This is a genomic window from Nitrospira sp. Kam-Ns4a (assembly GCF_965152595.1).
In genome coordinates, this window is the sequence record NZ_OZ224218.1 from 2,865,650 (window position 1) to 3,093,155 (window position 227,506).

General features: G+C 67.3%; 207 protein-coding genes, 3 pseudogenes and 1 CRISPR repeat array (2 of these 211 cut by a window edge). Of the genes and pseudogenes, 81 read left to right on the top strand and 129 right to left on the bottom strand.

Annotation, left to right across the window (positions count from 1 at the left end; translation table 11 throughout):
- On the top strand, positions 1-1,925 hold the 3' portion of the coding sequence (gene ligA / locus ACWHYQ_RS14350) for an NAD-dependent DNA ligase LigA (RefSeq protein WP_447975571.1). It extends 88 nt beyond the left edge of the window; the window shows 1,925 of its 2,013 coding nt (coding positions 89-2,013); its start codon lies beyond the left edge, outside the window; it ends in the stop codon at positions 1,923-1,925.
- 48 nt (positions 1,926-1,973) lie between these two features.
- The gene (locus tag ACWHYQ_RS14355; RefSeq protein ID WP_447972800.1) at positions 1,974-3,362 is read left to right on the top strand and encodes a diguanylate cyclase; all 1,389 of its coding nucleotides are present in this window, start codon (positions 1,974-1,976) and stop codon (positions 3,360-3,362) included.
- Here the strand turns inward: ACWHYQ_RS14355 and ACWHYQ_RS14360 are convergent.
- The 3 genes from ACWHYQ_RS14360 to ACWHYQ_RS14370 all read right to left on the bottom strand — a co-directional run bounded on the left by ACWHYQ_RS14360 (position 3,336) and on the right by ACWHYQ_RS14370 (position 5,892).
- Entirely contained in the window at positions 3,336-4,601 is a 1,266-nt protein-coding gene (locus ACWHYQ_RS14360) for a hemolysin family protein (RefSeq protein ID WP_447972801.1), read from the bottom strand. The two genes, ACWHYQ_RS14355 and ACWHYQ_RS14360, sit on opposite strands and share 27 nt — an antisense overlap.
- Before the next feature lie 231 nt (positions 4,602-4,832).
- On the bottom strand, positions 4,833-5,492 hold the full coding sequence (locus ACWHYQ_RS14365; RefSeq protein WP_447972802.1) for a septal ring lytic transglycosylase RlpA family protein: 660 nt from the start codon (positions 5,490-5,492) through the stop codon (positions 4,833-4,835).
- Positions 5,482-5,892 carry a hypothetical protein gene (locus ACWHYQ_RS14370; protein ID WP_447972803.1) on the bottom strand — a complete coding sequence of 137 codons (411 nt, stop codon included), beginning with the start codon at positions 5,890-5,892 and terminating at the stop codon, positions 5,482-5,484. The genes ACWHYQ_RS14365 and ACWHYQ_RS14370 overlap by 11 nt, the downstream gene beginning before the upstream one ends.
- Before the next feature lie 287 nt (positions 5,893-6,179).
- Here ACWHYQ_RS14370 and ACWHYQ_RS14375 point away from each other — a divergent pair, with 287 nt between their 5' ends.
- The 7 genes from ACWHYQ_RS14375 to ACWHYQ_RS14405 all read left to right on the top strand — a co-directional run bounded on the left by ACWHYQ_RS14375 (position 6,180) and on the right by ACWHYQ_RS14405 (position 14,326).
- Positions 6,180-7,550: a sigma-54-dependent transcriptional regulator gene (locus ACWHYQ_RS14375; protein WP_447972804.1), complete on the top strand. Its 1,371-nt coding sequence runs from the start codon at positions 6,180-6,182 to the stop codon at positions 7,548-7,550.
- On the top strand, positions 7,534-9,336 hold the full coding sequence (locus ACWHYQ_RS14380; RefSeq protein WP_447972805.1) for a sensor histidine kinase: 1,803 nt from the start codon (positions 7,534-7,536) through the stop codon (positions 9,334-9,336). The genes ACWHYQ_RS14375 and ACWHYQ_RS14380 overlap by 17 nt, the downstream gene beginning before the upstream one ends.
- 28 nt (positions 9,337-9,364) lie before the next feature.
- Positions 9,365-9,811, top strand: coding sequence for a hypothetical protein (locus ACWHYQ_RS14385; RefSeq protein ID WP_447972806.1), 447 nt, complete (start codon positions 9,365-9,367; stop codon positions 9,809-9,811).
- Positions 9,812-9,981: 170 nt separating this feature from the next.
- A complete protein-coding gene (locus tag ACWHYQ_RS14390; protein ID WP_447972807.1) occupies positions 9,982-10,440 on the top strand; it encodes a response regulator in 459 nt (152 codons plus the stop codon).
- A gap of 287 nt (positions 10,441-10,727) precedes the next feature.
- Positions 10,728-11,249 (top strand): hypothetical protein, encoded by a 522-nt coding sequence (locus tag ACWHYQ_RS14395; RefSeq protein ID WP_447972808.1) that lies wholly within the window; start codon positions 10,728-10,730, stop codon positions 11,247-11,249.
- Between the two features lie 39 nt (positions 11,250-11,288).
- On the top strand, positions 11,289-11,903 hold the full coding sequence (locus ACWHYQ_RS14400; protein ID WP_447972809.1) for a DUF3332 family protein: 615 nt from the start codon (positions 11,289-11,291) through the stop codon (positions 11,901-11,903).
- 134 nt (positions 11,904-12,037) lie between these two features.
- Positions 12,038-14,326, top strand: coding sequence for a PBP1A family penicillin-binding protein (locus tag ACWHYQ_RS14405; protein ID WP_447972810.1), 2,289 nt, complete (start codon positions 12,038-12,040; stop codon positions 14,324-14,326).
- 29 nt (positions 14,327-14,355) lie between these two features.
- Here ACWHYQ_RS14405 and ACWHYQ_RS14410 read toward each other — a convergent pair whose 3' ends face one another.
- The 10 genes and pseudogenes from ACWHYQ_RS14410 to ACWHYQ_RS14455 all read right to left on the bottom strand — a co-directional run bounded on the left by ACWHYQ_RS14410 (position 14,356) and on the right by ACWHYQ_RS14455 (position 26,379).
- Positions 14,356-14,640: a cupin domain-containing protein gene (locus tag ACWHYQ_RS14410; RefSeq protein ID WP_447972811.1), complete on the bottom strand. Its 285-nt coding sequence runs from the start codon at positions 14,638-14,640 to the stop codon at positions 14,356-14,358.
- 23 nt (positions 14,641-14,663) lie between these two features.
- Positions 14,664-15,011, bottom strand: a complete 348-nt coding sequence (locus tag ACWHYQ_RS14415) for a hypothetical protein (RefSeq protein ID WP_447972812.1) — start codon at positions 15,009-15,011, stop codon at positions 14,664-14,666.
- Between the two features lie 55 nt (positions 15,012-15,066).
- Positions 15,067-15,489 carry a response regulator gene (locus ACWHYQ_RS14420; RefSeq protein ID WP_447972813.1) on the bottom strand — a complete coding sequence of 141 codons (423 nt, stop codon included), beginning with the start codon at positions 15,487-15,489 and terminating at the stop codon, positions 15,067-15,069.
- Positions 15,490-16,539: 1,050 nt separating this feature from the next.
- Positions 16,540-16,641 (bottom strand): annotated as a pseudogene (locus tag ACWHYQ_RS14425) (IS3 family transposase); the annotation flags it as partial.
- Positions 16,642-16,781: 140 nt separating this feature from the next.
- A complete protein-coding gene (locus ACWHYQ_RS14430; protein ID WP_447972814.1) occupies positions 16,782-17,072 on the bottom strand; it encodes a transposase in 291 nt (96 codons plus the stop codon).
- Between the two features lie 287 nt (positions 17,073-17,359).
- Entirely contained in the window at positions 17,360-18,310 is a 951-nt protein-coding gene (locus ACWHYQ_RS14435) for an HNH endonuclease (RefSeq protein ID WP_447972815.1), read from the bottom strand.
- On the bottom strand, positions 18,307-19,347 hold the full coding sequence (locus tag ACWHYQ_RS14440) for an IS630 family transposase (protein WP_447972380.1): 1,041 nt from the start codon (positions 19,345-19,347) through the stop codon (positions 18,307-18,309). The genes ACWHYQ_RS14435 and ACWHYQ_RS14440 overlap by 4 nt, the downstream gene beginning before the upstream one ends.
- Positions 19,348-19,506: 159 nt before the next feature.
- Positions 19,507-20,568 (bottom strand): DNA-methyltransferase, encoded by a 1,062-nt coding sequence (locus ACWHYQ_RS14445; protein ID WP_447972816.1) that lies wholly within the window; start codon positions 20,566-20,568, stop codon positions 19,507-19,509.
- A 484-nt stretch (positions 20,569-21,052) separates the two neighbouring features.
- Complete coding sequence (locus tag ACWHYQ_RS14450) at positions 21,053-25,681, bottom strand: LAGLIDADG family homing endonuclease (protein WP_447972817.1); 4,629 nt, start codon at positions 25,679-25,681, stop codon at positions 21,053-21,055.
- Positions 25,682-25,995: 314 nt separating this feature from the next.
- Complete coding sequence (locus tag ACWHYQ_RS14455) at positions 25,996-26,379, bottom strand: DUF4359 domain-containing protein (protein ID WP_447972818.1); 384 nt, start codon at positions 26,377-26,379, stop codon at positions 25,996-25,998.
- A gap of 157 nt (positions 26,380-26,536) precedes the next feature.
- Here ACWHYQ_RS14455 and ACWHYQ_RS14460 point away from each other — a divergent pair, with 157 nt between their 5' ends.
- Positions 26,537-26,827: a hypothetical protein gene (locus tag ACWHYQ_RS14460; RefSeq protein WP_447972819.1), complete on the top strand. Its 291-nt coding sequence runs from the start codon at positions 26,537-26,539 to the stop codon at positions 26,825-26,827.
- 114 nt (positions 26,828-26,941) lie between these two features.
- Here the strand turns inward: ACWHYQ_RS14460 and ACWHYQ_RS14465 are convergent, their stop codons facing one another.
- The 3 genes from ACWHYQ_RS14465 to ACWHYQ_RS14475 all read right to left on the bottom strand — a co-directional run bounded on the left by ACWHYQ_RS14465 (position 26,942) and on the right by ACWHYQ_RS14475 (position 30,137).
- Complete coding sequence (locus tag ACWHYQ_RS14465; RefSeq protein ID WP_447972820.1) at positions 26,942-28,339, bottom strand: TrkH family potassium uptake protein; 1,398 nt, start codon at positions 28,337-28,339, stop codon at positions 26,942-26,944.
- 31 nt (positions 28,340-28,370) lie between these two features.
- A complete protein-coding gene (locus ACWHYQ_RS14470; RefSeq protein ID WP_447972821.1) occupies positions 28,371-29,621 on the bottom strand; it encodes an AmpG family muropeptide MFS transporter in 1,251 nt (416 codons plus the stop codon).
- A gap of 111 nt (positions 29,622-29,732) precedes the next feature.
- The gene (locus ACWHYQ_RS14475) at positions 29,733-30,137 is read right to left on the bottom strand and encodes a hypothetical protein (RefSeq protein WP_447972822.1); all 405 of its coding nucleotides are present in this window, start codon (positions 30,135-30,137) and stop codon (positions 29,733-29,735) included.
- Positions 30,138-30,317: 180 nt separating this feature from the next.
- Here ACWHYQ_RS14475 and mtaB point away from each other — a divergent pair, with 180 nt between their 5' ends.
- Entirely contained in the window at positions 30,318-31,688 is a 1,371-nt protein-coding gene (gene mtaB, locus ACWHYQ_RS14480; RefSeq protein WP_447972823.1) for a tRNA (N(6)-L-threonylcarbamoyladenosine(37)-C(2))-methylthiotransferase MtaB, read from the top strand.
- Between the two features lie 16 nt (positions 31,689-31,704).
- Complete coding sequence (gene miaB, locus ACWHYQ_RS14485; RefSeq protein WP_447972824.1) at positions 31,705-33,060, top strand: tRNA (N6-isopentenyl adenosine(37)-C2)-methylthiotransferase MiaB; 1,356 nt, start codon at positions 31,705-31,707, stop codon at positions 33,058-33,060.
- 397 nt (positions 33,061-33,457) lie between these two features.
- Here the strand turns inward: miaB and ACWHYQ_RS14490 are convergent, their stop codons facing one another.
- From ACWHYQ_RS14490 to ACWHYQ_RS14505, 4 genes are all read right to left on the bottom strand, one after another.
- The gene (locus ACWHYQ_RS14490; RefSeq protein ID WP_447972825.1) at positions 33,458-34,462 is read right to left on the bottom strand and encodes an IS1380 family transposase; all 1,005 of its coding nucleotides are present in this window, start codon (positions 34,460-34,462) and stop codon (positions 33,458-33,460) included.
- A 1-nt stretch (position 34,463) separates the two neighbouring features.
- The gene (locus ACWHYQ_RS14495; RefSeq protein ID WP_447975572.1) at positions 34,464-34,625 is read right to left on the bottom strand and encodes an integrase core domain-containing protein; all 162 of its coding nucleotides are present in this window, start codon (positions 34,623-34,625) and stop codon (positions 34,464-34,466) included.
- Between the two features lie 195 nt (positions 34,626-34,820).
- The gene (locus ACWHYQ_RS14500; protein WP_447972826.1) at positions 34,821-35,219 is read right to left on the bottom strand and encodes a transposase; all 399 of its coding nucleotides are present in this window, start codon (positions 35,217-35,219) and stop codon (positions 34,821-34,823) included.
- Positions 35,220-35,263: 44 nt separating this feature from the next.
- Entirely contained in the window at positions 35,264-36,247 is a 984-nt protein-coding gene (locus ACWHYQ_RS14505) for a transposase (RefSeq protein WP_447972827.1), read from the bottom strand.
- 167 nt (positions 36,248-36,414) lie between these two features.
- Here ACWHYQ_RS14505 and ACWHYQ_RS14510 point away from each other — a divergent pair, with 167 nt between their 5' ends.
- Entirely contained in the window at positions 36,415-37,665 is a 1,251-nt protein-coding gene (locus ACWHYQ_RS14510; protein WP_447972828.1) for an IS256 family transposase, read from the top strand.
- Positions 37,666-37,737: 72 nt separating this feature from the next.
- Here ACWHYQ_RS14510 and ACWHYQ_RS14515 read toward each other — a convergent pair whose 3' ends face one another.
- The 7 genes from ACWHYQ_RS14515 to ACWHYQ_RS14545 form a co-directional block, all read right to left on the bottom strand.
- Entirely contained in the window at positions 37,738-38,976 is a 1,239-nt protein-coding gene (locus tag ACWHYQ_RS14515; protein ID WP_447972829.1) for a tetratricopeptide repeat protein, read from the bottom strand.
- Entirely contained in the window at positions 38,940-39,557 is a 618-nt protein-coding gene (locus ACWHYQ_RS14520) for an ATP-binding protein (RefSeq protein WP_447972830.1), read from the bottom strand. The genes ACWHYQ_RS14515 and ACWHYQ_RS14520 overlap by 37 nt, the downstream gene beginning before the upstream one ends.
- Positions 39,470-40,480: a serine/threonine protein kinase gene (locus tag ACWHYQ_RS14525; protein WP_447972831.1), complete on the bottom strand. Its 1,011-nt coding sequence runs from the start codon at positions 40,478-40,480 to the stop codon at positions 39,470-39,472. The genes ACWHYQ_RS14520 and ACWHYQ_RS14525 overlap by 88 nt, the downstream gene beginning before the upstream one ends.
- 242 nt (positions 40,481-40,722) lie before the next feature.
- Positions 40,723-44,199: a PilZ domain-containing protein gene (locus ACWHYQ_RS14530; protein WP_447972832.1), complete on the bottom strand. Its 3,477-nt coding sequence runs from the start codon at positions 44,197-44,199 to the stop codon at positions 40,723-40,725.
- 346 nt (positions 44,200-44,545) lie between these two features.
- Positions 44,546-45,544 carry a hypothetical protein gene (locus ACWHYQ_RS14535; RefSeq protein WP_447972833.1) on the bottom strand — a complete coding sequence of 333 codons (999 nt, stop codon included), beginning with the start codon at positions 45,542-45,544 and terminating at the stop codon, positions 44,546-44,548.
- 70 nt (positions 45,545-45,614) lie between these two features.
- Positions 45,615-46,529 carry a YybH family protein gene (locus tag ACWHYQ_RS14540; RefSeq protein WP_447972834.1) on the bottom strand — a complete coding sequence of 305 codons (915 nt, stop codon included), beginning with the start codon at positions 46,527-46,529 and terminating at the stop codon, positions 45,615-45,617.
- A gap of 121 nt (positions 46,530-46,650) precedes the next feature.
- Positions 46,651-52,059, bottom strand: coding sequence for a protein kinase domain-containing protein (locus ACWHYQ_RS14545; protein ID WP_447972835.1), 5,409 nt, complete (start codon positions 52,057-52,059; stop codon positions 46,651-46,653).
- A 309-nt stretch (positions 52,060-52,368) separates the two neighbouring features.
- Between ACWHYQ_RS14545 and ACWHYQ_RS14550 the strand changes: the two genes are divergently transcribed.
- The 9 genes and pseudogenes from ACWHYQ_RS14550 (at position 52,369) to ACWHYQ_RS14590 (ending at position 63,767) form a co-directional block, all read left to right on the top strand.
- Entirely contained in the window at positions 52,369-53,742 is a 1,374-nt protein-coding gene (locus ACWHYQ_RS14550) for an IS1380 family transposase (protein WP_447972836.1), read from the top strand.
- 424 nt (positions 53,743-54,166) lie between these two features.
- Positions 54,167-54,847 (top strand): hypothetical protein, encoded by a 681-nt coding sequence (locus ACWHYQ_RS14555; RefSeq protein WP_447972837.1) that lies wholly within the window; start codon positions 54,167-54,169, stop codon positions 54,845-54,847.
- 354 nt (positions 54,848-55,201) lie between these two features.
- Positions 55,202-55,357, top strand: a pseudogene (locus tag ACWHYQ_RS14560) (PAS domain S-box protein); the annotation flags it as partial.
- Between the two features lie 17 nt (positions 55,358-55,374).
- Positions 55,375-56,100, top strand: coding sequence for a PAS domain-containing sensor histidine kinase (locus ACWHYQ_RS14565; RefSeq protein ID WP_447972838.1), 726 nt, complete (start codon positions 55,375-55,377; stop codon positions 56,098-56,100).
- A 979-nt stretch (positions 56,101-57,079) separates the two neighbouring features.
- Entirely contained in the window at positions 57,080-58,219 is a 1,140-nt protein-coding gene (locus ACWHYQ_RS14570; RefSeq protein ID WP_447972839.1) for a hypothetical protein, read from the top strand.
- Positions 58,212-61,184 carry an ATP-binding protein gene (locus tag ACWHYQ_RS14575; protein WP_447972840.1) on the top strand — a complete coding sequence of 991 codons (2,973 nt, stop codon included), beginning with the start codon at positions 58,212-58,214 and terminating at the stop codon, positions 61,182-61,184. The genes ACWHYQ_RS14570 and ACWHYQ_RS14575 overlap by 8 nt, the downstream gene beginning before the upstream one ends.
- On the top strand, positions 61,159-61,584 hold the full coding sequence (locus ACWHYQ_RS14580) for a response regulator (protein WP_447972841.1): 426 nt from the start codon (positions 61,159-61,161) through the stop codon (positions 61,582-61,584). Before ACWHYQ_RS14575 ends, ACWHYQ_RS14580 begins: the two co-directional genes overlap by 26 nt.
- A 17-nt stretch (positions 61,585-61,601) precedes the next feature.
- A complete protein-coding gene (locus tag ACWHYQ_RS14585; RefSeq protein WP_447972842.1) occupies positions 61,602-62,567 on the top strand; it encodes a sigma-54 interaction domain-containing protein in 966 nt (321 codons plus the stop codon).
- 87 nt (positions 62,568-62,654) lie between these two features.
- Positions 62,655-63,767, top strand: coding sequence for an HD domain-containing phosphohydrolase (locus ACWHYQ_RS14590; protein ID WP_447972843.1), 1,113 nt, complete (start codon positions 62,655-62,657; stop codon positions 63,765-63,767).
- A 26-nt stretch (positions 63,768-63,793) separates the two neighbouring features.
- On the opposite strand, the gene recN is transcribed toward ACWHYQ_RS14590, so the two are convergent.
- The 12 genes from recN to moaC all read right to left on the bottom strand — a co-directional run bounded on the left by recN (position 63,794) and on the right by moaC (position 75,667).
- Complete coding sequence (gene recN, locus ACWHYQ_RS14595) at positions 63,794-65,473, bottom strand: DNA repair protein RecN (RefSeq protein ID WP_447972844.1); 1,680 nt, start codon at positions 65,471-65,473, stop codon at positions 63,794-63,796.
- Between the two features lie 27 nt (positions 65,474-65,500).
- The gene (gene trxA, locus ACWHYQ_RS14600) at positions 65,501-65,848 is read right to left on the bottom strand and encodes a thioredoxin (protein WP_447972845.1); all 348 of its coding nucleotides are present in this window, start codon (positions 65,846-65,848) and stop codon (positions 65,501-65,503) included.
- Positions 65,849-65,964: 116 nt separating this feature from the next.
- On the bottom strand, positions 65,965-66,471 hold the full coding sequence (locus ACWHYQ_RS14605; protein ID WP_447972846.1) for a c-type cytochrome: 507 nt from the start codon (positions 66,469-66,471) through the stop codon (positions 65,965-65,967).
- Between the two features lie 27 nt (positions 66,472-66,498).
- The gene (locus tag ACWHYQ_RS14610) at positions 66,499-67,050 is read right to left on the bottom strand and encodes a hypothetical protein (protein ID WP_447972847.1); all 552 of its coding nucleotides are present in this window, start codon (positions 67,048-67,050) and stop codon (positions 66,499-66,501) included.
- Between the two features lie 102 nt (positions 67,051-67,152).
- Positions 67,153-69,498: an LPS-assembly protein LptD gene (locus ACWHYQ_RS14615; RefSeq protein WP_447972848.1), complete on the bottom strand. Its 2,346-nt coding sequence runs from the start codon at positions 69,496-69,498 to the stop codon at positions 67,153-67,155.
- Between the two features lies 1 nt (position 69,499).
- A complete protein-coding gene (locus tag ACWHYQ_RS14620) occupies positions 69,500-70,801 on the bottom strand; it encodes a bifunctional folylpolyglutamate synthase/dihydrofolate synthase (RefSeq protein ID WP_447972849.1) in 1,302 nt (433 codons plus the stop codon).
- Between the two features lie 27 nt (positions 70,802-70,828).
- Complete coding sequence (gene accD / locus ACWHYQ_RS14625; RefSeq protein WP_447972850.1) at positions 70,829-71,665, bottom strand: acetyl-CoA carboxylase, carboxyltransferase subunit beta; 837 nt, start codon at positions 71,663-71,665, stop codon at positions 70,829-70,831.
- A 10-nt stretch (positions 71,666-71,675) separates the two neighbouring features.
- Positions 71,676-72,464: an MBL fold metallo-hydrolase gene (locus tag ACWHYQ_RS14630; RefSeq protein WP_447972851.1), complete on the bottom strand. Its 789-nt coding sequence runs from the start codon at positions 72,462-72,464 to the stop codon at positions 71,676-71,678.
- Between the two features lie 85 nt (positions 72,465-72,549).
- Positions 72,550-73,236 (bottom strand): HoxN/HupN/NixA family nickel/cobalt transporter, encoded by a 687-nt coding sequence (locus ACWHYQ_RS14635; RefSeq protein ID WP_447972852.1) that lies wholly within the window; start codon positions 73,234-73,236, stop codon positions 72,550-72,552.
- A gap of 60 nt (positions 73,237-73,296) precedes the next feature.
- Positions 73,297-74,361 (bottom strand): GTP 3',8-cyclase MoaA, encoded by a 1,065-nt coding sequence (gene moaA / locus ACWHYQ_RS14640; protein WP_447972853.1) that lies wholly within the window; start codon positions 74,359-74,361, stop codon positions 73,297-73,299.
- On the bottom strand, positions 74,358-75,080 hold the full coding sequence (locus ACWHYQ_RS14645; protein WP_447972854.1) for a molybdenum cofactor biosynthesis protein: 723 nt from the start codon (positions 75,078-75,080) through the stop codon (positions 74,358-74,360). Before ACWHYQ_RS14645 ends, moaA begins: the two co-directional genes overlap by 4 nt.
- 74 nt (positions 75,081-75,154) lie before the next feature.
- Entirely contained in the window at positions 75,155-75,667 is a 513-nt protein-coding gene (moaC, locus tag ACWHYQ_RS14650; RefSeq protein WP_447972855.1) for a cyclic pyranopterin monophosphate synthase MoaC, read from the bottom strand.
- Positions 75,668-75,832: 165 nt separating this feature from the next.
- Here moaC and folB point away from each other — a divergent pair, with 165 nt between their 5' ends.
- Both folB and ACWHYQ_RS14660 read left to right on the top strand, forming a co-directional pair.
- Complete coding sequence (gene folB / locus ACWHYQ_RS14655; RefSeq protein ID WP_447972856.1) at positions 75,833-76,798, top strand: dihydroneopterin aldolase; 966 nt, start codon at positions 75,833-75,835, stop codon at positions 76,796-76,798.
- Between the two features lie 102 nt (positions 76,799-76,900).
- Positions 76,901-78,115 carry a PHP domain-containing protein gene (locus ACWHYQ_RS14660; protein WP_447972857.1) on the top strand — a complete coding sequence of 405 codons (1,215 nt, stop codon included), beginning with the start codon at positions 76,901-76,903 and terminating at the stop codon, positions 78,113-78,115.
- 13 nt (positions 78,116-78,128) lie between these two features.
- Here ACWHYQ_RS14660 and ACWHYQ_RS14665 read toward each other — a convergent pair whose 3' ends face one another.
- A complete protein-coding gene (locus ACWHYQ_RS14665; RefSeq protein WP_447972858.1) occupies positions 78,129-79,142 on the bottom strand; it encodes a hypothetical protein in 1,014 nt (337 codons plus the stop codon).
- 228 nt (positions 79,143-79,370) lie between these two features.
- On the opposite strand from ACWHYQ_RS14665, the gene ACWHYQ_RS14670 reads away from it, so the two are divergent.
- From ACWHYQ_RS14670 to ACWHYQ_RS14700, 7 genes are all read left to right on the top strand, one after another.
- Positions 79,371-81,119: an adenosylcobalamin-dependent ribonucleoside-diphosphate reductase gene (locus ACWHYQ_RS14670; RefSeq protein WP_447972859.1), complete on the top strand. Its 1,749-nt coding sequence runs from the start codon at positions 79,371-79,373 to the stop codon at positions 81,117-81,119.
- A gap of 97 nt (positions 81,120-81,216) precedes the next feature.
- Positions 81,217-82,032, top strand: a complete 816-nt coding sequence (gene amrB, locus ACWHYQ_RS14675; RefSeq protein WP_447972860.1) for an AmmeMemoRadiSam system protein B — start codon at positions 81,217-81,219, stop codon at positions 82,030-82,032.
- Between the two features lie 107 nt (positions 82,033-82,139).
- Complete coding sequence (locus ACWHYQ_RS14680; protein ID WP_447972861.1) at positions 82,140-82,826, top strand: hypothetical protein; 687 nt, start codon at positions 82,140-82,142, stop codon at positions 82,824-82,826.
- Positions 82,827-82,906: 80 nt separating this feature from the next.
- Positions 82,907-83,605, top strand: coding sequence for an HAD family hydrolase (locus tag ACWHYQ_RS14685; RefSeq protein ID WP_447972862.1), 699 nt, complete (start codon positions 82,907-82,909; stop codon positions 83,603-83,605).
- A gap of 85 nt (positions 83,606-83,690) precedes the next feature.
- Complete coding sequence (gene hpnD / locus ACWHYQ_RS14690; protein WP_447972863.1) at positions 83,691-84,566, top strand: presqualene diphosphate synthase HpnD; 876 nt, start codon at positions 83,691-83,693, stop codon at positions 84,564-84,566.
- A 4-nt stretch (positions 84,567-84,570) separates the two neighbouring features.
- Positions 84,571-85,872, top strand: a complete 1,302-nt coding sequence (locus tag ACWHYQ_RS14695) for a hydroxysqualene dehydroxylase (protein ID WP_447972864.1) — start codon at positions 84,571-84,573, stop codon at positions 85,870-85,872.
- 158 nt (positions 85,873-86,030) lie between these two features.
- Complete coding sequence (locus tag ACWHYQ_RS14700) at positions 86,031-86,657, top strand: uracil-DNA glycosylase (RefSeq protein ID WP_447972865.1); 627 nt, start codon at positions 86,031-86,033, stop codon at positions 86,655-86,657.
- Positions 86,658-86,816: 159 nt separating this feature from the next.
- Here ACWHYQ_RS14700 and ACWHYQ_RS14705 read toward each other — a convergent pair whose 3' ends face one another.
- The 5 genes from ACWHYQ_RS14705 to tldD form a co-directional block, all read right to left on the bottom strand.
- Positions 86,817-87,311 carry a hypothetical protein gene (locus tag ACWHYQ_RS14705; RefSeq protein ID WP_447972866.1) on the bottom strand — a complete coding sequence of 165 codons (495 nt, stop codon included), beginning with the start codon at positions 87,309-87,311 and terminating at the stop codon, positions 86,817-86,819.
- Complete coding sequence (locus tag ACWHYQ_RS14710) at positions 87,295-87,600, bottom strand: hypothetical protein (RefSeq protein WP_447972867.1); 306 nt, start codon at positions 87,598-87,600, stop codon at positions 87,295-87,297. Before ACWHYQ_RS14710 ends, ACWHYQ_RS14705 begins: the two co-directional genes overlap by 17 nt.
- Positions 87,601-87,611: 11 nt before the next feature.
- On the bottom strand, positions 87,612-88,319 hold the full coding sequence (locus ACWHYQ_RS14715; protein ID WP_447972868.1) for a dienelactone hydrolase family protein: 708 nt from the start codon (positions 88,317-88,319) through the stop codon (positions 87,612-87,614).
- A 15-nt stretch (positions 88,320-88,334) separates the two neighbouring features.
- Positions 88,335-89,690 carry a TldD/PmbA family protein gene (locus tag ACWHYQ_RS14720; protein ID WP_447972869.1) on the bottom strand — a complete coding sequence of 452 codons (1,356 nt, stop codon included), beginning with the start codon at positions 89,688-89,690 and terminating at the stop codon, positions 88,335-88,337.
- 103 nt (positions 89,691-89,793) lie between these two features.
- A complete protein-coding gene (gene tldD / locus ACWHYQ_RS14725; RefSeq protein ID WP_447972870.1) occupies positions 89,794-91,233 on the bottom strand; it encodes a metalloprotease TldD in 1,440 nt (479 codons plus the stop codon).
- A gap of 198 nt (positions 91,234-91,431) precedes the next feature.
- On the opposite strand from tldD, the gene ACWHYQ_RS14730 reads away from it, so the two are divergent.
- The 6 genes from ACWHYQ_RS14730 (at position 91,432) to ACWHYQ_RS14755 (ending at position 99,952) form a co-directional block, all read left to right on the top strand.
- Positions 91,432-92,229, top strand: coding sequence for an isoprenyl transferase (locus ACWHYQ_RS14730; protein WP_447972871.1), 798 nt, complete (start codon positions 91,432-91,434; stop codon positions 92,227-92,229).
- 16 nt (positions 92,230-92,245) lie between these two features.
- Complete coding sequence (locus tag ACWHYQ_RS14735; protein ID WP_447972872.1) at positions 92,246-93,109, top strand: phosphatidate cytidylyltransferase; 864 nt, start codon at positions 92,246-92,248, stop codon at positions 93,107-93,109.
- A 17-nt stretch (positions 93,110-93,126) separates the two neighbouring features.
- The gene (locus ACWHYQ_RS14740) at positions 93,127-94,287 is read left to right on the top strand and encodes a 1-deoxy-D-xylulose-5-phosphate reductoisomerase (RefSeq protein ID WP_447972873.1); all 1,161 of its coding nucleotides are present in this window, start codon (positions 93,127-93,129) and stop codon (positions 94,285-94,287) included.
- Between the two features lie 28 nt (positions 94,288-94,315).
- Entirely contained in the window at positions 94,316-95,707 is a 1,392-nt protein-coding gene (gene rseP, locus ACWHYQ_RS14745) for an RIP metalloprotease RseP (RefSeq protein ID WP_447972874.1), read from the top strand.
- A gap of 94 nt (positions 95,708-95,801) precedes the next feature.
- On the top strand, positions 95,802-97,511 hold the full coding sequence (locus tag ACWHYQ_RS14750) for a proline--tRNA ligase (RefSeq protein WP_447972875.1): 1,710 nt from the start codon (positions 95,802-95,804) through the stop codon (positions 97,509-97,511).
- Between the two features lie 128 nt (positions 97,512-97,639).
- Positions 97,640-99,952, top strand: a complete 2,313-nt coding sequence (locus tag ACWHYQ_RS14755) for a GspE/PulE family protein (RefSeq protein WP_447972876.1) — start codon at positions 97,640-97,642, stop codon at positions 99,950-99,952.
- Positions 99,953-99,972: 20 nt separating this feature from the next.
- On the opposite strand, the gene ACWHYQ_RS14760 is transcribed toward ACWHYQ_RS14755, so the two are convergent.
- Genes ACWHYQ_RS14760 through ACWHYQ_RS14780 form a run of 5 tightly spaced genes read right to left on the bottom strand, consistent with a single transcriptional unit; the run spans position 99,973 to position 105,735 of the window.
- Positions 99,973-100,860 (bottom strand): M48 family metalloprotease, encoded by an 888-nt coding sequence (locus ACWHYQ_RS14760; RefSeq protein WP_447972877.1) that lies wholly within the window; start codon positions 100,858-100,860, stop codon positions 99,973-99,975.
- Positions 100,841-101,353 carry an SH3 domain-containing protein gene (locus ACWHYQ_RS14765; RefSeq protein ID WP_447972878.1) on the bottom strand — a complete coding sequence of 171 codons (513 nt, stop codon included), beginning with the start codon at positions 101,351-101,353 and terminating at the stop codon, positions 100,841-100,843. Before ACWHYQ_RS14765 ends, ACWHYQ_RS14760 begins: the two co-directional genes overlap by 20 nt.
- A 20-nt stretch (positions 101,354-101,373) precedes the next feature.
- Positions 101,374-103,515: a CHASE2 domain-containing protein gene (locus ACWHYQ_RS14770; protein ID WP_447972879.1), complete on the bottom strand. Its 2,142-nt coding sequence runs from the start codon at positions 103,513-103,515 to the stop codon at positions 101,374-101,376.
- An 11-nt stretch (positions 103,516-103,526) separates the two neighbouring features.
- Positions 103,527-104,474 (bottom strand): CsgG/HfaB family protein, encoded by a 948-nt coding sequence (locus ACWHYQ_RS14775; RefSeq protein ID WP_447972880.1) that lies wholly within the window; start codon positions 104,472-104,474, stop codon positions 103,527-103,529.
- A gap of 25 nt (positions 104,475-104,499) precedes the next feature.
- Positions 104,500-105,735 (bottom strand): flagellar assembly protein T N-terminal domain-containing protein, encoded by a 1,236-nt coding sequence (locus ACWHYQ_RS14780; protein ID WP_447972881.1) that lies wholly within the window; start codon positions 105,733-105,735, stop codon positions 104,500-104,502.
- 64 nt (positions 105,736-105,799) lie between these two features.
- Here ACWHYQ_RS14780 and ACWHYQ_RS14785 point away from each other — a divergent pair, with 64 nt between their 5' ends.
- Positions 105,800-105,949, top strand: a complete 150-nt coding sequence (locus tag ACWHYQ_RS14785) for a hypothetical protein (RefSeq protein ID WP_447972882.1) — start codon at positions 105,800-105,802, stop codon at positions 105,947-105,949.
- A gap of 59 nt (positions 105,950-106,008) precedes the next feature.
- Positions 106,009-106,206 (top strand): hypothetical protein, encoded by a 198-nt coding sequence (locus ACWHYQ_RS14790; protein WP_447972883.1) that lies wholly within the window; start codon positions 106,009-106,011, stop codon positions 106,204-106,206.
- Positions 106,207-106,463: 257 nt separating this feature from the next.
- Here the strand turns inward: ACWHYQ_RS14790 and ACWHYQ_RS14795 are convergent, their stop codons facing one another.
- Complete coding sequence (locus ACWHYQ_RS14795) at positions 106,464-106,748, bottom strand: PDZ domain-containing protein (RefSeq protein WP_447972884.1); 285 nt, start codon at positions 106,746-106,748, stop codon at positions 106,464-106,466.
- 517 nt (positions 106,749-107,265) lie between these two features.
- On the opposite strand from ACWHYQ_RS14795, the gene ACWHYQ_RS14800 reads away from it, so the two are divergent.
- Genes ACWHYQ_RS14800 through ACWHYQ_RS14810 form a run of 3 tightly spaced genes read left to right on the top strand, consistent with a single transcriptional unit; the run spans position 107,266 to position 108,223 of the window.
- On the top strand, positions 107,266-107,556 hold the full coding sequence (locus ACWHYQ_RS14800; RefSeq protein WP_447972885.1) for a hypothetical protein: 291 nt from the start codon (positions 107,266-107,268) through the stop codon (positions 107,554-107,556).
- A 36-nt stretch (positions 107,557-107,592) separates the two neighbouring features.
- Complete coding sequence (locus tag ACWHYQ_RS14805; protein WP_447972886.1) at positions 107,593-107,910, top strand: hypothetical protein; 318 nt, start codon at positions 107,593-107,595, stop codon at positions 107,908-107,910.
- Positions 107,873-108,223, top strand: a complete 351-nt coding sequence (locus tag ACWHYQ_RS14810) for a hypothetical protein (protein ID WP_447972887.1) — start codon at positions 107,873-107,875, stop codon at positions 108,221-108,223. The genes ACWHYQ_RS14805 and ACWHYQ_RS14810 overlap by 38 nt, the downstream gene beginning before the upstream one ends.
- Here ACWHYQ_RS14810 and ACWHYQ_RS14815 read toward each other — a convergent pair.
- From ACWHYQ_RS14815 to ACWHYQ_RS14855, 9 genes are all read right to left on the bottom strand, one after another.
- The gene (locus tag ACWHYQ_RS14815; protein ID WP_447972888.1) at positions 108,165-108,581 is read right to left on the bottom strand and encodes a hypothetical protein; all 417 of its coding nucleotides are present in this window, start codon (positions 108,579-108,581) and stop codon (positions 108,165-108,167) included. The two genes, ACWHYQ_RS14810 and ACWHYQ_RS14815, sit on opposite strands and share 59 nt — an antisense overlap.
- Before the next feature lie 393 nt (positions 108,582-108,974).
- A complete protein-coding gene (locus ACWHYQ_RS14820; RefSeq protein ID WP_447972889.1) occupies positions 108,975-110,846 on the bottom strand; it encodes a CHASE2 domain-containing protein in 1,872 nt (623 codons plus the stop codon).
- Between the two features lie 3 nt (positions 110,847-110,849).
- Positions 110,850-111,893 carry an LPP20 family lipoprotein gene (locus tag ACWHYQ_RS14825; protein ID WP_447972890.1) on the bottom strand — a complete coding sequence of 348 codons (1,044 nt, stop codon included), beginning with the start codon at positions 111,891-111,893 and terminating at the stop codon, positions 110,850-110,852.
- A 22-nt stretch (positions 111,894-111,915) separates the two neighbouring features.
- The gene (locus ACWHYQ_RS14830) at positions 111,916-112,764 is read right to left on the bottom strand and encodes an LPP20 family lipoprotein (protein ID WP_447972891.1); all 849 of its coding nucleotides are present in this window, start codon (positions 112,762-112,764) and stop codon (positions 111,916-111,918) included.
- A gap of 42 nt (positions 112,765-112,806) precedes the next feature.
- Positions 112,807-114,000, bottom strand: a complete 1,194-nt coding sequence (locus ACWHYQ_RS14835; protein ID WP_447972892.1) for a murein transglycosylase domain-containing protein — start codon at positions 113,998-114,000, stop codon at positions 112,807-112,809.
- 236 nt (positions 114,001-114,236) lie between these two features.
- A complete protein-coding gene (locus ACWHYQ_RS14840; protein ID WP_447972893.1) occupies positions 114,237-115,187 on the bottom strand; it encodes a tetratricopeptide repeat protein in 951 nt (316 codons plus the stop codon).
- Positions 115,184-116,191 (bottom strand): MlaD family protein, encoded by a 1,008-nt coding sequence (locus ACWHYQ_RS14845; protein WP_447972894.1) that lies wholly within the window; start codon positions 116,189-116,191, stop codon positions 115,184-115,186. The genes ACWHYQ_RS14840 and ACWHYQ_RS14845 overlap by 4 nt, the downstream gene beginning before the upstream one ends.
- Positions 116,188-116,961, bottom strand: coding sequence for an ABC transporter ATP-binding protein (locus ACWHYQ_RS14850; protein WP_447972895.1), 774 nt, complete (start codon positions 116,959-116,961; stop codon positions 116,188-116,190). The genes ACWHYQ_RS14845 and ACWHYQ_RS14850 overlap by 4 nt, the downstream gene beginning before the upstream one ends.
- Positions 116,961-117,740 (bottom strand): ABC transporter permease, encoded by a 780-nt coding sequence (locus tag ACWHYQ_RS14855; protein WP_447972896.1) that lies wholly within the window; start codon positions 117,738-117,740, stop codon positions 116,961-116,963. Before ACWHYQ_RS14855 ends, ACWHYQ_RS14850 begins: the two co-directional genes overlap by 1 nt.
- A 187-nt stretch (positions 117,741-117,927) precedes the next feature.
- Between ACWHYQ_RS14855 and ACWHYQ_RS14860 the strand changes: the two genes are divergently transcribed.
- Positions 117,928-118,644, top strand: a complete 717-nt coding sequence (locus ACWHYQ_RS14860) for a tetratricopeptide repeat protein (protein WP_447972897.1) — start codon at positions 117,928-117,930, stop codon at positions 118,642-118,644.
- Positions 118,645-118,718: 74 nt separating this feature from the next.
- Here the strand turns inward: ACWHYQ_RS14860 and ACWHYQ_RS14865 are convergent, their stop codons facing one another.
- Together ACWHYQ_RS14865 and ACWHYQ_RS14870 are read right to left on the bottom strand one after the other, a co-directional pair.
- Positions 118,719-119,318 (bottom strand): hypothetical protein, encoded by a 600-nt coding sequence (locus ACWHYQ_RS14865; protein ID WP_447972898.1) that lies wholly within the window; start codon positions 119,316-119,318, stop codon positions 118,719-118,721.
- A gap of 828 nt (positions 119,319-120,146) precedes the next feature.
- Positions 120,147-120,356, bottom strand: a complete 210-nt coding sequence (locus ACWHYQ_RS14870) for a hypothetical protein (RefSeq protein WP_447972899.1) — start codon at positions 120,354-120,356, stop codon at positions 120,147-120,149.
- Between the two features lie 291 nt (positions 120,357-120,647).
- Here ACWHYQ_RS14870 and thiD point away from each other — a divergent pair, with 291 nt between their 5' ends.
- The 4 genes from thiD (at position 120,648) to ACWHYQ_RS14890 (ending at position 124,086) form a co-directional block, all read left to right on the top strand.
- Entirely contained in the window at positions 120,648-121,436 is a 789-nt protein-coding gene (gene thiD, locus ACWHYQ_RS14875; protein WP_447972900.1) for a bifunctional hydroxymethylpyrimidine kinase/phosphomethylpyrimidine kinase, read from the top strand.
- Positions 121,437-121,446: 10 nt separating this feature from the next.
- Positions 121,447-122,727 carry a hypothetical protein gene (locus ACWHYQ_RS14880; protein ID WP_447972901.1) on the top strand — a complete coding sequence of 427 codons (1,281 nt, stop codon included), beginning with the start codon at positions 121,447-121,449 and terminating at the stop codon, positions 122,725-122,727.
- Between the two features lie 75 nt (positions 122,728-122,802).
- Positions 122,803-123,591, top strand: coding sequence for an alpha/beta hydrolase family protein (locus ACWHYQ_RS14885; protein ID WP_447972902.1), 789 nt, complete (start codon positions 122,803-122,805; stop codon positions 123,589-123,591).
- A gap of 15 nt (positions 123,592-123,606) precedes the next feature.
- Positions 123,607-124,086, top strand: coding sequence for a hypothetical protein (locus tag ACWHYQ_RS14890; protein ID WP_447972903.1), 480 nt, complete (start codon positions 123,607-123,609; stop codon positions 124,084-124,086).
- A gap of 51 nt (positions 124,087-124,137) precedes the next feature.
- Here the strand turns inward: ACWHYQ_RS14890 and ACWHYQ_RS14895 are convergent, their stop codons facing one another.
- Genes ACWHYQ_RS14895 through ACWHYQ_RS14905 form a run of 3 tightly spaced genes read right to left on the bottom strand, consistent with a single transcriptional unit; the run spans position 124,138 to position 127,058 of the window.
- Positions 124,138-124,983, bottom strand: coding sequence for a formylglycine-generating enzyme family protein (locus ACWHYQ_RS14895; RefSeq protein WP_447972904.1), 846 nt, complete (start codon positions 124,981-124,983; stop codon positions 124,138-124,140).
- Between the two features lie 25 nt (positions 124,984-125,008).
- On the bottom strand, positions 125,009-125,668 hold the full coding sequence (locus ACWHYQ_RS14900) for a class I SAM-dependent methyltransferase (RefSeq protein WP_447972905.1): 660 nt from the start codon (positions 125,666-125,668) through the stop codon (positions 125,009-125,011).
- A 58-nt stretch (positions 125,669-125,726) separates the two neighbouring features.
- Positions 125,727-127,058, bottom strand: coding sequence for a 50S ribosomal protein L11 methyltransferase (locus tag ACWHYQ_RS14905; protein ID WP_447972906.1), 1,332 nt, complete (start codon positions 127,056-127,058; stop codon positions 125,727-125,729).
- Between the two features lie 136 nt (positions 127,059-127,194).
- Between ACWHYQ_RS14905 and ACWHYQ_RS14910 the strand changes: the two genes are divergently transcribed.
- Positions 127,195-127,653, top strand: coding sequence for a DUF3015 family protein (locus ACWHYQ_RS14910; RefSeq protein WP_447972907.1), 459 nt, complete (start codon positions 127,195-127,197; stop codon positions 127,651-127,653).
- Here ACWHYQ_RS14910 and ACWHYQ_RS14915 read toward each other — a convergent pair.
- The 3 genes from ACWHYQ_RS14915 to ACWHYQ_RS14925 all read right to left on the bottom strand — a co-directional run bounded on the left by ACWHYQ_RS14915 (position 127,577) and on the right by ACWHYQ_RS14925 (position 134,140).
- On the bottom strand, positions 127,577-132,067 hold the full coding sequence (locus tag ACWHYQ_RS14915; protein ID WP_447972908.1) for a DEAD/DEAH box helicase: 4,491 nt from the start codon (positions 132,065-132,067) through the stop codon (positions 127,577-127,579). The two genes, ACWHYQ_RS14910 and ACWHYQ_RS14915, sit on opposite strands and share 77 nt — an antisense overlap.
- Before the next feature lie 80 nt (positions 132,068-132,147).
- Positions 132,148-132,333, bottom strand: coding sequence for a hypothetical protein (locus ACWHYQ_RS14920; RefSeq protein ID WP_447972909.1), 186 nt, complete (start codon positions 132,331-132,333; stop codon positions 132,148-132,150).
- 337 nt (positions 132,334-132,670) lie between these two features.
- Positions 132,671-134,140, bottom strand: a complete 1,470-nt coding sequence (locus ACWHYQ_RS14925) for a CPBP family intramembrane glutamic endopeptidase (RefSeq protein ID WP_447972910.1) — start codon at positions 134,138-134,140, stop codon at positions 132,671-132,673.
- A gap of 196 nt (positions 134,141-134,336) precedes the next feature.
- On the opposite strand from ACWHYQ_RS14925, the gene ACWHYQ_RS14930 reads away from it, so the two are divergent.
- Complete coding sequence (locus ACWHYQ_RS14930; RefSeq protein WP_447972911.1) at positions 134,337-135,551, top strand: pyridoxal-phosphate-dependent aminotransferase family protein; 1,215 nt, start codon at positions 134,337-134,339, stop codon at positions 135,549-135,551.
- Entirely contained in the window at positions 135,548-136,153 is a 606-nt protein-coding gene (locus tag ACWHYQ_RS14935; protein ID WP_447972912.1) for a Tll0287-like domain-containing protein, read from the top strand. Before ACWHYQ_RS14930 ends, ACWHYQ_RS14935 begins: the two co-directional genes overlap by 4 nt.
- On the opposite strand, the gene ACWHYQ_RS14940 is transcribed toward ACWHYQ_RS14935, so the two are convergent.
- A complete protein-coding gene (locus ACWHYQ_RS14940) occupies positions 136,147-137,487 on the bottom strand; it encodes a sensor histidine kinase (protein ID WP_447972913.1) in 1,341 nt (446 codons plus the stop codon). The genes ACWHYQ_RS14935 and ACWHYQ_RS14940 overlap by 7 nt on opposite strands.
- Before the next feature lie 225 nt (positions 137,488-137,712).
- On the opposite strand from ACWHYQ_RS14940, the gene ACWHYQ_RS14945 reads away from it, so the two are divergent.
- Positions 137,713-138,924 carry an amidohydrolase family protein gene (locus ACWHYQ_RS14945; protein ID WP_447972914.1) on the top strand — a complete coding sequence of 404 codons (1,212 nt, stop codon included), beginning with the start codon at positions 137,713-137,715 and terminating at the stop codon, positions 138,922-138,924.
- A 474-nt stretch (positions 138,925-139,398) separates the two neighbouring features.
- On the opposite strand, the pseudogene ACWHYQ_RS14950 reads toward ACWHYQ_RS14945, so the two are convergent.
- A pseudogene (locus ACWHYQ_RS14950) lies at positions 139,399-139,638 on the bottom strand (DnaJ domain-containing protein); the annotation flags it as partial.
- Between the two features lie 161 nt (positions 139,639-139,799).
- Here ACWHYQ_RS14950 and ACWHYQ_RS14955 point away from each other — a divergent pair.
- Positions 139,800-141,086, top strand: a complete 1,287-nt coding sequence (locus ACWHYQ_RS14955) for an MFS transporter (RefSeq protein WP_447972915.1) — start codon at positions 139,800-139,802, stop codon at positions 141,084-141,086.
- Between the two features lie 154 nt (positions 141,087-141,240).
- On the opposite strand, the gene ACWHYQ_RS14960 is transcribed toward ACWHYQ_RS14955, so the two are convergent.
- Positions 141,241-141,372: a hypothetical protein gene (locus ACWHYQ_RS14960; protein ID WP_447972916.1), complete on the bottom strand. Its 132-nt coding sequence runs from the start codon at positions 141,370-141,372 to the stop codon at positions 141,241-141,243.
- 269 nt (positions 141,373-141,641) lie between these two features.
- Between ACWHYQ_RS14960 and ACWHYQ_RS14965 the strand changes: the two genes are divergently transcribed.
- From ACWHYQ_RS14965 to ACWHYQ_RS14975, 3 genes are all read left to right on the top strand, one after another.
- A complete protein-coding gene (locus tag ACWHYQ_RS14965; RefSeq protein ID WP_447972917.1) occupies positions 141,642-142,076 on the top strand; it encodes an Hsp20/alpha crystallin family protein in 435 nt (144 codons plus the stop codon).
- A gap of 75 nt (positions 142,077-142,151) precedes the next feature.
- On the top strand, positions 142,152-142,634 hold the full coding sequence (locus ACWHYQ_RS14970) for an Hsp20/alpha crystallin family protein (RefSeq protein WP_447972918.1): 483 nt from the start codon (positions 142,152-142,154) through the stop codon (positions 142,632-142,634).
- A 66-nt stretch (positions 142,635-142,700) separates the two neighbouring features.
- A complete protein-coding gene (locus tag ACWHYQ_RS14975) occupies positions 142,701-142,877 on the top strand; it encodes a hypothetical protein (RefSeq protein ID WP_447972919.1) in 177 nt (58 codons plus the stop codon).
- 27 nt (positions 142,878-142,904) lie between these two features.
- On the opposite strand, the gene ACWHYQ_RS14980 is transcribed toward ACWHYQ_RS14975, so the two are convergent.
- The 7 genes from ACWHYQ_RS14980 to ACWHYQ_RS15010 all read right to left on the bottom strand — a co-directional run bounded on the left by ACWHYQ_RS14980 (position 142,905) and on the right by ACWHYQ_RS15010 (position 150,696).
- A complete protein-coding gene (locus tag ACWHYQ_RS14980; RefSeq protein ID WP_447972920.1) occupies positions 142,905-145,586 on the bottom strand; it encodes a CBS domain-containing protein in 2,682 nt (893 codons plus the stop codon).
- Positions 145,587-145,646: 60 nt separating this feature from the next.
- Positions 145,647-145,955, bottom strand: coding sequence for a hypothetical protein (locus ACWHYQ_RS14985; protein WP_447972921.1), 309 nt, complete (start codon positions 145,953-145,955; stop codon positions 145,647-145,649).
- Positions 145,956-146,042: 87 nt separating this feature from the next.
- Positions 146,043-146,813 (bottom strand): DUF3047 domain-containing protein, encoded by a 771-nt coding sequence (locus tag ACWHYQ_RS14990; protein WP_447972922.1) that lies wholly within the window; start codon positions 146,811-146,813, stop codon positions 146,043-146,045.
- Complete coding sequence (locus ACWHYQ_RS14995) at positions 146,810-148,351, bottom strand: mercuric reductase (RefSeq protein WP_447972923.1); 1,542 nt, start codon at positions 148,349-148,351, stop codon at positions 146,810-146,812. Before ACWHYQ_RS14995 ends, ACWHYQ_RS14990 begins: the two co-directional genes overlap by 4 nt.
- Before the next feature lie 17 nt (positions 148,352-148,368).
- Positions 148,369-149,082: a TVP38/TMEM64 family protein gene (locus ACWHYQ_RS15000; RefSeq protein ID WP_447972924.1), complete on the bottom strand. Its 714-nt coding sequence runs from the start codon at positions 149,080-149,082 to the stop codon at positions 148,369-148,371.
- Positions 149,083-149,300: 218 nt separating this feature from the next.
- Entirely contained in the window at positions 149,301-149,486 is a 186-nt protein-coding gene (locus tag ACWHYQ_RS15005) for a hypothetical protein (RefSeq protein WP_447972925.1), read from the bottom strand.
- A gap of 151 nt (positions 149,487-149,637) precedes the next feature.
- On the bottom strand, positions 149,638-150,696 hold the full coding sequence (locus ACWHYQ_RS15010) for a right-handed parallel beta-helix repeat-containing protein (RefSeq protein ID WP_447972926.1): 1,059 nt from the start codon (positions 150,694-150,696) through the stop codon (positions 149,638-149,640).
- A 119-nt stretch (positions 150,697-150,815) separates the two neighbouring features.
- On the opposite strand from ACWHYQ_RS15010, the gene coaE reads away from it, so the two are divergent.
- From coaE to ACWHYQ_RS15025, 3 genes are all read left to right on the top strand, one after another.
- On the top strand, positions 150,816-151,418 hold the full coding sequence (gene coaE, locus ACWHYQ_RS15015) for a dephospho-CoA kinase (protein WP_447972927.1): 603 nt from the start codon (positions 150,816-150,818) through the stop codon (positions 151,416-151,418).
- Positions 151,419-151,583: 165 nt separating this feature from the next.
- On the top strand, positions 151,584-152,624 hold the full coding sequence (locus ACWHYQ_RS15020; protein WP_447972928.1) for an IS630 family transposase: 1,041 nt from the start codon (positions 151,584-151,586) through the stop codon (positions 152,622-152,624).
- A gap of 191 nt (positions 152,625-152,815) precedes the next feature.
- Complete coding sequence (locus tag ACWHYQ_RS15025) at positions 152,816-153,094, top strand: hypothetical protein (RefSeq protein ID WP_447972929.1); 279 nt, start codon at positions 152,816-152,818, stop codon at positions 153,092-153,094.
- Between the two features lie 160 nt (positions 153,095-153,254).
- Here the strand turns inward: ACWHYQ_RS15025 and ACWHYQ_RS15030 are convergent, their stop codons facing one another.
- Together ACWHYQ_RS15030 and ACWHYQ_RS15035 are read right to left on the bottom strand one after the other, a co-directional pair.
- Positions 153,255-153,596: a CsbD family protein gene (locus ACWHYQ_RS15030; protein ID WP_447972930.1), complete on the bottom strand. Its 342-nt coding sequence runs from the start codon at positions 153,594-153,596 to the stop codon at positions 153,255-153,257.
- Positions 153,593-153,808 carry a hypothetical protein gene (locus tag ACWHYQ_RS15035; protein WP_447972931.1) on the bottom strand — a complete coding sequence of 72 codons (216 nt, stop codon included), beginning with the start codon at positions 153,806-153,808 and terminating at the stop codon, positions 153,593-153,595. The genes ACWHYQ_RS15030 and ACWHYQ_RS15035 overlap by 4 nt, the downstream gene beginning before the upstream one ends.
- A gap of 616 nt (positions 153,809-154,424) precedes the next feature.
- On the opposite strand from ACWHYQ_RS15035, the gene ACWHYQ_RS15040 reads away from it, so the two are divergent.
- A complete protein-coding gene (locus tag ACWHYQ_RS15040) occupies positions 154,425-154,601 on the top strand; it encodes a YgaP family membrane protein (RefSeq protein WP_447972932.1) in 177 nt (58 codons plus the stop codon).
- Positions 154,602-155,271: 670 nt separating this feature from the next.
- Here ACWHYQ_RS15040 and ACWHYQ_RS15045 read toward each other — a convergent pair.
- The 8 genes from ACWHYQ_RS15045 to cas3g all read right to left on the bottom strand — a co-directional run bounded on the left by ACWHYQ_RS15045 (position 155,272) and on the right by cas3g (position 167,748).
- The gene (locus ACWHYQ_RS15045) at positions 155,272-155,634 is read right to left on the bottom strand and encodes a hypothetical protein (protein ID WP_447972933.1); all 363 of its coding nucleotides are present in this window, start codon (positions 155,632-155,634) and stop codon (positions 155,272-155,274) included.
- 58 nt (positions 155,635-155,692) lie between these two features.
- Positions 155,693-157,201: a CRISPR direct-repeat array (repeat unit 36 nt; unit sequence GCTTCAATGGGGCCACGGCGATGACGCCGTGGAATC).
- A gap of 207 nt (positions 157,202-157,408) precedes the next feature.
- Positions 157,409-157,699, bottom strand: coding sequence for a CRISPR-associated endonuclease Cas2 (cas2, locus tag ACWHYQ_RS15050; protein ID WP_447972934.1), 291 nt, complete (start codon positions 157,697-157,699; stop codon positions 157,409-157,411).
- A gap of 3 nt (positions 157,700-157,702) precedes the next feature.
- Positions 157,703-159,412: a CRISPR-associated endonuclease Cas4g/Cas1g gene (gene cas4g/cas1g / locus ACWHYQ_RS15055; RefSeq protein ID WP_447972935.1), complete on the bottom strand. Its 1,710-nt coding sequence runs from the start codon at positions 159,410-159,412 to the stop codon at positions 157,703-157,705.
- A 546-nt stretch (positions 159,413-159,958) separates the two neighbouring features.
- Positions 159,959-160,387 carry a hypothetical protein gene (locus ACWHYQ_RS15060; RefSeq protein ID WP_447972936.1) on the bottom strand — a complete coding sequence of 143 codons (429 nt, stop codon included), beginning with the start codon at positions 160,385-160,387 and terminating at the stop codon, positions 159,959-159,961.
- 94 nt (positions 160,388-160,481) lie between these two features.
- A complete protein-coding gene (gene csb2 / locus ACWHYQ_RS15065) occupies positions 160,482-162,755 on the bottom strand; it encodes a type I-G CRISPR-associated protein Csb2 (RefSeq protein ID WP_447972937.1) in 2,274 nt (757 codons plus the stop codon).
- A gap of 6 nt (positions 162,756-162,761) precedes the next feature.
- Positions 162,762-164,027 (bottom strand): type I-G CRISPR-associated RAMP protein Csb1/Cas7g, encoded by a 1,266-nt coding sequence (gene cas7g / locus ACWHYQ_RS15070; protein WP_447972938.1) that lies wholly within the window; start codon positions 164,025-164,027, stop codon positions 162,762-162,764.
- A 2-nt stretch (positions 164,028-164,029) separates the two neighbouring features.
- Complete coding sequence (gene cas8g2 / locus ACWHYQ_RS15075; protein ID WP_447972939.1) at positions 164,030-164,938, bottom strand: type I-G CRISPR-associated protein Cas8g2; 909 nt, start codon at positions 164,936-164,938, stop codon at positions 164,030-164,032.
- Positions 164,938-167,748, bottom strand: coding sequence for a type I-G CRISPR-associated helicase/endonuclease Cas3g (cas3g, locus tag ACWHYQ_RS15080; RefSeq protein ID WP_447972940.1), 2,811 nt, complete (start codon positions 167,746-167,748; stop codon positions 164,938-164,940). Before cas3g ends, cas8g2 begins: the two co-directional genes overlap by 1 nt.
- A 491-nt stretch (positions 167,749-168,239) precedes the next feature.
- Here cas3g and ACWHYQ_RS15085 point away from each other — a divergent pair, with 491 nt between their 5' ends.
- The 4 genes from ACWHYQ_RS15085 to ACWHYQ_RS15100 all read left to right on the top strand — a co-directional run bounded on the left by ACWHYQ_RS15085 (position 168,240) and on the right by ACWHYQ_RS15100 (position 171,319).
- On the top strand, positions 168,240-169,280 hold the full coding sequence (locus ACWHYQ_RS15085; RefSeq protein ID WP_447972941.1) for an IS630 family transposase: 1,041 nt from the start codon (positions 168,240-168,242) through the stop codon (positions 169,278-169,280).
- A 74-nt stretch (positions 169,281-169,354) separates the two neighbouring features.
- Entirely contained in the window at positions 169,355-169,621 is a 267-nt protein-coding gene (locus ACWHYQ_RS15090) for a hypothetical protein (RefSeq protein ID WP_447972942.1), read from the top strand.
- On the top strand, positions 169,621-170,037 hold the full coding sequence (locus tag ACWHYQ_RS15095) for a type II toxin-antitoxin system VapC family toxin (protein WP_447972943.1): 417 nt from the start codon (positions 169,621-169,623) through the stop codon (positions 170,035-170,037). Before ACWHYQ_RS15090 ends, ACWHYQ_RS15095 begins: the two co-directional genes overlap by 1 nt.
- Positions 170,038-170,740: 703 nt before the next feature.
- Positions 170,741-171,319, top strand: coding sequence for a hypothetical protein (locus ACWHYQ_RS15100; protein ID WP_447972944.1), 579 nt, complete (start codon positions 170,741-170,743; stop codon positions 171,317-171,319).
- Positions 171,320-171,393: 74 nt separating this feature from the next.
- On the opposite strand, the gene ACWHYQ_RS15105 is transcribed toward ACWHYQ_RS15100, so the two are convergent.
- Entirely contained in the window at positions 171,394-171,753 is a 360-nt protein-coding gene (locus ACWHYQ_RS15105) for a hypothetical protein (protein WP_447972945.1), read from the bottom strand.
- 452 nt (positions 171,754-172,205) lie between these two features.
- Here ACWHYQ_RS15105 and trxB point away from each other — a divergent pair, with 452 nt between their 5' ends.
- Positions 172,206-173,138, top strand: a complete 933-nt coding sequence (gene trxB / locus ACWHYQ_RS15110; RefSeq protein ID WP_447972946.1) for a thioredoxin-disulfide reductase — start codon at positions 172,206-172,208, stop codon at positions 173,136-173,138.
- Positions 173,139-173,222: 84 nt separating this feature from the next.
- Complete coding sequence (thiI, locus tag ACWHYQ_RS15115; RefSeq protein ID WP_447972947.1) at positions 173,223-174,401, top strand: tRNA uracil 4-sulfurtransferase ThiI; 1,179 nt, start codon at positions 173,223-173,225, stop codon at positions 174,399-174,401.
- A gap of 56 nt (positions 174,402-174,457) precedes the next feature.
- Here thiI and polX read toward each other — a convergent pair whose 3' ends face one another.
- Positions 174,458-176,161, bottom strand: coding sequence for a DNA polymerase/3'-5' exonuclease PolX (gene polX, locus ACWHYQ_RS15120; RefSeq protein ID WP_447972948.1), 1,704 nt, complete (start codon positions 176,159-176,161; stop codon positions 174,458-174,460).
- 205 nt (positions 176,162-176,366) lie between these two features.
- Between polX and ACWHYQ_RS15125 the strand changes: the two genes are divergently transcribed.
- Entirely contained in the window at positions 176,367-176,756 is a 390-nt protein-coding gene (locus ACWHYQ_RS15125; protein WP_447972949.1) for a hypothetical protein, read from the top strand.
- A 177-nt stretch (positions 176,757-176,933) separates the two neighbouring features.
- On the opposite strand, the gene ACWHYQ_RS15130 is transcribed toward ACWHYQ_RS15125, so the two are convergent.
- Positions 176,934-177,086 carry a hypothetical protein gene (locus tag ACWHYQ_RS15130; RefSeq protein WP_447972950.1) on the bottom strand — a complete coding sequence of 51 codons (153 nt, stop codon included), beginning with the start codon at positions 177,084-177,086 and terminating at the stop codon, positions 176,934-176,936.
- 130 nt (positions 177,087-177,216) lie between these two features.
- On the opposite strand from ACWHYQ_RS15130, the gene ACWHYQ_RS15135 reads away from it, so the two are divergent.
- The 6 genes from ACWHYQ_RS15135 (at position 177,217) to ACWHYQ_RS15160 (ending at position 185,324) form a co-directional block, all read left to right on the top strand.
- Positions 177,217-177,954, top strand: a complete 738-nt coding sequence (locus tag ACWHYQ_RS15135) for an FAD-binding oxidoreductase (RefSeq protein ID WP_447972951.1) — start codon at positions 177,217-177,219, stop codon at positions 177,952-177,954.
- Between the two features lie 14 nt (positions 177,955-177,968).
- A complete protein-coding gene (gene queG / locus ACWHYQ_RS15140) occupies positions 177,969-178,976 on the top strand; it encodes a tRNA epoxyqueuosine(34) reductase QueG (RefSeq protein ID WP_447972952.1) in 1,008 nt (335 codons plus the stop codon).
- A 114-nt stretch (positions 178,977-179,090) separates the two neighbouring features.
- Positions 179,091-180,464, top strand: a complete 1,374-nt coding sequence (locus ACWHYQ_RS15145; RefSeq protein WP_447972953.1) for a sigma-54-dependent transcriptional regulator — start codon at positions 179,091-179,093, stop codon at positions 180,462-180,464.
- A gap of 77 nt (positions 180,465-180,541) precedes the next feature.
- The gene (locus ACWHYQ_RS15150) at positions 180,542-182,635 is read left to right on the top strand and encodes an ATP-binding protein (RefSeq protein ID WP_447972954.1); all 2,094 of its coding nucleotides are present in this window, start codon (positions 180,542-180,544) and stop codon (positions 182,633-182,635) included.
- A gap of 55 nt (positions 182,636-182,690) precedes the next feature.
- Complete coding sequence (clpX, locus tag ACWHYQ_RS15155; protein WP_447972955.1) at positions 182,691-183,968, top strand: ATP-dependent Clp protease ATP-binding subunit ClpX; 1,278 nt, start codon at positions 182,691-182,693, stop codon at positions 183,966-183,968.
- Between the two features lie 24 nt (positions 183,969-183,992).
- Positions 183,993-185,324 (top strand): response regulator, encoded by a 1,332-nt coding sequence (locus ACWHYQ_RS15160; RefSeq protein ID WP_447972956.1) that lies wholly within the window; start codon positions 183,993-183,995, stop codon positions 185,322-185,324.
- A gap of 13 nt (positions 185,325-185,337) precedes the next feature.
- On the opposite strand, the gene ACWHYQ_RS15165 is transcribed toward ACWHYQ_RS15160, so the two are convergent.
- From ACWHYQ_RS15165 to ACWHYQ_RS15190, 6 genes are all read right to left on the bottom strand, one after another.
- Positions 185,338-186,930, bottom strand: a complete 1,593-nt coding sequence (locus tag ACWHYQ_RS15165) for an SUMF1/EgtB/PvdO family nonheme iron enzyme (RefSeq protein WP_447972957.1) — start codon at positions 186,928-186,930, stop codon at positions 185,338-185,340.
- A gap of 5 nt (positions 186,931-186,935) precedes the next feature.
- Positions 186,936-187,757, bottom strand: a complete 822-nt coding sequence (locus ACWHYQ_RS15170) for a Tll0287-like domain-containing protein (RefSeq protein ID WP_447972958.1) — start codon at positions 187,755-187,757, stop codon at positions 186,936-186,938.
- Between the two features lie 73 nt (positions 187,758-187,830).
- Entirely contained in the window at positions 187,831-188,343 is a 513-nt protein-coding gene (locus ACWHYQ_RS15175; protein ID WP_447972959.1) for a hypothetical protein, read from the bottom strand.
- A gap of 98 nt (positions 188,344-188,441) precedes the next feature.
- On the bottom strand, positions 188,442-188,819 hold the full coding sequence (locus ACWHYQ_RS15180; RefSeq protein ID WP_447972960.1) for a hypothetical protein: 378 nt from the start codon (positions 188,817-188,819) through the stop codon (positions 188,442-188,444).
- A gap of 58 nt (positions 188,820-188,877) precedes the next feature.
- Entirely contained in the window at positions 188,878-189,219 is a 342-nt protein-coding gene (locus tag ACWHYQ_RS15185) for a hypothetical protein (protein WP_447972961.1), read from the bottom strand.
- A 102-nt stretch (positions 189,220-189,321) separates the two neighbouring features.
- A complete protein-coding gene (locus tag ACWHYQ_RS15190) occupies positions 189,322-190,278 on the bottom strand; it encodes a hypothetical protein (protein WP_447972962.1) in 957 nt (318 codons plus the stop codon).
- A 372-nt stretch (positions 190,279-190,650) separates the two neighbouring features.
- Here ACWHYQ_RS15190 and ACWHYQ_RS15195 point away from each other — a divergent pair, with 372 nt between their 5' ends.
- Positions 190,651-191,325, top strand: a complete 675-nt coding sequence (locus ACWHYQ_RS15195; protein WP_447972963.1) for a S16 family serine protease — start codon at positions 190,651-190,653, stop codon at positions 191,323-191,325.
- Between the two features lie 12 nt (positions 191,326-191,337).
- On the opposite strand, the gene ACWHYQ_RS15200 is transcribed toward ACWHYQ_RS15195, so the two are convergent.
- From ACWHYQ_RS15200 to ACWHYQ_RS15210, 3 genes are all read right to left on the bottom strand, one after another.
- Positions 191,338-193,749 (bottom strand): endonuclease MutS2, encoded by a 2,412-nt coding sequence (locus tag ACWHYQ_RS15200; protein WP_447972964.1) that lies wholly within the window; start codon positions 193,747-193,749, stop codon positions 191,338-191,340.
- An 87-nt stretch (positions 193,750-193,836) separates the two neighbouring features.
- Positions 193,837-194,271: a hypothetical protein gene (locus ACWHYQ_RS15205; RefSeq protein WP_447972965.1), complete on the bottom strand. Its 435-nt coding sequence runs from the start codon at positions 194,269-194,271 to the stop codon at positions 193,837-193,839.
- 316 nt (positions 194,272-194,587) lie between these two features.
- A complete protein-coding gene (locus tag ACWHYQ_RS15210; RefSeq protein WP_447972966.1) occupies positions 194,588-194,818 on the bottom strand; it encodes a hypothetical protein in 231 nt (76 codons plus the stop codon).
- A gap of 316 nt (positions 194,819-195,134) precedes the next feature.
- Between ACWHYQ_RS15210 and ACWHYQ_RS15215 the strand changes: the two genes are divergently transcribed.
- The gene (locus tag ACWHYQ_RS15215; RefSeq protein ID WP_447972967.1) at positions 195,135-196,592 is read left to right on the top strand and encodes an Rqc2 family fibronectin-binding protein; all 1,458 of its coding nucleotides are present in this window, start codon (positions 195,135-195,137) and stop codon (positions 196,590-196,592) included.
- Complete coding sequence (ttcA, locus tag ACWHYQ_RS15220) at positions 196,589-197,467, top strand: tRNA 2-thiocytidine(32) synthetase TtcA (RefSeq protein WP_447972968.1); 879 nt, start codon at positions 196,589-196,591, stop codon at positions 197,465-197,467. The genes ACWHYQ_RS15215 and ttcA overlap by 4 nt, the downstream gene beginning before the upstream one ends.
- 172 nt (positions 197,468-197,639) lie before the next feature.
- Here the strand turns inward: ttcA and ACWHYQ_RS15225 are convergent, their stop codons facing one another.
- The 10 genes from ACWHYQ_RS15225 to ACWHYQ_RS15270 all read right to left on the bottom strand — a co-directional run bounded on the left by ACWHYQ_RS15225 (position 197,640) and on the right by ACWHYQ_RS15270 (position 206,801).
- Complete coding sequence (locus tag ACWHYQ_RS15225) at positions 197,640-198,431, bottom strand: ABC transporter permease (protein WP_447972969.1); 792 nt, start codon at positions 198,429-198,431, stop codon at positions 197,640-197,642.
- Positions 198,432-198,479: 48 nt separating this feature from the next.
- Entirely contained in the window at positions 198,480-199,211 is a 732-nt protein-coding gene (locus ACWHYQ_RS15230) for an ABC transporter ATP-binding protein (RefSeq protein WP_447972970.1), read from the bottom strand.
- Positions 199,212-199,231: 20 nt separating this feature from the next.
- Positions 199,232-199,930 (bottom strand): cytochrome c3 family protein, encoded by a 699-nt coding sequence (locus ACWHYQ_RS15235; RefSeq protein ID WP_447972971.1) that lies wholly within the window; start codon positions 199,928-199,930, stop codon positions 199,232-199,234.
- The gene (gene mobB / locus ACWHYQ_RS15240; protein ID WP_447972972.1) at positions 199,927-200,436 is read right to left on the bottom strand and encodes a molybdopterin-guanine dinucleotide biosynthesis protein B; all 510 of its coding nucleotides are present in this window, start codon (positions 200,434-200,436) and stop codon (positions 199,927-199,929) included. The genes ACWHYQ_RS15235 and mobB overlap by 4 nt, the downstream gene beginning before the upstream one ends.
- Positions 200,437-200,440: 4 nt before the next feature.
- On the bottom strand, positions 200,441-201,676 hold the full coding sequence (locus tag ACWHYQ_RS15245) for a molybdopterin molybdotransferase MoeA (RefSeq protein ID WP_447972973.1): 1,236 nt from the start codon (positions 201,674-201,676) through the stop codon (positions 200,441-200,443).
- A 19-nt stretch (positions 201,677-201,695) separates the two neighbouring features.
- Entirely contained in the window at positions 201,696-202,649 is a 954-nt protein-coding gene (locus tag ACWHYQ_RS15250; RefSeq protein ID WP_447972974.1) for an Mrp/NBP35 family ATP-binding protein, read from the bottom strand.
- Between the two features lie 90 nt (positions 202,650-202,739).
- Entirely contained in the window at positions 202,740-203,222 is a 483-nt protein-coding gene (locus ACWHYQ_RS15255) for a MogA/MoaB family molybdenum cofactor biosynthesis protein (protein WP_447972975.1), read from the bottom strand.
- A gap of 12 nt (positions 203,223-203,234) precedes the next feature.
- Positions 203,235-204,176 (bottom strand): twin-arginine translocase subunit TatC, encoded by a 942-nt coding sequence (gene tatC / locus ACWHYQ_RS15260; protein WP_447972976.1) that lies wholly within the window; start codon positions 204,174-204,176, stop codon positions 203,235-203,237.
- A gap of 52 nt (positions 204,177-204,228) precedes the next feature.
- Entirely contained in the window at positions 204,229-205,752 is a 1,524-nt protein-coding gene (locus tag ACWHYQ_RS15265) for a DegQ family serine endoprotease (RefSeq protein WP_447972977.1), read from the bottom strand.
- A gap of 275 nt (positions 205,753-206,027) precedes the next feature.
- Positions 206,028-206,801, bottom strand: a complete 774-nt coding sequence (locus ACWHYQ_RS15270) for a hypothetical protein (RefSeq protein WP_447972978.1) — start codon at positions 206,799-206,801, stop codon at positions 206,028-206,030.
- 195 nt (positions 206,802-206,996) lie between these two features.
- Between ACWHYQ_RS15270 and ACWHYQ_RS15275 the strand changes: the two genes are divergently transcribed.
- The 3 genes from ACWHYQ_RS15275 to ACWHYQ_RS15285 all read left to right on the top strand — a co-directional run bounded on the left by ACWHYQ_RS15275 (position 206,997) and on the right by ACWHYQ_RS15285 (position 209,307).
- Positions 206,997-207,800: a hypothetical protein gene (locus ACWHYQ_RS15275; RefSeq protein WP_447972979.1), complete on the top strand. Its 804-nt coding sequence runs from the start codon at positions 206,997-206,999 to the stop codon at positions 207,798-207,800.
- A 100-nt stretch (positions 207,801-207,900) separates the two neighbouring features.
- Positions 207,901-208,359, top strand: coding sequence for a putative molybdenum carrier protein (locus ACWHYQ_RS15280; RefSeq protein ID WP_447972980.1), 459 nt, complete (start codon positions 207,901-207,903; stop codon positions 208,357-208,359).
- 72 nt (positions 208,360-208,431) lie between these two features.
- Positions 208,432-209,307, top strand: coding sequence for an isocitrate lyase/PEP mutase family protein (locus ACWHYQ_RS15285; protein WP_447972981.1), 876 nt, complete (start codon positions 208,432-208,434; stop codon positions 209,305-209,307).
- A gap of 3 nt (positions 209,308-209,310) precedes the next feature.
- Here the strand turns inward: ACWHYQ_RS15285 and ACWHYQ_RS15290 are convergent, their stop codons facing one another.
- From ACWHYQ_RS15290 to ACWHYQ_RS15380, 19 genes are all read right to left on the bottom strand, one after another.
- Positions 209,311-209,739, bottom strand: a complete 429-nt coding sequence (locus ACWHYQ_RS15290; protein ID WP_447972982.1) for a thiol-disulfide oxidoreductase DCC family protein — start codon at positions 209,737-209,739, stop codon at positions 209,311-209,313.
- A 26-nt stretch (positions 209,740-209,765) separates the two neighbouring features.
- Positions 209,766-210,869, bottom strand: a complete 1,104-nt coding sequence (locus tag ACWHYQ_RS15295) for a methyltransferase (RefSeq protein WP_447972983.1) — start codon at positions 210,867-210,869, stop codon at positions 209,766-209,768.
- Positions 210,848-211,282, bottom strand: coding sequence for a hypothetical protein (locus tag ACWHYQ_RS15300; RefSeq protein WP_447972984.1), 435 nt, complete (start codon positions 211,280-211,282; stop codon positions 210,848-210,850). The genes ACWHYQ_RS15295 and ACWHYQ_RS15300 overlap by 22 nt, the downstream gene beginning before the upstream one ends.
- Positions 211,279-212,112 (bottom strand): tetratricopeptide repeat protein, encoded by an 834-nt coding sequence (locus ACWHYQ_RS15305; protein ID WP_447972985.1) that lies wholly within the window; start codon positions 212,110-212,112, stop codon positions 211,279-211,281. Before ACWHYQ_RS15305 ends, ACWHYQ_RS15300 begins: the two co-directional genes overlap by 4 nt.
- 9 nt (positions 212,113-212,121) lie before the next feature.
- Positions 212,122-212,718: a hypothetical protein gene (locus ACWHYQ_RS15310; protein ID WP_447972986.1), complete on the bottom strand. Its 597-nt coding sequence runs from the start codon at positions 212,716-212,718 to the stop codon at positions 212,122-212,124.
- 53 nt (positions 212,719-212,771) lie between these two features.
- Positions 212,772-213,011 (bottom strand): hypothetical protein, encoded by a 240-nt coding sequence (locus ACWHYQ_RS15315; RefSeq protein WP_447972987.1) that lies wholly within the window; start codon positions 213,009-213,011, stop codon positions 212,772-212,774.
- 22 nt (positions 213,012-213,033) lie between these two features.
- Positions 213,034-213,573, bottom strand: coding sequence for a peroxiredoxin family protein (locus tag ACWHYQ_RS15320; RefSeq protein ID WP_447972988.1), 540 nt, complete (start codon positions 213,571-213,573; stop codon positions 213,034-213,036).
- A 126-nt stretch (positions 213,574-213,699) separates the two neighbouring features.
- A complete protein-coding gene (gene purF / locus ACWHYQ_RS15325) occupies positions 213,700-215,106 on the bottom strand; it encodes an amidophosphoribosyltransferase (protein WP_447975573.1) in 1,407 nt (468 codons plus the stop codon).
- Positions 215,107-215,214: 108 nt separating this feature from the next.
- Positions 215,215-217,491, bottom strand: coding sequence for a phosphoribosylformylglycinamidine synthase subunit PurL (gene purL, locus ACWHYQ_RS15330; RefSeq protein ID WP_447972989.1), 2,277 nt, complete (start codon positions 217,489-217,491; stop codon positions 215,215-215,217).
- Positions 217,492-217,619: 128 nt separating this feature from the next.
- Positions 217,620-217,982, bottom strand: a complete 363-nt coding sequence (locus tag ACWHYQ_RS15335) for a hypothetical protein (RefSeq protein ID WP_447972990.1) — start codon at positions 217,980-217,982, stop codon at positions 217,620-217,622.
- Entirely contained in the window at positions 217,983-218,579 is a 597-nt protein-coding gene (locus ACWHYQ_RS15340; protein ID WP_447972991.1) for a M23 family metallopeptidase, read from the bottom strand.
- Positions 218,576-219,298: a phosphoribosylformylglycinamidine synthase subunit PurQ gene (gene purQ, locus ACWHYQ_RS15345; protein WP_447972992.1), complete on the bottom strand. Its 723-nt coding sequence runs from the start codon at positions 219,296-219,298 to the stop codon at positions 218,576-218,578. The genes ACWHYQ_RS15340 and purQ overlap by 4 nt, the downstream gene beginning before the upstream one ends.
- A gap of 31 nt (positions 219,299-219,329) precedes the next feature.
- A complete protein-coding gene (gene purS / locus ACWHYQ_RS15350) occupies positions 219,330-219,569 on the bottom strand; it encodes a phosphoribosylformylglycinamidine synthase subunit PurS (protein WP_447972993.1) in 240 nt (79 codons plus the stop codon).
- 209 nt (positions 219,570-219,778) lie between these two features.
- A complete protein-coding gene (gene purC / locus ACWHYQ_RS15355; RefSeq protein ID WP_447972994.1) occupies positions 219,779-220,483 on the bottom strand; it encodes a phosphoribosylaminoimidazolesuccinocarboxamide synthase in 705 nt (234 codons plus the stop codon).
- 22 nt (positions 220,484-220,505) lie between these two features.
- Positions 220,506-221,807, bottom strand: coding sequence for an adenylosuccinate lyase (purB, locus tag ACWHYQ_RS15360; RefSeq protein WP_447972995.1), 1,302 nt, complete (start codon positions 221,805-221,807; stop codon positions 220,506-220,508).
- 70 nt (positions 221,808-221,877) lie between these two features.
- Positions 221,878-222,345 (bottom strand): transcription antitermination factor NusB, encoded by a 468-nt coding sequence (nusB, locus tag ACWHYQ_RS15365; protein ID WP_447972996.1) that lies wholly within the window; start codon positions 222,343-222,345, stop codon positions 221,878-221,880.
- Between the two features lie 16 nt (positions 222,346-222,361).
- Complete coding sequence (gene ribH, locus ACWHYQ_RS15370) at positions 222,362-222,913, bottom strand: 6,7-dimethyl-8-ribityllumazine synthase (RefSeq protein WP_447972997.1); 552 nt, start codon at positions 222,911-222,913, stop codon at positions 222,362-222,364.
- Positions 222,914-223,125: 212 nt separating this feature from the next.
- Positions 223,126-224,331, bottom strand: coding sequence for a bifunctional 3,4-dihydroxy-2-butanone-4-phosphate synthase/GTP cyclohydrolase II (locus ACWHYQ_RS15375; RefSeq protein WP_447972998.1), 1,206 nt, complete (start codon positions 224,329-224,331; stop codon positions 223,126-223,128).
- A gap of 66 nt (positions 224,332-224,397) precedes the next feature.
- Positions 224,398-225,558 (bottom strand): MFS transporter, encoded by a 1,161-nt coding sequence (locus ACWHYQ_RS15380; protein WP_447972999.1) that lies wholly within the window; start codon positions 225,556-225,558, stop codon positions 224,398-224,400.
- 260 nt (positions 225,559-225,818) lie between these two features.
- Here ACWHYQ_RS15380 and ACWHYQ_RS15385 point away from each other — a divergent pair, with 260 nt between their 5' ends.
- The 3 genes from ACWHYQ_RS15385 to groL form a co-directional block, all read left to right on the top strand.
- Complete coding sequence (locus ACWHYQ_RS15385; protein WP_447973000.1) at positions 225,819-226,826, top strand: RNA polymerase factor sigma-32; 1,008 nt, start codon at positions 225,819-225,821, stop codon at positions 226,824-226,826.
- Between the two features lie 221 nt (positions 226,827-227,047).
- Positions 227,048-227,356, top strand: coding sequence for a co-chaperone GroES (locus ACWHYQ_RS15390; protein WP_447973001.1), 309 nt, complete (start codon positions 227,048-227,050; stop codon positions 227,354-227,356).
- A 58-nt stretch (positions 227,357-227,414) separates the two neighbouring features.
- Positions 227,415-227,506, top strand: partial view of a chaperonin GroEL gene (groL, locus tag ACWHYQ_RS15395; protein WP_447973002.1) — the start only. Its footprint extends 1,540 nt past the window's final position; only the first 92 of its 1,632 coding nucleotides appear in the window; it begins with the start codon at positions 227,415-227,417; its stop codon lies off the right edge, out of view.

Below are 227,506 nucleotides of genomic sequence, written 5' to 3' on the forward strand. Positions count from 1 at the left end.
CGGAGATCTCCGACTCCGAATACGATCGCCTCTTCCGCGAGCTCACCGAGCTCGAGGCCGCCCATCCCGACCTGATCACGCCGGACTCGCCGACCCAGCGGGTCGGCGCCCCGCCGCTTGACGAGCTGGCCAAGGTGCCGCACGAGCGGCCGATGCTGAGCCTTGACTCGGTCGCGGACCCGGAAGAGGTGCGCGCCTTCGACAAGCGGATGAAACGCGAGTTGGGCGTGGACACGGTCGCCTACACCGCCGAGCCCAAATACGACGGGCTCTCGGTCGAGCTGGTCTACGAGGGCGGCCGGTTCGTCCGCGGGGCCACCCGGGGCGACGGCGTCACCGGTGAGGACGTGACGGTCAACCTGCGCACGATCAAGCCCTTGCCCCTCCAGCTCCGGATGGACGCGCAGCCGCCCGGCCACCTCGTCGTGCGGGCCGAGGTGTACATGCGGCTGCAGGATTTCCAGGCGCTCAACAAGCGGATGACCGAGCGCGGAGAGGAGGCCTTCGCCAACCCGCGCAACGCCGCCTCCGGCTCGCTCCGCCAACTCGACTCGACGATCACCGCGGAACGCCCCCTGGTCCTCACCTGCTACGAGATCATGGCCCAGTCCGCTCCCCTGCCCGCGACGCACTGGGAGGAGCTGGAGGCGCTGGCGGCCTGGGGGCTCCCGGTGCCGATCCAGCGGGCCCGCTGCGAGACAATCGAGGAAGTCATCGCCTTCCACGCCGCGATGGCGCGCTCGCGCGACGACCTGCCCTTCGAGATCGATGGGGTCGTGGTCAAGGTGGACCGTCGGGACTGGCAGGAGGCGCTCGGGGTGCGCTCCCGCAGCCCCCGCTGGGCGATCGCCTTCAAGTTCACCCCCCGCAAGGAGATCACCCAGATCCAGGACATCGTCGTCTCGGTCGGGCGCACGGGAACCCTGACCCCCCTTGCCCTGCTCAAGCCCGTCGAGGTCAGCGGCGTCACGATCAGCCGGGCCACCCTCCACAACGCCGACGAGGTAGCCCGCAAGGATATCCGGGTCGGCGACACGGTGAAAGTCGAGCGGGCCGGCGATGTGATTCCGGCGATCGCGGAGCGCGTCCCGGTGCCGGGAGAACAGCGGGCGGAGCCCTTCCGGATGCCCGACCGGTGCCCAGTCTGCGGGTCGGCGGTCGCCCGCGAGGGGGCCTACTACTATTGCTCGGGCCAGACCGTCTGCCCAGCGCAGCTCAAGGGGGCGATCGAGCACTTCGCCTCGAAGCGCGCCCTGAACATCGAGGGGCTCGGCCGCAAGACGGTCGCCCAGCTCGTGGACCGGGGACTGGTCCGCGACCTCGCCGACCTCTACACCCTGACCAAGGACCAGCTCCTCACCCTGGACGGGTTCGCCGAGCGGTCGGCGACCCTCCTGCTGGAGGCGATCAGCAAGAGCAAGCGCGTCCCGCTCGAACGACTGCTGGTCGGGCTGGGGATCCGGCAGGTCGGCGAGCACATCGCCCGTGTGCTCGCGCGGCGCTTCGGCTCGCTGGAGGCGGTCATGGCGGCCGACCGGGAGACCCTCGAGTCCATCCATGAGATCGGCCCGGAGATCGCGCGCAGCCTCGAGTCCTTCTTCCACGAGGAGCGCAACCGCCGGGTCATCGCCCGGTTGTTGGAGCTGGGGTTGACGGTCGAAGGGCCGGACCGGGCCGGCGGGACGGAGGCGCGGCCACTCGACGGCAAGGTCTTCGTCTTCACCGGCACGCTGGCGCGCTATAGCCGCGACGAGGCGGCCCGCTTAGTGGAGGCGCGCGGCGGCCGGGTGGCGTCCAGCGTCAGCAAGCGGACCGATTACATCGTGGCCGGCGCGGACCCGGGCTCCAAGCTGGAGGCCGCCAGGCGCCTGGGCGTGCCGGTGCTCAGCGAAGCCCAATTCGCCGAGCTGGTGGGACAAGACTGATCCGCCCGCCAGCGAGCCGGCGCCCGCCCCGCGCCGGCGGAGGCTCACATGACGACACGCCGCCGCCCCGCCGCTGCCCTGTCCAGCCCGCAGGTGGCCCTGCAAGCGCTCCCGATTCCTGTGGGCCTCCTGGACTGGCAGGGCCGGCTGGTCTTCCGGAACCAGGCCTGGACCGAGCTCGCGCAGGAGACCGACCATCCTTTCCTGACCGCGACCCGTCCCGGCGGCCACTACCTCAAGGCCTGCCGGCGGGCGGCGAATCACGACGAGGAAAACCTTGAGCAGGCGCTGGCTGGCATCCAGGCCGTGCTGGACGGCGCCAAGGCATCGTTCTCCTGCGACTTCTCTCTGATCTCCTTCCGCCGCGAGGAGGAGCGGTGGTTCACGCTGATGGCGTCCCCGCTGCCCGGAAAGCGCCGCAGCGGCGTCCTGCTCTGGCACGTGGACATCACCGAGCGCAAGCGCGCCGAAGACGCGTTTCGCCGCGCGCGCGTGGAGACTGGGCGCGCCCGCGCGCGACTCCGGGACCTGTACCAGAGCCTACCGATCGGCTTGCTGATCCTGAACCGTGACCTGGTCGTCGAAGGCCTGACGCCGCCGTTCGCCGAGCTGACCGGGCGCCCGGTCGAGGCGCACCTCGGCCGGCGTCTGTCCGACCTCTTCCCGCCCGCGCGCTGGGCCAAACTCCGGCCGGTCTGCGAGCACGTGCTGGCCACCGGCGAACCCTCCCGCAGCCTGGAGGAAGAGGTGTCGGACGCGCGCGTCCCTGGCCGGACGCGGTTCCTCCGCTGGGAGTGCTTCCCCGACCGGCAATCGGATGGCTCTATCCGCGGGGTGCTGGCCGTGGTGCAGGACCAGACGGAGCACAAGCACACCCTCCTCGCGCAGGCGCAACAGCTCCGGGAGCTGGAGGCCCGGAACCGGGAGCTGGACCAGATGGCGATCCGGGATCCGCTCACCGGCCTGTACAACCGCCGGTTTTTCGACGAGGCGGTGAACCGGGAGTGGGGGCGCTTTCAGCGGAGCGGCGAGGGGTTCACGGTCATGATCATGGACATTGACGCGTTCAAGCTGATCAACGACCGCTACGGGCACGAGGCAGGCGACCTGGCGCTCCAGCAGGTGGGCGCGGTGCTGCGCTCGTCGCTGCGGGAGAGCGACCTGGTGGCGCGCGTGGGCGGGGACGAGTTTGCGGCACTGCTGCCGCGCACGGAAGGGGAGCGCAGTCGGCCGGTGGTGGAGAAGCTGGAGCGGGCACTCCGGCACGTGTCGGTCACCACCCCGGCGGGCACCATTCCGGTGCACCTGAGCCTGGGGGCCGCCACCGTCCCGGGGGCCCCGCCGATCCACTCGGCCGCGGAGCTCCTGCGGGTCGCCGATAAGCGCATGTACGAGGCCAAACGCCGGGGCTTAGCCGGAGAGCCCGACCTTCACTGAGTCGGCCGGCGCGCCGGCCTTCTCCTCTTTGACGATCTGGACGCTCTTGATGGACCGCGGGTCGGCCTCGTGGACGATCAGCCGGCAGGGGCCGATGCGGACCTCCTCGCCGACCGCCGGGATGCGCCCCAGCTCCTCCTGAATGAGCCCGCTGATCGTGTGCGCGTCCTCGCCGAGACTGACTTTCAGGAACTCGTTGATCCGCCGGACCTCGGTCCGGCCGTGGACGAGGATCTGGTTCTTCCCGATGCGCTTGATCAGCTCCTCAGTGATATCGGTCTCGTCCATGATCTCGCCGACCACCTCCTCCAGCAGGTCCTCGAGGGTTACGAGTCCCATGATGCCCCCGAACTCGTTCACCACGATCGCCATGTGCCGCTTCTCCTGCTGGAACTGCTTCATCAGGTCGTCGGCGGGCTTGCTGCGGGGCACGAAGAGCGGGGGAGTCGCAATGTCCTTCAGCCGCACGTCGCTCCGGCCCTGCGCCAGCTCCATGAGCGCCCTGGTCTTGTAGAGGATGCCCGTGATGTTGTCCAGAGTGCCCTCGTAGACCGGAATCCGGGAATACTTGGAGGTGAAGAGCTGATCCTGCACGTCCTGCAGGCGCAGGTTGCCGTCCAGGGCGAACATATAGATGCGCGGCGTCATCGCGTCTTCCGCAGTAATGTCGTTGAGCTGGAAGACGTTCTTGATCATCTTGACCTCTTCGGTCTCGATCACGCCGGCCTTGCCCCCGACGTCCAACATGATCTTCAACTCTTCCTCGGTTACGAAGGGCACGGTCAGGCCCTTGCCTCCCGTGATCTTGTCAATCATCGGCTCCAGGACGAGGAGCACCGGCTTGAGGAGAAACTCGATCCAATAGATTGGGTAAGCCATCGTGAGCACGACTGCCACCGCGTGCTTGGCCGCGAGCGTCTTCGGGACGATGTCGCTGAAGACCAGCATCATGAACGTCAGGACGCCGGTCGCGATCGCGACTGCCTCGGAGCCGAACAGGCGAATGGTCAGGATCGTCGCGAACGAGGCCGCGCCGATGTTGACCAGGTTGTCCGCGATCATGATCGTGGAGAGCAGCCGCTGGGGGTTGCTCCGCAGGTGGAGCGCCATCGAGGCCCGCCGGCTCCCGGTCTCCACGAGCGCCCGCAGCCGGGTCTCGTTGACCGAGAAGAACCCGATCTCGGCGGCCGAAATGACGGCTGAGAGAAAGATCAGGGTTGCGAGCACCAGGAGATCCATAGACGTCCGTCAGTTGCGGCTGGAATGCGACAGGGCTGGCCGGGACGGCACCGGTTGCGGTCGAGGCCCGGGCAGCAGAGGCCAAGGAAGGAGAAGCCAGGTCCGGGGGAGACTGGGTCCTATCGGGCCGCCGTCATCCATGCGGGAATACTTCTACCACAGCCGCGGCGTCTGGGCAACTCTTTATGGAACTTCTCCTGTGTAATCAAGGTGTTAAGGCGAAGAGCAGGGTCACGTATCGTCCCGCAAGACCAGCGGCTGGAGATCGAATTCGGATTCGATCCGGTCGGCCACGGCCTGGGCCTGCTCCTCCGACCAGAACTGACCGACGAGGACCCGGTACCGCCGTCCCTCAGGGAGCTCTACCGGCTGGATGCGCACCTCCGGGTAGCGACTCCGCAGGTAGCCGGCCAGCGTTTGGGCGTTGGCCAGCTCAGCGAACGAGCCTACCTGAATCCGCAGGGAGCCCAGGGCGCCGGGCCGCCCCTGGTAACCGATGACTCGCAACTCAACCTGATCGGTGCCTGCACCGACCAGGCCCAGGGTCCTCGCCGCGGCCAAGGACAGATCAAGCACCCGGCCCTTGGCGAAGGGGCCGCGATCGTTGATGCGCACGGTGACGGTCCGACCCGTGCTGAGGGAGCGGACGAGGACGAGGGAGCCGAGCGGCAGGGTGCGATGCGCGGCGGTGAGCTGGTGCATGTCGAACCGCTCGCCGTTCGCCGTCCGGTTGCCGTGGAACCCGGGACCGTACCAGGAAGCCACACCGCGCTCGATATACCCGATCGGATAGCTCCCCTGAGGCGGCGCGCTGGCGCACCCGGCCATCAGCCCCGCCACCACCCACTGGCAGAGGGCAGCCAGGCAGCGCAGCGCGGGCCTAGAACTCATCTAAGGACTTGCCCCTGAGCAGGTCCAGCGCCTTCCGGATGTTCGACACGGAGAGCACCACGATCGCCCGTCGCCCCTCGCGCGACGGGGTGCAGTAGCCGCAGCGGATATTGATTCGGGCCTGTCGCAGGTGGTCCACCACCTCGCTCAAGGCGCCCGGTTTATTCTCCAGGCTCAGGATCAACGCCTCTTCCTCCCGGAACCGAACCTTGGCTGCCTTCAGCACCGTCCGGGCCCGGTCGAGGTCGGCGACGACGAGCCGGAGGTTGCCGTGCCCCGCAACTTCCGGCGCACAAAAGGCCTTGATGTTGACTCCCGCCGAGGCCAGGATCCCGGCGACCTGCGCGAGCACACCCGGCTTGCTCTCTTCGCGAATCACCAGTTGTGTAGTCATGGGCATGGCCGCGCCCCCCTCCGCTGCAACCCGCTGCCGCCCGACAGGAGAGCACAGCCGTCCTGGCCCCGTCAAGACGTCCGGGCACGCCCTGGGCCGGAGTCCCACCTCTTAGGAGGCAGGCGGGCTTTGGCCGATTGCCTTTTCCCGTTCGGGAGGAGTAGGCTCCGGGCGAGCCAGAGCATCTCGGCCGGCCGGGCACGCTCGCGGGAACACCCGGCTGGGATTCAGCAGGCGAAGGAGCCGGTGCCGAGCCGGCCACGCCTCACGATCAGTCAGGAGTACCTATCACCATGCCCCATCGGATTTTGGTAGCCGAAGACCAAGCGGCGGCCCGCAAGGGATTGGCAGCACTGCTCACCGGCTGGGGCTATGAGGTCGAGGAGGCCTCTGACGGGGAAGAGGCCCTGGAGAAGGCCCTGGCCCTCCGGCCCTCCGTCGTCATCACCGACCTGGTGATGCCGAAGCTCGACGGCTTGGGGCTCCTCAAGGCGCTTCAGGAGGACCTCGCCTTCTCGAGCGTCATCATCCTCACCGGCCAAGGCACCATTGACACGGCCGTCTCGGCCATGAAGCAGGGCGCCTATGACTACCTGACCAAGCCCCTGGACACGGCCCGGTTGAAGGTGCTCATCGAGAAGGCGGTCGAGAAGGGCGAGGCGCTGCGCGAAGTCGCGCTCCTGCGGCGCCGGGTGAAGGAGCTGTGGGGACTCGGCCGGTTGGTCGGCACCAGCCCGCCCATGAAGGAGCTGTACCGGCTGATCGAGCTGGCCGCTCCGACCCCGGCACCCGTCCTGCTCCTCGGCGAGAGCGGGACGGGCAAGGAACTGGTGGCCCGCACGATCCACGAGCTGTCGCCCCGCCGGGACGGGCCCTTCGTCGCGATCAACTGCTCGGCGATTCCGGAGACGCTCCTGGAGAGCGAGATCTTCGGCCACGAGAAGGGGGCGTTCACCGGCGCCCTGGACCGGCGGGCCGGCTGCTTCGAGCTGGCCCACATGGGGACGATCTTCCTCGACGAGATCGCGGAGATGAGCCCCGCCATCCAAGCAAAGTTCCTCCGCATCATCCAGGACGGCACGGTCCGGCGCCTCGGGGGCAAGGCGGAGTTCAAGGTGGATGCGCGGGTCCTGGCCGCAACCAACAAGGACCCGCTGAAGGCCCTGCGGGAGGGCACCTTCCGGGAAGACCTCTACTACCGGCTCAACGTCTTCACAGTCACGCTCCCGCCCCTCCGCGAGCGGAAGGAGGACATCCCCGTGCTGGTGCAGGCCTTCCTGGAGGAATTTAACGTGAAGTACGAGAAGCGGATCGTCGCCGTGGACGAGGCAGCCCTCTCCCTGCTGATGGACCATCACTGGCCGGGCAATGTCCGGGAGCTGCGGAACGTGATCGAGCGGGCCGCCATCGCCTGCGAGGGCAGCCTGATCACGCCTCGGGTCCTCACCCTGCCGCAGACCAGGGATGCGCCCCGTCAGTCCGCCGACACCCTGACCCTGCCGGTGGGTACGACCGTCGAGGAGGCGGAGAAGCAGCTCATCCTCAAGACCCTGGACTCCGTGCGGTACAACAAGACCAGAGCCGCGGAGATCCTGGGGATCAGCTTGAAGACGCTGCACAACAAGCTCCATCGCTACGGCACCGGCGATGCGTCTCAGCCTTAGATCCAAAGAGACCCTGGCGATCACCCTCCTGACGGTGATCGTGGTGGTCACGACCTCGCTGCTGCACGTCTTCCACCTGACGCGGGTCGTCGTCCAGGACGCGCTGCACCAATCCGAGCTGATCGCCCGCCAGCTCTACGCGCAGACCGGTCATGCGCTCGCGCGCGCCGGGCCCACGGATCCCCGGCAGGCCCTCCGGCGGGACGCGGACCTGCGCAACCTCGTCGAGGCGAGCGTCGGGTATTCCCCCAACCTGCTCTATGTCCTGATCGCTGACCGTACGGGGACCGTCATCCTGCATAGCGAGCGGGACAAGGAGGGCTCCGTTGCGCCAGACCGCGCCAGGCTGGACGGGCTCCTGGATCTCAACCCTGCCCGGCGCGTCCAGGCCCTCTACGAGCCGGGCAAGATCTACGAGGCCGCGCTGCCACTGAGCCTGAACGGGGCGCCCTTCGGCACCATCCGGCTCGGCGTCGCCACTGGATTGCTGCGCCGCGAGCTGAACGCTTCGCTGACGCAGAGTCTGGCCATCGCCGGCCTCACCCTGCCGCTGGCTTGGCTCGTGGCCATGGGGCTGGCCAATCTCGCGCTCAAGCCGATTCGGCGGTTGGCGGAGGAGATGGGCCGGCTCCGCCAGGGCGAGTTCGTGTTCAGCAAGGAGCTGCTGGGCGCCGACGAAGTGGGCGAGCTGGCCGTGCAGCTCCAGCTTCTCGGCCAGGAGCTGCGTTCGGACCGGTTGAAGCTGATGGGCAGTCAGGCCCCCCTCCAGCAGGTTGTGGACCAGCTTGAAGACGGCCTCCTCCTCTGCAACCCGCAGCGGGTCGTCCTCTTCTACAACAAGGCCGCCGAGCCCATCATGGGCCGGCCGCTGGAACAGAGCCTCGGACAGTCCCTGGAGGCCATGCTGCCGGAGGCGCACCCGCTCCGGGCGATGCTGGACCGCGCCTTCGCGCTCCGCGCGAGCGTGCGCAACGCCACGCTCGCGCTCACCACCGACGCGGGCCCGAAAGAGTTCCTCGTCTCCGTGTTCTTCGTCGCGGACGCCCAACGCGGCATGGGCGCCATGGTCCTCTTCAAGGACCTGGACTCGATCAAGACCGTGCAGTCACTGATCAGCTATTCGGCCAAGCTGACGGCGCTGGGGCGCTTGACCTCCGGCGTCGCCCACGAGGTCAAGAACCCGCTGAACGCCATGATGATCCACCTCGAGCTGTTGCGCGAGCAGCTCGGGGCGGCGCCGGACCAGGTCCGGCAGAGCCTCGACGTGCTGGCGAGCGAGATCCGACGACTCGATCGGGTCGTCCAGGGGTTTCTCAAATTCATCCGCCCCCAGGAGCTCACGATCAAGCCACTGGCGATCGAGCCGCTGTTGCAGCATCTGGTGACCCTGCTGAAAGCCGAATGGGAGAAGGCGGGCATCACGTTCTCGTTCCGGACTGACCCCTCCCTGCCCGCGGTCCCAGGGGACGAGGCGCTGCTCCAGCAGGCGTTCCTGAACATCCTCCAGAACGCCTGTCAAGCCATGCCGGACGGGGGCGTCGTCACGCTCGCCGTCGAACGGGACCAGGCGGACTGGGTGAAGGTCAGCATCGCCGACACGGGGGTCGGCATCCCGGCGGAGGACCGCGACAAGATCTTCACCCTGTACTACTCGACCAAGCCCGACGGCAGCGGGATCGGCCTGTCGCTGGTCTATCGCATCGTCCAGCTCCATGATGGTAGCATTGAGGTCCAGTCCGAAGTCGGGCGCGGGACGACGATCATCGTGCGACTGCCCCTGCGGTAGTGGCGAGTCTGCCGGGACGGTGAGCCAGATGCGCCTCCTGTTCTGGACAATCCTGTTGGTGGGGGTCACCGCCGGCTGCGCGGCCGATAAGCCCGAGGCGGTGCCGCCACCTCGCCAGACTGCCCCGCCTCCCTCGTCGGTCCGGCCGACCCCGCCCGCAGCGATTCCCGCTCCGGGGCGGGACCAGCCGCTCAAGAAGCGGCTGCCGCCTCCAGTCCTCGCCCCCCAGGTGAGCCACGATCAGGAGCGGGAACTGACCCAGGAGGCGCGGGCCAGGATCGCGCGCGTCGAGGAGACAGTAGCCGGCTTAGACCCCGAGACACTGCCCGCTGAGGACCGAGAAACGCTCGGCACCATCCAGACCTTCCTGGCCAAGGCCAAGGCCGCCCTTGCGGAAAAGGACTTTCCACGAGCGATCAACCTCGCGGAGAAGGCCAAGGTGCTGGCGGACGACCTCTCCAACGGCCGGCGCTGACAGGTGCCCCTGACGGAACCTTGTAAGCTTGGTGCCGCGGCGCAGGAATGTCTTGTAGGAACCTCTCTGTAGGGCCCGGCACACGGACCTAAGTCCCAGACAATCAAGGACTTTCCAGGAGAACACCGCTGAACTGCCATGGCACAGACTCTGCTAAGGCTTAGGTCTTGATGAGACGGCCCTTGGAGAAGCTGGTCAAGTCGTTGCGCCGCACGGGGCTCTTGGTCCCTGTGAGGCCCCCTCTGTCCCGAGCGGGGGTGAAGCGCATCCTCGTAGTGGACGACGACCAGCATAGTCGGGAAGGACTCCGGACCTCCCTCCTGCGCACAGGTGCGGAGGTGGAGTCGGCCGCGGACGCCTGGGAGGCGCTCCGACTGATCAAGGTCGGCCAGTTCGACGTGGCGATCCTCGACCTGGACCTTCCCCCCGTGCATGGCGTCGAGATCAGCGGATGGGACCTCGTCCGCATTCTGCGGGCCTACAGCCCCTCGGCCGCGATCCTCCTCGTCAGCGCCGAGAGCGGCGAGGCCGCGCGCGCAGAGGCCCGGCAACTTGGTGTCGCCGAACTCCTGGAGAAACCGATCAACCTTGCCTACCTGAAAGCGGTCATCCAATCGTTGATCGCCTGACCGGGCTCCTTCCCAGGTCGCCGTCTCCTGGGCACACCCCTACGTCTTGGTGGTGTGCGGAGAATTCATGTCGGTGTAAATTTTACCGGCCGCCGCCCAGGGTCCAGGGAAACCCCGGATACGCCTCTTTCCATCGAAGTCACGTGCAACCTTGTGATCCACCAGTTCTATTTCCGAGTCTCGCCGGGCTGGTCTGCTCCTTGCTCCCGCTCTAAGCTAAGCGGTCCAGACAGCCGGGGACAGCCCTAACCGGTTCGAAAGTGAGCAGGGGTGACAGGAGGTGTCGCATGAGAAGGCTCATCGGGTTCGTGGCCCTCGTGTTGTTAGTGAGCATTGGGCCGGCCGGCGGGACAGTTGTCCGGGCCGCCGACCCGGCGGCCGGCACCTGGACCGCCGGCGGTGCCATTGGGTTTTTGGGCAACGCACCGGACAACACAGCCTTCGCGCTCAACCTGCACGTGGACCGGTTCTTGAACCAACACGTCTCCGTCGGGCCTCTGCTCCAGATGGCCTTCACCGGGGACATGACCCAGACCGGACTCTCTGGCCAGGGCAAGTACTGGCTGGACCTGCCGGGGACGTCGAACCGGCTGAAGCTGGTCATGCAGGCGGGCATCGGGTTCGTCCATTCGGACTTCCGCAACTCCGATACTTCCTGGCTCATCCCGCTCGGGGTGGGGCTCGACTACAAGGTGGACGAGACGGTCACGCTCACGTCCACGTTCCTGCTCAACTTCACCGACCTCGACACGGGTCGCGGGACTGGCTCGAGCGTGATGCCGGGGCTCACGTTCGGCGTCCGCTTTTAGGAAGGCACGCGCATCGAACCGACAACCAGGGAGCCCACGATGAGAATCAGCGCGAAGGGCCGGAGCGTCAGTCGAGCCGCCGTCGCCGCCGCGGCCGGGCTCGCGCTGCTCGCGAGCCCGGCCTGCTACGGCCCCTTCAATCTGACCCGCACCATCTACCGGTGGAACGGGCAGCTCGAAGGAACGAAGGACATTCCAGCTAAGTGGATGCGGGAGGGGGTTTTTGTGGCATTGGTCCTGATCCCCGTCTATCCCTTCTCGCTGGTCATTGACGCCCTGTTCTTCAATTCCGTGGAGTTCTGGACCGGCGAGAATCCGATCAAGGTCAGCCGCACGGGCGAAGGGGAGGGTCTCGTCATCACGATCGGCGAGACCGTGATCACCGCGTCCGCCGCCCGCGAGGGCGAGGCAGTTCCGGTCGCCTACAGCCGGAATGGACAGGTGTTTGCCCGAGGCACGATCCACGTCGAGGGAGACCGGTACTCCCTTCGGGACGAGCAGGGCCAGGTGCTGGTCTCGGCGGAGCTCGCGCCGACGGGTGCGGTGTTGCTCGTTGATCGGGACTGCCGGCTGCTGGGCGCCGTGTCGGCTGACCAGGTCGGCCGCGCCGTCGATAGGCTGGCTACACGCGAGGGCAGCGCACCCACGGGGTAACGCCTCTGGGGGAATCACGACCCGGCTGAAGAGGCAGGCGGGTGGAGCGGCTGCCGAGTCACGTGAATCGAGTGGCCCGGTTCAACAGCGACCAGACCATGGACCGCAGGCACTCGCCGTGACCGGGGGGCGTCATGAAGCCGCTGAGCAGCACAGGAGGCACGAGCCGCTGGCGGCTTGCGGTCGCCGGTGTCCTGGCCGCCGCCCTGCTCCTCTACAGCTTCTTCCTCTGGCTCACCGTCGAGCTGCCAACGGAGGACGCACGCCGACCGCTGCTCATGTACGCCGCCCCCACCTGGATCGGTCCAGGAACGGATCTGGCGTCCAGCCATCTGGCCACAAGGCTGGCGCGGCTCGGCTATCGCCGGGTCCCTCGGGACGTCCGCGCGCCCGGCGAGTACCGCCTCACGCCAGCCGTCTTGGACCTTTACCTGCGGACGGACCCCTCGCGCGCCGGGCCTGCGGAGCCGGTCCGCCTGTCGCTCGATGGGGAACGGGTCGCCCGGCTGTCCACGCTCCCGCTGGATGAAGAACTCCCGTCCATCTCGCTGGAACCGGAGCTGCTGAGCGGGCTCGAGGACGGCGCGCGCCAGGTCCGCCGCTGGAGGCCCCGGTCCGCCTTTCCAGAGCCGGTGGTCGCGGCGGTGCTCGCGGCTGAGGACCATCGGTTTTACGCGCATATCGGGGTGGACCCGCTCGCGATAGCCCGTGCCCTCCTCGCCAACCTGCGGCACGGGGCGGTGCGTCAGGGCGGGAGCACGATCACCCAGCAGCTTGCCAAGAACCTCTATTACGGTCGCCAGCGAACCCTGGCCCGCAAGGTCCAGGATTCGCTGGCCGCGCTCATCCTGGAGCGAAAATACGGCAAGGACCACATCCTGGAGGCCTATCTGAACGAGATCTACCTGGGCCAGATCGGGCCGGTCGCAATCTACGGAATGGCGGAAGCGGCCGAGCGCTACTTCGGGAAGCCAGTCGAGACCCTCACCCTGCCGGAAGCGGCACTCCTCGCGGGCATGATCAAGGCGCCGAACACCTATTCGCCACTGCGGGACAAGCGGCTCGCCGTCCAGCGGCGCAACCAGATTCTCCAGCGCCTCCGGGAACTGGGCTGGATCACCGAGCCGGCCTACCGAGCCGCGGTTACAACCCCGCTCCGCCTCGCCCCGAGGATCGAGGGCCTGGCTCACGGCTCCCACTTCCTCGACTATGTGCTCCACCTGGTGGAGGCGACCCAGCCCACCGCGCTCTCCGCCGGCGCCCGGATTGATACGACGCTGGACCCGGTGCTCCAGCAGCTCGCCGAGGAGGCCGTCGCCCAAGGGCTCGCGCGGCTGGAGGCCCGCTTTCCGGCGCTGAGACACCGGGCATGGCCACTCGAAGGCGCGCTCGTCGCCCTGGACCCGCGACGCGGCCACCTCCTCGCCATGGTGGGCGGGCGGGACTACGCCAAGAGCCAGTTCAACCGGGCCGTGCAGGCCCGGCGCCAGGCCGGCTCGCTGCTGAAGCCCTTCGTGTATCTAGCGGCGTTCGAGGCAGGCCTAGAGGCACCGGAAGGCGCCGTGACCCCCGCGACCCTGGTCAGCGATACGCCGATCTCCTTCGACGCGGGACCGGTCGTGTGGAGCCCGCAGAATTACGACCGGCAATTCCACGGGGAGGTCACGGTCCGGACAGCTTTGGAGCAGTCGCTGAACGTGCCGGCGGTCCGGGTGGCTCAGACCGTCGGGCTCAAGCGGCTCGTCGCCCTGCTCCGCGCGCTGGGCCTGACGGCTCCGCTGGAGGAGAACCTCGCGCTGGCCCTCGGCGCGGCGGAGGTCTCCCTGTTGGAGATCACCGCCGCCTACGGGGCGCTCGCGCAGGGGGGCCTCTACGTGGCGCCCACTGGCCTGCAGGCGATCCGCCTGCCGACCGGTGAGCCCCTGCTACCGGACGTCCAAGACCGCCGCCAGGCGGTCTCGCCCCAGGCCGCCTACCTGGTGACCGCGCTGCTCAAGGGCGTCGTGGACCGGGGAACGGCGGCCGGAGCGAGGACGCTGGGGCTTGCGAGCATCGTCGCGGGAAAGACGGGCACGACCGACGGCGAGCGGGACGCTTGGTTCGTCGGCTATACGCCGGCCCTGGTCATCGGGGTCTGGGTCGGCTTCGACGATGGCACGCCGCTGCACCTCACCGGGGCCCAGGCGGCGCTGCCGATCTGGGTCGCCTTCGCGCGGCGCGTGCTCCCGCCCGACTCAGCAGATTTTCCCGTGCCCGCAGGGATCGTCGCCCGCAACATTGATCCGGCCAGCGGTCAGTTAGCCACAGCGGGCTGTCCGGAGGCGATCGAGGAAGTCTTCATCGAGGGCACCGAGCCGAAGGACTATTGCCCCCTCCACGGCAGGAGCTTCTGGGATCGCCTGCGGCGGAGCCTGGGACTTTAGCCGCTAGCCTCGAGCCCCTCGCCCCGGGCCTACTGCCTGTATCCGTATAGCCAGCGGGCGGTCGTCCGCCCGACGTTCCGGACCGAGTGGCGAACGCGAGCCGGAATCAGGACCTCCTCGCCAGGCTTCGGGCGGATCGTTCGCCCGAGGAACTCCACCTCGAGCTCCCCCTCAAGCACCAGGAGCAGCTCGTCCGCCTCGTGGACATAGTCTTTCCAGACCTGGCCCGGCGGATCCACCCAGAGGCCGCAACTGAACCCGCGGGCGTTCCAGTCCCGCTGGATCTGCCAGCGATCCACTCTCGCGACCAGCATGGCCCCTCTCCGTCGCTCCGTTATCAGATCCGCAAGGCTTCGCCGGCGAGGACATACTGTACAGGCCGTTCGGCCTTCACGCCGGCCCCCAGGGCCAGGTGTTGGGCGGCGGTCCGACGCCCCTTCGGCACGAACAGATAGAACGGGACGCCCAGGGCAGCATGGTCCTGCCATCGGCGCCCTGTATCCGCAGCCGCCAGCGATGTCTCACTCTCCACCTCCCCGATCCATTCGATCACCCGCCGGCCGGAGTCCTCTCGCCAGACGACGATATCCGGCTCGCCGATCCGCGCCCCGGACGACCGGCTTCGTTCCCCATCCGTCGTGATCGCGACGTGCCGCGCCACCGCCCGTGCCCAGCGCTGGGCCACGAGGCTGACGACCTGATCATGCGCCGACTCGATGCCGACGTCGCGAACCAGACCGTCATGACAGCGCCCCGACGATCGCCGACGACCGGGCAGGCATGGGGGCCGCTGGCGCCTGCAGCAGCTCCCGCACCTTCTCCGCCAGCGTCTCGGGAAAGAACGGCTTTTGCAGAAACCCGGCGCCCTGCGCGGCTAGGCGGGATGGCAGATCTTCCCTGTCGCTGTACCCGGACATATAGAGCACCTTGATCCCCGGCCTGGCAGCGATGACCCGATCGACCAGCTCCGGCCCCGTCATGCCCGGCATCCGGACATCCGCCAGCAGCAGGTGGACCAGGCCTCCGTGCCGTTCCAGACAGCGCAGGGCCTCCTCGCCGCTCCCCGCCTCCAGGACCTCGTATCCCTCCAGCACGAGCACCTCGCGGACCAGCCACCGCACCAGCGGCTCATCGTCCACGAGGAGGATCGTCCTTGCGTCCATATGTGTCTCTTCGTCTCCTTACTCAGTCCTGCGGTTGGATGGGTCAGCCTGCTTCGCTCACGTGCGCCAGCTCGACTGCACTAAGCATCCCCGCTGCTCGCCTCCGCAACTCGCTGGCTTCCCGCTTCTCGAAGCCAGCTTCAAACAGTGCTCAGCGCGGCTGAGAAGCAGCCGCAGCGGCTCGCTAAGTCGCGGTAAGACCAAGCCACCTCACCGTCTCGGCGGCATGCGAAAACGTGACGCTCCTTATTCGTCGCGTCGCGCACCCTCCGCCTACGCGAGTCGCCACGCAGGCTGACCCATCCCATCCGGGCGACACCCATACAATTGCCGGAACAGCCAAAACCTGTGACGTGGCTTGACGAGACCTTGTAATGCTCCCCGTTTGTCAAGACACTTTTTCTGGTGCTGAGAGTGAGTCATCCTACGCAGCGGCTTGTGCCGTCTCCTGCTCGCCGAGCATCGCCTCGAACTCCCGCGGGCTCCGATAGCCCAGAGCCGAATGCACGTAGCGCTCGTGGTCCTCCACCGTGATCCAATGGCGGATCGCCGCCCGCGCGCCTGCTCCAGGCTCGTGAACTCCTGCAGCCAGAGCAGCTCTTCTTTGATCGTCCGCATCAGGCGTTCTGTCTCGGCATTGCCCTTGGGATTGTCGTAGCTGGTGAAGACCTGCTCGATCCCCAAGACGCTCATGGCGGCCATGAAGCCAGTCGCGGTGGGCTGGCTCCCGTTGTCGGAGACCAGCTTTAAGCCGGCTCCCCGGACCCCGTTCGGGCATGCGGCTTGGACCGCCTGGGCCAGCGCGGCCTCCCACTCCTGCCGGCGGCGGCGGAGAGCCAGGTCCCAGCCGACGATCTGCTTGGTGTCCCAGGCCAGGACCACGACTAGGGACGCCCAACCCAGGGTAGGGATCAGGCACGTCGTCCTGTCGAGGCCCCAATCCTGCCGGGGCCGAGTGGCCTGGGGCTTGGCCTTGGGCGTCCGCGTCGCCCTATGGCGCGCCCGCTTGACCGTCCAGCCCGCTTCCCGCCTCAGCCGATAGATCCGCTTCTTGTTGACCAGGAGGCCCTCCCGATCCCGGAGCCAGGCCCAGACCCGCCGATCGCCCCAGAAGGGATGGGCCTGGCTGATCGGCCGGATCCGCGCCAGCAGCGCCTCATCAGAGGGATTCGGCCCGGCCGCCGGGACCGGCCGCTCGTGCCGAGCCGCCTAGGAGCCACGGCGACTCACGCCCACCAGCCGGCAGGCACCCGCGACCGACCACCCCGCCTCGCGCCACGCGTCCACCAGGATCACCGCCTCCCGACCAACTCGTCCGGTTGTTTGACCAGCTCAATGGCCACGGCCTGCTTGCCGATGAGCCGCTGCAGCTGCTCGATCTCCCGCTTGAGCGCTTCCTCACCAGCGGGGAGCCCGTTGGTCAAAGCCCGCTGGCCCCCTTCCAGGAAGCGATCCCGCCACTGGTCGTACGGGGTCTGGGCAATCTGGTGCTCCCGACAGATCTCGGCCACCGGCTTGGTCCCTTTGATCCCTTCCAGCACGATGGCCCGTTGCTCTTCCGCGGTCCAGTGACGCCCCTTCATGTTGGACACCTCCTCGTTGAGTGATCCAATCCCTTCCCACTCACTCTCCAAAGTGTCCACTCCTTCAGGGGAGCAGTATAACCTGTTCATCATGGCCAGGCTCGTGCACCACGTCCAACCCGGACAGGGAAACCTCCTATGAGAGCACCAGCCATCCATCACAAGCATCTCTGGCGCGATGAGGGTGAGCTTGAGAAGTTTTCCTGTGACATGCGCTGCCTGATCATCGACACGAAGTTTCACATTGGTTAGTTGAACGCCATGTTGAACGAAGAGAGCGTCATGGTCTACGGAACCCAACGCCGAACTTCACGGCTTTTCTTCAGGTATGCGATACGAGGACGATCTCCCACTACGGGCGGTAGCAATATCAGCGGTCGCAATGCTGCAACAAAACTGTCCATTCCATCGTCGTGCCCTATGCTTACCAGACGTTCCCTTTCCCTTGCACTTACGATGACCTTGTAATCGTCGGAGACATCAACAATTGCTCGATCATATGCCTCGTGGTGCAGCACGCACAGAGCTAACCCATTACAGGTCTCGTCTGTACTTCCAGGAGCTCGTACGGGAACAATGTGTGCAGCCTCAACAAGATCCATTTGCAGCCCACACATCGCGCACCGATAGCTGTAGCTGTTAAGAACACGTTCCTTGAAAGAGGTGTCTCGCAGATTTCGTAATATCGAGGCGAATGCCTTCCTGCGGACCGTGGTGACATTCTGTAAATCCGATTCGTTCAAGGTCAGCGGATTCTCGGCGACCGCCTTAAGAACATCAAGATCGGTTTTCACCTTACCGGCATCGTGCAGGTTCTCCAGCGAACGCACATACTCGCAGAAGAAGCTTGGTTTGAAAGCAATAGCGACTTCTCGGTTGCCCTTGTCGCAGGGTGAAAAGCCCCTCTGGTAGGCATCTCGAAGAAATGCCTCTCTTATCTGGATGGAAGGCGATGCACCTAGCAGACCGGAATGTTTCCGATAATCGAAACCGGCAAATACCTCGGCTTCGTCCCACCATCCGAGAATAAGAGTCTTCCCACCTGGCTCAGGTTCAAACCTCGCAACACCCGTAATCTGAATCCTGTATTCATCGAGAGGGCGAGCAGCCCCTCCGCCATGGGTTAAGTTCCAAATGTAGACCCGAGAAGTATAGGCCTCACTGTCATTGTAAATTCGAATCCGAAACGGGTGGCTAGAGGTTATTACCGGGAGCGCAAAATACTTGACGCCTTTCACTCAGCCGCATAGCGGACCGCAGGGTGATGGAAGAAGGATTGCACCACGGCCGGCATGCGCTGGGTGCTGCGAAGATAGCGACGGACGTTGACCGCCAGCTCATCTGCGTCCTGGGGCGGCCGACGGCCCAGCGCGTTGGTCTTGACGTCTTGGTTCAGATATTCGTCGGGATTCAGTTCCGGGCTGTAGGGTGGCAGGAAGAACAGACGCAGCCGATCGCGGTGACGGTGGAGCCACCGCTGGGTGACAGCCGCGGTATGCACGGGATGCCCATCCACAATCAGAAAGACCGGATGCCTCACGTGCCGGAGCAAGCGGTGGCAGAATCGGAGGAAGACTCGTGCGGTGAAGCGATGCCGGAACACCATAAAGTACAACCGGCCGCGATTGGTGATGGCCGAGATCATGTTGCAGCGAAAGCGCCGACCGGGGCCACGGATCACCGGGGTCTGGCCGCGCTTGCCCCAACTGGTCCCCGCCTGATGATCCGAGCGCAGCCCCATCTCATCACCCCAGTAGATCTGGGCCCCCGCGCGCTTGGCCGCTGCCCGAATTCGGGGGTACTCGACCTCCAGCCAGCGTCGCACCGCCTTCGGGTCCCGCTCGTAGGCCCGTCGCAGCGGCTTCTGCGGGGTGAAGCCCCAGGCCCGCAGGTAGCGACCGACGGTCCAGACCGACAGCCGAAGCCCGTACCGGCGCGCGATCAGCTCGCCGACCGCTTCGCGGGTCCACAAGTAGAACGGCAAGTGCATCTGCTCCGGACAGCAGTGGGTCAAGGTGCGGACGACCTGGGCCGCTTGCCAGCCCTTGAGCTGGCCGCCGCGCGGTCGGCCCCGGGGTCGCGCTTTCAGCGGGTGCCGGCCCCCCCGCGCATGGCGCTTCAACCAGGTGTACAGGGCTTGCCGACTGATGCCCAAGAGCCGACAGACTTCGGCCTTGGAGCGCCCCTGCTGCTTGACAGCGGCCACGGCCTTCTCGCGCAAGACTTCTTGAGCTTCGGGCGACAGGTGCCGCGCATCCCGGGTTCGAGCACGCATGGCCACGTGATAACCATCGCCCGTCAAATGTCAAGTATTTCATGCTCCGATTAATAAGACGATGAATTGCCAACCACAAAGCTTTATTGCGGCAAGTATTTTTTCTAGAAGCTCAGACTTTTGAAGTCTGGGCATGGGACAGCAAGATTACGCAAGGCCTCAGGAGGACAACAACAATGGAAAAAGGCTGTTAGGTTCTTCGAAACGAAACCGACTTGCCAGGAGATAGTCCTCGCGGAGATCAAAGGCAATCCATTTTCGCCTTAACCTCTCCGCAACCCAACCTGTGGTATTAGACCCTGCAAACGGATCAAGAACGACATCGAAGGCATCAGTCGTGAACTTTATAAAGAACTCAGGAAACCCTGCGGGGAACCTAGCTGGGTGCGGTCTCAAACCATTCTCGCTGCACCGACGGAGGTAAGAACTGTTCGACTCGGTATTTGGAAGTTCAAGGAGGTTTGGAGGGATCGCTCCCTGGTTATCTTTCAGAAATTTCGTCGAAATATCGTGCCCGCTCGGTCGGAGCTTGGCTTTGTACCCTTTTCGCAAAAGGTGCTTCATGCTTTCACCATAAGGTCGCAAGACCTTTCGGTTGTCCGCCTTGGGATTTCTCCCCTTAGATAGCCACCAGACAACATTGACGCTGTCCTTCACTCGTATTCGCCGTACATTGACCCACTCTGCCGGTGCAGGAAGTCTGGCAGGGTTGTAGTGGAACAGTTCTTGAGCGAGGTAGAACCCCGTTTCCTTGCAAAGCCGAATCAATAACTCATACTGATAAATAGTACGCACAGGAAAACCGGGAAGATACGCCCCTCCGAGATCCAATACAAAGGAACCATCGTTTTTGAGCACCCGGTAAAAGTCTTTTGCAAACTGCATGAACCATTCTACGTATTCATCTGCGGAAAAGTTGCCATATTCCTTCTTTCGCGTTAACGCAAAAGGGGGCGAGGTTAGAATGAGGTTCACAGAGTTATCCGGAAGCTTGGACACGAGCTGCAATGCATCCCCTAGATATGCTGCTCCAAGCTCTGTTCGATAGTAGGGTACGGGCAGGTGACTGAATGGCGCAGAAGCGGTTAAGCTCACATCGCCGCTCAGAAACGGATTAAGCGATCTGCCATTCAGGTTGGCGTACTTTCTGGAGCTGCCTTTCTTTTTTCCGTTTCTTCTCATTGCATCCTGAGCCAAACCTGCGAAATTGCCTCTGCCCATAATCCCACTCCGAGTCACATGTCACATGGGGGTTCTGGACACTCAGTTCCCCCCTTTTTTTCGCATGTCTGCCTGGACTGCCAATTCCGCTAACGTCGTCTTCCGTGCTTCTTCCAGGTCTTTGGCTGAGAGCGCTTCCAGCAGCGGACTTCGCAGCCCTGCTAGCCATGGGATTCCTGAACACTCTCGCTGCCTTACTCGCGGCCGCAGGACTTGTGACCTTAAGGTGAGCCACGGCACATCACCCCTTTCCATCCTATCAACCCAAACTCAACGGGTTCCATTCGCCCAACGTCGAATATCTCTTGCAGTGCGGACACCAAATCAATCGGTTGCCGTTTTCGTTTCTGATGCCATCGCGTGGGTAGACCCTCGTGCAACTAGCAAGATCGAATTTGAGCAAAGGCCTTTTGCAATAGGCACAATTGAATATGCTATTTCGCGGTCCCATCAATGCGACTCCTAACAACGTCTCGAACCTGTTCTACGAGCACCCGCTCGTCGCGCCGCAGGTCTCGCACTTCAAGCAGGTGCCGTTCCGGACCATCGTGAACTGCTTGCATTCGGGGCAGGGATCGCCCTCGTAGCCCTTCCGCCTCGCCTCCTGGACCGCCGTGTAGGTCAGGGTCTCCCGCTCGCGCCGCAACTCGAGCCGGTGCGCGACGACCTCGTGGCCGTTCCCCGGCGCCCCGTTGCCGTTGTCCTTGCGGGCCGGGAGCCGCGGGCTCAGCTTGGCCGAGGTCAGCTTCTGCGAGTCGGCCGGCTCCTCCTCCGTGTAGTCGGGGTCCTGCTTTACCGTGTCCCCGCGCAGGTCGTCCGCAACCACCTGGGCGAGGTCCTGCCGATCCAGATAGGTGATCGCGAGCTCCCGGAAGATGTAGTCAATGATCGAGGTGGACATCTTGATGTGGTCGTTGAGTTTGACCGGCCCGTTCGGCTCGAAGCGCGTAAACACGAAGGCCTCGACGAACTCCTCGAGCGGCACGCCGTGCTGCAGGCCTAGCGAGATCGCGATCGCGAAGCAGTTCATGAGGCTCCGGAAGGCCGCCCCCTCCTTGTGCATGTCGAGGAAGATTTCCCCGAGCGTGCCGTCCTCGTACTCGCCAGTCCGCAGATACAGCTTGTGCCCGCCGACGATCGCCTTCTGCGTGTAGCCCTTGCGACGGGCCGGGAGCGGCCGGCGCTTGGCGAGGTACCGGACCATCACGCGCTCCGCCGCCTTCTCGGCCGCCGTGAGGACCGGCTCGCTCGCCGGCTCCGCCGCCACCCCCGCGTCGCTGGAGGCGTTCAGCGGCTGGCTGAGCTTGGAGCCGTCCCGGTACAGGGCCACGGCCTTCACCATGCTCCGCCAGGCGAGGAGGTAGGCCGCCTTCACGTCCTCGACCGTCGCGTCGGCCGGCATATTGATCGTCTTGGAGATGGCCCCCGAGATAAAGGGCTGGGCCGCGGCCATCATCCGGATGTGCGCGTCCACGGGGATGAACCGCTGCCCGGTCCGCCCGCACCGGTTTGCGCAGTCGAAGACCGGCAGGTGCTCGGGCTTGAGGTGCGGCGCGCCCTCGACCGTCATGGTCCCGCAGCAGTAGTCGTTCGCAGCGAGGATCTCCTCCTGGGTGAACCCCAGCGCCCGGAGCATGTTGAAGCCCGGGTCGTTGAGCTGCTGCTCGGTGAGCCCGAGCTGCTCCCGGCAGAACGCCTCGCCGAGCGTCCACTTGTTGAACGCAAACTGGATCTCGAAGGCCTGGCCGAGCGCCGCCTCCAGTCGCTCGAGCGCCGCCGCGTCGAAGCCTTTGGCTTGCAGGGTCTCGTGGTTGATCGCCGGCGCGCCCTTGAGCGTCCCGCGGCCCGTGCAGTAGGTGACGATGTCCTGGATCTGGGCGTCGGTGTAACCGAGCGTCTTGAGCGCGGGCGGGAGGCTCTGGTTGATGATCTTGAAGTACCCGCCACCGGCCAGCTTCTTGAACTTGACGAGCGCGAAGTCCGGCTCGATCCCGGTCGTGTCGCAGTCCATGACGAGCCCGATCGTCCCGGTCGGCGCGATGCAGGTCGCCTGGGCGTTCCGGAACCCGTACGCGGTGCCCAGCTCCAGCGCCCGGTCCCAGGCCCGCCGCGCTCCCAGCAGCAGGTCCGGCGGGCAGTGCTCCGGCTGGATGCCCTGCGGCGTGATCGTGAGGCCCTCGTACTCCTCCGGCGGCGCGTTGTAGGCGGCCCGCCGGTGGTTCCGGATGATCCGGAGCATCGCCTCGCGGTTTCGGGCGTAGCCCTCGAAGGGCCCCAGCTCGGCCGCCATCTCGGCCGAGGTGGCATAGGCCTCCCCGGTCAGGATCGCCGTCAATGCGCCGCAGATGGCCCGCGCTCTGGGCGAGTCGTAGGGGATGCCCAGCCGCATGAGCACCGTACCGAGATTGGCGTAGCCGAGCCCCAGCGTCCGGAACACGAAGCTCTTCTCCGCGATCGCCCGGCTGGGGAACGACGCCATAAGCACGCTGATCTCCAGCACGATCGTCCAGAGCCGCACGGCGTGGCGGAAGTCCTCCAGCAGAAACTGGCCGTCCGGCGTGTAGAACTGGCCGAGGTTGAGGGAGGCGAGGTTGCAGTTGTGCACGATGAGCCCCTCCACGATGAGCGAATGGGTCACCGGCTCGGACACATCGTAGACCTCTTCGATCCCCTCCTCGACGATGTCGATCACACAGGCACGTCGGCCCTCGTTCACGTTCCCCCGCCACGGTTGCTCCGCTACCGTCATGGCCTCCTTGGCCTTCCTGGGAGACAGCGGGAACCCGATCAGGTGACAGAACTTATACGCTTGGTAGCCATAGATCCTGAGTTGCCCTTGCGCGTTTTTCCGGCTCGCAGGGTGGTACCAGCCAATGTACGACCGGATTCCGAAGTCAGCGAGGAGAACCTGCACGTCGCGCAGCAGCTCGCGCGAGCTGGACGCGAGGTGGACGGAGAACAACGAGGCATCCGATGTTGCCGTGACGTCCACAGCGCCGTCGGCGCTGAAGAGAGCCCCGATGAAGGCGGCCTGCGCGGCCTTCGGCTCCGTGAAAATAGAATCTGGAACCCGCTTCCCCGTTGCCGTGGCTGGCTTCAAGCCCAACGATGTCAAATACTCGATGACCCCGGCCGCCGTCGTTCCGATCTGGCAGACGCCGTTCGCTTGCTCGTGCACGGAGATTCCTCGACTGGAGCCCCCGCATTCGCGGTGAACCTGTTGAAAGTAGGCAGCCAAGCGTTCCCTGGCATAGGTGTCCTCTGGGCCAAAGATCAAATGGGCCCCCGATTCCTCCGTGAAGACCCCGTCGCCCAGGAGCCACCCGAGGAACTGCGCGCGTTCGATGCGTGCGTGATCGCAGGCGCCAAAGTCCAAGGGAGCCGACTCCCGCTGCATTTCGATCGCGTCTTCGTTGACGATGAGCCGCCGGACCTCCTTCCACCCGTCCTCGGTCAGAACCTTATGATCCTCGGTCAAGCGCAATTCCTGGCCAGTCGAGAGTTTGATGCGATAGACGCGCTTCTGACCGGTCTTGACGACCACCGCAGGCCTGTAAGCCAATTGGCGATGGTCCGCCGCCTCCGAGGCCAGTTCAGTCTTGATGTACACGGCTTCCCCGTTCTGCTGGCGGCGATACAGCTCGGACACAGGCACCAGGCCTTCTCTGGTCGCGACGCGCATGTCTCCCGCCAAACACGCCGTGTCGTCGAGGAACATGTACTCCGAGCAGGGGTTCGACGCGTTGATCCGGCCGTCCGCCGGGCAGGTGTGCCACTCGTTGATCGTCGTGTCGTACTGCACGCCGGGGTCGGCGCACTGCCAAGCCGCTGCCGCGATCTGGTCCCAGAGGTCCCGGGCCTTCACGGTCTTGGCCACTTTCCCGTCGGTGCGGCGCGTGAGTGCCCAGTCCCCGTCCCGCTCCAGCACCTCGAAGAAGCGGTTGGGGATCCGGACGCTGTTGTTCGAGTTCTGCCCCGAGACGGTCTGGTAGGCCTTGCCCTCGAAGTCCGTGTCGTACTCGTGGAAGACGAACTGCGTGAACCCCTGGCGCGCGAAGGCGAACATGCGCTGGATATAGGCCTCGGGCACCGCGTCGCGACGCGCCTCGCGCACCGCTGTCCGCAGCTCGGGATTCTTTTCCAGGTCGGTCTCGACCTTCGTGCCGCCCTGGCCGTCCGGCACATGACAGGCCCGCAGGATGGCGTTCAGCCGCTTGGCACAGATCCGCGAGCCGGTGACCATCGCGGCCACCTTCTGCTCCTCGACGACCTTCCAGTTGATGAATTCCTCGACGTCCGGATGGTCCAGGTCCAGGCAGACCATCTTCGCCGCCCGCCTGGTGGTCCCGCCGGACTTGATCGCGCCGGCCGCGCGGTCGCCGATCTTGAGGAAGGACATGAGCCCGGAGGACCGTCCCCCGCCCGAGAGCCGCTCCCCGTCCGCCCGCAGCTTCGAGAAATTCGTCCCGGTGCCGCTCCCGTATTTAAAGAGCCGCGCCTCGCGCACCCAGAGGTCCATGATTCCGTTCTCGTTGACGAGATCGTCCTCGATGGACTGGATGAAGCACGCATGCACTTGCGGGCGCTCGAAGGCGTTCGTGGACTTCTTGAGCTCATGGGTGACCGGGTCCACGTAGTAGTGACCCTGAGCCGGACCGGAGAGCCCGTAGGCCCAATGGAGGCCTGTGTTGAACCACTGGGGGGAGTTGGGCGCGGCCATCTGGCGTGCGAGCATGGCGCAAAGCTCGTCGTAGAACGCCGCGGCGTCTTCGTCCGTGTTGAAATAGCCGTGGGTCTTGCCCCAGTGCGTCCAGCAGCCGGCCAGCCGGTGAAACACCTGCCGCGCGTCCCGCTCGCCGCCGAGGAGGGGGGCCCCGTCCGGCCCCGTGAGCGGCGCGCCATCTGGGCCGACCTGAGGGACACCCGCCTTGCGGAAGTACTTCTGCGCGAGGATGTCCACGGCGAGCTGCGACCAGGACTCCGGCACCTGGATGCCGTCCAGCTTGAAGACGGTCGAGCCGTCGGGGTTCCTGATCTCCGAGGAACGCGTCACGAATGTGATGCCCTGGTAGGGGCTCTCCCCCTTCTTCGTGAACCGGCGTTCGATTCTCACGTCACCCTCCCTCCTGAAAGGCAATTCCTACGCTCCGCACAGGCCCGGGTGCGCTGTGCGACGGAGGCCACATGTTTAGCCGAAGCGTGCAGGCGGTCTTGAACGAAGGCCATGAGCCCATAGCGCGACCCTGGGCAGTGGTGAGCAGGCAACAACCGCGCGCAATATAGGCCCATGTTTAGTATTTGTCAATACCAAACCTACAACATATGGTGGGATCGTCGAATCACCGGGGGCAACCTGTGGACGGGGACAGAGCGGGTCAGCAAGGAGGCTCCGCCAGGCCCCAGGTCCAGTTATCCACAGGCGGGGATTTAGCGGGACAGGGCCGGGGCCAGGCTACCGAGCGTCCGCGCCGCCTCCTCGACGCCCGCGAGCGGTAGGAACTGGTGCCCGATTCCGAGCACGAGGACCCGCTGGTCCAGGAGCCTGGTCTCAAACAGGCTGAAGAGCCCGTAGTTCCATTGCCGCGAGTTCGGCCGGATGAGCGAGTCCATAATCTGCCGGCTCTGGAAGGCGAACAGGTGCGCCACGAGCGCGCGCTCGCGCGGCTGGGCGCGCGAACCTGAGCGCGACAGGACCGCCTCAAGCTGGGCGAGGACGAACTGGTCGTACTCGTCCATGGTGGGATTGCTCGCGGCCAGGCCGACGCAGACCGCGAGCACGACGACGAGGCTAGCAAGGCCAGCGGTGCTCACCGGCCTGCTCCGGCCCCGCCGGCCCCCTGACGCGGAGCGGTTTGACATCCACCGCGCGCTCCCCTATCTTCCCGCTGCGGCGCCGTCCGGCCTCCCCTCCGCCGGCCGCTGCCGCCCGCTGAACGCCGGACTGCGAGCCGGAGAAAGGACCCGAGCCATGTACGTATGGAGCAAACGCCTCGTCGCCGGGTTGCTGACCATGTTCACGCTCTTCCTGGTGCTGTTCCTCGCCCTGGGCCTCGAGGTCACCGCGAGCAGCCTCAAGCCGCACACGACCTTCTGGATCTTGCTCAACTACGCCGGATTGGTGCTCTGGCTCTGCGTCTGGATGTTCGATCAGGCCCGCGTCCGGGGGAAGAACGTCTGGGTTTGGCTCCCCGCGTTTCTCCTGGCCCCGCTGCCCACGCTGATGGCGTTCATCCTGTTCCTCCAGCGGCGGCTCAAATGACCGTGAGCGGTGACGGGACCCGTGCCGTCCGGGTCTTTTCTCACCAGGCTGTCACGCGTCCCCGGGAACCCGTTGCATTCTTCAGAGCAACGGGTGCCCGCATCACGGTTGCCATTAGCCGATCACGACCTTCGAGACCGGATAGCGGTAGAGCATCTGGGACGGGGTCTTCACCGAGAACAGCCCCACCATCAGCGGGCCGAACCGCCCGATCAGCATCGTCAGGATGATCACGCTCTTCCCCGGATCGCTGAAGAGCGCGGAGAGGCTCCGCGCCCCCCCGTCCCCAGTCGAGAGCCCCACCGTCCCGATCGCCGAGGTGACTTCGAACATGAGTGCCAGGAACGAGCGCTGCTCCGTATAGGCCAAAAACAGCGTGAAAGCGGTCACGGTCGCCATGGCCAGCACCGCGAGACAGGTGGCGCGCAGCACGAGCTCGGGGGGGATGCGCCGGTGGAACACCTCGACGTCAGCCCGCTGCTTGAGGATGGACCAGATGGAGAGCCAGACGATCGCAAAGGCTGTCGTCTTGATGCCGCCCGCCGTGCTGCCGGGCGACCCGCCGACCGCCATCAGCAGGATGATGAAGTAGAGCGTCGCGTCCCGCATCAGGCTCAGGTCCACCGTGTTGAAGCCGGCAGTCCGTGAGGACACCGAATGGAAATAGGAGACCAGGAACTGGTCGCCCGCCGACAGGGGGACGAAGGTCCTGGGGTTGCTCCACTCCAGGACCCAGATCCCGAGCGTGCCGGCCGCGAGCAGGAGCAGCGACACCAGCACCGCGAGTTTCGTGTGGGTCTGGAAGCGGAAGCGGTGGCCGCGCGCGTTCTCGATCACGTCCTGGAAGACGAGGAAGCCGATCCCGCCCAGGATGATCTCGGTGGTGATTACCAGATTGACGGTGAGGTCGCTCCGGTAGCGGATCAGGCTGTCCGAGAACAGGGAGAACCCGGCGTTGTTGAAGGCCGAGACCGAATGGAACACCCCGACGTACAGGGCCCGGGCGAAGTCCATGTCCGCCCAGAACCGGAGCGTCAGGAGCAACGCACCGGCGCCCTCGATCACGACCGTCACCAGCACGATCGTCTTCACGAACCGGACGAGCCCGGCCATGTCCAGCGTGCTCAGGGCCTCCGCCATCATCATCCGCTCCTTGAGCCCGATCCGCTGCCCGAGCGCGAGCAGGAGCAGCGTCGCCATCGTCGAGTAGCCGAGGCCGCCGAGCTGGATCAGGAGCAGGACGATCCCCTGGCCGAACGGCGTGAAGTCGCGCGGGGTGTCCAGCACGATGAGACCGGTCACGCAGACCGCGGAGGTGGCCGTGAAGAGGGCGTCGAGGAACCGCAGCTCGACGCCCGGCGCGGTCGCCCACGGCAACATCAGAAGCCCGGCGCCCATGACAATCATGCCGATCCCGGCCAGTGCGACCACCTGGCCGGGCAGCAGGCGGACCGCCAGCAGCCGCTCGAACAGGGGCCGGTTCGGCATCCAGGTCATGCTCGAAGCTTTCATCGCTCGCTCCCCCTTCAATTCGCCCCGCCAGTCAGTGGCGGGGCGTTGCCCGCGACAGTCGGCCCAGGTCTTCGCGCAGCCACCAGAGCAGCGCCAGCCCCGGCAGCGCCGCGAGCGCCGTGAGCAGAAAGAACCAGCCCCAGCCCACCGCCTCGACGAGCACCCCGGACGGCGGCCCGACGAGCACGCGGCCGACGGCGCCGAGGGCCGACAGCAGGGCGAACTGGGTCGCCGAGTACCGCCGGTCGCAGAGGGCCATCAAGAATGCGACGAAGGCGGCCGTGCCCATGCCGCCGGCGAGGTTCTCGACGGCCACCGCCGAGACCAGCACCGGATAGCTCTTCCCGACCCAAGCCAGCGTCATGAAGGCCAGATTGGACAGGGCCTGGCCGAGCCCGAACCAGAGCAGCGCCGAGAAGAGTCCGATCCTCGTCATGAGCACGCCGCCGACCAGCGCCCCGAGGATCGTGGCCAGAAGCCCCATCCCCTTGTTCACAAGGCCGACGTCTGTTGGCGAGAAGCCCACCCCGCGAATGAGGAAGGCCGTGGTTAAGGCCCCGGCGAAAGCGTCCCCGAGCTTGTAGAGGACCACGAGGCCGAGCAGCGCCGGCACGGCAGGCCTCGAGCAGAGTTCCGTGAGCGGTCCGGTCACCGCCTCGGCGAGGGTCGGCGGGACCGACGACGGCACCGCAGGCTCCGGACTGGCAAGCGTCGCCGCCGCTCCTAATCCCATTCCCACAGCCATGAGGAGGTAAGTCTGGGACCAGCCGATCCGCTCGGAGAGCATCAGGGCCACCGCGCCGGAGCACAGCATCCCGATCCGGTAGCCGGTCACCGACAGGCCCGCGCCGAGGCCCCGCTCCGCCGGGAGCAGGACGTCCGTGCGATAGGCGTCGAAGACGATATCTTGCGAGGCCGAGAGGAAGGCGACCAGCAACGCCAGGCCGGCCAGGAGCCCCGGTGCGACGAGCGGCTCAGTGACGGCCATGGCCACGAGCCCGGCGGCGAGCCCGCCCTGCGTCAGGGCCATCCACCCGCGCCGCCGGCCGAGCCAGGGGAGTACAAAGCGATCCATCAGGGGCGCCCAGAGGAACTTGAGCGTGTAGGGTAGGCCGACCAGCGTCAGGAGCCCAATGGTCCGGAGGTCCACCCCCGCGACGGTCAGCCAGGCCTGGAGCGTCCCCGAGGTCAGCGCCAGTGGAAGTCCGGAGGCGATGCCGAGGGGCAGCATCACGGCGAGCCGCCTGCTCGTGACGATCTGGGCGACCGTGGGAGCGGTCACTGGGATTGCCTGGACCGACAGGGCAGCAAGGGGCAAGGGCACCGGCGTGCCTTCCGCGCCTGATTTGCCGTGGGACGGACCAGCGGGATGGGCTGGACCTCAGGCCACCGGTCAGCAGGGCTGCCCGTTGAAGACACAGGGCTTGTAGCGGGACTTGTCGAAATCGATGTTCTCTTGATAGACGCGTTCGTTACCGTTCACGCCGTCCCGCTCGGGATCGTTCCACAGGGTGTGATTCCACCAGTAGAACAGGGGGTATCGCTCCGTGTAGTACACCGGATTGCCGTAGTGGCTCCGGGCATGCTCTTCGACCATCCGGCCGGTGACGTAGTCCACCTCGCCGTTGCCCTTGAGCGAATAGAGGAACAGGAACATGCGGGCCTCGTGATCGTACAGCTCCTCGATCCGGGTGTCCTCATCCGGCTCCGGTGGCAGGGTGCCGTTCGCAGAGGCCAGGGAGGGCAGTAGCCCGAATCCTAGCCAGGCGATGAGAATCCCGACTCGCAGCCTGTTCATGAGCGTCCTCCCTCGGGTGAGCAGATGGCAAACCGTTCGATCGGCGCTCGTTTGTGACGGATGGAGCACAGGCCGCATTCTAGCATAGGCCAGACGAAGACTGTCAATCAGCGGGGCCGCCTGGCAGCGCCGGGCCGCCGCCCTTTACTCCCCGCGAACCGACCTCCTATAATGGCGGACATGTCCCAGTCGCAACCCCGTGCCTCCCTCTACACGATCGGCTGCCGGCTGAACCAGGCGGAAACGGCCCTGCTCGCTGACCGCCTGAAGCAGCGGGGCTACCGGCTCGTCGAGTTCGGCCAGACCACCGACCTGCTTGTGCTCAACACCTGCTCGGTCACGGACCAGGCCGAGGCGGACTGCCGCGCACTCATCCGGCGGACGCTGCGCCGCTCCCCGTGGGCATTCGTCGCGGTCACCGGCTGCTACGCGCAGACCGGCGCCGAGGCGCTCCGGCGGTTGCCGGGCGTGGACCTGATCGTCGGCACGCAGTACAAGATGAATCTCGCCGAGTACCTACCGCCGGCATCGGCGATCCGCAAGCGGCCCGTCCCCGAGCTGCTTCATACCCGGACCATCGAGCGCGAGGAGTTCGTGCTGCCCGGGGCCGGCGCCTACGATACCACCCGGGCGAACCTCAAGATCCAGGATGGCTGCAATTTCATGTGCTCGTTCTGCCTCATTCCCTATGCGCGGGGGCGCGAGCGGAGCCGACACCTGGACGACGTGCTGCGCGAGGCGGAGGCGCTGGCGGCGCGCGGCCATCGCGAGTTGGTCCTCACGGGCGTCAACATCGGCCGGTACGCCAGCGGAGGCCGGACGCTCCTCGACCTGATCCGATGTCTGGAGACGGTGCCCGGCGTGGAGCGCATCCGGATCTCCTCGATCGAGCCCACGACGGTTCCGGAGGAGCTGCTCGACCACATGGCGACCTCGCCGAAGCTCTGTCGTTACCTCCACGTTCCCCTGCAGAGCGGGGACGACACCATCCTGGAGGCCATGAACCGGCGGTACCGCGTTCGGGACTATGTGGCGCTGGTCGAGCAGGCCGTCAAGCGCGTCTCCGACCTGGGGCTCGGGACCGACCTTATGGTCGGCTTCCCCGGCGAGACCGAGCGCCAGTTCGCCAACACCAGGGCTGTCGCCGCGGACCTGCCCTTCGCCTACTTCCACGTATTCAGCTTCTCCGCGCGGCCGGGCACGGCGGCCGCGCGCTTGGAGGGTCGCCTGCCCGCCGCCACCGTCAAGACCCGGTGTCGGACCTTGGCCGCGCTCTCGCGCGCGAAGCGGCTCGCGTTCTCCCAGCGATACATCGGACGCCCGGTGGAGGTGCTCTTCGAGCACCAGGAGCCCGATGGCCGCTGGACCGGCCTGACCGGCAATTACCTGCGGGTCGGGGTGCGCTCCGCGACGCCGCTGGCCAACCAGCTCCGCACAGTCTTCGTGACCGGCGCCATGGACGGCCTGGCCCTCGGCCATCTCCAGACGGAACCAGCCGGGCACGAGCCCGAACCCCTGATTCCCGTGACCTCGCTCTCCGGCGCTGCCTAGTCCGAGGAGCCAACCCATGCCCAGCACGACGCCAGCCTACCGGGTCCACATCGAGACGTTCGGCTGTCAGATGAACGAATACGACACCGAGCTCGTGCGCTCGATCCTCAAGGCGCGTGGGTTCGAGCTGACCGAGGATCGTGAGCGGGCGGACGTGGTCCTCATGAACACCTGCGCGATCCGCGAAACCGCGCACAGCCGCGTCTACGGCCATCTGGCGGAGCTGAAAGCCATCAAGCGGGAGCGGAGCCTCGTCGTCGGCATCCTCGGCTGCATGGCGCAGAACCTCAAGAAGGAGTTGCTGGAGACCGAGTCGCTGGTAGATATCCTCGCCGGCCCGGACGCCTATCGCCGGCTTCCAGACCTCCTCACCAACGCGCTCGAGCGACAGGAGAAGGGCATCGCCGTCGAACTGTTGGAGTACGAGACCTACGACGACATCGTGCCCGAGCGGACCGAGGGCGTCAACGCCTGGATCGCGGTCATGCGCGGCTGCGACAACTTCTGCTCGTTTTGCGTCGTCCCTTACACGCGGGGCCGCGAGCGCTCCCGCGATCCGGAGAGCATCCTCCGGGAGGCACAGGCCCTGGCCACCCAGGGCTACAAGCAGGTGACCCTCCTGGGCCAGAATGTGAACTCCTACCGGTCCGGGGACTGGGACTTTGCCCGGCTGCTGACGGCGGTGGCCGAGGTCCCTGGAATCGAGCGGGTCCGGTTCACCTCGCCTCATCCCAAGGACTTCCCACCCGCGCTCCTGGACGCGGTCGCCAGCCATCCGAGGATCTGCAAGCACATTCACTTGCCGCTCCAGGCCGGGAACGACCGGATCCTCCACCTGATGAACCGGACCTACACCCGCCGGGACTATCTCCGGCTCGTCGAAGCCATCCGCCGGCGCAACCCCGAGATCGCGCTGACGACCGACCTCATCTGCGGGTTCTGCAGCGAGACCGATGCGGAGTTCGAGGACACGGTCCGCACGGTCCTGGAGGTCGAGTACCATGCGGCGTTCATCTTCAAGTATTCCGAGCGCAAGCACACGATCGCCGCACGCAAGTATCCGGACGACGTACCGGACGCGGTAAAGGCCGCCCGCGTCGCCCGCCTGGTCGATCTGCAGAAGGGAATCTCCCTCCGCAAAAACCTCGCAACGGTGGGGCGGATCCTCCCCGTCCTCGTCGAGGGCGATGCCAAGAAGTCGCCCCGCCAGTGGATGGGAAGAGCCGACAACAACGTGACAGTGGTTTGGGACAAAGACGGAAGCCGGGCCAGGCCCGGCGACTTCGTGTCCATCCGGATCACCCGGGCTTCGGCAACCACCCTGTTCGGTGACGAAGTCCCTCCCACCGAATCGCGGCCCCGTCCCGACTAAATCGGCACCCCGCACCGGCCCTTCGCCGCGAGGGGGGTAATCTGTGCTGGCGGGAAACAAACGGTGCACAGGGTTCCGACGGTCGTTCAGCGAAGACCGCCGTGCCTTCATCGAATCCCCTGGTAAGGGCGGGGCGAACCTCGTTGCTGTCGATGGGGCCTGAAGAGCTAGCCTGCTTTATTCGTGACTGATGGCCCAGGTCACCCGATCGCAGAGTTCTGCGGGCCATCGGCGCCGATTCCGAGTGCGTGGAGGTCTCTGGACGTGTAACGTGAGGGCTGCCCGGGGTCTCCGTCTGGTTGCAGCCCATCAGACCAGTCGTGTCAGGCCGGATCTGGAGACACCGCTCCTGCAAGAGCAGGTGGAGACCGTGTTCGACCCAGCCCCGGACCCTCGGTTACCCAGGCGAGGCGCCCACGGCCAGGGCCAGTTGGCGCCAGGTCAGGCGCCATGGCGCAGGACGAGGCAGGTGCAGGACGAGCCGACGGACCGATCCTTCCACCCAAACGGCCAGCTTGAGTAACCGGTCGCGGAGGGTGGACACCTGCGCCGTGGCGCAGACGGTCCCCTGGGCGCGCCGCCGCAATGCTTGGAGCAGCACGTACGCCGCGGCGGTGAGCAGCACCCGAAATTGGTTGGCCCAGAACCGCGAACAACTCGTGCGGTCCAACGCCAGCCCGTGATGCAGCTCCTTGAGCCGGTTCTCCATGTCGCCGCGCTGACAATAGCGCGCATAGACCGCCGCCGGGTCGTCGGGGAGCTTCGGGACCACAAACCGCGGGTTGCATGTCGGATCCCGTCCCGGCAGCCGCACGACCTCGGCCTTCATGATCACCCGCCAGGGATGGGACCACGACGCAGCGGCATACTGGGTCTCCCCATAGCGGTGTTCGGTCCGGCCGCTGGCCTTCGAGCCCGCCCAGGCTTCGGCCAACAGTTTGCCGGCCCGCCGGTCCAGCCGGGCATTGCCGGCGAGGCCCACCACGTATTCGACCCGCTCCGCCTCCAGGAAGGCCAGCCAGTCGTTCCCGGCGAAGCCGCCGTCCACGCGGACGCGCAGGGCCGCCGTCGGGAACGCGCGGCGCAGGCGGCGGAGCAGCCCGCGCACCAACCCGACCGCGCCCCGCTTCGCCGGGCTGTTCCCCGGGCGCAGCACGATGGCCACCAGATACTGCTCGGCTTCGTCATTGAAGGTCAGCGTGGCTACCAGCGGCAGATAGCACCAGGTGTCATAGTGGCCCTTGAAGAAGGTGAATTCCTGCTGACCGTGCGTCGGGTCGTCCGTGGGATCCAGATCGATCGTGATGCGCTGCGCGCGCCCCTTGAGCCGGCGGCGGTGCTGGGCGATCTGTAATGCTCCCCGTTTGTCAAGACACTGTTTATGGTGCTGAGAGTGAGTCATCCTACGCAGCCGCTTGTGCCGTCTCCTGCTCGCCGAGCATGGCTTCGAACTCCAGCGGGCTCTTGTAGCCGAGCGCCGAGTGAACGTAGCGCTCGTTGTACTCCACCGTGATCCAATGGCGGATCGCCGCCCGCGCGTCCTCCAGGCTCGTGAACTCCCGCAGTCAGAGCAACTCTTCTTTGATCGTCCGCATCAGGCGCTCCGTCTCGGCATTGCCCTTGGGGTTGTCGTAGCTGGTGAAGACCTGCTCGATCCCCAAGACGCTCATGGCGGCCATGAAGCCGGTCGCGGTGGGCTGGCTCCCGTTGTCGGAGACCAGCTTCAGCCCGGCTCCCCGGACCCCGTTCGGGAATTCGGCTTAGACCGCCTGGGCCAGCGCCGCCTCCCACTCCTGCCGACGGCTGCGGAGAGCCAGGTTCCAGCCGACGATCTTCTTCGTGTACCAATCCAGCACAAGGACCAGGTACGCCCAACCCAGCGCCGGGATCAGGCACGTCGTCATGTCGATCCCCCAGAACTGCCGAGGCCGGGTGGCCTGGGGTTTCGCCTTCGGGGTCCGCGTCGCCGCCTGGCGCGTCCGTTTCACGGTCAAGCCCGCTTCCCGCATCAGCCGAGAGCCCCGCTTCTTGTTGACCGGGAGGCCCTCCCGATACCGGAGCCAGGCCCAGACCCGCCGATAGCCCCAGAAGGGATGGGCCTGGCTGATCGGCCGGATCCGCGCCAGCAGCGCCTCATCAGAGGGATTCGGCCCTGCCACCGGGGCCGGGCGCTCCTGCCGCACCGCCTAGGAGCCACGGCGACTCACGCCCACCAGCCGGCAGGCACCCGCGACCGACCACTCACTCTCCAAAGTGTCCACTCCTTCAGGGGAGCAGTATAGATCACGGTGGCGGCCATGGTCCGTCCCATGCGCGCCAAGGCCCACGGGCCGACGGCATTCTCAAAGCGGGACAGGGTCGGCTGCGAGGCCAAGGCGGCCCCGGTGAGTGGGTCTCGGCCCACGGCCAGCTTGTGCAACGGATCGTTCGCTAGCCGCGCGGCATCGTTCCCATCCTCGTACCCACAGGCCAGGCCGAAGATCCGTTGTCGCAGCAGATCCCGCACCGTGTGCCGAATCTTGTCGGGATCCCGGCGGTCGACCAGACACCCGGCGAGCTGATCGGTCAACTGGAGCTGGTCATCCAGCGCCTTCAGCAACACCGCCCCGCCATCGGTGCTGGCCTGCGCCTGATCAAAGCGCGCCACCACCGGCTGCAGTTTGTCGTAGAATTCAAAGGTCACTTGCGGTATACAGTCTGTCGCCATCGAGTTCCCTCCCAACTGTCTGTAGAAGTGCCTGAGCACCGCTCCTATAGCACAGTTTCGAGCCTCGATGACTTTTTTATGGCGCCAGTCGTGAATTTTCCGGGCTAGTGTCTGCGCATCCTCTGAGTGACGTTGCAACTCGGTTTCCAGCAAGGCCCATGGGACATTTCCGGCAGAGACCTTCGACCAAATTTCCAAGCTCACAACTGCTGCCTGGGTGTCGCCAATCTCCTGGCCCATCTGATGCACACGTTGGCTCACAGCGAGCGCATCACGAAGTTCGCCCATTCGATAGAGGCAAAAGGCAATGTGGAACCCTGCATTGTTGGCCTCCCAGCGGTCGCCGGTGCGTTCCAGCAGCGTGACGGCCTCACGAGATTTCGTAACAGCCTCAGAAAACCTCGAGGCGGCGTAGAGCACGATCCCATAGAAATGCAGGGACTGGCCTTGCCCCCAGATGTCACCGAAGGCCTTCCGCATGGCCAACGACTTCTCGACATAGGCGACACCGCGACCAAAGTAAAGCAAGGGGTGATGCTCTATACTTCCTGTAAAAGTGAGTTGAGCAGAAACAAAAATGGCGTAAGATGCCTCCGGCGTTTACCAACCCGGGGCCGAGGCCCCAAGCTGAAAGGAGGACTTACGCCATGCGAAAGAGGGTACCACCGAGCGAGCACCTGAAGCAAGCACTCACGACCGTGTTGGAGCAAGGCAGCGAGAGCGCGGAGCATCCGTTGGATGAGCTCATCAAATTGGGCGCCCGGTACGTGTTGCAAGTGGCCTATGAACAAGAAGTGACCGAGTGGCTGGGCCGCGCCCATTATCAGCGGGGCGCCCGGCGGCGGCGCGGCTGGCGGAATGGCTACGAGCCCAAGGGGCTCAAGACCCCGCTGGGGCTGCTGCCGGTGGCGGTGCCGCAGGTGCGGGGGACCGACGAGCCGTTTCCGGCCCGGGTGGCGCAGGCGGTGGGCACACGCTCGAAGGCGTTGGAACGCTTGGCCACGCGGATGTGGGTGCGCGGGCTCTCGCAGGCCGATGTCGAAGCCCTGTTTCTGGAGACGGTGGGGGACCGGGTGATTTCCCGCACCGGCGTCAGCGAGGTCTGTCGCCAGCTGCAGGCGGACTTCGAGGCGTGGCAGCGCCGGGATCTCAGTGCCCTGAAGGTCGTCTATCTGTTCCTGGACGCGATCTATCTGGCCGTGCGGCAAGGGACGGACGAGCAGGAAGGGGTGCTCTGCGCCTACGGGATTCTGGAGTCGGGCCAGAAGGTCCTGCTGTCTCTGGCCCTGGGCAGCCGCGAGTCCTACGACGCCTGGTTGAGCTTCCTGCACGACCTGACCGCGCGCGGCCTGGAGGCGCCGTTGCTGGTGGTCTCGGATGGCCAGCCCGGCCTGCGCAAGGCGCTGCGGGAGGTGTTCCCCCGCGCCTTCCATCAGCGGTGTCAGGTGCATAAGATGCGGAACATCCTGGCCAAGTTGCCGCAGGCCGCGCGGGCGCTGCTCAAGCCGCTGATCCGCCAGGTCTTCTGTGCCGCCACCTATGAGCAGGGGCTGACGCGGGGCCGTGCGCTCATCGCCCGGTGGCGCGCCCGCTATCCGGCGGCGATGGCCTGTCTGGAACAGGATCTGGAGGCGTGCCTGGTCTATCTGAAGTTTCCCAAGGAGCATCACAAGAGTATTCGGACGACGAATCTCCTCGAACGGACGTTCGGGGAAGGGCGGCGCCGCACGAAGGTGATTCCGCGGTTCCCGACCGAGACCGCCTGTCTGACGCTGGTGTTCGCCACCTTGCTCACCGCCGCGCAACGCTGGCGTGGGTTGCGCATGACGCCGCGCATCCTGCGCGAGTTGGATGCCATCCGCCAGGAGCGGTATCCCGTGCAGAGTCAGGTGGCCTGAGGGAGACAGCCGGAGGGATCAGCGCCATGGCCACTTTTACAGGAAAAAAAGAGCTTGACCAAGCAAGGATCGTCATCGCGAGTGCATGTTCGGAGTAGGCTTGGCAAGCTCAGGGGTCGGCGGATATCGTTCAGCCAGGTTCATTTCGCGCAGGTGTGCCCAGAAACAGGGCACCGTGCCACGTTGAAACCAGTACACGTAGGCCAGCCGGCTGTACAGGCGGATGGCCAAGAACTCCTCTTCGGCCCCTTCCAAGGTTCGGCGCGATACAAAGATGCCGGGGAGCCACGTGTGAAGAGCTTGAACGAAAGCCTCCCAGCACAGCCAGCCGACATAGCCGGCTCGTCGCCGCGGCACGCGTTGCCCAAGCAGCCGCAGCGCGCGTTCAATGGCTTCGCTCGCGGCCTTGACGTCCCCGCGCTTGAAGGCCAACTCCCCCAGCTTGCCTTCGATCTGGGCCCGCGCTAGCGAGGTCTTCGCCAGGCTTCGCGCCCGCTCGAACTGCGCCTGGGCGTCGTCGTAGCGGCCGCGGAGCATGAGGACGTCGCCTAATCCTTCGGCGATCCGATAGCGCGTCGCCGCCTCGGCCCCCGCCGCCCCCCGGTCGGCGATCCGGTACTGCTGCTCGGCGCTCGCCAGGGCGAACTGGCGCCGCGCCTGCTCGGCCGCGGCCAGCGCGTAGGGCAGCGCCCGCTCCGGCTCGCCCGCCGCGTCGAAGTGGTAGGCCAGCTCGAAGCGCTGGTCCGGGCACTCGGCCTCCATGTGTAAGGCCGCCTGGCGGTGGAGTTCCCGGCGCTGGGTCTCTGACAACCGGAGGAGGACCGCGTCGCGAATCTTGTCGTGGACGAAGCTGCAGTGGCCCGTGCCGCCGTCCACCCACACGAGGTGCCGCCGTCGGGCCTCCTCCAGCCCAGCGATTACCTGGTCTGGGGGCAGGCCGGCCAGCAGTCGGGCCGCCTTCACCTCGAACTCCTTGCCCAAGACCGCACCGACCGAGAGCAGGTGCAGGGCTTCCGCCGACAGTCGCTCCAGTCGCCGCGTGAGAAAGACCGCGGCGCGGTAGGATGACTGCGCCTTCGCCAGGGCCGCCGGTTCAACCCGCCAGCCCGCTCCATCCGCTACCAGGGCGCCGATTTCCACCAAACCATGCAGTACCGCGGCCGCCATGAACGGACTCCCGGTGGCCAGCCGCGCGACTACCTCATGGACTTCCCTGGGCACGGGGCCGGCCATGGACTCCACCAGCTTGCCCACGTCGTCTTTGCCGAAGGGGTTCAGGCGAAGAGGGGCGCCGGCCGGCAGGCGGCGCACAAGATGATCGGCGGGCACCTCTTCGGAACGGAACGCCGCAACGACCAGCACGAACCGGTGTGGCGGGACTCTGCATCTTCTTGGCCTTGCCGCGTCACCCGGTGACTCAGCCAGTGGTGCAGGAGCTTGATCGTGAGGTCATCCGCCCACTGACAGTCATCGAGCAGCACGACAGCAGGCTTGGCTGGCGTGCCGAGCGCATCAAGCAGCGTGGCCAGGGCTCGCAGGCTGCGGACTTCGCCGAACACTTCCGGCCCCAGGGATGCTACGGCGTGCACCCCCAGCGGCGCTGCCAGCGGAGGCAGCGCCGCCGCCACCGCCTCGACCTGGTCGCCGAGTTGGTGGCGCAGCGTCTCGGCCCAGACCGGCTCCGCCCGCGCTCGCGTGGCCACCGCTCCCACCACGCCATCCAGCAGGTGAAACGGTCGCTGTACGGCCTGATCCCGGCCCTGGCCGCGCAGCACCCAACCGCCGTCGGACTCACACCGGCGTGCTAGCTCGTCGAGGAGCCAAGTCTTCCCGCCGCCCGACTCAGCTTCCGCAGGACCAATCTGCCCGTCCCGCGCCTGGCCTCCTGCCAACGGGTCTCTAGTTCCTCGGTCTCTTGGTTCCGGCCGATGAAGACGGGCTCCGCCAGCGTGCGCCGCCGATCCCGCGCCCCGATGACGACCACGGGCTCCGGCCTGCCACGGGCGAGCGCCTCCGTCAGCTCGCTCCAATCGGCGAGCACCCCCTCGGCGGATTGGTAGCGATCCTGCGGGTCCTTCTGCAGCAATCGCTGCAGAATGTCGTCCAGGGCCCGGGGCACGGCCAGACCCAGGCTGCGCAACCGGGGTGGCGGGGTGGACAGATGGTGCCGCAGCAGCTCGCCGAGCGCCTCCGCCTGAAACGGCGGGCGCCCCACCAAGCACTCAAAGAGCAGGATGCCTACCGAGTACAGGTCTGACCAGGGACCCAGGTCGGCCTTGATCAGCCCGGCCTGTTCCGGCGCGATGTACCGGGCCGTCCCGGCGGGCAGATCCCGGATCGAACCGTCTAGCCGGTCGCTGCGCGCCAGGCCAAAGTCAATGACGGTGGCCTGCACGACCGGCCCGTCGCCGTTGACGATGAGGTTGGCGGGCTTGATGTCCCGATGCCGCACCCCATGACGGTGGATGTCGCGGAGGGCCTCAAACAGGCAGCGTCCCAGGGTCAGGGTGTCCTGGAGGGACAGGGGGCTGGCAGCCAGCCGGGCCTGGAGCGTCACGCCGGGGACATAGGGCGTGACGAGGTAGAGCCGGTCACCCTCCTGCCCTAGGGAGAGCAGCGGGGCTAGCCAGGGGCTGGCGAGCCCGGCCAGCACCGTTGCTTCGTGGTCCAAGCGAAGTTTCGTCTCCCGCGGCAGGGCGGCGGCCGACGCTGTCTTGACCACCACAGGAGTGCCGCTGGCCAGGTCGGTGCCGAGCAGGGTCTCGATGCCATCCCCCTCTTTCAGGAGGCGCTCGGCGCGGAAGCGCCCGCCCACAATGCAGCCCTCCTTCGCTAGGCAGGGGATCATGGTTCGGCTACGTGGTGAGCAGGAGAGTGAGCGAAGGCTGAAGTGGGGAGAACCCCGGCGGCACTCGTCACGGTCGTCGCCCTCGCGATTGCAGGCTGGAGACAGATAGGGCTATAGCGGACAGGCTCCTCTACATAGGGAGGTTTTGCGCCAAAGATCAATCCATGTGATGGGGGGAGGCGGGTGAGGGGATGAGGACGAGGGGATCGTCAGCCGGGCTTCTCGGCCACCGCGACGTAGGCTTGATCGCCGAAGGTCGAGTACACCTGCGTCCGCTCCACCCCGCTGGCCGCCAACAGGGCGATCAGCTCGTCTCGATGAAACGAGCGGAAGAAGCCGTCGCTTCGGCCCTGCCGGAGCATACCCCATGCGGTCAGCAGGTGAACCCCTTCGTCTCGGTCGCTGGGCCGCTCCGTCAGGTGGATCATGGTGCGATAAAACGGCGACAGGTCGGCTGAAGGCTTCAAGAGGGTGACGATCAGCCGGCCGCTCGTGGCTAGAACCCGGACCAGCTCGCGTAGGGAAAACAGGGGATCGGGAAGGGCTGCCAGGACCAGGTTGCAAACGATGCGCTCGAAAGACCGGTCCCGGAAGGGCAGGCGCTCGCTGAGGTCGGTCAGGCAGAAGCTGGTCAACAGCGGATGGGGTTGCATTATCGGCCGTTGGGGCCACTGCCCGGACTGGGCCAGAAGGTTGGTGATCCGTTGCTTGGCTCGGGTCAAGGCCGCAGGCACGAGGTCCGCTCCCAGGTACAGGTACTGGGTGGCTGGCGCGGCGAGCGTGGCGGGAGCGGCAACGCCGGATGGCCGGTAGGCGTGATGGACCTGAAGGAAAAGGCCGAGGTGCCCGTTGCCGCAGCCGGCATCCAGGATGCGCGCGCCCTGCTCGATCGGCTCCATCAGGCGGACGAGGTGGTCCAGGAGTTGCCAGTATTCCGTGACGGTGACGGCGTTGCGTTCGTGCTCCAGATAGCCCCGCCACCACTCCGCCAGTTCCCGGGGCGCCATCCAGCGTTGCAACCGAGACCGCTCGGTCTCGAGCCGTTGCTGCCGGCCGATCTCGCGTTCGCAGGGCTCCTGCAGGTCTTCTGGTCGCACGAAGGGGTAGCACTGCTCCCAGCACATCTGAACGAGTTGTTGGCACACCGGTCGGGCCTGCTCGGGGTCGGCCTCCAGGCGAGGGAGTGGCCGAGGGATCCGGCAGGGCGCGGCCGTCGGAGCGGCGAGGGCGGCCCGCACTGCCGAGACCGCCTCCTCGGTGGTCCACGCCTCGTCCTCGGCTGTGACGAGCCGCACGGGGATCTGGAGTTTCGCTGCGTCGCGCACCGTGGTCTGAAGATTCGCGTACCCCTTCGCCACCGCGTCCTGCAGCCAGCGGTCGGCGTCCACGTTCAAGCCGAACAGGTTGAAGAGGCCGAGGGGAAGCTGCTCGAGGGAGGCGCCGATCAGGTCCTGGCCGTGGTGGGCCAGGAGCGCAGCCTGCACGTCGAGGACGCCCGCGAGCAGGACAAGCAGCTCGACTCGCTTGTGGTCGGCCACCGCCTTCACCGCGACCCGGCCGGCCAATCCGGTCGCGAGCACGACCAGCGGGCTCAGTGGCCAGGCCTGGGCGGCGTACTCGATGACGGCGGAGAGGTCTTCCTGCATACTCGAGAGCGTCGTCCCGCGGATGTCCCCGTCGCTTTCGCCCACGTGGTCGCTGTGGTCGTAACGGAGGGCTCGGAACCCGTTGCAGGCCAGGGTGTAAGCCAGCCGGATGTAGTCTCGTTTGGTCTCCCCGTAGCCGGGCGCGATGATGGCGACCGGGCAACCGGGTGGCAGAGCGCCGCGGCGGCAATCCAGGTACAAGACGAGGCGCTGCCCAACCCGGTTGCGACAGTCGGTCAGCTCGCTCACGATGCGGGACTGCTGGGCCCCTTCCACGCGGCAGGAGGGAGCGGCCAGGTATCGGCCGACCAGCCCGGCGAGCGGCTTCAGGGCCTGGCCTTGCGAGGCGGGAAACCGGAGGCCAAGGCGCATCATGGGCGTCGGTTCTCCACAAGCTCCCGATACGATCCAGGCCACTTTTCCCTCTACGGTGAGGGGCCGGGGGGGCGCCGCGGGCGCGCCTGCGGCGCTGGTCGGGGCTTCCGCCGGGAGGAACAGGTGGAGTCGCACCCGCTGGCCCGGTGCGTATCCGCCGCTGGTCACGCGGACCAGGGCGCCGCCGAAGCTCACGTTCTCGGTCGCCGCGCGGAAGCGTCCTCCGGACGACGAGGTGCTGTCCAATTCCAGGTCCGCGTCCAGCGCCAGGGCCAGACGAGGAGCGAGCCGGCGGTCGGCCATTCGCTCCTGCGGTGGAGCCCCCCGCGGCTCCGCCGCCGGGCGCGACAGACGGCCGTGCATCTGCGTTCCTGCCTCCAGCAGCAAGGCTGCCTGCTCAAGGTTGGGGTCGAGCGCGACGATCACGGTGAGAGCGCCCGTCTCGTTCCGGACTGCGTGAAGCAGGGAGGCGAGGACCCGGAGTTCGAGCGGCGGCACGGGATCAAACGCGATGGCAACGCCTTGCGCGGGGCCATCTGCGTGCTCCGCCGGGGCGCGGATGGCGCGCGGGGCCAGGGCGACGCCGCGCAGCTCCAGCAGACCCGCTTCGCTGAGGAAGCCGAGCCGAAGCGGCTGGTTCCTGCCGATCGGCGCTTCTCTGGCCGTGATGAGGAGCAGCCCGTGAAGGTTGCCGTCCCGCACCGTGCCCTTCCAGGTGCGGCCGCCCAGGCGGAGCTGGGCGTGCAAGCCGAGCGGACTCCGCGGGGAGCGTCGGCGCTCCGTCGCGGAGGGGCGGACGTCGCGATCGCTCGCGCTGTCTTCGGGGCGCGGCGCGGGCGCGGCCGGGGGGGGCCTCGAGTCGGCCGCCGACTCGCGCGCGCCGACGTCCTCGCTCACCGGTCGGAGCACGCCGACGGTGCCGATGAAAGTCCCGCGGCGGGTATAGACTCCGATGGCGTTCACGGCGACCAGCTTGACCACCTCTCGATCCCCCGGCTCCCCCTTGCCGAGCAGGCGGATACGGAGGTCTCGGGTCGCCCGCGCGCCTGTCCGCCGCTCGTTGAAGGGCCCCTCCGCGATCCTCCGGTCGTCGGTGTGGACCAGGTTCAGCCAACGCGTGCCGATCAGGTCCTGCGGCTGGTACCCCAGCAGCATCCGGACTCCTGGACCGATCGTCGTGAAACAGCCGGCCGCATCGAGCTCGTAGGGCACGTCGGGGATCGCCTCGAGCAGGCTTCGGTAACGGGCCTGAGCGGCATGTAGGCGCTGCTCGAGGTCCCGTCGGTGGAGGGCCGCGCTGACCGCGGCCAGCAGCTCCGCGAGGAAGGCGGGGGAGCTTCGGTAGAGAAAGGCGTCTGCCCCGGCCCGGATCGCCTGGGCGGCGTGCTCCTGCTCGCACCGATCTGAGTGGAGGATGATCGCGGCATCCGGGGCCCCCACCCTCAGCTCGGAGAGAAGCGCGGAAGCGGCCTCGCCCGAAAGCTGCGCGTCCACCACGATCATGTGCCACTCCTCGAGTGCGGCCCACTCGATCATCTCGCTCGCCGAATAGACGGCCTCCACCCGGCAGCCGGGAAAGGAGCGGCGCAGGGCCAGGGTGATCTGCTTGATGTCTTCGGCCAGCTCGCAGGCAAGCAAGGCGCGGAGGGCGGCCCCGGGGTTCATGCGTCGTTCCTCTGGGGAGCGCCGGAGTGCCAGCCCCTTGGTGTGATGGGACTCCACGTCTCGCGCCGTCGAGCCGCGTTCGGAGGCGCAGGGTGGTTCGGCCTCATACGGAATGACCACGGGCCGAGGATTTTCGCCAGTCGCAAGGGTCAGGAAGTTGCCGGGAAGTCGACGCGAGGAGGCTTATGCCACAACAATATATAGTAGTCAAGCCCTGTTCTTAAGTAGGAAGGCCGCAACATCTAGGGTTAACGCGTCGCCGGCCCACTGAGGGCTCCGGGCTGTGCAGTGTTAAGGTGCAGCGGGCCGGACCCGGGGGGGCACAAGGGAGGCGGTCAGAGACCAGTCAGCGCTGGGACAGGGCAGTTTCGTGGGGACAGGGGCCCGGGGTCATGTACAGCAGGTAGTTGCCCATCCCGTGCTGCACGTTGGGATCGTGCAGCGGGTGGTGGTAGACCATCACGATCTCATAGTTGTCCCGTTGATTCACGGAGAATCCCCGGCCGTCTCGATAGACCTGATGGGGCTGGAACTCGAGGAAGGTGCCGTCTTGGGCGACGGCGGGCACGGTCCGCAGCAGCGTCCGCATCCGGGTCTTGTCCTCGAGCGCAGTCAGAAGAAGCTGGTCGTGCCCATGCGGATAGGCGAACTTCACACAGCCGTCCACGCGGAACTTGAGCGGGGCGGACAGGACATGCACGCCCGGCTTGATCTCGATCCCCTCGTCGGTCTGGTCCGGGCCCCGCTGCCCGAACTTGCTGTAGCAGACGATGTTGACGCCCACCTGGTAGACTTCCAGCTCCTTGATCGGGACTCCCTCGGGGGCCATGTACATGGTGAACCGCGCCATCACGTCTTTCGTCGGTGGGGCCTTGTGGTAGAAGGCCACGACGGACATCAGGTTCTTGCCCTTCTCCAGCTTCACCCCGTAGCCCTCCGGAAAGCGCGCCTCGGCCATCTCGAGGCCGGCTCCCCCGAAGAAGAGCGGCTCGCCGGGACAGGAGAGGCTCTCCTTGTCGGTGTTGATCATCAGGATGTGATGCAGGTAGTTCTTCGGAAGCGGCCGTCCGTCCTTGGTGAAGACTTCGGACTTGAAGCCGATCAGATACATGTCCTTCGGAAGCTGGAACACGTGCTTGGGCATGCTCGCGGCGAGCTCGCCGTCGTGGGCCGAGGGCAGATCAATGGGGCCAAAGGTCAGGGTGACGATGTGGTCCTGGATGGACACGCTCGTCGTCGCCTGGCCGTTCAGCGTCGGGACGCTCTGGTGCGCATGGTCCTCCGCCGCGAAGGCTGATGCGGCGGAGGCGAGGACGGCGAGCACGGACACGATCCAGCGAGACATGGTTCCTCCCGTCGAGTCTAAGGGTTGCTTCTGAAGACGGAGCGGCTTCGTTCCGTCATGGGTTTTCCGATCACGGCTTCGCGGTGGGGGTGGGGGCCGGCTTCGTCCGCTTCCACACGTAGGTCCCGCCCCACTGGCGCGGGGGAATCTTATTCTTATCCCCGACGCGAGTGTACCACCACACCCCTCTGGCCTCGTTGCCGTCCGCTGAGAGCAGGACTTCGAACCCGCCTTCCCGGTCGTTGCCGGATTGGTGCCAGGTGCCCTGGATCTTGCCGTCCACGATCGCGGTGGTCCGGATTCGGCCGCCCTGCCAGGAGTAGGTGCCGTTGCCGTCTCGATCCAGGGTCGCCGTGTAGGATTTGTCCTCCTCCTGGATCTCCCATTCCCCGCTCAGATCCGGCTTCGTCAGCGCGGCGGGTGGAGGCCCGACGGCCGACGTGGCCGGATCCGGAGCCTTCTCGGCGACCGACAAGGCCCCGCCCCCCGTCCGGAACGATTCATGCCAGGTCACGACCATCCACGTTCCGTTGCGCCGCTCCAGCACGCCAGTCTCCCGCAAGGGGAGCAGGGTCCGCGTCTGCTGCGCGCCGGTCCCGACATAGCGGATATAGTCCAGCTCCATGGCGAACCAAGCAATGTCCCCTCGTTTCCAGACGTTCAGCATGACGATCGGGATCTCGAGTCGGTCCACCGATCGAAACTCCTCGTCCATCTGTGCTGCGAATTCCGTCCACCCGACGTATTTCCGGCCCGCAATCGAATAGCCGATGGCGTCGGGGTCCTGAGCCATGAACCGGGCCATGGCGGCGAGGTCCTTCGCGGCGTTGGCCCGGACCAGCGCGCGCAGCACCTCCTCGGGCCCCAGGGGCTCGGCGGCTGAGGCGTACACGTTCGTCCAGGGCCAAGCGGCCAGCAGGAGCGCCAGGACCCAGCGGGCGCAACCTGCGCCACGAACGGTGCGTTCGACGTGGAGTAGCGTCACGAAGACTCTCGTGGGGGACAAGCCCAATCGCAGGAAACTGATAATTGAGGGCGAGGCTACGCGGGCCTCGGGCGTTTGTCAAGGAGTTTCTCGTTTGCCGCCGGGCCCCGCCCTAAAGGTTCTACGCAGTGTCCTGCGGCGACAGGAGCGGCGTCGGGGATGCGGGGCCGTCTGACCCGCCTGGATGCCGCTCGCAGGGCAGCGTGACGTAGATCGTGGTACCGTGGCCGGGGGTGGATTCGATGGCCAGGGTACCGTGCAGGAGCGCGGCGCGCTCGCGCATGCTGGGCAGCCCGAAGCGCTGGGCGCGGCCCGCCTCCCGCAGCGTCGCCTCCACATCGAAGCCCCGCCCGTCATCCTCGATGATGGCCCGCACGGCCGAGGCCTGTCGCTCGAGCACCACGCTCACGAGCGTCGCGCCCGCGTGCTTGGCCACGTTGGTGAGCGCCTCCTGCAGGATCCGGTAGAGGGTCAGCTCGATCGCCGGAGGCAGCCGGCCGTCTAGCCCCCGGGCGTGCACGTCCACCGCGATGCCGTAGGCCTGGCGGTAGTCGGCCGCGTAGCGCTCCAAGGCGGCCACGAGGCCGAGGTCGTCGAGCACGTTGGGGCGCAGGCCGACGGCCAGCCGTCGTACGTCGTCGAGGGCCTGAGCGGCGATCCGCCGTACCTTCTCCGCGTGGGCCTGCGCCGCGGCCAGCGTGGGCGCGCGCGCGATGCCATGCAACTGGACCAGCAGCGCCATGAGGGCCTGGCCGGTCTCGTCGTGCAGCTCGCGGGCGAGCCGCGCGCGCTCCTCCTCCTGGGCGGAGATGACCCGCTCGAGCAGGCGGGTGCGCAGCTCGGCCGCCTGCACCCGGTCGGTGATATCGCGGATCAGGCTGCTGAAGAAGCGCCGGCCGTGCTGGGTGAACTCCCAGAAGGCCAGCTCCAGGGGGATCTCGCGACCGCTCTTATGCCGGCCGGGGAGCTGGACCCGTTCCCAGGTCAGGTGGCGCTCTCCCGAGGCGCGGTACCGGGCGAGGCTGATTTCATGCGCCCGGCGCAGCCGTTCGGGCATCAGCATGGTAAGCGGCTGGCCGAGCAACTCGGCCGCGGCATACCCGAAGATCTGTTCGGTGGCGCGGTTGACAAACACCATGGTCCCGGTCTCGTCTATCGTGATGATGCCCTCGGCGGCGGTTTCGGCGACGGCGCGATACCTGGCCTCGCTGTCGCGGAGGGCCTCCTCGACCCGGCGGCGCTCCTCGATCTCGCGCTGCAGGCGGGCGTTGGATTCGACCAGCTCGGCGGTCCGGGCGGCGACCCGTTGTTCGAGGTGCTCGTGGGCGGCGGTCAGCGCGGCGAAGCCCGCGGCGTTCTCCAGGGCGGCGCCGGCGAGCGCGGCGATGAACTCGGCCAGGCGCCGCTCCTCCTCGCCAAAGAGCCGGCCGACCTGGCGGTGGGCGACGTAGAGACAGGCGGCGGGACTGCCGCGCACGATGATCGGGGCACAGAGGGCGGAGCGGATGCCGGCGAGCACGACGCTGTCGGTGGGCGTCTCGGGGAGGCCCTCGACCGCTAGCACGGGCGCCCCGGCAGTGAGGGCCCGCTCGATGAGGGTGTGGCTGTAGGCGGCGTCGGGCGGCGCATCCGGCGTCCAGCCGGCGCCGGCGTGGGCCGGCCGGACCGGGATCACGAAGCTTTGCTCGCCGCGCAGGAGCGTGAGCGCCCCGTCGCGGACGGCGGCGAAGACATCCTCCGGGGTCAGGGCCCGGGCGATGGCGCGGCCGACTTCCAAGACCGTGGCAAAGCGGTCCGCCAGGGAGAGGGTGCCCGTCGTGGCCGCGGCGGAGCCGGCCTCCTCGTCGAGCCCCGCTCGCCGCTCGCGCAGGAGCTGGTCAGCCCGAGCCTCGTCGGCGGCCGCTCCCGGCCACCCAAGGGCGAGTCCGACTTGACCGCGCGCGTGCAGGGTCTGGGCGTATTCGTCCTGCGCGCCCTGGGCTTCGGCCACCGCCAGGCTCTCGGCGAAGGCCCGCCGGGCGCGGTGCGTGCGTCCGCGGGCGGCGGCCAGCAAGCCGCGCTCGCGCAGCACGTGCGGCAGATCCCCGGGAAACTTTCTCGCGAGCCGTAAGGCCTGGCGGATCGTCCGCTCCGCGCGCCGGAGCAGCGACCGGCGCTGCCGCCGGGCCCAGATCGGCGCCCGCGTCAGGACCTCGCGGAGGGCCGTGCCCAGCCAGACCAGGGCCGGCGCCACGTAGGCGTTCATCATGCCGGTCTGCTCGAGGATCCGGCACGCCTGCTCCAACACAGGCACGGCCTCGTCGGGCCGGCCTTCCTGCAGGAGGCGGATGCCCTCGGCCTGTAACAGGTTCGAGGTGCGCTGGACATCCTCCTTGAGGCGGCCCAGCTCGATCTGGATGGCCTCCGCCGGGACGCGACCACCTGAGGCCTTGGACCAGATCTCCAGGCTGATGCCCGGAGCCTGTGCGTCGCCGAGGTCGAGCCCAGCCTGGTACACGCGCCGCGCCTCGTGGACCGCCTCGCGCAGATGGCCCAGACGGTATAGGCTGAACGCGATGTGGTAGCGTGCCAGGTTGACTTCCCACTGGTCTCCTGTCCGCTCGAGGAGGCGGAGCGCCTCCCGGCACTTCTGCATCGCTTCCTCGTAGCGGGCGGCCGCGAACAGGATGACCCCGTAGAAATGGAGCGACTGCCCCTGCCCCCACAGGTCTCCCAGCGCCTGCCGGATGGCCAGCGACTTCTCGACGTAGGCGATGCCGCGCCGGAACAGCGGGATCAGGCTGAGCGCGGGTGCGTGCTCCGAATAGGCCTGGGCGAGCTCCAACGTCGGGGGATACCGCTCGGCCAGGTTCATCTCCCGGAGGTGGGCCCAAAGGCAGGGCACCGTGCCCTTCTGGAACCAATAGGCGTAGGCGAGCCGGCTATACAGCCGGATCACGAGCAGCTCCTGGTCTACCCCGTCGAGGGAGCGCCGGCCGACGAACAGGCGGGGCATCCAGGTGTGCAGGGTCTGGCTGGTGACCTCCCACAGCAGCCACCCCAGGTAGCCGGCCTTGCCACGCGGCACGCGTTGGTGCAGGAGCCGCAAGGCCCGTTCCAGGGCCTCGCTGGCGCTCTTGATATCCCCGCGCTTGAAGGACAGCTCCCCGAGCCGGCCCTCGACCTGGGCGCGGGCAAGATCGGTCCTCGCTAGCGTGCGGGCTTGCGTGAACCGCTCCTGCGCCTCGTCATACCGTCCCCGGAGCATGAGGACGTCCCCGAGTCCTTCCGCAATGCGGTACCGCACGGGGGGCTCGGCGGCCCGGGCGCCGCGCTCGGCAATCCGATATTGCTTCTCGGCGATCTCCAACGCGTGCTGGCCCCGGGCTTGCTCAGCGGCGGCCAGCGCATAGGGGAGGGCTCGCTCGGAATGCCCGGCCGCGTCGAAATGGTAGGCGAGGTCGTAGAACCGAGCCGGTTCAAGCGCCTCCAGGGACAGGGCGGCTTTGAGGTGGAGTGCCCTGCGGTCTCCGTCAGGCAGCTGGGCGAGGAGCGCTTCCCGGATCTTATCGTGGACGAACTTGCACTGACCGTTGCCGGGATCCCACCACACGAGCCGCCGCCGGCGGGCCTCCTCGATACCCGCGATTGCGCGGGCCTCGGGCAGCTTGGCCAGCCCTCGGGCGAACGCAAGATCGAACTCTCGCCCCAGGATCGCGCCAACGGACAGGATCTGCGTGGCCTCAGGAGGGATCTGCTCGAGCCGCTTGGCCAGGAACACGGCGGCCCGGTACGAAGAACGGGCCTCCGCGAGGGGGTCCGGTACGATCTTCCAGCCCGAGGTGGTCGGTAGCAGGGCGCCGGTCTCCACTAAGCCGCGCAAGACCGCTGCTGCCATGAAGGGGCTTCCCGCGGCCAGCTTGGCCACCACCTCGACGGCCTCCTGGGGGACAGGCCCCGCCATGGACTCCACGAGCTGCCGGATGTCCTGGGGGCCGAAGGGGGGCAGTGCCAGGTGCAACCGCGGCGTCAGGCTGCGAAGGAGGTGGTCGGCCGGGACCTCTTCGGATCGGAACGCCGCGACTACCGTGACGTAGCGGCCGCCGGTCTCATCCTGCTGGCGGCGGTGCCGGTGCCAATGGACGAGGAGCCGCAGGGTCAGCTCGTCGGCCCACTGGCAGTCATCGAGGAGCACGAGCGCTGGTTGCGCCGCGGACCCGAGGGTGTCGAGCAACAGGGTGAGGGCCTGGACCGTCCTCAGTTCCCCGAAGGCCTCCGGTCCGAGTGACAGGGCGGGATCGGGGTCCAGGATCTCTTGCAACTGCGGGAGCGCCGCGGCCGCCGCGCCGCGCAGCTCGCCGAGCCCGGTCTGGAAGGTGTCCGCCCACGCGGGCTGCGCCCGGGCGTGCGCCACCAGCTCGCCGACCACTCCGTCCAGCACCTGGAAGGGGCGCGGCGCGATCTGGTCCTGGCCCTGGCCGCGGAGGCTCCAGAATCCCAGTTCCCCGGCCTGCCGCATGAGCTCCTCCAAGAGCCGGGTCTTGCCGCCGCCGGATTCCGCCTCGATCAACAGGAGCCCGCCCTCCCCTTGCGCGGTGCCGCGGAGGTGGGTCTCCAGCCGGGCCAGCTCGTCGGCGCGGCCGATGAATGCCGGCTCGGCCAGGGTCTGGCGCCGGTCCCGGGTGCCGATGACGAGGCTGGGATTGGCGATGCCGCACGCGAGGGCCGTGCGCAACGTCTCCAGATCCGCCAGCACGGCCTCCGCGGCCTGGTACCGGTCGCGCGGGTCCTTGCGGAGGAGCCGCTGCAGGAGGTCGTTGAGTGCCCGCGGAGCAGGGACGCCGAGCTGCTGGAGGTCCGGGACCGCTACTGTCAGGTGCTGGCGCAAGATCTCGGCAACCGTCTCGCCGCGAAAGGGGAGTCGGCCGACGAGACATTCGAACAGGACCAGCCCGCCCGAATAGAGGTCCGAGTACTCACCGACCTCGTCCTTGATCAGCCCGGCCTGCTCGGGCGCCATGTACTGGATCGAGCCAGCCGGCTGGTCCCGGAGCGAGACATCCAACCGGCCGCTCCGAGCGAGGCCGAAGTCAATCAGGGTCGCCCCGGGCAGCGGGGCGCCCTCTCCCAGCATCAGGTTGGCCGGCTTGACATCCCGGTGGAGCACGCCGTGGGCGTGGGCGTCCCGTAGACCGGCGAAGAGGCAGACGCCGACGGTGAGTGCATCCTGCAGCGGTAGGGGCCCGGCAGCCAGTCGCGTCTGGAGCGTGACGCCGGGAACATAGGGCAGGACGAGAAACACCAGGTCGCGGTCGGAGCCCAGGTGCAGCAGGGGGACGAGCCAGGGACTCCGGATCTCCTGCAGGAGGCGGGCTTCATGCTCCAGGCGGAGCCGGGCCTGAAGCGACAGGCAGGTTGTGGCGGTCGTCTTGATGACGACCGGGCCGCCCCGATCAAGGTCGGTGCCGAGGAATGTGTCCACACCCAGACCGGTCTTGAGCAACCGGTCGGCGCGGAAGCGTCCGCTGAAGATGCGCGGCTGGTCGGTCACGGGGTTGCTCGCAGTCGTAGAAACCCCGGAGGCGCGCGGTTCCGGATGAGCCGGGTCCGGCCCGAGCCTGTTGCGCCGCAGTGTAAGCTTCTTGCGGAAAACTCGATACTATCTATAGTGATCACTATAAAGTGATTAGAGTCTTATACCTGGATTATGGCCTGGGTGGGAGCGGTCCGGCGTCGCAGAGGTCCATCGCTACTAGCCCGGAAAATTCACGACTGGCGCCATAAAAAAGTCATCGAGGCTCGAAACTGTGCTATAGGAGCGGTGCTCAGGCACTTCTACAGACAGTTGGGAGGGAACTCGATGGCGACAGACTGTATACCGCAAGTGACCTTTGAATTCTACGACAAACTGCAGCCGGTGGTGGCGCGCTTTGATCAGGCGCAGGCCAGCACCGATGGCGGGGCGGTGTTGCTGAAGGCGCTGGATGACCAGCTCCAGTTGACCGATCAGCTCGCCGGGTGTCTGGTCGACCGCCGGGATCCCGACAAGATTCGGCACACGGTGCGGGATCTGCTGCGACAACGGATCTTCGGCCTGGCCTGTGGGTACGAGGATGGGAACGATGCCGCGCGGCTAGCGAACGATCCGTTGCACAAGCTGGCCGTGGGCCGAGACCCACTCACCGGGGCCGCCTTGGCCTCGCAGCCGACCCTGTCCCGCTTTGAGAATGCCGTCGGCCCGTGGGCCTTGGCGCGCATGGGACGGACCATGGCCGCCACCGTGATCGCCCAGCACCGCCGCCGGCTCAAGGGGCGCGCGCAGCGCATCACGATCGATCTGGATCCCACGGACGACCCGACGCACGGTCAGCAGGAATTCACCTTCTTCAAGGGCCACTATGACACCTGGTGCTATCTGCCGCTGGTAGCCACGCTGACCTTCAATGACGAAGCCGAGCAGTATCTGGTGGCCATCGTGCTGCGCCCGGGGAACAGCCCGGCGAAGCGGGGCGCGGTCGGGTTGGTGCGCGGGCTGCTCCGCCGCCTGCGCCGCGCGTTCCCGACGGCGGCCCTGCGCGTCCGCGTGGACGGCGGCTTCGCCGGGAACGACTGGCTGGCCTTCCTGGAGGCGGAGCGGGTCGAATACGTGGTGGGCCTCGCCGGCAATGCCCGGCTGGACCGGCGGGCCGGCAAACTGTTGGCCGAAGCCTGGGCGGGCTCGAAGGCCAGCGGCCGGACCGAACACCGCTATGGGGAGACCCAGTATGCCGCTGCGTCGTGGTCCCATCCCTGGCGGGTGATCATGAAGGCCGAGGTCGTGCGGCTGCCGGGACGGGATCCGACATGCAACCCGCGGTTTGTGGTCCCGAAGCTCCCCGACGACCCGGCGGCGGTCTATGCGCGCTATTGTCAGCGCGGCGACATGGAGAACCGGCTCAAGGAGCTGCATCACGGGCTGGCGTTGGACCGCACGAGTTGTTCGCGGTTCTGGGCCAACCAATTTCGGGTGCTGCTCACCGCCGCGGCGTACGTGCTGCTCCAAGCATTGCGGCGGCGCGCCCAGGGGACCGTCTGCGCCACGGCGCAGGTGTCCACCCTCCGCGACCGGTTACTCAAGCTGGCCGTTTGGGTGGAAGGATCGGTCCGTCGGCTCGTCCTGCACCTGCCTCGTCCTGCGCCATGGCGCCTGACCTGGCGCCAACTGGCCCTGGCCGTGGGCGCCTCGCCTGGGTAACCGAGGGTCCGGGGCTGGGTCGAACACGGTCTCCACCTGCTCTTGCAGGAGCGGTGTCTCCAGATCCGGCCTGACACGACTGGTCTGATGGGCTGCAACCAGACGGAGACCCCGGGCAGCCCTCACGTTACACGTCCAGAGACCTCCACGCACTCGGAATCGGCGCCGATGGCCCGCAGAACTCTGCGATCGGGTGACCTGGGCCATCAGTCACGAATAAAGCAGGTTAGGGATTGGTGATCCAAGCGGAGCGGCTGCAGTGTTTCAAAAAGCGCAGCAGCTTGTAGAGCGCGTCGGCCTGAGGAACGAATATGTTGCCTCGATATTGCCCTGGCTCGCCACAGCTCTTCACCATGAGATAGAGAGGCTTTCAGTGTGGGAACCTCACCGCCGCCGAGCGCTGCTGGGTCACGCACACACCACCGTGCGGAGGGGATTGCGCCTGGCCCGCAGCTTCCAGAACAACCTCCCGCACGCCTTGCGTGAATGCGGGCTGCTCGCTGCCATACGCGGGCGCCCCCGCCGGGCGCTCAAGCACTTGAATGAAAGTCTCGCGGTGGCCGAGCGGCAGGGCGCCCGTTACGAGTATGCCCAGACGTTGCTCGCGCGCGGCCAGGTCGGCTGCACCCTCGGCTGGCCCGGGGCCAGCGACGATCTGGCCGCCGCCGAGCGGTTATTGCGTGAGCTCCGGGCGGGCCTCGATGACGAGGGTAGCCCCGCCGCTCGCTCGGCGCACACACTCTCCCTGGCCGACCGCTTCGCCACCATCCAGGAGGTCGGCTGCCGCATCGCCGCCGCGCTTTCCCCTGACGCAGTCTTCGCTGCCGTCAAGGAGGGTGCCCTGAAGTTGCTGCGGGGCCAGCGCTGCCTCGTGCTCACAATGGAGCGCACAGCCGATACCGACGAGGACCGCCTGGCCAGGACTGATGAGCCAGATGCGGCCTATAGCCAGACCCTCGTCCGTCGCGCTCTGGATCTCCGCCGCCCCGTCGTCGTGCCCGAAGGCCTGTCGCCGGACGCGACCGACAGTGTCGTGCTCGCCGGCGTGCGCTCGGTCCTCTACGCACCCATTCTCGTCCGTGGGCGGCCGACTGCCTGCTTCTAGGTGACCCAGCGCCACGTGGACGGGCTCTTCGGCGAGGACGAACGGTGCCTAGCCGAATTCATCGCCACGCTAGCCGGGGCGGCCCTGGAAAACGCCGAGGGGTTCGCCCAGATTGAAGCCCTCTCGAAGTTCTTGCACCAGCGCACGGAAGCGCTAGAAGACAGCGAGGCGGCCCTGCGTCGAGCCCAGGACGAGCTGGAACGCCGGGTCCTGGAGCGCACGGCCGCCCTCTCGGAAGCCAACGCCAGGCTGCTCCAGGAGATTCACGAGCGGCAGCGCGCGGAAACGGCGCTCCGGGAGAGCGAAGCGCGCTATCGGATGGTCGCCGAAACCGCCGCCGAAGCCATCATCACCATGGACGAGACCGGGGTGATCGTCTTCGCCAACCGAGCGACCGAACAGATCTTCGGATACACGGCCGCCGAGTTGGTGGGCCAGCCGCTCACGGTCTTGATGCCTGAACGGCTGCGCACCCGGCACGAGGTGAGCCTGGCCCGGTACCTGGCCACCGGGCAGCGCCACCTGACGTGGGAACGTATCCAGCTTCCCGGCTGGCCAAGAGCGGCCGAGAGATCCCGCTGGAGCTGGCCTTCTGGGAGTTCACGCAAGCTGGCAAGCGCTACTTCAGCAGCCTGGTGCGCGACATCACCGACCGCGTCCAAGCCGCCGAGCTGCGGACCCGCCTGCTCGATCAGGTCATGGCCGCCCAGGAGGACGAACGCCGCCAGCTCGCGCGGGAACTGCACGACGAAACCGGGCAATCGCTGATGTCCCTCCTGCTGGGGCTGCACACGATTGAGGCCGCCACGACCCTGGAGATGGCTCAAGCTCAGGCCCGTCAGTACCGACAGATCGCGGCCCGCACGCTGGACGAGATTCGCCGGCTGGCGATGGGCCTGCGGCCGAGCGTGCTGGACGATCTGGGGCTGGTCGCCGCCCTCGAGCGGCATGCAGCCGAATACACAAAGGCCCACGGGATCCTGGTGGACCTCCACGTCCATGGGCTGGAGTCGTGTCGGCTGCCCATGGCCATTGAAACGACGCTTTATCGCATCATTCAAGAAGCCCTGACGAACGTGGCCAAGCATGCCAAGGCGACCGTGGTGGGCATCGTGCTGGAACGCAAGCCTGGCTGGGTGCAGGCGATTGTGGAGGATAACGGCCGCGGATCGATGTCGAATCGACCCTCCGGAGCCCCGGGCCCGCGAACCACCTCGGCCTGCACAGCATGCGCGAGCGCGCCTCGCTGGTGAGTGGACGATCGAGATCGAATCCACGCCGGGAAACGGGACCACCCTCTACGTAAGAGCTCCCTATGGCGTCGGTCCGGACAGCAAGCAATAGGAGCAGGCCGCCTTTGCGGCGCTTTGCCCAAGGCCTTCACAAATCAACGATACCCATTGACATATGAGGATTTTTTCCCCATCATGGTCCTGGCACGAACCGGATAGAGTAACTCGTTTGTCCTAAGCAGAACCCTCTGGCTGGAGTGGTTCGGAACCATCTCTCTCGAATCAGGATGCAGGCTTGTCGCGCCCCCTACTGCGTGACTCCGATCGGGTCCTCTTGTGACCTTGAGATTCCGCACACGAGTGCAATGCAACCCAGGGAGAGCCGTCTTGAGGAGGGAACGTAATGCAAGGTGGTCTCAGTGCTGACGTCGGTTTGGGCGTCCCTGTAAGCCTTCCGTTGATCCTCGATCTTCAGGGTTCTCTTGACAGAGGAAGCACATCCCAGGTTGGTCCCAACGGGCTGTCATTCCTTACGAACCTGCCTGTCACCGATGGCGCATCGCTTTCCGTCCAGTTCTGCTTCGCGAAAGACTTTGCCTATATGAATCTAAACGGTTGCGTGGATTGGGTCAGGCCGTCTAACGGCGCCGCGACAGGTCCCCGCTGGGTTGGGCTCCGGTTCGTCGGGCTGACCGATTCCGAGCGAGCGATCATCGCGTCCTGCTTGCAGGAATTTCAGACGGACTCAGAGCGGCAAGCGAATCCGTTTGGCACTGAGCCGGAGTTGGGTCTACGGTCGAATCCCGGCGCGCTCATCTCGATGTTCATTACCGACAATCCCTATCTGCTGACGTACCGACGGCAGCCGCACAGGGAACCAGCCGCGACTCCGCAGCGGTCCATGATTCGTGAGGAGCCGCAGGACGACCGCCGCACGAGGTTGTCAAGCCGGCCCATCCCACCCCGTCCGTCCTGGCAGCTCCTGTGGCACGCATCCTGCTTGGGACTGCAGTTGATACGCGATCTGTTGATCCGGCTCCTGCCTCGTCCGGCGGGCCGGTTTCTTGCCCCCACCATTCAGTTCGCCTTCATTGCGCACCCGCGGGACCTGTCCGACATCCCGCGCAAGTTTCCTTTCGCGCACTTTCTGCCGCCTTGGCTGGTCGAACGGTGGTTCCGCTACCAGTGGCCATTTGTTGCTTCATACATCACCGGCCTTCGAACCCGTGACGGCCAGCCAGTCACCGGTGCGATGCTTATCTCGCCTCCGACGACCGAGCAGATGGTTCGGAATCCCCAACTGGCAAGGAAGCGGGTCTACCAGACGGTTCGGCTCGCGGAGCGGCTTGGCGCTCGCATTGCGGGGCTGGGGGCGTTCACCTCGATCGTGACCAGAGACGGCCGAGATCTCGAGGGCAAAGTTCGGGTCTGGCTCACGACCGGAAACGCACATTCCGCCGCTATTGCCGTCCAGAACGTGCTCATGGCGGCGGCGTTGACCAACTTGAGCGTTCCCCATGCAACCACCGCCGTGGTCGGAGGCGCCGGCTCCGTTGGGTCAGCCTGTGCCCGACTGCTCGCCCGCCTCGTGGCGAAACTCATCCTCGTGGACGTCAAGCGCGAGGAATTGAACAAGCTGGTTCATCAACTGGCGGGGGAAGGCGCGGAGGTGGTCGGAACCAACCGCATCGAGCGCACGAGGGAGGCCGATATCGTCATTGCCGCCACCAATAGCCCCCACACCGTGGTGACGGCGGAACATCTCAAGCCGGGAGCGATCGTCATTGACGCAGCACAGCCCAAGAACGTGTCCGAGACAATTCCTCTCCAGCGGGACGACGTGCTGGTGATCGAGTCGGCCATCGTAAAAACCCCGGGCGTAGACTGCCACTTTGACCTGGGGCTCGGCGCAGGCGAGGCGCTCGGCTGCCTCTCGGAGTCTATGATCCTCACCGCGATTGGCTGGCAGGGTCATTATTCCCTAGGGAAAGCCAATCCCCAGCAAGCCGCAGAATTGATCAAAATCGGACGAGAGCTGGGCTTCCGCCTGGCCTATTTCCGGAACTCCTTGGGCTACATCACCGAACGGGACCTTCAGCGCGTGGCCACGGTGCGACGGGCTGACAACGTCTGTGTTTAACCTCGATTATTATGTCTTCAACCCCCATGCGGTCCCGATTGTTGTCATCGGGATTCTCTCCCTCTGCCTGGGATTCCTCGCCTTTCATGCCAACAGGGCCGCCGCCGCGAACCGCCATTTTCTCCTTCTGTGCCTGAGTATTGCCGTTTGGCTGATCGCCACAGCCGCCGGCCTGTCATCGCACCATCCTGACCTGGCTTTCCAGTGGTTCAGGCTGGACAACGTCGGGGTCATGTATATCTCCGTCGCTTTCTACGCCTTCTCGGTGGAATTTCTTGAGCTGCGCCGGCCACGCTCAATCTGGCTCGGATACGTGTTGGCTTCTTTGCTGGCCGTGACCGTTCTGCTGAGCGATCGGTTTGTCACGGGCATCCATGAGTACTGGTGGGGCTACTACCCGGAGTGGGGGCTTTACACGATTCCTTTTTTCCTGGTCTTTTTCAGCTACATGGCGGCAGCCTTTAGTGTGTACTTCTCCTCCCTGCGGACAGTTCTGCCTCCAATCCGGCGAAACCAGATCAAGTTCGTCCTGGTCGCGTTTCTGATTGCCTACACGGGCTCGGTGGATTTCCTGCCCGTCTTCGGCTACGAAATCTATCCATTCGGCTACATCCCGATCTTCTTTTTGATATGTGTTATTACCTATGCCATTCTGCGCTACAGGCTGATGGACGTCTCCATAGTGATTAACAAGAGCTTGGCGTATGGCCTGCTGCTCGGCATCGTGCTCCTGCCCACTTATCTCGCAGTCCTGATCAGCCATCGCGCCACATTCTACTCAATTCCTGTTCTCCTAGCCGGAACGCTGGTTTTCGCCGGCGGGCTCTGGGTGGTCCTCAAAGCCCCCCGCTCGGTGGTCCACCGCACCTTCGGCCTCATCTGTGCAGCCGTGTGCTGCTGGCTGTTGGGCATGTTCATGCTCTATTCCTCTGAGCGCGAGGAAGCTGCCCTGCTCTGGGGTAAGGTCGTCTATGTTGGGGTCGTGTACGTTCCCGCGTTCTTCTATCATTTCACCCTGCGGTTCCTGCACCTGCACGACCAGTACCCGCGGGTGTGGCTCCCCTATTGCCTGAGCACCGTCTTCCTCCTGCTCCTGCCCTCGGCCTACCTCGTAGACGGTCAGTATCGCTACTTTTGGGGCTTTTATCCCAAGGTCGGCCCGCTCCACCCGCTGTTTTTGGTGTACTTCGCCGCGGTCAGCGGCCGGGCGCTCTGGTTCCTCTACGTTGCCGCTCGTCGAGCAAAGAGAGACTCTTCGGTCGAGGCGACCCACTTGCGGTACGTGTTCCTGGCCTTTGCGCTGGGCTACCTGGCTAGCGCCGACTTTATTCCGTCCTATGGCATCGAGCTGTACCCCACCGGCTACGTCTTCGCCTGCCTGTGGGTGGCCATCGTGAGCTACGCCGTCCTCAAGCATCAGCTCATGGACTTCGCCCCCTCAGACTCGGTAACCCGAGCCATCCCCTACCGCCAGCTCCTGACCCTCATCCCGGTATATCTCATCGTCCTGGCCCTGCTCTGGATCTTCACGGGAACTCCTTACTACACCTTGGCGGGGATCCTCGTCGCGACGTTTGCCGTCTTCGCCAACGTCCTGGCTAGTGTCCAGAGGCGGATGGAGCGGGCCGTGGAGAAGGCGCTGTTCACGAGGCGCTACGACGCGTACGAGACGCTCACCGAATTCAGCAAGGCTATGGTCACGATCCTGGATCTCAAGACTTTGAACGAGGAGATTCTTCAGACCCTGGCTAACGTCATGGGGATCCAGACGGCCTCCCTCTTTCTGCTCACGAAGGAAAAGGAATCCTACGAGCTGAAGGCCACCTGTGGATTCGACCAGGGCCGTCCCAGCCTGGTGAGCCTCAAGGCCGATCATCCCCTGCCCCGGCATCTGCAGCTCGCCCGGCAGCCGATCCTGCGAGAGGAGCTGACCCAGGGTTTTGCCGACCCCACGAGCAACCCCGTGGAACTCGCCCTGGTCACCGACTCGCTCGCGCAGCTCGACTCCGAGGTCTGCCTCCCGCTGCTGAACAAGGAGCGGCTGATCGGCTTCCTCAACCTCGGGCACAAGACCCGGTTCGAGATGTACTCGCAAGACGACCTGAACCTGCTCTCCACGCTGGCCTACAACGCGGCCATCGCCCTGGACAACGCCCTGCTCTACGAAGACCTTCGCCGGCAGAAGGCCATCATGCAGCGGACAGACCGGCTCCGGTCCCTGGAGACGATCGCAGGCGGGTTTGCCCACGAGATCCGCAATCCACTGACTTCCATCAAGACCTTCGTCCAATTGGCGCCGGATCGGCGGGACGACCCCGAGTTTATGGGACACTTCAGCGGCGTGGTCGCAGAAGACGTCGAACGCATCGAGCGCCTGATCCAGGAAATCCTCGACTACGCCCGCTACATGGAGCCTAAGTTCGCGGTGCAGGACCTCAACGAAATCGTCGCCTCCTGCCTGTACTTCATCGAGGTCAAGGCCGCCACCAAGGACATCCTCATCCAGCGGGACCTGGCGGGCGATCTCCCGCCGGTGCGGCTCGACCGGCAGCAGGTCAAGCAGGTGCTGCTCAACCTGTTCCTGAACGCGATGGACGCGATGTCGGAGCGGGGCGGGCGGCTCACGGTCCGGACCCACCGGCTGACGAAGGCCAATGGCGACGGGTGGGTCCAAATCGAAGTCGCCGATACCGGCTCCGGGATCACCCCGGAGAACCTGGAACATATCTTCGACCCGTTCTACACCACCAAGCACGCGAGCGGGGAGCGGGAAGGCACTGGGCTTGGACTCACGATCGTGCACCAGATCGTCCAGGAGCATCGTGGCTACATCGAAGTGGAGAGCGAGGTCGGCCGCGGCACGACGTTCTTCGTCAACCTGCCGGTGAATCCGCTGCAGACACCAGTGCACACCGGCCCGCCGGCGACACGGGAGGCGCATGAAAAAACGGGTTCTCGTGATTGACGACGAGCCGGGCGTGCGGACGTCCCTCAAGATGGCGCTGGAGCCCACCTACGAGGTGGTCTGTGCCGCGGACGCCAATGAGGGGATCGAGCTGTTCCGGCGGGAATCTCCCCACCTGGTCCTGCTGGACCTGGTCCTCCCCGACACGGACGGGCTGACGCTGCTGCCCACGCTGCACGCCGAGGATCGTTCAGTGCCCGTGATCATGCTGACCGCACTCAAGACCGTGAAGACGGCCGTGGACGCCATGAAGGCGGGCGCCGCGGACTACCTTACCAAACCCTTCGACGTGGAAGAGCTGCGGGTGCTCGTCGCCAAGACGCTGGCCGCCGGCGAGCTCGAGCGGGAGCTCACGCACCTGCGCGCCGAGGTCGCGCACGGTACGGCTTCCAGAACCTGATCGGGAAGAGCCCGGCCATGCAGGAGGTCTATGCGAAGATCGCGCAGATCGCGGACAGTCGTACGACCGTGCTGATCACGGGCGAGAGCGGGACCGGCAAGGAACTGGTCGCCCGGGCGCTCCATTACAACAGCGGGCGCCGGCACGGCCCGTTCGTCCCGCTCAACTGCGCCGCGCTCCCGGAGGCGCTCATCGAGAGCGAGCTGTTCGGGCACGAGAAGGGCGCATTCACCGACGCGGTCGCCCGCCGGATTGGGCAGTTCGAGGCGGCGCACGGCGGGACCCTGTTCCTCGACGAGATCGGCGACCTCAGCCCGGCCACACAGGCGAAGCTCCTCCGCGTTATTCAGGAGCGCGAGTTCACCCGCATCGGAGGCGTCCAGCCCGTACGGGTGGACGTCCGCATCGTCGCGGCCACCAACAAGCCGCTGGAAGACCTCGTGCGGCGCAAGGAGTTCCGGGAGGACCTCTATTACCGGATCAACGTCGTCTCGCTGCGGCTGCCGCCGCTGCGCGAGCGACGCGAGGACATTCCGTTGCTCGCCACGCACCTCCTGAGCCGGCGCTTGGAAGAGGAAGGCCGGCCGCCGCAGGCATTCTCCAAGGAGGCGCTGGAGCTCCTGACCGCCTACCCCTGGCCCGGCAACGTCCGGGAGCTGGAGAACGTGATCGAGCAGCTCCTCGTCTGGTCCCACGGCGGCACGATCACGCCCGAGCACCTGCCCGCTAAACTGCGGGGAGACCTTCGGGCCGGCTCGCTCCGCAACGAGGTCCTCGCAGGCCGGCTCTCGCTCGAGCAGGCCGTCCTCGAGTTCGAGAGTGCCATGATCCGGGACGCCCTGCAGCGGACCAACTACGTCCAGACGCGCGCCGCAACCCTGCTGGGCATCAGCCGGCGCATGCTGAAGTACCGCATGGACGCGCTGGGGCTCACCCGATCGGAGTCACCGATGGCGGACGGGGAGATCCCTCTTCAAGAGTGATCGCTTCGTGTGCAAGTCTATCCCGTCCGTGGCAGTAGCCGATCATTTGCTTGACAAATCCCGCTATTCAGGGTAGAGAGAACCCCTATGTCCACCCAGACTCTCGAGCGACCGACCATCTTGATTGTGGAGGATGAAGCCGGTCCCCGGGACGCCCTGAAAATCATCCTTCGCCCTTTCTACAACCTGTACACGGTCGAGACCGCCGCGGCCGCGGTGCGGACGATCCGGGAACAGCCCGTGGATCTCGTCACGCTCGACCTGAAGCTGCCGGACCGGCAGGGCACGGATCTTCTCCGACAGATCAAGCTCGAGCGGGACGACGTAGAGGTCATTATCATCACCGGCTACGGCAGCCTCCGGTCGGCCATGGAAGGGCTGCGCTACGGCGCGGCGGGGTATCTGCTCAAACCCTTCAACGTGACCGAGTTGATCCGGCTCATTGACGACACGATCGAGAAGAAGCGCCGGCTGGACCGGCTGCGGCATTTCCTCGGCACCTCCAGCGGACTCTGGGCCTCCGAGCAGGACCCGGGGAGCGTCTGGAGGCTGCTGCGCGAGCTACACGGGGCCCCCGGCCCCTCGGGGTCCCGTCCGGAGGGCGCCACCGGCGGCTCAGAGTGGGAACCGCTCTTGTCGGATTTGATCCTGGCCCGGAGCCGCGAGCTGTTCACCCACTGCAGCCGGGTCAGCGCCTACGCCGCCCTGCTCGGGGACGCGCTCCAGGTAGGGGCCGCCGAACGGAAGGTGCTGACCGTGGGCGCCTTCCTTCACGACATCGGCCTGCTCGGCGTGCCCGAGCCGCTCCTCGGTCCTACGCGCTTCCTGGAGGAGCCGTCGCGCGATGACATCAAACGGCATCCGGAGCTCGGAGCGCGCATGGTCCTGCCACTCGGCCTGCCGGCGGGCACCAATCAGATCATCGCGTATCACCACGAGCGGTACGATGGGACCGGATACCCCCACGGCCTGCAGGGCGAAGGCATCCCGCTGCCCGCCCGCATCGTCGGCCTGGTCGAGGAGTTCGATCACCTGACCGCGGGGCCGGCGGCGCAGCCCGTCGAGGAGGCCCTCAAGGAGGTGCGGCGCCGGGCTGGCACACACTTCGACCCGGCTCTCGCCGACCTCTTCGCCCGGGTCGGGGCGGAATCCAAAGCCCTGCTGCCCGCCATGGTCCCCCTCTCCGGCCCGGCCGCCTGACGGCCCCTCGTCGCCTCTGCCTCGCGTCACTGCTCGGCCTCGCCCAGCATCTCCGCCGCCGTCTCGCGCACGGCTCTGGTGATCGCCAGCCCGCCCAGCATCCGGGCAATCTCGTCCTGCCGTCCTGGCCGATCGAGCCGCCGGACCCGCGTGACCGCCCGTTTCTTGTGCACCGCCTTCTCCACGAGGAAATGCGTCTGGGCCTGCGAGGCGATCTGCGGCAGGTGGGTGATGCAGAAGACCTGGTGGTAGCGCCCCAAGGCTCGGAGGCGTCGCCCCATGACCGCGGCGACCGCCCCGCCGACGCCCGCGTCCACCTCGTCGAAGATCAGGACGGGCACACCGTCCGTCTCTGCCATGACCGTCTTCACGGCGAGCATCACCCGGGACAACTCCCCGCCCGAGGCGACCCGCGCGAGGGGCTGGAGCGGCTCCCCGAGGTTCGCCGAGAACAGGAACGCGACGCGGTCCCGCCCGCTCGGACCGAGCCCAGCGTCCTCCGGCTCCGAGGAGACCTCGATCTGAAACCGGATCTGCTCCATGCGGAGCGCCGCCAGCTCCTCCTGCACGCGCGCTTCCAAGCGGCCGGCGGCGCGGCGCCGCCCCTCGGATAGGTGCGCGGCGAGGGCGGCGACCTTATCCCGCGCATCCGCGACCTCCGCCCGCAGGCCGGCCACCAAGCTCTCGCGTCCTTCCAGCGCATCGAGCTCCCGCGCCAGCTCCTCCGCCTTCGCGAGCACCGCCTCGAGCGTCCCCCCGTACTTTTTCTTGAGCCGGTGCAACCGTTCCAGCCGCTCCTCGACCTGACCGAGCCGCTCCGGGTCCGGCTCCAGCTCCCGCTCGTACTCCCGAAGCCGCTGGGCGAGCTCCCGCACCTGCACCTCGGCAGCTTCGCACAGGGCAGCCAGATCCGCGGCCTGGGGGTCCAGCCGGCCCAGCTCGCGCAGATGGTCGGCCGCTGTGCCGAGGCGCGGCAGGGCGGCCTCCTCGTCGCTGTAGAGCAACTCATAGGCGAGCTGGCGCAGCTCCCCGAGCCGGCTCGCATGAGCCAGCCGGCTTCGCTCGGCCTGGAGCGCCTCCTCTTCGCCCGGACGGAGGCCGGCGTCCTTGAGCTCCTGGTATTGAAAGCGGAGCAGGTCCTCCCGCTGGGCCCGCTCGGCCGCTGTCCGGACTGCGTCGGCCAGCGCCCGCTCCCGCGCTCGCCACCGCTCGTACTGGGCTTGGTACGCACGCCGCAGATCGTTCAAGCGTCCGAACGCGTCGAGGGCGTCGAGCTGGGCCTGGGGAGCGAGGAGCGATTGCTGCTCGTGCTGCCCGTGGATGTCAACCACGGTTCCCGCGAGCGACTGGACGACGTGGAGCGGCGTGAGGGTGCTGTTGACGTAGATGCGGTTTCGGCCGGACCGGGAGAGGATGCGCCGGATGATGAGCTCGCGGTCCTGGGCGCCCAGGACGCCGTTGCCGCGGAGCTGGTCGAGCACGGGGCTGGCGGCCGGAAGCAAGAAGGCGGCCTCCAGCACCGCCTCCTCGGCGCCGGACCGGATCTGCTCGACGGAGGCCCGCTCCCCGAGCAGGAGCGCGATCGCGTCAACGATGATAGACTTGCCGGCGCCGGTCTCGCCGGTCAACACGTGGAAGCCATCCGAGAATTCCAGCTCCAGCCGTTCGATGACCGCGAAGTTCGAGATGCGCAGCTCGGTCAGCATGCGAGCCGGCTTTGCGGCGGGGACGGGTCACGCCGTGGCGGACTGTTGGGCCAGCAGGGACTCGATGACTTCCTTGAACTGCCGTTTCGGCCTCGCGCCGACCAGCTTCTCGACGGGCTGCCCGTTCTTGAAGAACAGAATCGTCGGGATGCTCATGACCTGGTAGCGGCCGGCGATCTCGGGGTTCTCGTCCGTGTTGAGCTTGAGGACGCGCAGCTTGCCGTCGTACTCGCTGGCTAGCTCCTCGATGATCGGGGCCACCATCTGACAGGGCCCGCACCACACGGCCCAGAAGTCCACCATGACCAACCCGGGGGCCTTGATCACCTCGGCGTCCCACGAGCCTGCATCCACCTTCAGTGCCTGTGCTCCCACTGGATCGCCTCCTTACTCATCTCCGCGGACGGCTCTCCGCGCCCGTTCGTCGTCACGCGATCCTATCCCACCCTTCGCGACCCTGTCAACCGACGAACAGAGCCCGCCGCCACGCCCTACAGGGTTCCGCTCCCTCCCAGCGGCGGCGCCGGGCGGACCGTCCCCAACGTCTTCAAGTACCCGATCAGATCCTCCAGGTCCTTGCCGGTCAATCCGGTCCACCGGGGCATCTCGGAATGCAGCCGGTTGCCGCCTGCATCAATGCCGGCCACGATCGCGGCCTTTAGGGTCTCGTCGTTGTAGGCGGGGCGCTTGCGCCCCGTCGCATGCTCGTAGCCGCGCGGGTCCGTGAGAAATGAATAGGTAATGTCGGGCACCGGAATGCCGTGCATCTCACCGCCGCGGCCGTCCGCGCCGTGGCACATCGCGCAGCCGACCCCTTCCATCCCATGGCTGTTCTCCACGATGCGGCCCTGGGCCGTCGTGCCGCTCATGAAGATCCGCTGCCCGTTCTCCAGATGCGAGACGACCCGCGGCGTCCCGGCCTGCGAGACGAGGGTCCCCGCCCAGCCGAGCGCCAACCCGACGGCGGCCCCCCCTGCGAGCAGCCTTCGCAATCTCATGGTACGCCCTCCTCTCCGTCAATAGGCCTACCACGCCCACTCGTCCGGCACGCCGGCCCACCAGCTCTCCGGCCGCGCCTGGCGGAACGCGGTCTGTTGTTTCCAGAGCCGCGCCACCGTCTGGTTGTCCAGCCGCGCCGCCATCGCCGCACTGATGTCCGATTGCTGCCGCACGCTGTCCTGGATCACTTCCTTCGCAATACGCGCCAGCACGTCCGGCGGATCCACCAGGTCCTCGCTCCCGCGAAAGGCCAGGTTCAGGTAGAGCTGGCCCACCTGCACCCACCGGTCGTTCTTGGCCAGATGGTCGAGATAGCCGTCGAGAGCGTGATAGACATAGGTCAGGTACACGTAGCTCTCCGCGGAAGGAAACTCGTCCACTTGCCGCTGGCAAGCTTCGACCGCGCGCCGGTAGTCACCCGCCGCGAGAAAGATCTTCGCCTTCTTCAGGTGGCCTGGCCCGTCGTCGGACCTGGCCTCCGAGGGGCCTGCTTGGGCCGGCGCGACGCACAGAAGCGACGCAAGGAGCATCCCCCCGAGCCATCGCACCCGGGGAGCTCGGGCAACGGAAGGGTTCATGGCTTGACCTCCACCGCTGGGCTGAGCTGTCCTGTCACGTCATTATCCCGCTCCAGCCGGAGTTCTGCCAGTCGGCAGGCGGGACCGCATCCCCCGTCGGGTTCATCGCGTGAGCAGCGGGTCCATCCCCGGCTGGACCGCCCGTCCCGACCAGGGCAAGCCCCGCTCGTTCCCGAGGAGCGGGGCCAGGATGCTCTTGACCACTTGCGTCCCGAAGCTTTCCGTCGCCCCGAGCCCGGTCAGGCTGATCATGAAATTGTACTGGATCCGGTCCGGGAACTGGATGTAGTAGAGCGCAATCGCCCAGCAGCGGCAGGGGTTCTGATACATCCCCACCACGTCGGTCTCCGGTCTCTGGCCGTTCTGCATATCGTAGTAGGTCCGCGCCCCTAGCGTCAGGCCCAGGGGCAGCCTGACGGCCGCCGCCCCGGTCAGGAAATTCAGCTCCGGCGTCGGGGCGTAGACCTCGGCGAAGGAGAGGGGATTCCAGATGTCGCCGCGCCGCACCCGGTTGCCTGCGCGCGTGTGCCGCTGGCCCACCTGCACATACCACTGATCCTCCTGCTGGTAGCGGACGTCCGTGTTCCACTGACTGAACGTCGCCTGGTACGGATCGAAGAAGGAATCAATCGTCATCGACACCGGGTTCGGTTTGGTCGGGGTCCAGGCCGTGTTGCCGAACACGGCCCGGGTCCAAATGTCGGAGAACTTCCGGCCCTGGATGCCGACCATCGTGGGCTGGAGCTGCTGCGCTTGCTGCAGGAACTGGGGAGTCCCTGGCAAGGGGAACAAGCGGGCCTGGGTCTGCGGCGCGCCGACGTGGTAGCTCTGGGCCACGGTCAGATCGAGCCAGTTGTACGTCCCCCCCTGGGTGAGCTGCTCGATCAGCCGGCTTTTCACCGCATAGGTGACCAGGTGCTTCTTGGGCAGGTCGTCCACCTGGTCCACCTGAATGATGTTCGACTGGTTCGTCGCCGGCACGAACTCATAAAACACGTTCGGCTCGATGGTGTGCAGGAGGCTCCCGCCCCCTTCCCGGCTGAACTGCCGGGATAGGCGCGTCGTCGCCTCCAGACCGGCCCAGAAGGTCTCGCGATGCACCGACTCGGCGGAGGTCACGCCGCGGGTGTAATAGATCTCCCGGAACTTGACCTGCGGCGTGAGCCCGATCACGTGTCCCAGCGGCAGCACGTCGGTGGACAGAGACGGCACGACATCCACCCGGTTGAGGCCGAACCCCTGCTCCCGGATGAAATTCACGAAGGTGGTCTCGCCCCCGACGAGGAGGGGGCCGCCGAAGGGTGAGAAGTTCGCCAGCGTGTACCCCACCTCGGGCAGGCGCTGGAACGTCCCCAGGCTGCCTGCCGAGAGGGGCTGCAGGTACTGGCCCAGCAGATACAGGCTGCTGGAGGAAAAGCGCTTTGTCACCAGGAGATTGGATTCGGTGCTCGGCAGGGCACGCTGAACGCCCGAGTTGCTCAGATTGTTGTAAATGGTCCGGTCGGACAGCAGGTTCGCGTCCGCCCAGACGGAGAGGGTCGGGCTGAAGTGTTGGACATGGGTGCCCCGGATCTGCGCCCGCCTCCGCTGCTCCACGTTGTCCTGGAACAGGTTCATCAGCCACTGCCCCTTCGATTGCTTATCGAGCGCGTAGCGATACACCAGGTCGCTCCCGTAGCCCCGCTTGCTATAGTAATCCGGCGTGATCGTGACGTCCTGACTCCGGGTCATGGCCCAGAAGAAGCTCTGTCGGTAATGGAGGCCGAACCGGTTGTCGTAGCCGTAGTTGGGCACGAGGAAGCCGGTCTTGCGCGAGGACTCGAGCGGAACGGACATCGTCGGCAGCGGGACGATCGGCTGGTCCAGGAGGCAGAACCAGACGCCGTGCCCGGAGACCTGCTCCCCGAGGTCCAGGTCCACGTCCTTGAACAGGAACCGCCAGGCCGGCACCTGTCCCTCCTTGGCGTCGCAGTTGGTGAAGGACCCGTCTTTGACCCGATAGTGGTCTTCGGAGAACCGCTGGAACAGCCGGCCGGTGACCAGGGTGTTGGAGTCCCTGACGAACAGCGTCCCGTTGGTCAGCACGCCTGCCTCGGTGTTGAGGTCCAGCTCTAGCCGCTCCGCCCGCAGCTCGCTCGTCGGGTCGGTCAGGTGCGCGCGCCCTTCCGCCACTAGGGAGCCGGACAACATGAAGATCGTCACCCGGTCGGCGGTGAGCCGGAGCGGCCCCTGCATGACGACCACCGAGCCGGCCGCCTCGTACACTTCGGTGTTCTGCAGGTATTCGATGTGATCCGCGGTGATCTCGATCGGGCCGGTCCCGATCTTGGCCACGGTGCCCGCACCCGCAGCAGCCTGAGCCGCCCGGGCCGGCTGGGGACCTGCGAGCGTGGACAGGAGGACGGTGAGCGCCGCCAGGAGGAGGGCCGACTGGACGCGAGGGGCCATGTCAGCCCCTGATGGGAGACAGTGCACACCCGCGCAGGAGGGCCTTCACGTCGCCCACCAGCATGAGGGATCCGGTGACGCAGATCAGATCGTCCGGCGAGGCCAGGCGGCCGGCGAGGGCGAGCGCGTCGGCGGGCAGCGGCGCCGCGTGGGAGGATCGGCCTAACTCGCGGAGCGTCTCGCCCAGCTCCGCGACAGTGGCCGCGCGAGCGAGCTGCGGCTGGGTCAGCACCACCTCGTCTGCCAGTGGGAGCACGACTCGCAGGAACCCCCGGCGGTCCTTGTCCCGCATCATGCCGAAGACCAGCACGACGCGGGACCCCGGATGCTCCAGCCGGTACCGAGTGAGGTAGGCAGCCACGACCTCGGCGGCCGCAGGATTGTGCGCACCATCCAGTAGCAGCAGCGGGCGCTCACCCGCCTGCTCCAAGCGCCCCTCCCAACGCGTCGCGCGCAGTCCCTGAACGACCGCCTCTGCAGGAACGCGAAGACCGCCACGCGACGCCGCTTCCAACATCGCCAGCGCGCAGCCGGCGTTCTCGAGCTGGTGGCGTCCAGCGAGCGGGCAGGTCAGGTCTCGGAACGTCCAGCCCCAGCCTTCGTAGCGGAACCCCCGTTCCGGATCCCCTTCGACGCGGAAGGCCTCATCGAGCTGCCGCCAGGGGGCGCCGCGCTCGGCGACGACGCGCCCGATCACTTCCGCCGCCTCTGCGCTCAGCCGTCCGGTCACGAGCGGGATCCCCGGCTTGATGATGCCCGCCTTCTCAAAGGCAATCGCACCGACCGTCGAGCCGAGGTGCTCCTGGTGATCCAGCGCCACGTTCGTGATGGCCGTCGCCAGCGGGCGGACGACATTCGTCGCATCGAGGCGTCCGCCCATCCCGACCTCGACGACCGCAACCTCGACCCCGGTTTGAGCGAAGGCCTCGAACGCGAGCGCGGTGGTGAATTCGAAGAACGTGGGCAGCGCCCCCGGGTCGCTGGCGCGCCGCAGGTGCTCGGTCAGCTCGGCCACCGCGGCTTCGGCAATCGGCTCGCCGTTGATGCGGATGCGCTCCCGGAAATCCACGAGGTGCGGCGAGGTGTAGAGCCCGACCCGGTACCCCGCCGCCGCGAGCACGGCGGCCGCCATCGCGGCGGTGGAGCCCTTGCCGTTGGTGCCCCCGATGTGGAGGCAGGCGTAGCGCTCGTGCGGATTGCCCAGCCGCGCGAGCAGAGTCCGGACGGCGTCGAGCCCGAGCTTGACGCCGTGCCGCTGCAGTCCGAACAGGAATGCGAGCGCCGAGGGGTACGCAGTCGCCATAGGGGGAGGAGGGGCGGTTGCGGGCCTCTACAAATGCGATAACAGCGCGCTCAGGGTCTCCTTCAGCCGCTTGCGCTCCACGATCATGTCAATCATGCCGTGCTCCAGGAGGAACTCGGCCCGCTGGAACTGGTTGGGCAACTGCTGCTTGATGGTCTGCTCGATCACGCGCGGTCCCGCGAACCCGATCAGGGCCTTGGGCTCCGCGATGATGACGTCTCCGAGCATGGCGATGCTCGCCGTCACGCCTCCGAAGGTCGGGTCGGTCAAGATGGAGACGAACGGCACCCCGGCCTGATGGAGCTTCCCCACCGCCGCCGCGGTCCTCGCCATCTGCATCAAGGAGAGGATGCCCTCTTGCATACGCGCGCCACCGGAAGAGGTCACCAGGACGAACGGCGCGCGGGCCTCCAACGACCGCTCCGCCGCTCGGCAGATCTTCTCGCCCACCACGGAGCCCATGCTGCCGCCCATGAAGCCGAAGTCGAAGACGCCCAGCACGATCGGGCGCCCGTTGAGCGTCGCCGCCCCGGTCACGAGGGCATCCCTCCGGCCGGTCTTCTCCTGCTGAGCCTTCAGCCGCTCGCGGTACGAGCGGGTATCCACGAACTCCAGCGGGTCCCGCGGCTCGAGGTCGGCGTCCCATTCGCGGAAGGAGCCCAGATCCACCAGCAAGGCGATGCGCTCCGGGACGGACACAGGAAAGTGATAGTCGCATTTCGGGCAGACCTTGTTGTTCCGGTCCACCTCCTTCCGGTACACGATCTCCCGGCAGTGGTTGCACTTCAACCACATGCCCTCGACGACCTTGGCCTTCTTGGGGCTCTCCGCCGCCGCGCCCTTGTGCTTCTTGAACCACGCCATGGCTTCCGGGCTAGATGATGATCTCCTGTCCTTCCTCCAAGACCGTCAGGTTCGCGATGCCGAGGCGGCTGAGCTCGCGTTGGATCTTGTCCTGGTGTCGGGGCTTGAGGTGATACACGTAGACCGGCAAGGTCGGCCGGCCGATCTTCCGAAACTCCCGCACGAAGAGGGAGGGGGTGAGGTGCTTGCTGGCCCGGGCCAGCTCGGCCATGTCGTCCGGAAACGACGTCTCGATGAAGGCGGCCTTGAGCGTGGGCTCGCGGGCCGCCACCTGCCAGATCTCCTCGGTCTCGTAGGTGTCCCCACTGTACAGCAGCGAGGAGCCGCCCTCGCGGATCAAGAAGCCGACCGCCGGAACCAGGTGATTCACGGGGATCGCGGTGACCACCAACCCGTCCACCACGTATTCCTTGCCCGCTTCCAGTTCCCGGGTGACGAAGACCGGCCGCTCAGCGCTCGGCAGGGCGAGGAAGTCCGGGTAGACATCCCCGTTGAACACATGGGCCCGCAGCCCGTCGAGCACCGCGGGAATGCTGCGGAGTGCCACGGGTTGCACCGCGTCGTCCACCAGGTTATCGGCGAACGTCGGCAGCCCCCTGATGTGGTCGAAGTGGAGGTGGGTGATCAGGATGTCCCGGATGCGCTTCTGCTCCTCGAGGCGAAGCGCAGACCCGATCGTCCCCGCATCCACCATGACCGTGCCGTTCACCAGGAATCCGCAGGTCTGGCACTGGTGCAGCCCCCCAGCTCCGTCCCGGAGCTGGTCCGACCCGTGGCACCCCAGCACGCGAATCTTCACAGGTTCGCTCTCATCCAGCGACTAGGGTTCGGACGTAGCGGGCAGGATACCACAAGAGGCGCAAAACAACCAAGAATTCACGGCGTCAGGCCAGCCCGACGCGGACCATCATGGCCAGGCCGAGCCCGATGCTGCCGAGGCTCGCGAGCCCCTGCGACGCCAAGAGGACGCGGGGACCGAGCGACGCGGAGACGACGAGGGGAAGACTGATCAGCGCGCCGACCAGCACCATGCCGAGGATGGAGCCGGCGCCGAAGACCAGGATGTACGCCAGCCCTTCCCACAGGCTGTGGACCGAAGACAGCACCATCAGCAGCAGCGCGGCCGACCCGGCGAGCCCGTGGACCATCCCGACCAGGAACGGCCGCACGGAAACCTTCAGCCAATGACCGTGCGCGTGATCGGCCTGCCAGCGATGGCTGTGGAGGTGCGTGTGGGTCCGCGCATCGTGCCGGTGGGCGTGCCAGTGCCACCGCTCCCGCAACAGGGTGATCGCCAGGGAGAGGCCCAAGGCCACCAGCATGAGGCCCACCGCGAATTCAAAGGCCCGGGCCACGCTGTCGGGGATGGTCACGCGCAGCAACCCGACGGCCAGCCCCGCAGCCAGGAGCGTCGTCGTGTGCCCGAAGCCCCAGGAGCAGCCGATGAGTCCGGACGTCCGGAAGTCAGGTCTGGCGGACAGGATGGTGGAGACGGCCGCGACATGATCGGCGTCCAGGGCGTGGCGCAGCCCGAGGAGGAAGCCGAGTCCCAGAACGGTGATGAGTTCCATGTCAGGCCTGGACGGCAGGAACCGCCGAGGGAGTGTCGGGGCAGGCGGCGGCGGACTGCGTCAGCCGCCCCGCGCATGCATCTCGAGGTGGGGATCCTCGCGGAGCCGCTCGATATCAATCAGCTTGCCCCGGGCCCCGAGCCGCTCCAGCTCCTTCCGCACCTCCGCCCCGCGGTCCGTCCGAGCCTCCCACCCGGCGCGGATGAGGGCCTTGACGGCCTCCGCGGACGCGCCGGCGCGAAGGGGCGCACGCAGGTCCAGCCCATCCTTGGCATAGAGGCACAGGAACCAGAGGCCGTCGGCGGTCAGGCGGCTGCGGTCGCACGTCGCGCAGAAGGGTACGGTGGTCGAGGCGATGATCCCGAAGGTGGCGCCGTCGGACAGGCGGAACCGCTGGGCCGGCGCCGAGCGCTCCTCGATGACCGGCTCGACGGGCCCGTAGTGCCGGGTGAGCCGATCGAGGATCGCGGCCCGGGAGAGAACCTGCTCCATCGTCCAGTCCGTCGCGCCGCCGACGTCCATGTATTCGATGAACCGGACCTCCGCCTCCACCCGTCGGCCATACTCGATCAAGTCCACCAGCTCGTCGTCGTTGTACCCTCGGATGGCCACGGTGTCGAGCTTCAGCCCCGTGAACCCGGCCCGGCGGACCGCCTCGATCCCCTCGAGCACCCGCTCGTGCCCGGCGCGCCGGGTGAGCGCCTTGAACCGCTCGGGGCGCAACGTGTCCAGGCTCACGGTCACCCGGTGCAGCCCAGCGTCGCGGAGGGCCTGGGCCTGCTCCGCGAGCAGGATCCCGTTGGTCGTCAACGCGAGGTCCTTGATAGCAGGATTCCGGCGCAGCAGGCGGATGAGCGTCGGCAGGTCGCGCCGCAGCAGCGGCTCTCCCCCGGTGAGACGCACCTTGTCCACGCCCAGTTCCGTGAACAGGCGGGTCAGCGTACAGATTTCTTCAAACGTGAGGAGGGTCTCGCGGGGCAGCCAGGTGTACTCCTCCTCCGGCATGCAGTACTTGCAGCGAAGATTGCACCGGTCCGTCACGGACAGGCGCAGGCTGCGCAGGGGGCGGCCGTATCGGTCGCTGACCAGAGGGGGCGCGTCGGACGCTGGCGGCCGGTCGCTCACGGATGCTCCTCGACCCACACTTCTCCTTCTGGAGTGTGCTCCAGCTTCCAGATAGGGGTGATCTGCTTCAGCTCGTCAATGCACCACTTGCAGGCCCGGAACGCGTCCGCCCGGTGCTCGGCCCCGACCACGATGAGGACGATGTTCTCGCCGATTCCGATGTCCCCGTACCGGTGCAGGATCAGGACCTCCAGCACCTCGAAGTCCTTCAGCGCCCGCTCCCGGATCTCGCGGAGCTTCTTCTGCGCCATCCCTTCGTAATACTCGAAGGTGATCGAGCTGACGTCGTGCCCTCGGGATCGGTCGCGGGCGGTGCCGAGGAAGACGGCGATCCCGCCGATGCGCGTCGAGCGGCGACGCACCCGGTCAATCTCCTCGTCAACGGAGAAGTTCTCGCGCTGGACCCGCACCAGCACCGCCTCATCGGACCCCGGGGCTTCCTGGCTGTCCTGCGGCTGGCCCAGCGCCGCGCCGCCGGCGAAGGGGGGCAGCAGGGCCACCTCGTCGCCGTCCTTGAGCTCCGTCTCCTCGTGCGCGATCTCCTGATTGACCGACACGAGGACCTTCTTCTTGTGGATCAGCTCCCCGATCTGGGGATACCTCGCATCCAACAAGCCGACCAGATCCTTGACCCGGCGGCCGCCGTTGAGCGGCAGGGTCAGCTCCGTCCGGTTCTCGGCGAGGCTCTTGAGCAGCCCAAACAGCTTAATCGTGATCATGCTTCACACCAGTGAACAGCGAATAGCCGACGGCGAATCGCTCGGTTTGTCAAGCCATGTGGCAGAGGCGCGGGCTAGTCGCTGTCGGCTAGGTGCTGCTCTCGATTGTAGATCCCCGACTTGCCACCGGATTTCGAAACCAGCCAAACATCGCTGAAGCTCATGCCCTTGTCCACCGCCTTGCACATGTCGTAGATCGTGAGCGCGGCGACGGACACCGCGGTCATGGCCTCCATCTCGACGCCGGTCTGGCCGGTGGTCTTGGCGGTCGCCGTGATCGTGATCGAGCAGCGCCCGGCTTGGTCCGGCTGGGAATCCTCCTTGAACGCGATGTCCACGCTGCTCAAGAGAACGGGATGACACATGGGGATGAGATCTGGGGTCCGCTTGGCCCCCATCACCCCAGCCACCTGGGCCACGGCCAACACATCACCCTTGGCGATCTTGCCGCGTTGGATCTTTTCGAGGGTTTCCGGGAGGAGAAGGACGCGAGCCTGCGCGGTCGCCACCCGCTCGGTCGCCGGCTTAGCCGACACGTCCACCATTCGCGCCCGCCCCGACTCGTTGAAATGTGTCAGCTCAGCCATTTTCGGTGTCAAATCGCCATGTTGTGCACGATAGGCTGGGCGAGCCTGGCTCAGAGTGAATGATTATAGGAGCCGCGCGAAAATGAAGTCAAGCACGATTCCGGCCAGCCGGTCGTGGGGCTGGGCGCCTTGACACCCGTCGCGGGATTCACAGAGAATGCCCGTATGATCAACCAGATCGTCATTGAACGGCTGGAATTTCAGGCCCAGTGCGGCACCACTGTGCACGAGCGGCAAGCTCCGCAGCCTGTGGCCGTGGACCTAGAGCTTGACTGCGACCGAGGGAGCTCGGCCCGCGCCGACGACCTGGCTGACACCGTGGACTATGAGCGGGTGGCCCAGCGCGTCGTCGAGGTAGGAACCGCCCGGGAGTTCCGCCTCCTGGAGACCCTCGCCGAAGAAGTCAGCCGCGCCCTGTTTGCCGAGTTTCCCGTGTTGCGGCTGCGGCTATGGGTGCGGAAAGTCGTGCCCCCCGTGCCCCAGGTACAGGGCTCCGTCGGAGTCCGCCTGGACCGGACCAGGCCCGCCCTGCCCGCTGAGCCTCAGCCGGCCCCGTTCCTGCTGGATCAGTGGCACCGGCTCCCGAAAGGCGAGGCCCTGGACGTCGCGTCGGGCGCCGGACGCCACACCCTGTACCTGGCGAGGCACGGCTACGCCGTCGACGCCGTGGACCGGGACGCGGAGGCCCTGGCGGCCCTAGCGGCCAGGGCCAGGGACCTGCACCTCACCAGCGTGACGGTCCGCCAGGTGGACCTTGAAGCCGATCCCGTGCACCCACCCGAGCTCGGCCGGGACCGGTACGATGTGATCCTGGTGTTTTTCTATCTGTACCGCCCGCTCATGCCCGCGCTGATGCAGGCGCTGCGGCCGGGCGGGGTGCTCCTCTACGAGACGTTCTTGCTCGAAAACCATCTCCGCTACCAGCACCCGCGCCGGCGCGAGTTCTGCCTCGCCCCCAACGAGTTGCTCGAGCTGACTCGCGGCCTCCGCGTCCTCCACTATGAGGAGGGTCCGCAGGAACAGGAAGCCGGGGCCAGGCCCGCGTTCACGGCCCGCCTCCTGGCGCAGCGCGAGGGGTCATGCGGGAACCTGTCGCATTTCCAGAGCCACGGGGCGCCGGTGCCGGGATGACCATGCGATCACGCCACGGCAGCTCAGGCGAGCCGCCTTCTAGCCGTGATCCCTTTCCGGTCCGGGCGCGCCGCGCGTCACGGACCACGCGTCACGCTTGTGATGGACCGGCTTGACCTCCATCTCCACACCACCTGCTCGGACGGCAGCCTGCCCCCGGCGGAGGTGGTTCGGCTAGCCCGGCAAGCCGGGGTGGTGGCGCTCGCCGTGACCGACCACGACATCGTGGCGGGCCTCCCCGAAGCCATTGAAGCGGGCGCCCAATGGGGCATCGAGATCGTCCCGGGCATCGAAATCAGCTCGCTGGCCGGCGAGACCGAGGTGCACATCCTCGGCTACTTCCTCGACTGGCAGGATCCGGTGCTGAACGAGCGCCTCGTGCGGCTCCGGGCCAGCCGCCATGAGCGGAACCCGCGCATCGTCGAGAAGCTCAACGCGCTCGGGCTGGCGGTGAGCTATGAGGAGGTCCAGGCCCTGGCCGACACCGACGCCGTCGGCCGGCCGCACATCGCACGGCTCTTGATGGAAAAGGGCTACGTGACGTCGGCCAAGGAGGCCTTCGACCGCTACCTCGGCGAAGGGGCGGCCGCCTATGTACCCCGAACGCTCCCGGAGCCCGCCGAGGCGGTCGCCTGGATCCGTGCGGCGCGCGGGCTCCCCGTCCTAGCCCATCCTACGTGGCTCAAGCAGACCGGGGACGGGCTCTTCAAGTTCTGCGCGGCGCTCAAGGAAGCGGGGCTCATGGGGATCGAGGCCCACTACAGCACCCACAAGCCCCAGCAGACCGCCGAATACCTGGATCTCGCTAAGCGGCTTGGCCTGCTCGTCACCGGCGGTAGCGACTTCCACGGCGTGACCAAGCCGGATATCGAGGTCGGCGTTGGCCGGGGCGGTCTTCAGGTCCCGACCACCCTGCTGGCGCCGCTCAAGAAGGCAGCCGCCGCTCTGCTCCTGATTGCGGGGGTGGTGGTCAGCACGGGATCGGGAGAGGCCGGCAGCACCACGATTGTCCTGGGCAGCGACGGCAGGACCGGCGTGATCCGGGATCTCGGAGGCGGGAGCGGTGCCTATGCGGACTCGCGGGGCAACGTGGGAGTGACCAGAAACCCGGGCGGCGAGGTCTCGCTCTACCAATCGGCCTCGCCCGACGAGGGCAGCCGGTCCGGCCTCGTGGTCACGCCCGGCACCCGGCACCGCGTCGGCTCAGGCGCGCCGCGCAGCGGGTCCCCGCCGCAACTCCTGGTGCCCCTGACCGAGCAGGGCCCTGAGTCTGACCCTCAGCGCGGCGCCAACCGCGAGCGAGTCGGGACCAGGTAGGGCTCCCTCCAAGTCAGTTTTCCGGGGTTTCGACGATGTGATTCTCGAAGCGGGTGCAGCCTTCCGCCAACAACCGGTTGGTGAGCATTTCGCCCGGCCACTCGATCGGCAGATCGGCCGTAAAGACCCAGACATCCGGAGAGGTCCAAACCGGCCCGTAGTCCTCGGGCAACTCGGGATCGAAGAGATCCGTCCAGACCGGCATGTAGACGCCGTTCCCGCACTGCGTGTGGAGATGCACGATCGTTCGGCTGCGGACCGAGGGTTCCAACTCGCGCCACACCGCGATGGTCTCGTCCGCCAGCCGGTGCAGGCGCACGGCGTTCTGGGCGTCAAACATGGCGTAGGCGGCGAACACCGGTGCCTCCAGCATCTGTGGCGCGGCGGCCAGCTCCGGGCATTGCGCCGAGAGCCCGTCGAGCAGCGCCTGCCGATCCTTCTCGTCCAGACCCTCCGGGAGTTCCGGCTCCGGCGATCCCAACACCTCGAAGATGAGGAACGCGGTGGCCTCGACGGGGCTGTGCAGGCGAGCCGCCATCGGCTGGCGGTGCTGGGAGTCGGCCAGCGCCGAGATCTGCTCATGGAGCGCATGGAGCGTCAGCCGTTCCAGCGTCGCATCGGTCAGCAAACGCGGCTCGACCATCACGACCGTGCCCACGGGCAGGTGAAGGTGCCGGTGCAGCAGGTCGGCGGTCGCCACGGGATCAATCTTCAGACGCAGGGGCTGCGGCAGGTTGGCCTGGAGCGGCAGCTCCAAGGCCCCCATGATGGCGTAGCTGGGCTTCTCGTCCGCTGCGTTGCCCATCACCACCGAGCAGGCGGCCTCCGCCAGGAGGTCGAAGAGCCACTCGGCCATCTCCTCGTCCAGCGCGGCTAGCACGGTGAGCAGATCTTGCTCCCGATCCTGCTCGAGGAAGGCCTGCAGCGTGTCCACCGCCGCGTCCGCGTCGCCGTGGTCGTGCCGGCGCGCATTGATCAGGTGAATGAGATCGCGGGTCAGGGGATCTGGCCGATACCAACTAGACATACGGGCCTCCACCGTGAGTGAGGGCGGGCGCTGTCATCCATGTTGCCAGAGTTCCAGGCCGCTAGCAAGCCCCCGCGCTCCTCGCGGGAGGACGTCATCGGCGACACGGCGACGGCCGGGCGCATTCTGCCCCAGAGGCGCACGAAGATGCAAGCGTGCGTGGCGGACGTACACGATCTGCCTTATAATAGAAGTTCTGATCGGCGACTCGTCCCACGGAACCAGCCCATGCGTCATCGGTCCCACAAAGCCGTGCGCCTTTCCGCCAATGCGCTTACCGTGTTGCGGAGGCGGTACCTGGCCAAGAACGAGGCCGGCCAGCCGGTCGAGTCGCCATCCCGGATGTTCCGGCGCGTCGCCGAGAACCTCGCCGAGGCCGAACGCCAGTACCCCGGCGGGGACCGGCGCGCCCCGCAGGTCGCGGCGGCTTTCTACCAGCTCATGAGCCGCCTGGACTTCCTCCCGAATTCCCCGACCCTCATGAACGCGGGGCGGGATCTCCAGCAGCTTGCCGCCTGCTTCGTGCTCCCGGTCGAGGACTCGCTCGAATCCATCTTCGACGCGGTCAAGCATCAGGCGCTGATCCACCAGTCCGGCGGTGGGACCGGCTTCTCCTTCAGCCACCTGCGCCCGAAGCACGACCGGGTCTCCTCGACCAGCGGGGTCGCGTCCGGCCCCGTGTCCTTCATGCGGGTCTTCAACATGGCGACCGAGGTCATCAAGCAGGGCGGCACCCGGCGCGGGGCGAACATGGGCATCCTCCGGATTGACCATCCGGACATCCTGGAGTTCATCGAGGTCAAGCGGGATCCCAAGGAGCTCACGAACTTCAACCTGTCGGTCGGCGTGACCGACGCTTTCATGCACGCGCTGGCGCGGGACCGGGAGTTCGCGCTCGTGAATCCGCGGACCGGCCGAAGCGTCGCCCGGCTCCGTGCCGCCGCGGTCTTCGACCGGCTGGTGGGCGCCGCCTGGGAGTCGGGCGAGCCAGGCGTGGTCTTCCTCGACACGATTAACGCCGCCAACCCGACGCCCCACATCGGCCGCATTGAGGCGACGAATCCCTGCGGGGAGCAGCCCTTGCTGCCCTATGAATCCTGCACGCTCGGCTCGATCAACCTGGCCCGGTTCGTTACCGGCTCCGTGGCGCGGCCGCGCATCGACTTCGAGCGCCTGGCCCAGGTGATCCCGACCGCGGTCCGGCTTTTGGACAACGTCATTGATATGAACCGCTACCCGCTGCCTGAGATCGAGGCGATGACCAAGGGCAACCGGAAAATCGGGCTCGGCGTGATGGGCTTCGCGGATCTGCTCATCGCACTCGGCATCCCCTACGACAGCGAGGAGGCGCTGGCGACCGGCGAGCGCGTGATGCGGTTCATCTGGGAGCGGGCACGGGCCGCCTCCGCCGCGCTAGCCGAGGCGCGCGGGGTGTTCCCGAACTTCAAGGGCAGCCGGCTGGAGTCCGAGGGGCTCCGGCTGCGCCACGCGACCGTCACGACGGTTGCGCCGACCGGGACGCTGAGCATTATCGCCGACTGCTCGCCGGGGATCGAGCCGCTCTACGGAGTGAGCTTCGTGCGGACCGTCATGGAGGACGTCCGGCTCACGTCCCTCCATCCTCTCTTCGTCCAGAAGGCGCGCGCCGCCGGCATCTACTCGCAACGGCTGATCCGCCGGGTGTCGGCCAACGAGTCCATCCAGCATCTCACGGACATCCCCTTGCGGCTTCGCCGGCTCTTCGTGACCGCCCACGACGTGTCGCCGGCTCATCACGTCCGGATGCAGGCGGCCTTCCAGCGGTACAGCGACAGCGGCGTCTCGAAGACGATCAACCTGCCGGCCAGCGCGACCAAGGAGGACGTCGCCCAGGCCCTGCTGCTGGCGTACCGGTCCGGCTGCAAGGGGCTGACCGTGTTCCGGAGCGGATGCCGGGACAAGCAGGTCCTGTCCTGCGCCAACCTGCAGTACTGCTGAAACACCCGTGACGGGTGACGCGTGACAGGTGACCAGCAGCCGGGATGGCCGGGACAGCCACGAGTCCGCGGGGCACCCGTCACGCATCACGGTACCTATGATTCGCGAACCCGCCGTCGCCGGCCAGTTCTACAGCGCGTCCCCCGACGCCCTCGAGCGCGACGTCGCCCGCTATCTGGCTCCTGCTGATCTTCCCCCGGCGCCACGGCCGGCGATCGCCGTCGTGAGCCCCCACGCGGGGCTGATGTACTCCGGGCACGTCGCCGGGGCGGTCCTGGCCCAGACCGCGGTGCCCCAGACAGTGATCCTGCTGGGGCCGAACCACACCGGATTGGGCCCCCCGATCTCGGTCTACGCCGAAGGAGCCTGGCGGATGCCCAGCGGCGATCTCCCGATAGACAGCGGGCTGGCCAGTGCAGTGCTCGCCCATTGTCCAGACGCCGTCGCCGACACGACCGCCCACCGCTACGAGCACTCGCTCGAAGTGCAGCTTCCGTTTCTCCGGCGCCGCCGGCCAGACGTCCGGATCGTGCCGATCGTTCTCGGCACCACCGATCCGGAGACCTGCCGCGACCTGGGACGCTGCCTGGCAGCCGTGGTCCGCGCAACGGGAGCGGAGCGGCCGCTCCTGCTCGCCAGCACCGATCTGAACCACTACGAGCCGGACGGAGTCACCAGGAAGAAGGATCGGTTGGCCATTGACGCCATCCTCGCCCTCGATCCGGACCGCCTCGTTTCCACGGTGCGAACCCACGGCATCACCATGTGCGGGGTGGGTCCCACCACGGCGGTCCTGCACGCGGCCCGTGTGCTGGGCGCCACCGACGCCACGCTGGTTCGCTACGCCACGTCCGCTGACGCCGGCGGTGACGACGCGCGCGTGGTGGGCTACGCCGGGCTGCTCCTCTCCTAATCGCTCCCACGCCAGCAAAGCGGAAGCGTTTGACAGGGCTCCCCGACAATGGTATGTACACAAGCCGTTCCCTGTCTTGTACGTACCCCACGAAGGAGGATTGCTCCATGCTCGGACCGTCCGGGTTTTCCAGCACGGCAGGCCCGCCCCTAGGTTGGAGCCTCATGTTCGCGCGTGAACCAGAGCCGGATCTCGACCTCGAGGACACAGCGGACGGGGAAGCGGGCTCGGGTCACGCTCCACAGAAACCACAGAAACCGTCCGGGCGGCGCCCGACCACCCTGCTCCTGTTGCTCGTGCTAGTCGCGGTGGGGGCCTATATCGCGATGGACCCCGGGATGCTGATGAGCCTGCTCGGCATGGACACGGAGCCTGTCTCAGAGGCGCCGCCCCCGCCGCGGCCACTGGCCAAGGCGCCGGGGGCTCCGCCTGCCGTACAGCCTGCCAAGTCGGCGGCGCCAGCCCCGGCCGCTCCAGCCGCTCCCGGGACGCCCGCGCCTGCGGCGCCGCCCAGCCCGCCACCCCAAACGACGACCCCGCCTTCATCCACGCCGACCCCGCTGTACCGCGAAGGCCAGCGCGTGACCATCCTGCCCGACCCGGCACAGCCGGGCGGGCCCATCTCGCTCCATGGGGACGCGGCGGGCACCCGACCGGGCCCGCTGGTGCAGCCCGGCGCCGCGCTCACGGTCATGGACGGCGAGTGGCGCGGGAATGCCTGGATCTATTCGGTCAGGACCCAGGACGGTGCCGTAGGGTGGATTCCTGAGGCCAAGCTGAAGGCGAAGTCCTGACCGCCGCCGCGATGGCCACAGGCCGCTCCGCAGGTTCGGGGCACGGAGCTGTGCTATAATGCGCCCTCCCGGAGGCCCGGATGTTGCGCGCGATCATCTTCGACTTCGACGGCGTCGTCGCGGACAGTGAACCGACGCACTTCGCCGTGTTCCAGCGGGTCCTCAAAGAGGAGGTCGGTCTCCGGCTCACCGAGGAAGACTACTACGCCCGCTACCTCGGCTTCGACGACAAGGGCTGCTTCGCCGCGGTCCTGGCCGACCAGGGCCATCCCGCTCCGCAAACGCTGGTTGACCACTTGGCTCGCTGCAAGGCGGCGGTCTTCCTCGACGAGCTCAAGCAGCGCCTGGTCATCTGTCCCGGCATCCGGGAGTTCGTGCGCGAGGCCGGGCGCCGCTGTCGGCTGGCCATTGCGTCGGGCGCGCTCCGACACGAGATCGAGTTCGTCCTAGAACAGGCGGGCATCCGGAAGGACTTCGAGCACATTACCAGCGCCGAGGACGTGCGGCGCGGGAAGCCGGATCCCGAGGGGTTCCTCCACGCCCTGGCCGCCTTGAACCGCCGAACGCCGCCGGGGGTTCCCCCACTCGCTCCGGGCGACTGTCTGGTCGTCGAGGATTCCCTCCCGGGTATTCGCGGGGCCCACGCGGCCGGCATGAAGGTGCTGGCCGTGGCGAACACACACACCCTGGCCGAGCTCGCCGAAGCGGATGTCGCTGTGCGGTCCCTCGAAGACGTCACCCTCTCCGGACTGGAAGCGCGCCTATGGGGCAGGCCGTGACGCTCACCGTGACCGTCGCGCAGCCGCCGCCGGCCCTGCAGAGCCGGTCGCGCCAACCCGGCGGTCCAGGCGCGCCGGTGCCGCCATGACCTTAACGGAAGCCCAGCAGTATTGCACCGCCCTCACCAAGCGGAGCGGCAGCAATTTCTACTACTCGTTTCTCTTCCTGCCACGTCGGCGCCGGGAGGCCATCTACACCGTCTACGCCTTCTGCCGCGAAGTGGACGGCGCCGTGGACGACCCGCCGCCTGGCAGCAACCCGCACGAGCAAATCCGGCGCTGGCGCGCCGAGCTGGAGGCCGCCTATCACGGCCAGCCGACCTCCCCCGTCACCATCAGCCTCGCCGCGCACGCCCACGCGCTGGGCCTCCCGCAGGAATACTTCGACGACCTGCTGCGGGGCGTGGAGATGGACCTCACGACTTCCCGCTACGCGACGTTCGAGGATCTTTCGCTGTACTGCTACCGGGTCGCCGCGGTCGTCGGGCTCATCTGTCTGAAGATCTTCGGCGTCGAGTCTCCGCTGGCGCGGGACTACGCCGTGAACCTGGGCATGGCGTTCCAGCTCACGAACATCCTGCGGGACCTGGGCTCGGATGCGGATCGCGGCCGGATTTACCTCCCCCAGGAGGACCTCGTTCGGTTCGGGTATCCGGAGGAGGAGCTGCTCAAGCGGACCTATTCGCCCCGCTTCGTCGAGCTGATGCAGTTCCAGTGTGCCCGGGCGCGCAGGTTCTACGCCCAGGCGCAGGCCATCGCGGCCCAGCTCCCGGTCGCGGACCGCCGAGCGCTGGTCACCGCCGAGATCATGCGCGGCGTCTATGCGCGCATCCTGCGCCGCATCGAGGAATCAGGCTACCGCGTGTTTGGGACGCGCATCGGCCTCGCCCCGTCCCGTCGCCTGGCCATCGCCGCCGGGATCTGGCTGCGCTCCCGCCTTCCTCTGACCCGCTCCGGCTAGACCCATGATGCGCCGGGTGCTCGTGATCGGAGGCGGCCCGGCCGGGCTGACCGCCGCCCTGCGGCTTTCGCGGCGGGGCTACGGCGTCACCCTGCTGGAACGCAGCAAGGACCTAGGCGGCCGGCTGGCCGCATCGCCGCCCCTGCTGTTCGGGTGCGATCGGGCTGCCCTCTCGTTGCTGGAGGAGCTCGGCACGCGCGGCCTGCTCACAGGCCCGGCCACCTACGCTGTGGAGCTGGTGACGGCGGACGGCCGCATGGCTCGGCTGCATCGGCTGCCTCTTCCGGCACCCCTGCACCTGCTCGCCGGTCTGGCGGCCTTTCGGGCCCTGTCTGCCGGCGACCGGTGGCAGCTGCTCAACGGGCTCGAGCGGGCCTGGGAAGGCACCTCCTCGTTCCGCGCCGGCCTCGCGGGCCGGACTGCAGACGAATGGCTGGCCACGTTGGGACAGTCCGACCAGGCCCGAGCCGAAGTCTGGACTCCCTTGGCCCGGTTCCTCGCCGGCGGAGACCTCCCGGCAGTCTCCGCGGTCAGCCTCGCGGAGTCGCTCGCCCGGTGGCTCCTGGCTGCGCGGCGCCACGCGCGGGTGCTGATCCCGACCTGCGAGGCGGCCGACCTGCTGGTCCGCCCCCTCCAGGAACGGATCCAGCACGGCGGCGCCGTGATTCGCCTGGAGTCCCCGGTCTCCCATATCCACTTCGATGGGCCCCGCGTGAGCGGCGTGCAGTTGGCCGATGGGGAACAGCTCGCGGCCGATTGGTACGTCGCCGCCGTGCCGCATCGAGACCTCACGCCGCTGCTACCCGAGCGGGCAGTGGCCCGTTTCTCCTACTTCCAGCAGCTCACCAAGCTCAGCGACGCACCCGCCCTGGTCGTCCAGCTCCGGCCGGACGATCCGCCTCCGGCACCGCGCCTGCTCCTGCTCGCCGGCCGGCCGTTCCATTGGCTCCTCGCCTCAGCGGAACATGTGACGCTGGTGGCGAGCGGCGAGCCCGAACTGCTGAAGCGACCGGATGCGGCGCTCCAGGAGCTGGCCCGCCGCGAGGCCGACCGCGCCTACCCGGCCGCTGGGGCCGGCCATGCCCGCGTCTGCCGGATCCTGCGGATCCCCCGCGCCAGGCTGCTCCTGGGACCGGGGACAGCAGCGGGCCGCCCCCTGTCGCAAAGCCCGTTTCCCAACCTGCTGCTCGCGGGAGACTGGACCGACACCGGACTGCCCCCGACGCTGGAGAGCGCGGTCCGCAGCGGCGAGGTGTGCGCACAGGCAATCCTCGATCAGGCGGGAGCCCTACCCCATGGAGTATGAATCCGTCAACCTTCACGCGCGGGTGGAGACGAGCCTTGCCTTGCCGCGGTGAGTGGCTGGTCAGGCACCCGACTTGCGCGGCATTTTCGCCAGTTGACATCCAGGCACCACCAGCCTAAGATGCGCGCCGACATCCGGCGGGCCTAGCCGAGGCACGTGTGACCCTCCAGGACCTGCGCGACTCCCTGCACGACTGCCAGCGCTGCAAGCTGTCCAGCTTGGGCCGCACCCAGGTGGTGTTCGGCACGGGCAATCCCCAAGCCTCGATCATGTTCGTCGGGGAGGCGCCCGGGTTCCACGAGGACCGCCAGGGCGAACCGTTCGTCGGCGCGGCAGGCAAGTTGTTGAACGAGCTGCTGCAGTCGGCTGGGCTCTCCCGCGGCCAGGTCTATATCGCCAACGTGATCAAGTGCCGTCCTCCGAACAACCGGGACCCCGAGCCGGACGAGGTCGAGACCTGCAGGCCGTTCCTGCTCCAGCAGATCGAGCTGATCAATCCCAAGGTCGTCTGCACTCTCGGCCGCTGGGCGACGGAGACGCTCCTCGGGCGGAAGGTCGGGATCACCAAGATCCGCGGCCGGGCCATCCGCGGCGACAAGTTCACTATCTTCCCCTTGCTGCATCCCGCCGCCGCGCTGCACCAGGGGAGCCTACTGGAGCCGCTGCGCGAAGACTTCCGGAAGCTCAAGGAGTACCTCGATCATCTCGACCGCGCACCCCTCTTGCCATCCAGCCCGCCCCAACCCGCGCCTCAACAGGTGCAGATGGATCTGTTCGGCTCCTGACAGGGGATTTGCCTGGGAGCGCGGGAGCTTGCACCCCAGGTGGCGGCGAGCCGGCCTGGCACAAGCTTCCGGTCAGGCCGACCGGAGCCTCCGGGGCGAACGCTCGGGAGGGGGCCTCAGCAGCAGATCGGCAACGACGAGATTGGGCAACAGATCGAGTCAGGTCGTGGTCTGGGCCGCTCGGGATTGTCCCGCTTCCTCCGAGCCGACCGGCCGGTTTTCGGCCTTTGCATCGGCCGTGTCGCCTGCTGGTTCCTTTTTTTCCTCTTCTGCTCCCTCCGGCTCCTCGAACCACTGGACGAGCATCTCCTCCCACCAAGCCTCGTCCACCTCGGAGCCGGGATCTACGGCGAGGTAGGCTACGTCGTCCTCGGTGATCGAGGGGCCGACTACGGACGGGTCGTGCTTGGCCCGCAGGATCACCTCCTGGGTCGCAAAGCCGCCTACGATCCAGGTGTCCGGGTCGGCGCGCCGGGACTTGTAGGCCTTGAGCCCGTGCTTGAGGTAGAGAAAGATCGCGCGCTGCGTCTCGTCCCCGACACCGGAGGGGGGCAGGCTCAAGGTCTTCTCGATCTTCTTCCGCCACTTCCGGTCGTCGTACCGTGAGGTGACGAGTTGCAGCATCCGCTTGCCAGTCTCAGCGTCCAGTGCCACGGTGTTCCTCCGCCTCCCCTAGTGCCAATGCGATCGTGTCCCTCAGCCCGCCGGCTTCCAACAGCCTCCGGCACCGCGCGTGCTCCGCGCGCGCGACGTAGAAGAACAGGCCGGCGTATTCGCCCCCCAACGGGGAGGTCGTCGTAAAGGTGTCCAGGCTGAACGTGTAGCCAATCCCTTGCGCGCAGAGCAGGCGCTCGGCCGTGGCGGCCTCCTCCACGGTGCCCGCGATGTAGACCAGGTACCGCTCGGGCCCCACCTGCTCCGGCTCATCGCGTCGAAGGCGCACGGCCACCCTGCTCACGGCCGCAGATATTGCTTAAAAAAAGCCTGCGTTCTGGCCCAAGCATCCTTGGCCTCGGCAGGCTTGTAGACGTCTTTCCGGGTGTCGTTGAAGAAGGCATGGGGCGCGCCGGGATAGGTCTTGATCTCGCCGGTTTTGTTGTACTTCTTGAGGGCCGCGGCCAGGCGCTGGACATCGGCCTTGGTGATCCACCCGTCCTCCTCCCCATAGATGTAGAGCACCGGGCAGGCCAGATCCTTGAGCGGCGTGTCCGGGTTCGGCACCTGGCCGTAGTAGGGCGCCGCGGCCTTGATGTCCCGGTTCACACAGGGGAGCATGAGCGCGTAGGAGCCGCCCATGCAGAAGCCCGTCACCCCGATGCGATTCGGGTCCACGCCCTCGACAGAGTTCAGATACCTGACCGTGGCGTTGAGGTCCTTGAGGCCGTCTTCCTGCCTGAGCTGGTTCATCAGCTTGCCGGCCTCGTTCGGATCGGCCGTGACCTTGTGGCCTAGGCGCGAGTACAGGTCGGGAGCGATAGCGACGTAGCCCTCCCGCGCGTACCGCCGCGCCACATCCTTGATGTGGTCGTTGAGCCCCCACCACTCCTGCACGACGATCATGGCCGGCCGCGTCGCCTTGCCCTGTGGGGCGACGAGGTAGGCCCGGACCGTTACGCCCTCGCTCGGATATGACACCATTTGTTCCTTCAACTCGTCAGCCATGGCTGTCCTCCTCCGTCACCTAGTTCCCGCCACCGTCATCTCGGCGATCTTGAGGGTCGGGCTCGCGATGCGTCCCCGGAAGGTGAGGTCGTTGCCGACCGCCTCGATGGAGGCAAACATGCGTTTCAGGTTCCCGGCGATCGTGATCTCCTCAACCGGATAGGCGAGCTGCCCGTTCTCGATCCAGAGACCGGCTGCGCCGCGGGAGTAGTCGCCCGTCACCAGGTTGACGCCGAACCCGATCAGTTCCGTGACATAGAGCCCGTCCCGCACCGAGCGAATGATCTCGCCGGGGTCCGCCGCACCGGGGACGAGGTAGAAATTGGTCGGCCCGACCGACGGCACGTCGCCAACCCCGCGCACGGCGTTCCCGGTCGAGGGCAGCCCCAACTTCCTGCCGGAATAAGTGTCCAGCAGGTAGCTGGTGAGCACGCCGCGGTCCACGACCGTGGTCTTCCTGGTCGGGAGCCCTTCGCCATCAAAGGGGCGCGAGCCCAGCCCGCCGGGCAACAACCCGTGGTCATAGACCGTGATGAACTCCGGCGCCAGGCGCTGGCCGAGGAGCCCGATCAGGAAGGAGGCCCCCTTGTAGAGAGCATATCCGGAGACGGCGCTGCAGAGGTTGCCCAGGAGGCTGCCGGCGGTCTCGGAGTCGAACACGACTGGCACGCGTTTCGTCGAAACCTTCCGGGCCCCCAGCCGACGGACCGCCCGGCGGGCCGCCTCCTGCCCAACGGCCTCCGGCGCGTCGAGCCGCGCGAACTTCCTTTGGACCGCGTACCAGGAATCCCGTTGCATCCCGCCCGCCTCCGGCGCGGCGGCGATCGGGGTCACCGACAGAGAGAAGATCGAGCTGCGGTATTCGCCGAGAAACCCGCGCGAGTTGGCGAGCAACACGCGTCCCGCCGAGGAGTCGAACTCCGCGCCTTCGGAATTGGTGATCCGCGGGTCCGCGGCCATGGCCGCCGCCTCGGCTCGCCGGGCCAGCTCGATCTGGGCTTCCGGGGACAGCTCGGTCGGATCGTAGAGGTCCAGCTCAGGAAGCTCCTTCGCGAAGAGGTCTCCGTCGGGAAGCCCAGAGAGGTCGTCCGCCGCCACGGCCGCCCCCAGCGCACAGGTGTCGTCCACCAGCCGGTCCAGCGACTCCTTGGTAAAATCGGAGGTCGAGGCACTGGCCGATCGCTTGCCGAAGAAGACGCGGAGGCCCAGCCGTTTCTCCCTGGCCCTCGTGAGGCGGTCCACCTCCGACAGCCGGACCTGGACCGAGAAGGTCGCGCCGTCGGCGATCATCACCTCGGCGTCGGTGGCGCCTCGCCGGCTGGCCTGCTCCAGTATCTCAGAGGCCAGCTCTCTTGGATCAATTTCCGCCATCGGAAAATCGGCAACGGCTCACAATGGTCGATGGTGAATGGCTGACGGTTGACGAAGAGAGGTGCCTCGTTGGCCATTGGCCATGAACCATGGGCCATGGCTTTTACGCGCGCGTGCCGCCGACCGTAATCTCGTCTATCCGGATGGTCGGCAGGCCGACCCCGACCGGGACGGATTGGCCTTCCTTGCCGCAGGTCCCGATGCCTTCGTCGAGCGCCAGGTCGTGGCCTACCATGGAGACGCGCGTTAGAATCTCCGGCCCGTTGCCGATCAGGGTGGCGCCCTTGACCGGCCGCGTGACCCGGCCATCCTCGATCAGATAGGCTTCGCTCGCCGAGAACACGAACTTCCCGTTTGTGATGTCCACCTGGCCGCCTCCGAACGACCTAGCGTACAGCCCGCGCGTGACCGATCGGATGATATCCTCGGGCTCGGCGTCGCCGGCCAGCATAAACGTGTTGGTCATCCGCGGCAGGGGAATGCACTGAAAGCTCTCGCGCCGGCCGTTGCCGGTCAGGGGCATGCCCATGAGCCGCGCGTTCAAGCGGTCGGTCAGATACCCGCGGAGAATCCCCCGCTCGATCAGGACCGTTCGGCTCGTCGGGGTCCCCTCATCGTCCATGTTGAGGGAGCCCCGCCGGAAGGGGATCGTCCCGTCGTCCACGATCGTGCAGAGCTCCGAGGCCACCCGCTGGCCGAGCAGGTTGGTGAACGCGGAGGTCTGGCGCCGGTTGAAATCCGCCTCGAGGCCGTGGCCGACGGCCTCGTGGAGCAGGATGCCGGGCCAGCCGCCTCCGAGCACCACCGTCATGACGCCGGCCGGCGCCTCGACCGCGTCCAGGTTGACGATCGCCTGTCTGGCCGCCTCGCGGGCGTAACGCAGCGCGCGGTCGCCCTCGAGGAAAAAGGCGAGCCCCACGCGCCCTCCGCCCCCGAAAGTGCCGGCCTGGCGATTGGTCCCTTCCTCAGCGATGCAGGTGACCTGCAGACGGAGCAACGGCTGCACGTCGCCCACCACCAGGCCCTCGGAGGTCGCCACCACGACCTGCTTGTGCTCCGTGTTGAACGACGCCATCACCTTTTTGATCCGCGGATCGTACCGGCGCGCTTCGGCGTCGATCGCATTGAGCAGCTCCACGCGCTCCCCGGTCGCGATCTCGGCGACGGAGTGCGCCAACGGGTACAAATCGCGCGCCGGCTTGACCCGGTGCGTCACGGGCACCGGGGCGTCCCCGTGGGGCGAATTGGCGATGTAGCGGGCGGCATCGGCCGCGATCTCCAGGTCGCGCCGGGTCAGCTCGTCCGAATAGGCAAAGCCCGTCTTCTCGCCCGCCGTGGCGCGGACGCCGACTCCCTGGGAGACGCTTTTGACCGCGCGCTTGACGATCCCCTCCTCCATCGAAATCGACTCTGAGACTCGGGCCTCGAAGTAGAGGTCGGCGTAGTCCACGCCGCGCACGCCCAGCCTCCCCAACGCCTGCTGCACCTCGCGGTCGCTGAGCCCGAACACTGTCAGATCCGCGGTTCCGCTCGCTGGGGTCACACCGCCACCTCAATAGTTTTCCATATCCTGCCGGGAGTATAGCCGATCGCTTCGCACCGGCGCAACGTGCCGCGGCCGGGCCGCTGGCACACCACATACCGTTTGACTTTTCGGGCTTCGCCGATTAGACTTACGCGACCCTTTCGGAAACTCGCAACCCCTCTGCCACTTCATGAGGCGGGACTGAGCCACGTCCGTATGACCAAAGGCACCGAGACGAGCGTCGAGCACCTGTCGGAAACGGAGCTCCAGGCGCTCCTGGATCCGGATCAGCTTCCCCGGCACGTCGCAATCATCATGGACGGCAACGGCCGCTGGGCCGAGCTACGGGGGCTGCCCCGCATCGCTGGCCACGCCGAGGGCATCAAGTCAGTTCGCGAGGTGATCACGGTGTGCCGCGACCTCGGCATTGGCGCGCTCACCATCTACGCCTTCTCCCAGGAGAACTGGAAGCGTCCCGCCAGCGAGATTAACGCGCTGATGGCGTTGCTAGAGCAGTACCTGCAGAGCGAGCTGGAGGCGCTGATCGAGAAGGGCGCGCGCTTCCGGGCGATCGGCCGCGTGGACTCGCTCCCCTCCTCGGCGCTCAACTGGGTCCGGAAGGTCGAGCGGGAGACCGCTCACCTGGACAAGCTGCTGCTCAACGTGGCGTTGAGCTACGGCGGCCGGTCGGAGATCGTGGACGCGGTCCAGCGGCTCGCGCGGGACTGCCAAGAGGGGCGCGTCCAGCCCGAGCAAATTGACGAAGCCCTGCTGGAGGGCTACCTCTCGACCCACGGCCTGCCCGACCCGGATCTCCTGATCCGGACCAGCGGGGAGGCGCGGATTAGTAACTTCCTCCTCTGGCAGCTCGCCTACACGGAAATGTACTTCACCCCCACGCTCTGGCCGGACTTTCGCCGCCGCGAGGCTTTGCTGGCCCTCCTGGAATACCAGAAGCGGGACCGACGGTTCGGACGCCTCTCGAGCACCGTCTTCCCCCCGCGCCGGCTGTAAGACGGGGTACCGTTGGGTGCACCAAGCAGAGGCGAAGACGGCGGCCGCGGTGCCGGCGCCCGTCCGACGGATGGACCCTCGGCGCGTGTACTCGGCCCTGGTCTTCATCCCGCTGTTCTACCTCCTGGTCCGCTACTTTCCGCCCTTGGCGTTGTTCCTCCTGGTGGTGGCGGCGGCGCTGCTGGCCCTGTCGGAGTTCTACCGGCTGCATTTCCGCGAGGCGCGCGCTACCCCCGCTCCGGCGCTGGGTCTGGGCGCCGCTGTGCTCCTGCTGACCAGCCTGCAGTGGCCCGGCCTGATCGCCGAACGAACCGTGCTCGTGCTGACCGTCGTCGCCGTGCTCGTCCACCGGCTCCGCTCGACCCAGGATCTCAGGCAGAGCCTGGCGGATTCGGCCGTGGTAGCGTTCGGCGTGCTGTACGTCGCGCTCACGCTCGGCCACGTGCTGCTCACACGCGCGCTCGCGGACGGTGAGTTTTTGGTGCTCTTCCTGGTCCTGGTGACGTGGGCAAGCGATACGGGCGCCTATTACGCGGGCCTGGGTTTCGGGCGGCATCGGCTGGCCCCGGTCCTCAGCCCCAACAAGACCGTGGAGGGCCTGGTCGGAGGGCTCGCCCTGGCTGTGGGGGCAGCCTTTCTTGCCCGGATCTGGTTTCTCCCGGGCTTGAGCGTCGCCGACTGTCTAGCGACCGGCCTGCTGCTGACGGTCGCGGGCGTCGCCGGCGACCTGGCCGAATCGGCCCTTAAGCGCGGGGCCGGCGTGAAGGACACGGGAACGGTGATCCCGGGACACGGCGGCATGCTGGATCGGCTGGACAGCCTGCTGTTTACGGCGCCGGCTTTCTACTATTACATGACGCTGGTGAAAGGAGCAGCGTAGCCATGCGAGGCCCCTCCATGAAACAGATCGTGGTCCTCGGATCCACGGGCTCGATCGGGACGAGCACGCTGGACATCGTCGCCAAGTTCCCCGACCGCTTCCGGGTCGTCGGGCTGACCGCCGGCAGCAAGGACACGGTGCTGGAGGAGCAGCTCCGCGCCTTCCGCCCGATCGCGGTCGCGCTCTCCGACGAGGATGCGGCGGCCCGGCTACGAGACCGGTGCCGGGACCTCCGGATCGAGATCCTCTCGGGCGAGGCCGGCATCGCGCAGGTCGCGGCGCTGCCCGAGGCGGACATGGTCATCTCGGCCATCGTCGGGGCGGCCGGGCTGGTCCCGACCCTGGCTGCGATCCGGGCCGGCAAGCCGGTGGCCCTAGCCAACAAGGAGCCGATGGTCATGGCTGGCCGGCTCATGCAGGACGAGGCGCACAAGCGCGGCGTGCGCATCTTTCCCGTAGACAGCGAGCACAGCGCCATCTTCCAGTGCATGGAAGGCCACCGCCGCGGGGACATCCGCCGGCTCATCCTGACCGCGTCGGGCGGCCCCCTGTGGGGGCTCTCCCGCGAGGAGATGCGTCATGTCACGCCGGCGCAGGCGCTCCAGCACCCCAACTGGAAGATGGGCGCCAAGATCACCATTGATTCGGCCACGTTGATGAACAAGGGCCTGGAAGTCGTCGAGGCGCGCTGGCTCTTCGATATCGCGGCGACCCAGATCGAGGTGTTGATTCACCGGGAAAGCATCGTGCATTCTCTGGTAGAATACCGGGACGGGTCCGTGATCGCCCAGCTCGGGCTCCCGGACATGCGCACGCCGATCTCCTACGCGATGGAGTATCCGGCACGCGTGCCCCTGGATCCGCCGCCCCTGGACCTGGCCGCGATCGGCAAGCTGACGTTTCACCGGCCCGATCACGACCGGTTTCCGTGCCTCCGGCTAGCGTACGACGCACTCGAGATCGGCGGCACCATGGCCGCCGCCTTGAACGCGGCCAACGAGACGGCGGTGGCCGCCTTCCTCCAGGAAGGCATCGGCTTCCTGGACATCGCGGAGGTCATCAGGCAGACCATGGATGCCCATCGGCCCCGCGAGGTGACCGCGATCGAGGACGCGCTGGAAGCCGACCGGTGGGCCCGCGAGAAGGCCAGCGCGCTGGTCCGCAAGCTGGCCCGATAATCACCGAGAGAGCCGAGGAGTTTTGCCCGTGCTAGCCGAATTCGTCGTCGCGCCGGACGCGCTGTGGCTGCTGATCAAGAAAGCCTGGTGGTTCCTGATCGTGCTCGGCGTCCTGATCTCCTTTCACGAGCTCGGTCACTTCCTGGCCGCGCGCTTGGTCGGCGTCAAGGTCCTCAAGTTCTCCCTCGGCTTCGGCCCCAAGCTCGTCGGGCGCCACATCGGCGAAACCGAATACCTCGTCTCCGCTGTGCCCCTGGGCGGCTACGTCAAGCTCTTCGGCGAGGAGGAGGCCGACGCCCAGACTCCCGAGGAGCGCCAGCGCTCCTTCGCCCACCAGGCCCTCCCCCGCAAGATGCTCATCGTCGCCGCGGGCCCCGGGTTCAACTTCCTGCTGGCCTTCCTGATCTTCTCCGGCTGGCTCGCGACCGGCGCGCCGCTGTTCGTGCCCACGTTCAAGGACCTGACCCCGGACGTGGAGGCCATCAAGCCTGGCTCGCCAGCGGAGCAGGCCGGCATCCTGGTCGGCGACCGGGTCCTCCGAGTGAACGACAAGGACATCTCGACCCGGACCGAGCTGCTCGAGGCCATTGCCAGGAGCGAAGGGAAGCCACTGACCCTCGACGTGCGGCGCAGCGGGCAGGTGAAAACGATCGTCGTGACCCCAACGGCCGCGCCCGCTCAGGAGCAGGGGAAGGAGGCAGGGACCTATCAGATCGGGATCGAGGAGACCGCGCCGGTCGTGACCGCGGTCATGAGCGGCTCCCCGGCGATGGTCGCCGGGTTCCGGGATGGCGACCGGGTCATCCGCATCGAGGATCAGGAGATCCGCACCTGGTCGCAGATGACCAGTTTGGTGCGGGACAACCCGAATCGGCCGCTCCGGTTCCAGATCAAGCGCGACGGCGCCCTGCTGACGCTGACGGTCACCCCGGTCCCGGAGAAGGCGGTCGTGGACGGGAAAACAGTCGAGGTCGGGAAGATCGGCATCTCGGGACCGGGCCGCTCGGTCGTCCGCGCGGCCAATCCGCTCGTGGCGGTCCTCCGCGGCGCGGAGGCAACCTGGGGCTGGACCGAGCTGACGGTCGTCGGGATCTACAAGATGCTGGCAGGCGAGATCTCGAGCAAGAACATTGGGGGGCCCTTGACCATCGCGAACATCTCGGGCGAGGCGGCGGCGCAAGGCACCTCCAGCGTCGTCTTCCTGATCGCCATCCTGAGCATCAACCTCGGCGTGCTGAACCTGCTGCCCATCCCGATCCTGGACGGCGGGCACCTGCTCTTCTTTGTCATCGAGGCCGTGCTGCGGCGGCCGCTGGGCGAACGCCAGCGGGAGATCGCACAACAGGTCGGCCTCCTGTTGCTGGTCGGCATCATGGTGTTCGCCTTCTGGAACGATATCGAACGCCTCATCTCGCATTAACGAGCGAGCAGCCGGTAGCACATAGCCGACAGCGAGCCGCGTCAGGATGTTCGCTACTCGCTGCCGGCGGTTCGCTCTTCGCTCAAGAGAACCCATGCGCGCCTCCGAGCTCCTGATCCCGACGCTCCGCCACGACCCGGGCGAAGCCGAGGTCGTCAGCCACCGGCTCATGTTGCGGGCCGGAATGATCCGGAAGGTCGCCGCCGGGATCTACACCTATCTGCCACTAGGTCTCCGTGTGATCCGGAAGATCGAAGCCATCGTCCGCGAGGAGATGAACCGGGCGGGCGCCCAGGAGGTCCTTCTGCCGATCGCCTCGCCGGCCGAGCTCTGGCAAGAGACCGGGCGCTGGGACTTTTACGGCAAGGAGCTGTTCCGATTCAAGGACCGCCACGAGCGGGACTTCTGCCTAGGCCCCACACACGAGGAGGTCATCACCGACCTCATCCGGCGGGAGGTCCGCTCCTACCGGCAGCTCCCGCTGAACTGCTACCAAATCCAGACCAAGTTCCGCGACGAGATCCGGCCGCGCTTCGGATTGATGCGGGGCCGCGAGTTCATCATGAAGGACGCCTACAGCTTCGATCGGGACGAGGAGGGCGCCAAGCTGAGCTACCAGAAGATGTACGACGCCTACCACCGGATCTTCACCCGCTGCGGGCTCACGTTCCGGGCCGTGGAAGCGGACACCGGGCTGATCGGCGGCACATCCTCCCATGAGTTCATGGTGCTGGCGGAGACCGGCGAAGAGACGATCGTCTACGACGAGGAGGGTGCCTACGCGGCCAACGTGGAGCGGGCGGAGGCGCTTCCGCCGACCGAGTCCTCGTCGGAGGAGCCCCGCCCGCTCCGGAAGATCCCCACACCGGGCGCCCGGACGGTCGAGGAGGTCACGGCGCTCCTGCGGACCACACCGGATCGCCTGGTGAAGACCCTGCTCTACAAGACGCCCCAGGAGACCGTGGCGGTCCTGGTCCGCGGCGACCATGAGGTCAACGAGGTCAAGCTCAAGAAGCTGCTGGGTGTCCAGGACGTCGAGCTGGCCGGACCAGAGGCCGTGACGGCCGCGACCGGGGCGCCGGTCGGCTTCGCCGGTCCAGTCGGCCTGCGCGGGATCCGCTTCCTGGCGGACCAGGCGGTGAAGGCCCTGCGGAACTTCGTGGTCGGCGCAAACGAGGCGGACGCGCATTACGTGGACTGCAATTGGGACCGGGACTTCACGGTGGACACGTTCGCCGACCTGCGGAACGCCCAAGCCGGCGACCCCTCGCCGCGCGGCGGCGGGCGGTTGAAGGTCGCCAAGGGGATCGAGGTCGGGCACGTCTTCATGCTTGGCACCAAATACAGCAAGGCCATGGGCGCCACGTTCCTCGATGCCAGGGGCCAGGAGCAGCTCGCGGTGATGGGCTGCTACGGCATCGGCATCGGGCGGACTGCCGCGGCGGCCATCGAGCAGAACCACGACGCGAAGGGGATCATCTGGCCGCTCCCGATCGCGCCGTTCCATGTCCACCTGTTGCCGCTGAGCCAGTCAGCCCCGGTCGTCGAGACCGCGCGATCGCTCTACGCGCAGCTTCTCCGGGCCGGGATCGAGGTCCTGTGGGACGACCGCGACGAACGGGCGGGGGTGAAGTTCAACGATGCGGATCTGATCGGGGCCCCGTATCAGCTTGTGATTGGGGACAAAGGCCTGGCCCAGAACCAGGTCGAGCTGAAGACGCGCCGAACTGGCGAGGTGGCGCGGCTAGTCCCCAACCAGGCGCTCGCCTGGATCCAGGATCGGTGCCGCGCCGCTGGCCTCTGACGATCGAACCCGCCCGCCCGCCTGCCAGCCGACAGTCCGTGCCAGCACCTTCTTCCCCCTTGCGTTCCGCCCGGTTTGCGCCTAGGCTATAGCAGTCCGGACGCTCGCCGGGACAGGAGGGTCGCCGTATGGAGAAGGTCCTGCCGGAGCACCTCCAAGAGCTGCAGCAGAAGGTCGCGTACGCCGAGCAGGTCAAACGCATCACCAACCTCATCCACGCGGCCAAGGATCTGGACCAGATTCTCCTCGACCTCCACAAAGAGATGCTCAGCGTGTTCGACGCGGAGAACCTCACCCTCTACGCCGTCGACACCGAGAAGAAGGAGGTCTTCTCCAAGGTGCCGCACATCGACGGCATTGAGAAGATCCGCGTCCCGATCAACGAACAGAGCCTCGTCGGGTTCACAGCCAAGTATCTCCGTCCCGTCAGCGTCGCGGACGCCTACGACAGGCAGGAACTGGCCAAGTTGAGCCCCTCCCTCTCGCACGACGCCTCCTGGGACAAAAAGACCGGCTTTAAGACCAAGCAGGTCCTCACCTACCCCATCGTCGCCGAGAACAAGTACCTGATGGGGGTGCTCCAGCTCCTGAACAAGAAGAGCGGCGGGCGCTTCACCAAAAAGGACGAAGAGTCCGTCGCCGAGATCGCCAAAGCGCTCGGCATTGCGTTCTACAACCTGCGCAAGCTGGCGAAGAAAACCCCGACGAAGTTCGATTACCTCGTCTCCAACAACCTCATCACGCAGAGCGAGCTGGACACGGCCATCGCCGAAGCTCGCCGGGGCGGCACCGACATCGAGACGCTGCTGACCGAGAAGTACAAGGTCTCCAAGGCAGACATCGGCAAATCCCTCAGCCAGTTCTACCGCTGTCCCTACGTGGAGTACAGCGACCGCCTCGCCATTGACGCGGAGCTGCTGAAGCCATTGAACGCCGACTACCTGCGGAAGAACTTCTGGACACCCATCCGCCGCGACAAGGGCGCCGTCGAGATCCTCATTGACGACCCCAACGACCTCGATAAGGTGCAGGACATCAAGCGGATCTTCCCCGGCCAGAGCCTCCGGTTCGCGGTGGGGCTCCGCCGGGACATCCTGCAGTTCCTCAACGCCGCCACGGGCGCCGCCGAGGCCGCTTCCCCCCAGGGCGCCCTCTCGGAGATCATCGAGCAACTCCAGACCGAGGCGTCGGAGATCCAACAGGAAGAGGTGGGCGTCAGCGTTGTCAGCGAGAACGACAACGCCATCGTCAAGCTGGCCAACCAGATCATCACCGACGCGTACCGGATGGGCAGCTCGGACATCCACATCGAGCCGTACGGCGAGAAGAAGGAGACGATCGTCCGCTTCCGGGTGGACGGGAGTTGCTTCGAGTACATGAAAATCCCGCCCAGCTACCGGCGCGCGATCGTGTCCCGCTTCAAGATCATGTCCAACCTGGACATCGCCGAGCGGCGCAAGCCTCAGGACGGCAAGATCAAGTTCCGGATGGCCGACAACAAGGAGATCGAGCTGCGCGTCGCCACCATCCCTACCGCCGGTCCCGGCAACGAGGACGTGGTCATGCGCATCCTCGCGGCCAGCGAGCCGTTGCCGCTGGAGAAGATGGGGTTCTCGGAGCGCAATCTACGGGAACTGAAGGCCATGGCGGAGAAGCCGTACGGCATCATCCTTTGCGTCGGACCGACCGGCTCCGGGAAGACGACCACCCTGCACTCGGTGCTCGGCTACATCAATACGCCGGACATGAAGATCTGGACGGCCGAGGATCCCGTCGAGATCACCCAGTACGGGCTCCGGCAGGTCCAGGTGCAACCCAAGATCGGATTCACGTTCGCCACGGCGATGCGCGCCTTCCTCCGGGCCGACCCCGACGTCATCATGGTCGGCGAGATGCGCGACAAGGAGACGGCCGACACCGGGATCGAGGCCTCGCTGACCGGGCACCTGGTCCTGAGCACCCTGCACACGAACAGCGCGGTCGAGACGGTGACCCGCCTGCTGGACATGGGGTGCGACCCCTTCAGTTTCGCGGATGCGATGCTCGGCGTGCTGGCCCAGCGGCTCACTCGCCGCATCTGCAAGGAGTGCAAGGAGGACTATCACCCTGCCCAGGAGGAGTACGAGGAACTGGTCCATGGGTACGGTCCTGACCTCTGGGCCAAGCAGATCGGCATCGGCTACGATCAGAACTTCAAGCTCTACCGTGGAAAAGGTTGCGAAGCCTGCAACAAATCAGGATTTAAGGGAAGGCTTGCTCTGCACGAGCTCCTGGTCGGGACCGACCGGATGAAGCGGCTGATTCAGGCGAAGGCCAAGACCGAGGACATGCTCCAGGTGGCGATCGAAGAAGGGATGACCACCCTCGTCCAGGACGGCATCCAGAAGGTGCTCCAGGGCCACACGACCTACAAGGAAGTCAAGGCGGTGGCGATCAAGTAGGGGCGGATCACCCGGGGCGTTTACCAGAGCTTGACCTGTTTCGCGAACCGGTCCGGCAGCAAGGCCCCGCCCGGGCGGATGCCCCGCTCCCCCAGTCCCTGCTCGACCGCGGCGATGCGGGCGCTGAAATTCGGATGGGTCTTGAAGAACGCCGGATCGTCCCCCTTCAGGTCCCGGAGCCGCTTGAGCAGCGAGACATAGGCCCCCGGGTCATAGCCCACGCGGGCCGCAAAGACCGCCCCCAGCACATCCGCCTCGACTTCCTTGTCCTGGTCGAGCCCCTCGTCGAGCAGCTTCTTGACCGCCACGTCAATGATCCCCTTGAAAGCCTCCGGATTCTGGTTCGCATACGCCAGGCCTGCCTGCGTGATCCCGCTGATTTGCTTGCTCCGCTGAATCACCGCCAGGATGTGCTTCTGGCTGACGTGTCCGATCTCGTGCCCCAGGACCGCGGCCAGCTCCGCCTCGTTCTTCACCTGCGCGAGCAGCCCGCGGGTCACGAAGATGTAGCCGGCCGGGGCGGCGAACGCGTTGATCGAGTCGTGGTCGAGCACCGCAAAGCGATAGGGGATCTCGGGGCGGTCGCTGGTCATCGCGACCGCCTGCCCGACCAGGTTGACGTAGCGGGTCAGCTCTGGCCTATCGTAGACCCCGTTGTAGCAGGCGACCACCTGCACCGCGATGGCCTGCCCGATGGACTGCTCCTCCTCGTAGCCGATCGGGAGGAGCCCGCTGATCAGCGTGCTGCCGCCCCTCACGACCCCCACGAGCCGCGGATCGCCGGACTGCTGGGCCACGCCCTCCGCCACCTGCTGGAGTTCCGCGCATCCTCCCAGGCTCAGGGTCACAAGGACGAGCGCCGCCGAGCCGAGACCACGGCGCGTCCGTTCAGTTGCCGTACTCGCCAAGCTTTCCCTCCTTGAGAAAGGCCTCGACTTCGGCGTCGGTGAGCTGATAGGTCGCCATGCGGTCCACTGCCGCGCGGTCCTGCGGCTTGATCCCCGACCGGATCGCATAGTCCTCCGAGACCTTGTCAAGCCCGCGCGCGCCGGCGGAGGCCGTGACGTCCGACGCCTCGCGCTGCCGGAAGCTCTTCCCGAGAGCGGCCAGGGTGGTGTCGTCACCCTTCGGCTTGGTCTCGCTCACTTTGTTGGCGAAGAGCCAGCCGGTCTGCCCGTCGGCCGTGCGCACCTGCAGCCACTGCCCCTCCCGCTTGAGCACCGTCAGCGCGTCGCCGAAGCGAAGGTCCGCCACCTCCTTATCCAGAGAAGTCTTCCCGGCCCGGAGCTTGGCCGTCTTGCTCTGCACGTACACCGTTTCGGCCCACACGCTCACCGGGGGCAGCGCCGACAGGGTCAGCACCCAGCAACTCAGGACCGCCAGACGCAACAAAGCACTCACGCCGGATCCGCCCTCCCTCATCATTTGCTCGTCAGCTCGTAGACCCCGTCCCAGCCCTCTGGAGGCGGGACCGCCAGGTAGCCCCTGGCGCGGTCCCGATACACTTGACACACTCCGTCCGCAGGATCAAGGGCCAAGGCCTCGGTGAAGCGCTCCAAGGCCGACCGGAAGTCCCGCCGCTTGTAGGCTGCCAGGCCTTCGAGGTACCGGTCCACCAGCCGGCGCTTCGTGTCGCTCAGCGACCCCTTGCGGCCCATCAGCTCATAGACGGCCACCGGCTGGTCTTTCCCCTTCACCCGCAGGAGGTCCACTTCCCTAGCCTCGATCTCGCCGCACGCCAATTCATAGGTCCGCGGCCCCAGCAAGATCAGCGTGTGGTAGAACTTGTTCGCCCCCTCCAGCCGCGAGGCCAGGTTCACGCTATCCCCCATCGCCGTATACTCCATCCGCACCTGCGAGCCCATGTTCCCCACGACGATGGGACCCGAGTTGATGCCGATCCGGGTCGTGAGGGGCTTGAACCCTTTCGCCACCAGGTCCCGGTTTAACGGTTCGTGCGCAGCCTGCACATCCAAGGCCGCGAAACAGGCCTGGACTGCATGGTCGGGGTCCCCCCGGGGCGCGCCGAAGATGGCCATGATGCCGTCCCCGAGGTACTTGTTCACGTTGCCGCGGTGCCGGAGGATGACGCCCGTCATGAGCGAGAGGTACTGGTTGATGACCTCCACCAGTACCTCCGGCGACAACTGCTCGGAGATGTTCGTAAAGCCGGCGACGTCGGAGAAGAACACGGTCAGCTCCTTCTTCTCTCCGCCCAGCTTGACCGACTCCGGGTGCCGCATGATCTCATCCACAACCTCCGGCGCCATGTACCGGTCGAAGGCGGAGCGGAGCAGGCGGCGCTGCCGGCCTTCGCGCAGGTATTCCGCCGTGGCGGACAGGGTATAGGTCAGCGCCAGGGCACCTTCGGGCACTACCAGGTCCAGCCAGAGCTGGTGCCGGATGAAGGCGTAACTGGCCACGCCGTAGTAGGCCAGGGCGGCGGCGAGCACGAGACCCACCTTGAGGGCCGTGCGCGACGTCACGGCGAAGCCGAAGGCGAGCCCGAGGCAGAGGACCAGGGACGTGACGGCCAGCACCCAGCACGGCGCGTGGCGGAGCGCATCGCTGGCCAGGAGGTTGTCGAGGGCCGTCATGTGGATCAGGACCCCTGGGGTGAAGGGCTCGAGGGGGATCGCCCGGAGGTCGTAGGTGCCCGCAGCCGTCGTCCCGATGAAGACGATCTTGTCCTTGAACAGGGCCGGGTCCAGGAACGGTTGCTCGCCGCGCTGCCGCTCCGCGTACGATCGGAGCACCGCCCCGGCGGAATAGGAGGGATAGGCCCGCTGGGCGAGCGTGCCGTGCCAGTTGAGCACCATGGCCTGCTCGCTGGTCAGAGGCACGCTCGCCCGCCCCAGCGTGAAGCGGTCCGCCTCCACCTGCGCCCGCTCAGCCCCGAGCAGGAACCGCGCGACGGCTGTCGCAAGCTGCATCGCATCGCCGCCCCGGGCCACCCGCACCGGTCTCACCCGGCGGGACACGCCGTCCGGATCGGGATCGAAATTGATGAACCCGAGACCACGGGCGGCCTCGGCCAGGGCAGGGATGGGCAGCTTGAACCCCGGCGGCCCCAAAGCGGTCGCCGACGCGGGCCGTTCCGGCCCATCGAGGGGGATGAGCGCCTTGCCCGGCTGGCCCAAGGGCAGGGAGGCCGCCGCCTCGTCCAGCAGAACGGGCAGGAACACGTTCCCGGCGGCGGCGACCGAGTCGGCGAACACCTGGTCGAACTCCTCCTCGCTCCGGTCCGGCTCCATGAACAGGATGTCGAAGACGATGGCCTTGGCGCCGGCCTCGTTCAGGTACTGGACGAGATAGCCGTGCCGGTCGCGGGGCCAGGGCCAGCGGCCGAACGTCTCCAGGCTGGCCTCGTCCACAGCGACGAGCACGAGGTCCTTGGACGCGGCAGCGGGATCGGCGTGGAGGCGGAAGCGATGGTCCAGGCTCTTTAGCTCGACGGTCTGGATCGGCCCCAGGAAGGAGAGCGGCGGCGCCAGCAGCCCGACGGCCAGGCCGATGGCGACGGCGGTCCGGTACCGGTGCTCCAGGAGCGTCGAAAGGGACATGACCTCCGCTGTTATCGCACAACCCGGACGAGATCGCCAGCCTGAAAGCCCGTGCCCGCGGTGATCCGGGCTTCGGAGACCCGCTCGTTCTGGTGGTTGGCGAGGACGAGTTCGCCGATCTGCTTCTCGCGTTTCCCGAGCGAGCGGCCTGTGTCGGGATCAATCAGGTCCTGCCCCAGCCGGAAAACGCCGAGCTTCGTTCCCGGCGCGAGCCGGGACTTCTCGCCGGCCCGGATGATGACCGTCTGCTCTTCCAGGGCGAGCACCCGGCCGGTGAACGGCTGGGCGTTCAGCCTGGCGATCATCTTCTCCATGGCCTTCGAAAGCGCGTCGCGGAGCGCCCCATCCCGCAGGCCCACGTCGGCCGTGGACCGGCCGCCCATGCCCAGGATCTGCGTCGTCCCCTTCCGGTACTCCCCCATCCCGGACTCGGCCAGCAGGCTCTTGCCGGAGGCGACATCCACGAGCGAGTAATCCACCTGCACGCGGGCGATCTGGGTCTTGCTGCCGGCCAGGGCGAGGTCCATCCCCTCCTCGACCTCGGAGTACGCCGTGATCGCCCCCTGGATCCGGTAGTCCACGGACTCGAACCCCTCGGCCGCGTCCTTCTTGCCGGCTTTGATCGCGCCGGTCTGCTGGAGCCGAATCAGCTCTTCTTGCTGCCGCATCGCGTCCTCGGTCACGTCAATCGGCTCGAGGCCCGCGCTCTTGACCAGTGTCCGCAGGATGTCGGTCGCCGCCCCCCCGAGGTTGAGCACCTTCGACGGCGTCTTGTTCGCGAACTTGATGATCGCCACGGTGTACTGGGGCCCGCTGTACTGGAGCCCCGCCGCTTCCACTCTCTGCGTCTGTCCGGTGACGCTCACATCCTCCTTGACCTGCCCGCTCATGGTGGGCGAGCACCCCGCGAGCGCCAGTAGACCGAGTGCCACGACGGCTCGAACCTTCTTCCTCACCATGGCACCGCCTCCTTTCTGTTGTCCGTCATTGCGGCCCCGGCGGGCCCTTGCGGGCCGCGACGACCTCCAGCGTGTTCGCCGTCGCCCCAATGACATCGAGGTCGAAACCCGGGAAGTCCTTCTTGGCCAGCTCGTCGCCGATCTGCTGCGCCGACGCCTGCGCGTCCACGTCCAGCACCGCCACCCCGCCCTCGAACCGGCGCTGGATGATCGTCCGCACCTCGCGGACCTGGGACTGGAGGAACTCCTTGATCTTGACCAGGTCTCTCATCCCGGCCAGCCCTCGGATGGTCACCTGGATGAGCTGGCCGCCGGACGTCTCCGCCGTCCACTTGCTGGCGATCTGCTCGATCAGCTTGCCTGCAGCGTCCCGCGCGGCCTTCTCGAGCGCGGCGTTTCCGCCGGTGTGCTGGGCCACGTGCCGCGCCACGCCCGAGCCGCGCGCGGAGGCCAGGACTTGGCCGTTGTCCACGCGAATCGCCGTCACCAGCACCTCCGCCAGGTAGGAGCCGACCGCGCTGCCCGGCAGCCGCGGCCCCTCCTTGGCCAGGGCCTTGCCCATCACCACCACCTCGGCGTTCAGCTTCTTTCCGAACATCCGCGCCCCGTCCGCGGTCAAGTCCGCGATCCGGTAGGCGTTCGCGATCTCGAACGTGCCGGTCGAGGCGGACAGGTCCACGACGTTGAAGCCCTTGCCGAGGAACTCCTCCTTCATGGCGGTCTCGGACACCGCCATCTCCACACTCTGACCGCGGAACTCCGTCCCACCCCGCCCCCACCAACTCCACCAGAAGATGGCGAGCTCCTGGCCGATGTTCTGCTCAGCGATCATGAAGAGCACCCGGGGCTTGCCGGCCCGTGCCTGGAGCAGCCCGAGGGCCGCGAGGTCGTTCTTCAGGTTGCCGACCGAGACGGTCGCCTCGATCGTGATCAAGTAGAGGTCCCGCTGCGCGCCCTCCTTGACGACCTTGTAGCTCTGCACGTAGCCCTGGCTCTTGGACAGGATGTGGTCCCGGACGGTGACGAAGTTCTCGACCAGCGTCTCGGAGGCGACCATCGTCCCGACCGCCTGTTCCACCGCCTTGCGCAGCGCGTCGCGCAGCGCGTTGTCCCGAGCAAGTCCCTGGTCCCCGCCCTGGATGCCCGCCACACCCTCGGTCGTCACGGTCTGGCTCTGCGCCAGGCCGACCGCCGGCCAGAGGAGGCCGAACAGGACCATGATCGCCAGCACCCCGCTTCCGTTCACACGTCTATCCCACATCCGCGCCTCCCTTGGTCTCCAGCCCGACGTCAGGCCAGGCCGGCCGTCTCGCCCGCACGAGAAATTGCCACGAGAGCAGCACTATCCCCATCTGACTCTCGCGGCGATTCATGACGCGCTCTCCTCCTACTACGATCACCGCGAAGTGATTGACCGCGAGATCGCCGAGCATGAGACGCTCAATCCCGGCCTTCACGCCAAATCGGCGCGGTGAGGCTGCACTTTGTCGTGCCTCTATGGCATGAGGCCCTCGAACCGTGCTACAGTAGCCTCGTGAGACATGAGGATCGGCGACGGGAGCTAGGCCGCACATTACTGGATGTAGCCAAGTATCTCGCCACGGTCGGACTGATCGGCGGATTCTTGACGAACACGCTGACCACACTGAGCGGGCTTCTGATCGCCGTCGTCTTTGTTGTGCTGGGAGTCGCCGCATTCTACGTCATTCCTCCCAAGAAGGAGGCACCATGATGGGCGTGTACTTCATCCTCGCCGGTCTGCTGATTCTTGCCGGATTCGGCGTCCTGGTCGCGTACAAAGAGGATCATCCCCACAAGCCGCTGTAGTTGCAGTACGCTGGAAAACTGAAAAGTAGCCTCTCCCTCTTTTCTCAAGTCACCGACCTCTCCAATCAAGTCCTGTGGCTGCCTCCGCCTTCTGAGACGGATGCAACCCCGTGACGAGACTCCTTGTCACCATCGCACTTTGGAAATCTTGGTCTCGCCGCCCTACCGTGGGTCCACCGCCACGAACAGGTTGTTGCCCTGGCGGCTCAGCAGCAGCACAACCATCTCTTCCTTCTTGATCTTGCTCGCCATCCGCTGGAAGTCCTCCAGGGACTTCACCACCTCGCGGTTGACCTCCTGGATCACGCCGCCGCGCTGCAGGCCTGCCGCTTCCGCCGGGCTGCCCGGCTCCACGTGGTTGATGACCACCCCGGTCGTCTTGCTCGGCAGGTTGAGCTGGCTCATCGTCGAGGGATCGAGCGGCTGGACCCCCAGCGCTGCGAGCACGTTTTTCTCAGAAGATGCCGCAACTTGAGGACCACTGGCTGTCTCACCGGGAGGCACAGGCCGAGCAGATTCTGGCGACTTGGCTGTCCCACCGGCAGGTCCAGCCTGCGCAAGGCTCTGCACGACGGCACGAATCTTGGCAACATACTTTCCGAACTCTCCTTCAGGAACTCTCGTGGGCGGCTGCAGGATCTCCCTGTGCCGGATTTGCACGTGAGCCTCCGGCCGAATCTCATCCTTCTCCAATTCGAACAGGCTCACCTCCGAGAGAGACAGCACAAGGCTCTTGCCGCCTTTCTCGACCACAGCCTGCTTGGCCCTGAGGAGAGCGGCCTCCTTGCAGGCCGCGGGGTGATGTTCTCGTGCATCATGCACTCGCCAATCCCCTCCACCACAACTGGCTTCCTCAGATGAGGTTCAGGATCTCGAGGTTCACCGCGTCCACTTCTCGGTCCGTGTTCTCCTTCTGAACCTTATGAACTCTGTAACCAGACCGCGCAAGCACACGACGAAGGTCTTGAAAGCCCTCCGGGGCCGGGATTGGCTGGCGGACCGGATGTCCCAGATCAGACAGCCGGGCAAAGCCGGCCTCGACAGATTGCTCGTGGAGCGGGGTCGCCTGCTGGCGGAGACGATTCTGGACCTGGACCGCGTGGAGCAGGCGGGCCCGGCCTATCGCCCCAAGGCGCCGGGGTGGCACAAGTGGGAGGCCCAACTGGGCTCGGTTTGTAGCGGCGATCAAAACGTGCCAGTGATGCGTCCACGCCTGCGCAGGCCGGTGGGGGAGATCTTGCGGGCCCTCTACTAGAAACTCCAAGACCGGGGGGCCTGCTCGGAAGTGTTGTTGGGCACGGGGCTCCGGGGCCTGGCAACCCGGCGGTCTCGCGAGACGGTGGTGGAAGCGGCTCAGGCCGTGGGGGGCTCGCCCCCGGCGGTCTCGGGGCACCTGAGCGAGGGGACAACCCAGCCCCTGAAGGACTTCAACGAGCGGGCGCTGGCCGCCTGCCAGCCGGCGGCCCTGTTCCGCGATCCCATGCATCGCGGGGGCGCGGCCTGTGTCATCGCGCTCGGGCTTGACCGGGAGGGGCACCAGCGCGTCTGGGGCTGCGGCGGCCAAGGTCCTGGTGCTGGAGGTGGAGCCGTGGCTGCGCCGGCTCAATGAATCCGCCGCTGCTTCGCGGCGCGAAGCGTTCGAGGACCTCCTCCCCCTGCACCGGCTGCGGGTGCTGGCCCGGTTGCGCAAGACGCTCCACTCGACCACTCCCCTCGAGAGGTTGTTCTCGACGGTCCGGGACGGTGAAGGGCATCTCAAGCGGTCTCGGGGGTGCGTCATGGCGCAGCGCTGGGTGGCGGCCGTGTGCCTCAATGCGGAACAAGGGTTCCGGCGCGTGAACGGGTGGCAAGACCTCGCGGCGGTCATCCAGACCATTGACGCAGAACAGGCCGCCACACAGCACGAGCAGGTGGCGGCCTGACAGGCACAACCAGGAGCCACGCAGTAATTTCAACTAAAGACTTGACAACCTCCAGGATCAGTTCTTCCTCCAGCTTGAGCAGTTGCCGGCGCTCGACGATTTCGAATTTTCCCGGCGCTAGCATGAACAATTGGGTCGTCAATGCCTCCGCCATGAACTGGCCGAGGGCGGTGACGCTCCCATTGAGATCAGAGAAATCAACAATGGCGATCTTGCGCGTGCCCTTTTCGATCATGCTCTTGGTGATCTTGCCCGCCAGGTCTTTGACCCCTTCTTCCAGATCAGCGGCCGTCCAAGACGACACGTTGCCGAGCATGAACAGCGCTATAAACATCGCTGTCACTCTCTTGCTGAACATGGCTCCCACTCCTACTTCACAACAGCCAGAGCGTTCGCCACCTCTACCCCACCTCGCCTCCCCTTACCCAGGGAAGGCACTTTCTGAGCAGGCCGCCATGAGCCCGCGCCCCATCCGCACAGAGATGAACATGAGCCAGGACTTGCTGGCAGGATGGCCCGGTCTGCATCGCGAATCGCGGAGGCGAGGGCACCGCGACTTAGCGAGCCGATGCGGTCCGCCACAGGCGGACGGCGAGGACTGTTCGAGCGCCGTCTCGGACAGCCTCTGACGGGGCGAGTTCCGCAGCCGAGCAGATGCGACGCTTGGTGCGGTCGAGCCGAAGCGCCTGAGCAGGGCGGGCCGGGCCAGCCTGCCAGACGCCCTATTTTCTGAGCGGGTCATGCCTTCACCTTACTGCCGCCCGAACACCCGGTAGATCGGGATCGGCTCGCTCTTGCCCTTCACCCGAATCGGCTCAAGGGGCACCACCTCCACCGCGCCCTTGACCTCGTCGTAAGTGGTCTGGGTGATGATGATCTCGCCAGCCTTCGCGTTCTGCTCGAGCCGGCAGGCCAGGTTCACCGTATCCCCGATGACCGTGTAATCGAGAAAGTCCTTGGAGCCCAGGTTGCCGACCGTGACCTCGCCCGTATTGATGCCCATCCCGACGCCGATGGTCCGGCGGCCTTCCGCCGCCCATTTCCGGTTCAGGGCCTCGATCGCCTCCTGCATCTCCAAGGCCATGAGCACGGCTCGCAGGGCATGGTCCGGCTGCGGCTCGGGGTTGCCGAAGAAGGCCATTACCGCGTCCCCCATGAATTTGTCCAGCGTGCCGCCGTGCGTGAACAGGATCCGCGTCATCTCGGTGAAGTACTCGCCCAGCAGCCGCTGGACCTCGAGCGGCTCCATCTGCTCGGACATGCTGGTGAAGCCGCGCACGTCCGAGAAGAACACCGTCAGCCGCTCCTTGCGGCCGCTCGGGTTGGCCAGCTCGGGATTCTTGACGAGCTGGGCCACGACCCGGGCGGACACGTAGCGCCCGAACATGGCCTGGATCTCCCGCCGCTTCTGCGCCTCGAGGAACCGTTGGTGGGAGACCGCCGCGGTGTACTGCAGAGCCGCGAGCGCATAGAGCGGGACGACGTCCAGCCAGTAGCGCCACCGCCAGAACAGCAGGTAAGCGGCGAGGCCCGGCCCTAGGAGCAGGCCGAACCGGGGCGCCGTCAGGAGCAGGGAGCGGCTCCGCGTCTGAAACAGCAGGAAGCTCACGAGGCCCACAGCGACCACGAGCGCCGGGACGAGGCCCAACCAGTCCGCGCTTCGCCGGACGTACCGGCCGGAGAGGATCGTCTGGATCGCATTCGCATGGATCTCGAACCCGTCCATGCGCACGCCGCGGATCTCCCCCGGGTCACCTGCGAGGACCTGGACGCGCCGCGCCGTGTAGGGCGTCTGGTAGTAGTCGTGCAGCGTGGGCGCGGAGGCCCCAATCAGCACGATCTTGCCCCGGACGTCTTCCGGCGCGAACTCGCCCAGCGCCGCCCGCCAGAAGGGCAGGCGGGGGAAGGTGCCGGGAAGGCCGTGGAACGCGATGCGCATCCGGCCGTCGCGCACTGGGACCCGCAGCGGGCCAATTCGCACCTCCGATGGATCGTCCAGGTCAAGCTCGTGGGCGCTGTCGGGATCCACGTAGAGCCGGGCGACCTCCAGCCCCATGGCCAGAAACGGCTCACCCGGGAGCCCTTCGGAGAGATCCAGGCTGATCAGGGGGACGTGGCGAAGGACCCCGTCGCGGTCCAGCTCGACGTTGATGCTGGCCTCGCCCAGCTCGGCTCGGCTGAACAGCGGCAGGGGGATGTTGTGGCTCCTCTCGCCGATGTAGCGCGCCAGGATCACGTTGCCGGCCTCCGCGATCGCTTCGGCGAGCGCAGCGTCCTCTTCAGGGTCGCGCTCTCCCGCGAAGACGATGTCGAAGGCGATCAGCGTGGCCCCGGCCTGCGCGAGGCGGCGCGTCGCCTCCGCATAGAAGGCACGGCTGATCCCCTTGGCCTGCACGCCCAGGCGCGCCTCCGATTCCTCGTCAATCCGGACCAGAAGGACGGGGGTCGCCAGCGGCTCCGCCGGGAGCCACGCGTATCGCAGATCGTAGGACCACAGCTCCAGCCACTCGAAGGTCCCCAGCAGGTAAAGGGCGAGCACCAGGGCCGTGACGCCGCCGCTCAAGAGCGCTCGCTGGACCGGCTCCCGCCCGAGCCACGTGCGGACGACGCTCCCGCCGTCCACGGATCACTCCGTCCGGGTCTGGCCCGGCACACGGCCTGGGGTCACGGAGGAAGCCCGGCCGAGACCGGCCAGGAGCGACTCGTCCGGCACTTGGCCTTTGATGCCGCCGATCAACGGGTCCGTGACGATCACCACGCGTGATTTCCGGAGCGCCGCGGCCAGCCGGGGATCCTCCCGGATCCTCTTTGCGTCCTCGCTGCTGATCATGACGTTGGCCGCGAGCGGGCCGGATTGGCCCGAGCCCTTGATCTTAAGCGGCCTCCGCCCCTCCCGCGGCGGCGCCGGCGCCCCCTGCACCGGCCGCACGACCAGGACCGCGTCCCCGAACAGCGAGGACAAGTTGGCCTCCGGAGGAGCCGTCCTGTACTGCGCCATTCCCTCCTTTTGCGCGAACCCGCGGTCCACATGTTGGGGTCCGTAGACGATGTTTCCCTCGGGATCGAGGATGGCGGGCAGGCAGGCCGGCTTGACGCCCAGCCCGCGCGCGTCAATGACCAGTCCGGTCGCCCCCTCCTCGCCCGGCGCGTTGGGGCCGACCTCCTGTGGACGGATTCCCTTCTCGTCGAGAAACGGCGTGATGAGCGAGTCCACTCCGTACAAGGGCACCTTGACAGTCACCTCCACGGCGCCGTCCGGCTGATAGTCGGTCTTCGCCACCTGCGCCCCGCGCACGAACCCGCTCACCTGCGTCCTGATCACGTCGCTCTTGACGATGAAATTCTCGACCAGGGACACGGAGTCCACCCGGACACCCTTGACGACCTCGAGCAGGTTCCGGAGCGCGACAGCCTGGGCGGCGCGCTCGGCCATGGCCTTGGCCTGGCCGGGGGTGGCGTTGGGCGGCGGCGCGCCCAGGCCCGTGGCCTTGACCCAGCCGGTGGACCAGTTGATGGTCCCGCTCCCGACAGGCTCGACCGCGTCGCTCAGGGCGACCGCCTGACCGTCGGCGGGCACACCGGAACTCACCAGGGAGGCCAGGCACAACGACGCCGCGAGCAGCGGCCCCGTCCATCCCGACCGGCTTCGTTCGGTTTGTCCTGGGTCCACGGCTCCTCCTTCGCGGCGCAGGCTAGTCCACCACCACCACGACACGGGCCTTCTCCAGGAACCCCAGGTGTTCCTTCGTCCCGTGCAGGATCTGCGCGTCGCTGTTTTTGATGACCAGATCCGTCCGATTCGGCCCATCGGCCTTGACAGCCTTGACCAGCAACGGCCGGTTCGTCACGCGCGGGTTCCCCTGCGCGGCCATCACGTCTTTGAGGTAGCCCACCATCCCCTGCTCGACCGCGTACTGCCGTCCGACGAACCCGGCCCCGTACACCTCCCGCCCGTCCTCGTTGCGGATTTTCGGCGCCATCGCGGGACGGACGCCGGTGCCCCGGGCATCCACGATCAGGCCCGTATAGACCGGACCGGAAGGAGCTTGGTCTGGGACCACGGGGAGCGGCGCCCCGCCGCCTGTCTCCCTGGGCAGCAGCGTGTTGGCGAGGTCGCCGTTCAGCCGGACTCCCACCAGCACCTCGACCGAGCCGTCGGGGTTGACCTGCTCGCGCAGGACCTGCGCGCCGCGCACAAACCCTTCGACGCGGGTCTTGATGACGTCGCTGGTCACGATAAAATTCTCGACCAAGGTCGCCGAGTCCACGCGCACGCCCTTGATCATCTCCAGCAAGTTCCGCGTGGCCACGATGTAGGCCGCGCGCTTCGCCATGGCCCGGGCCTGGGCGGGATTGACCGCGTTCGGCGGGGGCGCGCCCAGCCCGGTGGCCGTGATCACCCCCTGGGTCCAGTCCACGTTGACGTTCGTGCCCAGGGGCTCGATGACGTCGCCGACCCGCCCGGCGAGCTGCGCCGACGCGGCGCCGACGCACAGCACGATCCCCGCGAGCGCCCAGCCCGCGCCCCGCCCTCTCCGCATCCCGCTCATCGCCTGCCCCCCTTCTCCGTGCCCTCGGTGCCGTCAGCGCCGCACCAGGTCCTCGTAGAGCGCCCGCCGCTCCGTCACCCGCTTGAGATAGTTCCGCGTCTCCGCCGGCGTCCGCTCGCTCAGCAGCGCGAACACCTGCGGCTCGGAGAGATCCTGGATTCGGACTCGCTTGAGGATCTTGTCCCGGATGTTCCCCGGCCCCCAGTTGTAGGCGCACACGACCACGTATAGTTGCTTCTCCCCAGGCGGCAGGTCGGCGAACAGCTTCGTCATGAGCATCCACAGATAGGCGGCGCCCAGCTCGATGTTATGCGCCGGATCGGTGAGGTAGTCCGGATCGAGGACGCGGTCCTGGCCGTAGAGGATGTTGTAGGCGTCCCGGGCAGCGGCCCGGGGCACGAGCTGCATCAACCCGTAGGCCGGCGCCGGCGACTGGGCCTTGGGATTGAAGTAAGACTCCGTTTGGATGACCGCGAACACGAGCCGCGGGTCCAGCTTGTGGCGCCGGGCCTCCCGCAACACGAGATCGCCGTATTGGCGCGCCCGCTTCTGCAGGTGGTCGGGGACCAGCTTGACCCTGGCCGTCACCTTGGCCCGCTCCACACCGTCGGGCGAGTGCATCGGCTTTCGATCCACTTCGAGGGCGGGCAGGACCTCCCGCTGGACAAAGGCCTCCCGGTTCTGCTTTGTGACCGGCTGACCGGCCCCGTTGAGCACTTGCCCGTCCAGGACGGCCTTGCCCTGGACGCCGGGCTGGGCGAGCACCCGGTCGAGCTGCTCGGCCACGGCCCCCTGCGCCGCGAGCGGAATCTTCTGCTGCCCCAGCTCGGACAGCGGGACCAGCGTGGTGACCTCCAGGGTGCCCTCTTCAAAATTGACGATGCTCCGGGTCTCGTAGGACGGGGAGTAGTCCACCCACTCCTTCTTCGTGGACCGGACGGCCTCCCCCCAACGACGCTCGATCTCCTGCTTCTGGCGCTGCCACCGGGCCTCCACCTCGCGTTCCATCCGGGCCCACTCCGCCTCCATGGCCGCGCGGAGGTCCCGGAAGCGCGCGCCCATGCTGTCCAGGGCCGCGGCCCCCTCGCGTTGCCGCTGCTCGAACCGCTGCTGGATTTCCTCAAGAGGATCGCCGGCCAGGACCGCCGGCGCCCCCGGCCCGGCGACTGTCCCCGCGCAGACCGCCAGCCACACAACGAGGGGTGGAGCTCGCCGCTGAATCCCCATGCTCACCTCACCGGTGCGGGCCCCCGGTCGACACGCTCACGGTCGCCGCCGCCGACAGCACGCCGTCGCGAGAGTAGGAGGACGCCTCATGCTAGGCGAGTTTCGGAGAAAACACAACCCCTTTGGAGTACGCCGAACGGCGTACGTACATCCATCCAGTGAGGCCGCTGGGCCGGTCGTTCCGGGTCGAGCGGAGGGACGAGAGGAAGGAGCGCCGAGCGGCGCAGGGTCGGGCGTTACGGGCGCGGGGCGGCGGGGCTGGACTGCTGCAGGGCATCGAGATCCCCCTCGAGGACCTTCGCGTCGCCCTCCCGCCCTTGCGCGCGCGAGAGCGCCAGCGCGCGCTGGAGCTCGACGAGGGCCCGCCCCGTGTCCCCGATGGCTCGGTAGGTCCAGTAGGCACGCTGCGCGTACCCGAAGGCGGCCTCCTGGTCGTTCTGCTTCTCGGCGACGCGAGCCAGGTTAGCCAGATCGCCCGCGATCGCGGCCCGGTTCTCAACCGCCTTGTCGAGCGCCAGCGCCTCGTCGTAGCGGGCCCGCGCCTCGTCGAGGTGCCCCGCCTCCTCCGCCAGCAGCCCGAGGTTCGCCAGGTTGGCGGCTTGGCCCCGGCGGTTCTCGAGGACCTGGTTGAGGGCCAGCGCGGCCCGAAACGACGCCGCGGCCTCCTGCGTCCGGCCGGCTTCCTTCGCCAGCAACCCGACGTTGTTGAGCAGGGCCGCCTCGCTGTGCCGGTCCCGCTCCGCCTGCGCGAGCGCGAGGGCCTCCCGGTAGAGCGACGCCGCTTCGTCCCGATTCCCCGCGAGCTGCACCGCGGTGCCGAGATGGGCCAACGACTCCACGATCAGGTCCGACCGCCGGAGATCCCTAGCGAGCGCCAGCGCGCGACGGTGGAACGCGACCGCGGTGCCCACGGCACGCTCCTGCGCGGCGGCGCCGCCGAGATCGTTGAGGGCCTGCACGAGTCCCGGGAGATCGTCGAGGCTCTCCGCCAGCCGCCGGGCCTCCTCGAACGCCTCCTTGGCCCGGTCGCGCTCCCCACGCTCCAGGAGCCGTTGGCCCTGGAGGTGCAGCGCGCGCACCTTCGCGGCCAGGGGCGGCGCCTCCTCGCGCGGCCCGTTGGCGCACGCCAGCACCACGGCCAGCAGCGCGAGCGCGAGCCAGCCGGCTGTTCCCCGGACGGACCTCACCGCAACCCCGCCTCTCCCCTGAGGCTCAGCAGCCCGTTGGCGGGCCCCGCCTCGGCCGGCAGCTCTCCCTTCTTGACCATCGCGCTCACCGGAAACGTCTTCTTGGCTCCGCGCACGATCGCGCTCACGTCCTCCAGCGTGGTGTGCGCGGTCTGGACGATCCCCGGCATCTCCTTCGTCATGCCCTTGACGGCTTCGGTCGTAGCCCTGATGTTGTTCACGGCTTCCTGCGCCGAATCCGCGATGGCCGGGAGCTTGCTTGTCGTCTTCCGCACGTCACCTAGAGCCACGTCCACCACGGTCAGGGTCTTCTTCACATTCTGCGTGATCTCCGGCAGGCCGGCCGCCGTCTTCTCTATCATGACCGCAGTGCGCTGGGCGGACTCTACGAGCATGGGCAGCTCGCGGCTCGCCCGTTCCACAGTGGCGAGCATCCGGTGGCCGGTCTGCACCATGCCCTGCACGTCCTTCGTGATCTCCTCGACGCGCAGGACCGTCCGTTGGACCGACTCCAGCACCGGCTTCACCTCCCGGTCGTATTCGCCCTTGAGGTCCTGGAGCATCGCCAGGTAGTCCGTCGGTTCCTGGACCTTGATGAACGACCCGTCGGCCAGCGGCCGCTGGCCCTTGCCCATGGAGATCTCGACCTGGGTCGCCCCCGCCACCAGCATGCTCTTGGTCAGCGTCGCGACCGAGTCCTCCTTGACCATCCCGTGGTAGCGCGCGAGCAGCTCGACCGTCGCGTCCACCGTCCCCTCGGGGGTGAACTCCACGGTCAAGACCTTGCCGATCGGGATCCCCGACATCAGCACCGGGGCACCCGGCTCGAGGCCGTAGGAGTTCTTGAGGCTCGTATGGAGGACGAATTTCTCCTCGAACAGGTGCGCCGACTTGGCCATGAAGATTCCGACGATCGCCAGCCCGAGCAGCGGGACGAGCACGAAGGCCCCAACGATCTGCGCGATCCGGCCCGAGGATAACCGATGGGAGTAATGCATCTTCATCGCAACACCTCATCGCCTGGGTTGAGAGTCTTCGACGCGGACAGGACCGGCTCCAGGTACGGCCGCATCTCGGCGTCGGCGCCGGCCAGGAGGGCCGCATAGGCGCCCGCCCGGAGGACCCGGCCCGCGCGGACGAAGGCCACGCGATCGGCCTGCTCGAGCAAAGGGGAATACCCGTGCAGGGTCGCCAGGATCGTGACAGGCCGGGCCCGCCGCAGCTCTGCCAGCAGGCGGCCCAGCGTGGTCGCCATGGTGGCGTCCAACCCCTCCGTCGGCCCATCCAGGAGCAGCAGGTCCGGCTCCATGACGAGCGCCCGCGCGAGCGCCGCGCCGCGCACCTCGCCCTGGTTCAGCTCGGCGGGAAAGCGGTTCCGCACGGCCGCCAGCCCCAGCGGCTCCAGCCAGGCCATCACGAGGGGTTCCAGCGCCTCTTGCTCGAGGCCACGGTGATACCGAAGCGGCAGCGCCACGTTGTTGAACACGGTCAGGTTGCTCAGGAGCCCCGGCTGCTGGAGCACGACGCCCACGCGCAGCCGGAACTCGTCCCGCTCTTCCTCGGTCAGCTCGGCGAGATCCCGGTCCAGCACCCGCACCGTGCCCGCGTCCGGCTCGACGAGTCCGGCGCACAGCTTGAGGATCAGGCTCTTCCCCGAGCGGTTCGGCCCGACCAGGGCCACGAACTGCCCCGCTTCGGCCGACAGCGTGAAGTCGGCCCGGAGAGCCTCCTGCTCCATCACCACGGACACGCCGGACAGCTCGATCGCGGCCATCAAAAGTAGGCGGTGACCGTCACGAGAATGTCCAGGATCAGACAGATCGTGACAGAGTTGATCATGGCTTTCGTGGTCTGCTGCGGCACTTCCGTGTAGGACGCCCGGACCGAGAGGCCGTGATGACAGCAGATGGCCGCCACCGCCGTGCCGAAGAGCGCGCCCTTGGTCACGGTGACGGCCAGATCCGTGAGCGAGAGCGAGCGCGTGATCGCCTGCGCGAAGACCTCGAACGGAACCGTCAGCTTGGCCTTGGCCACCACGAAGCCACCGAGCACGGCGACGGCGTCGAAGTACAGGGTCAGGCAGATCATGGACAGGATCATGCCTACCAGGCGCGGCATGACGATGAAGCGCAGGACCCGGATCCCCATCAGCTCGAGCGCCGTGACCTCGTGGCCGACCCGCATGTACCCGAGCTCGGTCGTGATCGCCGTGCCCGAGCGCCCCACGACGATCACGGCGGTCACGAGCGGCCCCAACTCTCGGATGACGACGACCACGATGATCGTGCCGATGAGGCTCCCGGCGCCGACTTTCGGCAACTGCGTGCCGGCTTGGGTGATGATGATGAAGCCGAGCATCAGCGCGATCACGCTGACCACCGGGAGCGCATCCACGCCCGTGAAGAGGATCTGGCGGGTGATAACGCGGAAGGATTCCCCGCGCCCCTGCCGACCCGCGGAGAGCAGCTCGCGCAGCGAGCCGTAGACGAGGGTGGCCAGGTCGGCTAGGTAGCCGTACGCATCCAGGACCCTCTGGCCGACCGCCGTGAGCATCGCTGGGCCGCCTCGTCCGCGCGGCGACGCGCGCGACTCCTCGCCGAGCAGAGCAGGAAACTCGGACCGATTCTAGGGGAATCGGTCCGGCAAAGCAATGAAACCGCGGCGGGCGACGCCCGGTGCCGCTCGGTCTGGCCCTCGACTCCCTTGTCCGGTAGCCGGCCGGGGCGTACCATGGGGAGCCATGCCCTTTCCGCGTCACTGCCTCGCGCTCGTCCTCCTGCTGACCGCAGCGGGAGCCCCGCCCTTCGCGGGATCGCCCTCATTCGGCAGGGCGGCGGAGAGCGTGCCTCCCGACGCAGCCGTCACGGAGGAGGGCATGGAGGCGGAGTTCCGCAAGGCCCGTGAAGCCCTGCGCGCCTCCCCCGAGTTCAAGGGCGACGACGCCGAGACCCGCTTCCGGCTCGGCGCGGCGCTCCACCACCGAGGAGATCTGACCGGGGCGATCGAGGAGTTTCGCGCGGCCATCCGGCTGAAGCCGGAGTACGTGGAAGCCTACCGCGAGCTCGGCGTCGTCCTGATGGACCGGCACGACTGGGCGAGCGCGGTCGAAGCCCTGCGGGCCACGGTTCGGCTGCGGCCGAGCGACGCGGAGGCCTTCTACTGGCTGGGGCGCTCGCTGATGGCGCACGGGGACTGGGCCGACGCGGCCGCGGCGCTCCGCACAGCCACGCACTTGAAGCCGGACGATGCGGAAGCCTACGCCGACCTCGGGCTGGTCCGCATGGTGCAGGGCGACCCAGCCGGCGCGGCCGAGGCCCTCCGGCTCGCCGTGCAGCTCAAGCCGGACAACGCGGACGCCCACCACCTGCTGGAGACGGTCTTGGCATACCAGCAGGACCCCGACCGGGTCGCGCGCGCCGCCCGCCGGATCCTCGATTCCCTGTTCGCGCGGGAGTAGCGTCCAAGGCGGAGCTATCAATGGGCCCATGGTCAGTAGTAGGACGAGTGACGACTACCGAGTGACGGCCCCTTTCACGGCACCCAGTCCGGCGGAGTGTCGCTGGACGAGAGCATGACAGCCTGCACGTCCACGCGCTGGCCCTCGGGCTGCTGGTAGGTGCGAAAGAACAGCATCTGGTTGTCCCGCAGTTCGATCCAGTCAATGAAGGCCCAGCCAGGCGTCGCGGGCACCGGGCCGATCACGCAGGTCTTGGCGCAGAGATGGACCCGCTGACCTTCCGACTGCCCGGCGCCGTACACCCAGACCGCGTAGCGACCACCGGGGAGCCGCGCCTTCGCGGTGAGCGGTGCCATGCCCGGAACGGGCTGGCGGATGGACACGACGCGGTCGGCCTGGGCGCGCGGCACGCCGCACCGGGTCGCGGTGGCGTAGACCCAATAGGAGTATTCGCCCGAGGCGGCCGAGCACTCCCCGTCGGAGGACTCCATGCCGCCTTTCCAGTCCGAAGCCCGGAGGATCTGCCCGATGGGCGACTCCTGCGAGACGTGAGCCCGTTCCGGTTGCGGCGCGCCGGCGAGCATACCGAGCGCCAGCAGCGAGATGACGCAGGTCAAGAGAAGGACCCGGTCGGGCCCGCGACGGGGCGGCACGTTCAACGGAGCCAGTCTCACGAGCACCAACGAGAAGTGGGATTGGACCTTCCCTTTTTACCCACTGGTTCCGCTGACGGTCAACCCGCCCTGCCGTTCGCCTGGGTCGCAGCCTGTTTCGGTTCGGGCTCGACCCGCCGACCGGGTTTCTGCCGGTGTTGGGCGCCCCCCTGGCGCCCGCGTCGCCCGCCCGCACTGGCTGTGTCAGCTTCTGACTGCGGAAGCGGGAAGCCCCATTGCCTGTAGCCCTAGCGCGTATGATTTGGGAACTCTTTCCATAGGGCCCCCATGGCCTTGTTGGTGCAATGGGGCTGTGCTATGCCACGACACGGCACAGCGAAGGGAGCGTCAGCTCGCAGGATCGGAACCAGACGGGGCAAGCCCTTCGCTCTCATCGAGCAGTGCCTGCAACTCGGCGATGGCCTCCAAATTGCGCGGCAGGGCGCCCGCTTGACCGCGATGAGCCGTCTCAAGTCCAGGCACCGGCACGTCACGTCGAACAGCGTGAGCTCGACGGTATCGCGCCGGAGGTCCTCGTAGCTTCCGCCGCCAGGGATTTCGCCAAACAGATCAAGCGCGCCGAGATCCGTGGTCAAGGTGAAGTTGAGGCCGCGTCGAATCGTCTCGGCGTCGAGACGGAACGGCAGGCCGGGAGGGCACCGCGCAGGTAGGGATGAGAGGGGCCGAGGCAGGCAGCCAGACGCACGATATTGTCTGGAGTGCGCCGACAGACGATGTTCAGATCCTACGTCAGCCTGGCTGATCCGTGCGCCGTCGCCGCGGCCCCACCGATCAGGAGGAGCTCCACGTTGTGCTGGGCGAGGGGTCGGATCAGGGAGGCAAAATCGGTCATCGCCTGGCGTCTTGGCCAGCCTGGCGGAGCTCGGCGGCAAACCGCTGCAACTCCATGAGCTTCAGAAACCGCTCTTCGACCGTCAGTTTCAGATTTTCGCGGAGCAGCGTCCGGTCAATGTCGCGCTTGTAGGCTTCGATGACCGGATCGAGTGGCAGGCCGCCCGGCACCGGCTTCGTCTCCCGACAGCGATCCTTCCTCGGCATGGGCCCCTCGCCTGACGCGCCGAACGCTAGCACGCCCTCCGTGAAACATCAACGCTGGAGGAGGCCAGGGCTCCATCGTCCTTGCAGGTCCGCAGGCTCACTCTAGGCGGCGAACCGTGAGGAGCAGCCGGCGCAGGATCATGCGGGGGTCGGGCTCGCTCATATCCGCTGGATGGTCGTGCTTCACAGCGGATCGGGCAATCGCAGTCTCTCTTTACTCTCGTGGGACAATTCGTATACATAAGCAGCCGGGACGCAGACCTTCTGGACACCAGCCATCAGGGACGGCTCATGCAACAGGTCCTCACCATCGCGGGCTCCGACTCTGGCGGAGGCGCCGGCATCCAGGCGGACCTCAAGGCCATGGCCGCCAACGGCGTGTACGGGATGTCGGTGATCACCTCGATCACGGCCCAGAACACCAAGGGCGTGACGGCGGTCCATGACCTGCCCGTCTCCGTGATCGAGGCGCAGCTCGACGCGATCTTCGACGATTTCGACGTGGCGGCGGTCAAGACCGGCATGCTCTCCACGGCCGAGATCGTGGCGGCGGTCGCCCGGAAGCTGAAGCAGTACGGGGTCTCGACCCTGGTGGTGGATCCGGTGATGGTCGCGAAGAGCGGGCAGGCCCTGCTGCGGGACGACGCGATCGAGCGGGTCAAGGCCGACCTGATCCCGCTCGCATTGCTCGTGACGCCCAACGTCCACGAGGCCGAGCGGCTGGCCGGCAGCCCGATCGCCTCGCTCGCGGATGCCCGCCAGGCCGCCAAGGCCATCCACAAGCTGGGCTGTCGTCACGTCCTCATCAAGGGCGGGCACCTGCTCGCAGAGCACGGGACCGATCTGCTCTACGATGGGCGGTTCTTCACCCTGTACAAGGGCGAGTTTATCGACACCCCCCACACCCACGGCACGGGCTGCACCTACGCCTCGGCGATCGCGGCCCAGCTTGCCAAGGGCAAGCCCCTACCCGACGCCGTCCAGGCCGCCAAGCGCTACATCACCGAGGCGATCCGGCATCACCTCGCGATCGGCCACGGCCGGGGCCCCACCCACCACTTCTACTTTCTCATGGACTGAGGGGACGACGGTGCTCAAGGCCTGCCGCCCGCCGCTGTTCCTCATAACGGGATTCTTCTGGCTGGTGCTTGCCTCGCTGGCGGGGCTCGCGCTCTTCCTCGGGCCGGTCCTCGGGAAGCCCCTGCCCCCCTGGCTCCGGCTCCTGCACGCGCACGCCGCGTTGGTCGGCGGGGTCGCCCAGATGATCCTCGGCGCGCTGCTGGCCTTCATCCCGCCACTGCTGCTCACCGGCCGGGACCGGGTGCCCTCGCATCCGGTGCTCTACCTCGTCATCAACGCGGGCGCCGTCGGCCTCCTGGTCGGCTTCGCCCTCGGACAGAACACCGTGGTCGCCGCCGCGGGGGCCTTGGTCCCGCTCGCGTTCCTCTCGGTCGCCGGCGACGCGATGCGGCAGGCGCGGGCCAGCCTGAACTCGCCCCCGCTCAACCTGTGGTTCTACGGGGTCGCGCTCCTCCTGCTCTTCGGCGGGCTTGGCGCGGGCGAAGGCATGGCCGGGCGGCTCTTCCCGGCGGAGACGTACGGGCGGGCCCGCCTCGCCCACATTCACCTCAACCTCCTCGGCTTCGTGACGTTGACGATCATTGGCACGATGCACAACCTCTTTCCCACGGTGCTGCAGGCCCCACTCCACAGCCCGCGCCTGGCGCGCCTGACGTTCTTCATCCTACCAGCCGGCATCCTGGTCCTCGTCGGGGGGTTCCTGCTCGGCGACGTGGCCATCGAGATCGCGGGGGGCGCCGCCATCTTCGTCGGCGCACTGCTGTACACGTACAACATCCTCCGCACCTGGCTCGACGCCGGACGCCCCACAGGCGCGGCATCGGACCACCTCCTCATCGCGACCTTCTTCCTGGTTGTCGGGATCGGGACCGGCCTACTGGTCGGCGTGAACTACCTCTGGAACCCGCCAGCCGTGCCGTTCGGTGCCCTGCATCTTATGGCCTACACGCACCTCACCCTGGTGGGGTTCATCTTCCAGACCGTCGTCGGCGCGCTGACCCACCTCCTGCCAATCATGCTCGCGGTCGCCCGCGTCGCCAGCACCAAGAAGCGCGGCGCCTACCTGGCCGAGTTGACCGGGATCATGGAACAGTGGCGCCCGGTCCAGGTCTGGACGCTCAGCTTTGGCACACTGGGCCTCGCCGTCGTCGCGGCGCTGGTCTGGCACTTCCCTTTGCTGTCCACCGAGATCCTCGTCGCCAGCCTGGCGAGCGGTGGGCTGCTCCTGGCGGGAATCGGGCTGGCGACGGGCAAGGTCCTGCTGGCAATGCTGCACCGGCCTCCCGTCTGAACGACGCGCTCGGGCCAGGCCCTTCGCCCCGATCCGGCTCTCCCTCACAGCCCGCCGTTCTGTTAGAATGCCGCCATGGAGCGGGCCATGCACTTTACCGATCCTGATGGTCGCCGCGTCGCAGGCCTGATCGAGACGCCACCCGACGCCAGCGACCGGATCGCCGTCCTCTGTCACGGATTCCTCTCTAACAAGAACAGCATGACCAACCGCACCTTGACCGCGCTGCTGAGCGAACGCAGGATCGCCACCTTGCGCTTCGACTTCTTCGGGCAGGGTGAGAGCGAGGGGCCGTTCGAGGAGATCACGGTGGCGCGGGCGCTGGGCCAGACACTGGCCGCCCTGGACCTCGTCGCCGACAAGGGCTATCGCCGCATCGGGCTCGTCGGCTCCAGTTTCGGCGGACTCGTGGCGATCCTGGCGGCCGCCCGCTGGCCAGCGAACGGCCGCCGGCTCGCCTGTCTGGCGCTCAAGTGCCCGGTGCCCGACTTTCCCGAGATGCTCGAGCAGGAGTTCGCACAGCAGGGCCTGGCGGAGTGGAAGGCGACCGACACGATTCCCGACGTCACGGGGAAGCTGGGTCGGCTGCGGTTGCGGTACCGCTTTTACGAGGATTGTGTCCGTCACGTGGCCTACGAGCCGGCCAGGGCGATCACGGCGCCAACCTTGATTGTCCAGGGCGATCGGGACGAGTACGTGCCGCTCCACCAGAGCCGGCGGCTCCTCGAGGCGCTCCGGGCGGAGAAGCGCCTGGAGATCCTGCCGGGCGCGGACCACGGGTTTACGAAGCCGGAGGACTTCCGGACGATGACGACGCTGGTGACCGACTGGCTGACCGCGCACCTCGGCGGCGGAGCAGCCTAAACAGGGAGCGCCTTCATGCCCGAGACCAACGGCCTGAAAGAGGAAGAGAAGCTGCAGGTCCTGAAGATCCTCTATCCCTGGTACAAGGAGGAGGTCTTCCGCCGGCGGGAGCAGATGATGCGGCTCACGGCTTTCGCGAGCGCGTTCCTGGTCTTGCTGCTCGTGACCATGCTCGCGGTGCCGACCTCGCCCGCCCGGGTCAAGTCCGATCTCACGGTGGCGATCTTCGCGATCACCGGCGTGGCGCTCTTCTCCGCCGTCTTCGCCTACCTGATCCTCCAGCAGCGCGAGCGCCACCGGATGGCCAAGCAGGCGCTGATCGAGATCGAGCGGCTGTTGGGGCTTTACGACCCGGACCTCTACCTGCTGGGCAAGTCCTTGTACCCGGAGGAGTGGCAGACCGTATGGCGGACTGACCGAAGCGTCACGATCTATCTCACGATCCTCGCCGCCCTGACCGTCCTCGTGATCGCCGCCGTCCTCTTAAGACCGTGACACGGGACGGGGACGCGGGACAGAGCCTCAGCCGCCGTCCCGCGTCACGCGTCACCTGTCACCCGTCACCGTTTTTGCGCAGCGGAACCCCGTATAGCTGTTCCGCGTGTTCGGCGGGAGCTTGAAGCGGCCGTAGGTCAGCAGATACTTCGGCAGCTCGGACCAGGAACCGCCCCGCAGCACCTTCAATTGGCCCTGCTCAGGGCCAGGGGGGTTGCGCGCCGGGCTCCGTTCGTAATAGCCCGCGTCATACCAGTCCTGCACCCATTCCCAGACATTGCCGGCCATCTGGAAAAGGCCGTAGGGGCTCTGCCCCCGCTCGTAGTGGTGCACGGGCATGAGCACCTGGCTGTAGCTGAAGCGGGCGCCGAGCGCGAAATTCGCCAGCTCCGGCGTCGGCGGCTGGTTGCCCCAGGGGTAGTGGCGCTCGTCCGTACCCCGCGCCGCCTTCTCCCACTCGGCTTCCGTCGGCAACCGCTTGCCCGCCCAGCGGCAGTAGGCCTCCGCGTCCTCCCAGTCCACCCCGATCACCGGCCGGTCGCCGTGGATGGCCAGGTCCACCGCTTCCCACAGCCAGGGCGGCTGCCGCCCCGTCGCCGCGAGGAACCGCGCATAGCGCGCCGTCGTGACCTCGTAGCGGTCCAGGGCAAAGGTATCGAGCCAGACCCGGTGGCGGGGCCGCTCGTCCTCGAGCCCCAGTGGGCCATCCACCCCCATCCAGAACTCGCCCGCCGGCACGGTCGCCATCGGCGTCTCGTCGCCCGCCCCGGCTGGCGCCTCCTGCGCGTCCTTCTGGAGCTGGCGGAGCTTGCCGAGCTGGGCGTCGCCCTCCACACCCCAGCACGCCATAACCAGCACGACGAGACCCAGGAAGACAGCCGCTCGCCCCGCGTGCATCGCTCGGCGTTCCGCAGGCATCGTTTCAATAGATCCGTCCGCCGACGACCCAGTGGCGGTCGTCCGGGACGTCAATCAGGAGGCGGGTCAGGTGCATCTCCGCCAACTGGGCGGCCACCTCGTCCTCGGTGAAGGCGGCCAGGAGCGAGTTGTAGAAATCGCGGCGGAGGAGGGGGGATTCGCCGGCAGCGTACCGGTCCACGATCGCCTGGGCGGTTTCCGGCGACTCCGGCCGCAGCAGATCCATCACGAGCACGCAGCCGCCGGGCTTCACGAGCCTCCGGAGCACGTGCCAGAACTGATAGGGATTCGGCAGGTGATGGAGCAGGCTGTTCGAGATCGCCGCGTCGGCCGGTTCGGATGGGGCGAACTGCTGCACGCGCTCGCACCGAAGCGCGACGCGGTCGGTCAGGCCGGCGGCCCGCACCGCCTCCTCGGCGAGCCGGATCATGGCCGGCGAGGCATCCACGCCGGTGAGCGAGCAGCCGGCCCACTCGCGCGCGAACCGGATCGTAATGTCCGCTGGCCCGCAGCCGAGGTCCAGCACGTGGCCGCCGTCGAAATCGGGAAAGTACTCGTGGAAGCGCGCCACGAACCCCCGGTTCTCCTCCTCGAAATCGGCCCTCGCGTAGGCCAGCGCCTGCTCGGGATCGTCCATCAGCTCAGGCTCCAGCCTCCGTTCCATGCGCGCCCCTCGTCCCGCCTCAACCAGACTCTTCCCTTTACGGCGCACGCCTCATGTCTTACGCTTCTTCGATGATCACCGGATCGCCAGGCCGGACGGCCCCTTCAGCCAGGACCCGCGCATAGAGCCGGCTCCACCCCGGACGATGCTTCTGCGAGATGCGCTTGAAGTTCCCCTGTCGGAACCAGCGGGCATTGAGCGAACAGGGGGCCGTGTAGCTCGTGATCTCCAGCCGGACCGCCTCCCCGATCCGCAGCCGGCTACCCGGTTTGAGCCTCGCCCACTCTAGCCCGGCCAGGGTGAGGTTCTCGCCGGCTGAGCCGGGTCCGATCGGGTGACCTTCCCGCTGAAGGGCTTCGATCAGCTCCAGCGAATAGAGGCAGACAGCCCGGTCCGGCCCGCCGTGGACCGCGCGGCTGCGCTGGCGGTCGCCCTGGATTCCCTCCACCGTGACCTGTGCTTCGGGGACCGGCCGCTTCGGCACGCCGCCATCGGAGACATTGATCTGGTATAGACGCGGGCCGGTCCCGCGCGCCGGCCAGGTTGTCATCGTCAGCGCCAGCCACCCCTCCCGCTCATGCCGCTCCTGGACCATCATGCCTGCCTCGGCGAAGGCTGGGACGAGGTCCGCAGCATCTTCGTCCAGGATGCCGGACAGGAGCAGGATCCCGTTTGGGGTCAGGGCTTGCGCCAACAGGGCGGCCGACTCCAGCAAGGTCCGTCGGTCCAGGTTCGCCACGATCAGATCGGCCCGCACCCCCTGGCTCACCGCGTCCTTAAGAGTCTGGACTCGCAGCTCCAACGCCGGGCCGCATCCACTCAGCGCTGCGTTCTCGCGCGCGCAGGCGATCGCGACAGGATCGGAGTCGAGGCCCAGGACCGACGCCGCGCCCAGCCGGAGCGCGGCCATCGCCAGGACGCCGCTGCCGGTCCCGACGTCCAGCACCCGCTCCCCGCCGCGCACAAGCACCTCCAGCCGTTCGACGAGGAGCTGCGTCGTCGCATGGTGGCCGCTCCCGAAAGCCTGCTTGGGATCAATCACCAGCTCGATGTCGCCGGGCAGGAGCAGGGCCGCGTGCCAGGAGGGGCGGACCACGACGCGCCGGCCGATCCGAATGGGCGTGACCTGGCTGGCCCAGACGGTATTCCAATCCTGATCGGCCAGCGGCGTCGCCAGGACGGTCGCCTGCTCGGGCACCTGGCCGAGTCGCCTGAGCGCTGCCTGTACCGCGGACAGCAGCTCCGGCCGCCAGCGGTCGGCCGGCCAGTATAGCCGGATCACGCCGTGGTCCTGCCAGCCGCCAGCCGCGTCCGGGGCGTCCAGAAGCCCCAGCAGCTCGGCCGCGTCCACCGGCGCCTCGATCCGAACCTCGATCCAGCCCTCAGGCATCGTGCCCCGCCACACGGTAGCCCGGTATCATAGCAGGCTGGACGCCCGGCTGCACGGGCTCCGCGGCGGGCGTTCCTTGACTAACCGACGGGCCGGCTGGTAGCGTGCTAGCATCGCTGCAACAAGGAGGCTCCGTATGGCGTGGAGGGAATGCCGATCCGCTCGATGGCTGCCGCTGGTTGCGCTGTTCCTGCTCGGTCCAGCCTGTACGACCAAGGGGACGACCAAGGCCACGACGGACCCGACGACGGACATCCTGTCCAGCACGAGCGGGCGGACCTGGTTCAGTGAAGAGGGCTTGGTCCGGGAGGAGTACAAGGTCACAGCCTTCGCCACGATCAACTTCGACCATTTGCGGCAGGAGATGGCGCGGGGCGACGGCGAGTACCTGACCGCGCTGGGGACGTTGCTAGGCGTGCCGGCTGAGCGTCGGGGCGAGTTCTTCCTCCTGACCCGGGAGCGGTACGTCACGCTCTTCCGGACGGATCGGACGACACCCGAGGAGATGCTGGCGTCGCTCAGGCGGGAGCTGGCGCGGCATCCGGAGTTGACCCCGGAGCGGCCTCGACCGGGCCCCTCGACTCCGTCGTCGTAACGAGCCCAGGGGCTGTCGGCTCGCGGGCGAGTCCGGTGCGGACCGGCAGCCCGTCCCGGAACACAATGAAATAGGCCGGCGAGGCCGGCACGCGCGCCCCTGGCAGGATCACCCCAACCAGGTTCAGTGGATCGGCGCCGGAGAGCCTGATCTCCTGCATCGGGCCGCGCCCGCCGCGAGCCGCCGCTTTGCGGAGCGCCCGCAAGGATTCGACCGCCTCGGGCAGCGCAAATTGCTCGCCGGTGAACCCGCCGAGGAACCGCCCGCCCCGCACCTCGCCCCGCAGTTCCATCCGGCGATAGATGACGAGGAGGTCCCGCCAGGCCGGACAGAGTGACTCCCGCTTGAGCAGATCTCGAAAGACCACCCCATAGCGCCGCAGGAGCTGACGGGCCATCGGCTCCAAGGAGGTGGTGGGTGAGGAGTGCGGGGTGATGGGAAGACGCAGGAGCGCCCAGCGCCCCGTGCCGTGGCGGGGTCGTCGCGCCCGCTCCCGGCCCTGGGCGCGCCGGCGCCGCGGATCGAGCAGCGCCCGTAGATTGTCGAACCCGTCGGCCGTGACCAGCCCCGCCGCCACCAACTCCCACAACCCATCCTCCACCTCGGCCGGCAGGCGGCCCGTGCCCGCGGTCAAATCCGTAAAGAAACTCGCCCCGCGCGCCTCGAGCCAGCGAAGCAGATCCTGCGCCGTGCCGCTGAGCCCCGCGGGCGACCGGACGCCGGCCTCTCCGGATTCGGCCAGGCGCAACAGCCAGCCAGCGTCCTCGCGCGGGAAGAGGCTCAGGGGCGCCACGCTGGTCGGGATGATCCGTGGGGGCTTGCCAGCGCGCACGTTGTCCTGGATGGTGGCGGGCGCGCCGGTCCGTCCCAGCAATCCAGGATGCGGGGAGAGCCGGCCCCAGGCCACGGCCCCGCTCAAGCACAGGCGGTCCAGGACTGCGGGATCGTACTTGGCCATCCGGACCGGCAGGAGGAAGTGCTCCCAGGCGGAGGCGGCTGCCTCGAAGCCCGCAAGCTGCCGGATGACCTCCAGCAGCCCCTCCTCTCCGTGCAGCCGGGCGCCGGGCGCCACGTGCTGCCACTGGAAGAGAAACCGCATGAAGTCCGCCGTCGTCACCGGCTCGACCTCGCGCCGCAGCCGGCCGACGGTCAGGCGGTGGATCCGCGTGAGGAGCCGCCGATCGCACCACTCTTCGGAAGCGGGTGCTGGGTGGGGAAAGGGCCGAAAGTGACCGCGCAAGACCTGACCCTCGGCCTCCAGCCGGAGCAGGGCCGTCCGCACGAGGTCGCTCGGGAGGCAGAGCGTCCCCGCCAACTCCGCGGCCGTCGTTGGCCCCGTGCTCTCCATCCAGCCCCGAACGAGGGTCGCCACAGCCTCCCCGCGGTCCAGCGCAGGCACGGCCGGGCTCGGCACGGCGTCGGGGAAAATAGCCCGCACCACGGCCAGCCGCTCGGTGGCGACCCATCCGGTCACGGTCTCAGACGGGGCGACGGGGCAAGAGGGCGAAGCGGGAGGATCGGCTCCCGGCGTCCCCGCATCCCCGCGTCTCACCGCCATGATGACCGCGCGACCGGTCTCGAGCAAGACTGGGAGATGGGCCGCCCATTCGCCTGCCCGCGCGGCCGGCACCCAGATCAGCGATAGCAGCGCGTCATGCAGCTCATCGGGGTCCCGTACGACGGGCCAGGCCTCCTCCGCCACCTCGGCAATGGCGGCCGGATCCAGCGCCCCCAGGCCCGCCGCCAGGTCCGGCGGCAGGCTGCGCCGCATCTCCACCGCCCGCGCGCGGCGCTCCTCCAACGGCGCGTCATCCAGGTAGGCGTAGGGATTCGCGTTCAGGATCTCGTGGCTGAAGGGCGAGGGGGCCGGCGTGTCCACGGCCAGGCAGCGGATCTCGCCGTGCTCGATCTGCCGCAGGACAGCCACGAGCCCCTCGAAATCCATCGCCTCGGTCAGACAGTCGCGGATCGTCTCCGTGACCAGCGGATGGTCCGTGGGCGCCTGATAGACCGCATCGTCGCGGTGGTTGTCCTGGCAGGCCATCGCACCCGGGAAGATCGCCGCGAGGAGGTCCTCCGCCCGCATGCGCTGGATCTGAGGCGGGACGCGGCGCCCCTCCGCGAACCGGAGCAGGGCCAGGGCCCGCGTCGCGTTCCAGCGCCACCGTGTGGCGAACATGGGGGCGGCCAGCACGGCCGGGACGAGCGTCTCCCGCAGGGCGTCGGCCTGGAGAAACTCGAAGACCGCCGCCAGCGGAAAGCTGTGGTGCTCGCCGAGCGAGAGGACCAGCCCCTCGTCGGTCGCCGCTGCCTGCAGTTCGAAGTCGAACGTCGTGCAGAACCGCTTCCGGAGCGCGAGCCCCCAGGCCCGGTTGATCCGCCCACCGAAGGGCGCGTGCAGGACGAGCTGCATCCCGCCCGCCTCGTCGAAGAACCGCTCCGCGATCACGGTCCGCTGGGTCGGTACCGTCCCGAGCACGGCGCGGCCAGCCGCCACGTAGGCGGCGGCTTGCTCAGCGCCCCGGCGGTCCAGGCTGCAGGCGTCGGCGAGCCAGCGCACCGCCTCCGTCAGGTCGGGCTCGGCCGCGCCGACGGGGCCCGGCCGCAGCCGCGCTTCAATCTCCTCCCGCACCGCCGCCACGGCCGCGGACAGCTCACGCGTGCGCGCCGGCGCTTCACCGCGCCAGAAGGGAATCGTCGGTGGCGCCCCGTGGGCGTCTTCGACCCGGACCTTGCCCATCTCGACGCCGCGGATGCGCCAGGACGCGTTGCCGAGCAGGATGATGTCCCCAGCCAGGCTCTCGACCGCGAAGTCCTCGTCCACCGACCCCACCACGGTCCCCTCCGGCTCGGCCACGACGACATAGTTGGCCGTGTCCGGGATCGCACCGCCGGAGGTGATGGCTGCGAGCCGGGCGCCCCGGCGTGCGCGGAGCCGGCCGTTGATCCGGTCATGGTGGAGATAGGCCCGTCCTCGGCCGCGCCGGGTAGTCACGCCCTCTGCCAGCATCCGGACGACAGCGTCGAAGTCTTGCCGCGCGAGGTCCCGGTAGGGCCAGGCACGTCGGCAGAGGGCGAACAGCTCCTCCTCCCCCCACTCCTGCGCGGCGACTTCGGCCACGATCTGCTGGGCCAGGATATCCAGCGGCGCCGGCGGCACTGCGATCCGGTCCAGGGTCCCGCTCCGGATCGCCTGCACCAAGGCGGCGCACTCGACCAGCTCGTCGCGGGTCGTCGCGAAGAAGCGCCCCTTCGGCACCGCCCCGACCCAATGGCCGGCCCGGCCGACCCGCTGCAGCGCGGTGCTGATCGCCCGCGGGGAGCCGATCTGGCAGACCAGGTCCACGGTCCCGACGTCAATGCCCAGCTCGAGCGAGGCGGTCGCGACGACGACGCGGGTCTGCCCGCCCTTGAGGCGCTCCTCGGCCGACAGCCGGATCTGCCGGGACAGGCTGCCGTGATGCGCAGCCACGACCTCGGCACCCAGGCGCTCCCGCAGCCGCTCGTCGAGCGCATGCGCCACGCGCTCGGCGAGCCGGCGGGTGTTCACGAAGACGAGCGTCGAGCGGTGTTCGGCGACCAGCTCGGCCAGACGGTCGTAGATGTTGCTCCAGATCGCGTTCGTCGCCACCGCGCCCAGCTCGTCCTTCGGCACCTCGACCGCCAGATCCAGCTCTCGCTGGTGGCCGACGTCCACCACCAGGCACGAGGCACCCGACTCTTCACCGCTCGCCCCTTGCCCCGTGCCACGCGCCCCTCCCGCACCCACCAGGAAATGCGCGATCGTTTCGATCGGCCGCTGCGTGGCCGAGAGGCCGATGCGCCGGGGGCTGACAGGCGTGAGGCCCTCCAGCCGTTCCAAAGACAACGCCAGGTGCGCGCCGCGCTTGTTGGGCGCCACCGCGTGGATCTCGTCCACGATGACGGTGCGGACGTCGCGGAGCAACGCGCGGCTCTTCCGGGCGGTCAGGAGCAGGAAGAGGGATTCCGGTGTGGTGATCAGGATGTGCGGGGGCCGCCGCAACATGTGCTGGCGGTCTGAGGCCGGGGTGTCACCCGTGCGAACCGCGACGCGGATGGCCGGCAACAGCCATCCGGCCGCGAGCGCCGCCTCGGCGATCTCCGCCAGCGGCTGGCGGAGGTTCTTCTGCACGTCGTTGCTCAGCGCCTTGAGCGGCGAGACATAGAGGACCTGCGTCCGCTCCTCCAGCTCGCCGGCCAGCGCCTGGCGAAAGAGGGCGTCCAGGCAGGTCAGGAACGCGGCCAGGGTCTTCCCCGAGCCGGTCGGCGCGGCGATCAGGACGTGGCGGCCAGAGGCGATCGCGGGCCAGGCCTGCGCCTGCACCGCGGTGGGGGCGCCAAAGCGCCCGCGGAACCAGTCCGCGATGACCGGGTGAAAGCCAGACAGGACCATGCGGCCGCATCTTAAAGCGAATTTCCTGCTTGTCAACCGGCGGGCGCCGAGACCCGGGGGCGCCTGGCTTTTCCTCGCCCCTATCCCTGCACACAGGAGACGACTGGCCCAGGGTCGGGGCTCTGGCTCCGCCGGTTCGATGCGATCGCGCGATCCAGGAGATCGCCGCAGTTCATGCAGCGCCAGACGGTCAGCCACACCATCTCTTCGTTCATGCACACCAGTCCGTCCACCACCATCAGCCCTCGGCAGCGTCGGCATTCCATGACCGCTCCCTCCCTGCGAGCAATTCCACTGGATCCCGCGCGTCCGAGCCGCGACGCACCCCTTCCATGGAGATGCCAGGGTACCTACACTACCGCCAAACTCTAACCTGGTATGTAGGGTGGAGTCAGAAGACTGGCCGCCAAACCGCAGGTTCTCTTGACAGCGATGTCGGTGGTTCCCCTGACGCCTGTAACTTTGGCGGCAAAGCCTGACAAACTGCGGGGCGCCAGGGTGGTGAGTTGCGAGGAAGCCCGCCGCCGCTGGGGCGTCCCGGCGGGCTCTCGGCGACCAGTTCCGGCACCCGGACCTGTACGAGTCGCTCGCGGCGATCGAGGCCTAAAGCCGGAGCATCCCGATGACCGAGAGGCAGACGAGCAGGTTGTTGATCGCGTGAGCGGCCATGCCCGGCAGCAGGCTGCCGGTCTTCTCGTAGGCCAGCGCCCACACCACCCCGCTCCAGAGGACGCTGGCGAATCCCAACAGGCCATATCCATGGGCGAGCGCAAAGAGCCCCGCGCTCAACAGGGCGGAGGTGCCCACCCCGAAGCGGCGCCGGAGCGTGCCGAACAGGAGCCCGCGAAACACCAGCTCCTCGAACACCGGCGCAAAGACCACGTATTCCACCAGGGTCGTCGCCACCACAGGCAGCGGCTCCCAGACCAGGTCCGCGTCGAACCACTCGGTCCAGTGACTGGTCAGCGCCAGCCCGTCGGCCGCCAGACCGAGGACGGCTTCGCCGAGAAAATCGAGGGCGGCCACCGCCAGCGTGGCGAACCCGAGCCGGCCCAGGGCGCCAGGCATCGGCCGCAAGCCCAACCCTTCCCGGAAGCCCAAGCCGACCGGCCGAAGCAGGTGCCGGTCGGCCAGCACCAGCAGCGGCAGGCTGGCGGCGATCGTTCCGAGCAGCCGGAGCACCAAGTTGTCCCCGTCGGCGAACAGGAACAGGAGCGTGAGCGCTGCGCCAAGCGCCCCGCCCCGGATCAGCACGACGACGCCCTCCCGTCCCCGCCAGAGCGGCGGCACCGGTGCGGTGCCGATGGGCAAGAGCCGGCGCCCTCGATTGTCGAAGACGATCCTGAGGAGGACAAGTCCTCCGAGCACGGCCAGGAGCCCCTGGACCAAGGCCAGCAGGCGGAGCCGCCAGAGCAGCGGTGCCGTGCGGGCCGCCCAGGCCTCCTGCGTGGCCTGCTCCAGGAGTCGGTCGCCCGCACGTTGGGCGAGCCGGAGGGCGAGCTTGTCGTAGAACCAGTCGGAGGGCAGCAGTTCGGCCAACTCGGCCTGCAGCTCCTCCTCGACCGCAGACGGGAGAGGCGTCGGCAGGTAGGCGGCCCGAACCAATCGGGCGAGGGACGGCCAGGGCTCCACGCGGTGCGCCCAGTCCTCCGCCTTCCGGCGGACGGCCTCCGTCCGGCCGGCCTCCCCCTCCAGGATCGCCAGGCGCAGGTGCACCGAGAGATCATCCACGGCGCCGGCCAGTTCCTCATACCACCCGATGGCCGGCTCCAGGTCCCCCGTTCCTGCCCCGAGCAGCATCGTGTAGAAGACCCGTTCCAGGACGGGAGCGCGGGCGAGCGCCTCCTCGATGTCCAGGGCGCGGCCGACCGTGAGCGCAAGCGCCCGCTCGGGCGACGGGACGCGCGCGAGCGGCGGGACAGTGAGCTGGAGCCAGGCGAAGAGTGCGAGACAGGCGGCCAGGACCAGGGCGCTGGCGACGGTGAGCCCACGCGACCAGGTGGACCGGCTCGGCGGCGCCGCGCCCGTGCCCCCCTCAGTCCCACCCATGAGCGCCGTTCGTTCCTGAGTCACAGCCGCCCCTCCCTCCCGGAGCAGGGGGCGGGAGTATACCACAGCGGCTCGGGCGGGGCCGCCGACGGGGGCGCCGTCCCGCTCGCCCTTGGCGCAACTGAGCGCAGTTCGGTATACTGAACCGCCCGTTCGCGGCCAGTCGGCGCCGCGCGCCGCGCCGACTCGGCCGCCCGCACCCGTTCCGGAGTTCCGTCGCATGGCCGCGCCGATCGGCGAGCTTGCGCCTCCGCCCCGCCTCCTGCTCGGTCCCGGGCCGAGCCTGGTGCACCCGCGCGTTTTGCGTGCAATGGCCTCACCCCTGCTCGGGCACCTCGATCCGGCCTTCCTGCACCTCATGACCGAGATCCAGGACCTGCTGCGGCAGGTCTTCCGCACACGCAACGCCTTCACGATCGCGGTGTCGGGCACCGGCTCGGCAGGGATGGAGGCAGCGCTCGTGAACCTGATCGAGCCGGGCGACCTGGTACTCGTCGGCGTCAATGGCGTCTTCGGCGGCCGCATGGCGTCGGTGGTGGAGCGGTGCGGGGGCAAGCCGATCCGGATCGAGGCGCCGTGGGGGCGGGCGATCGAGCCCGAAGCCGTGGAACACGCGCTCGCCCGCTCCGGTCCGGTCAAGGCCGTCGCCCTGGTCCACGCCGAGACCTCCACGGGCGTCCACCAGCCGCTGGAGCGGATCGGCGAGCTGTGCCGGCAGCACGGCGCGTTCCTCGTGGTGGACGCGGTCACGTCCCTGGGCGGGCTCCCCGTCGAGGTGGATGCCTGGGGCATTGATGTCTGCTACAGCGGCACCCAAAAATGCCTGAGCTGCCCGCCCGGCCTCGCACCGCTCACCGTGAGCGACCGCGCGCTGGCAGCGGTGCGGGCGCGCAAGGCGCCTTGTCAGAGTTGGTACCTGGATTTTGCGCTGATCGCGGACTACTGGGCCGAGTCCAAACGGGCCTATCACCACACGGCGCCTATCTCAATGCTGTACGGGCTGCGCGAGGCCCTCCGCCTGGTGCTCGAGGAAGGGCTGGAAGCTCGGTTCGCCCGCCACCGGCTCCACAGCGCGGCCCTCCTGGCCGGGCTTGGCGTGCTGGGTCTGGCGCCGCTCGCCGAGGAGGGGCATCGGCTGCCGAGCCTCAACTGCGTCGTCGTCCCGCCGCCGATCACGGAGGGCGCCGTGCGCGCCGCGCTGCTGCAGGAGTTCGGGATCGAGATCGGCGGTGGGCTGGGCCCGCTGCAGGGCCGGGTCTGGCGCATCGGCCTGATGGGAGAATCCGCGACCCGGCCCAACGTGCTCGCGCTGCTGAGCGCACTGGAGGAGATCTTCATCCGCTGCGGCTGGCTCGGCCGAGCCGGCGCCGCGCTGGAGGCCGCCGCACGGATCTACGCCGAGCCGGCCCAGGGGCTCAAGAAAGGAGAGGCATGACCACCGTCAAGCAAGTCGCGTTGTGGGGCGTGGGTGCGGTGACGCTCGCGGCCGTGGCCGCCCTAACCTACTGGGGGGTCTCCTCCCTCAACAGCGAAGAGCAGGAGAACCTGTCGCTCCCTCCGGAGAAGGTCGCGGAGTATGTGCATGCCGTGATCGAGGCCAGCCGGACGGTCTACACGAAGAACGTCGTGGACAAGATGCAGGAAAAGGGGATCGTCGTCGCGGCCGAGCATTGGCGGCAGCAGAACGCCCTCCCGCTCCCCGCCCAGTTCCTGATGGACAGCGGGCGGCTCGTCGCGGAGAAGGGGAGCGGCATCAAGTTCCGCCTCGCCAGCCTCTGGCCCATCTACGTGTGGAACGCCCCCGCTACCGAGTTCGAGCGCCAAGGGCTCGAGGCCGTCGCGAAGAATCCCTCCCGGCCCTACAGCGGTTTCGTCCGCATCGGGCGGGACCGCTATTTCCAGGCCATCTACGCCGACCTGGCCATTAGCCATGCCTGCGTGGACTGCCACAACTCGCACATGAACAGTCCCCGGCGGGACTTCAAGCTCAACGACGTAATGGGCGGCATCGTCATCTCGATCCCGGTTGGTCAGTGACCGCCTGATCCTCGGCCAGCCGCAGCCTTTTGCGTAGCCTTCGCCGAGGCAGCGGGCATGGGCTCCGCCCCGGGCGGCCGCAGCGGGCAGCGAATTCGGAAGGTCGTGCCGACCCCTTCCTCGCTCTCAACGCTAATCTCGCCCCCGTGCGCGTCCACGACGTTCTTGACGATCCGGGTGCCCAGTCCGGTGCCGCCGACCTTGCGGCTGATGGCGCGGTCGGTGAACAGGCTGTCGCGCACCGCCGCCGGCATGCCCCGCCCCGTGTCCGCCACGGTGAACAGCACCGCGTCCCCCTCAGGCGCGAGGCGGCCGCTGACTGTGACGGAGCCGCCGGGTGGCACCTCGGGGATCGCGTTGTTGACCAGATTGTAGAAGGCGGTGTAGAGCTGCCGCTCGTCGGCCAGCAGCGTCGGCAGGGCATCGAGGCCCTCGGCGCGGAGCCCCACGCCCTTCTCCTCCGCCAACAGCCGAAGCGTCTCCAGGACGCTGGCCATGACTTTCCCCGCATCGCAGGGGGCAAACTCCGGCGGCGCGCTGAGCCGCTTGACGCAATCCGCCACCTGCTTGAGCCGGTCTTGAATGCGGCGCGCGGTGTCGCGCAACATCCGGATGACCTCGTCGCACAGCTCGCGCGTCGGCTGCGCCTCCGCCGCCCGCTCGCGAGGCAACCCCTCGAAAAACTGGTGCAGGCTCGACTGGAGCATCCCCACCCCGCAGATCACGGGGGTCATCAGGTTGCTGACGTCGTGCCCGATGTCGCCGACGAGGCGCCCCATCTCAGCCAGCTTGGCCTCTTCGTAGAGCCGCCCCTGCTCGATGCCCGCCGCGATGAGCGCGCCGATGATCATCAGCACGGTGAGGTCGTCCTCGCCGAGCCGGCCCTTCCGCTTGTTCAGGACTTGCAGGACCCCGATCGGCTTGCCCTGCCACCGCTTCAGGGGGACCGTGATCAGGTCGCGGGTGCGGTAGCCGGTCTTGGCGTCGATCTGGGCCAGGTGCCGCGCATCCCGCTTGACGTTGGCGGTCACGTGCGGCTCGCCGGACGTGAACACCGCCCCGGCGATGCCCTGGTCCCAGGGAATCTCGGTCCCGCGCAGGCGGTCCGCTTTCACGCCGATGACGTGCCGGAAGTTCAACTGCCTGGTCTGGGGATCGGCGAGCAAGACCGAGCCGGCCTCCGCCCCGACCACGTCGAGCGCGGTCCGCAGGGCGTGCTCGACGACGTCGTCCAGGTTGGTCTGTTGCGAGAGCGCCTGGCTGACGCGGAGAACGGCCTCGATCTCGCGCTGCAGACGCGCAATCCGCTGCTGGTGGCCGCGGCCGGCCGGCATAGCAAATCTCCCCGAGGTGTGCTATGGTAGCCAATCGGCGATTCCTGTCAAGGTCGGACCGCGAGCCCCCGCCTGTCCCCGGCCAACTTCCAGAGCGGCTCTCCGCCGCTCCCTTGCCCTGCGGACCAGTTCGGCGGCCCGATCGGATCCGTGGGAGGACGGACAGGCCCACGGGGCGACCGGGCCGCGGGCGGCCGATCAGACGACAGGGGGCAGGGAGACGAGATGAGCTGGGTCCTGCGCCACGCACGGGTGATTGACGGCCTCGGACGGGTCCGCGACCGGGCCACGGTCGTAATCCGCGGCGACCGCATCGCCGCCGTCGGCGAGGATCGCGGCGTGGCCCGGCCCAAAGGCGCGGTCGAGGTGGACGCGGCCGGCTGCACCGTGCTTCCCGGCCTCATGGATTGCCACGTCCATCTCGGCCTCGGCGCGGAAGCGGACGTCATCCGCACGATCCGAGAGGAGTCGCCCGGGCTCACCCTGCTCAAGGCCAGCCGGTTTGCCCGGCTCACGCTCGAGGCGGGCTTCACCACCGTCCGCGACCTGGGCTACCGCGACCATGCGATCTTCGCGCTCAAGGCGGTCATCGCGGCCGGGCTGCTGCCCGGGCCGCGCATCCTCGCGGCGGGGCTCGCGATCTGCATGACCGGCGGGCACGCCCGCTTTATCGGCCGGGAGGCGGACGGCCCGGCGGCGGTAGTCGCGGCCGTCCGGGAGCAGCTCGCGGCGGGCGCGGACGTCATCAAGTTCATCGCGTCCGGCGGCGTGCTCACGCCTGGCACCGCGCCGGACCGCCCGCAGATGACCTCCGAAGAGCTGGCTGCGGGCGTCGCCGAGGTGCGCCGGGCCGGGCGCCGCGCGGCCGCGCACGCCCACAGTGCCGAGGGGATGAAGAACGCAGTCCGGGCCGGCGTCCACTCGATCGAGCACGGTACCCTCATGGACGAGGAAGCTGCCTCGCTCATGCGGGAGCGCGGCGTCTTTCTGGTGCCGACACTCTCGGCCCTGGCCACGACCGCAGAGGCGGGGTCGTCCTGCGCGATCCCGGCCGAGGCGTTGGACAAGGCCCGGACGCTCCAGGCCCGGCACGAGGCCAGCTTCAAGCTGGCGCACCGCATGGGCATCCCGATCGCGCTCGGCACCGATGCGGGCACCCCCGCGAACCATCACGGCGAGAACGCCCAGGAACTGGAGCGGATGGTGGCGCTGGGCATGAGCCCGATGCAGGCGATCGTCGCCGCCACCGGGGCGGCCGCTCGGCTGCTCGGGATCGCAGACCAGGTAGGCGCGATCGAGGCGGGCAAGCTCGCCGATCTCTTGATCGTCAAGGGCAATCCCCTGAAGCGGATCGGCCTCCTCCGGGACCGGGAGCGGATCGTCGGCGTGATGCAGGGTGGCCGGTTCGTTGCGGGGGCCCTCGTGAAAACCCCGTGATGCGTGATCGGTGAGCAGCGATACACAAGCCCTTAGACTGACCCAGCACCCCTCACTCGTCGCGCATCACGATCTTCTCGCGTAGAACAGTTCGAGCGCGTCCCGGAATCCTTGCAGGCGGCCCCGCCGGTACGTTTCGCGGAGCCGAGCCTCCATCTCCTTGACCTGCCGGTCGTCGTCGCCCCTCACCACGTGCTGACTGACCAGAATCTTCAACGCCACGCCGACCAGCTTCTCCTGCTTCGCCTCTGCCTCCGCACCGAGCAACTCCGCCAGCGCCTCGGCCCCGCGTTCCAGCACCACCGTCTCCTGGAAGCTGTCGTAGCCCTGCCGCTCGACGGTCCGCTCGCGGATGAGGCCCAGCTCGGCCTTGATCCGCGCCACGTCCTTCATGAGCAGGGTAAAGACCTCCTTCCGGCCTTCGTCGCCGAGCCGCCGCTCCATCTCCGCAAGGACGACGGCGGGATCAGGGGGCTCCGGCCGGTATTCGTGATAGAGGCCGTAGTGGAGCCGCTCGTAGGAGCGGCGCGTCTCGGGGTCGCCGAGGACCTCGTAGGCGGCGTTGATCTCTCGGATCTTCGCCTCGGCCTCCTTGCTGCCGGGATTGCGGTCCGGGTGGTACTGGAAGACGAGCTTGCGGTAGGCCTTCTTGATGTCCTCGTCCGAGGCCTCCCGGGTGACGCCGAGCGTGGCGTAGAAGTCGAGCGTCGCCATCGCGCGAGACTATAGCACCGGGTCCACCGGTCCGCAACCGGGTGCCCTGGGCCCCGCACGCGCGGACGCCCGGCATTGACCTGGCGCGAGGATTCCTGTATGGGAGAACGGCCGAATCATCGGAGACAGGTGGGACAGTGGCGCGCACGACGGCTCCCTCGATGAGGCGATCCTGGTACGAAGGCGTGACGCCCTATCAATGGCTGGTGCTGTTCGTCGCCTGGCTGGGCTGGGTCTTCGACTCCATGGACGCGACGATCTATGCGATCGTCCTCCACCCGGCCCTCGAAGAGCTGCTGAGCGCCAAGGCCGGCGGCGGGCCGGTGCCTCCCGAGCTGATCGGCTGGTACGGCGGGATCATCCTCTCCATCTTCCTCGCCGGCTGGGCGGTGGGTGGGGTGTTCTTCGGGGTAGTGGCCGACTTCTTCGGCCGGACGAAGACGCTCATCGCGACAATCCTGATCTACGCGATCTTCACCGGCATGGCCGCGCTCGCCCAGGACTGGTGGCATCTCGCGCTCTACCGGTTCCTGACCGCGCTGGGGATCGGCGGCGAATGGGCCGCCGGCGCCGCGATTGTGGCGGAGGTCTGGCCCGAGGACAAACGGTCGAAGGCCGCCGGCATCCTGCAATCCGCCTGGGCCGCGGGCTTCTTCCTCGCCGCCGCCGTGAACCTGCTGCTCAAGGGGCACGGCTGGCGGGTGCTGTTCGTGGTCGGGATCTTGCCCGCGCTCGTGGCGTTGCTGGTCCGCCTGATGGTCAAGGAACCGGAGCGCTGGGTGCGGGCCCACGAGCGGGAACGCCAAGCCGGCACGAGCCGCCAGACCAAGCTGCCCGCCCTCTTCCAGGCGGAACTTCGCCGCTCGACGGTCGTGGGTTCCTCCCTCGCCTTCGTAGCGGTCTTCGGGCTCTGGGGCGCGACGAACTGGACGCCGACGCTGATCGGCGCGTTACCGGACCTCAAGGACGTCGGCAAGGCCGCCCTGGCGGAATACGTGAGTTACGCGATCATGGCATTGAACCTCGGCGCCGTCCTCGGATATCTCAGCTTCGGGCCGCTCGCTGATCGCTGGGGCCGCCGCGCCGTGTTCGCCGTCATGTGTGCGGGCAGCCTCGTGATGGTGCCCGTGACCTTCCTCACGCCCCATTCCTACTGGCACGTCCTGCTGCTGCTGCCGGTGCTCGGCTTCTTCAACAACGGCATCTTCAGCGGCTTCCCGATCTACCTACCCGAGCTGTACCCCACGCGGCTGCGCGCCACCGGCGCGGGCTTCTGCTTCAACGCCGGCCGGGTTCTCGCCTCCCTGGGGCCCTTTCTCACCGGCTTCCTCGTGACTGCGCTCGGGACCTTCGGCCAGGCCGCCAGCACGGTGGCGCTGATCTATCTGCTCGGCCTCGCCGTCCTCCCCTTTGCGCCCGAAACGCGCGGTCAGCCTCTGCCGGACTAAGGGGCCGACTACTCCAGTAGCCGCAAAAACCCCCAGATCACGAGGGCGACCGCGGCGATCAGCATGCTCATTACGGCGTAGGCGAGAAGCTCCGCCATCGCCCTTCACCTCCCGGTCTCACCGATGGGCGTTCCGGCGCTCGGCCCCAGGCGAGTCAGACGGCCTTCCGCAGCGTGGTGCGGCCGGCATCGCTCGCCTGCCCCTCCGGCTCATCCATGAAGGTCGCCCAGATAGCGGCGGCCCACGTCAGCAGCATGAGGCCCAGGAGCGTCATGACGGCATACATGGCTCTCACCTCCATCGCAATCGTAAAAGAGAAGAAATGGTTCGCAGCCCAGCGGGGTATCCTGAATGCTGTAGTAATCTATCGGGAGAAAAAGTCAACGTGCCCCGGCGAAGAACTTCCGGCCGCTCAGCGGGGGCTCTTGACCGGCCCGGGGCCGGTGTTTACTACAGTTGACGAGTTGGCGGGCTGTCCCGCGCGAGCCGGCCGAGGACCGATCGGCCCGCTGGCGCGTTCGAACGGCCGCCCTTCGACAGAAAGGAGGGATCGCGATGACGATCAATCGAGCTCTCCCCGCTCTCGTGCGGGAGCCCTTTGATCTCCAGATTGACCGGCTCTTCGACGAGGCCTTCAGGAGCCTCGCCTGGGAACCCGCCGTGTGGACGCCGAGCTACAACGCCTACGAGGACGACAACGGCTTCTGCGTCCAGTTTGCGGTGCCTGGCCTGGAGATCAAGGACATGGAGATTACCGTGGAGGATGGCGTGCTCACCGTCAAGGGCGAGCGCAAGGAGGATGCTTCGGACTCGCGCCGGACCTACCATGTCCGCGAGATGGCCTGGGGGGCTTTCTCCCGGTCGTTGACGCTCCCGTCCTCCGTGGACCACGACAAGGGCTCGGCCTCGCTGCACCAGGGAATCCTGTCCATCTATTTCCCGAAGCGCGAGGAGGCCAAGCCACGGCGTATCGCGATCGAGTGCAAGTGACGGATCCGCGGCGGGCGCCGCTGGCGCACAGCGTGGCGGTGCCCGCCTCACCTTCACCTTGAGGAGGAGTCCCCGATGGAACTGATGTCCAAGATCAAGGAGATGATCCCGTGGCGGCGACGACCGGTCGAGACCCACGAGGTGGTGTCGCTGCGGGACGATATCAACCGCTTGTTCGACCGCTTCCTCGCCTCGGCTTTCGACGGCGACTGGATGCCAGCCAGAGGTTGGTGGCCAGGCACCGAAGTGGAAGAAACCGAGGATGAGGTGATCGTCCGCGCGGAAGTACCCGGCCTTGATCCCAAGGACCTCGACGTCACGGTTCGCGACGGTATGCTCCAGATCCGGTACGAACGGCGCGAAGAGCGCCGCGAGCGCGCCGGCAACGGGGGATTCACCGAGTCCCGGTATGGAGCGATGGCTAGAACCGTGGCGTTGCCCGACGGGCTGGACACCGCCGCGGCGAAGGCGACCTGCAAGCACGGCCTCTTGACCGTGCGCATTCCGCGGACGCAGGAGGCAAGACAGCGCGTTCGTCGGATCCCCGTGCAAGGATGACAGGGACGCGAGGACCGGCCCGCCACGCGGAGCCGGCCTCCTTATGTTAGGAAGGAGGTGAACAGGATGATGGACCTGAGTTCGGTGGTTGATGCAACGCTTGTCTTGCTCGCAGTGGTGGCGACTTTCATGACCGGCATCTCGACCATCCACTCACCGTCCACCACCATGTCCGCCGCTTCCGACGTGGGAAGCCAGGCCGGTCTCCAGTTGTCGGACCATTCGCACCGCAAAGCCGCCTGATCATGACTGACCGGCAGGGGGGCTGCCTCACGCACGGCCCCCCGTTCCGTTTCCCCAGATTCGTCTGACGAGCGCGCGTTCCTCGTCCGGCGTCTGGACCTCCCCGTTGACGCGGGCCGCGGTCAGCGCATCCAAGATGCGCCGATAGAGCGGCCCCGGCTTCAGGCCCATGGCCTTCAGATCCTCCCCGGTGAGGGCCGGCTTGATGTTCCGATAGGTGCTCAGGAAGGCCGTGATCTGCCCCTTCACGGCCTCGGATCCGCTCTTGGCCATCAGGTATAGCAAGGCCTCCTCAGGCAGGTCCTTCAGCACTCGGACGATCTCGGCCGGCCTGGCCTTGGGCCGTCGGCTCAGCTCGCGGAGCAGGCGAGGCGCAGCGGCATGCCCGGCCCGGACCTTTGCAGCCTGGCGCTCGGGGAACGCGAGCCGATGGAGCGTGTCGCCGACCGCCGTGGGTGTGAGCTCGTCCAGCAGCGCGAGGAGATAGACGAGCCGGCTGTCCGCGCCCGCTTCCCGGCCGTCTCTCGGGTCGGAAGGCCAGGTCAGCTTGGCCAGCCGATACCAGGCCATCACGTCCTCGACGGCCTTCAGCAGGTTGCCTCGTCGCGCCGACCACGTGAGCGCCGGATGGATGAACCGCAACAGGCCCAGATCGCCCAGGCGAGCCAGCCCCTTCCGGGGCTCCTGCTCCTGGCACAGCAGGAGCAGCTCCTCCCGCAGCCGGTCCCCCGAGAGACGATGGAACAGGTCCATCGCGGCGGCGCCCTTGATCAGGGCGAGCGTCTCCTTGCTGAGCCGGAACCCGAGCCGCTGCTCGAAGCGGATGGCCCGGAACACCCGCGTGGGGTCCTCGACGAAGCTCAGGCTGTGCAGCACCCGGATCGTGCCCTCGTTGAGATCGCGCTGCCCTCCGTAGTAATCAATCAACTCGCCGAACTGCCGGCCGTCCAGCCGGATCGCCAGCGTGTTGATGGTAAAGTCGCGGCGGTAGAGGTCCTGTTTGATCGAGCTGCGCTCCACCGTCGGCAGCGCGGTCGGATACTCGTAGTATTCGGTCCGGGCGGTGGCCACATCCAGCTTGAATCCATCGGGGAAGAGTAGGACCGCCGTGCCGAACCGCTCGTGCGTCCGCACGCGGGCGCCGACCCGGCTCCCGAGGGCCCGCGCATAGGCGAGCCCGTCGCCCTCCACGACCAGGTCCACGTCCAGGTTCTCGATCCCGAGGAGGAGGTCCCGGACGAAGCCGCCGACGGCATAGACCGGCGTTCCGCTCTCGTCTCCCAGCCGCCCCGCCTCCTCCAGCAGCCGATACACGGACTCCGGCAGCCGCGCCCGCAAAGTGGCCCGCAAGTTCCGCCGCACGGACGAGGGTGGCGGTGCCTCGCCCTTGGCGCGGGCGCGGGCCGCGAGCACGATGTCCTCGTGCAGCGTGCGGAGCAGGTCCGTGCGGGTAATCACTCCGACGACCTTGCCCTCCGCCAGCACGGGCACGAAGCGCTGGTTCCGCTCGATCATCTGCGCCTGGATGTCGCGGAACGGGGTCTCCGGCGACGCCGTATAAACGTCCGTGCGGCCGATTTGCCGGACCGGGGCGGCTGCCAAACCATGGAAGAGCGCTTTCTGGACGCTCTCCCGGGTGATGAGCCCCCGAAAACGCTCCCGGCTGTCCAGGAGCGGCAGGACGTTGACGCCGTAGGTCGTCATCCGGCGCTCCGCCTCGGCGACCGTGACGGTCCAAGGAATCGCCTTCACCGGCTTGGTCATCACATCGCCAGCGAGGAGGATCGGCCAGCGGCGTTCGAGCAGCCAGCGCCGAAGCTGTTCCCGGACCTCGAGCACCGTCTGCCCCTTCACCGTGGCCGCCGCGGCGACCGCATGGCCCCCGCCCCCGAACGCCCGCGCCAGTTCCCCGACATCAATGGCGGGAACCCGGCTGCGGCCGATGATCTGGACCTTGTCCCCCATCGCGATCGCCGCGACGACCGCATCCAACCCTTCCAGCTCCGCCATCCGGTGCACGACCTCCGCCAAATCGCCTGTATAGCGGTCGTAGGTGCTCGACGCCAGCAGCACCTTGCAGCCCTCGAGGTACAGGGTCTCGCTCGATTGGAGCAGATCATTGAGCAGGGCTACCTGCTCGGGGTCCAGGTGCCGCTGCAGCACCGTGCCGACCGTGGTCAAGTCCGCGCCAGCCCGCAGCAGCCAGGCGGCCGCATCCAGGTCCCGCGGCGTCGTGGAGGCGTAGGCGAGCGAGCCGGTCTCCTCGTAGAGGCCCAGCGCCAGCACGGTCGCCTCGAAGGGGCTCGCGGTTAGGCCATGGGCCTGCAGCCGCTCGATCATCAAGGTCGTCGTCGCACCGACCGGTTCGGCCACGTACAGCTCGGCCCGTCGGGCCGTCTCCCTGGCGGCTGCGGCCGCCGGGTGATGGTCGAAGACATGCAGGGCCACGCCGGGCCGGTCGAGCAGGCGCTTGAACAGCCCGATCCGCTCAGGATCGTCCGTATCCACGAGCACGAGGCGGGTGATGCGGTCCAAGTCCAGCGCCTTGGCTTTGGTGAGCCCCAGGTCGTGCACCGCCAGAAACGCCCGGACGGCGTCCTGAGCGCCGCCGGGGAGCGCCAGCGCCGCGCCCGGATAGAGCTTCCGTGCGGCGACCATGGCGGCGAGGCCGTCGAAATCCGCGTGCAGGTGGGTGGTGATCAGATCCACGGGCGGGATTCTAGCAGGGCTACCCGACGTCGGGAAGCGGAGTTTGGGAGAACCGGCGGCTCAGCGGCGGGCGCGGGCCGCGACCGCGAAGGGGAGAAAATACCGGTCCAGGCTCTCCAGATCGCTCCCGTACTCCGTCCCGCCCAGCATAGCGTCACACAAGAGTTCCCGCACCCGCGTCAGCTCCTTCCGGCGACCCGCCCACCGCGGATCGCCGATCGTCAAGTCGAGCAGCTCCACCGCCCGCACGAAGGCCCGCTCGCAGAGTTGCGCATCCCTGCCCTGCCAACGGCGCATCCGGGCCACCTCGCTGCCGACGTTGGCGAGCTGCTCCACGAGCGACAGCGTCTGCCACCGGCCGGCGGCCAAGCCGGCATGCTGATACGCGATGGGGATCGGTCTTATGCGAGATGACGATCGCCAGCGCGCGGAGGCGGCGGCGCTGCCGGAGGGCGTTCAGCGCTGCCGTGCGAAGACGATATCGCCGTAGTAGGCGGTCGCCGTCTCTCCGGTATCGTCCGTGTCCGTCATGATTGCCACGCCGGAGACCGGCGGCGGCTCCTCGCCGAAAGCCCGCTGGTAGTCCTCGTAGAGGTTCCGCTCCTCGCTGACCCATTGGTTGAGCTGGGCGGTCCCGCTCTCGACCACGATCATCATGGCGCGGGCCGTATAGGCGTTCGCCACGAGCGTTCCTTTCGGCGCCCGGCCATCCCAAATGTAGTTGAGCGCCCCGAGCGGCGGATACTGGCCGTACAACAGCCGCACCGCCTCGTACTTCGCCTGCTCCAGGAGGCCCACCTTCTTCGGATCGTACTCGAACGTGATGTAAAGGCGGGCCGGGTAGTCGTCGCCCTCTTTGCGGGTGATGTCACCCTTCGCGAGCACGTTGGCGACCTTCCAGCGCCAGCGGATGATCGGATAGACCTTCGGATCGATCCTGACCTCTCGGATGAGCCCCGAGGCCGCCCCCTGGCTGGTCGCTTTCACGACGACCGTCCCGTCTTCAGCGACCAGCTCGTAGCGCGTCTGCCGCTCGACCTTTTTGAAGGTCAGCGGCTTCCAGCCCTCGGGCAGGGTCCCGCCCGCCTTGGCGGCGGAGAACGTGCCGACCTCCAGCACCGCCGGCTCCGCCGCCCGGAGCGCCGAAGGAGCGCAGACCAGCAGCAGGATCCACCACGCCAGGAGCCGGCCGATGCTCGAGCCGTGAGCGCCGGCGGCTGTCGTCATCGCATCCACGCGAATAGCCTGGTCAGCATACGCTTCTTCCCTTCCGTGAACCTGGCCTTCCGCCAGGCGTTCGCCACCTTCTTCACGACCTCGCCCTGAGTCGGGTACGGATAGATGGTGCCGCAGAGGGTGCGGAGCCCCAGGCCGGCCGTCATGAGGATCGAGAACTCGTTGATCAGGTCCCCCGCGTGGGCGGCCACAACCGTCGCCCCGAGAATTTTGTCGGTCCCCTGCTTCACGTGCACCCGCGCAAAGCCCTCCTCCGCCCCGTCCAGGATCGCCCGGTCCACCTCATCCAGCTTGTACGTGAAGGTCTCGATCGCGATCCCCTGGACCCTGGCCTCCGCCTCGTACAGCCCCACGTGTGCGACTTCCGGGTCCGTGAACGTGCACCAGGGCATGATCAGGGACTCCGCGCTGGCAGAGCCCAACCCGAAGGGGTGGGGAAACAGCGCGTTCTGGATCACGATCTGCGCCATCGCGTCGGCCGCGTGCGTGAACTTGTATTTCGAGCAGATGTCGCCGGCGGCGTAGATCCGCGGGTTTGTCGTCTGGAGCCGGGCGTTGACCTTCACGCCGGTCTGGTCGTAGGCGACCCCAACCCCTTCCAGGTTCAGCCCTTCCACGTTCGGCGCGCGGCCAACGCCGACGAGAATCTCATCTACGACCACGTCATAGCGCCGGCCGTGCGACTCCACGGTCAGCCGCTTCCCGCCGTCCGCTGTGCCGACGGCCAGGTCCTTGCCGCAGCAGAGCAGCGAGACTCCGTCGCGTTCCATGGACTTGAGCACGATCGCCGCCGCGTCGCGGTCCTCGTTCGGCAGAATGCCGTGGAGCGCTTCGACGAGATAGACCTGGCTGCCGAACCGCGCGAAGGCTTGCGCCAACTCGCACCCGAGCGGCCCGGCGCCGATCACGCCCAGCCGGCGCGGCAAGTCCGTCAGCGAGAACACCGTCTCGTTGGTCAGGTAGCCAGCCTCCTGCAACCCCGGGATCGCCGGGGCGGCAGCCCGCGCCCCCGTACAGATCGCCGCCTTGGCGAACGTCAGCGTGCGGTCCCCAGCCCGGCCCTCCACGGTCACGCGGTCCGGACCCACGAAGCGCGCATGCCCGAGATAGACGTCCACGCCGAGACTCCGGTACCGGTGGGCCGAATCCGTGTGGCTGATCCGTGCCCGCAGGCGACGCATCCGCACCATCGCTTCGGCGAAATCGTATTTGACGCCGGGCGGGACATGGACGCCGAAGCCCTCCGCGCGCTGCACTTCCGCCCAGACGCGCGACGCGCGAATCAACCCTTTGGACGGGACACAGCCGACGTTCAAGCAGTCGCCGCCCATCAGGTGCTTCTCAATCAGCGCGACCTTAGCGCCCAGCCCGGCGGCCACGACGGCGGTCACGAGCCCGGCAGGCCCTGCGCCGATCACCACGAGGTTGTACCGGCCGGCCGGTTGGGGGTTCACCCAGTCCGGCGGGTGGACGTTCCGGACCAGGACCCGATTGGGCTCGTCGTCCGGATGGACTGTCACCGTGTCCATGGCAAGGCTTCCAGCGATCAGCGAGGAGCCGTCAGTTTTCGGTACACGACCGGCGCGAGCGCCAGCAGCCCCAGCAGCGTGAAGGCCAGCAGGACGTTGGGCGAGGCGATCTCGTTCAAGGAATTGATCGTCCCCAGTTGGCGGCCCGCATAGGCGTAAACGAAGCTGCCGGGGATGATGCCCAGCGCGGTCGCCCCGACATAGGTGGCGAGGCGGATGCGGGTCAGCCCGGACATGGCGTTCACGATGAAGAACGGAAAGATCGGGATGAGCCGCAAGGTCATCAGGTAGCTGAACGCATTCTTCGCGAATCCCTCTTGCATGGGCGCCAGCCACCGGCCGAACTTCCGTTCCACCCAGTCCCGCAACAGGTAGCGGGAGGCGAGGAACGCGAGCGTGGCGCCGGTCGTCGCGCCCAGGTTAACGTAGAGGGTCCCGGCCAGGCTGCCGAACAGGAACCCCCCGGCCAGGGTCAGGATCACCGCCCCGGGGAGCGACGCCGCCGTCACCACGACATAGGTGAGGACGAAAAGCCCCACGGCCGCCCCGTAATGCTCGCCGGTGAATGCGAGCAGCCCGTCGCGGTTCGCCTTGAGAGCCTCCAGCGACAGGTACCGGCCGAGGTCGAAGTAGAAGAACGACGCGATCGCGCCGGCGAACAGCGCCAGCACGATCACTTTTCCACGGCTCGATGGGCGGGCCGCCGGCTCTGTCTCGACGGAGACCTGCATGGCCATCTCCCCCCGTATCATAACGACCTCTGCGATCCCTGTCAATTTCCAGGTCGCCCGTCCTTCCGGCCCCAGCAATCAGCGGGCAAGCCTTGTTCAGTCACCTGTCAGTTGGACAAAGGAGGGTCACGGTCGGGAGATTCGACGACCGGCCGAGTGTCCTCGCGGCTCGTGGGAGTTAGACGGGATGAAGCCGGACGGCCTGCGAGCAGACGCCCTCAGTTCCAGGTGACGTCGTCCTGATTCATCAGGAAGTCGATCAGCTCAATGCTGTCCCGCAACGCGAGCTGCGCCTCCTCGGACATGGACAGGATCGCGCCGACGGGCCGGCCCGCCTCCAGCTCTTCCAAAGGTGGAAGGCCCTGCGGCTCAGGTTGCTCGTGCTCGGACCGGAAGCTTGCCATAGTCGCTCCTGCAAACCCTGCGGCTGTCACTCCAACGCCCTTATCATAACACAGGTTGCCGCCGAACACCGGGGGGAGCCCAAAAGCGACGGGATTCCAGGGCGATCGGAGCCAGCCGGAGGGCAGCCTCCGGCTGGGGCGACGGCTCGGGTCAAGGAGCGCTATCCACCGGCGCCAAGGCGCCCAGGTAAACGAAACCGCCGACCTGCCGGAGGGGCGTGTCCGACCGGAGGCGGAAATCATCCGCGGCCGCATCCACGAACCGCGGGTCGGTCCGGACATCGGAGTCGGCCTTCAGCTCGGGGGCCGGCGCGCGCGGGGGACCGGCGGCGAGGTAGTCTCCGTCGCTGTTGTAGAGGGCGTTGTACGAGATCACCGGCCTGCTGCCCGTCGCCACCACAAAGCCCACCTTGTTCAACCCGATGATGTTCCCCGACGCCTCGCCGCGCGACGTGCCGAGAAAGGCGACACCGCCTCCGTTCTTGACGATCGTGTTGCTGACCAGCGCGGCCCGCGCGCCGTCGGTCACCACGACGCCCTCGAAGAGGTTCCGGGTGATCACGTTGCGCTCGAGCCGGACATCGGACTTGCCGGCGACGGTGACCCCGTGGTCGTTGTCGTGAACGACGTTCTCGATCAGGACCGCCTGCGCGTCCGCGAACTGGACGCCGGTCGTCTCGCTCCCGCCGATGACGCTGCGCTCGATCCGGACGTCCTGGACCTGCTGGGCGAAGACCATTCCCTTCACCCGCAGGTCTCGCAGGAGAATCCGGCGCCCGTTGAAGATCCCGAGCGCGTGCCCGCCATGCTCGTTGATCGTCAGCCCGCTGATCTCGATGTCCGTGGCCCCATACGGCCATTTGCCGATGTGAAAGACCCCCACCCGGTTGCGTCCCAGGATCGTGACCCGGTCCCGGCCCTCCCCGATCAGCTTCAGGCGCTCCTTGCTGTGGATCGTGACATCCTCCGCATAGGCGCCGGCCTTGATCCGGATGGTGTCGCCCTGGCCCGCCTGGTCAATCGCCTCCTGGATGGAGCGAAAGTCACCGGTGCCATCGGCCGCCACGACAAACGTGCGGGCCGCCGGTGCGGCCTCCTCTGCCTGGACCGGCGCGGCAGGCGGCTCGGCCTGGACGGCCGAGCCGCCCCAGGCCGCGACCGCGGCGAGCGCCAACGCAAGCAGGCTGGATGGGAGGACGCGCGGTTTCATCGCTAGCCTCATACAGGGCTGTGCAGCGGCAAGTCAAGCGACTGGCCAGGGCGCATGCCGATCGCCGGACGTCCCCCTCGTTCCTTGTGAGCCCCGCCAGCCGCATGCTATTCTCCGGCATGTTGCTCGTCGGACTCACGGGCGGGTTGGCGACCGGAAAGAGCACGGTCGCGCGGCTCTTCCAGGATTGCGGCGCCTACGTCATTGACGCGGATGAGCTGGCCCGCCAGGTCGTGGAGCCGGGCAAGCCGGCGTGGCGGGACATCGTGCGCACCTTCGGCTCCAAGGTGCTGCGTCCAGACCGCAGCCTGGACCGCGCGGCACTGGCCCGGCTCGTCTTCAGCCGCCCCACTGCCCTCCGCAAGCTCAACGCCATCGTCCACCCGCGGGTGGCCCGCGAGCAGGCCAAACTGACGCGCGAGATCGCCAGGAAGGATCCCCGAGCCGTGGTCATCTACGATGTCCCGCTCCTGTTCGAAGCCGGAGTGGACCAGCGCGTGGACACCACGCTCGTTGTGACGGCCGACCGCCGGACCCAGCTCGCCCGCCTCCAGGCCCGGAACGGCTTCTCCCGCACGGAGGCCCTCCGGCGCCTCCGCGCCCAGATGCCGCTGGCCCGCAAGGTCAAGCTGGCCGATTATGTGCTGGATGGAACCTTGCCCCTGTCCAAACTCCGCACCGCCGTCCGCACGCTCTTCCAGGCCCTGCAATCTCGTGCCTAACCTCCGCTCGCCCACACACGGACGCGCGGGCCGCGCTGGCGCAACATTGGTCCAGATCGGACAGATCCAGGCTTGCGCGACGAGAAGACGGCCCGTGCCCAGGGGCACTTATTAATCGGAGCATGAAATACTTGACATTTGACGGGCGATGGTTATCACGTGGCCATGCGTGCTCGAACCCGGGATGCGCGGCACCTGTCGCCCGAAGCTCAAGAAGTCTTGCGCGAGAAGGCCGTGGCCGCTGTCAAGCAGCAGGGGCGCTCCAAGGCCGAAGTCTGTCGGCTCTTCGGCATCAGTCGGCAAGCCCTGTACACCTGGTTGAAGCGCCAGGCGCGGGGGGGCCGGCACCCGCTGAAAGCGCGACCCCGGGGCCGACCGCGCGGCGGCCAGCTCAAGGGCTGGCAAGCGGCCCAGGTCGTCCGCACCTTGACCCACTGCTGTCCGGAGCAGATGCACTTGCCGTTCTACTTGTGGACCCGCGAAGCGGTCGGCGAGCTGATCGCGCGCCGGTACGGGCTTCGGCTGTCGGTCTGGACCGTCGGTCGCTACCTGCGGGCCTGGGGCTTCACCCCGCAGAAGCCGCTGCGACGGGCCTACGAGCGGGACCCGAAGGCGGTGCGACGCTGGCTGGAGGTCGAGTACCCCCGAATTCGGGCAGCGGCCAAGCGCGCGGGGGCCCAGATCTACTGGGGTGATGAGATGGGGCTGCGCTCGGATCATCAGGCGGGGACCAGTTGGGGCAAGCGCGGCCAGACCCCGGTGATCCGTGGCCCCGGTCGGCGCTTTCGCTGCAACATGATCTCGGCCATCACCAATCGCGGCCGGTTGTACTTTATGGTGTTCCGGCATCGCTTCACCGCACGAGTCTTCCTCCGATTCTGCCACCGCTTGCTCCGGCACGTGAGGCATCCGGTCTTTCTGATTGTGGATGGGCATCCCGTGCATACCGCGGCTGTCACCCAGCGGTGGCTCCACCGTCACCGCGATCGGCTGCGTCTGTTCTTCCTGCCACCCTACAGCCCGGAACTGAATCCCGACGAATATCTGAACCAAGACGTCAAGACCAACGCGCTGGGCCGTCGGCCGCCCCAGGACGCAGATGAGCTGGCGGTCAACGTCCGTCGCTATCTTCGCAGCACCCAGCGCATGCCGGCCGTGGTGCAATCCTTCTTCCATCACCCTGCGGTCCGCTATGCGGCTGAGTGAAAGGCGTCAAGTATTTTGCGCTCCCGGTAATACCACGGGAGCAAAATAGTTGACACCGGTGGTTGCCCTCCGTGAAGAGGGCTGGATCATTCAACGGAGGCAGTTCCGCGGCCCGAGGCTCCCTCGTCCCCGAGAGAAGATGGCCGAACCGGCGCCGCGCGCGACGCCGAGGCGACCGGCGACGCTGTTGTTTGCGAAAAATCGAGGACGGGGGGCGGCTCCTCTTACAGCATGCGCCGGCGGCCAAGGGCTACACGGTCCTGGCCGCACGGGACGGGTCGGAGGCCCTCCAGATCTGCCCAACCGATACGGGCCCGATCCGTCGCTGGCTCACCGACATCGCCATGCCGGGGCTGGGCAGCGGAGAGCTCGCGGACCGGGCCGTGCGCCTTCGTCCGGACATCAAGGTGCTCTTCATGTCGAGCCACGCCACGGCCCGTCTCCCACCGTCACGACTGACCCCAGGCTGAAGCGGCAGCCCCTGTGCCAATTCGCGGGCGCGCTTCGCAACAGCGCCTGTAGCCCTTCCCTGGCCGGTGAGCACGTCCCCTGACGTTTCCCGCGAAAACGACGGCAGCGCAAAAGGAGCGGCTCCATGCATCGGCCGACGCACACCGAGGAGCCAGTCGTCTATGCCCTTCGCCAGGCCGAAGCCGGCGCGCCGATCAGCAACCTCTTTGCGGGCGCCTCCACCGCCCGCGATTTACGGTGCCGGCGCTTGCCGAACCGTGGAGGGCACGGGTTGCTCCTCTTCGTATCCCACATACTGTCCGGTCCACCGGGCATACCAGCGATCCGCCATTTGCGGACTTCTTCCTTTTGCAGTTCGCCGTACCGCTTCTGGATGGCGCCGTTGAACTGGTCCAGATCGCCCTCGATCTGGCGGAGATCTTCATCCGTCATGTTCCCCCACCGCGTCTTCAGCGCTCCCTTCAGTTCGCCCCAACTCGCCTTGAATTGCTCCTGGGTCATCGTAGCCTCCGTTGTCGTGTGAGGTCTTCTGAGCCGGATCCCCGGTCACCACCCTCGGGCGGCCGCACCTCGGACGAGCGGCCCTGGAGACGCCGAAAGTCATTCAGGTACGTGTACAGCGTGATCGCGACCGCAGTCCCGCCAAAGAAGAGCGCGGCTGCCGCGAACGGATAGTGCGTGGCCCACTGAAAATAGGTCTGTAGGTTGCTCATGCTGGTCCTTTCCGTTGTCCTTCGACCGACGGATGGCAAGACATCCGGTTACGGGCGTGATCCACGTCACCTCTCGTCCAGTATGCCGGGAAGGAGGCTACCGCGCCTCGGGCTTTTCCTCACGAACGGAAGCCCATACCGCCGCCCCCCAGGTCAGCAACAGGATTCCCAACAGTGCTAGAATGGGATGCACCTCGTTCACCTCCTCCCGCGGGTCTGACCGTCGGAAATGCTCGTCCCTCGAACGTCGTTCATGGGATCCGCATCACACCCCGCCCTCCGTTGACGGTCGCGAAGGGCAAAGGGACGCTGGCGTAGGAAGCGGCGGAGACCTGGGAATCAGTCGCGCAGAGAAGAAGCCAGAAGCGCGAAGGATAGGAAAGTCAGCGTGGCTCAATACGTCATGGATTCACCTTACATGGAGCAAACCACGAAGTCAACGGCTACGGTCAGCGCAGGCGACGCAAGGCCGTGATTCCGCGCGGGTTTAATTTTCATCCCCGGCGGCCGCGCGATTCCCCTCGCCTCTTGGAACGAATCTCTTCCGCCGGAAGTGGCGCTGTAAGGATCAGCCACAACAAGTTGGAGGAAAGGACGGCTTATGTGGAAGGCAAACATGAGCAGAAGCGAGCAATCGGTTCGGTTTCTGTTGGCGTTCATCCTCATCGCATTCAGCTCGCAAGGGCAAACGTCGCTCCTTCAGGCCATGGCCGGGTACCTGGTGGCTGGTGTCCTTCTGGGCACCTCCTTGTCCGGGCGATGCGTCATCTATAAACTCTTGGGCTGGCGCTAACGCTCGATCCGAAAGGAATCGGGCTGCGGTGGGGCGGGTGTCCGGCCGAACAGCCGCGCCGTGCCGATACCGGCCGCCTTGTGTCGGGAGTCGGCTGTGGGACGCTCGCCCGCAAACGACCCATCGCCCCCGCAGGGGTGGGGCCACGGCGATGACGCCGTGGAATCGGGTTACCCCCCTCTTCAACTGACGGGTCCGCCAACTCCGCCGGATCAGCTCGTCGGCCACTCTCCAGTACCGGGATCCCTCCCCTTTCCATTGAGCGATGGGAAGAGTCCTGAGACCGCAGTGAGGACAGTCAGGGCATCCCTCAAGGTCATGCTCAAGAAATACGAGGTTCGCCAAACAGCGCGATACTCTCCCGCGTAAGGACTCCGGCCCAGCTCGAGAAACCGACACGGCATGGTCTGCCATCCTCCCCTTGCACTGGCTGACTGATGCCCACGCTTCAGCCACCAGACTTTAATGGCCCACATGAACGCAGCCCTCATCTCGTCGGCCACCCAGTTGCGCCCTTGTCCAGTGTCCAGATACCACCTGGCATCGGCCAGATTGGTTCCGGCAAATCGTCGCATCCGGTCGGCGTTCAGCGAAACGCGACCGGCTTCGGCTTTCTTTCCCCTTGCCAGCCTGGCCTTTTGCGCCGAGGATGCATCGCCCGCTCTACCACTCACTCCGAACGTTGACGCGCCGCCCGTTCCCGCTCCTGTTGCTCACGAAGCACCCGCGGGAGGTCAAACAGGAGAAACGACACGCCGCCGACCAGTTTGAAGAGACTGCCCAAGAGCCCGACCACGACCACGAACCCTACCAGTACAACAATCCCAGCGACCCAGCCCTCCGTTGCCGCGACATAGATGCCGCCGCCAAGCGCACCAAGCAGCACCACCAGCGCGAAGCACCCCGTCACGATCTCTCGGATGAGCTTGCCATACGGCTCCAACGCGAGAATCACCCAGACCACCACCGCCAATGCCGCGACCACGGCGACCAAGGCCAGCAAGAATTTGAGGACCTCAACAACAGCTTGCATGGCATTCCTCCATCATGTCAGGCAGACCATGGGTTGCCGTCCGTACCGGCTCAAAGCGGCTTCAATGGGGCCACGGCGATGACGCCGTGGAATCTCAGCCGCTCGCCGACGGTGTGTTAGAGGTCGAGGGCGCTTCAATGGGGCCACGGCGATGACGCCGTGGAATCCACGCCCGCGCCTATGAGGCTCCAGCGATCGCTGGCGCGCTTCAATGGGGCCACGGCGATGACGCCGTGGAATCATGCGCTTATCCTGGTGGGCCCCATCGAAGAATGCCCGGCTTCAATGGGGCCACGGCGATGACGCCGTGGAATCCACCAGCACGTCGTGCACCTCACCATAGGGAGGGCGGTCGCTTCAATGGGCCACGGCGATGACGCCGTGGAATCCTTACTGGTGGAGCAGACGTGGCCGCTGTATCAGATCGAGCTTCAATGGGGCCACGGCGATGACGCCGTGGAATCCTAACCATACCGTACCAAACCAACCTAACCAAGCCGCTTCAATGGGGCCACGGCGATGACGCCGTGGAATCAATGAGATGGCCCGCATGGTCCAGCCAATCATGAATCACGCTTCAATGGGGCCACGGCGATGACGCCGTGGAATCAGGAACACATGGCATTACCACCCCCTGGATATATGTCGCTTCAATGGGGCCACGGCGATGACGCCGTGGAATCTGGAGGACATCGCCCTGCGGTCCGGGTCCCTGTTTCCGCTTCAATGGGGCCACGGCGATGACGCCGTGGAATCTGGGCCTGCTGAATCAGGCTCATCTGGTGCCCTACTGGCTTCAATGGGGCCACGGCGATGACGCCGTGGAATCTTTGGGCGGGCCTGGTGGCGGCCGTGGCCCTGGCCCTGCTTCAATGGGGCCACGGCGATGACGCCGTGGAATCGCCGGTCGTGCAAGCGCCCGTGGCGGCCGTGAAGACCGCTTCAATGGGGCCACGGCGATGACGCCGTGGAATCCCGCGGGGATGTCCGTCGGGTCTTTCGCCACCCGCTGGGCCTGGCTTCAATGGGGCCACGGCGATGACGCCGTGGAATCTGGCTGATATTCATCTGTCGGCAACGTCGTCATACCCGCTTCAATGGGGCCACGGCGATGACGCCGTGGAATCAGCCTCGATGTCGACTCGATCGTCTCAGATCACGCCAGCTTCAATGGGGCCACGGCGATGACGCCGTGGAATCGGCCCGGACGACCGGGTGGTCGCGACACCTATTCCCAGCTTCAATGGGGCCACGGCGATGACGCCGTGGAATCGCCCCGCCCAGTGTCGCGACGGCGCGCAGGAGTGGAGGCTTCAATGGGGCCACGGCGATGACGCCGTGGAATCGGATTGCCCTTGCGCTCGGCGTGGCGGCGCTCCTGATCTGGCTTCAATGGGGCCACGGCGATGACGCCGTGGAATCCGGCGAAGCGTACGGCGCGCATTGGGAGACAGACTGGGCTTCAATGGGGCCACGGCGATGACGCCGTGGAATCCGATGCCCTCGTACAAGCCCGCCGGTTCGCTGGGGTGCTTCAATGGGGCCACGGCGATGACGCCGTGGAATCAGCCCGCTCGCAAGTCATCGCACCAAGCAGGCTGTCTTCGCACCGCGCGAGCACCTCGCATAAGATTCACTTGCTCGCGCCACCTGTGCACCTTCCCGCACCTCCTTTCCTCGCACATCCCAAGCTGATCCGCGCAGTTACACCCGCGCGAGCGCCTCCGGGACTTTGGCTGCCACTGGACCGCTCGCGCGCGACCCCGGCGGATCTTCAGACCACTTGGGCCTGGCGCTCGACCACCTTCATCCCCCGTCCCAGCGCTTCAATGCTCTTAATCGGCCGCCCCTCGGTCGGCCCCAGATCCACGATCAGCACCTGGTCCTCCGCATGGTTAATGATCTCGCTCAACGCCACCCGCATCTTCATCACATCGATCGGCGGCAAGTCGCACTGGAACACCGACAACTGCAAGTGAGCCCCGAACCCCTTCATGGTCTTGAAGACCTGGCGGAGCCGTTTGGGGTCGCAGATATCGTAGGTGACGATGTACAGCCGTCGCATGGCTCACCGGGTGACGAAGGCGGGATACTCCGGAATCTCGCCGAGCAGATACCGGCCCAGCAGCCGCGCCTGCACTTCTAACACCCGGCGGTAGCTGATCTGATAGCCGAACACCGGGTGGGTAATCTCTTGCCCCATGCGCCGTTCGTAGGTCTCGATGAACCGGCGCCGCCCCTCGGGAGTCAGGGCGACGGCGCCCAGACGGGCTATCCAGTCCGTGTCGCGAACCTCCCCGTTGTTGATGGCCGTCAGCACCACCGAGTCGGCGATCAGCGGCCGGAACTCCTCCATCAGGTCCAGCGCCAGCGCCGGGCGTCCATACCGGGGCTGATGATAAAACCCCAGGTAGGGATCGAGGCCGACGGCCTGGAGCGTCACGATCCATTCACGGGCCAGCATGGCATAGGCTAAGGAGAGCAGGGCGTTGACCGGGTCACGGGGAGGCCGCCGGTTGCGCCCCTCGAACTCGAACCGCCAGCCGCCCGGCCCGCCTTTCAGCATGCCCGCAAATTCAGCAAAATACCGCCGGGCCGCCGTCCCTTCGATCCCGAGCAACTCTTCCAACGACGCGGCGGCGCCTGCGCGTTGCATGTCGTGTTTCAGGTCCCGCAACACGGTCTCTGGCGCCGCCGCGTGATTGCGGCGCAGCACGGTCCGGCAATTCGCGATCTTGACCTGCACAAACCGTCGGGCCAGCACGAGACAGCGGCCCGGATCGGCGGCCGCGGCGTACTGCCGGCGGCGCAACTCGACGTTCTTGTGGGCGAGCCCCACCGTCATCCCGTAGAACCACCCGCCGGTGGAGAGGTACGAGATCGGAACACCGCGTCGGCACAACTCCTGGACCGCCTGCGTGCTCACCTGGACCGAGCCGAACAGCACCACTTGGGACACCTCGACCAGGCGGGCTTCGCCGAGACAGGTCTCATGGTCCATGATCTTGAGACACTCGCCGGACTTCGAGACCCAGGCCCCCGGTTGCTGCACGTAGAGCGGCAAGGCGTCGTCCCGTGCCGGCACCAGGCGCCGCGGCGGCGCGTCGCCGTCCCCGTGCGCCTGGCTGAGCCAGCCCACTTCGTCCGGCAGGCAAATCCCGACCAACGAGCAGCGGGGACACTTCGGGCTGTCCACCAACGGCGGCGGCATCCGGTTCTCCCGCGCCATCCGGCGCATCTCGGCGATAAGTGCCAGGGTCCGCTCGATCAGCGCAGGATCGAAGGCAATGGCCACCCGCTCGCGCGAGCCGACGAAGTACAGGAACCCGCCGTCGCACTCGAAGCCGTTGTCTCGCAGGATCAACCCCTGCGCGCAGAGCTGCACCCGCTCCGGCTCCCACGCCCCCTTATCCACATGCGGCCGCTTGCCGCGCTTGTAGTCCACGGGCGCGACGCTGGTCCCGACGCCCTCGACCAGATCGATCTTGGCCGTGATGCCGAGGCGGTCCGACGACAGCCAGACGGACCGCTGATGCACGGCCTCTTCCTCGCCGGCGACCTCCCCCTCGTCCTGAGCGCCCCTCCGCTGTGGACTCCGGTCCACCCGCCGGTGGTGGAACCGCCCCTCCACCGTGTCGGCACTGTCCGCGAATTCCCCCTGCACCCATTCCAGATAGGCCAGGCGCGGGCAATAGGCGAACTCGTTCAGCATCCGCACAGGCAGGAGCGGCTCCTCCGCCACCGAGGGCGCGGTCGCCTCGTTCGTCTCCTTGCTCATCACGTTGCCTCCTCTGGGCTATTCAGTTGTCAAAGAACAGGGCCGATCGCTTGTGATCTGCCGTGCGGTTTATTAGACTCGCAGCCAGCCGATGCGAGGCCGGCGATGTCCGCACCCGCCATCCAAACCAAACGATGGACCCGCCAGGAATACGACCGCATGGCCGAAGCGGGCATTGTCCGCCACGATCGGTCTCGCGCACACCGCGCTCCAACACGCATTCGGCCCCGACCATTGGATTCGGATCCAATGGCCGCTGATCATTGATCCCGACTCCGAGCCGGAGCCGGATCTCGCCGTCGTCCCTGGGAATCCGAGGGACTACGTCAAGGCGCACCCCCGCTCGGCTCTCCTTCCATTTACGTCCGCGCCGACATCCCGGAATACTGGATTGTCCACCTCACGGAACGCTGTGTTGAGGTGTACCGCGATCCCGTTGCGCCGCTCGCCGCCCCCTCGGCCTCGATCGCCGTCGCCGACTTGCTCCCGTAGCTTGGCCACCCGCTTCTTGTTTCGTGCACAGCCCTGACCTGATCGCCATACCTGTCATTCGCCGATGACGATCCACCCTGAGCCGAAGGGATTCGTCGGGCTATCGAATCGGAACGGACTCCCCGCGCCGAACGGATTGTTCACGCTGTCCGGCGAAAAGGGACTGCCATAGCGACCGAACGGGTTGCTGATGGAATCGGGATCGTATGGATTCGCGCTCAACCTCCCGCGATAGTTCCCCTCGTGGTCGTAGAGCCTCGGAGCCTGGGTCGCGAAGGGGTTCGTCGCCGACCGATTGCTGAACGGACTCCCATAGGGACCGAACTGATTGGTCGGGCTGCGGAGCGCAAACGGCGAACCGGCGCCAAACGGATTGGCCAGCGAATTCGGGTTGAAGGGATTCGCGCTCAGGTTGCCAAGATATTCCTCCGCTTGCGCGTAGCTCGGACCTGCAATAAGAAGCACCGCGACCATCCACCACATCGGGCACCTCCTTTCGCGGGACCATCGGCCGTTGGCCGATTCGAAGTCTCACGGATCGCATCTCGCACGTTGCGAGCGCCGCTCAATCGCCCGCTCACGGCACGAACTGCCCCAGGCCCGAAACAGTCAGGCGCACCGTACCAACGCACAACTCGCGAGGTCTGCCGGCAAACAAGCCACCGCCAAGATAGCGGTGTCTTCCCAAAATCAGAGGCCCCTGAACTGGTACGGGAAAAGTTAAGCGAGCGACACCAACCAAACCTGTTCCGGATATTCCGCGAAGCTCGCCCGGTGTGACCACTGGCTTGGGAAAACCACGACGGCTGCACTCTGCACAGAGGTCGGCGGATAGCGCCTCGGCCGCACTGCCCTGTTTTAAGTGGCGAGTCACCACATAAGGGGTCACACTTTCCCATACCCGCGAGACAGCAAAGAGCGGATCCGTGTCGGGGTCGATGGAGATGGCTCGTAGGCGTAAGCACCCCATCGCACCCGCTCGCAACTCACAAAATCCAAACAGTGCCTTGTCCAATATCTGCAAGTGTTGCTGTTCCGCCTCACTCAATGCTCGCCGTTCGACGAGATGCGGCGCAATGACCATCAGTCGCGATAAGCCAGGCACGAACAGAAAGAACAGATGAGGATTGTTCTCTGATCGAGCGGGGGCTCCATTGGACTCATGCCCCGTAAAGAATGCGGGCAAGGCCACCGTCTCTCCGAACACCGCCTGTACCCTGGCCATCACCGCTCGGCGCAAGGCACGCGCCAATGCGATCGGATCGGGCGTGTTCTCGAGTCCCGACTCGACCACGAATGTATAAATCCCTGCAACAGTCGGTAGCGGCGCCATGACCCCCAAGCCGAGGAAGCGGCCGTCGCCAATCACGAGCGGTCCGGTGACGGGCTCGGCGAAGTGGATCTCTACGTGCCACAGACGCTCCTTCGGGAAGCGAGTCCCGCGAGCGAACGGCTCGACGCGGGTCCCGTTCCCCTCGAACGGCTCACGCTGAACTCGAACCGCTTCCACGCCTGCTCGTACCCCGGCGTGGCGGAGCGCCTGACATCCCGCAAATGCCGCATGTGCTTCCTCCTTGGCACGCTCGCTTCCCGCCTTCCCCGCCGCGCGCTTCCGAGCTGGGCCGATGCGCCGGCGCCGGGCGCCTTCCGGCAGCGCCGCGGGCGTCACCGTTCGCCAGACGCGGTGACCTCTTTGAGCTGCTCCGGACATTGCGTCTGCCAGGCCGTAGTGACGCAGAAAGCCCTCGTCCTCGGTGCGGGTTAGCACTGCCTCTACTTCACCCGTCTCGACGTCAACCAGATCGAGGCCGGAGAACGCCCAGTGCACGTCCTTGGCGCGCAGCGGACAGCTTGGCGGCACTTCGACCAGCACGCGCCGGATCTCGCGATCGGCGTGGACGTGACCGATGGAAGGCAGGGGAATGATACGCACGCGATTCTCGGGCGGTCCGTCGTTTGTTCCATCGGGCTTGCGGCCCACGAGCACGCGATCGATCTCCGCCGAGCGCTGCGGCAGCGCGCGCTTGAGCCGATCGACCGCACTGTCGCGCAGACGGACGACAAGGGCCGAGGCACGCACCAGCGGCCACGGAGCGAAGGCGACATCGGCAGTGGGATCCCGAAGCTCGTAGAGCGCGCGGGACGGTGGGCTCTGGTATGCCGCCAGCCGGAACCGAGGCCTGGGAGGTTGGCGAAAGACCACCTTTACAGCCTTACCGTCCTTCACGTAACGGAATCGTTCGCCGTACGCGCGATAGCGGCGCTCGATGCTCTCAAGCGAGCCTGGACATGGCGAGGGGAGCGTGGTCGCGCTCTTGCCGGCCGAAGGGCGAAAGACGCGGCCGGGGTACGTGGCCAGAAACTCGTCGAGTCGATTATCGTCGAGGACCTCGCCCCAGCCCCAGGCCATGTCGACGCCCCGCCCGAGCTGATAGAGGCGCTCGGCCAGCGAGCAGATCACGCGCGCGAAGGCATCATCGCCCTGGGCCGCTGCGAGGGGCCACGCATAGACGAACGGGACCTCCGCGTCGAAAAAGTAAGGGCGGAAGACCTTCGTGGCCGTCCGGATCTTCGCCATCTTGAGCGGGTCGCCCTCGATCCGATCGCTGTCGTTGTTCGGCATGTAGAAGCGGACACCCCGGCTCGGCTGCCAGGCGCCTGGCGCCGCGATGATGGGAGCCGGTTGCTCCTCGAGCCACCTGAGTGCTTCTCTCTCATGACTTCCGAGCGGGCCGGCCAGGCCGGCCCCAGCGACCAGCGCCTGAAAAAGGCGCCCGGGCGAAGGCGGCCAGTCGCCCTCGCCGTGGTAGCGGCCGTCGTGCAGGCGAATGTGAAGGACCAGTGCGCTCATCGAGGGCTACTCCGGCTGCGCGGGCTCGTCCTCCGCGGTCTTCTTCGCGAGCCGCTTCTTGGCCTCTGAGAGGTCGAACTCGTGCTTGAGCTCGGCGTCCTTGGGCCACTTCGACCGGAAGTGCCCGGCCTGCGTCTCCGCGTAGGTCCTAATCGTGTCTGAGTTCAGGTTCACCTGCACCGGCTCGCCCCGGCGGGGTACCTGGTACCAGGTATCGCCGTTCTCGGCGTACCTCAGCAAGCAGCCTTCGCGGAGGAACAGCTCGATGTCCGCGGTCGCGGCCACGAGCGAGAGACCGAGCAGGTATTTGCGGATCGCAGCGGTCTTGTGGTCGTCTTCACCGCGCAGGCCACGGAGCGCGATGAGATTCACCGTCACCTCGCGCTCGATTTGGCCCTTGACGAGAACCCCGCCGAGGACCCGCGCCTCCGGGTTCGGCGACCCGTCGCGGGACTCGTGCATGTACTTTGCGGCACTCGTGCTCACCTTTCGGAACGTCGCAGGCGCGTCCTTCAACCCCGCACCTGACATTCTCTTCTCCCAGTCTTTGCCCTGCTTCTTGGCCGCATCGGTCAGTTCCTTTTGCTGCTCCTCATCGAGCAGCTTCCAGATCGAGTTGAATTGCGCCGCCGCGTGTAGCGGCTCGACGTCCCAGGCCCGGATGATCGAGCGCACGAGCCGCGGGCGCTTCTCGCCAGTGTCACCGCGCGAGTCCCAGACGCCGAACACGAGCGACGTGGGCGCGAGGGCGCAGAGCGGCCCCGCGTCTCCCCGCTGGAGCGCCTTGAAGGCGGGTTCCACGAGCTTCAGAAGGGACGGTGAGGACTGCACGACCGCGTCGGCGGCACGGTGCGCCAGGTCGAGCAGCGAGCGCGTCACCTCACGCGGCTGCTTGCAGGCCTCCTTCTTACCCTTCTTGCCCTCTCCGCTTTCCGCGTTCTTCTTGCAGGCTTCGCACTCCCCGCAGTCCTCCTTGCGGATCACGATCTCGATCTGCGGGACGAGCCAATCGTTCCGATCCTTTGAATCCGACTTGAAGATCGGCTCCAGCCGGTTCGCCTGCGAGCCGACGCTGTCGATCGTCGCCACGCGCGTGCCGTCCGAGAGCGTGTCGATGTTGTAGCCGATGTCGGCGTAGGTCGGGGGGAAGATGATCCCGCTCTCCTCGACGGGCAGAAGCTTCTGTTTCAGGCGCAGCGCCACCGGGCCATCGGATTTGCTGGCCCAGTCGTCGAGAAGTGCATCGGTCACCTGGACGGGGTCGGTGCTCATGGCTATGTCTCCTCTCGTGCGAAGGTGACGATCTTGTTCTTTCCGGCGAGATCGAGGGTGAAGCGGAAAGTGCGCATCGGAACACCAATCCGTACGCCCCCGAGCGCCGGGCGCGCGAGTGCCAACGGCAGGAGGCCTTTCCAAACCCCGTAGCGAACCTCGCGCGTCTCGAACTCATCCGGGCGAGCGTGTTCCAGCCCGCCCGCGGCCAGGAGCTCGACGACCGGGGAAGCCTCGACGGCGTTCTCCTGCTCGTCCGGCGAGTACCCCGCATCGATGGCCGTCCAGGCCTTGCGGGCGTCGAACTTGAAGCTGCTACCCCCGAGCGGCACAGTGACGCCGAACGGGTCTCGGACCAGATCGTCGCGGCGCCCGTTCCACAGCTCGCGGAGAGCGGCGAGCATCTGCCGTACAATCGCACTGCTTCGCTGCTGACCGGCGAAAAGCTTGAAGGAATTCCGCGAAGACCCGTCGCACCAGTGCGTGAGGTCGAGCTGGCGGTCATTTCGTAGAAGGCGGACAGGCAACGTGAGTCGGTCCGCGTCGCGCGCAGGGAAAGTGTCGAGCGGGCACAGGGGACCATCTGCTGTCCTCGTGTCGTTCGCCTCTTCGTCGGCATACGCATTGGCTTCGTTTGTCTTCTTCCCCTTCGCCCTTCTCTTGGGCGGCGGATCCGTATAGCCTGCCGGCACCAGGCGCTGGAGCTGCGCCTCCGCGAGGAACCCGAGCGTGAACCGCAACGGATTCTCCTCGCCATCCGCACAGAGGTCGAAGCGCGGCTCGGTTTCATGAGTCCAGTCGAAGCCCCCTTCGGCATGGCCCAACAGCACCCCCGCCGCTTCCAGAAAGCCGAGGCAGGCGAAAACCTGCCCGGGGTTGAAGAGATCGACGGGGATCGAGGCTTTTGCCATCACACACCTCCTCCACTGCCAGCGCCGGCGTCGTTGTCGCGCGACGCCTGCTGATCTGACGCGCGCAGAAGCGCCTCCCACCACGCGAGCCCCCACGGCCCCCAGCGGGCTTGCAGGCGGGCGAAGCGCAGGGCGACCTCGGCCGCCTTCTCCTCGAGGACGGAGGGCGGCTTATCCTCGCAGCCGCTCGTGCCGATCACCGGCCGCGCGAAGCCGTGATGCGCAGCGATCAGGTGCAGGACGAGGTCGCGGTCTTCGTCGGAAAGCTTCCGGATGCGTTCATCGTCCTCCACGCGCAGCAGCGAGCCGAGTTCGTGCCGGTAGCCGTCGAGCAGGCGATAGTTGATCGGGCCCTCGGTCTTGGCATACACGCCGTCCGTTGGCGCGTTGAACGCCATCTGCCAGCGCCTGGCCCGCTTGCCCTCGTCGTGCAGACGAGCCGCAAGTGCGAGAAGGTCTTGATACTGCTTACTGAAGCCGAGCGCTGTCGCGAGTGCCCGTGCGCGCCGTTCGGTCCAACACTGATGCTCGTCCAAAAGCTGCGGATTCGCCGCCGAGCGATCCTCCTCGGTTGCAGCATCGCTACGCCACTTCTCCACGATGAGCCAGCGGGTCGCCTCCCCGTCTTCAGTCATTTCGCAGGCAATCCGGAACCGTTCGCGCCAGTTCCGGTCGCTCTTGCTCGCAGAACCCGCTTCGACCCTCCGCACGCGGAAACCCACCGCGCCCTCTCCGAGCCAGGCTTGGCCGTCGTCCGCCGTCCGGGGCAGGCTCGATTCCTTGTCGTCCAGGAGCCCGTGCTCCAGTCCCGCGAGCCGCGCGTCGAGGATCAGGGTGGCTCCCGCGAGCAGCTCGTCGAGTTTTGTTTCGCCTTTCTCGTCGTCGGGCGCTTCGATCTCCCCGAAAGTCAAAGATTTCCGCAGACCGCCGTCGGGTTCGAGGACGAACGCCACGACCTCCTGCTCGCGAAGAGGGGACTCGCCCGTGTCCGTTTCCTGCTGCGTCTCCACCTGGTACGTGCGCACGCTCTCGGCACGAGCCGCAATCCACTTTACGACGCGGGACGTCTCGGTCTCGAGGATCTCGCTCGTGTGCGGCGGCGCGGCCTCGAAGAAAGCCTCGATCTCCTTCTTGCTCGGCCGCGCGCCGCCCGCTCGCACGGGGAGATGCGTCCGCCAGACAATCGCCGTCTGCGGCGGGTCGTTCTCGATCCAGCCCCGCAGCCAGGGCTGGATGGCCGGCCGCCCGGGGTGCTTCTCCAGCGAAGTCATGGCCCAGGCCTCGACCAGGGGACGCGTCAGCGCCGGCCGGAGCGGCTCGGGCGTGGTGGCATCATCGAGGATTCGGCGCAAGGCCTCATCGGTCGAAGCGCGCGTCTTGAGATCGAGCAACGCGCCCGTGCTCGCGTCGAGGCTCCCGTCGTCGTTCTTGCGAAGGAGCTCGATGGGCTTCTGCCGGTTCTCCCATTCACGAATCTTCTGCTCGTACCCCTCGACGCGCTTGCGCTCTTTCTCGTCGACCTCCTCGTCCCGCGCCAGCTTGTCGAGCGCTTCCTGTACCCTTTTGCTTGCCTTCGGCTTCGGCTCGACGAGCACGATGACTTTCGCCGCGCCCTCACCGCGCCGGTTTACGCGCCCGAGGCGCTGCACCATCCGCTCCCACGCAACGAGGTCGCAGACCATATCGTCCGCATCGAGGTCGACCCCGACCTCCCCCGCAGACGTCGCGAACAGGAAGGCGGGCCGGCTGCGCCCGCTCTTGGTCCCAGCGATGAAGCCCAGCGCCTTCAGCCGCTCCTTCGCTTCCTCGCGCTCGAACACTCTGCGGCCGCCGACGAAGAGCTCCGTGTCGATCTCCACGGCGAGATCGCCCGCCTTCCTGTCGCCCTTCGCGAGCTTCTCGACGGCTTCCTTGGTCTTCTGCGCGACCTCCCGGCTATCGGAGTAGACCAGGACGCGCGCCGGTTTCTTGCCTTTGTCGGTAAGCGTCCAAGCCTGCTGCGCCAGCGCATCCTCCAGCTTGCCCTCGCCGTCGAGGGCCTCGATTCGCAGTGCCTTCTTCGCGTTCAACCGCGTCTTGAGAATCTCGTGCTGGAGGTCGTTGGCCGTCAGGCCGACCACGTTGCCGCTTCGCGCGCGGCCGGTTGCCGAGAGCGCAAGCAACCGAAACGGCGGGACGAGAGCGTTGCACGGGCGCAATCCCCCATCGGTCGCCACGGAGCGCAGAAGGTGCTCGAACGGAGGCACCAGATGGGCCTCGTCGAGGACGACCAGGGCATCCGCACCGAGGAGCCCGGCATGGTACGACCTCATCTTCCGCGACACGCCGTAGCCCTCGAACAGTAGCCGCGAGCCAATCATGTCCACCGTGCCGACGATGATGGCAGGCGCCGCCGGATCTTCCAGCCACTCGCGGTTGTCGACGTACTGGCCGCGCAACGTGGAAATCGGTAGGGATTGGTCCTCGCGGAGACCGAGAGCCCTCTTGATATTTGGGTTGCCATTGACGAATGCTCGCAGGCCCAGCGCGACATCCGTCGCTTGGTCCACGACGGCGCGCCGATCGACCACGTACGCAAGCCGACGTGGCAGCTTAGCACCACGCGCACGGGCCACAAGCCAGATGGCCATAACGGCGGTTTTTCCGAGCCCAGTGGGGATGTCGACAACCTCCGGGATTTCGCCGTCGAGCATCCGGTAAAGCAGTTCTTCTTGCCAGGGGAAAGGTGATTCCCCGTTGGTTAGTCCCAGTGCGTGCGAAAGCCACTCCTTAGCCACATCCTGGGATGTTCGCTCTGCCACGTTCACCATTCACCCCATAGACCAATCGATCGGCATTGCCCTATCCCGCTCAAACCATAAACGCGAAAACTCCGTCGCCGCCACAGCCACCCCAGCACCACCATCGCGGTCTTTCCCAGGCCGGTGAGCACATCGACCACCAGCCCTGCACCGCTCACGCCCCCTCACCCTTACCCTCTCCCGCAGGGGGACGAGGGAATCGTTGTCCAACCCTCACCCTGCCCTCTCCCAGAAGAAGAGGATTGTTGGAACAAGATCGCGTCGCAGGCGAAGCGAACCAAAAACGGAGCGGGTGCGTGCCCCGTGGCCTATTGGAACCAGCGCGCGAACAGTCTTTTTGTGTCGCCGCTCATGACCTGCCGTTCCTTCACCTCGGAAACTCCGCTCGCTTCCGACGCCACCTTGTCCCACCGGCGCAGATGAAAGCACCCCACCAGTTTGATTTATTAATCGGAGCATGAAATACTTGACATTTGACGGGCGATGGTTATCACGTGGCCATGCGTGCTCGAACCCGGGATGCGCGGCACCTGTCGCCCGAAGCTCAAGAAGTCTTGCGCGAGAAGGCCGTGGCCGCTGTCAAGCAGCAGGGGCGCTCCAAGGCCGAAGTCTGTCGGCTCTTGGGCATCAGTCGGCAAGCCCTGTACACCTGGTTGAAGCGCCAGGCGCGGGGGGGCCGGCACCCGCTGAAAGCGCGACCCCGGGGCCGACCGCGCGGCGGCCAGCTCAAGGGCTGGCAAGCGGCCCAGGTCGTCCGCACCTTGACCCACTGCTGTCCGGAGCAGATGCACTTGCCGTTCTACTTGTGGACCCGCGAAGCGGTCGGCGAGCTGATCGCGCGCCGGTACGGGCTTCGGCTGTCGGTCTGGACCGTCGGTCGCTACCTGCGGGCCTGGGGCTTCACCCCGCAGAAGCCGCTGCGACGGGCCTACGAGCGGGACCCGAAGGCGGTGCGACGCTGGCTGGAGGTCGAGTACCCCCGAATTCGGGCAGCGGCCAAGCGCGCGGGGGCCCAGATCTACTGGGGTGATGAGATGGGGCTGCGCTCGGATCATCAGGCGGGGACCAGTTGGGGCAAGCGCGGCCAGACCCCGGTGATCCGTGGCCCCGGTCGGCGCTTTCGCTGCAACATGATCTCGGCCATCACCAATCGCGGCCGGTTGTACTTTATGGTGTTCCGGCATCGCTTCACCGCACGAGTCTTCCTCCGATTCTGCCACCGCTTGCTCCGGCACGTGAGGCATCCGGTCTTTCTGATTGTGGATGGGCATCCCGTGCATACCGCGGCTGTCACCCAGCGGTGGCTCCACCGTCACCGCGATCGGCTGCGTCTGTTCTTCCTGCCACCCTACAGCCCGGAACTGAATCCCGACGAATATCTGAACCAAGACGTCAAGACCAACGCGCTGGGCCGTCGGCCGCCCCAGGACGCAGATGAGCTGGCGGTCAACGTCCGTCGCTATCTTCGCAGCACCCAGCGCATGCCGGCCGTGGTGCAATCCTTCTTCCATCACCCTGCGGTCCGCTATGCGGCTGAGTGAAAGGCGTCAAGTATTTTGCGCTCCCGGTAATATTTTGTACAACGGTGTACGTTTCCAATTCACCGGAAGTCATCATGAAGCTCTCGATCAGCGAAGCGCGCAAGCGGCTGCCAGCGCTGGTTCGCCAGGTTCGGCGAAACGCCGGCACCTGCGTCCAGATTACCGTGCATGACGAGGTGGTCGCGGAGCTCCGTGCGGTCCAACCGGAACCGGAGCCTGGCGCCGCCGCCACGAAGCTTCTGCAGTTGATGGCGCGGTTGCCCAAACCCCATGGCCGCAAGACCAATGTGTCGTCGCGTGTCAAGCAGCACCTGTATGGAAGCAGACGGGTGACCCGCTGATGGCGCAGCCGTCGGCAGCGTTCTGCGACACGTCCTTTTTTTACGCCTGTCTCGATCCCAACGATGTAAATCATGCGCGCGCACGGGCGCTGGCCGTCAAAGCTGCCGCGTCCGGGATGGCGTTTTACTCCACCTGGGACATCGTGAGCGAAACCGTGACGTTGCTCCGCTACCGTCGCAGCTTTCGGGCTGCGCTGGCCTTCCTTGAAGAGGTCAAACCAGGGTTGCAGATCATTCGTTACGGCGATCGCGTCAGGATGGAAGCCGAGGACCTCTTCAGGCAATACGGGCGTGATCATCGGTTGTCCTTCTGTGATGCGATCTCGTTCGTCGTGGTCACCACGCTTCTGGAGAACATGTCCTGTCTGGCCTTCGACGAAGACTTTCGCAGACTCGGTCTGACGGTGCTGACCTAACCTGCCGCCGTAGCCATCACATTTCGACCATCGCGGTCTTTCCCAGGCCGGTGAGCACATCGACCACCAGCCCTGCACCGCTCACGCCCCCTCACCCTTACCCTCTCCCGCAGGGGGGAAAGGCGCTCGTGGAGTGCTTCGTCCCTGCCCCATCATCCGCCAGTGATGGGCTCGCCCAGAGCGTTGCATCGCAGGCGAACCTGACCTGAAATGGATAGGGCGCATGGCCCGTCGCTTGCTGGAACCAACGTGCAAATGCGTCTGTCTGGCTCATTCTGCCTTCCAATTTCTCCATCCCTTCCTATGCCCTCACTTTCATTTCATCGGCCGACCCGACCTACGTGGTGGGATCGAACGTCTTCACCGGTTCCAGCAGATTGTCGGGACCACACGCCCTCTGATCGACTTTGCCTTTCTATCCTCTTGCTGTACAATCGCTCCATGGCTCTCGATCCTGCAAATCCGCCCATCTGGCTGCGCAAGCTTCATCTGACCGCGGCGCAGATCGACCCGACCGACTATCCCGCCACGCCGGAGGAAGGCATCGTCCAATGCTGTCGCTTGTCCGATGCCGTGATGGCATGGTCGAGGGCTTGTGCGGACGCGTTAGGACTTATTCCGCTCCCCCCACCCCCTCCCTTCGACAACCCGTTCCTTCTGACACCCACGCGTGAACCATCCACGACCGGACATCCAAGGGACGATGCCACACGCTGACCATGATTCGTTTGCCGGCACCCTCCGGGACGTCATTGCGGCGCTGCCGCAGCCGACGCCGCCGTACTGCGTGGTTGGGGCGTTGGCGGTCAGTGCCTGGGGCCGCCTTCGTGCGACCAACGATATCGATCTGCTTGTCCTCTCCGATTTGTCCTCTCGTCCCGAACTGATCACTGCACTGTGTGCTCAGGGGTTTCAGATCGACGAGGTCTGGATGGAGCGGAATCCCCTGGCCAAGGACGTGGTCATGCGACTGACGCATCACGCTCACCCTGCCACTCCCCTGGATCTGGTCTTCGCGAACGATCCCCAGTCTCAATCGGCTCTCGCTCGAAGGCGTGCGCTTCAGCTCTTCGGTGTCCCGGTGTGGGTGTGCAGCCCTGAAGATTTGATTTTGCTCAAACTCAAAGCCAGCCGCCCGCACGATTTCGAGGACGCCCTCGGCATCGTCAAGAATCCGCACCTCCATCTCGATCTCGACTACCTCTGGAACTGGGCCGACCGGTTGGGCTTGCAAGGCGAACTGCACTACGTCCTCCGAGCGGCCGGGGCCGAGAAGAACTAGCCCGTCGGCGCCCGCCGTCGCGTCCCGCCGAGACCGTCCCGCGTTCACTGCCCCGCAAGCCGTTTTCCCATCCCTCATCGCGTGCTCGGCCGCCCGGCGCCTCCATCCAACGGCGAGAAGGGGACGGCCGGATTGAACTGATTGGCCGGGTTCAGCGGATTCTCCGGGTGAAAGCGATTCGCTGGATTGAAGGGGTTGCTCGGACTGTACCGGTTCATCGAGTTGGCGGGATTGCCGGGATCGAAGCGGTTCACCGGGTTGAAGGGATTGTCCGGCGCAAACACATTGGCGGGATTGAGCGGATTGTCCGGCGCATAGCGGTTCGCGGGGTTGAAGATGTTGTAGTCGCGCTGATACTTGGGGTCGAAGCCAGGCTCGGCCCAGGCCACTGCGCTCCACAATACCAGTGTCGCCACGACGCCGCTGGTCCACATCGCGACCTCCTTTTCGCTGACCGGCTCCTCTCCCCTCACCCTTTCCCTCTCCCGAAAGGAGAGGCATGACGGGCTAGGCCCCTTCCTACGCAGGGAGGAGGTAGCCGACTGGGTTTTTCATGTCCGATGTGCATCGTAGCAGCCGCTTGTGACATCGGAGGTCACATCCGCAACATTTTTTTGTGCGTCGAGATTTCCTCGGATGAACGAGCACTTCGGCGATTTCGCGCACCGCGAGGTCCCGGTGCAGCGCCCGGGGATGGCGGGGGTGAATCGAGCCAGTGCTGGATGAACCGGGCGTTGTGGGGCATCGGGTTCCCCTCAGATGGTTGGCCGGTGAGCGTAGCAAGTTTCATTTTGCGGGGCAAGCCGCCGGGCCGCCGTGGCTGCCCCCGCGAGGGACTTCCGCGGGTCATGGTGTCTCCCGCCGGCTTGTGGTAGAGTCCGGTCCCATGGGAACCACCCGCAACGTTGTCATCATCGGTTCGGGGCCGGCCGGGCTGACCGCCGCGATCTACACGGCCCGTGCGAACCTGGCGCCCCTGGTGATCGAGGGCGTGCAGGCCGGCGGCCAACTCACGACCACGACGGAGGTGGAGAACTACCCCGGCTTCCGCGAGGCCATCCTAGGGCCCAAGCTAATGCAGGAGATGCGCGCCCAGGCCGCGCGGTTCGGGACGGAGTTCCTGGCCGGGAATGTCACGGCCGCGGATTTGAAGCAACAGCCCTTCTCCGTGACGATCGAGGGGGAGGAGGCGGTCGCCGCGCGGGCGCTCATCATCGCGACCGGGGCCTCCGCGATCCCGCTGGGCGTCCCCGGCGAGGCCGAGCTGCTCGGCCACGGCGTCTCGACCTGCGCCACGTGCGACGGCTATTTCTTCCGCGGGAAGGAGCTGGTGGTCGTCGGGGGCGGGGATAGCGCCATGGAAGAGGCGACCTTCCTCACCAAGTTTGCGACAAAGGTGACGGTCGTGCACCGGCGGGACAAGCTTCGAGCGTCCAAGATCATGCAGGACCGGGCCTTCAAGAACGAGAAGATCGCCTTCCTCTGGAACTCGGTCGTGGAGGCGATCCTGGGCGGGCCGGTCGTGACCGGCGTGCGCCTGAAGAACCTGGCGACAGGCCAGCGCTCAGAGCTCCCCTGCGCCGGCGTCTTCGTCGCGATCGGCCACCGGCCCAACACGGATCTCTTCGCCGGGCAGCTCGACATGGACGCCAAGGGGTACATCCTGACCAGGAACGGCACCGCGACCAGCGTGCCCGGCGTCTTTGCCGCCGGCGACGTGCAGGACTCCCGCTATCGCCAGGCCGTCACGGCGGCCGGCTCCGGTTGCATGGCCGCCATGGACGCCGAACGATACCTGGAAAGCCAGGCTCACGCGTGACGGGTGATGCGTGCTGGGCTGAGATCAGGGCCCCGTACTTGCCTCGGCTGTCACGCATCACCCTTCACTCATGACCGTCTCACAATGCGCTGCGTCCTCCTCCACTACCACGAGCTGGCGCTCAAGGGGCGGAACCGGCCGTTCTTCGAGCAGCGGCTCGTCCGGAACGTCCGCGAAGCCCTGCGCGGGCTCTCCGTCCGGGCAGTCGAGGCGTTGCCTGGGCGGATCCGCGTGACGCTCGCCAACGAGACGCCTTGGACGGCGGTCCAGGAACGGGTGGCGCGCGTCTTCGGGGTCACGCACTTCCTGCTCGCGGAGTCCGTCCCCGTCGCCCCGGCCGGCAACCTGGACGCGCTCAAGGCGGCGGTCGGGGCGGCGGTGAAGGACCGCGCGTTCACCACGTTCCGCGTGACGACCAAGCGGGCGGACAAGCGCTTCCCGCTCACCTCCATGGACGTGGACCGCGAGGTGGGAGGCTACATCCGCGCCCTCACCGGCAAGCGGGTCAGCCTTGACGAGCCGGAGCTGAGCATCTACATCGAGATCCTGTCGAAGGAGGTCTATTGGTCCGTCGAGCGGAAGCCTGGCCCCGGCGGACTCCCGGTCGGCGTCAGCGGGAAGGTGGCCTGCCTCATTTCCGGCGGCATCGATTCGCCGGTCGCCGCTTACCGCATGATGAAGCGGGGATGCCGCGCGGTGTTCGTGCACTTCCACGGCCGGCCCTACGTGAGCCGGGCCTCGGAAGAGAAGGTGCGCGAGATCGTCGAGCACCTCACACCCTACCAGCAGTATTCGCGGCTCTACCTGGTCCCCTTCGGCGAGATCCAGCGGCAGATCGTCTTGGGCGCCCCGACGCCCTTGCGCGTCGTGCTCTACCGCCGGATGATGCTGCGGATCGCGGAGGCGCTCGCGCGGCGGGAGCGATGCTGGGCGCTGGTGACCGGGGACAGTCTCGGTCAGGTGGCTTCCCAGACGCCGGAGAACCTGGCCACGGTGGGCGCGGCGGCGGAGCTGCCGATCCTGCGCCCGCTCATCGGGATGGACAAGCTCGAGATCACGGAGCAGGCCCAGCGGATCGGCACGTTCGAGACCTCGATCGAGCCTGACCAGGATTGCTGCCGCCTGTTCGTGCCCCCGCACCCCAGCACAAAGGCGGACCTGGACCATGTCCGCAAGGTCGAGCAGGCCTTCGATCTGGACGGATTGGTCAAACTGGGGATCGAGCAAGCGGAACTCGCGGAGTTCAGCTTCCCCGCCGCCTAGCCCGCACGGCTACGGGGTTCCGCGCAGTCGCCACCCGGCGCGCAGCTCGCCGCGGCTCACTGGCGCCGCGAACGCCCACCGCCGAGCGCCGGAAGAATCTCCGCGGGCCCGAGCGTGTTGATCACATCCGAGGCGGCCAGCCCGCCCTTGCGGGCGACATGGACCCCGAAGGGCACGTCCCGGAGTCCCTCCGTCGCGTGCGCGTCTGGGTTGATGCTGACCTTGACCCCCTGCGTTTTGGCGTAGCGGCAGAGGCGCCAGTCCAGGTCCAGCCGGTGCGGGTTGGCGTTGATCTCGACCACCTTGCCGTGCGCCCGCGCCGCGTCCAGCACCCGGTGCATGTCAATCCGGTAGCCCTCCCGCGAGAGCAGGAGCCGTCCCGTCGGATGGCCCAGCATCGTCACCAAGGGATGTGCGAGCGCGCGCAGGACCCGCGCCGTCTGCTCCTCCTCCGACAGGTTGAACCGGCTGTGGACAGACCCGATGACGAAGTCAAAACGGGCCAACACCTCATCGGGATAGTCCATCGAGCCGTCCGGCAGGATATCCGCCTCGATGCCTTTCAAGATCACGATGTCGCGGACGCGCTGCCGGAGCGCCTCGATGGCGGCGTGCTGGGCGCGGATCCGATCTTCCTTGAGCCCATTGGCATAGAAGGCCGACTGGCTATGGTCCGAAATCCCGATGTACCGGTAGCCCAACGCCCGAGCCGCCTCGACCATCTCCGCCAAACTCGCCGAGCCGTCGCTGTCGGTCGTGTGCGTATGAAAGACGCCCTGGATCTGGCCCGGCTCGACCAGCGGCCCGAGCAGTCCGGCCCCCGCCGCCTCGATCTCGCCAAGCCCCTCCCGCAGCTCGGGGGGGATGAACGGCAACCCGAGCAGGGCGTAGAGGGCTTCCTCCGTCTCGACCGCCGGCAGCCTCGGGGGCTCCCACGGCACCCCGCGCCGGGCCGCCCGCTCCGCAAGCTGAGTCAGGTGTGCCTCGCTCCCGGTGGCCGCGAGGAGCGCCGTCCCGGTGAGGTCGGCGACCACCTCCACCTCGACCGGCAGCCCCAGGGCCGACTTCGCCACAATCCGGCTGCCCGTGACCGTGGGCTCCGCCAGCCCCTCTACCTGCCGGAGCCCGTCGCGCACGAGGTCCGGCCGGTCCGCCGCCGCCAGCAGGTCGATCGTGCGCACGACCTCCATGCGGCGGCGCAGCGCCCCGACTAGCTCGGCCCGGCGCACGCCCGGCGCAAGGCGGACCGCCTGGAGGATCGCCTCCGCCTCCTGCACGACGTTGGCATAGAGATGCCAGCCCCGGCGCCGCTGGAACTGGCTGAGCCCCTCCCGGATCTTCTCCTGGGTCTTCTGGCCGAAGCCCGGCAGCGAGACAAGCCGGTTCTCGTTGCAGGCATATTCCAGTTCACCCACCGTCGTGATGCCGAGCTGTTGCCAGATCGCCGCCACCTTCTTGGGCCCCAAGCCCGGGATGGCCGTCAGCTCGAGCAGGCCTGCAGGCACTCCTTCCTTCAGCTTCTCGTAATAGGTCAGCCGGCCGGTCCCGACCAGCTCCGCAAGCTTCTCCCCGATCGCCGGGCCGATGCCCTTCAGCTCGCGGACCCGGCCCGACGCGACGAGCTCAGCGAGGTCGTCGGACAGGGTCTCGATCGTACGCGCCGCGGTGTAATAGGCCCGGCTCTTGAACGGGCTTTCGCCCTTGATCTCGAGCAGCAGGCCGATTTCCTCGAAGATCCGCGCGATGTCGCGTTTGTCCATGGTTCAGCGGGGCTCGTGGCGAGAGGCGACCGGCGAGGGACGGCTTCGCCTCTCTCTCCACGAGTCTCTTGCCGCGCACCCTGGCCTGGCGCTGTGCGCTCGATTCTACGCCCCCGAGGGGTTGGCCGCAAGCTGGCCAGGTATGCTAGGATGGTGCGGAGATGCCTGCGCGAACGCGTGATCCGCAACCTATGGGAAAACCCTGATGAGCAGACGGGCAATCGGCTGGCTGTGCGGCCTGGGCATCCTGTGGGGCTTCGCCGCGGGCGGCCTTGCGGCTGGCCCCGGGGGGGCGACCGCAACCACCGAGACCAACTGCAACTTCGGCATGGCGAAGGGCGAGGCGCAGCAGAGCTGCCAGGTGCCGATCCCCTCGGGTTGCGCGGTCGCCCGCTTTCCGGGCACCACCACGCCGTGGACCAACATCTCCAAAGGCGGGAACTTCATCTGCCGATTCGACGAGAAGAAGACGGACTGGAAGACGACGATCACCGGCACCTGCAGCCGGTGCCGGTCCCCGCAGTGCTCCGCCCGCTTCAGCGTGATGTTCGACTGCTCGGCGACCGCGGCCCCTTATACGCCACAGACTCGGTAACCGCAGCAATGCCGGCTCGGCCTTGTGAACGGCGACTCCAGGGAGGACCCTGGAGCCTTCGCGGAGGGCACGGACGGGAACGAAAGGCTTCGGGGGCGGCCACCCCCGGTGGGCACGCCCCGAAGCGGAACCAGTACCCCAGGATCAGTGCAGCGAGGGCAAGCGGGGCTGGTGCGGCTAAGCCGCCTTTTGGGTCGGCTTGTCTATTTCAGACGAGGCGCCGGTCATCCGACGCCACAGCCCGACGATCGCAGCAAACACCGCCATCACGACGAAGATCCAGGTGAGCGACTCCATCCAGTTAATGTTGGCTGCCTCGGTCCACAACATCGGTGCTCTCACCCCCTTTCCGCGCCAAAGCCTGCGTGATTGTTAATCATTGCCCCACTCGTGTCAAGATGGCACAGACCCGTCTCGCGGCCGGGCGACGGCGGGGTGGCATCTATGGCAAAATCTCGTCATGGCCCTGCAGCTCTACACCGCTCAGGTCGTCCAGTACCGCGACCTGACGCACGACGTCCGGGAGATTGACCTCCGGCTGATCGAGCCCGCGACGATCACGTTTAAGGCCGGGCAGTTCATTTCGTTCGACGTGTGGCCGCCTGGCGCCTCGCGGCCGGTGACGCGGCCCTACTCCATCGCCTCCCCGCCGAGCCAGCGGCAGGCGGTCACCCTGGTCCTGAACCTCGTGCCCGGCGGACCGGGCTCCACCTACCTGTTCAGCCTGCGCCCCGGGGACGAAGTCCGGTTCAAGGGCGTGACCGGCGCCTTCTATCTGCGGGAGGATTTCTCGCGCGACCACCTGTTCGTCGCCACCGGCACTGGCATTGCGCCGATCCGCTCAATGCTCTCCGATCTCTTCGAGCGGGGATTCTCCCAGCGCGCAACCCTGTACTGGGGCCTACGCAGCGAGCGGGACCTCTACTACCAGGAGGAGCTGGAAAAGCTGGCTCGGGACCACCCGAACTTCCACTATGTCACTACGTTGTCCCGCCCTACCTCCGGCTGGACCGGGCCGACCGGACGCGTCACGCACTTGATCGAGTCGCGCGTTGCCTCAGTCGCGAACCTCGCCGTGTACCTGTGCGGCAACAGCGGGATGATCAAAGACGTGACCGCCCTGCTGAACCGGCGTGGGCTCTGCCCCATTTACCGGGAAAAGTACTATGATGACCCAAGTGGGGAGCCGCAGGACTGATGAGGGGACCTCTGATGGGTGAGGACTTGCGGGGCTTGTCCGACGCCATCAAGCGCGAGGCGCACGCCCTCGGGTTCGACGCGGTCGGAATCAGCCGGGTGGAGGCGACCGTCCCGCCAGCGGCCTCGGGCGGTCGCCCAGCGCCGCTCGTTCAGCTCCTTCACGGGCGCCTCCTCGACTGGCTGGCGCGCGGCTACCACGGCGCGATGGCTTGGCTGGCCCGCGATCCGCAGCGGCGCGCCGATCCGCGCCTAGTCCTGCCCGGCTGCCGGTCCGTGATCTCGGTCGGACTGAACTACTACACGGGCGACCGACCCGACGAGCGGCCCGGCCGCGGCCGCATCGCCCGCTACGCCTGGGGCGCGGACTATCACGCGGTGCTCGGCAAGCGGCTGGAGCGGCTGGAGGCGCGGATTCGGGCCCTCGCCCCCGGCGTCCGGACGCGCCGCTACGTGGACACCGGGCCGGTCATGGAGAAGGCCTGGGCCCAGCAGGCGGGCCTCGGGTGGATCGGGAAGCATTCGAACCTCGTCTCGGCGCGCTTCGGATCCTGGCTGCTGCTCGGCGAGATCCTAACCACGCTCGAGCTGGAGCCCGACGAGCCCGGCACCGATCTCTGCGGTTCCTGCACGCTCTGTCTCAAGGCCTGCCCCACGGGCGCCATCGTCGAGCCCTACGTGGTGGACGCCAGCCGGTGCATCTCGTACCTCACGATCGAGTTCCGCGGGCCGGCCGACCTGATCCCGGCTGACCTCGCCCGCGGGATCGGCAATCGGATCTTCGGCTGCGACGATTGCCTCGATGTCTGCCCCTACAACGTCAACGAGGTCCGGACCTCGGAGGCCACGTTCGCGCCCAAGCCGATGACGCAAGCCCCGGACCTCGCGGCCCTGGCCCGGATGTCGCCGGGCGAGTTCGCCGCCGCCTTCCGCCGGAGCCCGATCCGGCGGGCCAAGCATGCCGGGTTCTTGCGCAACGTCGGGCTCGCCATCGAGAACCTCGTCCGGCGCGCCGTTGGCTGACTCCGGCGCCCGCGGCCGGGCCGCACCCTTGCGCGGAACCCAGCCCTCCTCTATAGTGGGTGGCGAGCCCTGCGCGGGGCCCCCGCCAGCCGATCACTGTCGTGGGTGAGACCTATGGTCCCTGCCTCCCTGCTGGTCATCGAAGACGAAGAGCGGATGCGACGCCTCCTGGAGCTGGTGCTCCGGCCGGAAGGCTATGATCTCATCCTCGCCAAGTCCGGCGAGGACGCCCTCAAGCTGCTCCAGGACACGCCGGCCCTGGATCTGATCGTCACCGACCTGCAGCTCGGCGCGGTCTCGGGGCTCGACGTGCTCGAAGCGGCCAAGCGCACGCTGCCCGACGTGCCCGTCCTGATCATTACCGGCTACGGCACGGTGAAATCCGCGGTCGAGGCCATGCGCAAGGGCGCCTACGACTACATCTGCAAGCCGGTGGACAACGAGGAGATGAAGATCGTCATCGCCCGCGCGCTCCAGCACCGCCGGCTGGCGCAGGACAATCAGGCCCTGCGCGCCGGTCTGCACGAGCGCTTCGCCTTCGACCGGATCGTGAGCCGTTCGCCCCACATGCAGGAGGTGCTGCGGCTCGCGCAGGACATCGCCCGCACCGACGCGACCGTGCTGATCACGGGCGAGAGCGGCACCGGCAAGGAGCTGCTGGCCCGCGCCATCCACTTTGCGAGCGCACGAGCGCGGGGCCCGCTCGTGGCCGTGAACTGCGCCGGCATCCCGGAGCCGCTGCTTGAGTCCGAGCTGTTCGGCCACGAGGCCGGCGCGTTCACGGATGCGAAGCGAGCCAAGCAAGGTCGCTTCCAGCTCGCCGACCGGGGCACGCTGTTCCTCGACGAGATCGGCGAGATGAGCCCGGCCGCGCAGGCCAAGTTGCTGCGGGTTCTCGAGGACCACCGGATCGAGCCGCTGGGCAGCCTGCGGGCGACCACGGTGAATATCCGGGTCATCTGCGCGACGAACCAGGATCTCTCCGAGCTGATCCGGAAGGGGCGGTTCCGCGAGGACCTCTACTACCGACTGAACGTCTGCCCGCTGCACCTGCCGCCCCTCCGGGAGCGGCCCGAGGACATCCCGCCCCTGCTGGACGCGTTCCTCGAGACGGCCAGCCGCGAGCGCGGCACGCGCGTCCGCCGGGTGGCGCCCGAGGCCTTGGCGCTGCTCCAGCACCACCACTGGCCGGGCAACGTGCGGGAGTTGCACAACGTCGCAGAATGGCTCACGATTACCTGTAAGGCGGACGAGATCAGGCCGGAGCACCTGCCTGCGTACCTGCGCGCGCCCGCCGGACCGGAGCAGACGGAGCGGCCGTCCCTGCTCGCGTTCGGACTCTCGGCCGAAGAGCTGGAGAAGGTGCTGCTCCAGGAGGCGCTGCAGAAGGCGGGCGGCAACATCTCGAAGGCGAGCCGGTTATTGAAGCTCACGCGGAACACGCTCCGGTACCGGATGGCGAAGTACAACCTTTCTGCCCATAGCTGAGGGCTGAGAGCGAAGAGCTCGTGGAGGCGACCTCCTGCTCCGGGCTGCTCGCTCTGTGCTGCTCGCTACGAGCTTGTATGCGCGCCGGCGGCCTCCAGAAGAAGTTCTTCATCGCCCTCCTGATCGTCGGCATCGTCCCCGGGGTCGGCGCTCTCACCTCCACGTACCTCTACGGCATCAGCAGCCTGAAGCACTCCATCGGCAGCGGGTTCCAGGAGATCGCGCGCTCTACGGCCATCCGGATCGCCTCGGCCGTAGATCAGGAGATAGACCGAGCCATTCGGCTGGCCCGCGTGCCGATGCTCGTGCGGCAGCGCGTGGACGCGGCCAACCGCCGGTACGCGGGCAAGAGCGAGTTGGAAGTCCGCATGGTGCTGGCGACCAAGGCCGCCGCTTACCAGCAGGCACTCGCGGATGGCGCCCCGTTCCCGCCCGGCTCGGCGGAGACGAACGCCTACCTCCGCGAGTGGGCCCGCGAGACCGGCTATTACGTGCGGGTCGCCATTGCCGACAGCCGCGGCGCGCTGGTCTCGACGACCGACTCCCACGCCCCCTACCTCAACGCCGATCAGGAGTGGTGGCAGGAAGCCATCGCCGCTCCTCTGGACACCGCCTACGTCAGCTCGCTGCGGCTCGACCCCCGGCTTAACGAGTACGTCTTCGATGTCGCGGTCCCGATCCCCGGCGAAGGCGGCGGCCCGCCGATCGGCGTGGTCGCCGTGGTCGTTCGGCGGGACGTGCTCCTGCACACCATCCTGCCGATCCGAGTCGGCGAGACCGGCCACGGCATGCTGCTCGATACCGAGGGCACGCCGCTCATCTGCCCGGTCCTGCCACCGACCGCCCACCTGATCCCGGAAACCCTGCTCGACCAGCTCGCGCGCGACGAGCCGCTCTGGCTGGTCGCCGAGGACGACGCCCATGGCGGACACAACTCGATCGTCGGGGCAGCCCCCGTGCGATTTGCCCACCGCCTCAGTCCGGCCAGCCTGGGCGGGACCCGGTGGTTTGCGTTCGTCCGGCAGCAGCCCGAAGAGACCTACGCGCCGATCAACTCGATGCTCGTCGTCGTCGGGCTGATCGGGTTCGGATTGGTCGTCGTGCTCGCCTCCCTCGGCTTCGTCGTCGGGCGACGGATCGTCAGTCCGATCCTCGCGCTCCGGCGCGAGGCGGAGGCGCTCCAGCGGGACGTCGCCGCGCTGCCCGACGCACCGTTCGTGTCCCGGACGGAGCCGCCGCCCGCGCCGGAGATCCGCACGGGAGACGAGATCGAGGACCTCGCCCGCACGTTCCAGGCGATGCGGAACGCGCTGGAAGACAGCCTGCGCACGGTCAGAACCCAGCAGGAGGAGCTGATCCGACGGGAGAAGCTCGCCTCGGTCGGCCAGTTGCTGGCCGCCCTCGCCCACGACCTGCGCAATCCGCTCGGGGTGATCCGCAGCTCGGCCCAGCTCGTCATCGAGGAGCACCAGTCGGACGCGGTCAAGCAGGAGGTCGCCCGGTACATCATTGACGAGGTGGACCGGCTCACGCATCGGATCAATGACTTCCTGCGGTACGCCCGCCAGAAGCCTCCGGAGCCCAAGCGCGTCCGCGCGGACGCCCTCGCCCTGGCGGCGCTCCGGCAGTGGAAAGCCCAAGGCGGCCACGAACGGATCGCGGTCGAGACCAGGTTCGCCGAGCCTCTCCCCGAGATCTCGGTGGATCCGGACCAGGTCAAGGAAGCCCTGGTTAACCTCTTGATCAACGCCCGTGAGGCCATGCCCGAGGGCGGACATCTCGCCGTCGTCACACGCGCCGACGCGGACGGCCAGGTGGCCATTGAGGTGGCCGACACGGGCTGCGGCATCCCGGCCGCTCATCTCGCGCGCATCTACGAGCCGTTTTTCACGACGAAGGAGTACGGGACGGGGCTCGGGCTCACCAACGTGAAGCGGCTCGTCGAGGACAACGGGGGCAGCATCGACGTGCAGAGCCAGGAAGGCGCCGGCAGCCGGTTCGTGCTCCGGTTTCCTGCGGCCGACCGGCCGGGAGGCGGCTCACGCGACCAGGTCACGACGGAGCCGCCGGGACGGCAGGCCCCGTTGGCCGTCGGACCCGGGGCTGAGCCCGTCTCAATCCCGGGCCCCGCCCCCGCTGACCGCTTGTCAGGACCTGCCCCGCCCGCTTAAGATGGGGCCCCCAGATTCGGGAGCAGGGGGGAACCGGGCAAAGGAGGAGCTGGGGGTGTTCTGGGAGTCGCGTCACAACCGAGACAAGCAGGAGCGCTACTGCTCCTTTTGCGGCAAGCGGGAGAGCCTCGTCAAAAGCCTCGTCGAGAGCCCGGCCTCCTACCACTGCCGCAGTTGCCAGGCGGGAGCCACCCTGCTGATCTGCAACGAGTGCATCCAGCTCTGCAACACGTTTCTGTCGGAGCGGGCCGGCGGCTCGGAACCGGCAGCCGCCCAGGTCCTGCACCTGCCCAAGCCCACCGAGATCAAGGCGATCCTGGATCAGTACGTCGTCGGGCAGGACCGAGCCAAGAAGGTCCTCGCGGTTGCCGTGCACAACCATTACAAGCGGGTGCTCAACCGCACCCGCCCGAAGGACGTCGAGCTGCAGAAGGGGAACATCCTGATGATCGGCTCGACCGGGACCGGGAAGACGCTGCTCTCCCAGACCCTCGCGCGGATCCTCCACGTGCCCTTCGCCATCGCCGACGCAACCACGCTGACCGAGGCGGGGTATGTCGGCGAAGACGTGGAGAACGTCGTCCTCAAGCTGCTCCAGAACTGCGACTTCGACGTCAAGCGGACGGAGACCGGCATCATCTACATTGACGAGATTGACAAGATCAGTCGCAAATCCGAGAGCGCCTCGATCACCCGTGACGTCTCGGGCGAGGGTGTCCAGCAGGCCCTGCTCAAGCTGATCGAAGGGACGATCTGCAACGTGCCGCCCAAGGGCGGCCGGAAGCACCCGGAGCAGGAATACATCCGGGTGGACACGACCAACATCCTGTTCATCTGCGGCGGCGCATTCGTGGGACTCGAGCAGATCATCGCGCAGCGCACCACGCAGCGACGGATGGGCTTCGGCGCGGGCCCGACGTCACGTGAAGCCGTCGGGCCGGGCGGGCTGCTGGAGCGCGTCCAGCCGGAGGACCTGCTCAAGTTCGGCTTGATCCCCGAATTCATCGGCCGGCTTCCGGTGATCACGACGTTGTCCGACCTCGACGAAGCCGCCCTCGTCCGGATCCTGGTGGAGCCCAAGAACGCGATCCTCAAGCAGTACCAGGCCCTGTTCGAGTTGGAGAACGTGCACCTGGAGTTCACGCCGGCGGCCGTCAAAGCGATCGCGCACCGCGCGGCGGCGATGAAGACCGGCGCCCGGGCGCTCCGGACGATCCTCGAAGACGTCATGCTGGACCTCATGTACGAGGTCCCGGCGCTCAAGAACGTGAAGTCCGTGGTCATCACGGACGACGTGATTCACGGCGTGGGGCAGCCCCAGATCGTGACGTAAGCCGTGGGACGAACCCTCACGACTATGGCGTCCAAAATCCTCGCGGTGGACGACGACGCCAAGTGGCTGCGGATCCTGTCCCTCTACCTGCAGGGGCGCGGCTACGAGGTCACGACCGCCCAGAGCGGAGACGAGGCGCTCCGCCACGTGGCCGCCGCCCGGCCCGACCTGATCATCGCGGACATCGCGATGCCCGGCATGGACGGCTACGAGCTGTGCAGCCGCCTCCGGCAGGATCCGCAGTCCCGGACGATCCCCTTCATCTTTCTGACCGCCCGCGACCAGGACACCGATCGCATCCGCGCCCGGAAGCTCGGCTCGGACGACTACGTTACCAAGCCCTGCCCGTTGGAGCGCCTGCTGCAGAGCGTCGAGACCGTCATGGACCGGGTCGAGCAGGCCCGCCGGATCCCGCTCGACGAGATCGGCCAGAGCGGGCGCCTCGATGACGTGGACCTGCTGGACCTGATCCAGACGCTGGAGCTGGAGCAGAAGACCGGGGCGCTGATCCTCAGCCACGGCGAACGGACCGGGACGCTCTATTTTAAGGACGGGCTCATCGTGGAGGCGAACATTCAGTCGCCCAAGCGGGCGGAGCCGCTCTTTATCCTGCTCGGGTGGAAGACTGGGCGGTTCCTGTTCATTCCCGACGCAGTGCCCGAGCGGATGCCTATCACCGCCAGCATGGCCAACCTCCTGGTGCAGGACCTGCTGGCGTTGGAGCGCCACGAGCGGGACGGGCGGAGCGACGGGGGACGGACCGGGCCGCCCCCGGCGAACCAGCCCGCCTCACTCCCGGGCCGTGTGCTCGCCTGCCTTGAAGCGGTCGCCGAGCGGTGCCGGCGCGAGCGGGCGGTGCCCGCGCCGCTGCAGATCGTGCGGATCCTGGTCGTCGGGGTGACGGGGACGGGAAGCAGCGAGCTGATCCACGGGGTGGTCAAGGACCTGTCCGGGTCACGCTGGGCGGCGGTCGGGACGGAGGAGCCGACCGACGATCATCGCACCGACTTCGGGCGCGTCCTCGTCGCGCCCGGCACGGTCGTCCACTTGGTGGCGGTGCGGGGTGAGAAGCGGTTCTGGCCGGTCTGGGAGCAGTACCTCCCCCAGGCGCAGGCCGCGTTGTTGCTGGTAGAGCCCCAAGACCGGGCCGCGCTGGGGCACCTCGAGGCCTTTTTGCGCGCCCGGCAAACGCTCGCGCCCGGCCTCCCTGTGCACGCTCTACTGCCGGTAGGCTCCGCGCACCCGGATCTACCCGGCCTGCGCGCCGAGGACTGCTCGTTCGGCTCCCTCGACGACCCGGTAACCCGCCTGTCCGCGCTGGATCGCATGCTCCAGCCGTACCTGGCCGCCGGGTGAGGCCCGGCTGGCCTCAAGGCGCATCGTCGGCGCAGCGGAATCCCAGCGTCGGCCCCCAGTAGGTCATCTCATCCCAGGCCCGATAGGTGACACGGAGCTCCAAGGAGCTCCTGGTCCAATCCCCCCCGCGCATCACGCGGAAGGAGCCGCGCAGCGGACCTTGCGGGTCCCGCGACGGGCTGACGGCGTAGTAATCCTCGGCGTACCAGTCCTTGACCCACTCCCACACATTGCCGGCCAGGTCCTGCACTCCGTAGGGCGACAGGGTCCCGGCATGGCTCCCGACCGGCTCGATGCCGTGGCTGTTCAGCCGGGCGTCGCCGTTCCGCGCCGGGCGGGGAATCGCTTGCTCGCTGTTCCCCCAGGGGTAGCGGCGCCCGTCGGTCCCGCGGGCCGCCTTCTCCCATTCAGCCTCCGTCGGGAGGCGCGCCCCGCGCCAGTGGCAATACTCGCGCGCCTGCAGCCAGGTGACGTTGGTCACCGGGTGTGAGGCCTGCCGGGGATCATCGTAAGCGGCCCGGTCCTTCGGCGGAGCGCAGACGCCGGCCTCGACGCATCGGCGATACTGCGCGTTGGTCACCTCGTACTTATCAATCCAGTAGGAGCTGAGCGAGACCGTGTGCGCCGGCCGGGCGTCCGGAAGCCCGTCCTCCGCTCCCATCAGAAACTCGCCTGCCGGGATCAACACCATCCCCTCCGGCGGCTGGATGCCCTGCTCCGCAAACCTGCGCAGCTCCTGCTGCTGCGCCTCCAGGAGCTGCTCGTTCACCTTGACCACGTCCGCGGCGTGGTCGCCGCCTCCCGGCTCCAGCTCGGGGCCCACCTTAGGGGACGGGCGCCGCGCGGGGTTCGGCCGAGCCTCCACCTTGGGCGGCCTCGCCTCGGCCCCCGGCTGGGCAGCGCTCGGCTCCGGCGCGCGGGCGATCTCGATGCGGACCGTCGTCCGGGCCATGTCGCGGATCGTGTCCTCCGCGTCGGCCCTTGCGGTGCCGCGTCCCTTCCCGATGCGTGTGAAATCAAAGTCCGGGATGTTCGCCAGCAACGGCGTTGCGTAGCTGATCGGGACCGCAAAGGCCATGCCTTCTGGAGCGATCCCGGAGGGATGGGTGAACTTCGTCGTGACGATCCCGATCACTTCCCCGCGCTTATTGAACACCGGCCCGCCGCTGTTGCCCGGGTTCACCGCGGCGTCAACCTGAAACACGCGTTTGACCCCCTTCGACCGGATCGCGGCAATGCGGCCGCGGACGACCGAGACCTCGCGCAAGCCGAAGGAGAAGCCCAGAACCGCAACCTCCTGGTCGAGCGTGACGGCGTTCGCGTACCCCACCGGCGCCTCGGACAGCCCAACCGTCTCGATCTTCAACAGGGCGAGGTCCTGGTCCGGATCCGCGCTCACGACCACCGCCGGCGCGCGGAACTCGCCTTGGGTCACCACCACAACCCGGCGCGCGTGGGCCAGGACATGGTGAGCCGTCAGCACGTACCCGTCGGGATGCACGATCACGCCGCTGCCGGCCGGCCGCTCGGGCAAGGCCCCGGGCCCCTCCGCAGCACCGAGGGACCCGACCACCGTGAGGAACGCCAGCGCGCTCAGCCATCCCATCCGTATCATGGCCCGACCGGAATCTCCACGCTGATAGCCCCCGCGCTCTGGCCTAAGCGCAGCCCCTCCCGCGGATGGCCGGTCCGGTCGGGCGCGCCCTTCGGCTCCCCGTGACAGTCCAGGCAGCGCCTGGTCGCGTACAGGGGGAACATCAGCCGAAGCGCCCGGCCGCCGACTGTCACCTCGCTGATGATTCCCTCCTTGGGATGGGCGGGATCGGCGAACTCCTCGAGCGCCGCTCGCTCGAACGCGTCGGGGGCGTTGGCGGGATTGCGGGGAGCAAGTGCGGTTTGCTTTAACTTGACTCCGGTCAGCTCCGCGAACTTGTGGGCAACCCTCGCTCCGAACACGGCTGGAATGAACCCCTTGTAGCCCACCCCGCTCCGATTGATCTCCGGCTGCGCCTCCGCGACCACCTGCCGACTGACCGCGACCAGCAGCCGGAGCAGCCGCTTAGCCCCTTCGGGGAGACGGCTGGCGTCAAGGTCGCGGAGGTCAATCCCCGACCGGACCCGGAACATTTCCGCCAGTTGCCGCTCGAACACGTCCGGCGTAAACCCCTTCTCCGCAAGGGCCGGGTTGTCGAACAGATCCTGGTTCTCGGTGATCACGTAGCGCCCGGCATAGAGCAGCATCGCGAGCAGCCGCGCAGACTGCTCCGTCTCCAGCACGGTCTGGAACTGCAGGGGAGGACTCGGCCCCGGAGAATTGGCAGGGACGGCAGCCGGCACAGGACCACGCCCCTCACCGGCCAGCAGCACCGGGAGGACCAGCCAGCCGCCGATACAAAGGATGGTAAGGCCGCGCCGGGCGGCGACGCCGCACATAGGGGACCAGCCCGCCGCCCCGATGGTAGGCTCGCCCGGGCACGAAGTCAAGACAGGAAGCCCGGTGGAACCCTCAGCGACTCCGGTGAATGTCAATGACCACGTTGTCCTCGTCGAGCTCGACGACGACCGGCGCCTTGATCGAGAACATCGAGAGCTTGCTTCCCGCCAGCGGATCCACGCTCAACCGCTCGCCTCCCTCCGGCGTGGACAGGCGGATCTCCTGCCAGTACGGATCCGCGTAGTCCAACGTGCCGGCCATGAGCCGATGGCCGGCGGGCGGCACTCGGCGGGGGTGTGCGTCCAGGAGTACGTTGCCCTCGTCAACCCACAAGACCACCTCGTCCCCCGCCTTCGCTTCGTGGAGGCCGAGCCGATCCGCTTTGCTGGGGCTAATCGTCCGCGGGCGGAGCCCGACGGGCGTACGCACGAACACGACTCCCGACACGATTTTCGACACCACCCCGTTGACCGTCCGATGAACACCGGCGCCGGCCGTGTCCGCCTGGTCGGCCCCGACTGGAGCGGTCAAGCAGAGAACCAACACAGCGGGCAGTCCCAGACTGAAGGGAAGGATCCGATGCATGGTGACCTCTTGGTAATGCCCGGTCCGCTCGCTCCGGGGAACTGGAACGGGCGGACCGGCAGGTGGAACAGGGTGAGCCCTCGCCTCGAGCAGCAGGTCTACGGGCCCGGGGCTGGGGTTGGCACCGCGATGCCGTATTCCTGGATTGGCGTGACCATCAGCGCGAAGTTGTACAGCTCGTCCGCGGCGACGTCGTTCACGCCGTGCGCCCTGGTCTGGAGCATCCGGAAGAACCGCCCCATCTCCAGCTTGACGGTCTTCTGATCACCCTTTCCCAGCGCCTCCCGCACGACATTCAGCTTCTGGTGATAGGGCTCCCAATTGGAGGTGGGATAGTTGGCCTTGTAGAAGTTCATCGAGGTGACGATCTCATCAATCCAACTCGCTTGCGCCCCCGCGACCCCCAGCGTCACGAGGCCGAGAACAAAGGCCGCAACGAGCAGGACGGGCAGTGTTGTGCGCAGTGATTCCCGCATGGCCGCCTCCCTCTCCTAGGCTATGCCCCTAGACGGTCGGTGCTGTCCCGTTCCCGGGTCAGAACGAACGGGACGAGATCTCGTCTTGGAACCGGAGCTCTTCGAGCATCTCGGGAGTAAGGGTTTCCCCCCCGCTGATGAAGTGCGAGGACTCCTCGCCCTCCGGGACGCTCAGCGGCCGTTCGCTCTCCTTGGTCAATTCCCGCGAGTCAGCCTCCTTGGGCTGGCCACCCGGTGGCTGAGCCTTCGTGTCCTTCTGAACCTCCGTCTGCGAGGAGGGCCCCGCCCCCGTCGGTTGCTCGGACGCCAGGGCCGAGGTGGCCAGCACCACGGGGATCACAATCAACGACAGGGCAAGCAGACTCCCGACGACAATCTTGAGCAGCGTCGCTCTGGTCATCTCTCCCACCTCCCAGTCAGCGCATGGAACATGGCTAGGCGCTCACAGCTTGGCGATGTGCTGCCTCCCCGCGGCAGCGTCTGTCTCCCATGATCTGCCCGGTCACGCGGTCTTCCGGTAGACCGTCTCGGCGGTTTCGACGCGGCGCCCGGGGACCACCTCCTCGGCCTCCGGCCGGAACCCCGGCATGAACAGCCCCGCAAAGAAGATGCCGACCAGGGCCGCACAAGCGGCGAAGAGATACTCGCCCGGTACCTCCGGCCAGGATTTCGGCTCCGACACCAGCGCCGCGGCTTGGGCTGGTCGGAGGTCGGCGGCGGCCAATCGCTCGAACCGGTCGGCGATCTGTTCCGTATGGATCGAGGCCAGAGCCACCGACGCCAGTTGCTCCTGCAGCGCCTCCTTGGCTGCCAGATACCGATCCTGGATCGTCGAGAGCTGGACGATCGCCTGGCCGATCCGCTGCTGACTCTGCTCCGTGAGCCGCATCTGGCTCAAGCTGGCGGACACGATCAATTGCCCGAGCCGGTGCTGCCAGTCCGCGTAGAAGCGGGCATCCATCCGGTCCCCGATCCCTTCCGCGATCGCGATGGCCCGACGGTTATACGCTCCCCCCAGACGATCCCCGGACACGAGGCCGGACCGGACGCCCCGCGTCGTGAAGCTCACGATGGTGCGTCCCATGACGAACTGGACCAGGGCGGCATGATCCATCTCGATCTGGCTGGCAACCGCCCGCACCCGATCCAGGTACCCGAACGGGGGATTGTGCAGCCGGTGATCCGCCAGGGTGGCCCGATTCAGGTCGGTGACGGCGGCGGCCGCGCTCCGGTTGACGTGCCATTCGAGCAGATAATCGTCCACGATCGCCTGGCCGAGCGCGGGTTGCACCCACTCCATCGCATCCATCAGGTTGGTGGTCTGCACGACCGGCGCGGGCTCCGGGATCGCCGCCTGGAGCGCGCCCTCGGTGGACAGAAACAGCAAGGCCCCGCTGCATACCGTCGCCAACAACCCGATGGCCACCATCACGTCTACTGGTTCCAGATATCGCTTCATTGGGTCCCTCCTTCCGTTGGGTTCCGCCGCCTGCCGGGATCGTACGGACCCCGTCGCGCCCTGCTCCTTCTTTATTTCTATGTCGCAAGCCTGATGCCATCGAGGGCGCGTCGAACCCTCCGATATCCCGTGAGTCCTCGACACTCCGCCCGATCGGGTGGCTGAGAACAACCACCGGACGCGCCAAAACCACCACCAGGAACGCCATCCGGTTTCGGAGGGTGTTGCTCTTACGACGAGGCTGCACACGGATCAAGGGCGGTTCATGACTTGCCGATCTCTTTGGGTAGGAGAGAGAAGCAGGCTGGAGCCGGACGAGGGCAAATGAGCCTCGCGTAGGAGCAGGATCATGAACCGAGTCGAGGTGGCGAGATGGGATGGCCTCTGAACAGGCTCACCCCGGTGATGCGGCGAGTCGTCCTGGTCGGCATTGTGGCTGCGGCCCTCGGAAGCGTCTCCGTGTCCGGAGCCCGTGCCGCCACCTATCGGGAACAGGTGATCCCCGTGCTTGGGGTGACGCTGTCGGACCGGCCGACCGGCACGGTAGCGTACCTGCTCCTCTCCTTCGAGGAGCGGCAGGACCATGCAGGCCTGACCGTGCAGTTCAAGAAGGGCCCAGGACGCTTTTCCCGGATGGCGCAGACCGCCGTGGAGCAGGCCATCTATCGCAGCGCACGGGCGATGGGGTTGTCCCCCGACTCCTGGACCGTCGTCCTATCGGTCCCCTACCGGGGGCTGACGATCTACGGCGAGAGCCTTTCGGCAATGGTCGCGGTGAGCGTCGTGGCGATGGCCAAGGGCGCGGCCATCGTCCCCGATCGCGTCCTGACCGGGACCGTGACGCCGGATGGTCACATCGGACCGGTCGGATCGGTGCCGCTCAAGGTCGAAGCGGCGAACGCCGCACACCTGCAGCGGGTGCTCGTGCCGGACGAACAGGACGTCGGCGACAGCGACTGGCGGACGCCCTTCTTGATGCAGGTCTCCCCCGTCGGATCGGTAGGCCAGGCCTATGAGGCCCTGACCGACCGGCCGGCCAGAGAATAGTCGCGCCGCGTTCTATTGAAGCTCCACGATTGTCACCCCGTCACCGCCCTCCGCCCGCTCTCCCGGCCGGAACGTGGCGACGTAGGGAGACGTCTTCAGGTAGTCCCGCAGCACACCCTTTAACCGGCCCGTGCCGTGCCCGTGGATGAGCCGCAGCAACGGGGCCCCGTCCATGGCGGCCTTGTCCAGCGCCGCGAGCGTGGCGTCCAAGGCCTCCTCAGCCGTCTTCCCGCGCAGATCCAGCACGGTGGGCGCAGCTTCCCGCCCCCGGACTCTCACCAGCGAGACAGACTCGCCCGGAGCCGCCTCGGGCCGCTCCGGCGTCACCACCTGGCCGTCGCGCAAGCCGATCAGCGAGGAGGCCGTCACGGACATCTCGACGTCGCCCACCCGGACGCGGACCCGCTTCTTCCCTTGCGGCGCCTCCAACAGGGTGCCCGTCACGCCGAGGCCCGCAACCTCGACCGCATCGCCGGCCCGGAGCGTGTCCAGCGGCACGGTTTCCCGCCCCGGGGCCAGCCCGGTCCGCGCACGCTCCTCAATCGCGCCTAGCCGCGCCTTCGCTTCCCTGGCCTTGACGAGCGTCCGCTCCCGCTTGAGGCCGTCGAGGACCGCCTGCACCTCCGCCCGGGCCTTGAGCAACTCCTCGGTCAGCTTCCGCCTCGCCTGCTTCCGCTCCTCCCGCTCGGACCGCTGCAGGCGCTCGGCGATCTCCGCCGCCTGGCGCGCCGCCTGCTCGGCCTCGGCCCTGAGCGCCACGGCGCGCGCGAGGTCCTGGTCCAGGCGGCGCTGCTTCTCCTGCAGCTCGCCGAGCATCTGCTCCAGCATCACATCCTCGCGCCGCAGCAGCGCGGCGGCCCGTTCCAGCAGCGCCTCGTCCAGCCCCAAGCGGCCAGCAATCTCGATCGCGGAGGAGCCGCCCGGCAGGCCCATGATGAGCCGGTACGTGGGGGCGAGCCGACTCACGTCAAACTCGACGCTGGCGTTCAAAAAGCCGGGGGTCGTCTGGGCGAGGGCCTTGAGGCCGTTGTAGTGCGTCGTGACGATCACCTTGAGGCCCAACTCGGCCAGGCGGACCAGGAGGGCCTCGGCCAAGGCCGCGCCTTCAACCGGATCGGTAGAGGTCACCGGCTCGTCGAGCAGGACGAGGGCATGCGCCTCCTCTCGGCGACTGCCCTCCTGCGAGGCCTGACGCAGCAACTGGATCATCTGGGTCATGTGCGCCGAAAAGCTGGACAGATCCTTGGTGAGATCCTGGGCGTCCCCGATATCGGCGTAAATCTCGGGAAAGACCGCCATGTCGGACCCCTCCGCACAGGGGGGGTGGAGCCCGGCGCGGACCATGAGGGCGATCAGCCCGATGAGCTTCAGCGTGACCGTCTTCCCGCCTGTGTTCGGGCCGGAGATCACGAGCACCCGCACCGACTCGTCGAGCACGATGTCATTCGGGACCACCTGCCCGCGGGCGAGCAGGAGCAGCGGGTGCCGCGCCTGGCGCAGCGCGATCCGGCCGCGATCGTTGAGCGACACCGCCCGGCCACAGACCATCTGGCTGAAGGCCGCCTTCGCCCCGATACAGTCCAGGGCGGCGAGCCCCTCCAGCCCGACCAGGAGCGCGGGCGCGTGCGCCCTGACCAGCGCCGACAGCTCCTGCAGAATTCTCCGGACCTCCCGCTCCACCTCCAGATCGGCGACCTTGATCGCGTTGTTCAGCGCGACCAGCTCCCGCGGCTCTACGAAGACCGTCGCGCCGCTGGCGGACACGTCGTGCACGATCCCGGGCACCTTGTCGCGCATCTCGACCTTGACCGGGATGACGTACCGGCCCTCGCGCTGCGCGAAATACCGTTCCTGGAGGGTTTCGGCGTACCGGCGGGACGAGAGGATTGCCTCCAGCCGATGCCGCATCGTCTGCTTGAGCGCTTGTGCGTGGTGGGTGAGCCGTCGCAGCTCCGGCGTCGCGGACTCCCGCAGGTGCCCATCTGGATCCACCGCCCGGTCAATGGCCAACTTGACCGGATAGGCTGCGTGGAGCCCCTCGAGCGGCTCCGCCACGGCCCAGAGCGCGGGCGCCTGTTCGCGGTGCCGGCCCAGGTACCGCAGCACATCGAAGGCCAGCCCCAGCACGAGCGACACGTCCCGCAGCTCGTGCAGCTCTAGCACAGCGCCCTTGCCGACCCGACTGAGCGGCTCCCGGAGGTCCGGAAACGAGAGGGAAGGGAAGGGCTCGTTGCTGCCCTGCAGCGCGAGCATTTCGGCGGTCTCACGGGCCCTGGTCTCCGCCGTCGGAAGGTCGTTCGCGAGCGGCAAGGCGCGGCACCGCCCGGCGCCCATGACCGATCGCGCCTGCCCCGCGAGCGTCTCCAGCACCCGCGGCCATTCGAGGACGCTCAGCGCCTTCTGGAGGAGGGACTTCGACTCCATCGTCCGTTCCGGTGACGCCGTGGTGACGGCGGTGCCGCCGCCATCATATCGGGTTCACCGGACGGCCGCCAAGAGGGGCCGAGGCGCCTACAGACCCCGGCGCTCGTTCCCGTTCACCCCATCCTCGTTGGGATCGCCCCAGACACGCCTGGGCAGCCCCTGGGCGTCCAGATCGGTGCCACACGAGAGCGGCTCCCGGAACACCACGTAGGTCAACGGCCCCAGGTCCCCCTCGGTGACGAGCAGGACGAAGCGCGCCGCCTCTTCGGCGGGCAGATCCGGAGCCACGCCGGGCAGGACCCGCATCACCCGGTGATAGGCGACGTGCCCGACCGTGGCGCCGTCGTCGCCGCTGTAGGCCACCAGCATCAGGCCGTTGGCCAGTGGCTCGGCATCTTCCGCCAGGCTCCAGTCAAAGGCCTGCCGGTCCGGCCCGGTCCCGCAGGCCAGCGCCATCGCACCCGGCAGAATCGCGAGTCCCAGGCACAGGACGACTGCTTTCCCCCCCCTTCCACGCCGCATTGCGCCTCATGGTGCACCTCCATCCCTTGCCTGCCTGGACCGGCGCGTTCCCCATGACGCGCGCCGGATAGACACCTTCATTCCACGCACCAACCCTGGCCTCACTTAATCTTGTCGGCGAGCTGGTCGGCCGCCTGAACCGTGTAAATGTTGCCCACTGGCTGGACCGGTAGGCCAAGCGGCGTTGGCGAGAGAAGGCAATCCGTCCCCCGAAGGGGCGAAGGGTCCGGGTTCGGTGGAGCGAGGGACAACGGATCAGGCCGTGCAGGCCCGAGCCTGGCAGGGGGGAGAACGAGCAGCCGTGACCGCGGCGGGTTCAGGCGGTCAGGCGGACGATTTCGTAGGTTGCCGCACGTTTCTTCGACCGGAGTCCAGCCAGGCGCCGGAAGCCGGAGGTCTGCGCCAGCCGGTGCCGGTTGATCAGCGGCTCGGAGATCGCACCGCAGGCCACGCAGCGCCAGCCGCGCAGCCACAGGTGCCCGCTGTCATCCTCCATGTCAATAAAGTGGTCCACCACCATGAGCCCCTGACACCGGTGACAGTGCATCGTCGGCCCTCCTGCGCTCGCGACCAGCGAATCTCCTCCGGTCCCGGTTCGATTCGCTGGGTCCTCTACCCCCTTTTCGGCAGAGTCCGTTCCTGCCTTGATGGTCTCACTCGGAAAAGCAATGGCGATGCCAGCGCCGCGCCTGCAACCTGTTGCAATCTTTCGAGGGCTGCAAAGGGTGGAGCCAGGCGACTGACGCGGGGCCGTCACCGGTCTGACGCCTGGGGCTGGAGCCGCGGAGCGCGCCGGCACAGCTTGCTTTCCGCCGCGAGGCACGGCAGACTGAGCGCCGACCTGTCGCGACCAGAGGAAGCCTATGGCGCTCTCGATGACCGAGCTTGAGGCAGTGCTGCGCGAAGTCGCCCCGGTCCTCACCGGTGGCTGGATCCAAAAGATCCGCCAGCCAGCGCCCAAGACGGTCGCGCTGGATATCCGGGCGGCGGGCAAGACGGTGACCTTATTGCTGTCGGCCGATCCCGACACCGCGCGAATCCACCTCGCCTCGGAGCGCGACGCCAATCCTCCCATTCTGCCGCCCTTCTGCCAGCGTCTCCGGGCCCATCTTAAGGGCGCACGGATCGAAGGAATCGAGCCGATCGGCGCGGACCGGGTCGTCCGCCTGCGGATGCGGGCCCGTAAGGGAGCTTGCTCGCTGGTGGCGGCGCTGACCGGCCGGAGCGCGGACGTGCTGCTCCTCGACGCCAGCGACCGCGTCCTGGCCTCGCTCGTCGAGGGGCAAGCGAAGACGGGGACGACCTGGCACCCGCCGACAGGCCGGCCCCATACGGAGAGCGACACACCGCCGGCGCCGGTACCCGTGCTGGAGGACAACAGGCCGTTTCCAATCTCGCGGCTGATTGAGCGCCGCGAGCGGGAGCGGGAGGACGCCCTGGCGGGCGAGCGGCTCCGGCAAGCGAGGCTGGTCGAGCTTCGGAAGGCGATCAAAAAAGCGGCGCGCCGCGTCGAAGCGCTTCAGGCCGACCTGGAGAAGGCGGCGCGGTACCGGGACTACGAGCGCTACGGCGAGCTCCTGAAGGCCAACCTGGGACGCATCGAACGGGGCCAGGACGCGGTGACGGTCGTGGATTACTTCGACCCCTCGTTGCCCGAACTTGTCATCCCCCTGGATCCCGCCAAGGGACCCCAGGCCAACATGGAAGAGTACTTCAGGAAGCACCGCAAGCACATCTCGGCCGAGCGGGAGATCCGTCCCCGGCTGCTGGCGGCGGAGCAGGAGCTCGAGCGGCTCCGCGCGGAGCTGACCGCGATCCAACAGGGAGACTGGATCCCGCCTGTGCCACGCCCGGCGTCCCAGCGAGAAGGGCGTGCCCGACCCCTCACCCTCGACCCTTCACCCTTGACCCATCGTCCCGCCCGATCGGGCCCCTTCCGCCGGTTCACCTCCGCCGACGGGCTTCCCATCTACGTCGGCCGGAGCGCCCGCGAGAACGAGGAACTCACCTTCCGGTTCGCCCACAGCGACGACCTGTGGCTCCACGCCCGCGGCGGCCCCGGCTCCCACGTGGTCGTCCGGCTGGCCAAGGGCGCCGAGCCGCCGCCCGAAACGCTCCGGGAGGCGGCCACGCTCGCCCTGTTGTACAGTGACCTGAAGAAGAGCGGGAACGGCGAGGTGATCTATACGCGACGGAAGTGGGTCAAGAAGCTCAAGGGCCAGCCACCCGGCACCGTCGCCGTCACCCAGGACAAGACCCTCTTCGTCGAGCTGGACCGCGCCCGCCTCGAGCGCCTGAAGGCACGGAGGCCCCCCTCATGAACGAAACACGCAGCAGCGAGACAGCCGTCCGCCGTAAGGCCACGCCGCTGACCGAAGAGGCCGACAGGCTCCAGACGCGCCTCTGCCGGCTGGTCGGCCAGGCTATCGCCGACTACCGGATGATCGAAGACGGCGATACGGTCATGGTCTGCCTCTCGGGCGGGAAGGACAGCTACGGATTGCTGGACATCCTGCTCGTCCTGCGCCGCCGGGCGCCGGTCCGCTTCGACCTCGTCGCGGTCAATCTCGACCAAAAGCAGCCGGGGTATCCCGCCCACGTCCTGCCCGACTATCTCACCCGCCTGGGGGTGCCCTTCCACATCGAGGAGCGGGACACCTATTCGGTCGTCAAGCGGTTGATCCCCGAAGGCGAGACCACCTGTTCCCTCTGCTCCCGGCTCCGGCGCGGACACCTCTACCGGCTCGCCTCCGAGTTGGGCGCGACCAAGATTGCGCTCGGCCACCACCGGGACGACATTCTGGAGACCCTGTTCCTGAATCTCTTCTACGGCGGGAAGCTCAAGGCCATGCCGCCGAAGCTGCGCTCCAAGGATGGCCGTCATCTGGTGATCCGGCCCTTGGCCTACGTGCCCGAGGCGGACCTGGCGCGATATGCGGAGTTGCGGGCCTTCCCGATCATCCCCTGCAACCTCTGCGGCTCGCAGGAGAATCTCCAGCGGAAGGCAGTCAAGGCGTTGCTTCGCGAGCTGGACCAGCGGTTCCCCGGTTGCCCGGAGCGCATCTTCGCGGCGCTCGCGAACGTGGCACCGGCCCATCTCCTGGATCGCCGGCTCTTCGATTTCGCCTCGCTCGAGACGACGGGCGAGACACGTGCGGACGTCCGGGCCGGAAACGGCGAGAGCGACGAGGGCTGACGCCGAGTCGGCGCGGGCCGCCGCAGGCGGATGGCGAGGACTGTCCGAGGCTGCGTTCGCGTGATGCGCAGAACGCAGCGAGTTCCGCAGCCAAGCACGGGCGAGGCTTACGGAAGGCCGACGAGGCGCTGGCCTTGAGCGAAACGGCTGAGCCCCTTCACCCAGCCGAGGCCTACTCCCCCACCCGCACCAGCAGCCCCTTCTCCTTGCAGACGTTGAACATATAGTGGAACCAGGCGACGATGGCGGTCAGGTAGAGCAGGTTCAGGCCGGTCGCCCAGGCCAGGTGCTGGAGCGGCAGGCCCCCGCTCGTCAGCACCGCCCGCATGCCCTCGAAGATATGCGCGGCCGGGTTGGCCCAGGCAAGCCCCTGGAGCCACCCGGGCAGGACTTCCATGGGGTAGAACACGCAAGAGATCGGCTGGAACAGGAAAACCATCCCCCAGGCGAGCACCTCCGCCTCCTGGCCGAACCGCATGATCAGCGAGGTTGTGAACACGCCGATCGTCCAGCCGGTGATGATCAGGTTCAGCACGAAGGGGATCAGGGCCGCGCCGATCATGAACACGTTGTAGGAATAGAAGAGGAAGGCCGCCAGCACCATGACGATCGAGACCATCGTGACCTTCAGCACGCTCATGACCATCGTCGCGGCGAGGAACTCGCTGGGCTTGAGCGGGCTCGCGAACAGGCTCATGAGGTTCCGCGCCCAGATCTCTTCGAGGAACGAGATCGTGATGCCCTGCTGCGCCCGGAACAGCACGTCCCAGAGGATCAGCGCGCCGAGGAAGAACGTCACGACGCCGGGCAGCGTACCCTGAAACCGCATCAGGTAGACCGTGATGAAGCCCCACACCACCAGGTCGAGGAAGGGCCAGTAGAAGATCTCCATCAGGCGGGCGAGGCTCCGCCGGTAGAGATAGACGTGGCGGGTGATGAGCGCGACGATGCGGTGGAGCTTCATAAGAGACCCTGGGCCAGAGGCACGGGCAAGGGGCGAGGACGGGGCGGCTCACACCCGTTCCCGGGCAATCTTCAGGAACACTTCCTCCAGGTCGGCCTTGCCGAAGCGGGCGACGATCTCCTCGGCCGTGCCCTGCGCGACGATCCGGCCCCGCTGGAGGAAGATAATCCGGTCCGACATCTCCTCCATCTCCCGCATGTTGTGCGAGGTGTAGAGCATGGTCAGCCCGCCGGCGGTGCGGACCTCCTTGAGCAGGCTCCGGACCTTCTGCGCGATGTCCGGGTCCAGGCTCGCCGTCGGCTCGTCCAGGAACAGCACCTTGGGCTCCGTGAGGATCGCCTTCGCGAGCGTGAGGCGGGTCATCTGGCCCGACGAGAGCTTCCGGGTCACCTTGGTCCGGAAGTCCTCCATCTCCAGTTTCTTGACGACGTCGTCAATGCGCGGGCGGATGTTCGACAGCCCATAGAGCTTGGCCACGACCCAGAGGTTCTCCTCCACGGTCAGCGCGTAGGGCATCGAGATGTAGGTCGAAGAGAAGTTGACCTGGCTCAGGATCTCCTCGCGGTGCGAGGCGAGGTCGAGGCCGAACATGCGGATGCTGCCCGCGGTGGGCGTGATGAGCCCGAGCAACATCTGGATGGTCGTGGTCTTGCCGGCCCCGTTGGGTCCGAGCAGCCCGAGAATTTCCCCTTCGCGGATCTCGAAGGAGACCCCGTCCACGGCGGTGAATTCACCGAACCGTTTGGTCAGATTTCGGACTTCCACAACGGGGGAGGGCATGGGGCGTCGGCATCCGTGCGTCAGAAGAGATACTCCCCAATCTTATCAGGCAGGTGACAGGTCTCGCACTTGCGGCTCAGCACCCTCCCTTCGTAGGTGGTTTTGCCGTCGTGGCAGCGGAAGCAGTCGGCCAGCGCCGCCGCGTGGAGCCGGGTGCCCTCGGGATGGTCGGGTTCATAGCGTTGGCTGTCCTCCTGCACATGCCCGCGCGGGATGACGATCGGGTAGCCCTTGATCGGCTTCTCGTGGACGACCCGGCTGTGGCAGGTCGTGCAGCCTTCGCCCTTCCCCCGCTTTGCAAAGGCTTCCATGTGCTTCCGGTGGCTCATGATCAAGCCGACCTTCTTCACCGGCTCGGGCAGGTCCCGCTCGGCGATCTCATTGACGCGGAGAATGGCCTGGTGGCAAGCGATGCAGACCTCGCTGGGGACCGTCGCTTGCAGGTTGTGCGCATCGCTCGGCGTGCCGAACAGCGTGATCGCCACGTCCTTCAAGCCGGCCCGCACCTTGTCGTGGAGGAACCCCTCCAGGCCGGGCCGGACGTGACAGGCCACGCAGGTCACTTCCTTGTGGGTCGAGACGACCCAGGAGTCGTAGGAAGGCTTGATGTTGTGACACGTGGCGCAGAACTTGGGATGGTTCGTGAGCGGGACGGCAGCGCCGGCGAGGGCCACGCCGCCGGCCAGGATCGCCACGATGACGATGCCCTTCCGGCTCATGCCTCTCGGCGCTTCGGAAACTGGCGCATGATGAGGTCGCGCAGCCCCTGGATGTCGTTCCGATCAAAGCACGGGACCGGCACGGGGCAGTCAAGGGGCGCCCCCGAGACGACCGCGAGCAGCCCTTCCGGCGAGACCGGCACCTCCCCGTACCGGTCGCCCACGACGACGATCTTGGGGAAGGCGTCGCTCTTCCAGCCCTCGGCCAGGACCAGGTCAATCTCCGCGTCAATGAACCGGTCGCGGACCTCCTCCACCTTGATCTGCTCCGGCACGTCGGCGAACATCGCGAGGCTCCTGCGCGCCAGCACAATGACGGAGCTCGCACCGGCTCGCTTGTGCCGCCAACTATCCTTCCCTTCCGTGTCCAGGTCGAAGCCATGCCCCGCGTGCTTGATCGTGGCGATCCGGTAGCCCGCCTTGACCAGCTCGGGGATCAGGCGCTCCACCAGCGTGGTCTTCCCGCTGTTCGAACGCCCCACGATGCAGAGGATCGGCGGAGCCATTGCGTCACCGCACCCAGCACTGCGGGTTGAGGACCTGCACGTTCACGAGGTCGCCCGGATTCAGCCGCTCGGTCTCCACCGGCACGTCAATCAGGCAGTTGGCCTTCACCATCGAGGTGAGGATCCCGGAGCCCTGGTCCCCGGTCGTCCGGACCTTCAGCACGCCCTCCTCGCGGGTGAGGATGCCCCGCAGGAAATGCCGGCGGTCCGGCCGCTTGGAGAACTTCTCCTGGAACACCGCTTGGACGACGGGGCGCCCGTAGCTGCGGTGCCCCATCATCTTGAGCAGGGCCGGCCGCACGAGCTGCTCGAAGGTCACCATCGAGGACACCGGATTGCCAGGCAGCCCGAAGGCCAGCGTCTCCTTGATCCGCCCGAACGCGAGCGGCTGGCCGGGCCGGATGGCGAGTTTCCAGAAGTTCATCTCGGCGCCGAGCTCGCGGAAGACCTCCTTGGTGAAGTCGTAATCGCCCATCGAGACCCCGCCGGAAAGCACGAGCACGTCGGCCGTGAGGCCGTGCGCGATCTTCTCCTTAAGCGCAGCCGGCTGGTCCTTGGCGATGCCAAGCAGCACGGGGACCCCGCCCGCCTCCTGGACCGCGGCGGCGATGCCGTAGCTGTTGGAGTTGATGATCTTGTCCTCGTCGAACCGCTCGTCCAGGTCCGCCAGCTCGTCTCCCGTCGAGAGGATCGCCACCCGCGGCCGCTGGTACACGAGCACGAACGACTTGGCCAGGATCGCCAGCATGCCGGCCTCCGCCGGCCGGATCGGAGTGCCCTTGGCGATGATTCGCTCGCCCTTCTTGACGTCCTCGCCCTGCGGCCGGATGTTGGCGCCGCGCTCGACTGGCTTGAAGATCCGCACCCGGTCCTTGGTCGATTCAGTGTCCTCGACCTTGATGACCGTGTCGGCCCCCTTGGGGATCGGCGCACCCGTCATGATCCGGATCGCCTGGCCGGGCCCGACGGTCTTGGTCGCCACCCGGCCGGCCGGCACCTCCTCGATGACCTCCAGCTCGACGGGCCTCGCGATCGCGTGCTCATGTCGGATGTCCTCCCAACGCACCGCGAACCCGTCCATGGCCGAGTTGTCCCACGGCGGGTTGTCACGCGCCGCCAGGATGTCTTCGCCCAGCACCCGGCCGAAGGCTTCCAGCAGGCTGACCTTCTCCAGCCCGAGCGGCTGCGCCGCGTCGAGGACGATCCGTTGCGCGACCTCCAGCCTGGTCAATCCCTCCATGACCGACCCCGTCTCCGGCTCAGGGCTTCTTCAGCGGGGACACCTTGAGCAGCGACCCGCTGCGCTTGCAGAACGCCTCCACCTTGTTGGCGATCTCGTGGTACGCCTCCGCCGTTGGCGTGTCCGAATAGAACATGGCGAAGGGCTCGCCCGCGTCGCATTGGGTGACGACCTCGGGATCCAGCGGGATGCGCCCGAGGAACGGCACGCCCATGTCCGCGGCAGACGCCTCCCCGCCCCCTTTCCGAAACACTTCGATATGCTTGCCGCAGTGCGGGCAGTCGAGCCCGCTCATGTTCTCGACGATGCCGATGATCGGGATATCGCTGTCCTTGGCGAACGTGACCGACTTGCGCGAGTCCAGCAGCGCGACCTCCTGGGGCGTGGTGACGATCACGCAGCCGCTGACCTGGCCGATCAGGTCCACGGTCGTGACCGACTCGTTGCCGGTCCCCGGCGGCAGGTCCACGAGCAGGAAGTCCAGGTCCTGCCACTCCACCCCACCGAGCAACTGATTGATGAACTCGTACTTGTACGCGTCCCGCCAGATGATAGGATCATCCGGGTTCTGCAGCAGGAACGACATGGAGGCGATCTTGAGGTTATAGGCCTGGAACGGAATGATCCCCCCCGACGTGCTGATCTTGAGCTTCTGCCCCTCTCCGCCCACCATCTTCGGGATGTTGGGCCCGTGGATGTCCATGTCGCAGATGCCCACTTCGTAGCCCTTGAGCGCCAGGCTGACGGCGAGGTTGGTCGTGACCGTGCTCTTACCGACCCCGCCCTTGTTGCTCATGACCAGCACCTTGTACTGGATCCGCTCCATCCGCTTGGCGACGAGCCAGCGGCTATGCCCCTCCTTGTCCTTCTGGCAGGTCTCGGTCTCGTCGCAGATGGCGCAGGCCCACAGGTAGGTGCAGGCGTCGCCGTTGCCGGATCCGGGCGATTGGATAATGTTCAACTCTCTCGGCATGTCAACTCCCGGTGATCGGTGATGCGTGCTCGGTGATCAGTGATGAATGAAGCAGGGACCTTGCTGCTCGGTTGGGACGCCCACCACTCATCACTCCTCACCCTTCACTGTCCTTGCGATTTTTTCCACCGTATGGTCGAGGATGGGCGCCACGACGGCCAGGTTCTCCTTCGCCCCCTTGGGACTGCCCGGGAGATTCACGATCAGCGTCCCGCCGCGCACGCCCGCCGTGGCGCGCGAGAGCATGGCGGTCCGCACCTTCTTGAGGCTTTCCTGCCGCATGGCCTCCCCGATGCCGGGGATCTCCTTCTCGATGACGTCCCGCGTGGCCTCCGGCGTCCAGTCCGTGGGCCGAACGCCCGTGCCGCCCATCGTCAGGAGCACGTCCGGGGCAGCCTCGTCGCAGAGCCGGATCAAGCAGTCCCGGATGGCCTTGCGGTCGTCCGGCACCACCTCGTAGGCCACGACCATGCCCGGTAGGTCGGCCACCATCTTCGTGATCGCCTCCCGTCCTCGATCGGGCTCCCGGCCCGAGGCGATCCGGCTGCTCACCACCACCAGGGCGACGCGCATCTCCGACGCCCCTTACCGCCGGCGGCCCGACTCCGGCACACCAACGTATTCCCCCTCGCCCGCCGCCGCGGGCATCACGGGCTTGGGCACGAGCGCGGGCCGGGCCGCTGCAGGGCTCGTCGCCGTCGCGGCGTCCGACGCTGGCGCGCCCTTGGCCTTCTTCGAGAAGAACCCCGCGCTCACGATCCCGACCTCGTAGAACACGTACATAGGCAGGGCCATCAGGCACTGGTTGAACGGATCGGGCGTCGGCGTCAGGATAGCCGCCACCACGAACGCCCCCAGGAAGGCCCACTTCCGGTACCGCTTCAAGAACGGCGCGTCCACCCAGCCCAGCTTCGCCATCAGCGTGAGCGCAAGCGGCACCTCGAAGATCAGCCCGAAGATCAGCAGGAACCACAGGGCGAACCCCACGTACTGCGCGATCGAGATCTGCGGGATGAAGCCGGCGTTGACCCCGTACGAGATCAGGAAGTTCAACGCGAAGGGCAGCACGAAGAAGAAGGAGAACGTCAGCCCGGTGTAGAAGGCGACCGTGCTGATGAGCACGAAGGGTCCGACGAACCGCCGCTCCTGCACGTGCAGGCCGGGCACGACGAACTGCCAGATCTCCCACAGGGCATAGGGCATGGCCAGGACGAGCGCGAACAGCCCGGCCACCTTCACGTTCTGCCACAGCGCCTCGGCGGGGGACAGGAAGACGAAGGGGATCAGCGGCAGGTCGGTCGGCACCCACTGCAGCTTGCCGGGCACGAACATGTTCTGCAGCGGGACCCGGAGCCAGGTGACCAGCGTGTCGGCGTAGAAAAACGTCCCCACGAAGACGAGCCCGACCACGACAACCGCGCGGGTGAGCCGGGCCTGGAGCTCCACCAGGTGCTCCATGACCGGCATCTTCTTGTCCTCGAGCGGCTTGAAGACCGTGTCCTCAAGCCACTTCGCGAACCTGCGCATCTGGTCAGCCATCCGCCCCCCGGCTGCCGGTCCACGCGCCGGCCCCGCGCCGCTACCGCGGGTTCACCGCCACGAACAGGTTGTTGCCCTGGCGGCTCAGCAGCAGCACGACCATCTCTTCCTTCTTGATCTTGCTCGCGATCCGCTGGAAGTCCTCCAGGGACTTCACCACCTCGTGGTTGACCTCCTGGATCACGTCGCCGCGCTGCAGGCCCGCTGCTTCCGCTGGGCTGCCCGGCTCCACGTGGTTGATGACCACCCCGGTCGTCTTGCTCGGCAGGTTGAGCTGGCTCATCGTCGAGGGATCGAGCGGCTGGACCCGCAGCGCCGCGAGCACGTTGTCGGGCAGCTTGGGCGCCTCTGGGGCCGGTGCCGCCGGCTCGCGCCTGGCGAGCACCTCGTCCGGCGGCCGCTCGGCGATCTTCACCGTGAGGATCTGCTCCTTCCCCTCGCGCAAGACCTTGATCTTGGCCGTGCGCCCCACCATCGTGCGGGCGACTATGTTGCGGAGCTGGTTGACGTTCTCGATCTCCTTGTCATCGAAGGCGATGATCACGTCGCCCCGCTTGAGGCCGGCCTTGGCGGAAGGGCCGTTCTCGTTTACATCGCTGATCAAGACCCCCTTGCGCTGCTCGGGAATCTTGAACGACTTCGCGAGCGCGGGCGTGACCTCCTGGATCGCGATGCCCATCCAGCCGCGCACCACCTTGCCGGTCTTGATCAGGCTGTCCACCACGTCCAGCGCGATGCTGCTGGGAATCGCGAAGCCGATCCCCTCCGAGCCGCCGGTCCGCGAGAAGATCGCAGTGTTGATGCCGATCAATTCGCCGTTCACGTTGACGAGCGCGCCGCCTGAGTTGCCGGGATTGATGGCCGCGTCCGTCTGGATGAAGTCCTCGTAGTCGGTGATCCCCACGTTGCCCCGCCCGAGCGCGCTGATGATGCCCAGCGTCACCGTGGAGCTCAGCCCGAAGGGGCTGCCGACCGCGAGCACGAGGTCTCCGACCTGGAGCTTCTCGTACTCGGCCCACTTGAGGGCGGGCAGGTTCTCTGCCTCAATCTTGATCACCGCGAGGTCCGTCTTGGGATCGGTTCCCACGACTTTGGCGGAAAACTCGCGCTTGTCGCTCAAGGTGACGGTAATCTGCGAGGCGTTCTCGACGACATGGTTGTTCGTGACGATATAGCCTTTGGGGTCAATGATGACGCCGGAGCCGGCGCTCTGATCGGGGCGGCCGGGCGGGCCGGGGAACGGGGGCGGACCGGGCGGGAACGGCGGCTCCGCGCCGGGCGGCTCATCGCCGGGAGGGCCGAACGGCCCCGGTGGCAGCGGCCTCCGGCCGCCTCGACTCCCCTCCCCGCCCGTGACGGCGATGTTGACCACCGCTGGCGTGACTTTCTTCACGATCTCCGCAAACCCCTGGGCCATCGCCGGTGGCACGGCCGCGTCGGCAGCGGATCCCCCGCCGCCGGCCACGCCCCACGCCAGAGTCGCCGCCAGGACCCCTGCGCTCGCCAGGATTGCCCAGCCGCGCTGATTCCAGTTCAATCTGCTCCGCTCTCCCATCCTATGCATGATTATTCCCTCAATGCTCTCCGGGGCCGTCCCCCGGGCCTCCCCTGCCTTCCCTTTCCTTTGTCTCCCCGGCTCGGCAATCGTCCCCGTCGCGAGACAGGCGCAATCGCGCGCAAAGACAAAGACTTATCAGACGGTTCGCCCATTCTACACCAACCCGCGATCCGCCTTCAAAGGCAAAAAACTCGCGGCCGGCACACCGAGCGCACGCGTGACGGGTGGGCTCCGTCGAAGCAGACCGAGAGTGTCATGGCGTAAGGTGTGAGGCGCGACGATCAATCGGCTGGCTTGGCCAGTGCCAGTCGGCGCTGCTCGATCCAAGCATCCTGGAAATTCGGGACAAGGCGCTTGGCGGCTTCCTGCATCGCGATCACCCGCAGCGTGTTCGGGGCGCCTTCGTAGCTCGGCGGCCACCAGCGCCAGTTGGGCTCCTGGGGCCGCTTCCAGATGACCGGATACCATTGGTTGATGCCCGGCGCCGCCGGCCGATCCAGCGTGGCCCAACCCCGTCCCTCCGCTGCCAGCAGGGTGCGGCCGCGCGGCACGTCCACGACTGCCGCCTCCAGGAGCGACCAGTTATCGCGCCGCCAGCCAGGCTGGCTATGCGTGACCCAGCCCAGGAAGACGGTGATCGGATACTCCTGCTCCGTCGCGGAGGCGACGACGACGACCAGGAAGTCGTAGCCGTGCCGCTTCCCCAGCTCGACGAACTGGCCAGTGTCTCCGCCCGGGCGAATCCCGTCGGCCGGGAGGACGGCCTCGATACTGAGCGGCAGGTACCGGGTGAGCTGCTCTTTCAACGACTGGGCAAGCTGGTTCAGGGCTTCGTCAGGCAGGGCGGGAGCCGCCTCCGGGGCCGTCGTGTCGGCGACGACGACGAGCGCGGCCCGGACCCTCGCGACGCTAGGCAACGTCCCGGCGCCGCCGGGATGCACTGGCCCCACGTACTGCTCGAGCCGGTTCGGCGGCACCGCGGAGGCGCAGCTCGCAACTGACAGGAGCACCAGCACGAGCCTGAGCATTCGCGTGCAAGCCGCCATTCCGTGCATCGAAGCCTCCAACTCTATACGTTGGCGCCCGGAGCGTCGCGATGTCAAGCCCCCAAGCTGGCCACAGACGCTGCGGCCAGGACCGGGCGGACGCCCCGGCGCCCAACCGACCGCGGGGCGGCCAGGCGGCCGAAAAACCTGTTGACTCCCTACACACACACACTTATGCTAGCGCCACCCTTTCGGAGGGACGCCATGGCTGGTTGCCTGCGGGTCCCGCTTCCGGCTCTTCGGCTGCCTGCCCTCGGCCTGGCGGCTGTCCTCGCTCTGGCACTGCCGGCCTTCCCTGCCGGCGTCATCTATCGGTACACGGACGAGCACGGCGCGATGGCCTACACGGACGCCTGGGAGCGTATCCCGGAGGCGGCCAGAAGCGGGGCACAGGCCCTCGACGGGGACACATTGGAGCCGGTCCGGCCGGGACCGGATCCAGCCCCGGCAAGGTCCGCCCCGCTACCCGGAGCCGGCGCCCCGGCCGACGGCCAAGCCGATCCAGCCGCTCCCTCGGTGTTTTCCGTCTGGCTGAGCCGCTTCGCCGAGCTGAAGATCCCCCTGCCCTCCGACTACCAGCTCGGCGTCGGGCTGACCTCGCTGATCCTGGTCATCTGGGGTGTCGTGATCCTGCGGATGAGCGCCAACCCGCTGGTCAAACTCTTCGTGAAGATCGGCCTCTTCCTCCTCGCAGGCGGCGCAGCCTACGCCATGTTATTCTCAGGGCTGAACGAGCGGATCACCCAGGCGACCGGCAAACCGGCCCACCCGACCGTGACCGGGAAGGAGCTGATCCAGGGCGTTGAGTCGGCCGGCGGGCAGGCCACCGACAGGCTCAAGCACGTCACCGTGGACCGCCTCAAGGACGTCGTCGAGAAAGCCAAGGATGCCACGCTCGGGGAAGCCACGAGAACCGTGGAGCAGGCGAACGAATCGAACCAGCGCCTGGACGAACAGCTCCGGAACCTTGATCCGCTTCAGCCGGGCGGCGCGGCCGGCTCGCCGTGACCGTGCGCCTGCCGGGCGTCGAATCGGCAGGCCTCCCTCCCCACCCGGGAATCCGGTCACGGCCTCCCGACGAGACCGGCCGGCGACGCAAGCCGACGGCATGGTCAGGAAGATCGTTTCGGGCGGCCAGACCGGGGTAGACCGGGCCGCCCTCGACGCGGCGCTGGAGCTAGGGCTGCCCTGTGGCGGCTGGTGCCCGAAGGGCCGGCGGGCGGAGGACGGCCCTATCCCACTCCACTATCCGTTGACCGAGACGCCCTCTGACGACTACGCCCAGCGGACCGAGTGGAACGTCCGGGACTCGGACGGGACGCTGGTTTTGACGAGAGGCGCGCCCACCGAGGGGACCGCGTACACGATCCAGGTCGCGGCGCGGCTGAAGAAGCCCTGCCTCGTCGTGGATCTGGACGGAGAGCCGCCAGAGGCGGCCGTCCGGACCTGGCTCAAGGCCCACCGCCTGGAAACCCTCAACGTGGCGGGTCCGCGCGAGAGCAAGGCGCCGGGCATCTACGCCGAGGCCGCCCGGTTCCTGCGCGCGCTCCTCGCTCCCGTTCGTTGACCGGCCCATCCCCGCCGACTACAATGGGCGCGTCGCCGGTCCCCCGACCGTCGTCGTCACGGAGCACCGCCCATGCCCCCTCCCTCGCGCATCCACCGCATCCTCGAACGGGAGCGCACGCTGATCTTTCCCGGCGTCTATGACGCGCTGGGCGCCAAGCTCGTCGAGCAGGCCGGCTTCCCGCTCACCTTCATCTCCGGCTACAGCGTCGCAGCGACGCAGCTCGGACTGCCCGACTTCGGCTATTTCACCCAGACAGAGATGGTCGCGGTCGCCAAGCGAGTCTGCGGCGCGGTGCGGATCCCAGTCATCATTGACGCCGACACCGGCTACGGCAACGCACTGAACGTCATCCGGACGGTGAACGAGCTGATTGACGCGGGCGCGGCCGGCCTGTTCCTGGAGGATCAGGTCTGGCCGAAGCGCTGCGGGCACATGAAGGGCAAGCGGGTGATCCCCGTCGAGGAGCAAGTGCAGAAGATTCGGGCAGCCGTGGACGCGCGGCGGGACCGCGACTTCTTCCTGGTCGCCCGGACCGATGCGCGGCAAGTGAACGGGCTGGAGGACGCCATCGCCCGCTGCCGGCGCTACAAGGACGCCGGTGCCGACGCGCTGTTCGTGGAGGCGCCGCGGAGCGCCGACGAATTGGCGGCCGTTGCCAAGGCGTTGCCGCCCCCGCTGGTCGCCAACATGTTAGAAGGCGGCGTCACGCCGCTGCTCACGAAGGAGGAGCTGGCGGCGCTCGGCTTTCAGCTCATCGTCTGTCCGCTGACGGCGCTCTACGCCTCCGCCAAGGCGATGCGGGACCTGTTCGCGCTCATCAAGACCGCCGGCACGACGCGCGAGGCCCTCGACCGCCTGCTCCCCTTCCAGCAGTTCCACAGAATCATTGACCTCGACGCCCATTACGCGCTCGACGAGCGCTACCGGGCACCGGAAGAGGGCTGACAGCTAGGCGCAATCCTCAGGCTCGATCCGGCCGAACCAACGATAGCGGTAGCGGGCGATGAGGCGATACAGGAGGTAGGCCAGCGGTCGGAACCCCGGCAGGCGCAACAGGGCCTGGAGGGCTCGCCCGCCGCGGAGCCCGGCGAGCAGCGGGAGGAAGGCGTCGAGGCCGCGGCTGATCCGGCCGTCCGCCTCGACCAGGAAGGCGACGTCTGGGCGGCCAGGCCTGTACTCCGGGCCAAGGCGCCGCGCGGCCTCCTCGCTCTGATAGGGCACGAACCGGACGTCGCGGTCCCCGCCGAGCCGCTCGAGGCCCTGTTTCGCCGTCAGGCAGAAGCGGCATTCCCCGTCATAGATGAGCAGCCGCTCACACCGAGGCGCCTGGGACGCCGGCTCGGGATGCGGCCTCTCGTCTCGTTTCCGTTCCGGCACGGCGTCGCCTCCGCCTGTGGGTTCCGTCACCCTCCGGTATGGTCGCGGGCCAGGACGGCGTCGGTGCCAGGCTCCTGGCGGTCCTGCTCGTCACGATCCGCCCGGCCGACGCGCCTCCAGCAACCCACCCTCCCAATCCCCGCCCCATTCCTCAGCCTGAGCCGCCGGGCTCGTCGAAACCCTGCCTGCCGGAGCCACGCCAGCGTCTCCTCGGCGCCGTAAGTGTTCCCGGTCTCGGTGAACAGGAGCATCGTCACCGCAAAGAGATTCGCCTCAGCGGGGCGGAGCCCATGGCGGTCCAGCGTGAACGCATCCTGGATCAGCAGCCGCCCGCCCGGGACCAGCGCCCGAAGGATCTTACGGAAGAGCCGGCGGTTCTCCGCCGGTGAATAGATATGAACGACGTTCGAGAGCCAGACCACGTCGTAGTGGCCGGGAATCGGCCGCGTCATGAAGTCCAGCGGAAGATAGGCGAGCCGGCGGCCGTACGTGACCGCGGCGGCCAGCTCCCGGGCCACCTCGAGCGCCGGCGGGCGGTCGCAGACCGTCGCCTGGAGCTGCGGATGGCGCGCCAGGAAGGCCAGCGCGTAGGTGCCGGGCCCGCCGCCCAGATCCAGGAGGGTCCGCGCGTCCTTCAGATCCAACGCCGCCGCCACCCGAGGGGCGACATGGAGCGAGCGCTGGTGCATCGCCCAACTGAACCGGCGGCGGTATTCGGGCTCGTCGGGGTCCTCGCGCTCGACCGGTTGGCCCTTGCGGACGCAGTCGGTGAGCTGCGACCAGTCGTCCCATTGGGTCCGGATGAGGTCCAGGTAAGCGCTCCGGAAGGCGGGGCTCTTCGCATTCAGCTCGCGCCGGGCGAACGAGCTTGCGCGGTAACGGTCTCCGCGCTTCTGCAACAGGCCAGCGGTCGCGAGGTTGCGGCAGAGGATCCCGAGCCCGCGCGGGTCCGCACGCACCCGTCGGGCCAGCGCCGGGATGGGCCATTCACGCCCGCCCAGGGCGGTAAAGAGATCCAGCTCGAGCGCGGTGAGGATGATGCGGGACAGCCGGAACTGGAAGACCGCGTCCCTGAACTCGTCGAAGGTGCGGATGCCGGCGCCCCCCATCAGGCAAACTGTCGTTGGCACCAGCGGATGGTTCGCTCGACCTCATCGAGGTCCCGGAAGTCCACGGCGCGGTGGAAGCCGATCGCCACGTACACGTCGGTCATCTCCGTGCGCTCTTCGAACCCGGCCCTGAGAAAGGCTCCGCGGACCTTGGACGCGGCTGGCTGGAGATAGTACTTGGCCTGCTTCGCCAACTCGTCGCTGTTGAGGTCCTCCGCGGTCCCCTCCGAGAGCAGGCGCTTGATGTCATCCATGACCATACCGGTCTGGCAAATGAGCCGGCCGTCCGGCGTGATCTCCAGGATCCATTCCTCCGAGGGCAGCTCCAAGGCCAGCGGCCCGCCCGACTCGAGCTCGTAGAGCATCGGCTCCCGCTCCACCAACCCGAGGCGGACTTCCTCCCAGGAAGGCACTCCGGCAGGCGACTCGCTCACGGGCGGATCTCCTCCCGACCCGACCGGCACGCCGGTGCCCCGCCGTTGTCCCCGGCGAGCCGCCCGCGCAGGTCTTTCAGGCGCTTCGTGTTCTCCTCCAGCTTGGGCAACCGGTACTTGCGGTCCACAAGCACGACCCGTTCCAGCAGCTCCGCCGCTTCGCGCAGGCACCCGAGCTGCTCGTAGGCGTGCGCCATCAGATACCAGGCGCCGCCGATCCGCAGCTCATCCCGCAGGCGCTCGGCGATGGCCAGGCTGGTGCGGCAACAGGCCAGCGCCTCCTCGTTCCGCCCCTGCAGGAGGTAGGAGCGCGCGATCATGCGCCAGCCGTCCGCGAGCCCCGCGTCGTTGCCGATCCGGCGCATGAGAGTCAGGGACCGCTCGTAGCAGCGCATCGCCTCGTCGTATTCGCCGGTCTCGCGGGCAACCAGCCCGAGATCCGAGTAGAGCACCGCCAGTCCGGCGTCGTCGCCCGACCGTTCCATGATGTCCAGGGCCTCCAGGTAGTAGGCCCGCGCGCGTTCCCACTCGCCCGCGTCAGCCCGGAGGTTGCCGAGGTTGGCCAGCGTCGTGCCGATGCCCCGTTCGTCGCCCAGCACCTTCTGCAGCTCGAGCACTTCCTGGTAATAGGCCTGGGCCTGCTCACGCCGGCCGCTGACCGCGCAGATGTTCCCGAGATTCCCGAGCGTCGCCGCCATCGCACGTTGGTCCCCGCTCAGCCGGTCGCATTCCAGCGCCTGGATGTAGCAGATGTACGCTTCGGTGTAGAACCCGCGCGAGAAGTGCTCGTTTCCCTGGCGGTTCAGCAGCTCGGATTGGTTGTGCAGCATGGGAGCAGCTCAGACGCTCAGGAACCGCTCGACGGCCTGCCTGGCGCCAGTCAGGAGCGAGGTCCCGTCCCCGACCAGCAGGGTGTCGAAGCTGTAGTTGAGCAGCCGACGCAGGCCTTCCCGGGCCTTCGCGGCGTCCGCGTACTTGTCGGCGGGCAGCATGGCAAGCGAGCCGGGCGGCTTCCCGATCAGGGCGTCCCCGACGATCATCGTGCCGCCGCCCTGCTGGAGGTACAGCGCGCATTCGCCCGGCGACTTCTGGTCCTTCAGATGCACGGCCCAGATACCGCCGGGCAGCAGCTCGCCGTCCTTGTAGGTCTTGTCGGCCCGGATCGTCATCTGGGGCGCATCGGCCTCGGGGACGAAGACTCGGCACCGGAACTCCGCCCGGCAGGCTTCCGCCTCCCGTTCATGGTCGCGGTTGGTGATGACCAGGTAGTCCACCGGGCCGGCGCGCCGGATCTGGTCCGTCGCGGCCACGGTCAACAGCGGCGGATCCACCAACACGCGGTGCTCGCCGACCTGCAGGAACAATCCGTTAAAGTCGAGCTGCTTCTCGTCCGAGAACCAGGACCACTGCCAGATGCCCGGCTTGATCTGCTTCATCTCCCCTAGCCCCGCGCCCCTCGTCCCCCGTTGTGCGTCCCCCGTCACGCGCTTTACAGCGCCGCCACCGCGTCCTTGACCACCTTGGTGACTTTGGCCAGGATGTCGGCTTCGTTCGGGAGGTCGATCATGTCGTCCTCGGAGACCGTGATGAACTTGCGGTTCGGCCCCTTGGTCAGCGAGATCAGAAACATCCCGTTGGAGGGCGCGACCGGGATCACGACCTGGACGGCTGCGTCGGCGCCACGGACCAGCTCCAGGAACCTCGCCTTGCCTGCCTCGATCTCGGTCATCCGTCGCCGTCCTTTCCCCGGCCTACACTCCACCGGGACCCTTGCCGCCGGCCAGGAGCTTCTCGATCTCTGCGAGGATCACCTCCGGCCCGGCGAGCTCCATGTTGCCGACCCGTTGCCAGCGGATGATGCCCTCCTGGTCAATGACGTACACGTTGGGGATGAACCGCCCGCCGCCGTACAGCTTGTCGGTGACCTTCTGGGGGTCAATCAGGTAGGGATAGGTGACCTTCACCGGAAAGGCCGCGAGAAACTCCGCAACGTCTTCCTTCGAGTCGCCCGAGGAGTTCACGCCCACCACCGCGACGTTCTTGCCCCGCGTCGCCTCGTACACCTTCTGCAGGTTCGTTCCCTGCTTCAGGCAGGGCTCGCAGATATGAAACAATCCCAGGACGACGACCTTGCCGCGCAGGCTCTCCAAGGACACCGTTTCTCCGGTGATCGCAGTCAAGGTGAAGGTCGGAGCCTTCTCGCCGATCTTAAAGAAGCCCTTAGCCGACGCCGAGGCGACAAGCGCGACGATGCCCCCCAGGATCAAGACCGTCACGATCGTTCGCTTCATGGCGACCTCCATCAAGCTGGAAAAAGGATCACGTTCGTACCGACCGTTTGCTCATCGCCGGACGGCCAGCGACCGAGCTATGGTAGCACGGTGAAAAATTCACCGGCAATGGGGTCCGCGGGGAGGTCAGGTGGAGGGATCGAACAGGCCGAGCTGTAACTCCTCGGCCTTGGTGAAGGGGATGGGGTACCGCTCGGTGAAGCAGGCGTTGCAGTACTGCCCGGGGTGGCCGGGGGCGGCCTTGAGCATGCCCTCCAGGCTGAGGTAGGCGAGGCTGTCGGCCGTGATGTACTTGCGGATCTCCTGGATAGTGTGGCTGGACCCGATCAGCTCGCGCCGCGTTGGCGTGTCAATCCCGTAGAAGCAGGGCGAGATGATCGGCGGGGAGCTGATCCGCATGTGAACTTCCCTGGCCCCGGCGTGGCGGAGCATCTTGACGATCTTGCGGCTAGTCGTCCCCCGGACGATCGAGTCGTCCACGACGACCACCCGCTTGCCGGCCAGCACCTCCGGCACAGCGTTCAACTTGATCTTCACCCCAAAGTGGCGGATGGACTGCTGCGGCTCGATGAAGGTCCGGCCGACATAATGGTTGCGGATCAGGCCGTTCTCGAACGGGATCCCCGCCCCTTCCGCATAGCCGAGCGCGGCGGGCACGCCGGAGTCCGGCACCGGGATCACGATGTCCGCATCCACCCAGGCTTCTTTCGCGAGTTGCCGGCCGAACGCCTTCCGCGTGAGGTAGACGGCGTGCTCGCCGAAGATCCGGCTGTCCGGCCTGGCAAAATACACGTACTCGAAGACGCACATGGCTGGCGGCGTCCTGGGAAACGGCCGGTAGCTGTGCACGCCCTGCTCGTCCAGCTCCACCAGCTCGCCCGGCTCGATCTCCCGGACGTAGTCCGCGCCGATCAGATCGAAGGCGCAGCTTTCGGAGGCCACGAGCCAACTGTCCTTGAGCCGGCCCAGGCAGAGCGGCCGGAACCCGTAGGGGTCCCGCGCGGCGATGACGCCCCGGTCGGTCAACAGCACGACCGAGAAGGCGCCCCGGATCTGATTCAGCGCATCCACGACGCGCGCGAGCATCGTGTCACCGCGCGAGTGCGCGATCAGGTGGATGATCACCTCGCTGTCGGTCGTGGACTGGAAGATGGCCCCGTAGGCCTCCAGCTCGTTCCGCAGCATGGCCGCGTTGATGAGGTTGCCGTTGTGCGCGAGCGCGAGGTTCCCCAGCGCGAAGTTCACGGTCAGGGGTTGGACGTTCTTGAGGTTGCTGTCGCCCGCCGTCGAGTAGCGGTTGTGCCCGATCGCCATGTGGCCGGGCAGCCGGCGGAGCACCGACTTGGTGTAGATGTCGGCGACGAGCCCCATCGCCTTTTCGAGGTAGAAGTGCTCGCCGTCGGAGGAGACGATCCCGGAGCCTTCCTGTCCGCGATGCTGCAGGGCGTAGAGGCCGAGGTAGGTCAGGTTAGCAGCTTCCCGGTGGCCGTAGATGCCGAAGACCGCGCATTCCTCGCGGAGCTTGTCTGGCATGATCAGGCGCGGGGCGTCGGCCGCCGAGCGCGGGGCGAGTGGCTCCGACCGTTGGACCGCAGGCTCGTCTTTCATACCCCTAGCCCCTCGCCCTGTGCCCCTTGCCCCTCATTCCACATTTAGCGCCCGCTCCAGGCCGCGGCCCCACCGGTCCGCGAGCTGGGGCAGCGGCGCCTCGATCCGGCAGGCGGGCCCCCAGCGATCCGCCGCCACCTCGATGACGAGCCGGTCGCCGCCGACCTCCCCGATGGCTTCGGCCGGAACGCCGGCGTCACGCGCCGCCTGCAGGACCGCCCCGGCCTCGCCGGCGCGGCAGGACAGCACGACCCGCGACTGACTCTCGCCGAACAGCAACGCGTCACGCCGCAACCCGTTCGCCGCCAATCTTACCACAGCCCCGAGGGGCTCCGCCGGTCCGGACAGGCACGCCTCCGCCAGCGCCACCGCCAGCCCGCCATCCGAGCAGTCATGCGCCGACTGGACCATTCCGTCGCGGATCAACCGGCGCACGCAGGCCTGGACCGCCTTCTCCCGCTCCAGGTCGAGCTGCGGCGGGGAGCCCTGCTCCTTGTGGTGCGCGACGCGCAGATATTCCGTGCCCCCCAGGTCCTCCTTCGTGTCGCCCAGGAGGAGGATGACGTCCCCGGCCCGTTTAAACCATTGGGTCATCACCCGGTCGGCCGGCTCGATCACGCCGACCATGCCGAGGATCGGCGTTGGGTAGATCGAGAGCCCGTTGGTCTCGTTGTAGAAGCTCACGTTGCCGCTCACGACCGGGACGCCGAAGGCCTCGCAGGCGTCCTTGAGGCCCTCGATGCAGAGGATGAACTGCCACATGATGTCCGGTCGCTCGGGGTTGCCGAAGTTCAGGCAGTCGGTCAGCCCGATCGGCTCAGCGCCCGCGCAAGCCAGGTTGCGCGCCGCCTCGGCGACTGCGAGCATCGCGCCCAGGTAGGGATGCAGCACGCAGTAGCGGCCGTTCCCGTCCGTCGTCATCGCGAGCGCCTTATCCGTCCCCTTGACGCGGATCACCGCGGCGTCCGAACCTGGCCGCACCAGCGTGTTCGTCCGGACCATGTGATCGTATTGCCGATAGACCCAGGCCTTGCTCGCGATCGTGGGCGACTCGAGGAGGGTCAGCAAGAGGGCGGTCGGATCCTGCTTGAGCGGCAGGTCGGGCAGCGCGTCCAAGTTGAGCGAGTGGAGGATGTCCTGGTAGGCCGGCGGGGCGTTGGGCCGCTCGTACCGCGGACCGTCCTCGGCGAGCGCCCGGGCCGGAATCTCGGCGACGACGACCGTTGCGCCCGCCGGGCCAGCGTCCCGCACGCGGAGCATCCCGTCCGCCGTCACGCGCCCGACGACCGCCGCATCCAGGTCCCACTTCCGGCAGATCGCCAGGACCTCGTCCGCGCGCCCCTCCTTGGCGATCAGCAGCATCCGCTCCTGCGACTCGGAGAGCATGATCTCGTAGGGGGTCATGCCCGGTTCCCGGCGCGGCACCTGGGTCAGATCCAGCTCGATCCCCGTCCCAGCGCGCGAGGCCATCTCGCAGGAGGAGCTGGTCAGCCCCGCCGCGCCCATGTCCTGGATGCCGACGAGCAGGTCCCGGTCCATCAGCTCCAGGCAGGCTTCCAGGAGCAACTTCTCCGTGAAGGGGTCTCCTACCTGAACGGTCGGCCGCTTGGCCTCCGCCTGCTCGTCGAAGACGTCCGAGGCCATCGTCGCCCCGTGGATCCCATCGCGGCCGGTCTTGGACCCGACGTAGATCACCGGGTTGCCCACCCCCAGCGCGGCGCCCTTGAACAGCCGGTCCTTCCTGGCGATGCCGAGACAGAAGACGTTGACCAGCGGGTTCTGGCTGTAGATCTCGTTGAAGACCGCCTCGCCACCGATGGTGGGTACCCCGACGCAGTTTCCGTACCCCGCGATCCCCGCGACCACGCCCTTGAACAGGTACCGGTTCTTGGCCTGATCCAGCGGCCCGAACCGGAGCGAGTCCAGGAGCGCCACGGGCCGCGCGCCCATCGTGAAGATGTCCCGCAGGATGCCCCCCACGCCGGTCGCCGCGCCCTGGTAAGGCTCGATGAACGAGGGGTGGTTGTGCGACTCCATCTTGAAGACTGCGCAGAGCCCGTCCCCGATGTCCACCGCCCCGGCGTTCTCGCCCGGCCCCTGCACCACGCGCGGCCCGGTCGTCGGCAGCTTCTTCAGGTGCACGCGCGAGCTTTTGTAGGAGCAGTGCTCGGACCACATCACCGAGAACATGCCCAGTTCGGTCAGGTTCGGCTCCCGCCCGAGGATCTCGACGATCCTCCGGTACTCATCCTCGGTCAGGTTATGCTGGGCGATGAGGTCTTTGGTGAGGGGCTGGTCTGGGAGTTTCATTGTAAACCGGCTTCCGTACGGCTACCTCTTCTATCCACCCGCCGGCGGCGCGGGCTCCTCCTCCCGCACCGCCACCCTGCACGTGGCCTCGCGCGTCAGCTCCACGCCCTCGCCGGCGCGCGTCAGCGTCACGAGGCCCGTGTAGGGGCCGGCGGCCAGGCCTGGGGCGTTCGCTTCTTGCCCATAAACACAAAGCGGCGCGCCCGGGTCTTCTCGATCGTCTGCTCCTCGTCCAGCACGACTTTCCCGTCCGGGGCGATGATCCGGAACCGGAGCCGGTCGCCGGCTTGGACGCAGAACAGGTCCACCCAGAGGACGAGAGCCAGCGCGGACGTTGGCAGGGCGTTGTCGGCGCGCTCGCCCTTCCGGATCGCCTCCACGTCGGGCTCGCCCGCCGCGAAGCCGTCGTTGTAGAGAGCGACGGGTTCGTAGGAGACCGGCTGAGCGGCCCGCCAGAGCGCCATGCCGGCCGGGCCCCAGCCCGCGGCCACTTAACGTCCCGTGAAGGGGTCTATGACCGCCCCTTTGTAGCGGACCGTGAGGTGCGCGTGCGGGAACTCGGTCTTCCCCGACAGACCGACCAGGCCGAGCAGCGGGCCGGTGTCCACACGGGCCCCGGCCCGGACCTTCACCGATCCCTTCCGGAGATGGCAGTATTGGGTCTGCCAGCCGCCCTGGTGATCAATGATGACCCCGTTGCGGCACTCGCGCCCCTCGACCGCCTGGCGGGATACCTCGTCCGTCACCGCCCGATCGTCCATCCCGTCACGGATGGTGCGCACGATGCCCGGCGCGACGGCCACGACCGGCCCCCTCTTGGCCATGACGGCCAGGTCCCAGACCGCGAAGTCGGTCCCGTCGTGCCCGTCGTAGGTCCGGGGCCCGCACTGACAATCGCGCGCCCTCCCGGAGCTGTCCACGTCCACGTAGTTGGCCACCCAGCAGGTCTCGCCGAGCGTGCAGGCGAGCGGGAGGGCCAGCCCGTCCTGCTCGGTCGAGCCGGCAGAGACCGCGCCGGGCGCCAGCGACAGGACGCCCAGCATCAGGGCCGCGAGGGGTCGAGCCTGCCGGCGGCTGCTGCCCGTCACGTGAGGACCGTCTTGGGCTGCCGCTTCGCCTGCTTCAGCGCGTCGAGCAGAGAGAGGAAGAGCAGCCGCCCGTCGTCGTTGCCGAGGACCGCTTCGGCGCACCGCTCCGGGTGCGGCATCATTCCGAGGACGTTGCCGCGCGCGTTGATGATCCCTGCGATAGAGTCCAGGGAGCCGTTGGGATTGGCCTCCTCCGTGATCGTCCCGTCCGGGGCACAGTAGCGGAAGACGATCTGGGCGTTGGCCTTGAGCTGCGACAGGGTCACGTCGTCCGTATAGTAGTTGCCGTCCGCGTGGGCGATGGGAATCTTCAGCACCTGCCCGGGCTCGCAGCGGTTGGTAAAGGCCGTGGCCGCGTTCTCGACCCGGACATGGACATCCTGGCAGATGAAGGAGAGGGACCGGTTGCGGAGCATGGCCCCGGGCAGGAGGCCCGCCTCCAGGAGAATCTGAAAGCCGTTGCAGATCCCGAGCACCACCCCGCCAGCGGCGGCGAACTCCCTGACTGCCCCCATCACCGGCGAGAAGCGGGCGATCGCGCCGGTCCGGAGATAGTCCCCGTAGGAGAACCCGCCTGGCAGCACCACCGCATCCAGGCCGTCCAAGGCGGTCTCCTTGTGCCACACCGGGCGGACGGTCTGGCCGAGGACGGTCTCCAGCACATGGAGGCAGTCGTGATCGCAGTTGCTTCCGGGAAAAACGACGACGCCGAAGTTCATGCCAAAGCCATCAGCACTCAGCAACCAGCGCTCAGCACAGCTCGTAGTGGTACTCCTCGATGACGGTGTTCGCCAGGAGCTTCTCGCACATGGCCTTGACCGCGGCCTCGGCCTTGTCCCGGGTCGTCTCCGTGAGGTCCAGCTCCAGATACTTCCCTACGCGGACGTTGCCCGCGTTGGTGAATCCCAGGGTCGCCAGCGCATGCTCGATCGCCCGCCCCTGCGGGTCCAAGATCCCCGGCTTCAACGTCACCCGAATCTTCGCCTTCACGTCACCCTCCAAATTGGCCCGAGGGATGCGGGAGACGAGTCGGACCCAGGCTGCGAGTCGCGAGGGCGAGGGCACCGGGACTTGTCAAAGCTGCGTCCTTGCGAAGCTGTGGACACAGCAGGTTCCGCGACCGAGCACCTGCGAAGACTAGTGCGGGCGAGCTGAGCGTCTGAGCAGCCCGGTCCAACTTGTCTCCACGCCAACGCCTCCTAGCCGCAGACTCTCCTCAGCACCTCCTGATATGCCTCCTCCACTCGCCCCAGATCCTTCCGGAACCGGTCCTTGTCCAGGGACTCCCCCGTCCGCTGATCCCAGAAGCGGCAGGTGTCCGGCGAAATCTCGTCGGCCAGCACCAGCTCCCCGTCGTGCAGGCCGAACTCCAGCTTGAAGTCCACCAGCACCAGGCCCCGCTCCCCGAAGAACGGCAGGAGCAGCGCGTTGACCCGCAACGCCCACCCGCGGATGTCGGCCACCAGGCGCGGCTCGGCGAGCTTCAGCAGTCGGATGTGGTCCTCCGTGATCAAGGGATCGCCCAGCGCATCGCTCTTGTAGTAGAACTCGACGAGGGGCGGCTCGATCGCCTCGCCTTCCGTGAGCCCCAGCCGCTTCGCCAGGCTCCCGGCCACGCGGTTCCGCACCACCACCTCGATCGGAATGATCCGGACCTTCTTGGTCAGCATCTCCCGGTCGCTGAGCCGCTCGATGAAATGGGTCGGGACGCCGTTCTCCTCCAGCAGCCGGAAGAGCCGCTCGGAGATCCGGTTGTTCACGACCCCCTTCTCGACGATCGTGCCCCGCTTCTGAGCATTGAAGGCCGTCGCGTCGTCCTTAAAGTACTGGATGACGCAATCGGGCCGGTCGGCCTCGTAGAGCCGCTTGGCCTTCCCCTCGTAGAGCAATGCGCCCTTCCCCATCGCCCCGTCTCCCTAAGCCGCTCTAACGCGGCCGGCCGAACACGCGCTGGAAAATCTTCCCCAGATGCCGCAGGTAATGCTTCGGGTCGAAGCAGGCCTTGATCTCGGCCGGGCGCAGATACTTGGTCACCAACGGGTCCTTGGCGATCAGATCCTGGAAGCCCGCGCGGCCCTGCCAAGCCTCCATGGCGTTGCGCTGCACGGCCTCGTAGGCCTCCTTGCGTTGGGCGCCGCGCTCCACCAGCGCCAGGAGCAGCCGCTGCGAATAGATCAGCCCGCCGGTCAGCTCCAGGTTGCGCCGCATGCGCTCAGGATAGACTAGGAGGGTCCGGATGATCTCGGTCAGCCGGACCAGCATGTAGTCCACGAGGATCGTGCTGTCCGGCAGGATAACCCGCTCGACCGACGAGTGGCTGATGTCCCGCTCGTGCCAGAGCGCCACGTTTTCCAGGGCAGCCAGGCTGTTGGCCCGCACGATTCGGGCGAGACCGCAGAGGTTCTCCGAGGCGATCGGGTTCCGCTTGTGCGGCATCGCGGAGGAGCCCTTCTGGCCGGCGGAAAAATACTCCTCCGCCTCCAGCACCTCCGTCCGCTGCAGGTGCCGGATCTCGGTCGCCACTTTCTCGATGCTCGCCGCCAGCAGTGCCAGCGCGGACAGATAGGCCGCGTGGCGATCCCGCTGGACCACCTGGCTGGAGATGGGATCCGGCCTCAAGCCCAGCCGCCGGCAGACGAAGGCTTCGACCTCCGGCCCCAGGTGGGCGAAGGTCCCCATGGCTCCCGACAGCTTGCCGACGGCGATCTCGTCCCGGACGGCCCGCAGCCGGGCCAGATGCCGGCGCGCCTCCTCGTACCAGATGGCGAGCTTGAACCCGAAGGACACGGGTTCCCCGTGAATCCCGTGGGAGCGTCCGACCATGATCGTGTCGCGATGCTCGAAGGCCCGCTGCTTGAGCACGGCGAGGTAGGCATCGAGGTCTCGGAGAATGAGGTCCAGCGCCTCGGTCATCTGAACCGCCAGCGCGGTGTCCACGATATCGGAGGAGGTGAGCCCCGCGTGGAGGTAGCGCGCCGCGGGCCCGACGGGCTCAGCGAGCGACTCGAGGAATGCGATGACGTCGTGCTTGACCACCTGCTCGATCGCGGCGATCCGGTCGGGGTCAATCCGGGCCCGCCGGCGGATGCGCGCCGTCACGCCCCGGGGCACTTTGCCGGCGCGCTCCAGCGCCTCGCAGGCCAGCAGCTCCACCTCGAGCCAGAGCTCGTACTTGCGGCGCAACTCCCAGACGGCCTTCATCCGGGGCAGCGTGTACCGGTCAATCATCGCCCTCTCCAGTGCGGGCGAGAGGCGAGCGGCGAGCGGCATGCATCACCACCATGTCTGAGCTCCCCCTCTAGCCTCGCGCCGCGGGCCGCGTGCCCGCCGCTTCGGCCGCCGCCTCTGCCCGCTTCCCTTCGAGCCGCGGGTCCACCTTCAGGATCCGGTCCAGGATGCCGTTGACGAATCCCTTGGTCTCCTCGTCGGCAAAGCGCTTGGCCAGCTCGATGGCCTCGTTGATCGTCACCCGAGCGGGCACGTCCGGCATCCACAGCAGCTCGTAGGCCGCGGCCCGGAGAATGTTCCGATCCACGACCGGCATGCGGCTGACTTTCCAATGGCTCGCCTGCGCGCCGATCAGCGCATCCAGCTCGCTTCGATGCTCGAGGACGCCGTCCACGAGCCGCTCCGCGAACTCCCGGACCTCCGGAGGGGCAGGATGCTGGGCCCAGAACTCCTCGAGCCAGGGCCCGGCCGCCCCATGGATGTCCCACTGGAACAGAACCTGGAGCGCGCGCTCACGGGACTGCCGTCTGATGCCCATCCTCAGCCCCACACGCTCACGGCGACTTCCGTCGAGAGGCCCTCGGCCTTCTTCGCGTCAGCCTGCCACGGGCCGCGTTGTCGGCCGCCGGCTTGTCGCTTGACCCGGGCCACTGCCTCATCAAGTTCGCCATCTCGATGGCGGTCCGCGCCGCCTCCGCGCCCTTGTTCCGATCCAGTGTCCCCGCCCGCGCCAGCGCCTGCTCCACCGTCTCCGTCGTCAGCACGCCGAAGACGACGGGGAGGTCCGCGTCCAACGCGGCCTGCGCGATGCCCCGGCTGGCCTCCGCGCTGATGTACTCGAAATGCGGGGTCTCCCCGCGGATCACCGCGCCCAGACAGAGGACCGCGTCGAATCGGCCGGACCGGGCAAGTCTCCGGGCGACTAACGGGATCTCGAAGGCCCCTGGGACCCGGACCACCTCCAGGTCGTCCTCGCAGGCACCGGCCTTGGTCAAGGTCTCGACGGCAGCGGCGAGCAGGCGCTCGGTGACGAATTCGTTGAACTTGCTGACGACCAGCCCGAAGCGCAGTCCCGCCGCGTCCTGATGCCCTTCACGCGTGTTCATGTCGTCGCCCACGCTGCCGGCCGGTCTGCAGTCCCGTCCCGCGGCAGCGCCCGGCCCGGCCGCCACCTGAGCACCGACGGTGAGACACGAAGCCCTGCCCCGGAAAAGAAAGGCGGGAGGCGCCTGGGCTCATCCCGCACCCGGTGTCCGTCGCGCCAGGACCTGTGGGGGCGTGGTTCAGCATCCTGTCGGGCACGACGTCATTTGGCTTGTCAGACGTTGCTGAGGATGTGGCCCAACTTGGTTTTCTTCGTTCGCAGGTACCGCTCGTTGGCTTCCCGCGGTGGAATCTCGATGGGCACGCGCTCCACCACCCGGAGGCCATAGCCCTCGATGCCGACGATCTTGCGCGGGTTGTTGGTCACGAGGCGGATGTCGCGGAGGCCGAGGTTCACTAGGATCTGCGCGCCGATCCCGTAGTCGCGCAGGTCCGCCTTGAAGCCGAGCTGCAGGTTGGCCTCGACCGTGTCGCTGCCCTCGTCCTGCAGCCGGTAGGCCCGGATCTTGTTGAGCAGGCCAATCCCGCGCCCCTCCTGGTTGAGGTACAGGAGGACGCCCCGGCCCTCCTTCTGGATCATCTCCATCGCGCGGTGGAGCTGGTCGCGGCAGTCGCACCGGAGGGAGCCAAACACGTCGGCGGTCAGGCAGCCGGAGTGCACCCGGACCAGGGTCGGCGACTCGTCAATGAGCCCCTTGACCAGCGCGATGTGCGTGCCGCCGTCCACTTCGTTCTCGAAGACCACCGCCTCGAACTCCCCGAACACGGTCGGCAGCTTGGCACTCGCCACGCGCCGGATGAACGTCTCCCGGCGCATCCGGTACTCGATGAGGTCCTTGATCGTGACGAGCTTGAGGCGATGGTGCTTGGCGAAGGCCTGCAGCTCGGGCACCCGGGCCATCGTGCCGTCGTCGTTCATGATCTCGCAGATAACCGCGGCGGGATACAGCCCGGCGAGCCGCGCCAGGTCCACCGACCCCTCGGTCTGACCGGCCCGCTTGAGGACCCCGCCCTTCTGCGCCTTCAGGGGAAACACGTGGCCTGGCCGGGCCAGATCGGCCGGCTTGCACTTCGGATCAATGGCAGTCCGGATCGTGGTCGCCCGGTCCGCCGCGGAAATCCCGGTCGTGATGTTCCGGCGCGCGTCAATGGAGACCGTGAAGGCGGTGCCAAAGGTCGCGGTGTTCTCCGCGGCCTGCGGCGGGAGCTGCAGCTCCTCCACCCGCTCCGGCGTCAAGGCGAGGCAGATCAGCCCGCGCGCATGCTTGGCCATGAAGTTGATGGCCTGCGGCGTGACCTTCTCGGCCGCCATCACGAGGTCGCCCTCGTTCTCGCGGTCTTCGTCGTCCACGAGAATGACGAACCGACCCTTCTTGATCTCCTTGATCGCCTCGTCAATCGAATCGAAGACGAAGGCCATGTCGTTCCCCATTCACAACCAGCGCACGCTAAGTCCTCAAAAGGTAAAACTTTTCTGCCCGGAGTGTCAACGGGAAAAACCGGCGGCCTCGCCCCCCGGCTCGCCACGTCGGCGGCGCTGCGCGACCTCCACGCTGATCCACGCGACCGCGGCCGTTGCGCCGCAGAGCAGGAACCCGGTCGCATAGCTCCCTGTCAGATCTTTCAGGCTCCCCAGCCAGGCTGGCAACAGAAAGCCACCGAATCCTCCCGCCGCCCCCACCATCCCCGAGGCAACGCCGATCTGCTTGGGAAACCGGTCGGACACGACCTGAAACACGACGCCGTTCCCGAATCCCAACGTGGCCACCGTGGCGAGCAGCAGGAAGGCTGCCCAGGCCGGCGGGGGCAGCAGACTGATCCCCACCCACAGCGCGGCGATCGCCGGAACCACCACCCGCAAGACCGCCAGGCCGCCCAGCCGGTCCGCGACGTACCCCCCGGCCGGCCGGATGAGACTGCCCGCCAATCCGCAGACGGCTGCCACCGTGCCCGCGGTCACAGGGTGCAGCCCGTACTCGTCGTGCAGGAAGATCGGGAGGAAACTTGACAGGCCGACGAAGCCGCCGAACGTCACGCTGTAGAGGAAGCCCAGCCAGTACATTGAGTGCTGCCGGAGCGCCAGCCTCGTGGTCTCCCACCAATCGGCGTGGGTCCCCTGATGGACCCCGCCGAGATGGCCAGGCACCAGCCAGGCAAACAGGAGGCATGTGGCGACCACCGGCACGGCCATGACGCCGAAGACTCCGTGCCAGCCGAGGGCGTCTGCCAACCTGGGAGCCAGCAACATCGCCAGCACGGTGCCGCTGTTGGCCGAGGCGGCCACACCGAGCGCGATCCCCTGATGCGCTGGCGGGTAGGCCCGGCTGGCGAGCGGCAAGGCCACGGCGAAGCTGGCCCCCGCCGAGCCGAGGAGCAGGCCAACGCCCAACATCTCCAGATAGCTTTGCGGCCTGCTCCAGCCCCACAACAGCGCCAGCGCCTCGCAGCCGAGGAGCGCAAGCCCGACTGGCTTTGCCCCGAACCGATCGGTCGCCGCCCCGATCGGGACACGGAGCAGCGCCCCACCCAGCAGCGGGACCGCCACCAGGAGCCCCTTCCCCGTCGCGCCGAGGCCAAACTCCTCCGCAATCGCCACCCCGAGCGCAGCGATCAGCAACCAGACCATGAAGCTGATCTCGAAGTGCATCCAGGCCCCCAGCAGGGAGGGCCAATGCCCGCTCCGCAACGACCTCAAAACGTCCCGTCCGGACACGATAGCGACCTCACCGTACGGACTTTGCTCAGCAGCAGAGACGCCGCGGATTGCCGGCAAGGGACTCGGCTCAGCGGTCCAAGCGCGTCTCCATGATACGGCACCTTTTGTGCAGATGTCTCGTTCCGTTTATAATGGGCCCTCATCAGCGGATAGATCAGTGCCACCCGCGGCACAGGCCGACAGCCAGACGCATGACCGACCAGAGGTACGAATCCGGGGAACAGGCAGACATTCCTGAGCCCGACGCCCTCGAGGATCAGGAAGGTGAGTTCGCTTCGCTCGAGCCGCCGGCTGCGCGGGCGGCAGAGGCGAACGCGGGAGACCGGGACGAGGACGCTTCCTCGACCGCGATCGTCCCCACCACGACCCTGCAGCGGTACCTCGCGGAAGTCCGCCGCTATCCCTATCTCTCGAAGGAGGAGGAGCTGCGACTCTTCCACGAATACCGGGCCCTGGGCAGCCGGGAAGCCGCCGTCAAGCTCATCCTGGCCAACCTCCGGGTGTCGGTCGCAATCGCCTCCGAATACCTCCACACAGGCTTCGACCATATGGACCTCATCCAGGAGGGCAACGTCGGCCTCATGCAGGCGATCAAGAAGTTCGATCCGACCAAGAACGTCCGGTTCCACGCCTATGCAGCCTGGTGGGTGCGAGCCTATATCCTCCGATACCTCCTCAACAACTTCCGGCTGGTCAAGGTCGGGACCACGCAGGACCAGCGCAAGCTCTTCTACAACCTCCGGAAGGAAAAAGCGCGGCTCGAGCACCAGGGCTTCGCGCCGGACACCAAGCTCCTGGCAGATCGGCTCCAGGTGCGCGAGCGCGATGTCATCGAGATGGACCAGCGCCTGGGCAACTGGGAGCTCTCGCTGGACCAACCCCTAAGCGAGGATTCCGACGGCACGCTGCTGGACATTCTCCAGACCCCGCAGACGCCGGCCGATGAGCAGTTGGCCGAAACCGAGCTTCGCACCCTGTTCCGGCGCAAGCTGGCAGAGTTCATTAAGACCCTCGACGAGCGGGACGAGGACATCCTGCGGAACCGGATCCTCTCGGAGACGCCCCTGACCCTCGACGACCTCGGCCAGAAGTACGGGATCACCAAGGAGCGGACCCGGCAACTGGAGGCCAGGATCATCAAGCGGTTGCGCGACTATTTAAAAAATGAAATCAAGGACTTCGACCTCCTCCGCTCCTAAAACCCGGGCCATGTGCTTAGGGAATTTCCATCCCCTGCCGCGCACTCAAAGAATTTCCATTTCCGGGCCCTTGACTTGCCGGGCGAAAGGGCTATCTGACAAGCCGTCTATGGCCTGCCCACCAGCCCGCGAGTGGGCCCGTGGATCGCCCGCCCGGCCTCGCAAGTCGTGGGCGCCATTGGGGAATTGCAAACCATATCTTATCACGAGGAGGAGTGAGCATGGCTACGGAGACCAAGGAGAAGAAGGTTTCGAGCGCGGTCAAGAACTTCCAGCCGCTGGGCGATCGAGTCTTTATCACTTACACCGAGGAGATGGAGCGGACGGCCGGCGGCATCTACGTGCCGGATACCGCCAAGGAAAAGCCCCAGCGGGGGACGGTGCAGGCGGTCGGGAAAGATGTCAAGAACCTGAAGGTCGGCGACCAAGTCTTGTTCGATAAGTACTCGGGCAGCAAGCTCCGCATTGACGACGAGGAGTGTCTCATCATCAAGGAGGAGGACGTCCTCGGCATCTTCACCACGTCCTGACGCCTCGGCGCCCTCCGCGACGCCCACACACCACAACGACGACGAATGGAGGATCACGATGCCAAAGCAGCTTCTGTACAGTGACCAGGCGCGGGCCGCAATCCTGCGCGGCGTGAACCAGCTCGCCGACGCGGTAAAAGCGACCCTGGG

Bases quoted from the DNA above. Each gene is read 5' to 3' on its own strand.
- ACWHYQ_RS14355 (WP_447972800.1), top strand. From the start codon at position 1,974: ATGACGACACGCCGCCGCCCCGCCGCTGCCCTGTCCAGCCCGCAGGTG.
- ACWHYQ_RS14360 (WP_447972801.1), bottom strand. From the start codon at position 4,601: ATGGATCTCCTGGTGCTCGCAACCCTGATCTTTCTCTCAGCCGTCATT.
- ACWHYQ_RS14365 (WP_447972802.1), bottom strand. From the start codon at position 5,492: ATGAGTTCTAGGCCCGCGCTGCGCTGCCTGGCTGCCCTCTGCCAGTGG.
- ACWHYQ_RS14370 (WP_447972803.1), bottom strand. From the start codon at position 5,892: ATGCCCATGACTACACAACTGGTGATTCGCGAAGAGAGCAAGCCGGGT.
- ACWHYQ_RS14375 (WP_447972804.1), top strand. From the start codon at position 6,180: ATGCCCCATCGGATTTTGGTAGCCGAAGACCAAGCGGCGGCCCGCAAG.
- ACWHYQ_RS14380 (WP_447972805.1), top strand. From the start codon at position 7,534: ATGCGTCTCAGCCTTAGATCCAAAGAGACCCTGGCGATCACCCTCCTG.
- ACWHYQ_RS14385 (WP_447972806.1), top strand. From the start codon at position 9,365: ATGCGCCTCCTGTTCTGGACAATCCTGTTGGTGGGGGTCACCGCCGGC.
- ACWHYQ_RS14390 (WP_447972807.1), top strand. From the start codon at position 9,982: ATGAGACGGCCCTTGGAGAAGCTGGTCAAGTCGTTGCGCCGCACGGGG.
- ACWHYQ_RS14395 (WP_447972808.1), top strand. From the start codon at position 10,728: ATGAGAAGGCTCATCGGGTTCGTGGCCCTCGTGTTGTTAGTGAGCATT.
- ACWHYQ_RS14400 (WP_447972809.1), top strand. From the start codon at position 11,289: ATGAGAATCAGCGCGAAGGGCCGGAGCGTCAGTCGAGCCGCCGTCGCC.
- ACWHYQ_RS14405 (WP_447972810.1), top strand. From the start codon at position 12,038: ATGAAGCCGCTGAGCAGCACAGGAGGCACGAGCCGCTGGCGGCTTGCG.
- ACWHYQ_RS14410 (WP_447972811.1), bottom strand. From the start codon at position 14,640: ATGCTGGTCGCGAGAGTGGATCGCTGGCAGATCCAGCGGGACTGGAAC.
- ACWHYQ_RS14420 (WP_447972813.1), bottom strand. From the start codon at position 15,489: ATGGACGCAAGGACGATCCTCCTCGTGGACGATGAGCCGCTGGTGCGG.
- ACWHYQ_RS14430 (WP_447972814.1), bottom strand. From the start codon at position 17,072: ATGAAGGGGCGTCACTGGACCGCGGAAGAGCAACGGGCCATCGTGCTG.
- ACWHYQ_RS14440 (WP_447972380.1), bottom strand. From the start codon at position 19,347: ATGCGTGCTCGAACCCGGGATGCGCGGCACCTGTCGCCCGAAGCTCAA.
- ACWHYQ_RS14445 (WP_447972816.1), bottom strand. From the start codon at position 20,568: ATGGGCAGAGGCAATTTCGCAGGTTTGGCTCAGGATGCAATGAGAAGA.
- ACWHYQ_RS14460 (WP_447972819.1), top strand. From the start codon at position 26,537: ATGTACGTATGGAGCAAACGCCTCGTCGCCGGGTTGCTGACCATGTTC.
- ACWHYQ_RS14465 (WP_447972820.1), bottom strand. From the start codon at position 28,339: ATGAAAGCTTCGAGCATGACCTGGATGCCGAACCGGCCCCTGTTCGAG.
- ACWHYQ_RS14475 (WP_447972822.1), bottom strand. From the start codon at position 30,137: ATGAACAGGCTGCGAGTCGGGATTCTCATCGCCTGGCTAGGATTCGGG.
- mtaB (WP_447972823.1), top strand. From the start codon at position 30,318: ATGTCCCAGTCGCAACCCCGTGCCTCCCTCTACACGATCGGCTGCCGG.
- miaB (WP_447972824.1), top strand. From the start codon at position 31,705: ATGCCCAGCACGACGCCAGCCTACCGGGTCCACATCGAGACGTTCGGC.
- ACWHYQ_RS14490 (WP_447972825.1), bottom strand. From the start codon at position 34,462: ATGACTCACTCTCAGCACCATAAACAGTGTCTTGACAAACGGGGAGCA.
- ACWHYQ_RS14505 (WP_447972827.1), bottom strand. From the start codon at position 36,247: ATGCGGAAGGCCTTCGGTGACATCTGGGGGCAAGGCCAGTCCCTGCAT.
- ACWHYQ_RS14510 (WP_447972828.1), top strand. From the start codon at position 36,415: ATGCGAAAGAGGGTACCACCGAGCGAGCACCTGAAGCAAGCACTCACG.
- ACWHYQ_RS14530 (WP_447972832.1), bottom strand. From the start codon at position 44,199: ATGAACCCCGGGGCCGCCCTCCGCGCCTTGCTTGCCTGCGAGCTGGCC.
- ACWHYQ_RS14535 (WP_447972833.1), bottom strand. From the start codon at position 45,544: ATGTCTCGCTGGATCGTGTCCGTGCTCGCCGTCCTCGCCTCCGCCGCA.
- ACWHYQ_RS14550 (WP_447972836.1), top strand. From the start codon at position 52,369: ATGGCGACAGACTGTATACCGCAAGTGACCTTTGAATTCTACGACAAA.
- ACWHYQ_RS14580 (WP_447972841.1), top strand. From the start codon at position 61,159: ATGAAAAAACGGGTTCTCGTGATTGACGACGAGCCGGGCGTGCGGACG.
- ACWHYQ_RS14585 (WP_447972842.1), top strand. From the start codon at position 61,602: ATGCAGGAGGTCTATGCGAAGATCGCGCAGATCGCGGACAGTCGTACG.
- ACWHYQ_RS14590 (WP_447972843.1), top strand. From the start codon at position 62,655: ATGTCCACCCAGACTCTCGAGCGACCGACCATCTTGATTGTGGAGGAT.
- recN (WP_447972844.1), bottom strand. From the start codon at position 65,473: ATGCTGACCGAGCTGCGCATCTCGAACTTCGCGGTCATCGAACGGCTG.
- ACWHYQ_RS14605 (WP_447972846.1), bottom strand. From the start codon at position 66,471: ATGAGATTGCGAAGGCTGCTCGCAGGGGGGGCCGCCGTCGGGTTGGCG.
- ACWHYQ_RS14610 (WP_447972847.1), bottom strand. From the start codon at position 67,050: ATGAACCCTTCCGTTGCCCGAGCTCCCCGGGTGCGATGGCTCGGGGGG.
- ACWHYQ_RS14615 (WP_447972848.1), bottom strand. From the start codon at position 69,498: ATGGCCCCTCGCGTCCAGTCGGCCCTCCTCCTGGCGGCGCTCACCGTC.
- ACWHYQ_RS14620 (WP_447972849.1), bottom strand. From the start codon at position 70,801: ATGGCGACTGCGTACCCCTCGGCGCTCGCATTCCTGTTCGGACTGCAG.
- accD (WP_447972850.1), bottom strand. From the start codon at position 71,665: ATGGCGTGGTTCAAGAAGCACAAGGGCGCGGCGGCGGAGAGCCCCAAG.
- ACWHYQ_RS14635 (WP_447972852.1), bottom strand. From the start codon at position 73,236: ATGGAACTCATCACCGTTCTGGGACTCGGCTTCCTCCTCGGGCTGCGC.
- ACWHYQ_RS14645 (WP_447972854.1), bottom strand. From the start codon at position 75,080: ATGATCACGATTAAGCTGTTTGGGCTGCTCAAGAGCCTCGCCGAGAAC.
- moaC (WP_447972855.1), bottom strand. From the start codon at position 75,667: ATGGCTGAGCTGACACATTTCAACGAGTCGGGGCGGGCGCGAATGGTG.
- folB (WP_447972856.1), top strand. From the start codon at position 75,833: ATGATCAACCAGATCGTCATTGAACGGCTGGAATTTCAGGCCCAGTGC.
- ACWHYQ_RS14660 (WP_447972857.1), top strand. From the start codon at position 76,901: ATGGACCGGCTTGACCTCCATCTCCACACCACCTGCTCGGACGGCAGC.
- ACWHYQ_RS14665 (WP_447972858.1), bottom strand. From the start codon at position 79,142: ATGTCTAGTTGGTATCGGCCAGATCCCCTGACCCGCGATCTCATTCAC.
- ACWHYQ_RS14670 (WP_447972859.1), top strand. From the start codon at position 79,371: ATGCGTCATCGGTCCCACAAAGCCGTGCGCCTTTCCGCCAATGCGCTT.
- amrB (WP_447972860.1), top strand. From the start codon at position 81,217: ATGATTCGCGAACCCGCCGTCGCCGGCCAGTTCTACAGCGCGTCCCCC.
- ACWHYQ_RS14680 (WP_447972861.1), top strand. From the start codon at position 82,140: ATGCTCGGACCGTCCGGGTTTTCCAGCACGGCAGGCCCGCCCCTAGGT.
- ACWHYQ_RS14685 (WP_447972862.1), top strand. From the start codon at position 82,907: ATGTTGCGCGCGATCATCTTCGACTTCGACGGCGTCGTCGCGGACAGT.
- hpnD (WP_447972863.1), top strand. From the start codon at position 83,691: ATGACCTTAACGGAAGCCCAGCAGTATTGCACCGCCCTCACCAAGCGG.
- ACWHYQ_RS14695 (WP_447972864.1), top strand. From the start codon at position 84,571: ATGATGCGCCGGGTGCTCGTGATCGGAGGCGGCCCGGCCGGGCTGACC.
- ACWHYQ_RS14715 (WP_447972868.1), bottom strand. From the start codon at position 88,319: ATGGCTGACGAGTTGAAGGAACAAATGGTGTCATATCCGAGCGAGGGC.
- ACWHYQ_RS14720 (WP_447972869.1), bottom strand. From the start codon at position 89,690: ATGGCGGAAATTGATCCAAGAGAGCTGGCCTCTGAGATACTGGAGCAG.
- ACWHYQ_RS14730 (WP_447972871.1), top strand. From the start codon at position 91,432: ATGACCAAAGGCACCGAGACGAGCGTCGAGCACCTGTCGGAAACGGAG.
- ACWHYQ_RS14740 (WP_447972873.1), top strand. From the start codon at position 93,127: ATGAAACAGATCGTGGTCCTCGGATCCACGGGCTCGATCGGGACGAGC.
- ACWHYQ_RS14750 (WP_447972875.1), top strand. From the start codon at position 95,802: ATGCGCGCCTCCGAGCTCCTGATCCCGACGCTCCGCCACGACCCGGGC.
- ACWHYQ_RS14755 (WP_447972876.1), top strand. From the start codon at position 97,640: ATGGAGAAGGTCCTGCCGGAGCACCTCCAAGAGCTGCAGCAGAAGGTC.
- ACWHYQ_RS14770 (WP_447972879.1), bottom strand. From the start codon at position 103,515: ATGTCCCTTTCGACGCTCCTGGAGCACCGGTACCGGACCGCCGTCGCC.
- ACWHYQ_RS14775 (WP_447972880.1), bottom strand. From the start codon at position 104,474: ATGGTGAGGAAGAAGGTTCGAGCCGTCGTGGCACTCGGTCTACTGGCG.
- ACWHYQ_RS14780 (WP_447972881.1), bottom strand. From the start codon at position 105,735: ATGTGGGATAGACGTGTGAACGGAAGCGGGGTGCTGGCGATCATGGTC.
- ACWHYQ_RS14815 (WP_447972888.1), bottom strand. From the start codon at position 108,581: ATGTTCAGCAAGAGAGTGACAGCGATGTTTATAGCGCTGTTCATGCTC.
- ACWHYQ_RS14830 (WP_447972891.1), bottom strand. From the start codon at position 112,764: ATGCGGAGAGGGCGGGGCGCGGGCTGGGCGCTCGCGGGGATCGTGCTG.
- ACWHYQ_RS14835 (WP_447972892.1), bottom strand. From the start codon at position 114,000: ATGGGGATTCAGCGGCGAGCTCCACCCCTCGTTGTGTGGCTGGCGGTC.
- ACWHYQ_RS14845 (WP_447972894.1), bottom strand. From the start codon at position 116,191: ATGAAGATGCATTACTCCCATCGGTTATCCTCGGGCCGGATCGCGCAG.
- ACWHYQ_RS14850 (WP_447972895.1), bottom strand. From the start codon at position 116,961: ATGGCCGCGATCGAGCTGTCCGGCGTGTCCGTGGTGATGGAGCAGGAG.
- ACWHYQ_RS14855 (WP_447972896.1), bottom strand. From the start codon at position 117,740: ATGCTCACGGCGGTCGGCCAGAGGGTCCTGGATGCGTACGGCTACCTA.
- ACWHYQ_RS14860 (WP_447972897.1), top strand. From the start codon at position 117,928: ATGCCCTTTCCGCGTCACTGCCTCGCGCTCGTCCTCCTGCTGACCGCA.
- ACWHYQ_RS14870 (WP_447972899.1), bottom strand. From the start codon at position 120,356: ATGCCGAGGAAGGATCGCTGTCGGGAGACGAAGCCGGTGCCGGGCGGC.
- thiD (WP_447972900.1), top strand. From the start codon at position 120,648: ATGCAACAGGTCCTCACCATCGCGGGCTCCGACTCTGGCGGAGGCGCC.
- ACWHYQ_RS14885 (WP_447972902.1), top strand. From the start codon at position 122,803: ATGGAGCGGGCCATGCACTTTACCGATCCTGATGGTCGCCGCGTCGCA.
- ACWHYQ_RS14890 (WP_447972903.1), top strand. From the start codon at position 123,607: ATGCCCGAGACCAACGGCCTGAAAGAGGAAGAGAAGCTGCAGGTCCTG.
- ACWHYQ_RS14895 (WP_447972904.1), bottom strand. From the start codon at position 124,983: ATGCACGCGGGGCGAGCGGCTGTCTTCCTGGGTCTCGTCGTGCTGGTT.
- ACWHYQ_RS14900 (WP_447972905.1), bottom strand. From the start codon at position 125,668: ATGGAACGGAGGCTGGAGCCTGAGCTGATGGACGATCCCGAGCAGGCG.
- ACWHYQ_RS14905 (WP_447972906.1), bottom strand. From the start codon at position 127,058: ATGCCTGAGGGCTGGATCGAGGTTCGGATCGAGGCGCCGGTGGACGCG.
- ACWHYQ_RS14910 (WP_447972907.1), top strand. From the start codon at position 127,195: ATGGCGTGGAGGGAATGCCGATCCGCTCGATGGCTGCCGCTGGTTGCG.
- ACWHYQ_RS14915 (WP_447972908.1), bottom strand. From the start codon at position 132,067: ATGGTCCTGTCTGGCTTTCACCCGGTCATCGCGGACTGGTTCCGCGGG.
- ACWHYQ_RS14920 (WP_447972909.1), bottom strand. From the start codon at position 132,333: ATGGAATGCCGACGCTGCCGAGGGCTGATGGTGGTGGACGGACTGGTG.
- ACWHYQ_RS14930 (WP_447972911.1), top strand. From the start codon at position 134,337: ATGGCCGCGCCGATCGGCGAGCTTGCGCCTCCGCCCCGCCTCCTGCTC.
- ACWHYQ_RS14935 (WP_447972912.1), top strand. From the start codon at position 135,548: ATGACCACCGTCAAGCAAGTCGCGTTGTGGGGCGTGGGTGCGGTGACG.
- ACWHYQ_RS14940 (WP_447972913.1), bottom strand. From the start codon at position 137,487: ATGCCGGCCGGCCGCGGCCACCAGCAGCGGATTGCGCGTCTGCAGCGC.
- ACWHYQ_RS14945 (WP_447972914.1), top strand. From the start codon at position 137,713: ATGAGCTGGGTCCTGCGCCACGCACGGGTGATTGACGGCCTCGGACGG.
- ACWHYQ_RS14955 (WP_447972915.1), top strand. From the start codon at position 139,800: ATGAGGCGATCCTGGTACGAAGGCGTGACGCCCTATCAATGGCTGGTG.
- ACWHYQ_RS14960 (WP_447972916.1), bottom strand. From the start codon at position 141,372: ATGTATGCCGTCATGACGCTCCTGGGCCTCATGCTGCTGACGTGGGCC.
- ACWHYQ_RS14965 (WP_447972917.1), top strand. From the start codon at position 141,642: ATGACGATCAATCGAGCTCTCCCCGCTCTCGTGCGGGAGCCCTTTGAT.
- ACWHYQ_RS14970 (WP_447972918.1), top strand. From the start codon at position 142,152: ATGGAACTGATGTCCAAGATCAAGGAGATGATCCCGTGGCGGCGACGA.
- ACWHYQ_RS14975 (WP_447972919.1), top strand. From the start codon at position 142,701: ATGATGGACCTGAGTTCGGTGGTTGATGCAACGCTTGTCTTGCTCGCA.
- ACWHYQ_RS14990 (WP_447972922.1), bottom strand. From the start codon at position 146,813: ATGACGACAGCCGCCGGCGCTCACGGCTCGAGCATCGGCCGGCTCCTG.
- ACWHYQ_RS14995 (WP_447972923.1), bottom strand. From the start codon at position 148,351: ATGGACACGGTGACAGTCCATCCGGACGACGAGCCCAATCGGGTCCTG.
- ACWHYQ_RS15000 (WP_447972924.1), bottom strand. From the start codon at position 149,082: ATGCAGGTCTCCGTCGAGACAGAGCCGGCGGCCCGCCCATCGAGCCGT.
- ACWHYQ_RS15005 (WP_447972925.1), bottom strand. From the start codon at position 149,486: ATGGCAAGCTTCCGGTCCGAGCACGAGCAACCTGAGCCGCAGGGCCTT.
- ACWHYQ_RS15010 (WP_447972926.1), bottom strand. From the start codon at position 150,696: ATGAAACCGCGCGTCCTCCCATCCAGCCTGCTTGCGTTGGCGCTCGCC.
- coaE (WP_447972927.1), top strand. From the start codon at position 150,816: ATGTTGCTCGTCGGACTCACGGGCGGGTTGGCGACCGGAAAGAGCACG.
- ACWHYQ_RS15020 (WP_447972928.1), top strand. From the start codon at position 151,584: ATGCGTGCTCGAACCCGGGATGCGCGGCACCTGTCGCCCGAAGCTCAA.
- ACWHYQ_RS15030 (WP_447972930.1), bottom strand. From the start codon at position 153,596: ATGACCCAGGAGCAATTCAAGGCGAGTTGGGGCGAACTGAAGGGAGCG.
- ACWHYQ_RS15035 (WP_447972931.1), bottom strand. From the start codon at position 153,808: ATGAGCAACCTACAGACCTATTTTCAGTGGGCCACGCACTATCCGTTC.
- ACWHYQ_RS15040 (WP_447972932.1), top strand. From the start codon at position 154,425: ATGAGCAGAAGCGAGCAATCGGTTCGGTTTCTGTTGGCGTTCATCCTC.
- ACWHYQ_RS15045 (WP_447972933.1), bottom strand. From the start codon at position 155,634: ATGCAAGCTGTTGTTGAGGTCCTCAAATTCTTGCTGGCCTTGGTCGCC.
- cas2 (WP_447972934.1), bottom strand. From the start codon at position 157,699: ATGCGACGGCTGTACATCGTCACCTACGATATCTGCGACCCCAAACGG.
- cas4g/cas1g (WP_447972935.1), bottom strand. From the start codon at position 159,412: ATGAGCAAGGAGACGAACGAGGCGACCGCGCCCTCGGTGGCGGAGGAG.
- ACWHYQ_RS15060 (WP_447972936.1), bottom strand. From the start codon at position 160,387: ATGTGGTGGATGGTCGCGGTGCTTCTTATTGCAGGTCCGAGCTACGCG.
- csb2 (WP_447972937.1), bottom strand. From the start codon at position 162,755: ATGAGCGCACTGGTCCTTCACATTCGCCTGCACGACGGCCGCTACCAC.
- cas7g (WP_447972938.1), bottom strand. From the start codon at position 164,027: ATGAGCACCGACCCCGTCCAGGTGACCGATGCACTTCTCGACGACTGG.
- cas8g2 (WP_447972939.1), bottom strand. From the start codon at position 164,938: ATGGCAAAAGCCTCGATCCCCGTCGATCTCTTCAACCCCGGGCAGGTT.
- cas3g (WP_447972940.1), bottom strand. From the start codon at position 167,748: ATGGTGAACGTGGCAGAGCGAACATCCCAGGATGTGGCTAAGGAGTGG.
- ACWHYQ_RS15085 (WP_447972941.1), top strand. From the start codon at position 168,240: ATGCGTGCTCGAACCCGGGATGCGCGGCACCTGTCGCCCGAAGCTCAA.
- ACWHYQ_RS15090 (WP_447972942.1), top strand. From the start codon at position 169,355: ATGAAGCTCTCGATCAGCGAAGCGCGCAAGCGGCTGCCAGCGCTGGTT.
- ACWHYQ_RS15095 (WP_447972943.1), top strand. From the start codon at position 169,621: ATGGCGCAGCCGTCGGCAGCGTTCTGCGACACGTCCTTTTTTTACGCC.
- ACWHYQ_RS15100 (WP_447972944.1), top strand. From the start codon at position 170,741: ATGCCACACGCTGACCATGATTCGTTTGCCGGCACCCTCCGGGACGTC.
- ACWHYQ_RS15105 (WP_447972945.1), bottom strand. From the start codon at position 171,753: ATGTGGACCAGCGGCGTCGTGGCGACACTGGTATTGTGGAGCGCAGTG.
- trxB (WP_447972946.1), top strand. From the start codon at position 172,206: ATGGGAACCACCCGCAACGTTGTCATCATCGGTTCGGGGCCGGCCGGG.
- thiI (WP_447972947.1), top strand. From the start codon at position 173,223: ATGCGCTGCGTCCTCCTCCACTACCACGAGCTGGCGCTCAAGGGGCGG.
- polX (WP_447972948.1), bottom strand. From the start codon at position 176,161: ATGGACAAACGCGACATCGCGCGGATCTTCGAGGAAATCGGCCTGCTG.
- ACWHYQ_RS15125 (WP_447972949.1), top strand. From the start codon at position 176,367: ATGAGCAGACGGGCAATCGGCTGGCTGTGCGGCCTGGGCATCCTGTGG.
- ACWHYQ_RS15130 (WP_447972950.1), bottom strand. From the start codon at position 177,086: ATGTTGTGGACCGAGGCAGCCAACATTAACTGGATGGAGTCGCTCACC.
- ACWHYQ_RS15135 (WP_447972951.1), top strand. From the start codon at position 177,217: ATGGCCCTGCAGCTCTACACCGCTCAGGTCGTCCAGTACCGCGACCTG.
- queG (WP_447972952.1), top strand. From the start codon at position 177,969: ATGGGTGAGGACTTGCGGGGCTTGTCCGACGCCATCAAGCGCGAGGCG.
- ACWHYQ_RS15145 (WP_447972953.1), top strand. From the start codon at position 179,091: ATGGTCCCTGCCTCCCTGCTGGTCATCGAAGACGAAGAGCGGATGCGA.
- ACWHYQ_RS15150 (WP_447972954.1), top strand. From the start codon at position 180,542: ATGCGCGCCGGCGGCCTCCAGAAGAAGTTCTTCATCGCCCTCCTGATC.
- ACWHYQ_RS15160 (WP_447972956.1), top strand. From the start codon at position 183,993: ATGGCGTCCAAAATCCTCGCGGTGGACGACGACGCCAAGTGGCTGCGG.
- ACWHYQ_RS15165 (WP_447972957.1), bottom strand. From the start codon at position 186,930: ATGGGATGGCTGAGCGCGCTGGCGTTCCTCACGGTGGTCGGGTCCCTC.
- ACWHYQ_RS15170 (WP_447972958.1), bottom strand. From the start codon at position 187,757: ATGTGCGGCGTCGCCGCCCGGCGCGGCCTTACCATCCTTTGTATCGGC.
- ACWHYQ_RS15175 (WP_447972959.1), bottom strand. From the start codon at position 188,343: ATGCATCGGATCCTTCCCTTCAGTCTGGGACTGCCCGCTGTGTTGGTT.
- ACWHYQ_RS15180 (WP_447972960.1), bottom strand. From the start codon at position 188,819: ATGCGGGAATCACTGCGCACAACACTGCCCGTCCTGCTCGTTGCGGCC.
- ACWHYQ_RS15185 (WP_447972961.1), bottom strand. From the start codon at position 189,219: ATGACCAGAGCGACGCTGCTCAAGATTGTCGTCGGGAGTCTGCTTGCC.
- ACWHYQ_RS15190 (WP_447972962.1), bottom strand. From the start codon at position 190,278: ATGAAGCGATATCTGGAACCAGTAGACGTGATGGTGGCCATCGGGTTG.
- ACWHYQ_RS15195 (WP_447972963.1), top strand. From the start codon at position 190,651: ATGGGATGGCCTCTGAACAGGCTCACCCCGGTGATGCGGCGAGTCGTC.
- ACWHYQ_RS15200 (WP_447972964.1), bottom strand. From the start codon at position 193,749: ATGGAGTCGAAGTCCCTCCTCCAGAAGGCGCTGAGCGTCCTCGAATGG.
- ACWHYQ_RS15205 (WP_447972965.1), bottom strand. From the start codon at position 194,271: ATGCGGCGTGGAAGGGGGGGGAAAGCAGTCGTCCTGTGCCTGGGACTC.
- ACWHYQ_RS15210 (WP_447972966.1), bottom strand. From the start codon at position 194,818: ATGCACTGTCACCGGTGTCAGGGGCTCATGGTGGTGGACCACTTTATT.
- ACWHYQ_RS15215 (WP_447972967.1), top strand. From the start codon at position 195,135: ATGGCGCTCTCGATGACCGAGCTTGAGGCAGTGCTGCGCGAAGTCGCC.
- ttcA (WP_447972968.1), top strand. From the start codon at position 196,589: ATGAACGAAACACGCAGCAGCGAGACAGCCGTCCGCCGTAAGGCCACG.
- ACWHYQ_RS15225 (WP_447972969.1), bottom strand. From the start codon at position 198,431: ATGAAGCTCCACCGCATCGTCGCGCTCATCACCCGCCACGTCTATCTC.
- ACWHYQ_RS15230 (WP_447972970.1), bottom strand. From the start codon at position 199,211: ATGCCCTCCCCCGTTGTGGAAGTCCGAAATCTGACCAAACGGTTCGGT.
- ACWHYQ_RS15235 (WP_447972971.1), bottom strand. From the start codon at position 199,930: ATGAGCCGGAAGGGCATCGTCATCGTGGCGATCCTGGCCGGCGGCGTG.
- mobB (WP_447972972.1), bottom strand. From the start codon at position 200,436: ATGGCTCCGCCGATCCTCTGCATCGTGGGGCGTTCGAACAGCGGGAAG.
- ACWHYQ_RS15245 (WP_447972973.1), bottom strand. From the start codon at position 201,676: ATGGAGGGATTGACCAGGCTGGAGGTCGCGCAACGGATCGTCCTCGAC.
- ACWHYQ_RS15250 (WP_447972974.1), bottom strand. From the start codon at position 202,649: ATGCCGAGAGAGTTGAACATTATCCAATCGCCCGGATCCGGCAACGGC.
- ACWHYQ_RS15255 (WP_447972975.1), bottom strand. From the start codon at position 203,222: ATGCGCGTCGCCCTGGTGGTGGTGAGCAGCCGGATCGCCTCGGGCCGG.
- tatC (WP_447972976.1), bottom strand. From the start codon at position 204,176: ATGCGCAGGTTCGCGAAGTGGCTTGAGGACACGGTCTTCAAGCCGCTC.
- ACWHYQ_RS15265 (WP_447972977.1), bottom strand. From the start codon at position 205,752: ATGCATAGGATGGGAGAGCGGAGCAGATTGAACTGGAATCAGCGCGGC.
- ACWHYQ_RS15270 (WP_447972978.1), bottom strand. From the start codon at position 206,801: ATGCACGGAATGGCGGCTTGCACGCGAATGCTCAGGCTCGTGCTGGTG.
- ACWHYQ_RS15275 (WP_447972979.1), top strand. From the start codon at position 206,997: ATGGCTGGTTGCCTGCGGGTCCCGCTTCCGGCTCTTCGGCTGCCTGCC.
- ACWHYQ_RS15280 (WP_447972980.1), top strand. From the start codon at position 207,901: ATGGTCAGGAAGATCGTTTCGGGCGGCCAGACCGGGGTAGACCGGGCC.
- ACWHYQ_RS15285 (WP_447972981.1), top strand. From the start codon at position 208,432: ATGCCCCCTCCCTCGCGCATCCACCGCATCCTCGAACGGGAGCGCACG.
- ACWHYQ_RS15305 (WP_447972985.1), bottom strand. From the start codon at position 212,112: ATGCTGCACAACCAATCCGAGCTGCTGAACCGCCAGGGAAACGAGCAC.
- ACWHYQ_RS15310 (WP_447972986.1), bottom strand. From the start codon at position 212,718: ATGAAGCAGATCAAGCCGGGCATCTGGCAGTGGTCCTGGTTCTCGGAC.
- ACWHYQ_RS15315 (WP_447972987.1), bottom strand. From the start codon at position 213,011: ATGACCGAGATCGAGGCAGGCAAGGCGAGGTTCCTGGAGCTGGTCCGT.
- ACWHYQ_RS15320 (WP_447972988.1), bottom strand. From the start codon at position 213,573: ATGAAGCGAACGATCGTGACGGTCTTGATCCTGGGGGGCATCGTCGCG.
- purF (WP_447975573.1), bottom strand. From the start codon at position 215,106: ATGCCAGACAAGCTCCGCGAGGAATGCGCGGTCTTCGGCATCTACGGC.
- purL (WP_447972989.1), bottom strand. From the start codon at position 217,491: ATGAAACTCCCAGACCAGCCCCTCACCAAAGACCTCATCGCCCAGCAT.
- purQ (WP_447972992.1), bottom strand. From the start codon at position 219,298: ATGAACTTCGGCGTCGTCGTTTTTCCCGGAAGCAACTGCGATCACGAC.
- purC (WP_447972994.1), bottom strand. From the start codon at position 220,483: ATGGGGAAGGGCGCATTGCTCTACGAGGGGAAGGCCAAGCGGCTCTAC.
- purB (WP_447972995.1), bottom strand. From the start codon at position 221,807: ATGATTGACCGGTACACGCTGCCCCGGATGAAGGCCGTCTGGGAGTTG.
- nusB (WP_447972996.1), bottom strand. From the start codon at position 222,345: ATGGGCATCAGACGGCAGTCCCGTGAGCGCGCGCTCCAGGTTCTGTTC.
- ribH (WP_447972997.1), bottom strand. From the start codon at position 222,913: ATGAACACGCGTGAAGGGCATCAGGACGCGGCGGGACTGCGCTTCGGG.
- ACWHYQ_RS15375 (WP_447972998.1), bottom strand. From the start codon at position 224,331: ATGGCCTTCGTCTTCGATTCGATTGACGAGGCGATCAAGGAGATCAAG.
- ACWHYQ_RS15380 (WP_447972999.1), bottom strand. From the start codon at position 225,558: ATGCACTTCGAGATCAGCTTCATGGTCTGGTTGCTGATCGCTGCGCTC.
- ACWHYQ_RS15385 (WP_447973000.1), top strand. From the start codon at position 225,819: ATGACCGACCAGAGGTACGAATCCGGGGAACAGGCAGACATTCCTGAG.
- ACWHYQ_RS15390 (WP_447973001.1), top strand. From the start codon at position 227,048: ATGGCTACGGAGACCAAGGAGAAGAAGGTTTCGAGCGCGGTCAAGAAC.